The sequence below is a fragment of the Methylobacter marinus A45 genome (assembly GCF_000383855.1).
GTDB lineage: Bacteria > Pseudomonadota > Gammaproteobacteria > Methylococcales > Methylomonadaceae > Methylobacter > Methylobacter marinus.
Genome location: NZ_KB912877.1, coordinates 3,149,978 through 3,380,663, shown reverse-complemented (window position 1 = coordinate 3,380,663; position 230,686 = coordinate 3,149,978). Strand labels below are relative to the sequence as shown.

Sequence of the window (230,686 nt, the reverse complement as noted above, 5' to 3'; positions counted from 1 at the left end):
CACAAGCTCACAATCAGCAACTTGCCTTGCTTGAGTCTCTCAATAATCCTTTGCGTTATAAAAATAAAAACGAGGTAACGGAATGAAATCAGCAAAGCCGAACAACGGTAAAAACAGTTTCCTAAAACAATATGACCAGGCGCCGGCCGATGAAAAGTTTTCATTGGTCAGAAACTGGATGGATAAATCCCCCCTGCCCTTCTTTGAGGAGTTGCGTGCCAAAAAGCCCATTTTTGCAACGGCCAAGGGGACTTTGTTTGCCAAATTCGAAGATGTGGTCGAAATACTGACTTTGCCGTCTGTGTTTACCGTCGGGCTTTATGAGCCAAAGATGGAGGGTTATCTGATGGCGGAAGATGACACGGCGCTGCACATGCGTGAAAAATCCATCATGCAAGCCATGTTGAACCGTGATGATTTGCCGCGGATACGCGACCTGATTGCCGAGCGTTCCCATGACACGCTGGCCGCCAGCGGCCACCGGATTGAACTGGTGAACAGCTATTGCAGAACCATTCCCACCCTGCTGGTTCAGGAATATTTTGGCCTGGACGGCATCGATCCCGCGAAATTGATTAAATGGTCCTACTGGAGCCAATACGATTCATTTCATAACCAGCCGTTTGATAAAGTGGACGATCCGGATGCCATTCATGCCAACTCATTGCAGGCCCGGGACGAAATCCGTGCGTACCTGGGTGAATTAATCCCCCGGCGCTTGGCACAAATCCAGGCCGGCACAGCCAAGGATGACATCGTCACACGCATGTTGAGCACCCGCTTCCCGGACAGCATTGACTTTCCGATGGACCGGCTGGGCCGCAATATCGGCGGACTGCTTATCGGCGCCGTGGAAACCACCGCGCAGGCCGTCGCCCAGATCATTCAGGAAATACTGCGCCGCCCGGACGTTTTGAAGCTTGCGAAAGCCGCCATTCAGGCGGATGACGTTCAGGCGTTTGACAGCATCGTTTGGGAAGCCTTGCGCTTTAATCCGATTGCGCCTTATTTATTCCGTATCTCCGCCAGTGACTACACCGTGGCGCAAGGCACCGAAAGAGAAACCTTTATTCCCAAAGGCACGATGGTCCTGCCTTTGGTGTTATCGGCCATGTTTGACCCCGACAGGTTTCCGGACCCGTACGAATTCAATCCGGCAAGACCATGGTACAACACTTTCCACTTCGGCTTCGGTTTGCATGAGTGCCTGGGAAAACACATCGGAATGGTCATGATTCCTGAAATGGTCAAACAGGTCATCATGCTTCCCGGCATTCAGGCCGATTCTCCGGCCATCGATTATAAAGAATCCCCGTTTCCGGAGTTTTATCAGGTTTCCTGGGATAACGATAACGATTCCTGCTCGAATATTTTCCAGGTTCTCTAAGAAGGCTTTATCGTATCCGGCTGACCGGAAAGTCGGGCGGACGGCACCTTGCCGACCGCCCGTATCCGCTTTACCGAGCGGTCCCGCACCGGTTCGAATCCCATCCAACACACTCACAACCCGGCGGACCTATCAAGGCCCATCGACCGGTTGAACCGCCGGCATCCGCCGAGGTCACAAAACCAATCGATCTGATGTTGGGGACCATGACCCATGAGCGTACAACTCAATCACACTATCGTCTCGTGCCGCGATCAGCGCGGATCGGCGACGTTTCTGACGGACATCCTCGGATTGCCGGCGCCCAAGTCCTTCGGGCCGTTCCTGGTCGTTGAACTCAGCAACGGTGTCTCGCTCGACTTCCTTGAAACCGGGGGCGAGATTACCTCGCAGCACTACGCCTTCCTGATCGGTGAAGACGATTTCGAGCCGATCTTCGGCCGCATCCGCGAGCGCGGGCTTGAATACTGGGCCGACCCCGGCCAGCACCAGCCGGGCCAGATTAACCACCGGGACGGCGGCCGCGGCGTGTATTTCGAAGATCCCGACGGCCATCTGCTGGAAATCCTCACCCGTCCTTACGGCAGCGGCTAGGCCGGCGAGCCTCCGGTCTGTCGCCGACACCCTTTTTTATCAACCCTGGAGGTCAGTATGAGCAAAGCGCCCGGGCACCAGAAATGGCCCGACCATAAAGTCCAAGAACAGCATATGGGGCAAAGATTTCAAGTTGAGATCAACGGCGAGGTGATCGCGGATTCAGACGACGTGATCCGGGTTGAAGAGGACCAGCACCCGCCCCGCTATTATTTCCCCCGCTCCGACGTCAGGATGGAACTGCTTGAGCGTTCGGCGACAACGACGGAGTGCCCGTTCAAGGGGTCCGCGCATTATTACCATCTCAAGCTGGGCGATGAAACATTCGAGGATGCGGTCTGGACCTATGAAGACCCTTATGAGGAACATTACGGGCTTAAGGACAGGGTCGCCTTCTACAACGACCACTTTCGGGAAATCCATATCGAGGGCGCCTGAAAGATGGTGCCACATAGAAAACGGGGACCAGAACCGGGGTATAGGGCTGTTGCCTGATCCAGGCAATCCTGTCCTGCGAGCATCGCATGTCAGCAAGCGGTTTTCAGCCGGTTCCGTGCTTCCGTGCCAACAGATAATCGGTGAACGCATTCAACTGCCGCAGCATCGGGCTGTGCGGCAGCAAATGACGCACGCTGTAAAGCCGTTGTTTCGCGGACAGCGGTTGCCGTTGCTCCAATAAGCCCAAAATCCCCTGACAGTGCCGGTCAATCAAAAAATCCCGGAAAACCAGCGCCAGTTCGGTTTTTTTCAGATGCAGCGAGTATTCCAGGGCGCTAACGCTCTGCCCGGCTTCGTTTTCCCGCCAGGCCTGTATCGCTTTGGCCAGCCAGAACCGGGCGGCCTGCCCGGCGCCGATGATTTTGCCTAAATCCGCGCCGCAGCGGGGACAACGTGCAGCGCCGCCCAGGCGGGCCCTGCAGCAGGGGCAGCGCTGCATCAGGATTCCAGATAGTAGATAATGTCTTTCAATTGTTCGACCGGCTCCCGCAGTCCGTCGATATCCCCGGCTTCGATGCACGCTGTTATGGAGCCAATCAAATCGACCATATCCTCCTTGTCCGCGTCGGAGACCTGCTCGAACAAACTTTCGGCCTTAGCCATGACATTGCGCGCCTCCTCGATTTCCGGCGCGGCCGGTTCCTCGAACGGTTCCGCCGCGCCCTGTTCATCCGGACCGGGTTCCAGGTGCCCGAATAACGAGGTGATGCGCTGTCTGGCGGTATCCAGGGTGGTGCTTTCAAAACGCGACAGGGCATTTTTAATCGTGATCGATTTTTCCAGTCCGGTGTCTTTTTCCTGCGCCGACACGTGCAGAATGCCGTTGAGGTCCAGATCCAGGGTCAGCGTTATCACGTTGCCGGCTTCGACATCGCGCAGGCCTTCGATCCGAAACTCGCCGATGCTGATATTGTTCAGGGCATCGGGGTCCTCGCCCTGATAAATCGTGACCTCAACGACTTCCTGGCCGTCGTGGGTGGTCATGAAGGCTTCGGTTTTACGGATCGGCAGCACGCTGTTTTTGTGGATGATCGGCACATACATGAAAGGATAAGACTGGCCGTTCAGCGTGCCTATGGCACTAGTGCCGTAGGTATAAGGCGTCACATCGACCAGCACCGTATCCACTTGCTGGCCGCCGATCATGGCCGCCTGAATCGCCGCGCCCATGGCCACGCACAAATCGGGATCGACTTCGCCGTGCGGTTCGTAGCCGAATTCATCGAACATGCGTTCCCGGATACAAGGCATGCGTGTGGAACCGCCGACCAGTATGACTTCATCGATATCCGCCACGGTCAGTTTTGCCCCTTTCAGGGCGATATGCACGGCGTCCAGGGTAGCGTTGATGTAATCCTCGATCATCATCTCGTATTCCAGCCTGGACAATTCGAGGGACAAGTGGATGGCCGAGCCTTCATGCTCCAGCAGATACTCTTCTTCAATCCGTGCGTAAGGCTCATCGGAAAGCAGGAGTTTGGCATTTTCCGCGGCCCGGGTGATGCGCGCCATGGCTTTGCTGTGGCCGCGGGCGTCGACATTATAGGTTTTTTGCAGATGCTTGAGCAGGTGTTCGATGATTTGCTGATCAAAGTCGTCGCCGCCCAGGTGGTTGTCGCCGTGACTGGACAGCACTTCGACAACGCCGGACTGGACGTTGACCACGGACACGTCGAAGGTGCCGCCGCCCAGGTCGTACACCAACATGCGCTTGGCTTCGATCTGGCTGGCGCCATAAGCCAGTGCCGCCGCGGTGGGCTCGTTGATCATGCGCACGACGTCCAGTCCCGCGATTTCGCCGGCCTCGCGCGTGGCTTGCCGCTGGGCGTCGGAAAAATAGGCCGGCACAGTGATGACGGCCTTGCCGACCGGTTGCCCGAGATGCTTTTCGGCGATGGCTTTAAGGCGTTTAAGAATGATGGCGGAAATTTCCTGCGGCGCATAGGACTGGCCCGCCAGATCCACCTGGATATTTTGCCCCATCAGGCGCTTGATCGATTTAACGGTGCGCTCCGGATAAACCAGGTATTGGTTCCGCGCCGCTTCACCGACCAGAATGCCGCCGTGGTCGTCGATGCCGACAAACGAGGGCAGGATTTTTTTGTCGCCGTCGGCGATTACCCTGACCTTGCCCTGCTCGACAATCGCGACTTCCGAGTTGGTGGTGCCTAAATCGATGCCAATGATGATTTCGTTCATAAGTGTTCCCTAGCGTTGATTTTATTGACTTTAACTTCCGCCAGCCGCAGAACCTGATCCTGGAATAGAAAACCTTTCCGCAGTTCCTCCAGCACGATGCCGTTTTCGAATTTTGGATGATAACCGGTCTCAACAGCCGTCATGGTCACAGGATCCAGCACTTGCCCGACGCAGTCCAGCGGCCGCACCTGATAGCGCTCCAGGAATTGCTCAAAGCGCCTGACCGTCATTTCCTGCCCTTCCCTGAACTGCCTGATAAACCGCACGTCCTGGTCCCTGGAATGTTTGAACAGCGATGCGACCGGCTGGTAGTTGCGCAGCACCTCCAGGCCGGTGGTCAAACGATCGTAGATGTCGACGATATCCAACAGCACGGCGCGCATGATTTGACGTTGCTGCTGTTCCAGCCGCTCGGCATGCCTGGCCAGTTCCGCCGACAGGGCTTTATTGTCTTCCTGCACGGTGGCCAGCGCCGAGCCGAGCGTATCCAGGGTACTCTTGAACTGCCTGGATTCGGCTTTCACTTCGGTTTTCAGGCCCGCCATTTCCGTGAGCAACGTGTTCAGATCGGGCTGTTCCTCGGCGACGAATGGCTCAGGCCGGCTCTGTTCCAGATAAGTGCGGAAGTCTTCGAGTAACTGGTTTGTTTGTGTGTCTGTAGTCATGGTTTTCCGGAATTGGCCAGGGCGTTCAGCAGGGTTTGATCGTCGATGCCGGCGTGCAGCAGCCCGTTAAACTGTTCCGGCCCGATTCGCGGGGGCTGCGCGACGGTAAAGGCCTGGTCGAGCAGCGCCTCGAAATCGGCCTCGGGCGCTGTGAACAGGGCATGGCTCACCCGGCTTTTATGGTCCTTGATCGCTTCATAGGCACTATGAATTGTTTGAAACTGTTCCCGGTCGCGATCCGGCGGATTGCCTTTGACTTTGCGCAGATACGCCTGCTTGATTTCGGCATCGCCGGCATCGGCGGCAACGTTCAGGATTTCATAAGGTGTCTTCATAGCGGCTTACCAGGGTTAAAAGGGGAACCGGCCGGGCTTTTGGTCCGCGTCGAAACAGGCCAGGACATCGTCAACGCTGACATCGATATTGATGCCCAAATCGCCGGCGGCTTTCACTAGCATCAGGGCCGTGAACAAATCAGGGTCCAGCATGATGGCCTGCATGAGTTTGCTGTCATCGCCGACCACGCCGGCCAGCTCCTGAACAAGCCGCTCCGGCGATGTTTTTTTAGCCAAGGCTTCCAGTTTTTTATTGAGCTTATCGAATATCTCATCGGGCAAATGGCCGAACAGTCTATCGAACGGATCTTCGGCGCCCGGCTGTTCATCCGGAGGCAGCAGGCTGTCGAGAAAGCCCAGCCCCATCGAAGGATGCGCTTCATGATAGCGCTTAAGGTAATGGTCAATCAGCACCATGGTGCGATGATCTTTCTCCAGCCGGGCCACTTCACGGTTAGTTTCCAGGCTCAAGATTTGCCCGTAAGAACAGCGTTCGGGGCAGCCAGAGGTCCCGGCATAAACCAGGTAATAGTTCCAGATGGGTTTTTGCCATTTAGCTTGCGCCTCTTTCACGCAATGGCGCAATAACTCGTAATGCCTGATATCGTCCAGCGTCTCGCACAAGGTTAACAGCAGGGCTTCATCGTAGTCCGGCTGTTGCAGCGACTTTTTCAGGGGCGCCTTGACTCTGTCCAGCGCCTTGTGCAGCCGTTCCAGACTGCCGGCGTCCCGGCCGTACTGTTTTAGTCGCTCGATCAACCGGGCCAGTTCCTGCCCGGATAATAAATAATCCCTGGCGGGCGGCAATTCCCGCAACAGGGTCGCGACGGGCAGATTCGTCAGCTGCGCTTCCATGGCGGCCTGGAAATGCATGTTGACCGGGTCCGTATTGAGCTTGCCCAGCGCCTCGGCGATGAATTGCATGCCTTGCGGCTTGTCCTCGGCGGCAAAACAGAACAGGCCCCGCACCAGTTGCATCTGGAGTGCGTAACTTTTGCCCATTTTCAGGTCTTCCGCCTGCTGGATTTCCTGTTCGACCGCCGGGTATTTTTTGCCTTGTATCAGTTTGCGCGCCCGCGCCAGATGGCAGGCAAACAGCGTTTGCTTGGCAAACGTATTCAAGGGATCGGTTTTCAGGATTTTCCGCGCGTACTGGCTGGCTTTTTTATAAGCGTTATCGCGCATGGCCGCCTGGACCGCCAGGGTCAGTACCTCAAGGTCCAGCGGGAATCGGGCGAGGGTGTCATCCAGCCACTGTTTATAGCTTTCGGCGGTATCCGGAGACTGTCCATAATAGTCGAGAGTCCGCAGATAACTGGCCCGGTCGTCAGGGTCGTACAGCAGACTTTCGTTCAGCAACTGGTTTTTCTCCTCGGGATCCGGCTGTTGTTCCGCAAGATGGCGCAATATCAGCGCGATCTTCAAGTCATTGCCGGGGTCGCGTTCCCTGGCCAGGGTCCGGATGCACTGGCGCCAATAATATTCGGCATCGTTGTTTTCCTGCTCGCAGGCCAGCGCCTTCAACCGGTTGTGTTCGAATTCATCGACGGGGCCGAAGAGTTTCTCGAAGTCGCGCTGGCCGGCCGGATACCGGGTCAGCAGCGTAAAACAGAAGCGCCTCGCCGACTCTGGACCGCAAAGCGACCGGTATTGAGCGGCCAGATTGAATTTCAGCTTGTCGGACAGGCGATCCTTGTGCCGGCTTAACTGCTCGATGAAATCGGACTGCTTTTGATCCAGGCCCATGATGTCCCCGATCAGCCCGCGCTGTTGACGATTGAACCTTGCCATTTCCCGGACCAGCGCCCGGCCGTTCAGGGTGCAGGTCCGCAACAGGCCGGCGGTTTGCGCGTAGGGCGAGTTTGCCGGGATTTTGTCCAGCAGTGACTGCGCTTCGCCAGGCGAGGCCGGCAACGTGAGCGCCGCCTTCAGCAAGGTGCGGAAATCCCTGAAGGCGGAGCGATAGGGCAATTGTTTTAACGCCTCCTCCGCGCCCGCCGGGTTGTTGTCCTGATAGGCCTGCAACGCCGTCCGCACTATCGCTGAATGCGCCATGAAGTCGGCGTCCTGGGGCAAGGCCTGCTGAAATTCCGGATGCCGGGTGATAATCAGCAAGCCCAACAAGGCGGCCAGCCCGGGATAGTCTTTATCCAGCTGCCGGGCCGATAACCGTTGCAGGCCTGACAGGATTTTGGCCGGATTTTTGGTTTGAATCAGCCAGGCAAGGTAATGATCGTATTTTTCGTACGGCGGCTGTGCCTGCTGGCTGTAATTTTCCCACAGCCCCAGCGCCTCCTTATACATGCCCTTGGCGGCAAATGCCGATGCTCTTTGCAGGTAACAGTAAGCCAATTGCTGGCGCCAGTCGCTGTTGTCGGTATCCTTCAGTAATTTTTTATACAGCTCGATCGCTTCCTTGTACTTGCCGGCGTTCAGCTGGGACAGAGCCTGGTTTTCAAGATTATTCCCGGCTGAACCGGAAACGGGCATTGGGTTCTTTTTCATGAGTATGATTGTTCTTGCAGGGGCTGATGAACAATGGAAACGGGCCATTATAAAGCATCCTTCTCGTTAGAAAACCTAAGACGCAAAATCAGCATTGATAAATCGAGGTTTAACGCATTTATAAAAATCGGATTGAAACCCGCCGCGGATGATTTTCAACCCTCCAAAACGGCAAATTGTCTATTGGTCGGATAAATTCCGGGACCAAAACCGGTAAGATTGCCGGGGATGGGGCTCTTTGCCAGGACGCGCAATTACAAAAAAGCCGGGCAAGCGGGCCGGTCCCGAATCTGAAAATTTCACCAGCATTAAGATATGAAAAAATGAAGTGGCGGCAGCGTATAAGATTAAGCGCCGCAGTGATATCCACTGCGGCTTTCATGATCATGGCAACCGGCGGCCCGGACGCGGCCGCGGAGCAAATCCCCGTCCTCAAAAACGGCGGTTTCGAATCGCTCCGCGACGCCCGGACGGGCACTGATGGGTGGGTAAAAAAATGGAATCTGGATACGGCAGTCCGGATTCCCTCTGACTGGCAACCGAACCCGGCTTATCCCGGACGATTGCGGATTGGCACTGACGCGCCGCATTCGGGGGCGCGATTTGTCCATATCGCCGCCCCGACCCGCGGCGCCGCGCATCTGTACCAGGGCTGCCGGGGCTTGCGGGCGGGCAACTGGTATCACGTTTCCTTGTGGGCCCGGGGCGGCGCGTTCTCGGTGCAGTCGTACGAATATTTCCGGAACCGGCCGACCGGCGGCCAGACGCTGCTGCAGGAACATGCCGGCGCCCAATGGCGGCAATTCACCGCTTTCTATCAGCCCGCCGGCGATGGCTATCTGAATTCGGCGTTGGCGATCGCCGCAGCCTCACCGGAAGGCGTCGATATCGACGACGTGCGCGTGGAACCCGTGGCTTTGCCGGAACCGCCGGCCGATGCGGCGGACATGGTTTTTCAGAACGAGGCCGTGGAATGGCGTTTATCGCCTTCCGGTTTTTTGACCCGGTTTGCCAGTCCGGCCTCCGGCAAGGACTACGCCGCCATCGCGGCCAGACGGCCGCTGCTGACCGCCTCGCGGGCCGGCGTGCAAGGCTTGCCGGCAACCCGGATCTCCCGAACGGGCGATGTCCTGACGGCACGGTTCATCGATCCCGAGATCAAGGTCAGCTTGCGCGTTATTTCCGCGCCGCATCATTTCACTTTCGAGGTGCTCAGCGCCGAACCCGCGGACCTTGATGCCCTTGCCATCGGCTTCCCTTTGCGGCGCCTGAAGACCGTGGCGCCGGCCATCAACGCCACCTACGATGACGAATTCGGCGCGGCTTTTTTCGGCATCAGCGAAAACACGGTCAATCAACCCATGCCGGCAAGCCAGTCGATACAATGGCTGAGAAGCGGCGCGCATCGCCGTCATGGTCTCGTCGGCGCCAAATTTTCGCTGGCGGCGGCGCCCATCGGGGATTTCACGACCGCGATCCGGGAGGCCGAGCGCGCGGCGGGCCTGCCGTCTCCCACGTTGGGAGGGAAATGGGCGCGCGAATCGGAATCGGTGCAAAAGTCCTATCTGTTCGCCACCGATGCCTCGGAAGCCAATATCGACGCGCTGATCGACTATGCCAAACTGGGTGGCTTCGGCACTCTCGTTTTTTTGAAAAACAACTGGTTGGAAAGCCACGGCCATTACCGGATCAATACCGACAATTTTCCGCATGGCCTGGCAGGGTTGAAGGCGGCGGTGGCGAAGATTCACGCGGCCGGTCTCGAGGCCGGCGTGCATGTATTCGGCCCCTCGATCTCGCCGAACGATGCCTACATCACGCCGAAGCCGGATGATCGTCTGGCAACGGTGCCCGTTCCGAACCTCGCCGAGGCGCTCGATGCGAAAGCCACCACCCTCACGCTGTCGGCCGAACCCGGCTTGCCGCCGACAGGCCCTGGCGGCAGGGAGTTTCCGGGGCAATACCTGAGAATCGGCGATGAGATCATCCGTTATGAAGCCGCGCAGCCGGGCCCCCCGTTCCTGTATGTCAATTGCGAGCGCGGCGCATTGGGCACCAGGGCACAGGCGCACCCGGCCGGATCGAGCGTAAAGAGGCTGCTCACGCTGTGGGGATTTTTCCTGGTCGATCCCGACAGCACGCTCGCCGACGAACTGACCCAGAACTTCGCCGATGTCTTTAACAGTGCGGATTTCGACATGGTGTACTTTGATGCCAGCGACGGCATCATCGATGCCTATATCGACAGCTGGTATTACCTGAACCGCCTGCATCTCGCCTATTACCGCAAATTCAACAAGGATGTGCTCTATCAGGTCAGCAATGGCCTCGGTACCGATTTGCGCTGGCACATCGTGCCGCGAGCCGCTTCGGCGGACGGCCATGGCGATATCAAGGGCTATCTCGACGAGCGCTGGCCGCAGATTCTGCGGATGAACGCGAACTTCACGCGGCCCGATATCGGCTGGTATTACTGGTTCAAGGACATGCGCCCGGACCAGCTCGAGTATGTCGCCGCCAAGGCGATGGCCGTGGACGGATCGCTTTCTCTGGAGACCTCGCGGGAGGCGTTGGAAAATCAGACGCAGTCGCGCCAGATGCTGGATACGCTGCGAAAGTGGGAGCAGTTCCGGCATGCCGGCCCCCTGCCCGCGCCGGTCAAGGCCAGGCTGCGCGAACCGCAAAAGGATTTCAAGCTGTTTGATGATGCAGGCGGCGGCTGGCAGCTCTACCGCGCCGCCTACGAGCCGTTAAGATACGTCGATGTGCTGGACGGCCGTCAAAATACCTGGACCATCCGCAACGATGAGCCGGGCGACCATGAACTTGGCGTGGAGATCATTGCCGGCAGCATGGCTGGAGCATCAGCCGCTTACGGCCGCCCGGACGCGCTCACGATCGAAGGCTTTGAGGACGCGGCCGCCTTCCGGATGAGCGGTCGCAATCAATACGAGAAGCTTGTCCCCCGGCCTGACAAGCTGGTCTCGCCCGCCGGGCCCGTGCGCGACGGCGTGCGCCAGCATTTCGAGACTACCCGCGGCGAGACAAGGACCGGCGGCAGCGCCCTGCGCTACTCGGCGACGAACGAAGGGGCATTTGGCGGTTGGTCGGCGATCGGCCGGCGCTTCGAGCAGCCTCTGAACCTGGCGGGCAAGAATGCTTTGGGCGTCTGGGTTCTGGGCGACGGTAAATACGAACAGCTTCGCATCCAGCTTCGCGATGCCAAGGGACAGCGTGTTGATTTCGAAGCCGCTGTCGACTTCACGGGCTGGCATCTGCTGGCCTTCCCTTTTCCTGCCGACAGTCAGTTCGACTGGGCGCGGACAGAATATCTGCTGTTTTATTTCGACGCCGTGCCGGCCAAAACGACGGTCAGCGTCACGCTCGACAATGTCCGTGCCTTCCGGACGCAAGCGCCGGCGGCTTCGCTCGATCGGCCGATCATCACGGTCAACGGCGAGAGCATGGTCTTTCCCGATGTGCTGGCGGCGGGACAGGCGCTGACGTCGGAAGGCCCTGGCGATACGACCCACTGGCCCGGCGGCATGGCGCCGGGCAATAAGATCGAACGCACCCGCCTGCGGCTTAAGCTGAAGCCGGGCGAAAACACGGTAACGGTTTCGGCGGCGAAACCCGATGCGTTTCCCGGCGACATCCGCGTCCTGCTGTATCATCTCTGGCCGATGGCGCAGGATTGAGTGCCGGGTTATTGCTGAGTTTGTGTGTGTTGGAATTTGTCTAAATGAACTGATGTTATGCAGCCGTGCCGTCAGCCTGGCCCTGCCGCAGACGCATGCGCTCTGCCGGATCGAATGCTACTGGCGCATCTGTCGTTGGCATTCGTCCCCGAGGCACCCGAAACGATTTATGCGTAACAGGCAGCGTCGGGTTACGCTGCGCTAACCCGACCTACCGGAATAATATTTAACATGGAAATCACCTAATAATTTGCGATGCGGCTCATACAGATCAAAGGGAGCACCTTTATCGTACGGATGCATTGTAGGGGCGGACCTGTGTGTCCGCCCTGTTTCGGGTGCACAACGGGTTATCGGAGAACTGTTGAGCAAGGGCGAACACACAGGTTCGCCCCTATGTGTCTGTTCATTTTACGGTATCAAGGCATCAATCCGATTCTAGATCGCGATGAGGGCATCGCTCCCACCATCGTCCATGCCTGGCGCGCAACATCCGTTAAAAAGAATGCCTGTGAGAATGTCGGCTTCTTCCCCGCCCTTTCCCTTGCCGGCCTGAAACTATTCCGATTGTATGCTTTTGCCGAAGTCGATCAGTTCCTGGCGCATGGCCTCACGGATCGCGGCTTTGTTGCCGGCATCCAGCTGATACCGCCGCGCCAGTTTTTTATAATCGTCCTCGGTCAGCGATACCGTCAGCCTCGGGCGCTTAGGCGGTTTGATGTCCAGCTGAATGATCTTTCTGATTTGGTCGGAGGTGCTCAGGCCGTTTTTGTTGGCTTCACGCCGGATGCTTTCGGATACGCCGGTGCCAAATTCGAAAGCGACCTGGATGGCGCGTATGCTTTGCGCCGATTTTTTCCAGTTTTCAGGCAGGTCTTTTTTATTCATAGGCTTGTTTGTTTAAATTTGGATAAGCGGCAGCCGCTCGATTGCGGGTATTGTAACCACAAAGAACACGGAGTTCACGACTGCCCGGCCCGCGTCTGTCCCTGCGCAAGCGCAGGACCGCGGGCGGGAATCGGACAGGCTGAGGAAAAATAGCGGCCGCACCAGCCCTTGAGCCGCCATGAAAACAAGCCATTCACTGACTGGCTGGGCACACGGGGTATTCAATCCGGTAGGGTACGCATCTCGTCCGAGACTGTGAAAGTATTCAATTTAAAAGATTTAACCACGAAGGACACGAAGCACACGAAGTTTTAAGTTATTGATTAATTTTATTTTTTCTTCGTGTCCTTCGTGATCTTCGTGGTGAATAAGGCTTTTTTATGACGCTTTTCACTAATTCTTTCACAGTCTGGTCCCTTTTGGGATGGCATTTACCGGGACCGCTGGGAATGGTACGCAATGCGTACCCTACTGTATTTTTCAGGCAGGCTCATCAATAATTTGCACAACAGTCGTTGTTCAAGTAAGGACTGATTGCTCTAATTGCTTTTTACGGGATCACTCTCGCGTTTTAGGCGCTTGAACTCTTCGGTCAGCATTTTGACGCGTTCCCAGGTTTCATGTTCCATGCTGATTTTATGCTGCATGGCCGAAAACACTGGCAAGAATGAAATCTCGAATAATTCCGCCAGTTTATGCAGCACCGCGTCGGCGCCCGGCATCGGCTGGTTGACCACTTCCACATTCATTTCGACCTGAGCGATCTGCTCGCGCAGGTGCACGATATGCTGATTCAATTCGGCCAGCGGCGAAGGCGCCTGCAAGTGCCGGCCAATAACGGTCAGCTGCTCGGCGATAACGGACAACTGGCTGGCCAGCAATCTTGCCGGGTCGTTTTCATCGCCGAGTTTCCTGAGGCGCGCATATTCGTTCCTGATCGCGCTCCAGCGCTCGCTTTCCCCGGCGTTCAGAAGTCCCCGGATTTCCTTGAGTTTGAGCAGGTTTTCCTCGGCGCCCCGGGTCAGGGTCTGCGCTTCGCCGACGTAATGATCGCTGATCAGATTCCGCAGTTCCTCGTCGTTCATGACCGATGTGACCTTTTCCGCCATCTTGTTCATGTTGCGGTAACTGCCCTGCAGTTTGAAAGGCGGCTCGGTGCGGTAGCGGTCGTCCTGCGCCGCGGAATGGATATACTGCTGATTGACCGCCAGCACGACATCACGGATCTTGAGCATTTTCTCCAGGACGGCGACGATTTCCCGGCTTTCCGAGGCGGCGTAGCGGTGTTCGAACTCATTGTCGGACACGGTTTCGCCGGCAGCCTTGCGCAGGAACCGGTAGACGTCGTCCATGCCGCGCGTGGCCAGCGGCTGCAGGAGCGGATTGGAGGTCAGGCTGTTTTCGATATAGCTGAGCGCGAAGACCTCGTCATTGCCGCTCAGGACATCGCCCAAATTGTAAATATCGGCGCGGTTGGCCAGCATGTCCGGAATTTTGAAGACCTCGCCGGATTCGGTGTAGGGGTTGCCGGCCATGATCACGCAGAACTTTTTGCCGCGCAGGTCATAGGTTTTGGTCCGCCCCTGCCAGACGCCCTCGATGCGCCGCGAGCCGTCGCACAGCGAGATGAATTTTTGCAGGAACTCGGCATGGGTATGCTGAATGTCATCCAGATAAAGCATGACGTTATTGCCCATTTCCAGGCCCAGGTTCAGTTTCTCCAGTTCCCTGGCGGCCGTCACATTGGGCGCCTGCGCGGGGTCCAGGGAATGCACGGCATGGCCCAGGGCCGGGCAATTGATCTTCATGAACACCAGCCCCAGGCGATTGGCGACGTATTCCATCAGCGTCGTTTTGCCGTAGCCGGGCGGCGAAATCAGCAGCAGCAGGCCCATCAGGTCGGTGCGCTTGGCGGCGCCGGCCGCGCCCATTTGCTTGGCCAGGTTGTCGCCGATCAGGGGCAGGTAAACCTCGTTGATCAGTCTGTTGCGCACGAATGAGGTCAAGGGTCTGGCCTGATAGCTTTCCAGGCGCAGCTGTTCCCGTTCGGCGGCGATCAGCTGCTGGCGCAGGGTCTGGTAGCGCTGGAAGCCGGGCACGATTTGCGTGCGGTGCCGGTGCAGGCGTTCGCCGAATTCATCGATACTGATACTGAGCCGTCTGTCTTCAATGCGGGCGTGATCGCCTATCAGGTTTTCGATGGTGACTTCCAGGGTTGCCGGGCTGATTTTTCGATTGAGGCCAGTTCCCAGGATGATCATCACCGCTTCCGGGATGAAGCGCTGAAAAGTGCCGTGCCGCGGCTGTGCCGTGATGCCCGCCAGCCAGCCGGCGGTCAGTTGCCATTGGGCATCAAGTTGCTCCGCGCAGTGCTGCAAGGCGGTTTCGTAGTCGCCGCGATGGCCGATGCTTTCCAGATGCTGGTACAGCGCATTGACCAGGGCATCGGCCTGCCGGCTGGTGATAAATTCGGGAACGCTGGCCGCCAGTTCGGCCAGCAGGTAATCGCCGGCACTGGCGGGGTCCGCCGCCGCCAGGCCGGACAGGGCCTTGAACTCCGCCAACTGCGCGGCGATCTGGCCGGACAGGTCCTGATGCGCCTTGAGGCCGCCCAAGGACTTTTGCAGCAGCGCGGCGCTCTGGGCGAGCCGCCGCAGGTTTTGTTTCTGGGTCTCATCGATGGCGGCGAAATGCCAGTAGGCCAACGCCAGGGCGCGCGTTTCCGGCGTGTAGCGCAACAGCCCCGCGGCCTGCCGCGCCGGCAGCAAGTGTTCCAGAATCCGGCGGGCGTCGACATCGTGTATGCCTTTGTCATAGCCTTCCTGATAGCGCGGCGTCGCATAGCGGCGGATCAACTGCATCAGCGCATCGTCCTGCAGCAGCGCCGCATGGAGTTCGTCCAGCGTCATTTGCTCGAGCCCTTGCTCGGCGCTGTACAGAATCGAAGCGGCCAGGTATTCGGCCCGGTAAACCTGCCCGGTTTCGGAAATCAGGGCCTGATCCCAAAACACCCGGAGCTCATCGAGCTCCGGGTGTTCGGCCCGGGCATAATAATCGGTGCCGATCAAATGCCAGACCAGCCGGTTCTGACGATTGATCAGGGTCAGGTCCAGGGGCTGGGTATTGACGCTGAAGCGGTGCCGGCCCAGTTTGATGAGCGCGCCGCCGTCCTCGAAGATGTCCCGGCGGTCGCGCAGGGAGCGCAGCGCCTGTTCCCGCATGGCCTTAAGCCGGGCCTGGGCGTCATCGGCCTGTACCGAGGCGTCCAGGGCCTGCAAGTGTTCGATCATCTGGCGCAGTTTCCGCACCATGGCATCGGCGGCCAGATAACTGTTCAGCGCATCCGGCTCGTCAAAGGTCTGCAGGCGCCGTTCGATGCCCGCGAACAGCCGGTCGATGGCCGCGACGATGGTCTGCACGCGCCGCTGCCGTTCGTCCAGCAACACCTGCTTGCGCGACTGAAAGACTTCGAACAGTTGTTCCCGTTGCTGGACGATATCGGCCAGAAATTCGTCGAAGTCGGAAAACCGGCTTTCCAGTTCTTCCAGCTGGGTCAGCAGGCGGGTCAGCTGATCGTCGCATTGCCGGGGCGTTTCGGCCGATTCCAGGGCGCTGCTGATGCTTTGTGAAAACAGTTTGAACTGGGCGGCGAATTCGGCGACCGCTTCCTCGGAGCGGAAGCTTTTGCGCTTATGCCGGGCGCCGGCCTTGATCTGGTTGAGTTTGCTGTAGAGTTCGGACAGGGCCTCCAGAATGCCGGTCCTGACCTGGGCGTCCTTGACTTCCAGGCCGGCCAGCGTTTCATTCAGCAGGTCCAGATTCTGGCTCATCTGGTCCAGCTGTTCGAGGACGGGTTGAATTTCGGCCGTGGTCTGGCTGTTGTCCAGTTGCGCCTGATAGGCCGACAGGCTGTCATGAAATGGCGCGAGCGCCGTCTCGGTGCTTAAAAAGCCGACGGTCGCCTGGCCCAGCGCATCCAGTTCGCGGGCCAGATCGTCCTGCAGCGATTGCACGGCGGCCTGGTCGATATAGCGTAGTTCCCTGATCGTGGTCAGGTGACCCTGTTGCCTGTGCATGGCGTCCAGGGCCTGGACGAATTCCCCCGGCGTTTTCCAGCTGTCGACATACAGGTTTTTCAGCAGGTTCCGCTGCCGGGTTTCGGCCTCGCTCAGGGCCTGGTTGGCTTGCTGGCGGATGCTTTCGACCTTTTCAAACTCGTCCAGCACCAGTTCCGCGGTGGCGCGGATTTGCCGGATATCGGCCCCGAGCGCGCCCGCCTCATCGGCATCCAGCCAGTGGTAGGCGTCGAACAGGCGTTGTCCGGCCTCGATCAGGGCTTCGTAGTGGGCGAGCGTGGCGTGCCGGCTCGAAATCGCCCGCACCAGGCTGTAGCCGTCGGAAATGCCCCGGACCAGTTCGGCATTGCCGATTTTGCCGAAAAATGACTGGCGCGCCGGCTGCTGATGCATGAACTCTTCGTGAAAATACGGCGTTTCCCACAGCTGCATCGGATGGATGCGGCCGGGTTCGTCGTTTTCGGCCCGGAATACCAGCATCCGGCCGCTGCGGAACAGGCACACGCCGTGCGCGATGATCGGGTTTTGCAGGCTTTTCTCGATCAGGTTGTAGGAGAACAGCACGCTGATGCCGGCATCGGCTTCATAGAAGCGGTACAGCACGTCCTCGCCGTTGGGCGAGCGCAGCACGCTGGCAAACGTCAGGCCGGCCGGGACGTTTTCAAACAGCCGGGTTTCGCCGTTTTGCAGATAATAGCCGCCGGGGAAAATCAGCCCGTGGTTGTCCGGCAATTGCACGCAGGACTGGCCGATGGCGTCGATACGGTTGACCTGCCGGGTCAGGGTGTTGAAGACCAGGTAGCGGTAGGCGCTTTCGCGGTACGGACGTATTTTCAGCACGATCAGGGTGCCCAGCCTGGCGTAGGCGATCTCGGCGTCGGCCAGCGACTGGTGCGGGTCTTCGACCGGTTCGCGGTAAATGCCCAGGCCGTCTTCGGTATTGTTTTCGACCTTGACGGTCAGGTCGCCGCCGATGGTCTCGACGAAAACCTCATCGAGGATGCTGACATGCGGGTGCTTGCCGGCGACATGGTCCTCGCGCCGAGTCGCGGTCCATTCGAAGTCGTGGGCCGGATGCCTCGGCAAATCGCGTTCGCCCCGGTTGTCGATATAGCTGACTTGATCGTCACGTATTTGCCAGCGGAACACCCGAATGTCGTCCAGTTTCTGGCCAATCTGGAACACGGCCAGCAGTTGTTCGTGGCCGGCATGCAGGGACAACAGGCGCGTGGTCTTGTAGTAGCGGTAAAGTTCCTTGAAGTCGGCGACAAACCTTTCATCCAGCAAAAAATGGTCCGGCGAGGCATGCGCTTCGAGATCGAAGCCGTCTTCGGTTTCGACGAGATTGTACAGGCTGAAGACATCCTCGACCCGGGTCTCTTTCTTCATGCCGATGAACACGTTGTAACCGAACAGCATCAGGTGCTTGCCGACCCGGACGATATCGCGCGGCACGCAATTGTTTTCGGTACGCGCCCGTACCCGGCCGATGATTTTCAGTTCCGTTTGTCCGAATTCCTCGGCGCGCAACGTGTTAAGGCGGTCGATTTTGGCCTGCAGGGCGAGCCCTTGCTGATCCAGGCGCTTGCGGATCACTTCAAAGGCTTCGCCTTCGGTAACGGTTTGCTGGATGTCGGAAATGGTTTCTTCAGTCATGAGCGATCAGGTTTAAAAGCTGTTGATATAGTCCAATAAGGTTCTGCGCTGCGCGTGGCCGTCGATCCAATCGCGGATGCGCACGATTTCGTCATAATCGGCCCCTAATAGCTCTCTGAATTTTTGTTCCTTCAGGTCCTGGAAATGCACTTCCCGGATTTGTTTTTGCCAGCTGTCATAGAAAATCCGGGGCAGTTTATCGGCCAGTTCCAGCGATATGATCAGCTCCCATTCGCCGTTGTCCAGCCAGATTTCATTGCAGCGGACGCACAGATCGATTCTGTTTTCGGTTTCGGCGGCGATGCGGTATTTGGTCATGATGCCGGCGCATTTCGGACAAAACAGCGCATGCGAGGCGTCGACCGGTTCGACGCGGGTGCCTTGCTGCTGGTCGGCGGCCAGTTGTTCCGCCACCGGATGCCGATCCAGCCAGGTCCGGTAACTTAGCAGCGAAACCAGGGCGCCGTGGCACTGACTGCAACTTTCGGCGGGCAATTCGGCGGTGAGCCGGGTGGGTTTTAACCGATGCGTTTTACAGAAGGGGCAATTCATTGTGTGTCTCCATGGCGGCCGCTATCGACCCTGTAAATCCGTGTCTGTATTGATTACGTAGCCCGGATGAAGCTTGCGGAATCCGGGCCATACAAGGCTTCGCATTCCCGCATCAGACTGTGAAAGAATTAGTGAAAAGCGTCATAAAAAACCTTATTCACCACGAAGATCACGAAGGACACGAAGAAAAAATAAAATTAATCAATAACTTAAAACTTCGTGTGCTTCGTGTCCTTCGTGGTTAAATCTTTTAAATTGAATACTTTCACAGTCTCGCATGCCGCAACGCTCCATGCGGGCTGCATTGTCAATTACTCAACTGTTCCAACAGCGCCTGCATTTTGGTTTTGTCTTCGATACTGCCTTTCGTCGTCAGCTTGTTCAGGAAGGCCGCCACCGACAGGTTTTGCAGATCATCGGAACCAAGATTCGCGGCGATTTGCTTAATGTCCTCGATCAGGTTCGCCTCGCCGCGCAGGTGGTCTTTAAACGTGGTTTTCAGCAAGTCGCTTTTATTGACCGTGCCGTCTATCGATTTCCCGACCGCCAGCGCGCGCATGTAGCGTTCGAAGAATTCGCCGTCGCCGCCGACGATGTCGATGTTGGCCTGCTTGACCGCTTCGGCGAACACGCCCGCGTTCAGCGTGGCCGCTTCACGGCCGGCTTCGATGGCGGCCAGGGTTTCGGTATGCGCGGTATCGACCTGCAGGCGGAATTCCTCGTGGCTGCGGGTTTTCTCATCCATGCTGGCCATCGCGGCAAATTTGTCCTTCAGGCCGTCGGCTTCAGCCTGGTAATGCTGCCGTACGGCTTCGGCTTCGGCCTGGCCGCGGCGTTCGATGGCTTCGGCTTCGGCAATCTTGATTTTTACGTCGACCATGGCTTGTTTTTCCTCGGAATCGGCATCGGCATTTTTGATGCGCACCTGCGCCATGCCGACGGCTTCATCGCCCTGCGCCTGGGCCGCCATGCGCTCGCGCAGCACTTTCGCTTCGGCCAGGCCAACGGCGGCCTGTTCCGCCTGAATGCCTTCGGCCAGCCGGATTTTGGCTTGCGCCTGTTTTTCCGCGGCTTCGAATTCCGCGCCGGCCAGCACCAGGGTTTCGCGCGCCTTGAACTGGGCGCTTTGTTCGGCCGCTTCCGCGGCTTTGATGTCTTTCACCAGGCGCTCCTGCGCTTCCGCCTCCGCGGCGATCACGGTCGCCTGGCGTTTGCGGTCCGCTTCCGACACTTCGCGCAACTCCTTGATGCGTTCCTCTTCCTCGGCCACATGTTTTTCAACGGCGATGCGCGAACGGATCACCTCGGCGATTTCTTTCTTTTGCTCTTCCAGGGCCTTTTCCTTGGCGATGCGCTGCAATTCGACTTCTTTTTCCCGGTCTATAATTTCAAGCTGGCGCACGCGCTCGACTTTTTCCGTTTCGATGGCGATGGCCCGTTGCCGGTTTTTCTCGGCGACCTCGATTTCCCGCTGCTTGTTTTCGTTGTCGATGCCCAGGGTCTGTTCGGCCGCGATGCGGGCCCGTTCTTCCTTGGTGTGCTCTTCCGCCTTGATCTTTTCGGCTTCCGCCTTTTCCCGCGCCTGCACGCTGGCGATTTCCCGCTGTTGCCTGGCCTCGGCGTCGGCCTGCTGCCGTTCCAGTTCCAGAATCATCTCTTTGGTTTCGACATCCTTTTTCTTGATCTGCATTTGTTCATCGCGTTGCAGCTCATTGGTGCGCACGTGCTGTATCGCCGTCAGCTCGGTAATCTTGCGGATGCCCTGGGCATCCAGAATATTGTTGGCATCCAGCTGGTTCATCGGCGTTTGTTCGAGATAATCGATGGCGGCGTCTTCCAATACATAGCCGTTCAGGTCCTGCCCGATCACCTGAATGATTTCGTCGCGGAAGTGGTTGCGCTCGCGGTACAAGTCCTCGAAGTCCATGCGCTTGCCTACCGTTTTCAAGGCCTCCGAGAACTTGGCGCTGAACAGTTCTTCTATGGTGTGCTGGTCGGAAGCCCGCTCGCAGCCGATCGCCTGCGCCACTTTCAGCACGTCCTCGCGGGTTTTGTTGACGCGCACGAAGAAGGTGACGACGATGTCGGCGCGGATATTGTCCTTACAGATCAGCCCCTCGCCGCCGCGCCGGTTGACTTCCACGGTCTTCAGCGAAATGGCCATTTTTTCGACGCGGTGCAGCACCGGTATGACCAGACCGCCGGTGAAGGTCACCTTGGGTTCGCTGCTCAAGGTGTTGATGATCATGGCCTGTCCCTGGTCGACCTTGCGATACATCGAGGCAAAGACGATCAGCGCTCCGATCAGGATGACTGACGCGGCAATGGTAACGGTGATGATGATTTCCATGACTACTCCTGATTAGTCCTGTTTGCTGATGAAATAGAGGTTTTTATCCGGGTCGTATTCATAAATTAAAGCGCGGTCGCCTTTTTTGAAGTCGTTGGGCGCGGCCGCGCGGATCGAGATGATCAGCCCGGCGCCGCCATCCTCGACTTTGGCCTGGCCGAACTGTTCGTTGACGGTCAGGGAGGTGATTTCGCAGTATTTGGCCACCAGGGAACGGTTGCTGCGCGCTTCATGCGTGACAAACAGCCTGCTCAACGGCCGCGTGATTTTTCCTGTCAGATACACTGAAAAAATCAAGCTGATGACCAGCGCGGCCGCGCCGGCGGCGTTGTAAACGAGGCCTGCCGGCAGCCATGGCAGCAGCCAGGCGGTACTGAACAGGCTCAGGCTCCAGGCGAACAGGAACAGCAGGCTGAGCGACAGGGTGATGGGCACGCCGGCCAGGCCGAACGTGGCCAAAAGTCCCGCCAAACCGGCCTCGCTGTCGATATCCACATCGAGAAAATCGAACACGCCAAGCAGGCTGAACAACCAGAACACCAGGCATATGGCCAGCGGGATGGTGTAGACCACGGTCGGAAAGCTGCTGATAAGGGTGAGTACCGTTTCCATTTTTTGTCCTTGCGCGCAAAGGCAACGATGCCGGGCGGCCTGTGGTTAAAAAACAGGACTTACGCAGTTTGCCTGTTCATCCGCCGAAACAAGCGGGTTTAAAACCTGTGGGGGCGACTGAAGTCGCCCCCACAGGCTTGCGTATGTCCTGAAAAAGAAGCTTCAATATCATGTGCCTTAAGGGTTGTTGTTGTGATTGTCGTCATACCGGCCAGGAGGCAGGCGTCGCGGCCGCGCCGGCATCGTTTTATGCCGGCGAACCGAAACCGCTGTCCTGAGCATCGCGATCAGGCTTCAGACCGCTTGGCCTTCAATCGGTCCAGAATGGCCGAAGCCGTGGCCTTTTTGGTGATGATGCCGGCATCCTGCAGTTTCTCTTGCAGCCGGTCGCCGTTTTCCTCCTGTTGAATCGCGAGGGCCGCCTGCATTTGGTCGACCTTTTTTTGCTGCTTGGCTTTGATCCGCTCCAGCGATTCGGTGGCCGAACGCAAGGACGACCGGCTGCCGGAAAATCGGGCGGCTACGGCTTCGTTGGCCTTGTGCACGCTTTCCGTGGTTTTGACCAGGGTCAATTCCCGGTCCATGCCCTGGATGTTGCGTTCGGTGGCGGCGATAGACTGCTTCAGGGTCGCGATATTGCTGTCGAGACTTTCCAGAACCACCGCTTGGGCACCCAGCTCATTGCTGAAGGCGGCGATTTTTTCCGCTATCTCCAGAGCCAGAGCGTCATTGTTCTTCGCCAATGCCTGATTGGCGTACTGTTCATGTTCCGCGATGGCCGTCTGCAGGCCGTTCACTTTCCGCTGCACCGCCATTTGTTCGGCAATGACTTCGGTCAGGCTTTCCCTGGCGCGGTTTAAATGTTCCTTGGCGTCGCGGATTTCCTGTTCCAGTATCCGTATCCCTTGAGAATCGACCAGGGCTTCGCCGGTTTCGGTAGCGGCACCGCGCAGCGCGGTCAGGAGTTTATTGAGTAGGTTCATGTTGTTCGGCTCCTAATGATGAGGCGTCATTTCAGGTAGTCCGCCATCAGTTCAATGGCGTCCAGGGTGTTGTCACTCAAAGTCTCAATTTCATGCAGAATGGCATCGGCATCCGAGCGGGTACTCAAGGCGCCGAAAATAATGTATTGATGACCGATTTTGGAAAATGACGACAGCGGCATCGGAATGTTCAGGGCTAGCAAGGCTTCCAGTAACGCTTCGCGTTGTTCCGGAATGATCTCTTGTTCTTGCCAGAGATAGGAAACACAAAGAATCTGGCTGTCATCGATCGTCACATATACCGGGAATTCCTCGCGATCCTGGATCAGGACCTGAAGCACCTGCAGGTCCTCTTCGATGATTTCCGGCGTCAAAGCCGCGCCATTGTTGAATCTGGACTTGTGCAACGAGTCCGCCAGCTGCGTTAACGTTATTTTGTTATTCATGGGTTACTCCTTGTGCTGAGTGGCGCTGACAGAATAGATTCTTACCCCATATTATGTCAAGACATATTATGGGGATTCTGGATGTGATCATATTAAGAATAGCTGCTTTTAAGAAATTGACAGGTTTTTAGCGGGGCGGGCGAAAAGCCGGGCATTTTCCACTGAATGATCAAATCGGTCCGGGCCAAGGCTTGCCGCTACGTAATTTCACTTATTGATCCAGAGTCAAACTGGGCATTTAATCGGCATGATTGGCCGGTTATGCCAACCTCGAACCGATTGCCTGGCCGACTACGCCAGCCATCAGCTTTACCCCTATTCGTCCCATTAACCAACCCAGGACTGTTTAATTATGAAAAGCCTTCCTTTGGCCAGACTAGGCCCCCACGAATCCGCGCCCGGCGTGGTCGATTTCGGACTGTTGCTGCCCTGGGTTTCGGCGAGCGCCGGCAATCGGCTGTTTATAAAGCTCATTCATGAGCGGGATCAGTTCATCCAGGCCATACAGCCGATGGCTATCGAGCTGCGGCATGGCGTCGATGCCGAGTACGGCGACGCCTGGTCGGTAACGGTTGATTTCAACATTGTCCGCGACGCGCAGCCGGGGTCGCATTTCGGTTCGCCCGGCCGGCATGTCTACCGTTACGAGCTGCATAACCCGAATGTCGGCATACTGGACTGGATCATCGATCCCTTTGCGCGCGAATACGCCGTCGGCAAGCTCTCCGCCTTCACGCTCGGCTATAGCCCTTATGCCTGGAGCCCTGGCGAGGCGGACTGGGAAACGCCGGCGCTGCACGATCTGATCCTGTACGAACTGAATCTCGCCGAGTTCGGCGCCGACCTGCAAGGCGCGATCGACCGTCTCGACTATCTTGCCGATCTGGGCGTCAACGCGTTGTCGGTGATGCCGGTCAGTAATGTCGCGCTGGAGGTTGATTGGGGCTATCTGCCGCTGGGCTATTTTGGCGTCGATGAACGGTTTGGCCGGCGCGCCGATTTCCAGCATTTTGTCGATGCGGCGCACCAGCGCGGGCTGGCGGTTGTCGTGGATGTCGTTTATGGCCATACCGCTGATGACTTTCCTTACCACGATCTCTACCGGCGCCTGCAGTATCATGAAAACCCGTTTATGGGGCCGTTCGCCAAGGACTATTTCGGCGTCGGCACCGACTTCAGGCGCAGCCTGACCCGCGATTTTTTCTTTAGCGTCAACCAGCACTGGTTGGAGACTTATCACATCGACGGCTTTCGCTACGATTGTGTGCCCAATTACTGGGACGGGGCCATGGGCGACGGTTATGCCAGTCTGGTCTTTCACACCTACGAGTATGTCAAGGGCGCGCTCGCGCGGCTGTCCCGCTTCGACGCGCCGGAAGGCCCTCGTCTGATTCAGATCGCCGAGCAACTGGAAGCGCCTGAACAGATTCTCGAACAGAGCTACAGCAACGCCACCTGGCAGAATGCCACTTTCGGCGCGGCGGGGGCCTGCGCGCGCGGCGCCGCCGGAGCGATAGAGCACCTCGGCCTGCGGCTGGGCGCGGTAGGCTATATCGGACAGGCCAGCCACAATGGCGAGGTGCTGGGCAAGGCGCCGCTGCAATATATCGAGAACCACGATCACAGCCGTTTCCTGTGCGAGTTCGGACTCCGGCAACGCGACTGGAATCCGCTTTTCGCCGAAGGCGAGCGCGCGCACTGGTATCGCCTCCAGCCCTACCTGATCGCGTTGCTGGCCGCGAAGGGCATCCCCATGCTCTGGCAAGGACAGGAATTCGGCGAAAACTATTTTCTGCCCGAGGACGGTCTGGGCCGCGTGCTGCTGCTTCGGCCGCTGCGCTGGGATTATTTCTATGACCCGGTCGGCAAAAGCCTGGTGGGTCTGACCCGCAAACTGGTGAATCTGCGCAAGTCCTGCGAGGAATTGCGCCGGGGGAGCCATTATTTTCATAATGATTATGAACGGTATCTGTCACGCGGCCTGCTGCTGTTCGAGCGCACGACCGATGCGGCAACCAGTCTGATCGCGGTGAACTTCACGCATGCCGATCAAAGCGTGCCGTTTAACTTCGGGCGCGCCGGCGGCTATAACGAGCAACTGCACGGCCAGGACAACTTTGTCAGTGCGCCGGGGCAGGAACACTGGCTGACCATTCCGTCCAATTACGGACGCATCTGGCGCAGTGTTTAGGAACGGGAATGAAATAAGACCCGCAATTGAGGCAGGATTTCTGTTCATATTCAAGGCGCGCAAACAGGCGCATAGCAAGCTATGTAACTGTTTGCGCAACGCCGAAGAGGGACAGAAAGACAAGTCAGTTGCGGGAATTATAAAATTCACGTTCCTTAGATAGGAAGCCATGCAGCCTGGGGTTTGGCTGAAACGGGTATTTTGAGCCGGATGGACGGGTCAGAAAGCCGGCGGGACTTTGGAAGCGCATCCTATCCGTGCGCGCAACCGCTGCCTTACGCAGCGGGCATGAGTGCAATCGTCGTCGCCTGTATGATGAATATCAGTCCCAGCCCACGGGCTGATACCCTTGCTCCTCAAGACATCTGTTGACGAAGTTCTCATAGGCGGAACTGCGTTTCGGCTTGCTGAATATCCAATTCAGCAAGCCGGCGACCGCGCCGGAAGCCGCTCCGATGGCCGACCCTGCCCCTGCCGATCCCACCACCGCCCCCCCTACGGCGCCCGATGCAGCGCCGATAGCAGCACCTCCGGCAGTCCCGGCCGCCGCCCGACCGGCTTCGCTGCCGCCGGAATCGATACCGGCGGCGTCGGCAAGCTCCATGCATCTCTCGATATCGCGTTCCGCGGCTTCCGACCCGACGGAGGTTAAATGCGCGTTGGGATAAAGAACCGGGCGGGTCGATGCGCAGCCCTCCACTACCAGGGCAACGACAAGGATCAAAAAAGTCTTAACCATGAGAATCTCCTATTTCAGAGGATAATTGACGGCACGGTTTCGTGCCGAATGCAAACCGATGATTACGCCACGGGGATAGCATGATATTCATGCGTAACGGTTCATTGACCGACGACCTTGAGTAGACCACTAGCACCGGGTTAGGTTCTACGCATAGCGGCAAGCAAATCGAATGAGCCGCTTTCCGCGGGTACATTGTCGTTTGGAAAGAGAAATCGGGCGGCGGTTCAGTGCGAATACTGCTCCGGGGCGCAATTGAATTCGTACCGGCGCGAGCATTGGGCCATTTTGGGCAGAGGAGGTTCAAGCGCTGCTCGGGCGCGGCAAACGCAATCAATTACCCTCTTATCGTAAGTAAACCGCGAATTGCAGCCTAAAGCGGATCATTGTTGTGGCCGGAAAAGCGTTGATACATCATCTTGATAAAAAACATGACTATGAACTTAACACTGATTACCTCATCCAATTATCGGGTTGATGAATGAGAGAGCCCTCATGCACGCGGAAAGCACAAGCTTTAGGAACTGCCCCCATGATTTCCGGATAAGGAGAGTTACCTTAAAGGGTTCTGCCATGAATGTTAACAAGTAGACATTGATGTGTGCACATATAGCGAACAATCGCTATTTTGCTGCTTGGGCCTGGTGCCCATTATTTAGTTTCTTTCAATAGGCCGGTCCGGCCTCTATCCCAAATCCTCAAGTTGTACCTGGCCAAATCCAGGCCACAAGCATTCTTTTTATTTTCATAGAGTTAATTTATGTCCGAGCAGTTTTTGAGCCACAAAGCATCGTCATCCCCGGGCTTTGTAAATACCTCCACTTACAGACAAGACTTGATCCGGGCCGTATCAAAGTATGCGCGCCCCGATTACCGGAAAGCTTTCTGGCAAATATCGAATACTTTCATACCCTACCTCGCCCTATGGGGATTAATGATTTTTTCCACGCTCCAGGGCTACCCGTATTGGGTCACCTTGCTATTAACCGTTCCGGCTGCAGGTCTGTTGGTGCGCATCTTTATATTTTTCCACGACAGCTGTCACAGTGCCTTTTTTCCTTCACGCAAAGCTAACCGGATTCTGGGCTATATTGCTGGAATTATGGTATTTACCGCCTACGAAGACTGGCAACGCACCCATATCATTCATCATTCGGCCTCAGGCAATCTGGATCGTCGAGGCGCGGGCGATATCTGGACAATGACCGTAGAAGAATATTTAGCCGCTTCGTGGTTGAAACGCCTGGCTTACAGGCTTTTTCGTAACCCTTTGGTATTGTTCGGTCTGATTCCGATCGTGCTGTTTTTAGTGGTGCAGCGCTTTCCAAGCCTTGGCGCCGGCAAACGGGAGCGTTACGGAGTCGTTTTCACCAATATCGCCCTTGCGGTTCTTATCATAGGGATGAGCTTGCTTCTGGGTTTTCAGAATTACCTTATGATTCAATTGCCCATTCTCCTTCTGGCGGCATGCACCGGAATGTGGCTGTTTTATATTCAGCATCAGTACGAGGATGTTTACTGGGCGCGCGAACAGAACTGGGACATGACCGATGCGGGGTTGAAAGGAAGTTCTTATTATAAATTGCCGAAAGTGCTGCAATGGACCGTCGGCAATATCGGATTGCATCATATCCATCACCTCAGAGCGAACATACCTAACTATCACTTGCAACGCTGTCACGATGAGGTGCCTGCCTTACAAACGGTAAAGCCGCTGACTTTCCGTAAAAGCCTTAAATCCCTGTGGTTAAACCTCTGGGACGAAAACCGGCAAATACTGGTGAGTTTCCGTTCGATTAAAAAACTGAACCGCCTGCAAAAAACAACCTGATCCGCAAAAACCGACTTGTAGCCCGGAAAACTCGCCTAAGATCGTACGAAAATCAAGCCGCTTTAGCCGGCTTCAGTCTCGCTCCTGCATCTTCCCTCTGGCTGGGGGAATGCGGGAAATGGCGTAATCATGTCCCATCGATGCAGTCGACGCGCCTGCCTCCCGTCAGCAGCGAGCACTCGTGTATAAAGACGAGTGCTCTGAGCAGGAACCGGCCTTGGAGGCTGGCCGTCCGGTTCCCGCTCAGGCGGTGCGGAATGCATTTCCATGCTTTGCATGGAATATGAATTTTACCGGTCAGCTGTATTGCTTTTGATTGGTAAACATTCGGCGCGCTTTCGCAGGTTGCCGCTGACTGCTAGATCTGTCGGGCCAGGAAGGGCCGTTTTGGGCACATATAAGCGCATCCACGAGATTGTCAAACACCCCCCAGCACTTCAGCCCTTTATTAATGAGGCAATGCACTGAAAATACCTGCTCGGAGCGGAGAATGAAAGGTGATGTCGGCGTGGATCCGCGCAGCAATAACGGATTAACCAAATAGCCATTGATAAAGTCTTCCGCCAAATATTCAGTACCGTCGTCAAGTTTAAACTTAGCCATAATCATAATGTCCTCTGATCCATTTTCATGCGTTTTATCAAAGAGTAACACCTGCAAACTTAAGTTTGCTTTAAATAGACAACCTGCTCGCGCGAATCCTTCGGGTAGAGAGACGGTACGCTGCGTCATCTCTTCTTCCTGAGGACTCGCATGCAAGGCGTCTTGCGCATTGAGCTAAAGTCAAATGCTGAAGGAATGGCCCAATTATCAAATCGACAATCACCATGCCCGCGCTGTGAACATGAGGTGCCGCTGTGAGGGCGAAACCGTAAGTTTCTGTTCAAATGCCCCGCTGGTCCTATTATGCCAATTCAATTTGTCGTCAACCCGCCATCAATGTTGAAAATAGCACCCGTTACCCACTTGGCAAGATCAGACGCCAGATAGACGGCTGCTCCGCCTATATCCTCGGGTTGGCCTATTCGGCCTAACGGATAAATCTTTTCAATCATAGTCTGGAACTGCTTGGCTGCATCAGCCGGCATGTTTTCCAGGGTGGTACGCACCAATTGCGTATCGACTGTTCCAGGCGCAATGGCATTGACTCGAATCCCTCTCGAACCGAGTTCGGATGCCAGTGCCTTGGTAAATGAATCCAGCGCTCCTTTGGTTAGCGAGTAGGCCGTGGAGGTTCGCCCTGGGATCATTCGATGAGAAAAATAGGATGAGATATTAATGATGTTGCCCCGCCTTTCTTCTAAGGCAGGCATCAGACATTGTGTAAAAAGATAAGGCGCTTTAATGTTAAGCGCTATCAGGGCATCCAGTTCATCATTCGTCACTTTTTCAAACGGTGAAAATAGCGCGGTTCCCGCATTGTTAACCAGGCTATCGATAGCCGGCCATAGCTCGGTAATTTGTCTGGCGGTTTCTGAAACCGCCGAAGCATCCGATAAATCGGCTGAGATACAGTGCACTTCTCGTTCACTAATGGCCAAGAGCTGAGAACGCGCATCCTGCAACTTTTTTTCGCTACGCGCGATGATGACGACATCGGCACCATTTTCAACGAATGCCTTTGCGATGCCCAGGCCGATACCGTCGCTGCCGCCCGTGATGACAGCTTTTTTATTCTGTAGTTGAGGCATTATCAGTCCACTCGGTAAGCCACCACCTGGTTTTCCATAAGCAGCGGGACAATGACCAGGTGTTTTTCAGGCAGGTAGTAAAAATCGGCTGAACTCTTCTTTAATGGCAGTGACTTTTCAATATGACCACTTTTATTGATCAGTAAAAGCTCGCCTTTGAGAAAGTCGCTGACCAGCCATTTGTTTTTGGCATAACGGGCAATGCCGTCCAAATTAAGCCATGGGCCTTCATGATCGAGCGTCTCGATCTGTTGGGTTTTCAGGGATATTTTTTTGAGGTTGCCGGAGGTTTCCGTGGTGAAATCGTCTTTGGGATTCCTGCCCCAGCTGGCCACATAAAGATGAGTCTTATCCGCCCAGAGGCCATTGGGCGAATTCAGTTCGGGATCTTCCAGCCATATTTTCAGTTCGCCATCTTCCAGGGTATAAATACAGTTGCCAGTCCAATCCGAGACAAAGACTTTCCCCGCTTGATTGATAGCAATCCCGTTGAGCACTCGGGAATCGCTCGCCTCGTAACGGGCCACTATCTTGCCGCTGTCAACATTGATGACCACCAGCTGCTTGACGTCGGCGACATAGAGCTTGTTTTTGTACAGGGCAAGTCCTTTTGGCGAATGCAGGCCGGTAATCCAGTCCACATCGATCAACTTGCCGTTGCCGTCAAGTAAACTGATGCTGCCATTGCCATCCTGCTCCATGACGCCGCCATTCACATTTGAAACATAGTATCGGTCATGGGCGATATCATATTCGGCCGATTCCGGCATTTTGAATCCTGAAGTGCTCCAGACTATTTCAGCAGCAAGCGCCTGGCAAGTAAAAATCAATCCAGCCAGCGTAGTTACAACTTTAAACGTTTGTCTCATTACAAAACTCTTATTGATATTGGGAACTATACGGGCAAAACTTACTGGAGAAGCACGTCGGCCACGCCTCTCATGTCGGAGGCTATGATGTCCGGCTTCCTGGCCAGCGGGCATCTGTCCTAACTGCTTGTCGTGCGGGCGAAGGACTGCCTAGCCTTCGCCGACTGCCTGCGCGAATACATTCAGCGGATTAGTCAGGATGAGCGATCCAAGCGACGTGGCGGCCAGTATGAACTTTCGCCTACTGAAGGACCTATTCATTTCACTGTTCCAGTCTGATCACCGGCACTGCGAGGTTCCTCCCAGGTTCGAGAAGCGAACATTGCATCCACCGGCGTATGGAAAAGGTGGTTGGTATAATTGCTCAAGGTTTTGACGGCAATGGCCAGAATGATCTCCAGAATCTGCCGTTCACTATACCCGGCGGCAAGAAACGCCTCGACATCACGAGTTTGCGGCAAACCGCGCTGCTCGACCATCACCCGGGTAAACTTGGCCAATGCCGACAGCCTCTCATCAGGGAGCGCTGTATCGTTGCGGATGGCGTCAGTCACTGCGCTTGGTACGTTCGACATTTTGTCTGCAACGAAACTGTGTGCCGCCATGCAATACTCGCAGCCGTTCAACCGACTGATCGTCAGGAACACGACCTCCTGTTCCGCCGGCGTGAAGCCGGATTCCGCCCGGAAGGCCGCGTAGCCCTGCTGGTACATATCAAACAGCCCTGGCGAGTTGGCCATTCTTGCATACATGTTCGGAATGAAGCCTAGTTTTTCCTGCGCCTGCTGAAGGCCCGTCCTGGCTTTCGGCGCAGCGTCTTCAATCGTTTTTGCTGTCAACTTCAGTTTATAGTCTGCCGACATGATTTTCTCCATAATGATCGTTGATAAAATTTTCTTGTACCTCCTCTACAGGCGGGAGGGCGTCATCCGGGCGCATCGAGAGACTGTTGCCGTGAGCCGCTCAGAAATTCATCCAGCTTTCTGAACATCCGCTTCATCATCACCGTCATCACGGGATTCATGAACAGCGCATCCATGCTCTTCCCAAAGAAACCGAATGTGGTCGTGTATTCGATATCGATATAGACTTCCGACGTTTCCGCCCCGATAGCGCGTACGCCGAAAGTGGCCAAGGAACGCTTCATCAACGGCATGGTCGTTTCATAGATATCCACGGTATAGGACTGATTTTCCTGCCAGTCCAGCACCCGTTCTTTGAGCTGAAAGCCGCCCATGTTCATTTCACAGATACGTACTGCCCCAACGCCGCAGCTCTGTTCACCCTCGATATAAGATTTACCGATCATCGGATGGATGCGGTGGATGTTGCCGTAATCCTTGAGCCATGCCCATACTTGGTCCGCAGGGTGGTTGAAGGTTTGCTTAAGATGAATTTGTCCCATGATTTTTCCTTATCTAAACTTAAAGTGTTTCGATTTACGGGGTATGGCAATACTTCGATCTGTTGCATGCCTTGCCTTGATCTTGATGCTGAAAGATCAAGTTGCCGAGAATCTTTCTGAACAATTGCGCTCCTCAATTTTGGTGCATTATCTGCTAGACTGAACATCTACAAATTTTCGCTATTGAGCGAGAAATTCGTGGATAAAGATTAAGGGACTCCGGATCGTTTTCCCATGCTCAGGATTCCGGAATTTATGTGCGTTAGTTCGGGAGAAGGATTTGGATGCGTTGACTTCACTGATCAATGGCTTGAGTTTGCATGCCAAACTTGCTTATTCGGGTGGTTTTTGTGGTCGCTGGCTGATTGATCACAACTCTGATCAATCGATCTGGTTTCATCTTGTCAGCAAGGGAAGGAGCTGGGTGCATTCGCTCAGTTGGCAAACGCCGCTTGCGCTGGAAGACGGCGACTTGGCTTTATTCCTGCCCCATGCGGCAAAACATTATCTGTCCTATAGCGGTGATCATCTGCCGGCTGATGCAACGGCCACCCTAACCACAACCTGGGAGGCAGGAGACACCGGGTTCGTATGCGGGGAAATTGAGCTGGGCCTGCCGAAATCGGCGTTATGGCAAGCGTTGCCCGCTGAGATTGTCATCAGAAAATCTCAGGCCGGCGAGATACTGGGAAAGCTGATCGAGCTTATTGTCAGTGAGTCAGCCGGCAACCGCTTTGGCAGCGGCTCCGTTGTTGAGCGCCTCTGCGACAGCATTTTTGTCTTGGTGGTGCGTCATTGTCTTGACGAAGGCCTGGTACATCGAGGCGTGTTTGCGGCGATGCAGGACAGCCGACTGGAAACCGTGCTCGGACTGATGCATCAGGAACCGTGGCAGCCCTGGACAATTGCCGAACTCTGCTCGCGTGCAGGCATCTCCAAAACGGTGCTTTCTGAAAAGTTTACCGAGCTGATCGGGGCTTCGCCCATCGAATACCTGGTCTCGTGGCGCATGCAGATCGCTGCACACTGGCTGAAAGAGCCCGATATGACCATAGAACGGGTCGCCGAGCGTTGCGGTTATGATTCGGCATCAGCCTTCAGCAAGGCATTCAAGCGGTCTTTCGGGTTTTCCCCCGGCGTATATCGACGTGGACAGCAGGAAACAAACCATCAGGTGTAGCAACTGCCCGCGCTTGATCATGTTCGGTATGGTCGCTAATCCAATAAATTTTTGTAAGGTTTCATGCTGTTCTTGCGACTGAAGGCATATCGTAGTATGACTCAAGGAGCGTTCTCATGCGCACAAGCTTCTTATTCGCCGGCGTTGGCGTTCTGGCCTATGCAGACTGCGCCAGCGCTAATTTCAGAGGCTTCATGAATTTGCCGGGAAGCGGCTATGCCCGTCACGTCCAAGTATCGGGCGACAAATCCTGCCGCTTCGGTTTGTTCGATGACACATCGGTACTCCATGCTGGCACTGTCAGGGAGGCCGGCGCATGTTAGTGAAAGCCGGGGCTAAAGCCACCGGACTGTTGACAGAAGCCCTGCTGGCCGAACATCGTCCGGTACTGTTCCGCTATGCCTTGCTGCAACTGCGCGATGACGAACTGGCCGACGATGCCGTGCAAGAGACCTTATTGGCCGCCTGGCAATCGGCATCGACGTTTGAAGGCAAAGCCGGCTTACGGACCTGGCTGATCGGCATTCTGAAACATAAGATCGCCGATCACTGGCGGCGTAGCGGCCGGGAAATCGTCACCTCGGACATCGGCTTTACCGATACCGATGAGAGTGATAGCGACGAAGACGATTTTTTCATGAGCAACGGCCAATGGAATGGCGGCCCGAGTGCCTGGAACGATCCGGAAGCAGCCCTCAGGCAGCAGGAATTCTGGGGCATCTACGAAACATGTCAGAACAATCTGCCGCCAAAGATGGCCCAGGTCTTCATGCTGCGGGAACTGGTCGGCCTGGAAGCCGACGAAATCTGCCGCGAAACCGGCCTCAGCGATGCCAATTACTGGGTCATCATGCATCGTGCCCGGCTGCGGCTGCGCGAATGTCTGGAAATGCGTTGGTTTAATCAATCGAAACGAAATAAGGAGAAGCGTCATGCGTAGCTGCCGCGACATTACGGCGCTGGTATCCCAGGGCCTGGACAGAAAACTCAGCTTGGGCGAACGTCTGGCCATCAATTTGCATATCATGATGTGTTCCCGCTGCCGAAGCTTCCAGCGCCAGACCCGGTTCATCCGCAAGGCCGCCCGGCGCTATACCGAACACTTGCAAAGCCGCTCGGGCAAAAAAACATAAAGCAAATGACGAAACAGATCATATGGCAGTCCACGCTAACCTGTCCGGTATGCGGTTACCGAAAAACCGAGACGATGCCTCGCGATGCCTGCCAGTGGTTTTATGAATGCCAGGGCTGCCATGCCTTGCTGAAGCCAAAGCCGGGCGATTGCTGCGTATTCTGTTCCTATGGCAGCGTTGCCTGTCCGCCGGTTCAACGGAGTGACGGACAGGCCGGCTGCTGCCGGTAATGCCATTCCCGATTCAAAGCCAGTTTCTTAAACGCTGCGGCCAGCTCTTGCCGCTACCTTCTCCGACCGACAGATACGGCAGCGATTCATCCAGCAAGCGAGCCAGCAAGTCATGATCGATCAGGGCTTGCAGATCCTGGGCATGGGTTGATTTCATAGGCCGCCTTCCTTGGATTAGGTCAATTTGATTCGGCAGCTGATAAGGTTATCTGTGTTAAGTCGCGAACCAGTGAAGCTTCCTCATCCCACCACCTGAAAAAATTTTTTCCGACATGAATGACATGGGCGGGCCAAATAATTTTGTAAGGACTAAACAACCACCCGCTCAAGCGGGTGGGTTCGAATAATGGACTGAAAGTCCGGATACGCGTCGACTAAACGACGCGTCTTAATCAGGCGCCATTTTAAAATTATCGTTTGGACTAGGTTCAAAGTGATGCTCCAATACTGTTTGATCATCTCATCGGTCATCTGGCCAACGGTGGCGCAAAAATAACCGCGCGCCCAAAAATGTCTTCTCCAGTACCGCTTTCTTCAAGTGCGGAAACTCCTCCTCACTACGCCTTTTATAATTCGTATCTCAAACGCTTCGCAGGTTTGGCGCACCAAGTCTCTTGCTCGCTCTGCTATTTCACCACTCGGCACTTTGTAACGATACTTGGTTACCCAAACAAAATGGTACTCAATTTGATAAACCGTATGGCTGCCATATCTATAGTCCATTGCCACCGCCTTGGCCAGATTATCGCAGCTAAAGCTGACCGGCTAAAGCCGGTGGTTTAAACCTTATGATGGAAAATTAAAAAAACGCCTCGACTGATAGGGCAGGAAGGCACTGTTGCTTGTCCTGATCACATATCAAACCCTTGGAGAATCCTTGATGAACAAAAAAACCTTATCCCTGACTTTGAGCAGCGCCCTGGCTTCGACATTGCTGAGCACAGCGCCCGCTATTCAAGCCGGCGAAAATCCGTTTGCGATGTCCAGCATTAACCAATCTCAACAATTGGCGGCCGCCGATGATAAATCCGCTGAAGGCGGTTGCAGCGGCAAAGTGGCTGAAGGTAAGTGCGGTGAAGGCAAATGCGGCGCCAACAAGATGAAAGGCGCCGAAGGCGGTTGCAGCGGCAAAATGCCGGAAGCCGGCTGTAGCGGCAAGATGACCGAAGGCGGTTGCGGCGCCAAAACCGAGTAGTAAGCCGGAGTAACCGCCGATGATCACCTCCAATCCATTTGGTCTGGCCGGCTCCGGTCTAGGATTGCGCCGCGCGCTGTTGCCGGCGCTACAAGCCGGTATGCCGGGCAACATCGATTTTTTCGAAGTCTCGCCGGAAAACTGGGTGGGCGTCGGCGGTCAGTTGGGCAAGCAGTTTCGCCGCCTGACCGAGCGCCATCGTTTCGTGGCGCACGGTCTGGCGTTGTCGCTGGGCGGTCCGGCACCGCTTGATACCGCGTTTTTAAGCGAGCTAAAACAGTTTCTCGCTCATCACGATTTTGCCTTGTACACCGAGCATCTGAGTTTTTGCAGCGACGAAGGACAGTTGTATGACTTATACCCAATTCCATTTACCAGTGAGGCGGTCAGGCATGTTGCCGGTCGCATTCGTCAGACTCAGGATATTCTCGAGCGGCACATCGCGCTGGAGAATGCCTCGTACTACCTTCAGCCGCCACAGGCGGAGATGGACGAGCTGACTTTCATCAACGCCGTATTGACCGAGGCTGATTGCCATCTGCACCTGGACGTCAACAACATATACGTCAACAGTGTCAATCACGGCTACGATCCGGTGGCGTTTTTGCGTGGCTTGCCGGGCGAGCGCATCGTCTACGGGCATGTCGCCGGCCATGATAGGGAGCCTTCCGGGTTGATTATCGACACCCACGGTCAGAACACTATCGAGCCGGTGTGGGACTTGCTGGCTGAAGCCTATCGCTGCTTTGGCGTGTTTCCGACTTTAGTTGAGCGCGATAGCAACATTCCGCCGCTGGCCGAATTGTTGACGGAAGTTGAGCGCATACGTGCCTTGCAAAAGCACCATCTATATTGCCGCAACGCGGATGACATCAAGGGGGCGGCCGCATGAACCAGACACCGCTATTTCAACAACAGCAACGGCAATTGTTGCATTACTTGCGTCAGCCGCAAACCACACAGATTCCCGCCGGCTTTGCGCCGGAACGCCTGGCCGTGTATGCCGATCTGCTCTACAACAAATTCGACGAAAGTCTGACGGCCTGCTTTCCAGCCATTCACCGTATCCTGTCGCCAGCTGACTGGCGGTCATTGCTGCTGGATTTCATCGCCGGACATCGCTGCCTGACCCCGTATTATCGGCAGATTCCTGATGAATTCGTGCAATATCTGCAACAGGAACGCGATCGAGCCGATGATTTACCCTTCCTGGCAGAGCTTGCGCACTTCGAGTGGATCGAACTGCAGCTGTCGATCGCCGAGAGTGAACCGATCACGATCACACCACTGACCCGCGAGCAATTACTATCCGGCACAATTGTTTTTGCGCCGGTCATGCAGTTGCTGCACTACCAGTGGCCGGTGCAGGACATCGGCCCTCACGCTCTGCCTACTGAACCGCCCGCTGCGACCACCCATATCCTCGGCTTTTGCGACAGCGACGAGCAGGTACGGTTCATCGCCCTCAATCCGGCCACGGCCTATTTGATCGAGCTGTTAAATAACGGCCTGACCGGCGAACAGGCCCTGCAGGCGATGAGAGGCGAGCTGACGAATGCGCAGTTTATAGAATTAACCCGATTCGGTCTGAATACACTGCTCGATTTACACCACCAAGGCGCTATCATCGGCGTCCGCCCCACAAGTCATCCGGAGCATTACTCATGAACAATCTGACGACATCCTACTATGGTAACCGCTCTGCCAACCTTATTTCATCCGGCATCCAACAGGTTTGTGCCTTACCGGGCAGGCTTTCCTGCTGGTTTGACCGCAACGCGCATGGCCTGGCGCCGGTTTTTCCGAGATTGCTGCTGGCTTATGAATTTGGCGAAGCCGGTCTGGAAAAGCTCAATGGTGAAAACTGGTTTGCCGATTTGAGCTTTCCATTTCCCTTCAATTTGCTAACTGCCGATGTCAATTGGACCCTGGCGACAGGCCTGGAGATCATCGCCCCGCTTGCGCTAATCCTGGGCTTTATGACCCGGTTCTTCAGCGCCGCATTGATGATGCTGACTATAGTGGCTATCGCCGCTGTGCACTGGCCTGTCGAATGGCATTCTCTGGTCGAGTTATGGAAAGGTTACGCTATCACAGACCAGGGTCACGGCAATTTCAAACTACCGCTAATGTACTTGTTGATGCTGACCACGTTATTGTTCAGCGGTGCCGGACGGTTGAGCATCGATGCCTGGCTGCGTTTTCGCTTATGCCAGGAGTTAGAACACGCCTGAAGTTAGCTGTCAGGCAGGCGAGCAACTGGATGCGAAATCCGGCCGACATCAAAGCATTGTTCAACAATACACCGGATCCGGTGCGGGCAACAGAGTTGCGAGAAAAAATGCTGCGGGACGGGCTTCCCATTTAATGCCCGTTGCTGACCTGAAATCGTTGCAGATAATGTAAACCGGCGTGGATGGATTGCAAGTCCTTACAGGTATATTGTGGGCACAAACCCATAGGGCATAAATGAATTCGCACCTACAATTCCCTGATTTATTCCATGCCCATTACTAATGGCAATTTATCAGAATGAAATTTTACGTATGGAATTATCTTTAGAATTCCGAAAGCGAAAAGTCGAGTCTAAATCGGCTATCGAAGAAAAAAGTGCTGTGTCAGTGCTGACAAGCAGCGGATTTGCATCCAGCAAAATGGCATGATTTGATTTTTGTAAGCTATCAAATACCAGGTCAAACGCCGCATTATCGATTGGTGATGCAGCAGCAATCTTTTTCATTGACGCATTCAATACCTCAAGTATTTTTGACTTGTAATCAGCTATCGGGGGATAGGCAATCCGCTCAAGGTGCCTTGCCTGACTGGCCCCTACCCAGCAGCGTCCCACCATAAAACAACGAAATTCCGCCCAGGGTGGAAAATCAATCCAGTTGCGCACGATGATGGCCATCGGATGATGGTAATCTAGCGCCATGCGCAGATCCGCGGCGCAGCGCTCAGAGCCTTCAAGGATGATCGCCAAGGCTTGTGCGCCATCACGAATGCACAGGCCGTTGCGCAAGGCGTATATAGAATCTTTAGGACTGCGTGAGCTTAAGCGGATAAAACAGGCCCGGTTTTGTTTAGCGATAACGGCATCAAGGCGATGGGCTAGATGGATCAAGGGCTGCGTCGAGGCGGGCGTGAACCAATGCCTGAAGCCCATAATCTGGGCGCCAAGAGCATTCATTTCGATCCGATCAACAGGAACAATGTCATAGCCTGGCGCCAAATCTCTCCAGGCTTTAGGCCAAGCATCAATGAAAGTGGTTTTGGCGGCAGAAAAATCATAAGGGGGTAACCAGGCAACTCGCTGGTTATTAGCCATAAACGCGTCGCACCCAGGCTTCTAGCGATTCACCTTCGTCCGGCTCTTCATGCAACGCCAACAGAAACTCCACAAAAGAATTGGCAACATCGGCGATATTGTCGTAGCCGGGAAGTTCACCTGCGCCAATATCAGCTTGATAGTCGCGCTGCCAGAAATAAATTTTGCCAAGGTTATAGTCCTTAATGCCAATTAAAAACTGACTGTCCCCAGGATTACACGCAAAGCACAGGCAATCTTGAGGAATACGGTGTTTGTAATCATTCCAGATACGCAAAAAGTCCATATCAGGGGAAGAGTTAATCTCAGCAAACTCCTGAAGGCTCGCAGCCGGTCCAACTCGAGCCGCTTCAGACCCTGGTTTCCAATACAAGCGTACCCAGGCTGATTTATTAAGCGGTATGCTGCTTGGGCATGGCAAACCACCATTCCAGCGCAAATAATAACTGCGCAATTGTGCTGGAAGTTGCGTACCTAACTTTGCCTCAAGATCGTACAAATCCTTCTCGTTGATGGGTTCGCCAGGTTCTATTACATCAAAATTAATATTTTCAAGAACAAATTCAGCCATGGTTATTTCTAACTTAAATCTGGCGTTCAGTTTAAGGCAGTAATCGCTATTTTTCCGGGTAGACGCGCTTTACCCAGGCCTCAAGCGATTCACCCTCGTCCGGCTCTTCACGCAGCGCCAGCAGAAACTCCACAAAGGAATTGGCGACATCGGCGATATTGTCATAGCCGGGAAGTTCGCCTGCGCCGATGTCAGCTTGATAAGAACGTTCCCAAAAATAGATCTTGCCGAGGTTATAGTCCTTAATGCCAATTAAAAATTGACTACCCCCAGGATCGCGTGCAAAGCACAGACAATCTTGAGGAATACGGTGCTTGAAGTCATTCCAGGTATCAAGAAAATCGGTCCCGGGGATAGAAGAGTTAATTTTATACAAGCCTTGGAAGCTGGTAGCTGGGCCAACATGGGCTGCCTCAGCCCCTTCTTTCCAGTATAAACGAACCCAAACAGACTTATCCTCGGGGGTACTACTAGGAAGTGGTATACCACCATTCCAACGGAGATAATAACTGCGCAGTTGTGAGGGTAGCTGCGTACCTAACTTTGCCTCAAGATCGCTCAAATCTTTTTCGCTGATAGGTTCACCTGGAATTTCCACGTCAAAGCTAATGTTTTCAAGCACAAAGTCAACCATTTTTTCATTCTCCTAAAATTGCGTATCTTTTTTATAATTGTCTTTGCCAGAAACGATGCTTTCTCCACCAATATGTGCTGCACCTGATTCGGCTTTGTTGTGAACATCCGTTCTTACAAGCTGCATTGTTGCACCGTCTTCACAATGATGCCAAGTGTAGCCTTCAGGTGCATCTAACCCTCTGCCAGGCCATTTTTTATCTCCGAGCTTATCTTGCATAGCTTTTCTGGCCGCAGCAAAATCCGATTTATCTCCCTTCATTTCAATTTCAACTTTGCCTTCTCCTTTGGGATAAATCGAAGGAGGGTTGCTAGTCGAGAAATCCGGATAACCTTCCTTGTAATCCAGAGACACAGAGCCATTATCCGAAGTCCAGCGTGAATTGCCTTTTTCGCCTAAATTGCCTTTTGCGTCTGTCCACTTTCCCGACGTTGGCAACTGTGTCCCATATTGTTTAGGTTTTGGACATGTCGCACACTTCATTTTTTTTGCATATTTCTCAGTCGCTTCCTTGGCACGCCTGGCACGTTCAGCCGCTGCCGCCATTTTGCGTTGAGCAATACGAGCTGCGGCACTTTTGTAATGGTCGATGGTTTTTGCCAGCGCGGCGGCCTTTTTTTCGATATCCGCAATCGTTTCGGTTGTGCGGATAATTTTTACCGGTTTGGCTACGGCATCGCCCAGATAAGGCACGAAGCTGACACCGGACAGAAAAGCCCCCAGCCAATCACCTTCCGCAACACTCATGCCTAACGATACCGTATCTGCTGTGGGTGACGGATCAGCGATGCCGGCAATATCAGCAGTAGTTTTGGTTGTTTGCCATTCCTTGCTCTGGGTCAGTTCGGCAAGTTCCGTTTCAGCTTTTTTGAGAGATGTAACAGTATCGTCTTCAATGCGATTTAAGTATTGCCCCATCGCTTAGTTCCCTGCCTGATCATTATTACCCGATTCAATCCAGGCATTGGCGTCGTAAAACTTGGGGTGAGCAGCGCGTTCCCAGGCCGCATTAAGCTCGGGCGTATCGGCAAACAGCGCTTCCCAGCGTTCAGAAGGACTGAGCCGTGTGTCAGTTAAAAGCTTTTGCAAAACCGGTTCTTCATCGAAGTTGGGGGCTATTTCAAACATTACGCTGACAAAGCCCATCACCTGTTCATCTTTAGTCAAGCCGTATTTCCTGGCACGGGCGATAGCGACCCTGATCTGCTCCCTGACCAAACGCGGCGGAATGCCCCGGATTTCATCGGGCATGGTTTCAGCAATGAAATCCAGCAAGTGGTCGATAAAGCGTTCGGGATCATGCTGTAAGAATTGATCAAACTGGTTTGGCCTAAGAGTAAACATGTATTTTCTCCTCAGCCTCCGATCATCACCGTAGGGCACCCTCCCGCAATCACCCCGCCATGCGCGGTCATATCGCCCATTCTGGCGGCGGGCATACCGCCGATCATGACGGTGGCGGAGCCTTGCGCGATAGTGTCGGGCGGTCCCACGCAAACGCACATGTCGCCGACCCGGGCGGCGGGCATGTAGCCGATCATCACGGTGGAACAACCGGCGGCAACGGGGCCGCCGACATGCGGCACGGTGCCGGTGACCATGGGACAGGTATGCATATCGGTAACTCTGGCGGCGGGGGGCATAGACACTCCTTTATGATTAATTGAAATTTTGAAGGTCCGCGATGGACCTCACATCCTCAGGCCTTATCGACTATAACTTGCATCTGATCCAAAAAAAAGCGGGCCAGACGCTCGCCATCGTCTGTTTCGGCGAACCAGGTTTTGACCGGCCCGAAGAACGCCTCAGCCTGCGCGGCATCGCAGCTCGGCAGGAAAGCGCTCAGCACGCGCGGATCGTAATAGCGGAACAACAGGGATTTATGGCTTTCCGCGTCATAGACCATATTCAGCTTGCGCAAATGCCGGTGCAGGGTGCGAAAGTCGCAGCCGGCGACCGCGAATATGCCCCAATGCCTGCCCCACCCCCTGGCCGTAAGCCATTCGGTAAACGGCGTGTCCGGTTCCAGGCGGGCCAGATAAGGCGCGCATTCGGCGATATCCGGGGCCAGTTCGCCACGGTACAGGCAGGCGAATTCGGGCCGGTCGCCATACAGATGATCCAGCAACGCCGGATTGGATGCGCCGTCCAGGACCGCGTAGGCTTGCAGACCGGGGCTGGAAAACAACTGGCGAACCAGGTTTTTCTGTAATATTTCCGTTCTGTCGGATTTGATAGTCATGCCCGGAAACCTCAGGATTTATTGGCGCTGGCAGCGGCTGCGCACTTTTCGCAATACGGGGCGCCATTTTGCGCCGCCGTCTTCAAGACCATGGCGGAGGGGCCGTAAGTGACCGGTTTGGGCGGCCGCGAGGCGGCTTTGACGTCGTCGACCTGACCGGCTTTGTCCTGGTCCGCTTCCTTGGGCAATTTAGGCACATCCGGGGAACTGCCTGAACCTGAACCGGCCGACCCGCCGCTGTTGATCAGCACCGGCGTACCGGAGATCGTCACCCCCGAAGGCCCGACGACGATGAAGCCGCCGCCGGCTTTCAGGGTAATGCTCATGCCGGCTTCGATGACGACGTTCATGCCGGCTTTTAAATGGATTTCCTGGCCGGCATCGAGCGCGTGCTTCATGCCCACTTTTTCCTGCATGTCCTGGTCGGCCTTGATGGAAATGGTGCCGGTGACCGCGGCGTTGCTGTCGCCCTTGACCGTTGAGTGCCGATCACCGTCGATTTGTTCCATCAGGTCTTTTTTAACGATTGAATGCCGGTCGTTGCCGACCCATTCCAGGCTATCGTTTTTAACGCGGACATCCAGATTCCGCTCGGCATGGATAAATACCTGCTCCTCGCCTTTTTTATCGTCGAAGCGCAGTTCGTTGAATCCGTCGCCGCCCTTGGTGGAGTTGGTCTTGATCGTGCTGATGTGGGCATTATCGGGCAGTTTATACGGCGGCATCGCGCCATCATTGTAAACCCGACCGCTAATGATGGGTTGGTCGGGATCGCCTTCCAGAAAATCGACGAGCACTTCCTGGCCGATGCGAGGCAGAGCGATCATGCCCCAGTTTTTCCCCGCCCACGGCTGCGAAACCCGCACCCAGCAGGAGCTGTTTTCATCGGCTTTGCCATAGCGGTCCCAGTGAAACTGCACTTTAACCCGGCCATATTTGTCGGTATAGATTTCCTCGCCGGCGGGCCCCACCACTACAGCGGTCTGCGCGCCATGAACAAAAGGCTTGGGCGTGCCGCGCGGGGAGCGGAAAGGCCGTTTGTTATCCTGAACGGTAAAGCCGCAATCAAAGAGTTTCTCTTCGCCGGCGACACTGGAACCGGAAGCGTATTCGTCCAGCAGCAGATGGTAATCAGCCGAAATCACCAGGTATTCACGGTTCTGGTCCTTGCGCGGGCATTCCTGCAGCTTGAACCGGTAACCGACGGCCAGGCCACGGGCATTGCATTTGCCCTCGCAACGTTCGAAACGGGCATGCTGTTCCTCGATGCGCAGGCGAACAAAATTATCGCCGGCACTGGTTTCGGTATAGCGGCCGGGGTAATCGAAGAATTCATACTCGGCTCGGGCGTGGGGTTCCTTGAGCACCGATTTGACTCGCAGATTGGCTTTAGGCTTCTTGAAATCGTAATCGGTAAGTTCATAGGCACCCGGCTGGACTTCGTGCGTAAATGCCCAGGCGTGAATATGATCCTTGCGGGAACGGTCCGTTTTGCCGCTTTCGACATGATAGGGGATGTTCTCATAGCCGGGAAACGGGTCGTGGGCATTGCTGGAGTCGGCTAACACCAGGTAATGCTTGTCTTTTTCATGGGTGAAGTAATAGTAAATCCCCTCTTCTTCCATCAACCGACTGACAAAGTTGAAGTCCGTCTCGCGGTACTGCACACAATATTCGCGGCTGGCATAACTACCGCTCAGCTTTTCCTTGAAGTCGCTGAAACCATGCTCATGAAAAACCTGCTTGATGATGTCGGGGACGGATTGATTCTGGAATATCCGACAGTTGGAGGTGCGGGTGAGAAACCATAGCCATGGCCGGACTGTGACCAGATAACGGGCAAAGACATTGAGATCGCCGTATTGGCCAAACCGGCTGACATAGCCATTGAAGTAACGCCAACTGCCGTCTTCCAACTGTATCCGGGTGGTGATCATTTCACCCAGTAAATTGTCGGGATCGATGGCCCGATCTTCGCTCACCAGTTCAAGACGGTACTCGAACGGCTCGCTCAATCCCTCCCGGCCGAGCATTTGGTAAAACAACAGGGTATCTTCGGCTAGCGATGCAGTAAATACCTGGATCTTGCGGTTTTTTTGTGTAACTGCCATGTTTTGTTTCCTGGAACTAAAGTTCATTCAACACTGAGCGTCAGGCATAAGCGTCCGATACACCTTGCATCGGCAATACCTTTCTCTGAATGAGGTAAATATTAAAAAGCTGCCAAAAGTTAATGCAACCGATTTAGCGTACTTTGCGTCTTCCCTGCTCCGCCACCGTCACGGAACGCCAGGGAGCATAGTGCTCAGTCAGCCTTGTTCTGACGAATAAAATTTTCAGAGTGCGAATACCCTAAAGGGCACAAGTACCCATAGGGCATAAATAAATTCGCACCTACAATTTAACCGTCATAATTAAATTGACTGACTACTAACGTTACAAGGCGTTGTTCGCAGGTGATTCGCGCAGGCCAATTAACCCGCTTGTCACCCTCATACGGGCATTTTCCGGGAGTTTGCAAAGGCATGCCTGTCACCTCATTTTCAATATCTGCTGCTTCAACGTCAGCAGGCTGTCTTTTTCAGGCAGCACCGCCAACCCCTCTTCAACTTTTGCCAGGCTTTCATCAAACTTTTGCTGATCGAATAGCGTGATCGCCTGTTCTTCCATCCAGTCAGCGATCTTCTCCAGCCCCTGCTGTGCTTCCTGGTTATCGGGATCGATGGACAGCGCCTGACGATAAGTCCATAAGGCATTGCTGCCTGAAGGCGCGGTAACGTAGCCGACTTCAAAATGAATTTGCGCCAGTTCGAGCAGATTTTTAACCTGAAGCTGCTGCTCCGGCGTCAGTTCAACGACTTCAGGCTCCGGGGGCAACTCAACCGCCTCGGTCATCGGGCCTGCTTCGGCCACTATGGGCTCCGGGAGTTGCTCCGCCACCGCCGGCTCCGGGAGCTGTTCCATCACTGCCGGCTCCGTATCCCTACTCTGATAAACATAGACAGACCCTCCCGCAACCGCGACAAACGCCGCAATCCTTGCCGTTCTGATAATATTCGGCCAGGGCGATTTAGGCTCTATTTCCTCAAGGAATTGCGTGATGGAAACGGTTCTATGCTCTCTTTTCAGCTCCAGGGCATGCGCTAAGGCATTAAATTGCCTGCGTTTCAGCCCCGAAATCGCCGGCGGCTGCAGATTGACTTCCAGCGCTTTCTGGGCGGACAGTTTGGCGAAAGGGTGTTTGCCGGCCAGCAATTCGTAGCTGATACAAGCCAACGCGTAAATATCGTCGCGCGGATCGGGCTCGCGGTTTTCAAACATTTCCAGGCTGGCGTAAGCCGGCGTCAATGCACCCAGGTCGCGGGCATTGAAAACCGTCTTGTCGTGACTGTGCCGGTCCGATCTTACCGATGCACAGGCGATACCGAAATCCAGCACCTTGATTTCGCCGCTGTCGGTGATGAAGATGTTGCAGGGTTTGAAATCCGAATGGATGATGTTCTTTTTATGCGCATAACCCAACACCGATGCCAACTTTTCGATAATAGGCCAGGCTTTATCGAACGGAATGCCGCCCTGGGGGGCGATTTCGTGTATGTATTGAGAAAGCGATTGTCCTTCCAGAATCTCCATGACCATAAAAATATTGCTACCGTCACGATCGAAATCGTAAACGTTGACAATATTCGGATGGGCCAGCATCTGCGATTTTTTCGTTTCGCGCTGGAGTGCAACGAACAGTTCGGGATTATCCCTGAATTCCTCGTTCAACACTTTCAACGCGACATCGGTCTGCTGGTCCTGCGCTTCCTGGCGGCGCAGATCGGTCGCCCTGAACACGGTACCCATGCCGCCGCTGCCTAGCACCTCCTTGAGCACGAAGCGATTGTTCAGTATCGAACCCACTTTTAACAGTTTGAATTTTTCTTCCTTGTGAATCTCTCTGTAAGTGGCCGTGGTGACTGCTGCAGCCTCATTATCGGCCGCAGCCGTCTTTTTTACCGGTTGCGTCAGAACCGTCGCATCATCATCCCGCTCAAGCGCATGCTTTGATGCGCCTGACGCGCCGGATGGTCCGCGGCCTGTTCCGGCAGGCGCGATTTGTGTGGCGTCATAAGCTAAATCATCTGCATTCATTGTGCCTGTATCCCTAAACCAAACGAAAAAGTTGTTTACTTTTCAAATAATGCATATCTGCTCAACCCTCCGGTACGAAAAAGAATGGACTGCTTTCGTGTCCGGCGTACTGCAAGGCTGAATAATGCGGACTTTGTTGTTGATCGGCTTGTGACCCGGCTTGCTTGACTATGCCGGAGACGAATCTGAACAGCTCATAGTCCTTGAGCAAACCGTTATTGGCTTCCAATGTTTTAAGAAAGGCATTGGCGAATACTGAATGGCCGCTGTCCGCATCCGGGACCGGTTTGTCCCCCCCTGAAGTGATGATGGTTCTGGCTTTTCGATTATTCATGAATTCCATCCATTTCTCGCGTCTTTTTTCGGACATGCCTTCCGGCAGGCGCACGATTGACCTTTTACTCATGAGATCGGAATAACATGAATCAGCGACGACCAGGATATGCCTGGCCGGAAACGCGCCCAAATACTGGGAAATATGATGACTGGACAGCCAAGTGGCGCTATTGCCCGTTTCCGCATCGGCGGGCAGCCAGTAGGCGCTTTGATCGTTCACATCGATCTTGCCGTGACCGGCGTAATAAATCAGCAGATTATCCTTTTTGGTCAGCGTTTGGCTCAATTCATCAAAAGCCGCCATGATCCGACGCCGGTTGGCGTTAATCAGCAGCGTGGTTTTATAGCCGTAACGCGTCCGCAGCATGTCGTCGACCGCTTTCGCGTCATTTACCGACGTTGCCAGCGCCGGCAGTTGCTCATAGTCATTATTGCCGATGATCAGCGCATAAAACTGGCCGAAATCGACGGACGGGTAGGATTCTGAACGGGTCTTGACAGGCAAGGCTGGTTCATCGGCGGCCATGTCCTGATTTTTAGCCAGCAAATTAAAAGTTCTGAAGTAGCGTTTGCCCTGTTTATCGGTCGTCTCGATCCTGACCGGCGTCAAGGCGCTTGCAAGCGCGATACGGGAAAGGAATGAGCCGTCGTCGCCGACCGGTATCACTTGGTTATTGATGCGCAGCGTTTTCAAATTGCCGACAGCCGCGATCTTGCCGGCAACTTTTTTACTGCGGACGTCAGTCTTTAACTGATAGCCGGGCTCGCCGCTAATCAGCGTCAACGACGGGTCGCTAATATCAATGAGCGGAGCGTTTTCAAGGCTTGCGAGGGTCCGCCGTTCTTGTTCGATCGACTCTTTCAATTCCTTGATCTGCTGCGCCTGGACCAATAGCTCGGCCTTATCCTGTTTGAGTTTGTCAGTTTGCGGCGCCTTGCTTTCAATGCCGCTCATGTCCTTCTTGATGCGGGCAAATGTGTCGTGGTATTCCGACTCCAGCGCTTTCAGCCGTGCTTGCATCTGTTCCAGTTTTTGCCTGGATTGCGCCATCTGTTGCAGATGGCCGGAATCAGACGCGCCATTTCCAATCTTGTGCCGCCGTTGCTTTTTAGGGGTATCGGACACGGTCGCTTCGGTCACCGATGCATACCGCAGGCCCGAATTCGCAAGCCCTGATGCCTGGCGATACCATTTCAATGCAGTGCGAAGGCTTTTCCTTACGCCCAGTCCTTGTTCGTAAAGATGGCCGAGGTTAACCTGAGCCCTGGAATTCCCCTGCTTAGCCGCTTTTAAATACCATTGGGCCGCGAGCGCGGGGTCGGCCGTCCCTCCCAGGCCTTTTTCGTAAATCTCGCCCAGTACCGCCTGAGCCTCGGCATCCCCCGATTGCGCCTGTGCCTCCCACACTTTTAAAGCCGATTCAACATCGGCGCGATCATAAGCCACATATTCGCCGCCATGATTTTCGCATTCGCCTGCTGTGGTTTTGACGGGACGGCGGCTCAAGGCGTCGGTCACCTGTGTGCCGAGTCTGCGGACATATGCCGGCAGTAAACAATCGACCACGAACAGCGTATGGATATCCGGCGGCGGTGGGCCTATCACCTTGGAATGATTGAGATCAATAACGGGGGGGTCGACCTGGCAGCCGATCAGCAAGGTAAAAAACAAGGACAGAAAAAAATACTTCGGCGTTGCAGTCCGTAGAAAACAGGCGGCGGAAGGAGGTGTTTTCCTTGTAAAAATCATTTTTAATGGCTCCCTTAGGTATTGGCGATTGGCTCACCTTAATAATAAATCCTGGCGAGACAGGATTTTTTGTAACTTAAATTTTCAGGACTCACGCAGTTTGCTTGTTCAACCGTCGAAGCAAGCGGATCTAAAACCTGTGGGGGCGACTTTATTTATGCCCTTTAGGGTAGTCGCCCATTGCAGACCCAAGAGGCGACTGCCAACAATAGGCGCTTTAGGCGAAGTCGTCCCCACAGGTTTGCGTAAGTCCTGATTTTGTGTAACTTTGCTGAAAATTTGAAGATTCCCCAAAAATATTCGGCTCTGCACTTTATTTATATTTCCGGCCCGACTGTAGCTGTAGTGTTATAGTTCACGGCGGCAACAGAGAGGCATATAGGTCATTTAACGGCTGTTAACGACCTCCCCAGCCAGAAGGCTGGAAATTCCTGATTGTCATCTGTCAAGTTCCTGTTTCATGGGTGTGCTTTGGCTGGCCATAAAGGCCTTGGTCCGATTCCTCTTTTTTTTAGCTCTCTAACGACTCCTGTAAGTATCGCCAGTCCGTGTTCAGGATGTTTCTTATGGCATGCGCGCCGCAACAAGGCTTAACTCTGCATGCCGTGCAAGTCCGTGAACGCGTGCATAAGATATGTTCACAAACTGAACCGTGCTTGTTTGACGGACAATGCTTGTCGATTCGCATAAAAAATCCGTCCTAAACCGGCCTTGCAAGCCAATGGCCGGGCTTCTCAATTATTAATGGTTTTTTGTCGAGACGGTGGCTCTTGATCGCCAGCCAGGTTGTGAGCTTGTGCGGCCAATCATGGCGACTGGCCCCGGCCTTCAGGTGAATTCCAGCAACATTGGAACCGGACATTAGCGCGTTTATTCGCCCCCTCTGGCGGCGTCGCCAGGCTGCAATGAGCGCAAGCCGGCCTTCGTCCCGCTTTATACAGGGGTGTGGGATTGGGGATTCTCTCTCCATTATATTTTTCTCTCCATTGTTCGGAATGGCCGTATCCTTAACCCTGAATCAATTTCGGGCCATCTTGCGGATAATCGGCAATGGCTTGGAACTGGCTTTGATGAAATAACGCCCGCCCACCGCCGATCGAGACCGGATTATACATGCACTGCGCACTGCCTGACGCCTGCTCCCCCAGGATAGTTTCCCGGCCCGCCGTAAGATAAAAGCCACTGCGGCAGAGACGTTGCACAGTATTATAATGTGCTGATTATTATAGTGCTTCAAAGCGTTTCATTCTAGAGTATGAGCTGTATCTTTTTGACCTTGAGCCGATATCAAGGCTGCGCTATACAGGAACACGATCAGCACTCCCCAGAAAATCATGCCCATGGCCGTCAAGGTAACTGACGCCGGCCACATGCCCGTACGCGGCTCTATCGACGACATCCTCTTGCCCGACTCGTCGAAATATCGAGTACCGCACCCGGCGCAAACCGCCTGACCTCGATCTGCCGGATTCCTTAGCACAAAATGTCCATGAGTTTTTTCTCGCCCCCAACTGGTAAAGGACCAGGCGGCGCTGTTAATTTTTTAAGTATAGCTATGTTTCCCGTCCTTACCAATTGAGTCGATGCCTGAGGTTGTCCCGACGAGTGAATTCAAACCGGCAACTGCGTTACATCATTTACATGGACTAAACACATCTTCGTGGGCAATGCATCTTAAAAATTACTTATAAAATCATTGGGTTTCTGAAAAACTGATCATTTTCACTCACTTTGGCCTGCTTTGCGCCAGGAGCGCTTGACAATGCCTGAGGGCAGTTATAATGTCGTGTCGAATTCTTAAAGCCCGTTAAATCTCTTACTCCTCTCAACGCTACAATCGATAGTATCAAGGAGACGAATATGGCACCGACCTGTTCACCGCAAGCGGCTTTTGTCGATTTCAGCAAGCTATTCATAAGCGTATTTCTAGGCGGTTGGTTCACGCTGGCCCTGGCTCAGGATGATGCCCCGAAGCGCACGCGCGCCGATGCAGTAGCCGAGGCGCAAACGCCGAAGTCGGTGCCTGTCGAGCGGCCCGAGCAGAAGAAAAGCCAGCATGACCGCTCGGACGTTTTCAATGCCACCAAAGCCAGTCCCTCCTCGCCGGTCTTCGAGGACCAACCGAAGCAAGGCAAAGTCTCGGGATTCGATTTTTACAGGGATCCGCTGAACGCCGATGAACCGTTCCAGCAACCTACCGCCATCATGCAGAAGGAGATCGATAATAAGCCTTCCGTGATGTCGGCCCAGCGTCAATTACTGGAGCGACGGTATAACCTCAAGCCAAAATTCGACCCGGCAGCCAAGATGTCCCGGGGCAAGCCCCTGGCAGTAGGCCCTACCGCCAAACTGGCCGACGGCATGAGCTGGGATGAGCTGGCGTCGCTGGCCCCTGAAGAAGTCAAACAGCGCGGGATTTTTCCCTATCCTTCACTGCCGCATCCGTTGCAGTCCAATGGCGGCCAGGTTTTCCCCCAGATGCAGATCAAGATGTTCCCGCGGCTCGAGCGCTTCGATGTGGAGTTTGACCTGCCCGAGGCGTTTCTTCCGGAGTTTCCGCCCGCCATTTTCTTGCACAACCGTCCCGAACTGGGCGATGTATCGCGCGGGGAAGTGGTCTCGATCAATAACTTCTATCGGTTGTTCAAGGATATCCTGACGCCGGTACAGCTCAACGGGCTGCAGTTTCTGCTGACGCCGTTTCCGCAGGAAGAATTCAATCCGACCGACGATCGCAAGAGCGTCCAGCCCAGCCTCGGCGTCACCTGCTTCGATTGCCATGTCAACGGCCATACCACCGGGCAATTCCACCTGAATCCGGACGATCGGCCACAGGAACGGCGCTTCCGGCTGGATACCACAAGCCTCCGGGGAATGTTCAACCAGCAGATCCACGGTTCCAAGCGCAGTCTGCGCTCGGTCGAGGACTTCACCGAATTCGAGTTCCGCACCGCCTACTTCAACGGCGATCCAATCCACGCCATGAAAAAGGGCTTCCCGATCCTCGATCGCATTCATGTCAGCCACATGGCGCAGATGCAGAATATGCTCGATTTTCCTCCAGCGCCCAAGCTCGACCCTTCAACCGGCCGGCTCGATCCCGCCAAAGCGACCGAGAGCGAGTTACGGGGCGAGAAAATCTTCTTCGGCAAGGGCCAGTGCAGCAGCTGCCATATGCCGCCGGCCTATCTGGACCACCAGATGCACGATCTGCATCTTGAGCGTTTTTTGAAGAACGAGCCCGGCGACGGCGCGATCAAGACCTTTACCTTACGCGGCATCAAGGAAAGCCCACCCTATCTGCATGATGGCCGGGCTCTGACGCTGGAAGATACGGTGGAGTTTTTTAATCTCGTGCTGCAGCTTAAACTTGCGCCCCAGGAGAAGCAGGACCTGGTCGCGTTTATGCGCCAACTGTAGCTGGCCGCAAAAGCCCCGTTTATTTACCCGGGCCCGCATCGGGAAGCGTTGAACCGGCCAATTCAGCTGAGAACAGGCAAAGCCGGCTGTCTCAGCTGTAACCGAATTTGAATCTGGCCTTCACTCAGCCCTTTCCAGTGCGGGAGGCGCGGTTTTGAACAGTTCCGCCGCCAGCTCAATTTGAGACGTGAGTTGTGGTATCTCAGGAATTTTCCAGGCTTTTCCTATAACCCGGGCCAATAAATTATTCAACCAGGGACGGTCTGATTGCGCATGATGAATGATAAACCGATACGATTCTCCATCGTGAAAAACAGCAAAATCCTCCAGACAGATATCTATCGTATTTTCTTCGCCGTAGAGCCTTGTTTGGGCGTAGATTTTTCGTGCGTCGACGTCAAACTTAAAGGCGGTTAATTCTGCAATGCCTTTAAGGATTTTATTTGAGACCCAAACGATCAATATGTTGGGCGTCAGCTTTATGGCTATTTTTAATAAACTCGATTTAATGCTCATTTTTTTCGTTAATCGCTAAAAGGTAAGAGGAATCATTGACCGGTCCGTTTTATCGCTGCTGACGTGCAAACATGCCATACGGATTGACACGCCCATGCCTGAAACGGATTTGCAAATGGGCCGTTACATTATCCGTTAATTTAAACCGCGTCTATTGCGACGACCGCCAATCCGGTGAAAGGCGCATAACCATTCTTACAAACTATCGTATATTATCTCTTCCGGCACTGGAACCTGATGTCCTTTTCCATACATGCACTGGATATAGCCGATGTCATAACCTTGTTGGCCTTCCTCTTTGGAATCGGGCTCTTTTTGCGACGCGGTAATCAGTTTATAGGCGTATTGCCTGCATATCACATCGTCAGCCTGGAACTGACTAAAATCTTTAGTGCCGTCGGGCAGCACCAACACACTGGGACCCGCCGGTAGTGTAGAGCACGAGCTGAGTATAAAGACCAGCACTAAGGATTTTAAAATCCGCAACATTTTGGAAACCCTCCGTTAAGGATCGATCGTTTGCATGGGCATTGGCAGCGCCATTATTTCCTAATTCACAGACGAGGTACAGCATATACTTGGAAGATGCGGTTTATTCGGATTAGCCCCGCAACCTGAGGATCACGTGCGTATACAAGAGCCTCAATGTCAGCGACGTCCCCGCCCGCCATAACTTCCGCTACCGCCCCGACTACGGCTGCCTCCAAATTTGCGGCCACCGCCCCAGCTACGACTACCCCCAAACTTGCGGCTGCCGCCCCAGCTACGACTGCCCCCGAACCTGCGGCTGCGTTCCCAATTACGTCGACCATCCCAACCGTAACCTCTGCGATCATATCTGTAAGACCGATAAGGCCTATAGCCAGACCGATAACCAGGCCTGTAGCCACGATAATAAGGACGATATCTGTAATAGCCGTAGGGCCAGTAACCGTAGGTAAAGCCGTAATAAGGCCCGTTGCCATAAAATCCTACCGAATGCCCATAAGGATGAGCGTAGATAGCGCAGCTTTGAATCACCAGGGCAAACCCGATTATGGCCAATGAAGATAGTATTCGCTTTTTCATCATTGCCTCACTCTGCGGGCGAATGGGGTTAAGTCGGGAAGACGGGCATTTGCCCTGCCGATGGTTTAAAAGGCGGAGCGCCATTCTCACTGCCTTGCCCGCGAGATACTGTCGAGGCCAAGCACAAGTTGACGAAAAGAGCATTTGAAACGCGTATGACGTGTCGTTTGAAGCCATGTGAGAACATGATTGACACACCTTTTCCTGAAATAAAGATTTCGACTATGCGATCGAATTGTCGTTCAATGCCCTGGGGAAATCCATTATAAGGATTGGGTTGAAAAGCAACCTCCCGATGTCAACTTTCAGGATGGTCTCATTTCTTGCTCGCCACGGTTATTGAAGCCTCGTGGAAGCGATGCGTCTCCTGTCGTCGGCACATCTTATGCTTAAAACAGAGAGATTATTTTACGAGCGGATCCTGAAGCGTCCGGCTTCATCAACATCGTGAAGCGGCTTGAGCTGCCCGGTCCTGTTCATTTCACACGCACCAGCTCTCGCCAATCGGTCGTATAGCGGCCGGAGAGCCGTTCCACTTTTGACTGCCAGGATTTATCAAAGCCGGCGGCCGCCACCGCAATGCCTTTCGGAAACCGGCGGTTGATCCGGTCCATCATGTCCATGAGCGCACGGCTATCGGCCTTTCCGCGGGGCGTGAAATCGAACAGATCCCGCTGCCCCGGTACAGAGGCCGGCTGGATATGGCTTAACTGTACACCACACTTGTGATAGCGATAACCGGTCCTGAATATCACCTTTAACAACCGGTGCGCCTCACTGACGATCATACGCGTGTCCTGCGTGGCCGAAGGCAGCATCATCCCTGCCGAGCGCTGATATTGCGGCTCGTCGGGATTGAATGGATTAGTGCGGATGAACACGCTGATGTGGCCGGCCACTGAGTGCTGGCTGCGAAGCTTTTCGGCGGCCCGGCTGCAAAACTCGGCCAAGGCTTCGGATAATTCCCGATATTCCGTCAGTCGGCGGCTGAAGCTGCGCGAACAGATGATCTGCTGCCTGTCCGGCGTTATTTCCTCCAACGCCAAACATGGGATGCCGTTCAACTCCAGCACGATTCTGGCCACGACAATATTGAACCGCGCCTGTATGCGCTCAGCCTGCTGACAGGCCAGATCCCGGACGGTGACAATGCCCATTTGGTTTAAGCGGCCGGCAGTGCGCGAACCAATACCCCAGACCTCACTAACGGGCACGATGCGCATGAGTTTCTCCCGCCGCGCCGGATCCGACAGATCCAGCACACCGCCGGTCCGCGACCAGCGTTTCGCGGCAAAATTAGCCAATTTTGCCAATGTTTTCGTCGGCCCCATGCCGACACAGACCGGAATGCCGGTGGAGCGCTGCACAGTGGTGCGCAGGCGTTGGCCGTAAACGACAGGATCTTCCTGACACGCGCCGGTCAAATCCAGAAAAGCCTCATCGATCGAATACACCTCAATGCTCGGGACAAATTCCTCCAGCAGCGACATCACCCGGGACGACATATCCGCATACAGGGCGTAATTGGACGAAAACAGCTGGATGTTGTGCTTATTGATTAGAGACTGGATCTGGTACACCGGCGTGCCCGTTTTGATCCCCAAATCTTTCACTTCCTGGCTGCGGGAGACGATACAGCCATCGTTGTTGCTGAGCACGGCCACCGGCCTGTTCCACAAATCCGGCCGGAACAGGCGTTCGCACGAGACATAGAAATTGTTGCAATCGACCAGGGCCAGCAGAGGTGTCATCACAAGGGATGAATCACGGCCGTAACCACGCCCCAGATCACCAGTTCCAGGCCTTCGTTGACGGGGATATCGGCATACAATGGATTTTCGGCCGCCAGCAGCCATTGCCCGGCCCGTTGTTCAAGACGCTTGACGGTCAGAGCCCCGTTCAAGGCGCAGATAACCACCTTGCCGGCTACCGGCTCCAGGGAGCGGTCCACGACCAGGATGTCGTTCGGATGAATGCCGGCGCCCAGCATCGATTCGCCTTCGGCCCTGACAAAAAAGGTAGCAGCCGGCTTTTTGACCAGCAGCTCGTTCAGATCCAGTGTCTTCTCGATGTAATCATCGGCCGGCGAGGGAAAGCCCGCCGCCACCTTGCCGCCCGGCATTGGCAGCGGCAACCGTTGCCCGCGGACAGGACGCCAGAGATCAGTTGCATGTATTCCAATAAGTGATTGATCCATAATGCGCTCGAAAAAAGATGGTTATTCTTGTTCTCTTTTTGTTCTCTTTCTCTGGCATTCTAGGCATTTTTTGCTGAACTGACAAAAATAAATCACAGGCGCGGCACTGACCAAAATGGGGACATGATCCTTGCTCACTACGCTTTATAATCCGTATCTCAACCACCTTTGCGGGTCTGGCGCTACAACTCTCCCAGGATCCCCCTGTGTCAGGATAGCGCCGTAGGTCGGGTTAGCGCAGCGTAACCCGACACTTTCCTGCCCCGATGCGCCCACTTGGCTCCGATCTGTCGGGTTACGCCAAGGGCTAACCCGACCTACGATTACGGTTTCGTTGTGCTGGTGCTGTTTATTCATGACCTACACCTTCAAGATCAATGCCGTCTCGCCCCCAATCGGGCGGATATATGCCTGCTTCAACATAACGGCGAAAACTGGAATACGGCCAATCGATTGGCGATGACGCCAATCGATGTTTGACCGGATTGTAATGGATGTAATCGACATGGCGCTGAAAATCGGTTTCGTCACGTATCACATGCTCCCAATAACGGTGTTGCCAAACCGCCTGTTCGCCTCGCGATTGGCGAGAGGCGTTGCGGTATTGCCGCAACGCCGGATCGCAATGTTTGGTAAACCCGGTTTTGATCAATCTCCAACGGGTAGCGTAATCGCTGTCGCCGGACGGCAATGTCCATAGGCAATGTAAATGATCCGGCATTACTACCATCGCGTCGATCTCGAACGGGCGGGATTTGCGTACATTGCGAAATGCGTCGCGCAGGACTTCGACCATTGCTGCATTGTTAAACACCGGCCTGCGTTTTTCCGTGACTACGGTAAAGAAATAACTCCCTCCTGGGATGAATACGCGTCGGTATTGCATGATTATTGTCCGGTTACACTATCGCTAAAATTATTCATTGCAAATCAGCTCCGTAGGTCGGGTTAGCGCAGCGTAACCCGACACTTTCGTGCCCCGATGCGTCTACTTGGCTCCGACCTGTCGGGTTACGCCAAAGGCTAACCCGACCTACGGTTTTTTGGGCTTAAAACTCATACTCCTGCCGGATCAGCTGATCGAGTTCCGCACCTTTGGCCATCTGCTCGCCCAGCTTACCGCCGTGCGCTTCGATGATTTTTTCCGACTGCACAAGCATGCCTCCCAATCACAGCCCCTTCAAGGTATTCTTGCGCATCCTGAGATAAAATTCCTCCATAACCTCGATAAATGAATTTTGTTTTTGCCAAAACGCCGGAAAATCGCCCCCTTTTTTGATTAGCATGGCGGGAATAGTGGCCGGTTGGCTGGGCTCTATGCTTTTGGGCAAAGGGTGCTGCCCCTGCCAAAAGCCTTTCAGGCTGATTTCATGGGGGAGCGCTATGGAGGCGGGTCGGGTGTAAAAACTGTCCACCGGGATTAATTCAGCAGTCGCGCCGCTTTTAGCATCGCTTAAAACCTTTCCTAGCGGTGACAGCGCCAATTCCCGCAGCAACTTTTCAGGCGCCAGGCCGCGCATTTCGAATAACAGAAACGGATCCTGGTCAAATTGTCCGGCCAAACGATAGCAAACGCCGGCAATGTGTTTGCACGGCACTTCATAGTCCGGGCAATTGCAGGAGACTTTAAAATCCCTGTAGTCATTCGGCAGAAAATGTAAGCCGGCATCTTCAAAGACCGTTTCAATGTTTTCCGGGATTTCATTGAGCAGCAATCTGGCGATAAAGCTGGCCCGTTGCGCGAGTTTTTCAATGATTTTTTGCCATTGCTCCTCGGATAGCCGGGTCATCTGCACGCTGACTTTATAAGTCGGCTCTTTATAAGTGCCAAAATAAGGATTGATGTTCCCGCGCAGTTTGGCCTCGACTTTGCCCTCTTTGAATTCCCATTGCTTGATACGGTTGTCGCGGGAATAGGAACGCCCTCGCGACAGGCGGCCGCTGTCGGTAAAGTCTTCCAGGGCGGCTATAAATCGCCGGCCCCACCAGGTTTTCGCATATTTGCTCATGCTAATCTTCCAAAATGCTGTGTTTATTCAGGGCAATCAGGTCTTTAAACGCCTGGTTGTCGAGTTTGGTCAGCCAGCTTTCGTCACTGCCGACAATGCTGTCGGCCATTTTTTGCTTATCACGGATCATCTGGTCGATGCGCTCTTCCAACGTGCCCAGGGTTACAAATTTGTGCACGAAGACGTTCTTTTTCTGGCCGATGCGAAAGGCCCGGTCAGTGGCCTGGTTTTCAACGGCCGGATTCCACCAGCGGTCAAAATGAAACACATGATTCGCCTGAGTCAAGGTGATGCCCACGCCGCCCGCCTTGAGCGAGAGAATAAACACGCCGGGGCCGCTTTCCGGGTCTTGAAAATCACTGATCATCTGCTCGCGTTTGGCGCGCGGGGTGCCGCCGTGCAAGTAATAGGTTTTATAGTGTTTGTCTTTTGCCAGATAACGCTCCAGGTGTTCCCCTATTTCGGTGAACTGGGTAAAGACCAGGACGCTGTCGCCCTGCTCCATCGCTTCTTCGAGCATTTCGCCGATGCGTTCAAGCTTGTGCGAGCGTTCCGGCGTAAAAACGCTGCCGTCTTGCAGAAACTGCATCGGGTGATTGCAGATCTGCTTCAGCTTCATCAGGGTGGACAGCATCAGGCCCTGGCGTTGAATGCCTTCCGCCTCCTCCAATTGTGTCGCCACATCCTGCACCACGACTTCATACAGGGCCGCCTGCTCCTTGCTGAGATTGCAGTAAATCTTGTTTTCAATTTTATCGGGCAAATCCTTGATGATCGCCTTATCGGTTTTCAAGCGCCGCAACACAAAAGGCTGGATGAGTTTTTTCAGGATGGCCGATTGCCTTGGATCGTTATCGCGCTGCACCGGCAACTCGTAGGCTTTGCGAAACTGCGTCTGGTTGCCTAAATAACCGGGATTAAGGAAATTGAAAATGGACCATAAATCCATCAGGCGGTTTTCTACCGGCGTACCCGTCAGCGCCAGGCGGGCATCGGCATTGAGTTTTAAAATGGCTTTGGTCTGTGCCGCCTTGGGATTTTTGATCTGTTGCGCTTCGTCCAGAACCACCCGCCGCCAGTGCAAGGCGCTCAGCAGTTTGCTGTCCTTGCGCGCGAGCGTGTAAGAGGTAATCAGCAGGTCATGCTGCAGGCACAGTTGCCTGAAAGCATCGGCATCTTGTTCTCGTCCGCTGCCGTGATGAATCAGCGAAGTCAGGTGCGGGGCGAATTTTTCAATTTCCTTTTGCCAGTTGCCGATGACTGAGGTGGGTGCAATCAGCAGCGTAGGACCGGGCTTCGTTTGCTCATGCTCCAGGACCAGCAGGCTGATGACCTGCATGGTTTTGCCCAGGCCCATGTCATCGGCCAGGCAACCGTTCAATCCCAGACTTTCCAGATAACGCAGCCAGGACACGCCGCGTTTTTGATAGTCCCGCAGCTGCGCATTGAGCTTTTCAGGGTTGGCTATGGGTTCGAGCTGGCTGTTATCGGATAGTTTTGCCAGCATCCGGGCCAGGCTGTCGTGCACATCCAGTTCAAAACTATCGGCTTCCTCGGCCAGTTTCTTCAATAATTCCTGCATCGACATTTCCGGCATGGCGGCGCTTTGCTGCTGCATAAGAGCCAGCATTTCCTGCATTTTATCGCGGTCCAGCTCTATCCATTGCCCGCGAAAATGGATCAGCGGCGCTTTGGTATCGATCAGCTGCTGCCATTCCTCAGGGCTCAGCGTTTCATCGCCGATGGCCAGCTGGTACTGATAATCTGTCAGTGATTCCATGGAAAAATAGGATTGCGCACCGGCCGATGCGGACTTGGCTTTGCCGGACGTGCGCAGGCGAAGTTTCGCCCGGCGGCGGCCTTTGGGCGTCAGCCAGGCCGGAATGATGATTTTGAAACCGGCGTCCTCCAATATCCACGCGCTTTCTTTCAAAAACTCAAAGGCTTCATCCAGATTGAGCTGCACGCTTTCGGGCTCGCTGCCTTCCATCCCCTGCCACAACTTGGGATAAATGCGGGCGGCTTGCGCCAGATTAACCAATAGCTGCTGGTCGATCGCCGGGCCGAATTGCGGACTCAGCATTTTATGAAAGTGGCTTTTATGAGCCCAGTAATCAGATAAATCCACTTTAAGCGACGGGTCTTTGTGCGAGGACAGGAAGAACACCAGACGCCACTGGTCAACATGATCGGCATCGGCTTCCAATAATTGCAGGCCTAAATGCAGGGCGCTTTGAGCATCGGTTCCCAACAGTTTTTGCTGCCAGTGCTGCCAGAGCCTAAACTCATCGGGAAGTTGCTGACAGGTTCGGATCGGCGCCGCTGTCTGTCTTTGCGACAAGATGGTTTCCAAAAAGTCGTTCTGAACTTTTCTAGTAAAACTTTGCGGCATCTCCTGTGCGGCTGCGCTTAGCAATTCATGAACGACCACTTCGGCAAAATGCCGCAACAATGATTCAGGCTCGTACTGCTGGCCGCAGGCCAGCGGCATTTGAGCGGCGGCCGTTTGTATCAAACCCTCATAGTGACTGGATACCGCTTGCCAGCGCCGATATAGCTCGATCTTTTCACCCGCTTTCCTGCTTAACAACCGCGGAATATACTGATCCTTGGCAAAAATTTGTTTTAACGACTGGCTGAAGTAATACCAAAACAAAAAGTCACTGCCGATACGGCTGTTGCTGGCCTGGAAACAGCACAGGAAATGAATGTTATTGATCGTTTTCAGAGGTTCCCGCAATGGATAGGCATATACCTGCCAGTCCTGCAGCGTCACTGCCCCGTCAACTTCGACATATTCCAGTTCCGGCGACGGCAGCGGCTTGTTCCGATAAGTGGGCAGACATAAAGACAGCAATGTCCCCTGCCGGGCGTTTACAGGATTGACCGCCAGCTCATCTTTTAAAAAATCCAGGCAGGACTGACCCTGCAAATGCTGTGGATGAACATCCTTTTTATTTTTAATAGTAGTCAGAACCTCGTCGCTTTCCACCCACAGATAAAAACCGCCGGATTGAATGAAATCCTGTGTGTTTTCCGGAATCCAGGCTCCATGTATTACATTCATAAAAACGGTCTGCGTGATAAGGCTAAGGAAGAATATATTATGACAGAACAGCAAATAGCCAATGAACCCATGCTGCGATTTAGAGTAAAGGCAATGTCACGGCCGGTTCAGGAATGATAAAAAATCATGCGTCTGTGGTGGCCGAACCCGTTTCGCCTGTTGCTGTCGACGCTGGCCTATCCGCTGATCGAGGCCATCCGCCGGATCGCACTGAAAAACACCGAACTGGCGCAGGCCACTTGCGCCACCATTCGCCTGAAACTGTTTAAAACCGGCCTCATGGTCATCCGCAATACCCGCCGTATCCGGCTGCGGCTAAAGCCATTATCCCTTCCAGTCCCTGTTTCGATCTGTCTGCCAGCGCCTGAGCCTGATTAGCGCCCGGTAAGTGTTGTGCCCGGCGCGCTAAGTGAAAGAGGTTATCCATTGTCAATGCCGCGGCAAATGATTGAGCTGAAACATGCAAAAAATACCGTTCGGGAATATTGAGTTGTCATATTGTTAACTTATCTCATAAAATTACCGAACGGTAATAATAAGGGTATGAAACCTCATGAATTCAGAAAAACGACCGAACGGTAATATCAGCTCGGCAAAGGACGTAGGCCGGATCGTTGCCGCCCATAGAAAAGCCCAAGCCCTCACCCAAGCCGATCTTGCCGGACTGGGACAAACCGGTACCCGCTTTATCAGTGATCTGGAAAACGGCAAAGGTACAGTGCAATTCGACAAGGTCATACATATCTTGAATTTACTCGGCCTCGACGTCGTGATCGTGGATCGTAACCGATGAAGCGCCTGTCCGTTTATGCCGGAGAACATTTAGTCGGCCATTTAAATGAAGGCGAGGGAAATGACATGTCCTTTGTCTATTCGCCGAACTGGCTGACCAACCCTGAGGCCATTCCTTTATCGTCTGAACTGCCGCTTGCCGACCAGGTCTTTCGCGGAGACCCTGTGACCGCGTTTTTCGAAAACCTTTTGCCGGAAGGTGATGTGCTCGAATTCATCAGCAAGGCCGCGCATATTTCTTCGGGCAACATCTTTGGCTTGCTGGAACGCTTTGGCGGCGATACTGCCGGAGCTTTCTCGATCCTGCCGGAAGACATGCAGCCATCCGGTCAGCCGCACTATTTGCCGGTAACGCCGGAATCCATATTGCAATGGTTTGACCGGTCAAGAGGCATTCCGCTCGATCTCTCGGGCGAACAGGCCCGCATGTCGCTGTCGGGTGCCCAAGACAAGATGACGGTGTTTATCGATGCCAATGGCAACATCTCGATTCCGTTAGGGGCTGCGCCATCCAGTCACATCATCAAGCCGTCCCTGCAGCATCGTTATGACATCCCGAACACGGCCATTAACGAAGCGATGATCATGATGCTCGCGCGTCATAGCAAGCTTGATGTGGCTGAAGTCCGTTATGTTGCCGAGCTGGGTGCTGTGGTCATCAGCCGCTATGATCGCGAAATCGGTGCTGACGGGCGGCTCCGGCGTTTGCATCAAAACGATCTGTGCCAAGTGCTGGGAATTACTTCCGGCAAGAAATACGAGTCTGAAGGCGGCCCTTCTTTAAAAACCTGTTTTGAAACGGTACTGGCGCATAGCACTCAACCCGCGCTCGATAAAAAACGCCTGATCGAATGGGTAATATTCAATGTCCTGGTCGGCAATATGGATGGCCATGCTAAAAATTTATCGCTGATCACTATCGGCAAGCGAACCCGACTGGCTCCGTTTTACGATCTGGTTTGTACCACCGTGTATCCCAACTTAAGTCAGAAGCTGGCGTTCAGGATTGGCGGTGAAAACCGGCCACGATGGCTGATGGCTCGCCATTGGGATCGTTTCGCTGAAGAGATCGCTACCAAACCGCAGTTTGTCCGCAGAGTCATGGCTGACCTGATTCAGCGCGTCGAGTCGGCTTTACCCGGTGCTACGGACATGCTTCGATCAGCGGACTCAACGCCCGACGAATGGCTGATGATTGAGCACATCCAAGAACGAGTGCTGGCCTCTGTCGCGCAGATGAAAACCAGGCTTGGCGTAAAGCACTGAAGCGAGCGGGCATCAAAGATTTTCGCCGGCATGATTTGCGCCATACTTGGGCTAGCTGACATATACAACAGGGGGCCCCGTTACATGTACTAAAGGAATTAGGAATTTAGAAGGGTGTGAAGATGGTAATGCGTTATGCGCATTTGTCTCCCGAACATCTTGCTGAGTAATGGGCATGGAATAAATCAGGAAATTGTAGGTGCGAATTCATTCGCACTGTGCGGATACCCTGAAGGGCACAAGTACCCATAGGGCATAAATAAATCCGCACCTACACCGGAAATTCATCCGCCCACTTGAGGAAGTTATTTTATGCGCGTTCCTGAGCATGCCAATAAGATAGAAATTTTTTGTGACAAATTTACTACACTGATATCTCGGGCACAAAAAAACCAGTTGCCCGTGAAAGCTAACTGGTTAATTTATTTGGTTTTGTTGGTGGGTCGTGTGCGATTCGAACGCACGACCATCGCATTAAAAGTGAGTTAAATTCAATAATTCGCAAATCTCCATAACAAACAGGAATAATTGATTCAATAACTTAAAAATATTTCTTGCTGCCATTTATTACTGTTTATTGCCATAATTTACCGACTAGTGTCCCGTGAGTGTCCCATGGAATAGCTACTCCTCAAAAATAGTATGAAGAATTATGAACCACCATAAGTTTACTGTAGTTTTCAAGCAATAAAATCTGGTGTTTCGGACTTGGTCTTTACGTAGCATTACTTAAGCATTTGTACAAATTGTAATGTTACGCAAAACAAGGAAAATCATTTCCAACGCAGACAGATCATTTAGGGCGTTAGAGTGAGTTAGCGTTCTAATCAACACGGAGTCGCAATCGCGCCGAAGAAAAACATAGCAGCTGAATTGTCATTTAGCATTCAAACAAAAAGGTATTTGATAGTAGCAGAAACTGCATTTGTGTTGCTGACGACCATAGATTGACTAGTTCGAGGACATCTTGTCGGAGTTCGGTCAACCAACTACGAATCACAGTGATGCCCAAGTGAAGAGTCACTGGACTCTCCGGCTCTGGTCAATCAGAGACCGGTACCGAGGGGTTAGTTTGTGTTCGGCAACGATAGGGTTGGTTACACAAGGATCGGCTAAACTAGATCGTTTAAGTAACGGCACAGCCATCTATTTGAGTACTTATAGTTAAAGAAACGAGAAGGCTGACAGATGTAAAGATTATGAAGGTGCTTTCGACAAGAAAAACATTGTTGTCGATCTAATCTCTTAGGAGACGCAGGCATCTACATCCTATGACTTGAACCGGAAGGAGGCTGTTATATGCCCGCTTCACTAAGTTATCCAGGCGTCTATGTCGAAGAAATTCCCAGTGGAGTACGTACCATTGTTTCTGTGCCGACATCGGTTACCGCTTTTGTGGGTCGTACAAGCAAAGGCCCTGTTGGGGAAGCCACGGACATTACCAGTTGGCCGGATTTCGAACGCAAATTCGGGGGGCTTTGGCAAGGTAGCCAGCTTCCTTTTGCGGTACGGGATTTTTATCTTAATGGTGGCTCTAGAGCAGTAATTGTTCGGCTGTTTCAGCCTACATTTATTAAGGATACAGAAAATGGTATTGACGAGAAGGAAGTCCGCCGACTCGCAATTGAGGCACTGAAGACTGTGATGAAAGGAAAGTCAAAGGGGTCTGAAGTCAAGAATGCGTTTTATGAAAAACTAGGAAAGGAAGACGGATCTACGACTGGAAGTATCCGAGCAGAAGAAGTGGCAGCGAGGAAAGATTCTGAGGCACACCCAGGAGATGATGCAAAAAAGCAAAAGTGGATTGAGACTCAGTGGGCCTTAAATGCTGCGGAAGTCGCTGGTAAAATTATTAATCGCCTTGACGACAAGGCTGAGGATAAAGACAACATTACTCCCATAAAAGATACCATTGATCTAGCGGAAAAAACCGCCTTACCTACTGATCGGCGAGAATTAGTCGTAGATAACCTTAAGTTCGAAGCGATCAGTTACGGAAAATGGGGGGGCTATCTGCATTTGATAGTGACCCCGCGCAAACCGGATGCCTTCGATTTGACCATAACCGATTTATCTCCGGGAGGATCTTCGGAATCGTTCATTAATTTAACAGTAGCAGACGGCTCCAGGCGCATCGATAAAGTTTTAGAAAAAGAATCACAACTCTTACGTTGGAAAAAGGGCGAGCAGCTACCAACTACCCTTCCAGACTTTGAAGCTAATGGTATAGGTGATGCAAAGGCCTTAGGGGATGAAATCGGTACCGCGTTTTTGAATCTAAAAGAGGCTCAGAAAAGCAAACCAAATCCCAAGGATAGAGCTGATGAAGAAAAAGCGTATGAAAAGGCTGTCAAACTAACCTTGGCATCAGTTTCCGATGGTGATGACTTAAAAATTGAGACATTCCTTCCCAACCCCTCTACCCCTGAGAACCCTGGACTTAAGGCGCTGGAGCAACTCTACGCGCGGGATGGCCTTTTCAATCTACTTTGTATTCCTCCTTACAATAAAGCGGATGCTGACACCTATGTGGATGTCGGCGTGATTGCTGCCGCCGCAGCCTATTGCGAGGAACGGAGAGCGATACTGATTGTTGATCCACCCAAAAAATGGAAGACCATCGATACAGCCAAAGCCGGGATCAATGCTACGGATGATGAAATTGGAACTAAGAGCAAAAACGCCGCAATTTTCTTTCCTCGAGTAAAACAACCTAACCCTTTCCGCGATAACCAAGTCGAAGAATTTGCACCTTGCGGCGTTGTTGCAGGGATTTTCGCACGCACCGACACCGAACGAGGCGTCTGGAAAGCGCCGGCCGGCATCGAAGCTAGCTTGAAAGGGGTAAATTCTCTTCATGTCCCAATGACTGATTTGGAAAACGGCCTACTCAATCCACTTGGAATCAATTGCCTACGGCATTTCCCAGTCTATGGCAAAGTGGTTTGGGGTGCTAGAACTTTAGAAGGCGCCGATGGCTTTGCTAGCGAATGGAAATATATTCCTGTCAGACGGACCGCGTTGTTCATTGAAGAAAGCCTATATCGCGGCACCAAATGGGTCGTATTCGAACCTAATGACGAACCGCTCTGGGCACAAATCAGGCTTGCAGTGGGTGCCTTCATGCATAATTTGTTTCGTCAGGGGGCGTTTCAGGGTAGATCTCCAAGGGAAGCTTATTTCGTTAAGTGTGACAGCGAAACAACGACGCAAAACGATATCAATCTTGGCATTGTTAATATTGATGTTGGGTTTATGCCGTTAAAACCGGCCGAGTTTGTAGTAATCAGGCTCCAGCAGATGGCTGGTCAAATCGAAGTTTAGTAACCGTTCGAGGAATTTCCATGGCCCAATTTTCAGTAAATGCCCAGCGGTTCGATCCGTACAAGAATTTCAAGTTCCAGGTCTTTTGGGAGGGTAACACTATCCCGATTGCTGGCGTCAGTAAAGTGAGCATGCTTAAGCGTACCACCGAAGTTGTGAAACATAGAGAAGGTGGCGATCCGAGTAGTAGTAGAAAATCACCTGGCCGTACCGATTATGAAGCCATTACCCTTGAGCGAGGTGTGACCCACGACAAGGAATTCGAGCAGTGGGCCAACAAAGTGTGGAATTTTGGTGCGGGCTTGGGTAAGGAAGTTTCCCTCAAGGATTTTAGAAAAAACGTCATTATCAAGCTCTATAACGAAGCCGGACAAGTGGCGATCAGTTATAAGGTTTACCGGTGCTGGATTTCAGAATTTCAGCCGATGGCCGATCTCGATGCCAATGCCAATGCTGTTCTGATCCAGCACATAAAGCTGGAAAACGAAGGTTGGGAGCGTGATTACGACGTCGCCGAGCCTGCAGAAATAACCTTTAATGAGCCACCGGCCTGAGGTTCAATCTATGCGCCTACTTAGCGCAGCAGAGTTACTCGATATCTGGGATGCAGGCCGTACAGCCTCTCCGTGTCGGTGTAGTTTACTGCTTCTGTCAGCCTTCCTTCCGGAAGAAAGGGAAATTCTTGCAAATATGCCGCTAGGCGGATTGAATGCAAGGCTGCTCCAATTGCGTACACAGCTTTTCGGCCCAACCCTGAACTGTCTGGCAAGCTGCCCCGCGTGCAACGCGCCGATTGAGACCGCGTTTGGCATAGAGGGACTGTTGAATCACGCAACAGAACCCATCTCGGAAGAAAACTTCATTCATTCCTTTACCCATGACGATTGCACAATCGACTTCCGGCTTCCCACAGCGGTTGATCTTCTGGCAATTGTCGATAAATCTGGCATCAAAGCTGAAAGGGAACTGGTTGAACGTCTGATCGACAAATCGGTACGTAATGGAGAAAGCATCCCACTACATGATTTGCCCGAAGAAGCCTTGGAAGCCTTGGAACGTCAGATCACGGAGATGGATCCCCTAGCGCATATCGAATTGAACCTGACCTGCCCCGATTGCGGGAGTGATTGGCTAGAAGTGCTGCATGTCATCGATTTTTTATGGCTGGAAATCGGCAATCTGGCAAAGCGCATACTCTTCGAGATCGCCCGGCTTGCCTCTGCATTCGGATGGAGCGAGCGGGAAATATTAGCCCTTACCCCTGAGCGCCGCCGCAGCTACCTGGAGTTGCTGGAATTATGAAAATGGAAACGACAAATCCACCGGCAAAGCAAAGCTTATTTTCCGCATTGGCACACCATGAAGTCGCCCAATCTGAAGGTAACACAATTGAGTCGAACCAAGGCCTCCGTCCGCGTCTGCCAAACCGATTCGAAATGATCGATGCGAATATGGATACTCCACCTTTCGAAGAGCAGCAATCGGAAACATCACTCTCTTCGCCAAAACCCGGTTTCAGAGAGGAGTCATCAGAAGCAATTGGGTTGCGAACAGTTAAATCGTCTTTTCCTCAAGAAAATTCATTGCAACCAAAAGTCAGTTCTCAATATCAGGTACCTCCGTCGGAACTAGCGCGCACTTTAGGGCAGCCTAATTATCAGATTCCCGAAGCTGAGCCGCAGTTCAAGGGAGTTTGGACATCAGATCATGAAAATAAATTTTCATCTGGAGCCAATAAGTTCATGCCACCGGCTCCAAATTCATTGCAGCTATCTCATGCCAATGAGCTCCCGAAAGAAAAAAAGACGATCACTGAAAAATTGACCACCGTCGAGCGTGAAACTCTACGGGAAATACACGCTTTAAAACCATCGATACCACAGTCCGGGCGGCAAACAGGTCTGATCCCCAAAATGCAACCGGTACAAACGCTGATTTCGCCGGCTATTGAAAATGCCCACCAACCCAATATTGAAATTCACATTGGTAGAATAGAGGTTCGTGCCAATATTCAAGCAACGCAACCGAAACCGGAGAAAACAGCCGCTCCAGCGACAAATGACGGCGCGTTACAAGCTTATTTACAAAGCCGGTCTCGGGGAGCTCGCTCATGAGTTCTCCGCTTGCTATTGCCGGGGTCACTGCCGTACTAAAAGACCACCTTAATAAAGGTTCGACAAATATCGATCTCGATCTTGCCTCGATAGGGCCGTTTACCGTCAGCGCGCTGCCACCGGATCGTATACAAACCGGTGCGAACGAAGAAAACCGTATCAATTTATTTCTATATCAAGTCACCCCGAACCAAGGATGGCGAAATCAGGGCATGCCATCGATAGGTTCAAACGGCGAACGGCTTAGCAATCCGCCATTGGCGCTTGATCTACACTATATGTTGACAACTTATGGGAAGGAAGACCTGAATGCAGAAGTATTATGGGGATATGCCATGGAATTATTCCACGAATTGGTTCTTGATCGCTCAGATATCCGTAACTCGTTGAGCTTAATCCCCGCCAACCCCCTTAAAATTGCCCAAATTCCGGCAGACGAAGACGGAAGGACGGCTATTGATCTTGCCGACCAGATCGAACGGATCAAGATTATCCCGAATTATCTTTCGGCCGACGAACTATCCCGTTTGTGGACCGCCATGCAGGCGCGATACCGCCCCACCATGGTCTACCAGGTCTCTACCGTGCTAATTCAACATAATAAGCCTGCCAAATCGCCGTTGCCGGTACTGACCCGCGGAGAAAAAGACCGAGGTATCGAGAGCCAGGCAAATCTTGATAAACCGGTGCCAAAGGCGCCGACCCTTACCGAGTTGAAAATTCTTGCTATTCAAATAAAACCGGAGGACGGCAGCGAGATCGAAATTGAACGGCAAACCGCCGAATTGGGCGATGTGCTGGAGGTGAGAGGTGTTCATCTGAACGGAGAAAAGATCACTGCGGAATTTCGGCATCGACTGCTTTTCGAAGAGGACAGTCAAGGGATGCGGACCGCAAAACCCAACAAAGTCAAGGTTACGCTGCCTCTTACCACCCCAAAATTACGAATCGTTCTGCCGGCGGCAACCGATGGAACTCAGGTCAAAAACTGGCCGGCCGGTCAGTACACACTGTCATTGAGCATCGAACGAGACGGCAAAATCTTGCCCCTTACTAATGAGATGCCATTTTTGCTGGCGCCGCGTATTTCCGCGAAACCAACTATCTCCGGTTCCGGAGCCGAGCCTAAGCTAACGATCAAATTCTTCCCCGATATCTGGAAACAACAGTTGGAGGACCGCAGAGTCGATATCCATGTCGGGGGCAAGCCATTGTCCCCCGAACCAGTGACCACGGATACCGTCGGCGAACTGACGATACCGCTCGTCGGCGTCCCCGCTTCCGATGCGCTGATCCCCGTTACGCTCCGGGTCGACGGCGTGACCAACGAGCTGGTGCGGGATCGCACTACGCCGATACCGCAGTTCGATCCCGAACAAACCATAAGTCTGCCGACATGAACGCCAGCGCATTCGAAACCAACAATCAGACATTTCTGAAAGCTGCTCTGGAATGGCTCAGACTATTGCTGCAATCGCGTACGCCGGCCGTCGAGGAAAAACCCAAACCCTGGTGGTGCCGGCGGCGCAAACACCAACGCATTTCAGCGAAGAAACTTATAACGGCGCGCCAGACCATGGATGATGCCGCTCAGGCTGATCCAAAACCCGCATTTTCACTTATGGCCGACAAGCTCAACCTTTCCGAATTCGACAAGGACATGCTGCTGCTGGCAGCGGCTATGGAAATCGACCCGGATTTGCCTGCGCTTATTGCCGCGTGGCACCACGACCATAGTCGACATATGCCAACACTAGCGCTGGGGTTATCAATCTTTGACCAGGAAAAGCGCGAGTCGGATGCTCTGTCGTCATGTCGGCCTTTACGAAAATTCCAATTGCTGGAAGTACACCAAACTGGGGGGGCGTCTTTGCTCACAGCCAACTTGCGCATTGATGAATACATCGCAGGTTTAATCAAAGGGGAAACCACTCGACTCGACGAACGCTTGCTAGCTCTTTTGTTCCCCTTGCCACCAGCTCCAAGTTTGCCGGCCTCACAGGCAGCCATCGCCTGCTGTCTCGAAAGGTGGTTGTCGGCCGCAAAACCGGTAGGCATCGTGCAATTGACAGGAGCCGACACGGCTTCCAAACGCGATATCATGGCTGCCAGCTCTGCCCTATCGGGAAGGCAAGTCATGTCCGTCGCAGCCGATACGCTGCCAACCCTTCCCGATGAATTCGATACATTTGTTAAGCTTTGGCAGCGTGAATCCCGTCTGGCGCCTCTGATTTTGTACATCGAAGGCATGGAGCCTACTATGCCCATGATTGGAGAAGACCGCGCTGTAACAGCCAGCAATCCGCGCCTGATTCGTAATCTGCGTCGCATTGGAGAGCCTGTAGTGATCGATACCCGCAATGCCATAGCCGAGCTGGAAGGTTCGGGCATTATCGAAATCAAGCCTCCGACGGAGAAAGAACGCCGAGAGCTTTGGCTCAATGCCTTGGCGCTACGTGGCGTTGATGTAGAGGAAAAATCCGTCGCCCGCTTGGCAGGGGAATTCACCTTGGCCTCTTCCCGCATCGAGGAGAATGTTGAACAGGCTGTTTATGGACTGGAAAGCCATCACCTGGAAAACGGGCCGGATTGTGTGGACCGCGCTTGGCAGTGCTGTATTTCCCGAGGAGCTGCCGATATCGAAGGCTTGGCCGAGCGGATCGAACCCAAGGCCAAGCTGGAAGACATCAAACTGCCGCCTCACGGCAAGGCCGAACTGGAACGTCTGGTGCAGCATGCCCGGCATCGTTCCACTGTCATTTCGGATTTCGGTTTCGGTGCGCACACCAACCGTGGCCTTGGGCTCGCCGCGCTGTTTTGCGGCGAGAGCGGTACCGGCAAAACGATGGCCGCCGAAGCCATCGCCGGAGCCCTCGGCCTGCCACTGTTCCGTATCGACAGCGCGAGCCTGATCAGCAAGTACTACGGGGAAACCGAAAAGAACATCCGTCGCATCTTCGAAGCCGCCGAGGCGGGCGGCGCAGTGTGTTTCTTCGACGAGTGCGACTCGTTCAGCAGCCGGCGCGTGGAAGCCAACGACAGCCACGACCATTTCTTGAATGTCCAGATCAACTACCTGCTGACCCGGATGGACAGCTTCACTGGCGTTGCGATCCTGGCGACCAACATGAAGCAAGCACTGGATCCCGCCTTTTTGCGGCGCACCCGCTACGTCATTGAGTTCCCCTTCCCAGGCGCAGAAGAGCGCAAAGCCATCTGGCAATCGGTGTTCCCGCAAGAGACCCCCGTGGGATACTATTTGGATTATGATCGCTTGTCCCGCTTCACCCTGTCCGGCGGCAACATCCATAATGCCGCTCTCGCCGCCGCCCATAGCGCGGCGGCGGAAGACAAAGGAGAAAACGCCTCGGTCGAAATGCCCCATATCCTCGAAGCCATCCGCACCGAACTAATCAAGATCGGCAGACCCGGCTCCAACTCGGATTTCCTGTGGACGCCTCCCACCAGTGAAGATAAACAGGGGAAAGCCGCATGAACATTAATCTGGTGATCGATCAACTGATGATAGAGGGTATGACACTTTCGCGAGGGGAACGGATGGCGCTTGAAGAGACTTTACGGGAGTCGCTAACGCAGGCACTGAACGAAAGAGCCGCTGCACACTCCCTGCCGGAAGGGCGCCGTGCCCGGCGCGAACAAATGCAGGTGAGTTTATCCGGAAACATGCGTGGAACCGGGTTGGCTAAGTCGCTCGGAGCCTCTCTGGGTAGCCATGTGTGGGATGGTCAGACGCCGCAATCGTATGGCCAGGGGGAAAAGCGATGAACGGAGTACACATATTGTTTCGTAGCTCACCGCCTGAAAGCTGGGAGGGCAGAGGGATATGAATCAACAAAGTTTGGTGCCATTAAAAGCGTCGCGCGATTCTCAAGCCGGTTTGGCGCGTTTGCAACGCAAGTGCGCCTGCGAGGAGAGTGGAGCAACTTGCGCACGCTGTACGAATAAAAAGAGTGGCTTACAACGGAAGCTTGCGATAGGGGCAAGTAATGATCCGCTGGAGCAGGAAGCTGATCGGGTTGCCGATCAGGTGATGGCAGCGCCGGGACATTCTGCTGTTAGCGCCATACCACCGCGCATCCAGCGCTACGTGGGGCGAGCGACCGAGGGGACAGATTCTGCACCCGCAAGTGTCGACCATGTCATTGCCAGATCAGGCAGGCCGCTCGACCCAACTTTAAGGCGGGACATGGAACAGCGCTTCGGCCACAACTTCTCGCAAGTTCGGGTGCATTCCGGGGCGGATGCTGAGCAATCGGTGCGGGACATCAATGCCAATGCGTACACAGTAGGGAACAACATCGTGTTCGGTACGGGTCGATTTGCGCCCTCTTCCCACGAGGGACGGCGCTTGATTGCCCACGAGCTGGCGCATGTGGTGCAGCAGTCGGGTGCAGATGGAATTCGTGCTGATTTAGGCAATGTGAAACTCGGTCTGTCCCCGTTTCCGCTTCAACAACAGGTCGCGGCAGGGCGGCCGATTCTAGTCCTCCGGGCGCCAGAGGATGGCAAGCCATCGCCTCCCGTGGTGTCGCTGCCCTCCAAATCTGAGAACCAGTCCCGTCTTGCCGAACTGATGGCTGATTGGGTTCCCAGTCCAGAGAAACAGCGGAATACCACGATATCAAGAGCTGCAGCAATCGAGTTGAAGACCGGGAGGCGCGTTTACCTGGTCGCGATCGCCGGCGAGGGTGCAGCCTTGCCGCTAGATCAATCTCTACTCAGGCCTGACGAGGTTTCAGTGCCTTACACCGGTGGTCACGCCGAAATTCAAACTATGCACTTTGCCGCGAAAGAGGGATACAAAATATTGCCCGGTGCGTTAGAGCCAAGTCGCGCCTTTTGTACCAATTGCGCATTCTGGGCGCGCCACGGGGGATTGACTCCGCCAGACGCCAAAGTACGAGTAGGGCAACATGAAAAGCCTTTGGCCGAGGTGCCGGACAGCGAGCTCGCCAAGAATGCAGGCAGTAAGAGAATTCCTAATTGGCGCGGGGAGCTTACCGAGAAAGGCAAGGCAAAGCAGAAGGCAAAGCAGTCAAAAACGCCGACTACTCAGGTTAGGATAGCGGAGCAAAATGCCGCTAAACCTTCTGTAGCGAAAGGAGTAGCTGTCAACGGGGATGAACCGCGAGTTCGAGTCGGCGAACAATCTCTTGCCGCTAATCCATCTTCACCCCAAGTGAAACAAAGCATCGTAGATGGTCGGGTTGTAAATACCGAAGATATCATCGGTGTCATAGGGAAGGAGGAAAGTCCCACAAGTGGAAATCTGGAACAGGCTAAACCGACGGCAAAGAAGTATCTAAACATGCCAGAGACGCGGACTCAGCCGCCTCCAACTACAGGAAGTTCACCGATCACTGCCAAGCCTACCCCGCAGGTGGGTACACCTGCTCAGCCCGCATTGAAGCCGGCCACAGCAGCGTCCCCAGGCGGATCTCCGACAACCGCCGCGAGTGCCGCAACGGCCGGAATTTCTTCTTCCGGAAGCTCTTCGGCCAAAACTCCGTCCAACGCAGTTACTCCAGCATCGACACCGGCGGCAAAGGGAACGACGGCCACGCCCGCACAACCGGCGGCGCCACAGCCTTCGTCACCCGTCGGAACCGCCGGCACTGGCACTGCCGCGGCGAAGGCGCCGGTTGATGCGGCTCCGCCCCGCCTCACTGGCACGCAGGGGCAGCGTGTCTATGGAGGGGCGCAACCCGCCTCGAAGGCCCTGGCGCCGACGCAGGCGCAGCAGCAGCATGCTGACGCGGTGCAGCAGCGCGCCGCCAATGCCGCCGTGATGCTGGAACTCACACGCGCGCGGCTCGAGGACATCAGCGACGACGACGAGCGGGACCAGGCGGAGATCTGGCTGGTGCAGAACCGCCCGGTGATCTATCAGGCGCTGTTCGAGCATCCGGGCGCCGCGATGGTCGTGCAGTTTCACTTCGAGCGGGTGAACGGCCGGCTGAAGTACCGCGGGGCGACGACGGAGATGATGTCCGACGGCAAGCCACCCCAGGGCGTGAAGGAGGACTCCGCCGACATCGCGGGCACGGGTGTGAAGCTATTCTTTCCGCCGGTGAGGAAAGCGCCGCAGGCGCCGGTTAAGCAGGAGGCTTCTCAGCCGCCAGCCCCGGCAAAGTTGCGCCTGGTTCAATCGGCCGAAGAGCTCATCGGCCTGCTGCCCAACAACGCCAACAACCTGGCCTCGTACTACGCGCTGCAGGACGCGCACGGCTCCGGCGTCATGGGACCGTTCCGCATGCGGCTGGGAGCCACGGAGTTCGAGGTGACAGCAACCGCCCTTGATCAGGCGATGCAAGTCTACCGCGTCCGGCTCGAGAGTTCGCTCGGCGAGCGGCATCAGCGCCTGAAGGACGACATCGCACGGAGTCAGAAGGACCTGGACGCGGCCTTGACCACCCACGGCAATTTCGCCACGAAGTGGTGGTACCGCAAGCGAATCGCCCTGCTCGATCCACACGTGTTGGACAAGCCGCGTGAGCACGAGGCGGCCGCGCGCGATGCGATCACGCGCGGCGACTTCCGCGCCGCCGCGGCGTCGCTTCGTGCCGGCGAAGAGCTGGTGACGCTCGCGGACGAGCGAATCCATCAGTTCCACGAGGGGGTCGACAGGATTGAGGAGCAGGAAATATGAGCGACCGCGTCGCAAGGCTCGCCACCTGGCCAATTTACATGCCGGGCGGACGAGATCCGGAACAAGAGTTCGACGGCGGAGGATCCGGCGCCGTACCGACAGGCGTTGAAACACTGGCTATCAAAGCTCGACGCTATAACCAAAGCCAGGGAAAAGAAAGGAAGCCGGGAATGGCCGGGCGTCAAGCGAATGCAAATCCTGAAAGATCAGATAAGAAACGAGTTGCGAAATCACTTAATGATTGGGGAGCTGTGAACGATGAGTCAACGTAAATTCGAGGCACGCAGATGACAACCTTCCCTCGCTCTCCCAAAATCCTGAAATCCGGCATCGTGCTGCTGGACCCGGTGACGTTTCAACCGCAGCGCATCGTGGTGTTGCAGTATAACCCGGATCAGTTATCCCGCACGCTGCAAACCCAGGCGATGAGCGGGGAATCGGGAGATCGCTCCGAGGCCTTACGGCTGAAGGGCGCTCCTATGGAAACCTTCAAGCTGGAGGCGGAGATCGACGCTACTGATCAGCTCGAGATGGTTTCTCAGTTACCGATATCGCCCTTGCAGATACTGGGTTTCCAAGATCCCAGTGAGACGGCGGCGCAATTCGGCATCTTCCCGCAATTGGCAAAATCAATGGCAAATCAATGGGGTCAGACTTGATTGATATTTTCTAATTAACCCGAATGAAACGGAAAAACGATTGCAACACGAAGAGTAAGTCAAAGGCAGTGGGTAAATTTAAGCTGTAGTAGAGTTGGAAACAGGTTTGTAAACATGAGTTAGGGTAGGAGTAAACAGTGATTACAGTCGACCAACAATTCCGGATTGTCTTTTGGAAAAGAACTTTTTTAAGACAATACAATAGAGAATTAGCAAACACCATAAGGATGGGATGTAAACCATGACCGGTTTCTCCCGTTCGCCGCCAATCCTCAAATCCGGCATTGTGCTGCTGGATCCTGCGTCGTTTCAGCCGCTGCGGATTGTGGTGCTGCAATACAATCCAGATCAACTGTCCCGCACGCTGCAAGTCCAAGCGATGAGCGGCGAATCAGGGGATCGTTCCGAAGCCTTGCGGTTGAAGGGCGCGCCGGTGGAAACCTTCAAGCTGGAAGCTGAGATCGACGCCACCGATCAGTTGGAATTTCCGGACCAGAATATCAGTTATAAGGATTTGGGCATTTTTCCCCAACTCGCGGCGCTGGAATCCCTGATCAGCCCCACCAGCGATCAGTTGTCCGGGATGGAAAGCATACTCACCGGAGGCACGGTGGAAATCGCACCGGTGGAAGCGCCGCTCGCCCTGTTCGTGTGGAGCGTCCAGCGTGTGGCGCCGGTGCGGGTCACTGAATTTTCCATCACCGAGGAGGCGTTCGATACCCAACTCAACCCCATACGCGCCAAGGTGAGTTTGGGATTGCGAGTCTTGACCATCAGCGATTTTGGCTTCGGCCACAAGGGCGGCCAGTATTTCATGGCTTATCTCAAGAACAAAGAGTTTCTGGCGCAGAAAGCTGGGAACGGCGATTTAAGTAAATTGGGCAATGTGAGGTTGCTATGATCGATCCTGTTACGTTTGCTTTTTCGCCGCAAGGTTCACGACTTGAGCCGTTCGCGGACAACAGCCGTTACCGGGGCCTGCCGTTGCTGGTACATGTGGATGCAAACGGCGTGGAACATATTTACGTCGGCCGCCGTTTCCTGCCGCCGCCTGAGACGCTGGCGGAGGTTGGGCGCATTGAAGTCCGCGAAGGCGACCGTATCGACAACATTGCTGGTCAGGTGTTCGGCGATGCGGAATTATATTGGCGCATCGCCGACGCCAACCGGGTGTTAACACCGGGAGAGTTGACGAAACGTATCGGCCGGCGGTTACGCGTCACCCTGCCAGAAGGAATGCAAGGGGCTCCCGGATCATGAAAATTTATTTAAAGGAAACAATGTCATGCTGAGCGGCATCCAGTTGACAGTGATGATGGGCTTTGGAAATCCTGAACCAGTACCTGCTGAAATAACCGACTGCCTGCTGTCGACAAATGTGACACAAGCAACTGAGGGAAAAAGCGGATTCCAACTGTCCTTTGCGTTTGGCAAAGGTTCGGGTGCTCGACGCAAATTCGAGACTGGCTATTTCGATCCGCCCAAGCGCGTGGTCATCATTGCTACGGTCAACGGCACGCCGAACGTGCTGATGGATGGTGTCATCACTCGCCATGAAGTTACTGCCAGTAACGAGCCGGGGCAATCGCGCCTGAACGTCACTGGGGAAGACTTGTCGCGGATCATGGATTTGATCAACTTTAGCTGGGTGTTCAAGTATCCCGCCATGCCGGCGGAGGCAAGGGTGGCGCTGATATTGGCAAAGTACATTCCGCTTGGGATTCTACCCATTATTATTCCCAGCGTGAACATTGATATTCCTATCCCAACCTCGCGCATTCCGAGCCACAAAGGTACTGATTTGCAGTACATCACTGGACTCGCTAATGACGTCGGTTATGTATTTTACATCGATCCTGATCCGCCGGTAGGTATATCGATTCCTCGGGAGTTGCCGAAACTGCCACAGGCGTCGCTACCTGGAGGTGTAGTTACTCCGCGTACTGTTCAACCGGTACCAGGGCGATCGATAGCCTATTGGGGGCCGGAGATAAAAACCGGCAAACCGCAAGCGGCGCTGATCGTCAATTCGGACGCGGCAAGCAATGTTGATTCGCTTACCTTCAGTTTCGACGGTTTTGCCAAGACGGTGCATGTCATTCTGATCCGCCCCGAAGAATTGCCGATTCCTATCCCGATTCCGATACCGGATGTAAATCCGCTTTCGCCACCGCTGGGCAGAAGGCAGCCGATTCCCTTGCGTATTGAGCCTTTGCAAAACATCTCTCACTTGAATGTCCCTCAGGTAATCAGTTACGGTTTGGCCAAGGCGGCGCGGTCTGCGGAAGTGATCTCCGGCTCCGGCAGTTTGAACGTATTGCGTTATGGGCAATTGCTGAAAGCCCGGCGACTGGTCGAGGTGCGCGGAGCCGGCTTGCCACATGACGGCTTGCACTTTGTCCGCAGTGTGACGCACTCGATTAAACCGGGAGAATACAAACAAAACTTCACCCTATCCCGGAATGCCTTCGAACCCTTGTCGCTGGGTGCTGCTTACTTGGGTATGAGTGTTGCCGCTGGCGCAGGTGCTGCAGGGCAACGTATTTCGGGTTCAAGCGGTAATCCTTTCGTCTAACTGGAGACAAATAAAATGTCGAGATCAACATTGCAGGATTTTGGAGGCACGAGCGAATTCAGCGTCCATGACAGTACGGATCAAGGATCATCACGGTATGGAGAAGTGCCTGGTGAAGGCCCACGCTGGGGTAAACATCCTGGCGTTGTGGTCAATCCCGTTGATCCCGAGTTCCGTGGCCGTATGTTGGTTCAGGTGCCGGATGTTTGGGGACCTAATGTTTCATCTTGGGCGCACCCCTGTGTGCCTTGGGGTGGTTTGACGATGGGAATGTATGTGGTGCCTCCGATTGGCGCCAATGTATGGGTGGAATTTTTGAATGGAGATACTGAGCGGCCCATTTGGACTGGTTTTTGGTGGGGAAGTCTGGCAGACCCACCGCCTTCAACGAAATTATCGGCGACTGGGGTTACACCACAGTTGTTTATGGAATCCATTTTGAAACATGCTTTGGTTATCAGCGATGTCCCACTTCCTCCTTACTTACCTTTTGGGGGGGTTCTTTTGAAAAGTGGAGCCTCATATATCGCGATCGAGCCAAAGGGTATTCGGATTTTTGGAGCACCGGCGGTAGCAATAAACGGTGCACCGAGTGGTGATCCGGCAACAGCAGCTTTATATATCACATAGGATATCGTTATGCCTGGATTTATCATTACATTTGCTAATAACGTTCTTTGCACACATGGGGGTAAGGCAATGCCGTTTCCGCCAGCAGGTCGAGTAATCAGCGGAGGCCTTGGTGTTGTAACGTTAGCCCACCAATACGCAATAGTTGGTTGTGGTTTTCCTGCAGCGACATCAGGCGCACAGCCCCCCTGTGCTCTCGGACAATTATTTAGTGGTTCGAAACGCGTTTTATCTATGGGTCTTCCAATAGCTCTTTTACCTGAGTCGGTTGCGAGTTCAAAAGGTTCTCCCAATCCGACACCGCTTATCGTGATGCCAGCGCCACCGACCCAACAACGGGTCATAGCGAGTTGAGGAATTTATGAATATTGACTTCCCCTACCGAATAGCCGCCAACGGACGCACCGCACCCACAGACGATGCCGATCATGTGCGCGATATGATCGAGATGCTGCTGTTCACAAACCCTGGCGAGCGGGTGATGCGGCCTGATTTCGGTACAGGATTGCTGCAGTACGTGTTTGCGCCGAACAGCCCGGAATTGGCGGCGACCTTGCAGATGACTCTGCAGGCTTCCCTGACACGCTGGCTAGGCGATCTGATCGATTTGAAGGAAGCCGCAGTTGAAAGTATCGATGCGGAATTGTGGGTAACGCTAAGCTATGTACTGCGCTCGACCGGCGCAGAGCGTAAGGAAACTTTCACGAGGCCGGTGTCATGAACAATACCCAATGTACATCCAGCGCTCCGGCTCATTGCGCTACGGAAAAGCGTAGAGCCTTGATAAGGGGTCATAACACCAAGCCTTGCGCTAAGAAATTAGCCGGCTTGGATTATGTGGAGGTCGATCCCTCAGGCACATCGCTTGTTGTTCATTTCTTCGGTACTGTGCCGGAGACTTTATCGGCGCGAAATGTTGTCATCGAAGGTGGACGGCGTATACGTGATATCAAGATCCTCTCTGCACAATTCGTTCAGCATGGAGACGGCGATACCTGCCTGCATGTGAGAATCGATAAAGCCGGTGATTTCTCCAGTTATTGTATTTGTTTAATTGAGCCAGTTGAGGCCACAGCTCACTGTTTGGGAGACCCGTCTTCGGTCATCGAACGCAAAATTCCCGAGGGTATTGATACGCGTTACGCATGCGCTCCCCTGCTGTTCCGCACCGATTGCCCCAGCACCGTGGATTGCAAACCACAGCCCTGCTCTCCGGAACCGCTATTGCCGCCGCCGACGATCAATTATCTGGCGCGCGACTTTCAAAGTTTCCGACAGTTAATGCTTGATCGGCTTTTAGTCACTATGCCGGAGTGGCGGGAGCGTCACATTCCGGACATCGGGATTACTTTGGTCGAACTCATGGCTTATGTGGCCGATCAGTTGAGTTATACCCTTGATGCAGTAGCCACGGAAGCCTATCTTGCCACTGCCCGCCTGAGGATTTCCGTACGCCGTCATGCCCGTTTGGTTGACTATCGTATGCATGAAGGCTGCAATTCGCGGGCATGGGTATGTATTGATTCCGATAGTGATCAAACATTCGATATCACCGATCTGGCTTTTGCGGTGCCGCCCAACGACGCAGTTGTGCGGATGTCAGGCTTGATCGACTGGGATTCTCTACGAAAAATGCCTGATGCAATAGTTTTCGAGGCTATGGATATTCATGGAACCGGCAAAGTGTCAGTTATTGCGGCACACAGTGAAATTCATTTCTACACTTGGGGAGACGCGGAGTGTTGTCTACCTGCCGGAACGACCAGAGCTTCTCTCCTGAATGAGCCTTTAGTAAAAGTGGCGAGTCCTGCAACAATGAGTGCGGACGATTCCAATCGGCTAGTAGATTCCAAGTGCCGGGATATGACCAGCGAACAAGAGAGTTCTTACTCGCTCTCTAAAGTTCAAGTGCCGGCAAACAGTCAGACAGATTCCGAGACGGGTTCAGCAGGAATGAAGCATACCAATACGATTTCTGCTGCCTCCGATGGCAGATTCTTGCAGCTCAATAAAGGCGACGTTTTGATCATGGAGGAAATACGCGGGCCGCGAACCGGTGCGGTTGCCGATGCCGATCCGAGTAAACGCCATGTTGTACGGTTGACTTGGGTTAGTCCTAGTCCAACGATCGACCCTATTACCGGCAGTAGCGTCCTGGAAGTCGAATGGGGGCATGAGGATGCACTGCCTTTTACCTTGTGCTTATCGACACGTACCGATGCGCCAAACTGCGAATTTGTCGAAACGGCGGTGGCACGAGGGAATGTGATTCTCGTCGATCATGGAATAACCTTGGATGATGAAGTTAATGAAAGCTGGGTTGTGCAGGCAGAGCCACTAATAGGGTGCTGCGGCTGTGAAGGCGCTGTCGTCGATGTGCCCATGGTCGCCAAGCCGTTCTCGATGACCCTCGCCAAGCTGCTGTTGACCCATGTGGAAGTCCTTGATCCAGACCGAGTTGGAACCCTGTCGGCTTTAGGACTTCTTAAACAGGACCCAAGGAAAGCCGTCGCCAGCGTTAAACTTGACGATGGTCTGCCGATTTCTACTTCCAAGCTGGACTCATCAGCCCTGGAAACCGAGAAACCATACGAGACATCCTCCGTCTCTACCAAACCGGTTTGGCGAAATAAATGGGACTGGATTTCCAAAGAGGATTTACTTTCCAGCCTATCCACTGACCGGCATTTTGTCGTTGAAATGGACGATGAGGGCTTTGCCCACCTACGATTCGGTGACGATGACTGTGGCCGCCAGCCGGAACCGGGACTGCATTTCCGGGCTCGTTATCGGATCGGGAACAGTACGACCGGCAATGTAGGTCGCGATGCTATCGTATGGCTCGCCCGCAGGAGCGGCCTGCTTTCTGGCATCCAGCTGCGACTGCGCAATCCACTGCCCGCTGCCGGCGGCATGGAGCCGGAACCCGTTTCACACGTCAAGCTCTATGCTCCTCATGCCTATTCACGGGTGCTAGAACGGGCCGTGGCGGCGTCCGACTACGCGGAACTGGCTGGGCGCGATGCACGTATCGATAGCACCTATTCGGAACTGGCCTGGACCGGCAGTTGGTACGAAGCCAATGTTGCCCTGGATCCCTTTGCCAAAGCCGAATGGGATACCTCACTGGCTAAAGACATCATAAAGCAGCTCGAACGCGCACGCCGGATCGGGCATGACTTCCGGATTGTTCCTGCTCACAAAGTACCTCTCGTTATAGGCTTGAATATTTGTGTGGCTCCACATTATTCGCGCAGTGACGTTGAGTTGGCCATACGTGAAGTGCTATCGAACCGCCGCCTGGCGAATGGCACCTTGGGTTTGTTCCATCCTGACAATCTGGAGTTTGGAACCGACATCAAGGCATCACGCATCGTGGCCGCCGTTCAGAAGCTCGAGGGTGTTCTGTATGTTGAGATTACCGAGTTCAGGATGCAGGACGCCGATCCCAACACGATCGGCGCTATCGGCACATTAGCGGATAATTTCATTTCTATTAGACGCGGTGAGATAGCGCAGTTAGACAACGATCAGAATTTCCCGGAAAACGGTTCGTTAAAACTTACTATGAAGGGGGGGCTATGAGCTGCAAATGCGGCTGTGCAAGCTGTACGGAGTTATGCGACTGCCAGCGTTGCTCGAAGCCGGAAACCAATCTGTTGGCCCCGCCGAGCAATCGCCCGGGGCTGGATGCCATTCGGGCACGCGTTGGTGACTACAGCACGTTTTTTACCGACGCCAAGCGCCAGCTTTCATCCAAGGAGTCGCCGAATTTGCAGGCTCTCGGTACTCGCGATCCGACCGATCCGACAATCGCCTTCCTCGACGCATGGTCCGTCGCAGCCGATGTTCTGACTTTTTACCGTGAACGCCTCACTCAAGAAGCTTATCTGCGCACCGCGACTGATGAACTTTCCTTGCGTGAATTGGCTAATATGGTCGGTTTCAAACCACGCCCTGGTATAGCGGCTACGGTTCATCTGGCCTATCTCCTCGATCCTTCAGCCAAACCCGTCGACATCGATCCGGGGGCCAAGGCGCAAACGGTGCCCCTGCCCGGCGAAAAAATGCAAACATTCGAAACAGATGAGAAGCTTACGGCGCGTGCGGAATGGAGCCAGATGAAACCCCGTCAGAGTCGTCCCCCGAACATCGACATACTTGATGCATTGACCAGGCCTACTCTCCGATTAGCCGACCCCTCGCTCTTCGTCAGGCCGGGCGAGCGAGTGTTGTTTATGTTTGGCATGAAGCTTAGTGAACAGGTGGTGAGGGAAGTTTTATCGGCGAAAACCAATATCGAGCTTGGGTTTGTGGAGTTGACGCTGAAGCCGAAAGATAGACTGGTGCAGGCCCTCATTGAACAACGTGATCTTGTCAACCAACTAATAGATATTAGGAATAAGATTGTCGAAGAGATCAGAAATGAAAATCCTATAAAAGAAAAGGTGGTTTTAGGAAAATATCTGCTCAACGTTCTAAGTTCCTACTTCTTAGGATTAAACGCGAGCGGAGTATTATCTTTGTTGCCACGTTCAGAAAAACCACCATTCTCTAGTCAAATAAAGCATTTGAAGGAGGTTTTCAAAGTAATATCCGAAGCCAGAATTCCCGATCGCAAAGGATTGGGAGTTACATCTACAGACAAAGTTTTAGGTTCATTGCGTAATTCAGCAAAAGGAAATCAGGAATCGAAAGGTTTTTTATTGCAACAAGCCGATAAAGGACTTAATGCAGATGGCACCGTGCGCATCGAATTGGCGCAAACCATGATGCCGGTGTTTCAAGATTCGTTGTATTCAGCCTTGAGAGTCAGGACAGCAAATCGGATAAGCAAGTCGGCGCCATCGGTTTATCTACTCAGAACTATAGCCAGTCCTTTTGGAGCAGTGGCTCCTGAAAAGATATCAAATGATAACGGGCGATTCTTAAGTGAGGAGTGGCCCCTCGATGAGGCCGATACCAATGCGGGCGCAGCATTCCTCGATACCGTTGTAGATGCCATAACAGGGGATAGTTTTGCGATTGTCGAAACGCCACTGATGAGTAGCTGGAAAAAAAAAGAGGAAGGCAAAAAGGGGGTAGACGAGGTTACTCCAGAACGTCTATTACGTTTCGCTCGAGTACGCTCGACTCAAACGGTTCAGAGAGGTTCCTACAATATTTCTGGAAAAGTTACCAAGCTTGATCTGGTGGATGCCGATAGTGGAGATCCATTTTCGGTAATTTCAGAATCAAAACAAAGAGTATAAGGAGGGGGAAATTATGTCGGCCACAGCAACTGCCGTATCACGAAATCAAAATAAATACCTCAATTTTTTGCGCAACACAATGTATGTTGTGCAGAGTGAGCCGGTAAAAATCGCCCCAGACAATATTGATGAGGATGTCGAAGGCATCAGGATTCAACTCGATAAGCTCTATGACGGATTCGAAACGAGACGTTGGATTATCGTGGCCGGCGAACGGACTGACGTTAAAGATGAGAACGAGCGTCCTTTGCCAGGCATTCATGCTGCAGAGCTGAGGACTGTTAGCGGAATCGAGCATGTTCCTTACAAGGACGAACATGTTCCTTACAAAGATAGTCCGGGAGATACCCCTCACACTGTTGTCACGCTCGATCAATCTCTCACCTATTCCTATAAACGTTCCACCGTTACTGTTTATGGCAACGTGGTGGAAGCCTCCCATGGCGAAACGCTTCCTACCGAAGTTTTAGGTTCTGGAAATGCCGCGGTGGCTTTTCCTCGCTTCCAAATGAAACGTCCGCCGTTGACGTATGTTAGCGCATCGACCACGAGTGGTATCCAGGGTACGGAAGTCGTCTGGGTAAACAATATGCGCTACCGCCGTATCGATTCCTTGCTTGATACTAATGAGGGTGAAAAAGTTTATGAACTCGTCGATGATGAAAACGGCATCGGTACTCTGACTTTTGGTTCGCGACTGCCGACCGGACAGGAGAATATCCGTGCTTCTTACCGGGTGGGAATTGGTCGAGAAGGCAACGTCAAAGCTGAACAGATCAGCCTACTTGCTTCCCGGCCGTTGGGTGTGCAAGGGGTCATCAATCCCTTGAAAGCGAGTGGTGGCGCCGATCGGGATGGACCGGAACGCATCCGCCGTAATGTCCCATTGGCAACCTTGGCTTTAGGCTCAAGCTCTCGATTGGTGTCCGTGTCAGACTATGCGTCCTTCGCCTTGCGATTTGCCGGGATCGGCCATGCCTATGCCCAAAAACTGGCCGGAGGGTGGGTGCATGTCACCGTGGCGGGCGTTGATGACATCCCGCTCGGTGAGGAGGATGAATTGCTGACCAATTTGAGGCATGCCTACCGGGAGTTCGGGGATCCGTCTTTACAGGTGGCAATCAGCGTACGGGAGCTCAAGGCATTGGTCTTACAGGCGAAAGTCGTGATCGATCCTGATTATGAGATAAGCCCCATCGAAACCCAGATCCGAGAAAGTCTGCTTAATGCTTTTTCCTTCGAGCGAAGCGCCTTAGGAAAATCCGTTTACTTATCCGATGTTATTGCTGTCATGCAAAATGTTCGCAGCGTTGATTGGGTCGATGTTGACCTGTTCGGCGGGATTTCCGAAAGTGTATTACTGAACAAAGAAGAGTTGGTAAAAGCAGTTGAAGGTCTCCAGGCAGTGCCGGCCTTTGTGGTATGTGCCAAAGCAACAACCAGCTATGAGGACAAGGACCGCGCCGAATTATGGAAAAAGATCTATGATGAAGCCCCGCCTCGCTTCCTGCCGGCACAGTTGGCTTACCTGGTACCGGAAGTGCCCAGCACATTGGCGCTAAATCTCAGTCAACGGTGAAAAATATCATGTACGAAGAACAAGACGCTCTCTACCAACTGCTGCCAGCCTATCTACGTTCTCGCGATAACGCAGGTGAAGGTCCGCTTAAGGAACTGCTGACGATCATTAATTATCAAGCTCACTTAATCGAGCAGGATATAGCCCAACGCATGTATGACGATTGGTTTATCGAGACTTGCCAGGATTGGGTGGTGGCTTATATCGGAGATCTTTTAGGCTATGAGCGTATGCCCACTCCCAAGCAGGATAGTAGGACCTTAAGCGATAGGCGTCTGGCGAAAATCCTCTCCCCTCGCCGCGAAATCGGTAACCTGATTGCCTACCGCCGGCGCAAGGGAACGCTCTGGGTGCTGGAAGAGTTGGCTCGAGATGTCGCCAATTGGCCTGCCCGCGCGGTGGAATTCTACCGACTATTGGCACGTACCGAGCATCTCGATCATCCCCAGCCCCAGCGATTGGCCACGGTTGACATACGGGACGCTGGTAAGCTCGAACTGGCAGGCACACCTTTCGATACCTTGTGCCATACCATTGATGTTCGTGGTATCAGCAACAAATACTCGCCGGGACGATACAACATCCCTAATGTCGGATTGTTTGTGTTTCGGACCAAACGCTATTCAGTGACCAAAACTTCAGCCTATGCCTGTGAAGATGTCGGTCGGCATTGTTTTACCTTTTCCATCTTGGGAAATGATGCGCCACTTTTCAGATTGCCCGTGCCGGAACTTGAAACAACAGGTCTGGCCGAGGAAACTCATTTCGCAGTACCGATACGTCGACGCGCTCTCGAAGCTCACGTAGAGAATAAGATTTATGTGAACGATTCCTTATACGGTGAAAATAAAAGTCTGGTTATCTATGCCGCTAATTGGCCGAAGAAAGGTGATGGAATAAATAAAGGGGAACCGATGCCCATCGAAGCCCAAAAAGTGATATCCGCCGATCTTTCGCATTGGGCCTATCAGGTACCCAAGAATCATGTTGCAATCGACCCGATTCTCGGTCGCATCCAGTTTCCCAAGGGGCAGGCACCCAGAAATGGTGTCCTGGTCTCCTATGGCTATGGTTTTCTAACTGACATTGGTGGAGGAGAATATGATCGGCCTGCACTGCCACTTCCTGCAGAGATGAATTATTTTCGCGTAGATCCGGATCTGGATAAGGAGTTTCCTAAGCAGGGTTTGTTTAGAACCATTGATACCGCTTATCAATATTGGCGAACTACGCTTCCGGAAGATGAGAAGAATAAAGAGGATAAGCTGAAAATTCGGCGGCCTGCGTTGTTGATAGAGCTAGTCAAGAGTGGTGTTTATAAAGGGCGAATTGAACTTGAGCTTAAAGCAAGTGAGTTTGTCTGCGTGGCGGCAAGTAACAGCACTCGTCCAATCATTTGGTTATCTGATGAAAATGCCAATGGTCCTGATTCAATCTCAATCCGAGGGGAAAAAGGCTCTCGTGTTATTTTCGATGGCATACTGATCGTCGGGCGTGGTGTAGAGATAATAGGCAACGAATGGTCATCGGATGAAATGAGGTCGAGTGATGGCGATTTATGTGAAGTTGTATTTCGCCATTCGACGCTGGTGCCAGGCTGGAGCCTGCATTGCGATTGTGAACCTCGGAGGGCATCTGAGCCAAGCATTCTAATCGAAAATACCAGGTCACGCATTCGTGTTGAATCCAGCATTGTCGGAGCGATTCACGTCAATACGGATCCGGCGCTTTTTGAGCCGACCCAAGTTATTGTGTGCGACAGCATTATCGACGCCACCTCTGATGAAAGCATAGCAATTGGCGGTAGTAATGCCGACATGGCTTATGCGGAACTACGAATTGCTCGTAGTACGATCGTGGGAGAAGTTCTATCCCATTCTATTGCTTTGGCGGAGAATAGCCTATTCACTGCTAAATTACAGGTAGCCAGAAAGCAGATGGGCTGCATCCGCTACTCTTACGTACCTGTCGGCTCTAGAACTCCTCGGCGTTATCGTTGTCAACCGGAAAGCAATGAGATGGCTCAATCTGAGGTATTGCGACTTGCGCCTTATTTTGAAAGTACTCGTTATGGCACTTCTAATTATTTACGGCTATCACATTGCACCGCACAAGAAATCAAACACGGTGCGGATGATGAGTCCGAAATGGGTGTCTACCACGATTTGTTCGAACCCCAACGTCTTGCGCTACTAACCAGCCGGTTAGAAGAGTTCGTACCGGCCAGCACGGACAGCGCAGTAATTTTTGCATCCTAAGGAGGTACTATGTCCGCCGATATCGAGCGCGAGAGTTGTGATCCCAAAAAGTCCCATTTCTGCAGAGTACTGCATCATCAAGGCCGAGTTCTACTCGCCTCGGACTTGAATGAGCATGGTGCTATTTTTCAATATTATTTGCGCCAATTTATTACAGATTTTGCAGGGAAACATTGGAAAACAGCTGGTAGTTTCATAATCAACAAAATCAAAATATCAGAGCGAAACTTTACCATTTCAAAAGGACATTTTTATATCGATGGAATTTTATGTGATAGCGAGGATGACTGCTGGTATTCCACACCTAAATCAGATGGTCAAGGAACTGTTCAGCCCATGTTTCCTACCCCCGAATGGGAGGGTTTAAATAGCGATGACTTAACTGATGGCTTAACTGATGGCTTTGCCATTTACCTTGAATGCTGGGAGCGTCATGTCAACTGGATACAATACCCAGCCATTAAGGAAGCTGCACTGGGTAGGCCAGATAATACATCACGTATGGAAATCGCCTGGCAAGTGCGTGTGCTAACTCCAAAACTTGCGGAATCCTATATTGCTACTATTACTAAAGCACTAAACAATAAAATTTTGCCATTGGAAGACATTAGCCAAATCAATAATAAAAAGGATAGTTTTATAGCATTATTTGATGAAAATAATGCCGTTAATGACTCTCCTTGTGAAATTGTCCAAGCATTGCTTGAGACTCTTGAGGTCGCGGAACCAAAACTGCGCGCATGGACTACTATAAACTCAGCTAATGAGACTAATCCTTGCTCGATATCTCCCGATGCGCACTATCGCGGTTTAAAAAATCAGCTCTATCGGGTGGAAATTCATAAGCATGGAGTTGTTGGTGATGATCCGAATACTCAACCGACTTGCAAGTGGTCTAAAGAAAATGGCTCCGTAATATTTCGAATTACCCCAGGAAGTTTAAATTCAAATTCGAAGGAACATACTCTGGAACTGGACAATTTCGGTCCTGACTGCCGCTATGACCTATGCATAAATGATTGGGTCGAACTGATCAATGATGAAATTGAATTCAGCCAAAAGGTACTACCTTTAGCCAAAGTGACTAAAATTGATTCAAACTCAGGAAAGCTAACCCTCACTACAACAGAAAAGTTCGATTTCTCAAAGTGCACCTATTTACGGCTGTGGAACCAAAAGGAGGGCCTCAATGAGGATGGGACAATAGATATAAAAGAAGGTAATGAATATATAAAAAAAGAAACCGATGACAATAACAGCATGGATAAGTTTTTTGAGCTAGAGCACGGAATAAAAATTCAGTTTCAGCCAGGCGGAAATTACCATAAAGGGGATTATTGGCTGATCCCAGCCCGTGTTGCAAGCGGAGATATCCTATGGTTAAAGAATGATCAAGATGAACCGCAATTTCTCCCAAGCAATGGAATCAAAAGGCATCGTGCGGCAATAGGGGTGTATATCGATGAGAATACAATTAAAAATTGTGGTTGTGTGCCGGATATAACTTGCAAGACGGAATAGAAAAACCGATGTGACTTTTAATGTCAATTTTAAGTCGGGGTTATGTATAGGCGGTAAAGATATTGATCATATAATTACTGCCTAACCCGTGTCTGTTGAGAAGAGTCTTTATGCAACTGATAATATAAGTTAGAAGCCATAAGCAAAACAGGATGGCTTTCACTTCGTGGCGATACCCATTGAAGTCGCGCCATGTAATTCTCGACCTGTTATTGATTGCTGAGCAGCTTGGAGGTGTGTGATGTCAATTATCAAAGATATTAAGCATCTCGCCAGAGTAATGGCAATAGGTGTGTTCCCTGTCATGATTTTTTTGGCCGGTTGTAGTGATACCGTCAATGTAGACAACGGCGCAGGGCAGTCTGTCGGCTTGATGGTCGACGGGCAAGACTCCATTGGTCCAGTCAATGACCGTAGTTTCATTTCGGCCGCATCGGCAATTGGAGTCGGTGCGCTCAGTCTTTCGCCACAATCCAACGAGGTGGCCGGCTTCACTAACGGCCGCCCTCCCAAATATCTGAGCACGCCGTGGACAAGTGGCGGCGATACATTCAATCTGGATTTTCGCCCAGCGATCGGTATTCCGGTTACTGTCTGGATCATCAAGGGTCCGTTCACCGAACAACGCCAGCATGCGATCGAAGCTTGCATTCGCACCTCGGCAATTTGGCATAACGAACGCATGGGAGTCATCTTCTCGCCGTTCAATATTATTGATGCCACAGCCGATCCTGAAGCATCTGCCCACTATGCTTTTCCAAACGGAGATGCTGGCGACATAGTATGGAAACCATTGCGTGACGACATCGGTTTTGTAGCAGGCCAGTTGAATATTTATTGGGTTGATACCGTCAATGGTGGGACAGGCACCGGCTGGTCGAATTTTGGAGCTCAGATTGCGATGGGCAAGAATACCGGCGATGAATTGCTCTCGCACGAGATTGGGCACGCTTTCAGCCTGACTCATGTCGATAGTGATGCCAATTTCAACATCGAAAATATCATGCACAGTGCGAGCAACAATCGGCAGTATGCGACTGAAGGTCAGTTGTTCCGCGCCCATCTTAATCCCGTATCGATTCTGGATGCCTTATATAATGCCCGCCCTGGTGAGTTGACTCGCACCTGTAATTATTCCAATACCGCCACGCCTCCTTGTCCGGCTATTCAGAAACGGTTATGGGCTGACGGTGGATTTCCCGCAAATTGAGAGGTTCATCATGAATCGACGAATTATGATAATTCTGCTGTTGCTGGTCTCGACTTGTGCCGGAGCACAAACGCTTTCGGAACGTCCAGAATTCAGCAAGTTGAGGCCTGAGGTTCAAACTCTGGTTCAGACATGGCTCAATAAAAATTGTGGTGCTGCAGAACGAAGTATGTTTGAAAAGAAACTGACTGAGGTCGGCATCGCTCTCGAACCGGTCTTCTGGGAGGCTTTCCGTTTAGGGCCGACCAAACAAGAGTTGAAAAACCTCAGCGCTGCTATCGTCAAGCGTTATGAAGACCGCCAAAATTGGCTTCAGCAATTTGGTAACACGCAAATGGGTAAGGAAGAAGCGACGCGACAACTGGCGATCTCAGAAAAGCAATATGCCGACCGCGAAATGATTCAGTACACGCAGCGCTACAAGACCTCGGCTTTGGCCGGGTTGGGCTTAATCGGAACCCAGCAATCCGAAGCCGATCTGAATCGCATTGCCGATGATAACAGCAACCCGGCGCAAACCGCAGCGCAAGAAGCTTTGAGAGCGATTCGCCGATAGCTCTATCTCTAGTTTGCTAACCAGCCATGTGAATTGGCGTCCAATATTTCTGCTTTCGGCTTAAATTTTCATCAGCTTGAAATATAAATTATTAATGGAAAACAATGCGATAGAAATTATTTCCGGTCAGTTTCGACGCCGTTTCACAAATTAGTGCAACAGAGCCCCAATCACGACAACTGCAACCATAGTGAATCAATAGGAGGTTGAATGAATATAGAGACATATCACAATGTTACTGCAATGACGCATCAGGCGCGTGTTGATGAGCTGGGGCCTCAGGGATTCAGGCCGATCTCGTTAAGCGTATCAGGGCCTCCTAGCGATGCGCGTTATGCGGCGGTATGGGTGCAGCGTCCTGGTCCAGCCTGGGTAGCCGTCCATAATTTGGATGCAAACCAGTATCAGGCACGCTTCAATGAATTGGCGGACCAAGGCTTCGCTCCCATCTTGGTAACAGCCACAGGCGGATATAACGACGCGACCTTCGCCGCTGTATTCGAAGCCGGTGTGACAACTCCGTGGTATGCGCGCCATCATCTGCGCTGGGACCCATCCGCCAGAATTAATTCGGTAAATTTCGAGAATCAACGGGCCATTGATCAAGGCTATATCCCCTGCTGCCTTGCAGTTTATGGTACATCCAGTGATCCTTTATTTGCTGGTGTATGGGTCAAGAATGACAAACCAGTTCCTTGGGGATGGTGGTGGACAGATCCAACCACCTATCAGCACTTCTTCGACGCGGCAGTCGAAGCTGGCACGCGTTTGGCTTATGTGTCAGTTGCGCCTAGCCAATGGATGCTGTCCGTCTTCCGCGATGAGCCCATCGGGGAATGGTGGGCTAAGCATGGCATGACAGCCAGCAATTACCAAACTGAGTTCAACGCACGAACAGCGCAAGGGTTGGAACCTCTCGTGGTTCAGGCGGGTGGTACTGGGAAAAGCAGCCGATATGCATCGCTGTTTGTTCGCGATGAAATTCCGCTGGCTAGACATTGGTCGGTGACTGGACAATCGTTCACCAATTACGCCGAGATGGATGCAGTGATCCAAAGATTCATGATGGCTCATGCCATACGTGCCATGAGTATCGCGGTCGCTCGCAACGGCATCCTTGTAGCCAATCGCGGCTACACTTGGGCAGAAGCCGGATATCCAATCACCCTGCCTAATACACTTTTTCGGATAGCCAGTGTATCGGAAATTTTCACCTGTGCCGCTATTGATCGCTTAATTCAAGCCGGGGCGCTAACTTCCACAATGCAGGCGTTCGGCTTCCTCGGAATCACATCGAAATTGCTTCTAAGCCAAACTCCCGATCCTGATGTCGATAAAATCACCATGCATGATCTTGCGATGCGACAGAGCGGACTGCAACATGATTTCGGTGCCGACCTTCGTACGATCGCAACTCGGATCGGACATCCAACAGTGATGCCAACCCGAGACGATCTGGTCCGCTATATCTACGGAGAACCGCTCATCGCGCGGCCGGGCACAGGTGATAATTACTCAAACAGCGCGTTCACGGTGCTTACGTCGGTGGTTGAGGCTGCATCGAACCTGCCGTACCTTGACTACCTTCGTCGGGAACTCCTCATGCCTTTGAATATTCACGATGTCGATCTCGGAGCTACTCGCAGCGGCGTCCGCCGACCTCATGAAGTTGCCACATACGATCATCCGGGAGTTGGACCTTCACAGATCGATATGACCGCCACAGCCATTGCTCCTAATGCTTACGGCGCACAAGTGATCACCGAGAACAGCGAAGGTGTAGGCGGACTTGTCGCATCGACTGGCAGCATAGCCCGCTTCATCGCCACGCACGCGGTATGGGATATGGGTCCACGCCAACTTGCAACTCGCTATGGAGAGATGGATGGCTCGGGAGCTGGTGCGGTGAGCCGACACGACGGACTTGACTTTGCGTATGCCTTCAACCGACGGGTCACAACAGCCGAGCATGACGGAATCAAAGGACAGATCGATTTATTTCTCGACCAGCATGGAATAATGCTCTAGTCAGTTTTTGCGGCTCTATCGCAAAGTTTTACCGATTCAGGGACAATGCGCAACTTTTAGCAAATGAGCGAATTGATGATCAGTTTTAAAGGTGTGCATTTCCCCAAGGATGTCATTCTCTACGCTGTATTTTTCTCTGTGAGACAGGGCGTATCCTACCGCGATCTCGAAGACATCATGGAAGAGTGTGGTGTTAAGGTGGATCATGCCACACTTAATCGCTGGGTTGTCGATTATTCTCCATTAATTGCCGCCGAGACCAAAAAACGTAAACGCACCGTGGCAAGCTCTTGGCGGATGGATGAAAGCTACATTAAGGTTAAAGGCCGGTGGGTTTACTTATACCGGGCTATCGATAAATTCGGTGATACCGTTGAGTTTATGCTGTCTGAACACCGTGACGCAGCGGCGGCGTCCTCATTCTTTGTCAATGCCATCAACGCCAATGGCTTTCCGCATAAAATCGTCATGGACAAGAGTGGGGCAAACTATGCTGGCATTGAGAATATTAACAGGCTGCTGATGCTGGCGGGATTGATCAGTTTTATAGACATTTACCAAAACAAATACTTGAACAATTTGATTGAGCAAGATCACCGAGCTATCAAAAAAATCACCCAACCGACGATGGGATTCAAGGCTTGGCATTCAGCGCAAGCAACGATTGATGGCATTGAAACGGCACATAGGATCCGAAAAGGACAACTTTCTAATGATGACAACATGCCGGTCTATAAGCAGTCTATGGCTTTAGCAGGATAGTTCTGCCTCCAGGACAGGCATTCTTCACCTTGAGCTAAATTTTGCGACAGAACCATCAGTGCTGGTAATACAAAAGATTCATTGAGAATACTGATTTTTTTCCTTTCTAGCTTCAGATCGGACGCGGACAAATGCCCCGAATTTCCTTGATGCTGAACAATTGAATTTTTTATATAATTACCATAATCAGCCCATTTAATAGCTATAAAATGGTGATTAAAAATCAATTTATTAATGGCATATCATCCGAACCGGAACGCTATACAGTTCTGGAGATTATAATAACATTGGCTATCTCATATTGTGTTTGGTCCCATTAATTTGGAACTTTAAGGAAAGAAATTGACTGGCCGATTTTGGCTGATCATGACTATCTCAAACCGACCCGCAGCCGACGATAAATGTTTATTTTGAACGGTAATAACATCTCATTCAGCGCGTCCGACGAAGCTTTATCGCACCGGTGAGCTGAAACGGTCTGTAAGACAGGGATGTTAATCGGAAATGTCGGTAAATTATAGACCTACCCGGCTAAATCCAATTTCCCCTTTGGGCCCAGATGGAAGTGATTCCTTTGGTGTCGGTTCACTTAATTCCGCCTCTAATCCTGTCATTTTGAGTCGGGTTAACCCGGGTAGAAGGACTGTCACAACCATAAGACCCATTAGGATCGGCACCAGAACTATTAGCATCGTGTCCGTGATTATTCCGTCCGTTCTGAAGAAACGAAGAACCCAGAGTGCAATTAATTGTGTCAAAAAAATAATGGTAAGGAAAATGCTCGCGAAACGGCTGACTCGGGACCGTGCCTTTTCTATACGTATCAAAGATTGAACTCGCCTAGCATTCAATTCTGCTTCAAGGTTATGCTTGTCTTCTCTGAGACAACGCCGAAAGTTATTGAGTGCATTTCTGTAATCTTCAAGTTTAAACCGTACAATGCCAGCATGAAAATATGGTGCTGGATCCTGTGGCTTGAGACGTATCGCAGTGTTAACCTCCTTCAGAGCTTCCTCATAAAACTGGTGATCACTTGTCTCATCACCAATGCGTGCCAATAACCGGCAGAGCGTTAGATGAAGTTCCCATCGTTTCGATTCATCTAAGCGTTTTATAGCTTTACGGAGTACCTTCTCCGCCTCAATAAGTTTATTGTTCTCCATCAGTGCAATAGCCCATCCCTTGAAAGAATTAGAGTTATGTGGATCAATGTCGGCCGCTAAGCGAAACTCTCTAATAGCTTCTTTAACTTTTTCGGTTTGTAAATAAAGGTCTCCCATTTCAAGATGGGCATATGCATCATTGGGATTGTTTTTTAATGCATCTTCTAATTTCTCTTTTGCCTCTTCATATCGCTCTAAGTAAATATAGAGCGCTCCTAAGTCTGCATAGTGGCCTTTTTTAGCATTTACTTGTATTGATCGACGAAAATATTCTTCAGCCTCGTGGACATGCCCTCTTCTGAAGGCAATATTGCCAAGACATCCAAATGCTTCAGCCAGATTAGGTTCTAATTTTAGTGCTGCTCGGCAGTGCTTTATCGCAATATCGAGGGTAGTATCCTTTTCCTGACGAACAAGGGACCATGCGAGATGAATATATACCAATGGATCATCTATAATAGTTAAAACTTTTATGAAATACTTCTCTGCCTCATCGTAGTCGCCTTGTTCAAAATTAATCCATCCGAGTTCGCTGTAAATGCCGGGGCTATTGCTCAGATGTTTGAGAGCCTCCTTGGCTTGGTCAGTCGCTTCCGTATATTGCCCTTTCAGTCGAAGTGACGCAATTTTTCCTTGACGTGCCGATTCATTATTCTTATCTTTTTCTAATATCTCTTCAAAAGTTTTAATCGCTTCGTCATACTGCATTTGATAAAAATGAAGCCACCCAAACTCGTTACGTATGCGAAGATTATTAGAGAATTCGCTATCGGCTTGAACAATTAACTTCTCAGCTTCTTCAAAACGGCATTGGCTTCTAAGCAAACCTATTTCCCACACAAAAATATCTATATCTCTTTTGACTTTTAAAACCTCATCAAAGGCACTAATAGCTTCATCGTATTTGTTTTGAGCTCGGAAAAGCCAAGCTCGTTCGCTTAAAATTCCAGGATGCTTAGGATGGGCATTAAGAGCTTTCACCAACAACTTATTAGCCTCCTCATAATCACGTTTTTCTCGTAGAGATGCAATCTTGCCCTGAAAAGCAGCTATATTGTCTGTTTCTTTCTTAAAAATTTTATCGAATATTTTTATAGCTTCATCATATTGCTTTTGGTCAAAAAGCTGCCATCCTTGATCTTCGAGTGATTTTATATCATTGCTAAAAGTTCCAGCGGCAGCTTTATTCATTGTAGTCCTCCTAGTTCATAAAATTTCTCAAACTATAGAATGATTATAGTTTTCTAATAATAAGAATTTAGCACCTAAGCTAAGGCGCTTATTTTAATGCGTCCCGTATGAACTGGGTTAGTAACAATAATTTGGATAAGGGATGCTAAGCTGAGTTCTATTTGGTCACTGATGGTCGCGTTTAAAGTTAACGAAGTATAAATCACCCACGCATTATCAGGTCAATGATTGCAAATTCACCCCTCTCCAACCATAGATCAACTGTATATATTTGAACTAAATACACAATATGTAAAAACACCCATACACTAACTAGAAAGGTAAGCGGATTTGATATTCCAAAGCCATTCACTATAATCTAAACATAAACACCAATAGTTCGAACACTTTTACGCAGCAATCGACCCATAATCACTGAATTCGTCAAATAGTTGGGCTATTTTTTCGCAATCTCTGCTCAGACCTAACTTGCCGAAAAGGCGTAACATCAAGTGTTGATTGAATTTTTTACGTTTCCAGGAAGCAATGGAAATCACCGTTTCCTGAGTCGTCTGTTTTTGACGTCGATCTTCAAGCTTCAAGAGATTCAGCGCTGTCAATGAGGCATTGGCCTGCATCTGTATCGCTTCTTTACAGCGTGCCTGGCAATCCATGAGACCGGTATAGTGTTTGGCATCACGAAACAAAAACTCGATTTGAAAACGCGCTTTATAGGGTGACCGTAAGGATTCGTGAGAAAATGGGCAATAGCGGATGGACTCACGTGATAGAGGTTACATGAATCATGTGATTTCCAGCTCGAATGTTCGCTCCCGACCCCTTACTGCCGTTCGCCAATGCCAGCAAGCTGTATCTGCAATGATTTATATAGCCGACATTCCATCTCTAGCGAGCCACTCAACCAACATTCAGCATCAATAGCAGCTGGAATCAAAAGGCCGTGCTAGATGTTGTTGATTCCAATACTTCTATGTTAAATTCTGATACGATTCAGTCATCCTATTTATCGATGTACCAATAAAATAACTCGTATCTCCGCCACCTGCCTTTGATAATTATGTCATTGGCAATCGGCCTTTTCGTTTGTTATCTCGGTTTCAGATAAGACAGCTATGAAGACCCTGGCTACTATTAAAGGCATTCTGTTTGACCTTGATGGCGTGCTTTACGTTGGATCGAATGCCATCGAAGGTGCAGTTGTAGCGGTTGAAAAAATTCGTGTGAGCGGTATGCCTTGCCGTTTTGTCACCAATACCAGTACTTTATCATTGGCATCCTTACAACAGAAAATCAACGCCATGGGCTTTTCAATTTCTGCCGATGAGATTATCAGCGCTCCCCAGGCCACATTACTTTATCTTAAAAATCAGCACGAACCAGTTTGCCGCTTGCTGTTGGCGGATGATGTAAAAAAGGACTTTAAAGGATTTCGCCAGTCTGATACAAAAGCAAATTATATTGTGGTCGGCGACATTGGTAATACTTGGTCTTACCCGTTGTTGAATGAGGTTTTCAATTGCCTGATGCAGGGCGCGAAACTGATCGCCATCCATAAAAACCGATTTTGGCAAACTGAACATGGCTTGCAAATGGATATAGGCGGGTTTATTGAAGGACTGGAATATGCGAGCGGTTCCAAAGCCATGATTATCGGAAAACCTTCTGCTGAATTCTTCCAAATCGCTTTGGATGATATGGGACTGAAACCCGAAGAAGCCGCAATAATAGGTGATGATATTGATGTAGACGTTGGTGGCGGACAGCAGGTTGGGCTAATGGGGATTTTGGTGAAGACTGGGAAGTATCGGCAAAGCTATGCTGAATCATCCCCTATCACACCGGATTTGATAATAGATTCGATCAAAAATCTACCCAGTCTGTTGGGTTGTTAGTGTAATCTTTTTCAAGGGGAAGCTTCTGAAGGGTAAACAAAAAACACATCTTGGGTTGTATCGAGAGTAGTAACGGCGGGTGATGCTGATTATCTGGTGACCGGAGATCACCGCTCCGGTATGTTACAACGTGGAAACATTGGTCGAACCCGAATTGTCACTCCAGCGGAATTTTGCACACAGGTTTTATATGCATATTATCTGGTCGCGGTAGAGATGGCTGTTACCAGCCACCCCCCGCACAGATCCGTACGAGCAGAATTACCGCATACGGCTCCTGCCAAGAGTCTTGGCCTGAAATCGCTGTTCCGGGTACGGGTGCAGCACTTTGAGTTGAGGCAGGAAGCTATCAGCAAGCTTGCCAAAACGGCTCCACGGCATCCTATTACGCTGACTTCTCCGCAATAGCGCATGCCTCCAAGCCCTTTTGACTTCGGTAAGGAAACCACTAAGTCGCATGAGATTGCCGGGCACCGAGTAGTAATTCAGGTAACCTCTGACCACACTGGCAATCCATTTTCCAATCACGGGAATCGGTTCGTGTCGCCTTCGATGCAATTCTGCACGAATTGCGCTCAATGTTGCCCTCATTCTTTTCTTGATTGTCAGCCTTAACAGCTTGAATTCACTTTTTCGGGTCTTACTACCTATATGTGTAAATCCCAAAAAATCAAAGGTCTCAGGTTTACTTTGACCTTTTTCCAAACACTGTTTTTCTGCAAATCGTCCGAACCGAATGAGTCGTGTTTTGTCAGGATGAAGCTCCAGTTTAAATTTTGCCAGTCTCTCCTTTAGATAGTGCAGGAAAGCTTTGGCTTCCTTTTCGTACTGAAACCCCCAGACACCATCATCGGCATACCTGACAAAGATGACATCACCTGTAAGGTGTTTGTTTCTCCAATTATGCACCCATAAATCCAGCACATAGTGCAGATAGATGTTGGCGAGCAACGGTGAAACAACCGACCCTTGCGGGGTTCCCTTAGTTGATGTCAATTTTATACCATCACTATCAATAGCACCTGCAATCAGCCATTTTCTTATTAGCCTTATCATGCGCTTATCGGCAATACGATGCTCCAGGAAACGTATCATCCATTCATGGTCAATCTCATCAAAGAATGCCCTGATGTCTGCATCCAGTATCCAGTTTATTTTCTTGCCGAAAATACCCTCAGCCAATGCATCCAGCGCATCATGCTGACTTCTACCCTGCCGGAATCCATAGGAAAAACCCATAAAGTCTGCTTCATAAATACAGTTCAACACTGTCGCTGTCGCCTGTTGAACCACCTTGTCTTCAACGGATGCTATACCCAGCGGACGTTGTTTACCGTCCGCTTTCGGGATGTATACCCGTCTTGATGGGTTGGCGCGATAGTGACCCGATTGTATTTCTTTATGTAGCTCTGTAAGTCTGCCTTTACCTATCAAGGCTTCATATTCACGCCAAGTGACCTTATCAATTCCAGGTGCTGCATTCTTTTTGAGTTCATAGAAACTCTCCCAGAGCAGTTCCGGTGTAATATGATGCATCAAGGCACTAAATCGGCATTGCTTATCCCGTCTTGCAACTTCACGCACACCGGCTAGTCCACGAGACGCCCTTTTATCACAGCTCTGTGTCTGTGGAGCGGGGAGTTCACCGGTGTTCCTCTTGACTATATCCCTTCCCTCCGTTGCTTCCTCAGTCATTTTCATTACATCGTTCAGCAATTTCATGGGTATTATGGACATATCCGACTTCTCATTGACGTAAATGGATGGATTACGGTTTTACCTTCCCATCCCTGTCCACCGCGAAATCATGGTGGACATCAATGAGATCTCGCTGCTTCCGCATAGTAAACTTCCCAGCATGCACAGGGTCTCCGACCGCGTGGGATCAGGTACATCGCTTGCGATAACGCTTTGCACTGTATTGCCTTCCGCTTCGCTTAACAACGTCGGCATCCCAGATTTTTGATTTCGCGGCTCAATGGCTGGCCTGCTGGTTTCCCCTGTCAACGCTTCGACAAATCCCTCACGAGATTTACCGCATGACTCGGGGTCAGGGTAGTTCGCTAGACCTTCCCTGTGCTGAACTTTCATCAGCTATCTACTATCGACTTTGCAGCCGCACTAAGCGCTCAATAAACCGCGTCTACCTGTTTACCCAACCGCTATTAATATGATCTTTGTCTACATTCCAGGGCAGGAGTTGTTCAATGTCGGTGAGCGACTGAGCCCCGGGTAGTTCTTTAAAAACATGGTGCAGGTAGCGGTACGGCTCCAGGCCATTCAGTTTGGCGGTTTCGATCAGGCTGTACAGATTGGCGCTGGCCTTGGCGCCTTTGACCGTATCCGAGAACAGCCAGTTGTTGCGATTATGCAAAGCTTTGCATAACAAGAAGAATTGGTTGTTTGCAGGCTCGGAGCGCGCCGGCCAACGGGCTGCTGTCATTCAAACCCTGCTCGGCACCGCCAAGCTCAACGGCCTCGATCCGGCCGCTTGGTTAAGAGACACCTTGGAAAAACTCCCCACTTGGCCCAACAGCCGCATCGACGAACTGCTGCCGTTTGCTGTCACCGATTAATTTCTGTCGGTGAACTTGAGCCGTGGTAACGCTGCTCGCTTACCTTTGTTCGAACGATAGACCATGGCAATAACGCATGGTGATGATCTCGAACAATGAACACATCCTTATCGTTGATAATTTCGTGGTAATACATGCCTACTTTTTCTCGTCTAACTAGAAATTAAATGGTTAACAGAGAAAATACCCTTCTACACGATAATCTCTTGATCAACATATGATTTTCCTTTATGTATTAGGACTTTCGCTAGCTAGCGAAAGTCCTATACTGTTAACGTTCACTACGACCAAAACGTGAAATCAGGCCGCCGTCATTTGGACGCTCGAAGCCAGAACTACCTTCGACATACTTCTTCACAAGCCGACCAACCGTTGCCACAATTTCGCTATCTGTACTGACGAAACCAACAGGAAAAGATACCGGGAAAGATTCTGGGAGCGACATGTGATAGACCACAACAACCAATTCACCCTCGAAGAGTAAAATTTCGACATTGCCGCCAAGGAAGCCCTCAGTTAATCCATGTGCCGCATCGAGATAGGGATCAAGTTCATGTTTCCATTGCCGAGCAGATCTTAAGTCATCTTGCCCGGAAACCGGCAAATAAATTCGAGGTGTATAAAGATGCTTGTTTTTCGTACTTGCCTTAGTGAAAAAGTCACTAAGAGATGAAGTAAAACGACTGCTCTTACCCCAAACAGGGTCACTCGGAGCCAGCCAAAGAAACAGCTCCTGTCCTGTGTCAGCCTTTTTTTCGATCTGAGACACAAGAATAGGAGCAAGATATTTTTGAAGAATCCCCCAATTCTCACTTGAATATATCGGACCAAGAAATGTGGTTCGCCTTAACTGACTGTTTTCTTCAAGACGCTTGAGATCATTCCAGAATGAACAATTGAAACGATTTGTCTTTGAATCAAACAATTTCAGCGTATCGCCATCACCGATATCGAGCATTGCCTTAGCAATTTCAATTGCGTTATTTGGCCTCGATCGCCGATCAAGTTCGAATGTAATTCGCTCATGAACGTAATCAGAGTTATTGAGAATTTCGAAGTCTTCGCGCTCGACATTTCTACCGTCATGATCAACCTGAAACTTGACAGTTAGCCGAAATGGCATCTGACGAATTTTATTAACCGAATTTATCGTATATACGCTTGGCGAGTCTTTTTCATCCAAGATAAGGGATTGGGAAAGAAAACCCTTATGTAGAATCTCCTGGAACTGGCGCTGAAAATGTTGTTCTACCAGAGCCTCACTCCTAGATGCATTTTCGTCATCAACCTTGATGGCTATCCCCAACTTCCATTTATCGGAAGCTATATCCTTGCCAAGACAGCTAAATGTCGCCAAGTCGAATGAAAGACAAGCCCCGCTATCACGCAAAAGAGATAACCGAGGAATTTCTCCGATTTCGGTGAAATAAGCATTTGATTTTTCGGTGAGCGTTAGACGCCCCGTGTTCGATAGCGTCAATTCGCCTCTCTCAACCAAATCAGTAATAGCTTCATCGGCCTCTTTGCGACTGAAACCAAAAAAAGTAGCGATCTGTGATTTTGTCATCGGTGCCAAATGAACTAGCCGAAGAACAAACTCACGAATGAATGGCAGCCCTTTTTGAGTAATGTACGAAAAATTGATATTGAATCGCTGCGCAGGCAACAGGAAATCAATCTCATGATATATCAAATTATTTTCCATCATAGCTATCTTATCAACCATTGAGTGCAGACATGAATTTGTACCCCGCATTCTCACCCACATCATGCATGTAGGAGACCACCAGCCCAAGTGGCTTGTCTTTATTATGCTTACGCCACATATCGACATTTCCGATTATCAGCAATCTGTCCATGGCTCGTGACATAGCGACATTTATTCGATTCGGAGTCTTCAAGAAGCCGGGAGTCCATGATGGATCCGAACGGGTAAGACTCAATATGATGATTCTGTTTTCCTTTCCCTGATAGCTATCAACCGTATCGATTTTCACCAATTCCTTGAAGCCTTCGCTCCATATCTCCTGATTGAATTTCTGACGTATCAGTTTCTTTTGCTCTGCATACATGCAGATTACGCCGATGAGCGCATCATCCTTATCCTTAAGCAGAGACAAGTCCTTCAAGAACTGACCACTGAGGGAAATCTGCTTGAGTATCTCAATGACTCGCTCTGCCTCACATCGGTTATAAATGCTGACACCACGATCATCCTGGTGATGGGCCCGCTCTCCAAAAGGCGAAGTATCTAGCCACGTTACAGGTGAGATAAGCGATTTCGGTGCATTGAGGTAGATATTCGGAATTGCCCGAGGTCCGTTGTTTAGTTTCCCCTTATAGAAGACATTGGAAACCAGATTCCCAATCGGTGGCGCCATGCGGTATTGGGTAAGCAAGGCTGCACTTGCTTGGATGCCATAGTCCGAATTGAATGCACGAGCAAAATCACTTTGTAGAATGACATCAAGCTCCGTGCGGTCCTTGTTAATGCCTAATCTTCGCGAAAGCGCCGCCTTGTGGGCGTCAGAATAAAGGGGAGGCAACTGGAGATGATCACCAACCAACAGAACACGCTTGGCTGATTGCAGGGCAATAGCAAGTTCGCTTGAAATGGAGCGAGCCGCCTCGTCAATAATAACGAAGTCATAGATATTGTCATGAATACCTATATGCCCCTGACCGATACCGACACAAGTACCCGTTACCAACTGCCTTGAGCGAGCATAAAACTCATCACAATTCACCCTTTCACCGGAAAGGGCGTCTTGAATATCACGAGAAATTCTGGCCAATGCCCGTACTCTCATTGCCTCGTTTGATCTAACGCCATACTCTGTACAGAGCCTGGACAGCAAGATAGCCTTTGCTTCGGAAATTCTGGATTCCGGCGACAAGGAAATTCCATAATCTACAAAAAGCTTCGAACGAATTGCCCCATCCAATTCAACGGCAATTAATTTGAGCGATTTGACGTCATCCTTGTCATCAATGTCTTCAAACTGTGAAAGCAATGACTCGAGATGGTCAATCTGCCTGAATAGCTTCAACTCAGCATCAACAACTTTAGATATGAATTCGGCTTCAAGTCCAAGAGCGTCAGCCAATGCTGTAACTCGATAGCGATACTCCGCATTAAACAATTCACGTTTTTCAGCCGTTATCGCATGGGAATAGACGTCTTTCAATCCTTGAGAGACAGCACCTTCGCGGTTGCTGAACCTGACGACTTCCAAGGACGTTCCGAGCCTTGCGCAGTGCTTTCTGATTCGCTCGGCGGCAGTATTGACCGCCTCGTGAGACTGGCTGACCAATAGAATCCGCTTTACGTCGAGCTTTTCGATGAGGAAATGAACGAATGCGGCAATAAATTCGGTCTTGCCTGTGCCAGGCGGCCCCTGCAGCAGGGAGAGTGGCCCGAAATTCAAGAGTTTTGAGAAAGCCTCGCGCTGTTGCTGATTGAGGCTTATCTTGTTCCCATGCTGATCCTCACGGTCATACCTTGCAAAATCCTCATCGGTGACAGTGATGTTGTAGCAGGTTGCAGTCTTTTTGCACATCGGGTCGAACAGATCCAATAGTTCGGGCAAAACCCCTTCTCTGTCCAGTAACCTTTCTAGCGCGGCTTTACGCTTCCTGTAAGACGCACGGTCCTGTTTGGTTCGGAGGAAAACGATGTCACTATCCTTGATTCCATAAGCCGCCGACCGAACTTTGACGAGACGAACCTCATTCAGGGCGGATTTCTTGAGCGACACTTCTCCGATATTTCGTTCGGTCCCATCAGGGTCAATCAAAAGCGCCTCAACTTCATCCGTGCTTGCGAATGTTCCCAGCGGGTCGACATCAGCCTCGTATGGGAGGATGAGTTCAGAGGTAGTATCAGACGGGGGCATTGCCGAACCATTCAACTCCACATGTGGGCTTGACTCGGTTTCCGTGTCCAGAATTGCTCGCCACAATGCCTGCGTGGAAATTTCGAAGGCAATTTCCGAGCGTTCATCAATCCCTGTACTCTCTGACCTTGCAAAGACCTCTTTGAGTTGAAGGCTCAACCCAGATTCATCAATATCGGAGGGTAACTCCTGGGGCTGGGACGACTCGATTGCCCGATTAAATGCTTCGTTATTACAAAGTAGCTCAGACAATTCCGACAATTGAGATGGACGTCCTGGCTAGATTCTGATCCCTATCCCGATCTCGAATTGGCTTTCCTCTTCATCCCGGTAATTGACGGAAGAACGGGCACGAGGGGCATTTCCATAAACAAAACTACGTTGTTCCTTGTCGTAGAACGCCATGAATGTCCCGCCGATACCGGTAAAGGCCACCATCAATTTGTTCGAGTCTTTTTTGGATGTTTCAACCTTGACATAAAGATGACCGTTATCGGGCAGGATCGTGACCGGTTCATTGGCATTGCTCAACGCAACATCAACTAACTGCTGTACTTGCTCTCCTGGTGCATGGGTCAATGCCTTTTTGATGCGCCCCAAATCCTTAAATCCAAACTCCATATCATCGAGTTCGGTTCTGATAGCTTCAGAGAGTTTGGGGAAGTCCTTAGAGTCCTTGCCCCAGTCTATTCCAAGCAACTCGCTAGCCATTCTGAGTACGGCAAAGATATCCCGTTGAAAGGACGAACATCCGTCAATATTCTCGGGGCTATATCTGATGTGTCAACACTTTTCCGGACACACGGTTAAGCCGCTTTATGCAGCAATTCGTAATCCACGGGCGACCTATAGCCATTGGCTGAATGGAGCCGCTCGCGGTTGTAAAAGACTTCAATATACTCAAATATCGCCTGCCTAGCCTCAGCCCGGGTTTGATAGGTCTGATGATGCACCAGCTCGGTTTTCAAGGTATGGAAGAAGCTTTCTGAAACACTGTTATCCCAGCAGTTTCCCTTACGGCTCATGCTTTGCCTTACGCCATGCCGGGCTAATAGTGCCCGATGGCTTTCCGAGGCATATTGACTGCCGCGATCGGTATGCCATAACAAGCCTTTGTTGGGCTTGCGCTGCCAAATAGCCATCAAGAGCGCATCATTCACCAGCTTGGCCCGCATGTGCTCGGCCATCGACCAACCGACCACTTGTCGGGAAAACAGATCAATCACCACCGCCAGATATAGCCAGCCTTCCTGAGTATGAACGTAGGTGATGTCGCCGACATAAGTCTGATTAGGTTGATTCACGGTAAATTGACGGTCCAGATGGTTCGGTGCAATGGGTAGATCATGCTGGGAATTCGTAGTCGCCTTGAATTTGCGTTTGGATTTACAGGCCAGATTGGCTTCCCGCATCAAACGGCCTATGCGCCGCCGGCTCACCGTCCGCTGATGGCCGAGCAATATATGCTTCAGGCGCCGAGTGCCATAGGTCGCCCGGCTTTTGTCAAACTCGGTGCGGATGAGGCTCGTCAAAGCGGCATCGTCTTTCTCGGCCTCTGTTTGTCCGCGCTGTAACCAGGCATAATAAGCGCTACGGGACACCTTCAGGAACCGACACATCGCATCCACTGAAAAGTCATTCGTATGTTGCTTGATCCAGGCGTACTTCACCGTTGTTCCCTGGCAAAGTACGCCGCCGCCTTTTTTAATAAATCACGCTCCTCAGTGAGTCGAGCGACCTCTTTCTTCAGCCGCTTTAATTCATCGTAAAGGTGCTCGTCAGTGCGTACCGCTTTGTCGCTGGTTTTGGGCCGGCTATATTTGCTGATCCAGGTATGCAACGTATTGACATTGATGCCGAGGTCCTTAGCGGTCTGAGCAATCGACTGGTCCGACTCGTTCGCCAGTTTAACGGCTGACGCTCTGAATTCCGCACTATAGATTTTTTGTTTTTCTTGATTCATTTTGGGCACACGTTCTCTGTTCACTTTATTTTAAATTGTGTGTCCGGTTTAGTGTAGCCATATCAATGGGAACAGGTGACGGTTTTTCAATCAGAATTGGTGGCATGATTGAACCAAGTGTAATCCTCTTATTATGGGTTATTATGTTTAATGTTGAACAAATGGCTTATCGTTGAACGGCAGCTCACTGTTCTAGCTGATAGAATGAAAATCCTTCAATGTCTCGGATGGGTCGCTTTTTGCCTGTCGATTGACTGACGTAGTTGTGCCAATAACCGTCGATCAATAATTCCAGATCGATGGCTAATAAGAGCCAGAAGACTGCCCTTCACGCCAGCGTTCAGGTGATAGGATTTAAGCCGATTCTAAACAATTACTCTCTTCTTGACCTATCCATTTTTGATGGAGGAGATCAGTTCTTCGAGGTGACCAATTCTATGGCGGCTTTCCAAAAACCACTGAAAGCGTCCTGTTTGCTCATTTCATTTTCCTTGTCTATTTCTAACAGCTGTAGAAGCAAGTAGAAGCTCTATCATGTCGTTACCATGCTTCTCAATTTCCTCTTCACTCCAATCATCATTGTCTCTGAGAAGCTTAATCATCTCGTAAAGCTTCAGACTATCAACGGATTTCTCTGTAATGCCCGCGGCAAAATGTGCCATCTTGGCTTTAGGAGGGAAATTACTTAAACGGGAGTTTTTACTGTGGCTGATCAAACATAAGTTACCGAACTTATGTAAGGCATCGCTTTCCAGCACGGGATGGCCTTCCATCGGGTGCTGAGGATAAAAATGCTCGACGGAGCTACGAAAGGTAAACTCAAATTCCTTCACGACAGGATCTTGATCTTTGCGTTCCAGCCAAAGCAGATAATCCAGATAATTAAAAACAAAATTGTTCTCTATCTGGCCAAAACACAGACTATCCATATCAAGATGATTCCGTTTCCGGTTCGTGGGAAAATAATCATCCTTCTGTTGATAAATCATTTCATAGTATGAACTGCCTTCATCACGTGACAGAAAACGGTCAAATATAAAACGTCTGGCCAGGTTGGATAAATAATCAAGGTAGTTCTGAGGGTCAATAGCCCCTTCATAATAAAGAAAATACAGCACTGCATTCAACCAATGCTTATAAACCAGCGTGGGCGTAGATACATGAAGCGCAGACAGCAGCATAAGAATCTGCCGGTTTATCCCCTCATAACCATCTTCATTATCATCAAAGCTGTTGATGAAACTAACGCTCTTAGCGGAATACCATTTTAAGCGTTTTAAGCTCCATGCGTCTGTCCCTTGCGCGTACTCACGCTTAATGATGTATTGATCAAAAAGAAACTTACATTTTAAAAGGGCAAACGTGAATTCTTTAACCTCAGCCACAGGATCATTTTTATTGAGAAGATACTCTTCAAATTGGTTTATCAACTGCTTGTCATCCAGCGCAATATCTTCTGCGGTATACACCCTCAACACATGCAGCAGGAAGTTGGAGAAATTGATGACACTGTTAAACCTATCGGGCAATTCCTCATTACGACTTTCCTGATCCTCTCCCGTTGTTACCGGCCGCCCACTAAGAATCTGCAATAAGTTATAAGAATTTGAAGATGCCGAACCTTCACCCAAATACTGTACAACATCATCAAAATCTTCTGCCTCGAACTGTCCCCAGTCGTTTTTACCAAACAGATCATGCCTCTCGTTTGATGAAAAACCATACTGAATATAGCGTTCCATATTGGCACAGGCTTCCCAGATTCGCTGTAAACCTTGAACACTCACTTGCCGATCATCTTCATCCTTGATCTTATTCAATACTGCCATCATCTTAGCCTTCAGCACCTCATGTTTTTCGAGCTGCTCACCACGATTGTTCATCACCTCAAAGTAGTGATTAAGATCCGTATCTGCAGGTACCTCCACCCGCATGATTTTGACACTCTCAAACAAATAATCAGCAAATACTTTCAAACTGATCTCATTAATCTGACTGACAGCCTTAGCCAACAGCTCATAGCCGTTCACAATACCTTCGTTATAGGCATCGTTATTCAAATGATGAATAGACACACGCTGGCTGAGCGCCGTAAATGTCTCTGTGGATTTAGGTCGGCTTTCAAACCCAATATTGACGTTTTCATACCAATCCATGGCAGGGTATTTGACAGAAGGTCTTCCCTGAGGCGTTTGTTGTGAATAGCCCAGATTCTTCAAGTAGATCGCCAACAGTGAAAGCGTAGTAAAACGTTGCTGACCATCAATCACTTCGAGGCTGCCATCCTTACGCCTGAACACAACCAAAGTGCCGATGTAATAACGCTGATGCCCCTGCTGTTGATAGTCCACTATATCCTGTATCAGTTGCGTTATTTCTCCTTCTTCCCAAGCATAGTTACGCTGGTACATAGGCACCATGTAATCAATCTTGTCGCTGAGTAGCTGTTTAATTGAGAACTCCGTTATCGCATTACTCATAGTAATTCATCGCTTTAAACAGTTTTACCAAGGGGTCTTTCGCGGCATTATTTTTTCGCCGGTTATTTTTATTTTCAGCGTCGCTTAATGTGGCAAGCGGCAGATTTAATACTTCTGAGGGCAAAGTCGCATCTTTTATTCGGCGAAACAGATTCTTCTCCAATACATAGTTATCCATGGTGGCCAACTGCATTACCTGCTGTTTGATGCGTAACGAATAAGCCCAGATAAACAGCTTTTCTACGGCTCTTGAAAGTTCAGCTCTGCCAAATTTGTCCCAATAAAATACCAAGGCACAGTCAAACATTACGCGGATATATTTATCACCGGGTCTATGCCTGGCCGAATAACTGTTCAGAACCTTAAGAATCTGTTGTGCCTGTTCACTGAGCTCTGTGCCCATGAATTGATTACTGCTGCCGTGCTCGGCGCTAATAACCGCTTTTACCTGCTGCTGGTAGTAAGCCGTCATTTCAAAGAAGCGACGGCCGTTGATGATCATCTGATCCAGATGAAACGGGAACGGTTTAAACTGTCCGTCGATTTTACGATGGTACTGGCTGTTATAGTCATCGACATAGTGGTGGGCAATACGCAGTGGCTCCACGTAGGGATAGCGCGCAACCTGATCAATATTGACACCTTTAAACAGCGCTACATCTTGCTTGCCAAAATAACGGGCCGAGTAGCCCAAAGCCCAACGGCGAATGCGGTAGAGGTACTCCGCAAACAGTGCTGCCAGCTCATCACTTTGCAGGTTCTCCCAACTGGCAACTGTTTTGGCTTTCAGTGCATGCTCCTGATCACTGAATTCACGCAGGTGATAGGCCTTGAGCAAGTCGTGCGGCGCCAGATCGCGGCCACGGGCATTCTGTGAATCAAAGAATTGAAAGGCTTCGGAAATATCCTTGAGCGTAAATGTCACCACCTCACAGCGATTCAACAAAAAGTCGATATGCTGTTCGGTGAAATCCGCCCGACAAACTAGCCGTTTAATTTCCATGGCATTCTGATGGAGATTGCGCTGGCTGATTTTGCTCTCAAACTGCTGCTCCACCATAAATGTCTTTAATGGCGCTTCCAACGCATCCAGTTGATCGGCCAGATCCTGCCGTTGCAATCCTATCCAACGTTCCTGAATAATGACCCACACCACCATCACTAAAGTTAGGGTGCGTTGCTGCCCATCCACAATATTAAAAATAGATGCATCGGCTTGATCGCGATGAAACACCAGGGTGCCAAACCGGTAAGCGGTTTTATGTTGATGGGTATCCATATCCTGAAACAGCTGGTTTACATTGCTCACCGTCCACTTATAGGGGCGTTGATAAGCCGGTATCTTCAAGCCCGGTTTTTTCAGCAGCTGACTAACGGTCAGAATCTCCTTATCAAGCGCCTGGGCCACTTATACCTCCCTGCATCCATTAAAATGTGCTATTTGCATCATACTAACCTTATTTTACCCGTTTATCTTTGCGTAAACGTTATTGCCGCGGCGACATAGGCGTTGCTCAAATCAAACGGGACATTAACGAAGTAGCTCACAACGCCCCCTCTGAACAATATGTGGGCGTTTTTGATGGAGCTCATGGTTATCACCCCTTGTTGCACCCTTTTGGAATCAGCCATGAGACTGCCGGTTTGTCGTGTTTCGCATAGTCAGCTAGCGGTATTTTTTCGCCAGTCACGCGCTCCAGCTCATCAACGCTGACCAGATACCGGTCCAGGTTTTTCTTCGTGGCCTCCGGCGTGTTCGGCACGATCCAGGCGATCGCCCGCTCGTCTTGGCCGGCACCGCGAATGATCACTTTCCAGAACGCGTCCGGCGTTTTAACGCCATGCGATTTCACAAAATAGTCATCGCTCGGGTTGTCGCCCCAGATCACACCGCCGATCACCAGCAACTCGTCGATATCGCGGTAACACTCTACGATTTCCTCAGTCAGCAGCCAGGCACCCCTATTCATATTGGCGGCCTGCGGCAGGATGTTGGTCGGTTCTGTTGCGTTAATTTTCGCTAGGCGCAGAAGGAGTATCGGCTGATGGAATTAAGCGGCCAAGGAATAGAACTGTTCAGCGACCGAGAGAATGTGTCCTTCGGTCGAGGTCATCTGTCTTTTCTTTATCATGTGCATCAGTTCAATTCCACACAAAGTGCAATAGGCCGAGTTGAAGGTTTTGAAGCCGAGCATGGGCCTGATGATCGTTTTGATGGCCCGGTGGTCCTGCTCAACTAAATTGTTCAAGTATTTGCTCTGGCGGATCTCGAACGCATGGCCGGTTTCTTCCTGGAGTGCATCAAGAGCGGACTTATTGGCACCGCTCTGGTCGATCGTGACCTTATCCGGCAGGCCATGCTGCCGAATGGCTTTCCTGAAAAAGCGCAGAGCGGCCTGCTTGTCGCGGTGGGCCGTCAGCAGGAAGTCAATGGTTTGGCCATCCCGGTCGACGGCACGATAGAGATAGCGCCACTGGCCCTTGATTTTGATGTACGTCTCGTCTGCTCGCCAGCTCTTGCCGACCGGGCGCTTGTTGCCTTTCCGGAAAACGGCCTCCAGCTTCGGCGTGAACTTCCGGACCCAGCGGTAAATGTTGGAATGGTCGACTTCGATCCCACGCTCGCGCATCATTTCCTTCAGGTTCCGATAGCTGAGTGGGTAAGCCAGATACCAGCGGACGCAGGTCAGAATGATGGCTTTTTCGATGCGGTGGCCTTTGAAATCGATCATGAGAGTAATTTACGCGGTGCTGGTTGAGCGCAATAGCTTACCGAAAACGACGATCTCTCTGCTAACGCAACAGAACCCGCTATGTGAGCAGGACTACTAGCCACATGCTGATCAGTAACCATCTGCCCCCATTCTTGTTTATCTCATAACCTCTCTACATAAGAGAGAGTCTGAGTTGTAACGATCTGTATTTGAAATTGCCCAATTATCATTTGGCACGAGTTTGAGACAAAAAATAACTGCAATTAACCAAACCTGTCACTTGGCATCCATCGATTCTGTGTCACATTATATCTATTCTCAACCCTTTGCATGCCTTACTATAAATGACGGGTTAAGTGACGTATTTTGACGACTCAGCCATTTTGCGGCACACTGTCACCTAATCGAACGTTTAAGCGACAGGAGCAGTATGCAGCAGATCCTGATCATATGATCTGGGTTTACCCATTTTTTGCGACGTGCTGACGTCGACTTCGATGATTTGCAACATACTGACATCGACTTTGGAAAGTAATTACAGCGCCGGTCGAGTCGGTTTTACTCCTTATTATATAGATAGCCGCTGCCGGAGCCGTCATCGGCAAAGTTCAGATCTTCGGCCCGGATCGCGACGGATTTGGAACGCCGGTACAGCGTATGAGTAGGAGACGGATCAGGCTGCTTCCAGCTCGATATGCACACGCAGGCCCAATGCTGCGGCTATGTTCACGAGGGCATCAAGCGAAAAGCGGGAGAGGCGGCCGCGCAGCAAATCGTTGACGCGGGGTTGCGTCACGCCGCACTGCGCCGCCGCTTCCGCCTGTGTCCAACCTTTTGCGGCCACAATCGTGGCAATCTTATTCATCAGCTCGGCACGCACGCGCAAGTTTGCCGCTTCCGCCGGTGTATCGGTAATGGCATCCCAGACACTGGCATAAGTTTCGTTTGACGTTGTCTTCATGTCTCACCTCTTAACAATTGTGCAAAGCGGGCCTTCGCGATGTCCAGGTCGCGCTTCGACGTCGCGGCTGTTTTCTTTTGGAAAGTGTGCAGGACATAGACCGCATCCTGTCGACGAGCGGCATAGATGACCCTAAACGTGCCGGTTTCGTCCCACACCCTGATTTCTTCGACTCCGCTACCAATGGCCGGCATCGACTTAAAGTCATCCGGCTGCTGGCCCTGTTGGACTTTGTCTGACTGGTAGCCGGCATCTTGCCGAGCGTTGTCCGGAAACTCACGCAAGCACTTGAGTGAGTCGCCGAGGAATCGAATCGGTTTCATGGAAAAATTATATCCATATTGATATAAAAAGCCAAGCGGCTAAAAACGCCAGGTGAAGTGAGTGAGGTCATGGCCGTGAGTATAGCTAATACTGTGCGATAACCGTTTTTCTCTTTATTAACACGGAACACCTCACCAGCGGCTATTGCCTCGTCCTCGGTAGCAAACCAATCCTTGCGCACAGTACCTGGCGAATTTACCCTGCCCCATTCCCGGACCAAGGCCCAGTCCTCGAAGATGCCGGGCGTGACATGCAGTTGGTAAAACCGGTGCAGGTTCTTGTCCGACTCATGCCGTTCCAGGTAAATGGGTTTCATGACTGACCTAAGCTTATACCGTATAGTCTAGGCGCTGGCCTTATGATCCGCCCATATGCGCTTGACCTGGCTTTCACTACAGCCGGCCAGTTCAGCGATTCTCTTGATCGTATGGCCAGCGCCACGCAAGGCAACAATACGCTGATGGGTCGTGGTATCCGCTATACGGCCGGCATACCTGCCAGCGGCTTTGGCCAGCTGAACACCCTGGCGCTGTCGCTCGCGGCGAGTCTCATAGTCATCACGCGTCATTTGCAAAGCCAATTTGAGCAAGAGCTCCTGCACCGACTCCAGAACGATCTTGGCCACCCCATCGGCCTCCGCCGCGAAGTCGGATAAATCAACCAGGCCCGGCACGGCCAACTTCGCCCCTTTGGCCCGGATGGATTCGACCAATTGCTCGGCTTCGGCCAAAGGGAGTCGGCTGATGCGGTCCATTTTCTCAGCCACCACGACTTCACCCGGTTGCAGATCCGCAATCATACGCAATAGCTCGGGCCGATCCGCACGAGCGCCCGAGGCTTTTTCCCGGTAGATACCGGCGATGTAATAACCTTGCGCCCGGGCGCTGTGCACAATGTCGGTTTGTCGGGTAAGGTCTTGTTCATCGGTACTGACGCGCAGATAGAGACGGGCAACTTTCATAGGGTGGTGGTCAAAATGGGTATACTGAAATTGGCTAACTATAACGCATGTGGCCAATATGATGAAAAAGCAATGTAACTTGGCTACCGGTTATTTAGCCATTTAAATTGGCCAGTTTTATCCTGTGGCTAATAGCTTGCGCTGGCCTTACAGATCCTGCGAGCAAAATTTTTCTATTTGTGTCACCAGACGAAGGTTGTCGGTTGGCAGAAAATGTTAAGCCGGACTAGCGATATAGGCGTGCCGGAGCCGACGTTAGGCGAGCTCAGCGGATAGTGTGATCGTTGTCCCTGCAAGCGCCTGGCTAACCGGGCAGTTTTTCTTGGCGTCCTCAGCCGCCGCGATGAACCCCTTCTCGTCCAAGCCGGGCACCTCGCCCTGGACCGTGAGGTGAATGCCAGTGATGCCCTCACCCGGCTGGAAAGTGACCTCGGCCTTGGCCTCCAGCCGGCTCGGTGGCGTACCCGCACCCGTCAGTCCGTGGGATAGTGCCATGCAAAAGCAGCTGGAATGGGCGGCAGCAATCAGTTCTTCGGGGCTGGTCTTGCCATTAGCCTGTTCTGCGCGGGATGGCCAGGAAACCGGGTACTGTCCGATGCCGGACGAGTCGAAGGAGATGACGCCACTACCTTTGAGCAGTTCTCCCTCCCAAACAGTATGCGCGATACGAGTTGTGGCCATATTGGATTCTCTCTGACATTGAATAATGATTTTGGAGTTTAACGCCAGTTTTTGTGAAATTTTGATGCGATGAGGTTTGGAAAGGTTCCATTGCTGGGCTAATAGCCGCTATGTGCCAAAAGCAGACCTCTCTTGCCGCCTGCAATTTGTGGTTATTCTTACTTGCGCCCTTCATCAGAAAGAGGTGCAGTTTTAAACGTGATTTTTGGGGTATAATAAGTTGAGGCACTATTGCAAGGAGGACACTTGAAAATTCAGGAGCTGGCAGATGAACTTATCAAATATAGAACATGTGCAGATATTGTTGCAGCAGCAAAAGTCGCTCAAGCGCCAACTGCTACCAAGTCGGACGCTAAGAGCGCCCTAGAAGCACTAGCAACCCATCTAGAACACAACCAGCACCAGAAGGCTGTTGCTATCACTCTGGCTCTGCTTTTATGGGATGCCGACAGCACCGTAGCGCGGATTCGTCGCCAAGGACTTTTTAGAGCATCCCGGTATAAGTTTCGCTCTGGAGCACTTTCGAAAGCAGTGGATGCCTCATTGCAGTTGCTCCCACAACTGCAGCTCAGAGAGGACAGGGCCAAGTACCTGCACTCAGTCCAGGCATTACTCGCTGCCGCGCCTGAGGCGTATCGACTTAGAGGCAAAATGCTGAGTCGGCTTCAAGCGCGAAAGAAAATTGTGCTCAAGACGTTGCTGGTCATTGTCAATGAGCTTTTTGTCCAAAATTGGGTGGGTTACCAGGACGAAAGCTCTGAAAATCTCGAGCATTGGAGCGCTGAAGAGCTCTCTCAAGCGTTTTCTTACCTTTTGCATCTCATCCGCGAAGAATTTGGGATCGTTCCCGAAATGTGGATGCACGTTGACGAGCAATTGGCTCGACCTTTCGAAAGCACTTACGCTGGATTGTTGATTGACGCGGCCCGTCTCAACGAGCTGTTTGAAGTCGAGACGCTCATCGACGGTTTACCTTACGAAATCGTGCTGGATGGTACAACTCTTAAAGTATTTTCGACAGACAACATGCTGGAGAAATCAATCCGTCTTGGATACATTCAAAGCGAAATCCAAGTCACTATACGCGCACAAGAGGTTTTGAAGCTATATCAAGAGGACGGGCGGGACCTACCGACGATGGAGAACTGCATAGCATATGCCTTCCAGGCCGGTATGGGCGAGCTATTCTTACTAAAGACGGATCCAATAGAACGCCTTGTATTTCTGATGCCTAATGAGAGCGAGTTCTTTGCGCTAATTACAACCGATGGCTTCTTTGCAGAGGAACTTATCGGCCTCATGGGTATTGGTATAGAGAATTTTCAACTAGATAACGCGCACTCGCTGCTAGTGGCTCCGAATCTAACCGTATTAGATATCTTAAAAGTTCAACGCTTATTCAGTTTCATCAGCGAAGCATTCAACGAGAAACTGAGGAGTATCCAAGACATACAGTGCCAGAGAAAGCTACGAATGCGCTCCGTCCTGCCAGCGATTCGCCACGATCAGCTTATCCAGATACTCGAGTATATACTGCCAAGAGATAAAGCCGAAGAAGCAGTTCGACTGATAACGCTCGAACAAGACCAGAAGTTTATAGACGTGCAGTATCGGCCATTAATCAAGATTGGGAGTCACTACGTCATTGCACCAGGATTGATTGCGCGCGCAAATCTGGTCCGCAATATCGCTATCAGTAACAATCTCAGGGTTACTTTGGTAGGAGAAGTGGATCCGATGCAAGAGGCGGTGGTGAAGGCATTAACTGATGCTGGATTTAAGGTACGCCAGCAGTTTACGTACAATATTAACGGGAAAAGGGAAACAGATATCCTCTGCTGGCGTGATGAGGTATTGTTCGTCTTTGAGTGCAAGAATTCGTTCCACCCTTGCTCGTCCCACGAAATTCGGACTAGCTTTGAACACATCAAGACGGCTAACGAGCAGTTGGATATCCGTTTGGCATGGTTGCGGGTGCCGAATAACCAAGCTCAACTGTTTGCTTGGCTTGGTTGGGATGTGCAGATCACTGACAAAGTTCACACCGGCATCATCACAGCTAATCGCGTATTTACTGGGTACCGAATAGGTGATCATCCAGTACGGCAAGCGCATGAGCTCATAAATGTTCTTCTGCGCGGGGAAATCCGCCGCTCGGGCGCTTCGACTCTAAGATTCTGGCGCAGCAATGAATTCCACGCAGCCGACTTAACCGACTATCTGCAGGGTGAGACTATAGTTCGCATGCAGCTTGAACAACTGCAGCCTTTCATCAGGCGAATACGGATTGGTAGAGTAACAATAGCACTCCAGAACTACATAATGGACTTGCGGGCCATTCACCGAGATGCTGAAGCCGCATATGCAGAAATCCCGTTGAATGCAGAAAAAGAAGGGGATCAACCAGGGCCGACTAAGCCCGAACCAAATACTCTGCAATGACGCTCTGTGAGTTGGCCCGCCGCTTTGGGGACTGCCGCTGAAAATCTTGGAAACTGAGCGTGAGCGAAGTGAAGATTTTTAGTCCCCGATAGCCGTAGCGCCGGGCGGGGGTTTCGGAGCGAAGCGGAGAAAACCTGCCCGGCATCGCGAAACGGCGTCAAGTCATGCAGAGCCTAAGTTTCGCCCTTTTGTTGAATCGAAACGAGGGGGACGCGGACGAATCGAGGTCGCCAAAGGCAATAGCGGTCGCGTGATTTTTGCCGCTTGTTGTGGGACATGGATGCCCCATAACAAGCGGCAAAGTAGCGACTCCCCGGGGCAATCGTGAACAATTTGAGCCAATCAGGGGTTCTAAGCCCTAACCCCAGAAATTTTGTAACGTTAATAAATACAGCAAGTTATCGATCATCTGAAAAAGAGTTTTGCTTTGCAACTTTCCGTAAAACGGCCATAACCCGGAAAGTTTTAATGTCGCCATGAATAGAAATGCCACTTCCAGCCGTGGTGAACACACAGGACCAAGCATCGAAAACCGGAAAGTTATGAAATGCTGAGTTCTAAAACCGTGAATACTGTTTCGTAAGCGAGTTATTTATAGTTTTTGGCGTCAAATTGGTCGATATTTCATATTAGTTCATTGAATTTAATGGCTTTCCAATATTTCCAGGGTCAGGGCTTAGAACCCCTGATAACAAAACCCCTATTTTGAGGAAGCCCGATTTTTTTATCTTGGCTTTACTATAGCTGACTTGATTGTACAGGCAGAATGGTTATAACACCAAGCTGACTGAACGACAACTTCAGAAATCTTTTAGAGAAAGACGAAAAATGAATAATTCCTCATGTGTTACTGGAATACCTTTGACTGGCTTGAGCGATGGGGCCATCGGTGTACGTCCAAAGAAAGTGGTCTGTGGCTGATTCCAGTCTGCCGCTGCAAGGTAAGGTTGAATTGTAATGAGAGCAGATTGGACATCTACATCCTCCTCACCAGCAAATGGTTGCTGTCCCTGCCAATCATGTAAACGAGCAAAGTAGGTTAGGCCATCGCGTAGTAAGCGAAGCCCTTCGGTGTAAACTGGTAAGCCTCGACGGACAGCCTCGAGTAGCCTCTCACGAGACCGTTGAGGGCTGCGGTGGTTTGGGTCGGCCAGGAGTTGCCAAGCATGGATAATTGCCCCATCGGGAAACCACTCGAAGGTGCTTGCGAGATTATCGGCCCAGCTATGAATACAATCGAAGGCATCGTTTCGCAATAGGAAGTAGCCGACAATAACTGCGGTTACCGGATCTTCAAACTTTCCAGAAAAGAGTGATTCCGAGAGTGGAGTCTTTGCTTCCATTAGATACTCCAACATCTGTTCGGAGGAATTGGGTCCTACAGAACTCAGAGCCTTGAGCAGTAATTCTGTATCTGGGTCCTGCCGAGATACCACAAGATTCATCCCCCCCGATAACTCGGCATCGAGCTGAGATGGGGAGAAAACGATCTCAAGGCGCTCGGGTACTGGAGGTAGTGCGACCGCTCGCCAAGGCACAGTCTCGCCCCCGCACTGAATGATACTTAGGGTCTGGGATTGGCCTAGGAAAGACAGGTTGATGAAACTTTCATCCGCCTCGGAGTGCAATTCGGCCCAAGGGTATTCCGCCCACATCCTCGTATTAGGATCTGTATAGACCCAGAGACGTGCCCATAAAGTCTGCTTGCGGAGTGGGGCTTTGAAAATCATAGATCCTCTCTGCTGCATCTTCGGCAACAACTCTAAGGCATGCTGAAGATGGAGCCATTCGTGCGGTGAAGGTTCCCCAGGAGGGCGAAGTGGAACGTGACATATCTGGTTAAGTTCCACCGAAATCGGGATGCTAAAGTTTTTGCCAGTAGACCTGCGAACACGGACGAGATAATTACCAGGGACGACTGGTATGGTCAGCAACGGATTCATGGGAGAGAAGGTCTCTTCTCGAAGGGTATTCATGTCACGGTCTATCACATCGACGAACATTAGATCGAGATCAGACTTGATAGGGGAATCGTATTGCAGTTCGATGGCGGTCATTAGGCAAACACTATGTTATCTGTAACGGATGGAGGAGTTGCCCAAATATCAAGGCTCTTACAGGGGTAAGAGTTGTCTGCGAAACTTGCGGTAACTAGATACTGGTCAGCTGGAACAGTTAATTCCCAAGGTTGCGGCTGGGGCGGAACGCGGACTTTTACCACTGTAGCATCACGAACTCGGTTGAGAGAGAGCACAGCAAATCCGATCACTTCATTCGGACGACATCCAATGCGAATTGGAACTTCAGGCACTCCCGGCAAGACATGAATTATATGCTTGGAGCCTTTCTCGGTGCGGATCTCACAACTCTGGTCAGGAGTGCCTGGAATCAGCAGGAGGCGGTCAACCGCATCATGAATCGCGTTATTTAACCCATTGATAGTGACTACCCACTGTCCTCCCGGGCCACGCTCGCTACCTTGTCCTTCTAAGCTTTGGAGAAGAGCTCTAGTAAATTGGGTAATCTGCCCGCTGCGGGTGTGCGCCTGAGTGTTCGGGACCGCAGCGTTGGCACGTAGCATTCGTCGAATTTTAAATGAACCCGCCAATGAGCTTACTAAAGAACGGGAGGGAAGGTCATTGATCATCTGGAGAGCCGTCCGCGGAATCTGGCGGCAGGCATCAGCGAAGAAAAGCTGGGTCGATGCATTGCATCCTCGCATGCCCATCTCCATGCTGTCGAAGTTAATCGTATCAACAAATGGTTCATGTGGGTGATGGCCGAAATCCTCAGACAGAAGAGCTGTGCTGGTTTTCATAAAGCCATGCCCACAGTAATAGAATAAAGCCGTATTCCCTATATCAGCATCACAGCGTTCGTACCAACGATCGAAGGCATCTTGAATATTGTCAATTGTCGCTGACATAGCTGTGAATTCTGCCGGTCTGGCCGGATCAGAGAGTAGACATTCGATCGTTCCAAGTGGGACCGAGGAATTGTCGTATTCAGACTTCAGCCATCGGACAAGCTCCAGTGCGGACAAGGGCGCTGAAGGCAGTGGTTCTAAGTTGCGCAAGTCGGCAGGAAGCTTGTTCCGGAAAGACTGATATTTAGGATCGTGAAGGTAGGGATATGCTCCTACCCCAATGATCAAGGCATGGATCTGCGGTCCCGTCCGATGTCTATCCTCAATTAGTGCCATGGCCTATACCCTTATAAAGATTAAGGTGTGGAGAGTCGCACACGCAGCCGCTCATAGAAACTCGGTCGCAGGAAGTAGGCGGAGTGAGAGCTAAAGGTGTCCGTCTCCGATGAGAAAGCGTAATCTTCAACGCCATCGAAGACCTTATTAGCTGCGAACGAGAGCACGTCTGTGGTGTCGAAGATATTGATCCATCGTCTGAGGTTTGCCGGCCGGGGCATACGATCTCTGCCAGGGCCAGGTACACTATCGTCCCGAAGGCGGAACTGCTTCATCTCCTCAAACAAAGCGACCTGGGATCCAACCGTCACCAACGCGTCTATTATTAAGTCTGGCCACCGTGAGGGAATGAAGCCGCTGATAAGATCGTAGAGAATGACCCCTCCCATGCTATGACCCACGACGATTAGAGGATCTTCCTCGGTGCGCTCGGCGGCGACAGCCTCGAGATCGGCTAGTACAGTAGCCGGAATTGCTCCCAAGTGCTGCGAATTGCCGCGTTCATTAATGTAAACGATAACGTCACCAACGAACCTTGCAATCTTTGGGTGTAGTGAACTGCGGGTGAGAGCCATAACATTCTGGCTGAGTCTGTGTCCAATGACGTCTTTTTTGCGGCTAATCCACTGGCCTGCTGTATCCTTGATCCGATCAGATCCCTCAAGCATCCAGTTGAGTGTATCCTGAAACCCCAGAGACTGGAATGTCTCAGTCATAACGGTGGATGGTTCGTTAAGGGAGGAAGCGACAGTTGGCATTGGTGCACATGTTTCGACCCACCTGATAAGTGATTCCACAAAATCGTCATTGGATTGACCTGCGACAACCCAGGCTGGTTGGGGATTTTGAATTGCATAGGTGGTGGCCGCGCGGCCGAACTTGACGAACTGGCTTCGCCGCGAGTCATCAGCAGTATCTGCAGTATCTAAAGATACAGCGATAAGTAGATCTACCGCATCAGAAAGCGATACCCGGGCGATATCAGAAAGAACCGTGTTCGTTTCATGCCCTCCCCAAGGTAGTGGCATTTCCATTATAAGCGTCGAGGCTATAGGGTCAGAAGCCCCTAAAGGAGTGAATGTGTCAGCGGGAACTGAAGCTTGATTCCAGCGAAATTTCGCCCCGAACTGCCCCCAATATGGACTACGGATTGAGCCGAGGTAAGGTTTTCCGTCTGTGTCGGCTAGGAGAATCTGACGGAGAAACACATCTCGGTCTCTTTCCTCCTGCATGTAATTGGCATCTGAACGGACGTTAACTCCATGAACAAAAACAAGAGGCATTATCGTAAACTCCCTAGCTACATGTTGAGAGAAGTTGCGGGTGTGCTTACATCACAAAAGAGTATTGCCATTACCAAAAGTTCCTTCTGGCACCACGGGCTGGGGTGAACCATATGCCACAAACGATGCCCAGTATATTGGAGAAGAGAAGGGTGGATCATTATATTTTTCGAGCCCTTGAAAACCAGCTGCACTCAAGGTTGCCGAGAACCCAGAGTTCTCAGCTAGACAGACAGCCTCGGCTCGAGATAATCCCTTTAGCCATGTCTGGGCTCGACGAAGGGCCTCACCGAGCCCGATAGTATTGCCTTCTCTAGCCAATTCCTCGAATAGCTTGACCATCAGCAAAGCGGTCGATTCCTCCGGAACCGCAGCTAGTGTACCAATCACGGTCTTGGCTCCAGCTACGATGAAGCCAGCCGGCAGTCCTAAATATTCTTCATTTCTAGCATTGTTTGAGGAACCGATGGCCGACTCACATGCCGAGAGCACTGCGAACCGCAGGGTTTCTTGCCTATGCCGCAATAAATCAACCAACCTCAGTTTAGTCTTTTGAGCAAACCATAAGGTTGAATGTAATGGTTCTTGCTCATTATATTCGCCGTGGCAGGACAGATAGGCCAAAGCATGCGTTCGTAGAGCCGATTCGACCGCTGAGGCCGTTGCTGCATCGCCTATTATTGAGGTTAATGGCCCAAGGTTTGAACCTACCAACCGGCTGGCTATTGTTTCTAGTTCCCAAGAGCCGAGTTGGAGTGTTCCATCAGGGTTGGCGACACCGAGTAGATGACCAGCGTGTGGGGCAGATTGGGAGAAACAACGGTCAAGTACCCAAGCTGATGGAGCATACATCAGTTCTAGCTCCTCAAGCACATAGCGGAGCTTCCCTCCCTCGGACCATGAGGCTGCATGCAGCGGTATGAGGCCTAGTGGACCTGCGACTATGCAGGCGAGCGCCCGTTCACTTGGGAGAAGTCGTTCACGCACAGGCCCCATGACGGCCTCGTATACCTGCTTGAGAACTAAATCCATCTTGCTGATCCATTCCTCCTTGGTCGTCATTCCCGCCTGAAATTGCCTTAGGGCACCTAGCCAGCCAGAGTACTCCTTCTTTTCTGAACCAAAGACCCAGCCTTGCACGATATCATCGCGCAGATCTGGCAAAGGAATATGTTCAATGCAGCTATTATGAGCTCGGACAAGGAAAGCAGCTCCATATTGCTTACCGCTCCAGAGGATGAGTAATGGTCGGTCGAGCCTGTCGGCCAGTCTTTGCAGAGATTCTGCATTAAGTGGTTCAGCGGTTGCAAGGAAGTCTGGATCATCGCGACGTATGTGAACCTCTAACTTGCGTAATTGCTCAGTCAGTATTGAGAATCGCTCAAAATTGATTCTGGGCGCATCTAGTCGACCTAAACCTATTACCGAGTTGTCCCTTAAAATCATAGCAGACTCTAACTCGGCCAGATCGCGCAATAGTTTGCTATATTCGGCGGCAGTGGCCGGGTCGGTGTGAGGCAGCCTCTGTTCCTCTCTTGTCAAGAGATCAGCCAGTACCCAACTCCGGCTTCGCTCGACCCACTCGGTGGCTTCATTGACATGGCCAAGGTGAAGGGCGACTTCAATGGTCGTATTGAATAATCTCAAACTTTTTTCTGCCCAATGTCCCCGGTCACGAATTAGTGATGTCCGGGATCGGATCTGATCCAGATTCCGTATTGCCCGAGAGAATGACACGAGTGCATCGTCCGAGCGCCCAAGCTTAACCAATAGATCTCCTAACAGATGATATGCCTTCATGGCCTCCGAGAAAAGACTGCAGCGTTCGAAGAGTTCTCCCGCACTCTCGTACATTTCCTGTACCCAAAGCGCTTTACTCATGATTAAAGAACTGAAAATTACTTCAGGGGAGTCAAATTGGGCCTCAACAATTTCTCCATATAGCTGATCTTTCAGGATATCGGCTTCATTAATTAGGGTTAGACCAAAGTCGATGGTGCCTTTAGGGAAAATCTCCCGTGCTTGGGAACAAAGGGTTAATGCGGTTTTGAGATTATCCTCACGGTCAAATTCATGATTGGCAAGTTCCTTAAGGACTCTCGCCTCGACAAGCAGACTACGAGCGTAATCAATAGTGCCCTCCGACATTACGGAGGTTCGTGCTTGCTCGAAGAGGGTCACTGCAGTCTTAAGGTTTTTTATTGGTTCTTCACCCAATTCAGCCAAACGCATATGTGCGATTCCCTCGCTCGCTGTACATCGTGAGTGATCAAGACAACCTTTGGGTAATAGTCCTTTGGCCTTATGATAGAGATTAACAGCTGCCAAAGTATGCTCAACCGGATTGACACCTAGAACCGCGAGCATACTATGGACGTTTCCTTCATTTCCCATACACCATCCCAGCTTGATTGAGTCTGGCGGAAGAAGTTGTCGGGCTTGGGCGAAGCAATCGAGAGCGGTTTCGAGATTAACGAGGCTGTCAATTCCGAATCTGCTCAGGTCGAGTCTGGCGATAGCTTCATGCATCAGACTTATGGCAACGTCGGATTTTTCCAAATCGGATATATCGGATATCAAGGCACGAGCGCGTGCTTGTTCCTCGATTGCCTTTTGTAGCTGGCCGGGCGGATCTATGCCTTGGGCAGCTAGCGAGACTCGTAAACTCCCACTCAAGCTTAGGGAGCGTGCTGCCTCAGCTGGCTTGCCTGTAAACAGTTTGTAGGCTCTGTCAAGTAGCTCGAGCCCCTTCTGGATATTGGCTTTTGGATCAATGCCCAGTTCCGCAATGCCACGACGAACCGCGGCTTCGTTGTATAGGCATTTCGGGATTGCCGGGTGGTCTGCCGGTAGAACAGCGCGAGCTTGCTTGAAAAGGTTCTTTGCCTTCAGGAAATTGTCCTCTATATCGATCCCATTTTGCCCGAGCAGCATATAACTAATGCCTAGGTTCAATAATACAGAGCTCTTCTTGGAAGGGTGTTTGGGGATTTCTAACACATCTTCGAGTAGCTTTACAGCTGCCTCTAGGTGAGGCTTCGGATTGATGTCTATATTGCTGGCCAGCCTTAAACGTGTTTCTGCCTCATTGAGGCAAAGATTATAATGATCGGAAGTATTTTCCTGGATCTGTTCTCGAGCTTGCTGGATTAGGTCGAGACTTTGTACGAGGTTGTTATGAGTATCGACGCCAAGCTCGGCCAGCTTTATTCGTACCTGTGCGAGTGTATTAAAGCAGACGCCAAGCTCGGCTGGTTCCGTTAACCAATCCTTGGCATGAGCAAGCAGATTTGTTGTCGCATCGAGGTCAGCTAATGAATCAATCTCAAGTTCTACGAGATTCAGACGCGCATTGACTTCGTTTATAATACAAAAAGCCAACTCCTTAGAGTTAGCCGGAAATAAAAAGCGGGCTTGAACCTGGAGGGTAATCGCGTCCCGATAGTTAATGATAGGGTCGAGATCACATAGTGCTCCTTGAAGAAACCGGATATTGCCAGCCATTGAGAGAAAAGTGGCTAACTTATCAGGGTTAGGTTGCTTTGAGAGGACCTGATCAATTAGAATTCTCGCAGTCGCTAAGTTGGCTTTAGGATCTATCATCCGCTCGGCAAGTCGCAAGCGACACTCGCTTTCATCCCTGAGTGTGTCGGCCCAGTTTGGATCATTAGAGTCGATTAGATCCCGAGCTTCCGCCAGGGATTCGACAGCAGCCAAAAGATTAGTGGTCTCTGCTACTGCACCCTTAGCAAGCCGAAGGCGCGCTTTAGCTTCATTAGTCAAGACCTTAATTCGGTAAGCAGGTGTTGCCTCAGCAACCAACTCACGGAACTGTCCACTTAGCACGAGGATAGCCTCATCATCTTCAAGGCTGTCTGGCACTATCTTAACTCGAATATTATGAGAGACGATCTCATCCGCTAGTGTAATAACTTTGAGCTTGGTATCAGCTTGGAGTTTACGGGATCGGGTGTAGGCGCTCAAGGCAGCAGCCAAGTGGGCCAGTTCCGCATCCCAATTAAGGTCGCAATTAGTCAGTGGCTCAATCTCTACCTTTTTTTCAATATTATGTATTGTCAGCAACATATGAGCAGCGCCGAGGTTGTGCAATAACATCGCTGTCTCTTCAGTTTCGCCGAGGGCTGCGAGGGCTTGCTCGTAGAGATAGATTGCGATCTCCAGGTTAGCCCGTACATCCTCTCCGATCTGTGCCAGTTGGAAGTGGGCATATGCCTCGATTTCTTTTATGCCTTCCTCAACAGGAAGCGACATCTCGCCAGAGAGGTAAAGCCTCATTTGCCGCATTATATCAATCGCCAGATTAAGATGAATCCGCCGGTCGAAGTTCATTTCTTGCGCCAATTGTGTACTTGCCTGTCCTACCATAGCCACATAGATGTCGAGATTGTCCATGATTGTGGATCGGACCGCCTGCGCGAGCAGCTCAGCACGTCCTGTGATAAATTTGGTCAGGTTCGCGTCGTTATAACTCTCGCCGAAGATTTTCATTGCCTTGGGAAAGCCTGGGACCCAAAGAATCGGATGGGCGAATAAAGTGTGATAAAGTGGATCACCTGGGTCCGCTGTCACAAAAGCCATCGCGGCCTCCTGGCCTCCGCATACTCTCAACCAATACTTAGGCGGAACTTTTGAGCAACCCTCTTCTAAATATGTATCGATCGATAACTTGTTGTTGGCCATGGATTTCCTCTAGAACGCAGAGAGCCAAGCTTAATGGAAATTTTAGCATAGTATAAAAATTACAGTTTGTTGTCGAACATTTGCCAGTCTTGTGTTATGTCAATCTCTTGGTAAAGGGATTGATGAATGAACTCAAATAACCGCTCAGATTCGGCGATAAGCAAGCATTATCAGTAATAGACATTAAAAGGGTATAAGACCAAACCCCAGAAAATTCCGTGAAGCCAATTTCCGTTTATTTCTCTCAGATTTCCGGCTTACACCCCATTTAACTGCACCTAACGCTCAACAGTTCCCGCCAATCGGTCGTATAGCGCTGGGAAAGCCGTTCCACTTTGGACTGCCAAGATTTATCAAACCCGGCAGACGCCACCGCAATGCCTTTGGGGAAGCGCCGGTTGATCCGGTCCATGGCCTGCATGAGCGCTTGGCTACCGGCCTGCCAGATTGGCTCTGTCATATCAAATAAATCCAGCTGGTCTGGCATTGACGCCCACCGGATGTCGCTCAGCTGCACGCCGCATTTCTGGTAGCGATAACCGGCCCTGAATAGCGCCTTAAGCAAGCGATGCGCCTCGCTGACGATAATACGGGTATCCTGTGTCGCAGTCTTCAGCCTCATGCTGGCCGAACGCTGATATTGCGGCTCCTGCGGATTAAACGGGTTGGTGCGGATAAAGACGCTGAGATAACCGGCCACCGACTGCTGGCTCCGGAGCTTTTCGGCAGCCCGGCTGCAGAATTCGGCTGACGCTTCAGATAATTCCCGGTATTCCGTTAACCGGCGGCTGAAACTGCGCGAGCAAACGATCTGCTGCTTGGCCGGCGCTATCGCTTCCAGTTCCAGACACGGAATGCCGTTCAACTCCAGTACGGTTCTGGCCACGGTGATGTTGAACTGTTCCTGCAGGCGCTCAGCCGGCTGGCGGGCCAGATCCCCGGCCGTATGAATGCCTAACGGGTTTAAGCGGGCGGCGATGCGCGAACCGATACCCCAGACTTCACTGACCGGCACGATGCGCATTAGCTTTTCCCGGCGCACCGGGTCCGACAGGTCCAAAACACCGCCGGTCTGCGGCCATTGCTTGGCGGCAAAATTGGCCAGCTTCGCCAGCGTCTTGGTCGGCCCCATGCCGACACAGACCGGAATGCCGGTATTCCGCCCCACAGTTGCCTGGATCTCTTGGCCATAAGCCACAGGGTCTTTCAGGCACACGCCCGTCAAATCCAGGAAAGCCTCGTCGATCGAATACACCTCCACGACCGGCGCAAACTCCTCCAGGACCGACATGACCCGAGCCGACAGGTCCCCGTATAAGCTGTAATTGGAGGAAAATAACTGAATGTGGTGTTTATTAATCAGATGCCTGACCTGGTACACGGGCACGCCCATTTTGATGCCCAAGTTTTTGACTTCCTGGCTGCGAGAAACGATACAGCCGTCATTATTGCTGAGCACGGCCACTGGCCGGCCCATCAGGTCCGGTCGAAATAGGCGTTCGCAGCTCACATAAAAGTTGTTGCAGTTGACCAGGGCGATCATCGGTACCATCACAGCGGATGGATCACGGCCGTGACCACGCCCCACACTACCAGTTCCAGGCCTTCGTTCACGATGATATCGGCATAGGCTGGGTTTTCAGCGGCTAGCCGCCACTGTCCGGCCTCCATTTTCAGGCGCTTAACGGTCAGGGCGCCGTTCACAGCGCAAATCACCACTTTGCCGGCTACCGGTTCCAGGGAGCGGTCCACGACCAGGATATCGTTCGGGTGAATGCCGGCGCCGAGCATCGATTCGCCCTCGGCCCGGACAAAGAACGTGGCCGCCGGCTTCTTGACCAGCAGTTCGTTCAGATCCAAGGTTTTCTCGATGTAGTCGTCGGCTGGCGAGGGGAAGCCGGCCGCCACCTTGCCAGTGAACAGCGGCAGCAGCACCCGCCGAGCGCGAGCAGGCCGCCAGAGATCCGTCGCGAGTGTTCGTATCAGCAATTGATCCATAATGCCCTCGAAAAAAGATGATTATTGTTGTTCTCTTTTTGTTCTCTTTCTCTGGCATTCTAGGCGTTTTTGGGTAGGTTGGCAAAAAATAAACCCAGGAGCAATATGGCACGTGTTCTGTATTGGTTGACACAACGCCAGCCTTTCTCCTATAGAGCCGCGACACGCTGCGCTTTTATTTTCGGTCTTCTCGGGTTACAGTCGCGGTTTTTTGCTTACAGTCAGACCCTATCTCATGCGTTACACCATTTTCAGCCTTGTTCTTTTCTTGCTTTCATCGTGCGCCGCCCAATCCCATCCCGGTCGAACCAATGCCGATGGCTGCCACACCGACCGTAAAACCGGCGATTATCATTGCCATAACCCGAAAAGATCGGCTATCTCACCATCTGAAGCACGAACAGCAGGGATGGCTTCATTCTCCCGGCCCACCGAAATCACCCATTCAGACAGTCTACTTCAGCTGGATTACGAGGGGTTTACCGTCTGGCTGGATTGCGCCCGGCGGGGAGCGGTCAAATTCCGGTACAACGCCCAGCACGACACCGGCAGTGCCAAGCGGTACGACCAGTTCTTCCTGGATCCGCAGGTGCCGGCGGCATGCCAGCAAACCAACACCCAAGCCTATGGCCATAATTATGACCGCGGCCATTTGGTGCCGGCCAACCATCTTGACGCCTCGGCATCAGCTATCAAAGCGACGAACACCCTGACCAACAAGTTCTGTTGCGTTAGCAGAGAGATCGTCGTTTTCGGTAAGCTATTGCGCTCAACCAGCACCGCGTAAATTACTCTCATGATCGATTTCAAAGGCCACCGCATCGAAAAAGCCATCATTCTGACCTGCGTCCGCTGGTATCTGGCTTACCCACTCAGCTATCGGAACCTGAAGGAAATGATGCGCGAGCGTGGGATCGAAGTCGACCATTCCAACATTTACCGCTGGGTCCGGAAGTTCACGCCGAAGCTGGAGGCCGTTTTCCGGAAAGGCAACAAGCGCCCGGTCGGCAAGAGCTGGCGAGCAGACGAGACGTACATCAAAATCAAGGGCCAGTGGCGCTATCTCTATCGTGCCGTCGACCGGGATGGCCAAACCATTGACTTCCTGCTGACGGCCCACCGCGACAAGCAGGCCGCTCTTGATGCACTCCAGGAAGAAACCGGCCATGCGTTCGAGATCCGCCAGAGCAAATACTTGAACAATTTAGTTGAGCAGGACCACCGGGCCATCAAAAGGATCATCAGGCCCATGCTCGGCTTCAAAACCTTCAACTCGGCCTATTGCACTTTGTGTGGAATTGAACTGATGCACATGATAAAGAAAAGACAGATGACCTCGACCGAAGGACACATTCTCTCGGTCGCTAAACAGTTCTATTCCTTGGCCGCTTAATTCCATCAGCCGATACTCCTTCTGCGCCTAGCGAAAATTAACGCAACAGAACCGATATTGTGAGCCGGACCAGATTTTCGCTTGCAGCTAATTTGAGCTGAAAAACGGGGTAACTGCAAGCCCGGCCATTTTCAAATGCAAGCCCTTACAGTCGATCTCAAATAGCTTCGAAATATAGTCAATACCGCATGCCCCAGTTTCGTTGCTTCTATACCTGCATAACGACGCTTATCCTTTTCGGACAGGCTGGTAAAAAGTCGCTGCATTTTCACTTCAATGGCTTGTTCGTAACCGATCACTCGCTTTTCAATCTTTCGCTGGTTAAAGCGTTTTATTATCGTCGATTTTCTGGATCAGTTCAGGGAAGTTGTTTTTGGCAGTATCCTAAGATAGAAAGAGTGCATCACAATGATTTAGGGAATCATATGAAGATGACTGATCATAATATTTTGTCATTTTTCTTTTAGTTAGTTTACATCAAAAATAACATGCAAAAAATTCAGTGCAAAGTGAACTTTAACGTCAAAAGGTAACATGCACAAAAGTGACTCTCTCTGTATGTTACTGCCTCCATATTTTGCCAAAAAGGTAACAGCACCGAATCATGAGAATAAGTAATAAAAAAGTGAGGAATAAGTGATAAAAAAGCGAACAAAATCTTAAGAAAAAGTCATGAATTGCCGGTCTTTGTCTATGTCATGACTGAGTACTGATACACGTCAATTACTCTCGCGATCAACCGACAATAGCTCCTCCAGACCAGTCCTTCAAGATAATAATAGATGACTCAATCTATCTGCATGGTCCCAGCCCCATTGTTAAATAGACAACCAGCAGATCAGGGTGTAATCAATATTTTTTACCAAAACAAGTAAATAGAATGTATTAAAACAAGCAAATAGAATGTGTTAAAACAATTAAATTACGAGGAAATTGGGTATCCTCGACGAATTAAGTAATAACTGCAAGCCTCTTTGGGTTTGTTGAAAAAGGCTACGCTGGATTTGTCGTGAATTGATGAATGAAGCGATGTTGCTTTCCCTGTAACACTTAATTTAACCTCAGTTCGATTTAAACATTCGAGATAAACGGCAACAGTTCGGCATACCGCAGATTGAGAGCCGGTTTTTTCTCTTGTAAGAATAAGCCACTAGGCCGGCCACAACATTGGAAAAGTAATTGAGCAGAGAGCGGTGCCGTGAATGCTTCAGGTCAAGAATGTTTTTCAGTTGATCATTGATGGTTTCAATGAGGCTGCGTTTACGCGACAGCAGTTTATCAAAGGCATCGGTAGCTTGAGCTTTCATGTTCTTTTTCAAGGTGGTCATCAATGTCACATCCTGATTAGCCAGCACCTGTGCTAATTTTATTGATATGACTACACTAGAGAGTGTGAAAGTATTAAAACACCTGGGCAAACTGAGATTGAAGCAGGAAAAAATTCCCGCTTCTATAATTAAGAAAGGCGGCATCAGGAATTGGATTAATAAACACGGGATATCGTCTATTACCAATTACCCAGGCTTGAACGATGAAAAACAAACTGCAGTCCGCCAGAGTTTCACACTTAAAGAATGGCTGTTTGCTATCCAATCAATGAAAGTTCTCCGATTAAAAATTGCCCATCATATTAATTGAAATTTGATCAAGCACTTCAATTTTAGCTTAGAAATTATCAGGAAAATTCTTGTCAGTTCGTTACAGAACCAGGCAATAAAGCTGGTCAGTTTTTAACTGTAGCCAGCACTTTAACCTCATTTGGCTCTTTAGGTTCGTCCGGCACATATTCAAACAGCTCTTCAATCCTGCAATTAAAATATTGGCATAACCTGTCCATTACATCTTTTTCAATTCGCGTAAAATTTTCATGATAAAGACGCGTGATAGTTCCTCTGTTGATATTAGTGTCTCGTGCCACATCACTGATTTTTAATTTGCGCTCACCCAAAATGCGCGATAAATAGCATCGAATCATATTGCTCCATAAAAAAATAATCTTCTATAGATCAAAATATCTTGCAATAAATCATTTTATGCTTAAAATGATCTCCAGAAGATCATAAAGACCTATTAGTTAAAATTTGATCTTACTACAGATTATTTATTTTTGGAGATTTATTATGCACACGACCTACCCCCCGGGCTTTGACTGGCACTCGATTGATCTCTTCGGTAAGCGCCTGTTACTGCCTAGAGCGTTAGTGAAACAACTCGCCGAACAAGTGGAGATCAATAGAGAGCAAGAGCTTCTTCAATCAGAGATTGATGCCACGATTAAGAACATGATGCTGTATGGCGACTTAAGTTTAGAACAGCTGCGTGACAACTTACTCGCTTTCACCAAGCAACCTCAACAAACCATGGCCCAGGAAGCGTCAAAGCCCAAACCCAATCGTACAGGGAAATACATCAAAATTTTTGATATTGAAACAATTCTGCTGCGTGCACGCGATAAAACCGCTACACGCAATGTTCTAGCTGTAATGAAACGCTTCAAAGAGGGCGATAATGGCGAACGTTTATTAAAAATAGTGCCTACCAATTTTATAACACAGATACAAAGGCTAAAAACTCAGTATCCCAACTGCAAAAATTTCCTCGACTATGTCGAATCATTTACGATGTTAGCTAAAAAACAACCGTATCCGGCATTTTATTTTCCCCCAGTGCTATTGATAGGTCCTCCCGGCATAGGCAAAACTGCTGTTGTTAATGCTATATCTGAGTTAGCGGGAGTTGCCAGTCGGCAAGTAGATTTAGCTTCTACAACAGCGGGCATGATATTGGGCGGCATGAGCACGCAATGGTCAGATGCGAAATCCGGCGTTGTTATCGATTTATTACGCGATAACGATGCCGCTAACCCAATCGTTATTCTAGACGAACTCGATAAAGCCTCTTCTTCATCTAAATACGATCCCCTCGGGCCACTGCATTGTTTGCTAGAACAGCGTACCGCAATGAAATTTATCGATGAAGCTCTGGATTTGCCATCCAATGCATCACATGTTTTATATGTAGCGACAGCTAACACAAGTAAAAATATTCCAAAGCCTATCTTGAGCCGTTTCATCGTGCTTCAAATTGACGCGATGAGCCCCGAACAGCATTGCCAAGTTACGCAGTCTATTTATGCATCATTACTTCAGCACCATGAATGTGCGGCACTATTTAAGCGAATATTATCGAAACCCGTAGTTGAAGCGCTAAGGAATCATTCACCACGCATCATTAAAGCAATATTGCGACGTGCACTAGCGCAAGCAGCAATGCGCAATTTTAATGCAAAAAAGCTTACGATCATTCCGGAAGATTTAATATTTTCAGAGGCCGAATTACTTGACAGTGGACTTTACGACGGCAGTCGGCCGTTCGGCTTTGCACATTAATTTTTTAACATTATTTATAATTTTAGAAGCAATTTTATGAACATTGAAATCAGTGAAAGCATTGAAACCACCATCACTAAAATCTGTGAAAACTGCGGCAAAACATTCACAGTATCGACAGCAAAAAGGCGTGGCAGAGTGCAAAAATACTGTTGTCACCGATGCGGCACCCTTTTTCATTGCCGACATGTCAGAGATAGAGAAACACATAACACGCGTATTGCCGAATATTTTCAGAAAAATCCCGAGAAACGTTTTTTGGCATCGACTAAAAAGTCTGCCAAAGACAGAGGATTCTTATTCGACTTATCAGAAGAATGGTTTAAAGAACGCTTAGATAAAGGTGTCTGTGAAGTCACCGGATTACCGATTAAGATCAAGCAGTACAAGAAGAAGGACGTCGGACAAAGGGGATTTTATAGTCCATCCGTCGATCGAATAGATAATAATATGGGCTATATCCCTTCAAATTGCCGGCTTGTATGCTGGGGATATAATATCGGCAAACATGAATTCACCGATCGGGACTTAAATGCGTTAGCGGTCGCGTTATTAATTCAAAGTATCCCGCCCAGCATGAAAAATGATTTTTTAGATTTAATGCCACGAGTACTGTTAGCTTCTCTACCATCAGGCCACCAGCTTTTTTAGGGATTTTCACGTCACCAAATCGCAGACGAGCAACGTCGGGCTGATCAGCAACTAGTACAGGAATTCTCAAATAATGAAGAAAGCTTACGACCTGGAAACATCAGTCAGCGCCGTGGCTCGCTTTGTCCGTCAGATCGGCTATCGCTATAAAAAAACGCTTCGCCAGTGAACAGCAGCGCGAGGATGTCGCTATAGCTCGAGAGCAATGGCAAGCCTGGCAGAAATCTGCGATCTGTCGAAGTTAGTGTTTCTGGACGAAACGGGCATATCCACGGATATGATCTGTCGCTATGGTCGGGCCTTGGGCGGTGCTCGCTGTCGAGATGCCGCACCGGCAGGTCATCGACAAACCATGACCTTTATTACCGGCCTGCGTGCTGACGGGCTTACAGCCCCCGGGTGCCTGGACCAGGCCATGACCGGTGAGAGCTTCAAGGAATACTGCGCTCGCAACTGGAGCCGACCTTGAAGTCCGGAGACATCGTCATCTGTGACAATCTGCCGGCGCATAAGGTGGCGGAAGTCCAAGCCACGGGGCGACGATCAAATACCTGCCGCCCTACAGTCCTGACCTGAATCCGATCGAGCAGATCTTCGCCAAGCTGAAGGCACTTTTGCGCAAAGCCGCTAAGCGTACTTACGACAAGCTTTGGCAGCTCATTGGTAAACTAGCGGATAAGTTTCAGGCGGATGAATGCCTCAATCTCTTCAGGCATTCAGGTTATGTTTCTACGTAATAGATAAATGTTCTAATTCGATCAACAAATCAGGATCAAATCCGGTATTTTCCTTCGGATAGCCTCTCGGGTTTGCTATAACTCGCGATCCTTGAAAGGTATAATCCACGGCAAGATGAGTATGTCCATGCAGCCAGAAAGTGTTCGGTTGTCCCATTAAAGACTCCCATTGATTGGCATAAGCGGCATCAAGATGATTCACCGTTTTGGTCTTGGCCAGCGATAAGACCGACGGTGCATGATGAGTTACTATCACGGTTAGCCCATCGAAAGCTTCACTCAGACGGTCACGCAGCCATTTCCGAGTTCGTTCGTTACGTTTTATAAAATCCAGAGGCTGGACTTTGTGATAACTACGCACCCTGATTTTCTTAAAATCCGTCATGCTTTGTTCAGCCTCCCACTCAGCCACTGCTGTATTGCCGGTAGCTGAATAATCCGTCCAGCCAGTCGCGCCCAAAAAGCGCATGCCTCCTAAAATCCATTCATCACAGTCCAATACCCGCACACGTTCGCATGCCGCTGCGCGCATTTTTGCTAGCGTATAATCCAGGTGGCCTTTATAGTATTCGTGATTGCCCGGGACATAAATCACCGGACACGAAAATGTTTCGCTCGCCCAGGCAATACCGCGCGCTTTAATGTCGATATCGCCGGCCAACACAACGACATCCGCCTCTTGCGCATGCAACGACGGGGTGAAGGGATGGATCTCATTGTGAAGATCGGAAAGCAAATGGATTTTCATGATTTTATGGTTTTCCTGTTGTTCATGGCTTACTGTCTAGCGACTGGTTAATCATTTATCTTGCTGTCATTTCTCTTGCACATTACGATGACTGCAGGCTTCAAATAAAAATTGTCGTGCAACCGGGTGACGAAACTTATCTGAAGATTAGACGGCCTCGCTCATGTTTATGCACAATTTCCATAATTCAATCAGATACTGCACATCAACCGAAGCCCGATGCCGTTCTTTCACTATTGCCCTGGCTTCCAGCTTCAAAGTTTCGTATAGCTGCCAACGCTTTTTCTCATCGTGCTCTATTTTCATGAGCAGCGGCAGCATGACCGCATCGGAATGAACAACTCTAAACTGAGCATGACCGAGCGAAGATCCTGCGCTATAGAGAACATCTATCCAATTTTCATCAAAGGCACCACCATCGGCATAAAGTATCTCGCCTTGCGTAATCACTTGATTCATCCGACTGCAAAGATAACTGGGATGAACGCCTTGTTCCCGACACTGCTTCCGGCTGATACCATGAATTTGCTGGGCGTTGTAATCCCAGTCGATCCATTCATCGACCGCATACGGATTAATCAGATGACTCTCGATCGCACCCGATGGATCTGACCAGGCAATTTCTATGGGATAACTGTCCATACTGAGCGAACTGGCTTCAATATCCAGAAAACGCGGCATCGCTATATCGCTAATTCTGTCCATTTTGTCCCTTTATTTGATGATGAAATTCCCTAGCCAATTGATAACCGACAAGCTCAGCCAATTCATCTTCCAGGCAGTCGGTGCACTGCATACCGCCTTTTGCCTGTTTGCTCTGGCAATCGCTGCAGGTGGAAAACGTCGTTGGATAAGCCGGGTAACTTTGAACCAGCTTAATCGCCAGTTCAATGGCCTTTACCGCTTGTTGATTTACAAGCATAGTACTTTCCCTTCATCAAAAGCCGCAGAGACATTAGATTTGGGATAGCCGCGCGGGTTGCTAACAATACGAACCTCGGACACTTTATAATCAACCGGCACATGGCTATGGCCGTGGCACCACAGATCTATTTTGTCCGCCCTATTCGAAATAAAGGCTTCCAGATTTGATGCATACGCATGGTTATCGATGATTGGCGGCAAGGAACGCATGGACGGCGCATGATGAGTCACAATCACCGTCTTGCCGTTATGCGCTGTATCCAGCTGCTCGGTTAACCAGTTCATCGCATCCCGATGCAGCAAATAAGCCACGGTGGGCGAGAAAAACTCAGGATCGAAGCCGAAAGTGCTGTCCGGATTCATGAGCCATAACGCCTTTTCCTTGTTCTGATTGTTCTTCCACCAGTGTTGACATTTAATGTAGTGATAATCGTGCATAGTGCGTTCGGCCTCTGCAACGGCATAGGGTGAATAGTTGTCAAAACTCGTCCATAACGTGGTACCCAAGAATCGGGTGCCCTGGAGGATGACAGCGTCATTGTCGAGCAAATGAATGCCCAATGCTTTGGCTGTTAAGCGCATGTCATCAATGATCGCCAGATCTCCATCATAATATTCATGATTGCCCGGCACATAAACGATCTCTTTATTAGCGAAGCGATGCCTGGCCCATTCCAACCCCTGGGTTCCTTCCCCGATGTCGCCAGCCAGTACAATGACGTCAGCCTCTTCAGGGTAACTGAATCTCAAACAGGGGTAGTTCTCATAGGGATCAAAGCTCTGCTGAGCATGCTCCGTATGCAGGTCACTCGTTAAAAAAAGCTTCATAGTGCACGACTCCAATACTGGTTGGTCACATCCTGCTCATCGCGAGCGGTGTGGAAATTCTTCCAATGCTGCCAGACGTATTCGGCATCTGGATGCTCGCCAGGGCAGCCATGCAACTGGTACCAGCGTCCCGATTGGGTCTGAATCAACCTCTGGTCTTGATCAAATGATTGTATAGCCGATGACACGCGGCCAGCCCTTTCTTGCCGCACATAACCGATCAGATGATGCGTGGATTGCTCATGGTCGTCATAAATAACGGCTTTGATCGACCAGGCGGCGATGGCGGTTGGCACGTCAGTTTCAGGTTTGGGGATGCTGTACAGCATTTTCTTATCTCCTTTTATCGAATCAGTATTTGTTCGCCGGCAAGGTTAGCAACACCACCCAGTGCAACGCCGGTGACTGCAATCCCATTACTTAGGCGATCATGGTAATAAACATGATGGTGACCATGAAAAATATGTCGGGCTCCGATCGCTTCAGCCAGTTCATCGATGACGGCAAAGCCGTGCCAGTGGCTGCTGGGGGCTTCATGGGTGACCAGGATATCGGCTCTCACCTTTTCCTTCATCCGCTCGAATTCGTGCTTCCAGATGGCACCCTCAATATGCAGAGGCATTTTCTTTACCGTTCGAGGTTGATATTTCAGCCAATGGTTTTTATCGATCCATTTCGACAGGTCACCCGGCCTCCAGATCCGGCCCATGAAGATGCCCCCTAACCCGGCAATTCTCAGCCCGTCCACCTCAATCACCTTCAAATGCAGGTTGTTATAAGCAAGTGCGGAATGAAGGAGATGGTCATATTCGCTTTGCGAGTCAAAATCATGGTTGCCAGGGATCCAACAGATCTGTGTCATGCCAATAATGGCGCTCAGGTAATTTTCCAGCGGCATCTCCAGGTTGTAATCGCCCAGCAGCACCACCGCTTCAGGGCGGTACTGATAGACCGCACTAATCACATTCGCGAAGTAGCCATGCGGATCACCGCAAAAAAGAATTTTGTTGTCAGGCATAGATTAATTTTTTTCCTTTAAGAGGCATGACGCCAATAAATTTAACCACTCAGAAATCCTTCTCTAACCATGCAGATTGCATGGGTCCTGATAGCATCTGATAAGCATTTTTTCTGAACAATAGCGGCAGTATTAGCCGGCAAAATTTCGATGTTCAATAGCTGGATATCTGTAAGCCGTGAGATATCGGGGTAATCTTTGCCAACGGCGTCTCATATTTTCAATGGTTCTAGCCGGCATCCCCATGTGCGCTTCCATAATGCCCTTTGCAGTCAATGATAATTAATAGGCTTTAGCCGTTTCTATATCAGGCGTCCTTAAATACCATAGAACCCAACTCATCGTTTCAACAGGACAGAGGCCAACCAGTGCGCTCATCGATCCGTGCCGCGTACTGGTTAATAAAATCAACCATGCCTACTGTTTTGGCATCACCGCCTGCCGGCACGATAGACAATCGGCTGTTTTTTATCGCGATTGTGAGCGTAGCCTTTGGCATACCGTTTTTCTCGATATCCCAGGCGACGGATTCCTCCAACAGCATCACCAGACGCGACCAGCCTAACCCCAGGCCATATACAGACGAGACCGCGGGCTCGTGTTTTGAGCCACCCAAATTGTGGCGTTCAACATGCGCACGACAACGGGTCGCCAGCCAGTGGTTGGCTTCGTAAGTCGCCGCCGGGGCACCGCATAGTTCACAGGTAGCGAAAGACATCGTCTCCGCCATTGCAACGACGCCGCGGCTGTAATCATTACTGGGAGCATGATAAAAGCGCAAACCGCCTAATTTCTCTTTGACCTGCACTGCTCTGGTATCCGGTACGTGCCCGGTTAACAAGGCCGACACCGTATCAATCAAGCCATACCAGCCATCGCCGCAGGCAAATCCCCAGCCCATCAGGGTCTGCTGAGGCGACTCGTACCGATACAGATGGGGGTATTTCTGGCATAAAAAGCGATCTAAAGTTTTATTCATCGTAGTACCTTAAGCTATTCAGGCATTCCTGAGGGAATGCGGCTTTTTTCAGATGACCCAGACGGCTTTCACTACCAAACGAAGCCCATAGGTTGACCAGTGGCTTCCGAAGCCGGCTTAACTAAATCATCGGTGTCAATCACCCGCCGTTTCCTGGCTTGGGGACGTCTTGCAGCACTGGCGACAGCGCGAATCAATATCTGCTTGATTTGCCGCGGCGAGTAATCGTCGAGCGCTGCCAGGACCGCCTCACTCAGCTGAGAATCAAAGCTATCGACGACCCCTTCTTGCGCCAGCACCGACCGGTAGACGGAGTGACAAACCGCGCGCCGATGCTGGCCTTCGATAGAATTGATGGTCAATACAACGAAACGCGACAACAGGGGCGCTGAAATGCGGTCAAGCTCATTGGCCGTCGCCACATAGAGCACATGGCTGGCATTACTGGGCACATCCAGCGCTTCATCGACAAAGCGTTCCGACGCCTCGCGTTCGAGCAGTGTGTACAAGGCGCCTAATGGATCGTATTTGGAGGTCTGGCTCACCTTATCGATCTCGTCCATGACCAGGATGGGATGAGCCGAGTCGCCGTCCCGCAACAAGTCAATGACACAGCCCGTCTTGGCTTCCGCCCAGACTGAGCTCATACCCGCCAGTACAAAGGAGGCCGTCGCCGAGGCCATATCCATGATTCGGCACTGCACATCCAATAGTTGGGCCACCGCTCGCACTACGGCGGTTTTGCCGACACCGGGCGGCCCTGCCAACAGGACCGGCGGGAAACGCATGTGCCGACCTTCTGCCCTGACTTGAGATAGCGCGGCAAAGTGCTCAAGAAAATCCAGGAATTCCAAGCAATTGGGATACTGCTCTTTCAGACCTTGAAGCGCGACCATGAAGTTATCGGGGATAGGCTTGAGCAGCCGAATACCGGTGTCGGCCTCCAGATCAAATTTCTTCAAAATGCTTTTCATACTTTTTTCCGTGGGCTCCAGATCCGCCTGGCGTTTCCGTAATACCGCTATATCGAATACCTGCACACCCGGCATCGCATCGGGAAAGCGAGCCTGTGCCTGTGACCGCTTTGGCTTTTTACGCCGACGGGAAGACGGCTGGATTGCCTGCAGGTATTTGTCTGCTTGAAAGTCAAACAGTCCATCATCAGCCAGCGTATCAAAGAGATCCAGAGTGTCGGCGGTGAGCGGGTCTGACGCAAACGCGTAGCCTGACCTAATGGCTTTACGCTGAACTTCCAGCTGCTGCCAGCGTTCGCGGATAAATCGATTACGGTTCGCCGGTGTTTTCTTAGTTTTACGTTTCATAGCAGCGTCATCCCCTGGGTAGAAAGGAAAAGGAAAAACAATAGACATTTCCCCTAGTTATCTATTTGCTAGACAATATATAGCAAACACAGCTGTTTGCCAATTTTTTTATAAGCCGTTAAATCGTATTAGGACTTGGGAAGTAAAGAATGAGAATAAAAGACGACTAAAGCAGTTGCGACAACAGCAACCGCGTCGCCAAAGGCAGGTGTTCAGAGGGAGCTGGCAGTTGGTTTTCGAGCACCAGCGTAGCATCGCTCACACGGATAATGCCCCAGTTGTCAGGCAAATCGAAACGTCGGCTGAGAGGCCTCGGTGACGGGGGGCCTTCCTTTTCTTGAGGCACTATCAACCAGAGCCGCTGCTCGCTGAAACGGTCAATCAGCGGCTGTAAACTTTTGCGGCTGGCTTTGAACATCACCGCCACCAGTTCCGTCACAAAGATGCTTTTATCCGCTCCCCGGCCAATCAGAATCGTATCACATGACGCTTTGGCCTTTAGCCCCACTGTATCCAGCTGAGTGACAGGGGCTGAATAGCCTAACAATAAAGGATCGGTTTGACGTAACAGCAGCCAGACCTGCTGCTTAAAAGCCAGGCTTTGCTTGATCTCATCATCCTCCCCCAACGTCGGTCTTTTAACACCACGGCCTCGTGCGGTAGCATGGTTGGACAGTGCTTCCCGATAGTGTTGCCAAGTATTCAGTAGATCCAGCCGGCGAATCTTGCCTTCATACAGATCGGCAGCCAGTTGCTCAAAAATGGCTTTTGGCGCCACCCGACCAATTTTTTCCAGGATTTCAAGGGCTTCGGCTGATACTTTATCGGGAATAGCGGCCGGCGTTTTTACCCCCGACCAATGGCTTGTTTGCAATTCGACAGCAAACGCCGCCGCGTTCAAATAGCGCCACAAAGAAGAGATTTGAATGCCCTGTTGCTTCGCGTGTTTTTTGAGCCAGTCGCTGAAACTGCTCGCCCCTGGATGCCAGGTGACTTTTTCACGGGTTTCAAGCAAATATGCCGCCTCTTGGCGCCAGTCAAAATTGCGGAGTTTGGACATAAGGAAGATAACGATAGCCAGCAAGGAGCCTCATTATAGCGGATACGGGCTACTTTATTGAATGCAGGCTCACTGCGAGGCATGCCCAAGCGTCTGCATCATGAAACTTCAGAGTCACATAGACATAATCCCAAACGCTGAACGGCTTGCCAGGACGCAGACGATGCCAATGGCTGGAATTGCGCTGATACCATTGGAATCAAGCTCAAGCTAAAATTGATTATTGAGCTGATCTCAGATTCTGGATCTGGCTCACTACTTGTTCGTCTTCTACAATAAAAACGTCAACATCCTAGTATTTTCACTAGGGTGAAGCCATAGTCGAATTAGTACTGTCTACCTGTAGTTTCTTGATTTCATAATCGCGATTTCTTGCACTTATCCGGTATTTTCATCTCAGATTAACTGATTTTATAAAATCAGATTTTCTCGCATTAGTTGCACCTGTTTTTTAGTCTTCTCACATTAAGTGATTTTATCGGTTGGAATTTCTCACATTATTTGATTTTATCTCAAGTCAACAACTAAAGTTATCAACTTTGCCTTGGGCACTTTATTGAGGGGGGAAGCCGCAGAATTTGGAAAAAATCGTATGCTAAGACCGGATTTGTCAGATTGAACTCTAAGAATTTATGCGGGTTTTGTCAGGAAATACTGGAACAGACTCTATGCTGACGCGATTTTCAGCTTATGCCCGACGTCTGGTTGAGGTATAGCTTAGGAAGACGTGTCTCGAACAATTTGAGCTCAGGATCTGGCACTGCAGTAAACGTTGAATTCTCGTTTGGGGTCCAATGACTTGCCTGTCGCCACTCTGCTCTGCATGGCTGCTAAAGGCCACAGACTAGACGGACGCCCCCCCCTGAAGCCGAACGTCTCTTCTGGATCCAGGGTATGTAAAAACGCTTCATCTGTTAAAATAACCTCTGTTCGTATATGGACTCAGGTTAATTAAGCACGCTTTACAGCTGTCACAATCCCCCATCTTGCTAGCAGCAGGTAAGGCTAATTTCTTTAAGAATATAACTGACAAATAACTATTGTTTTGGACACCCAAATTTATCTCGATTACGCTGCAACAACCCCCATGGGACCAGAAGCGGCTGAAGCACTTGCTAGTTGCCTTACTTTAACAGGCAACTTCGCAAACCCTGCATCTTTGCAACATGATTTTGGTGAACGAGCCAATGACATTGTTGAGAAATCCAGAATTGAAATTGCAACCTTTTTGAACTGTAAAGCTAATGATCTGATTTTTACATCAGGCGCAACCGAATCTAATAACTTAGCCTTAATGGGCGTTGCTCTTACATACCGTAACAAAGGCAACCACATAATCACCTCTGCCAGTGAGCACAAGGCAGTGCTTGATACTTGTAAACATCTTGAATCAATTGGTTTTCAAGTTACCTATCTTCGTCCAGACATTAATGGCAGGTTTGATCTGGAATGCATTCTGACTGCACTAACTAACGAAACTATTCTTGTGTCCTTAATGCATGTCAATAATGAGATCGGTGTCATTCACGATATTGATCGAATTGCTCAAGCACTCAAGCAAAAAAATATTTTTTTCCATGTTGATGCAGCACAAAGCGCCGGTAAGATACCAATAAATTTGGCCAAATCATCTATAGATTTGCTATCGATTTCAGGTCATAAGATGTATGGACCTAAAGGTGTCGGCTGTCTGTATGTTCGTAATCGGAAAAGAATGAATTTAACTCCGTTGTTTCATGGCGGCGGGCAAGAACACGGTTTGCGCCCCGGCACACTACCAACCCATCAAATCGTAGGCATGGCTACCGCATTTAGATTGGCAAACGCGTCCATAGATAGCGACTTTCAACACGCAAAAGCACTACAACAGGCATTAACCGGCCAACTGAATACATTAGAGGGCGTATATTTTAACGGTGACCAGAAAAACAAGTTGCCCAATATAATCAATGTCAGCTTTGAACATGTCAGCTCTGATTCTTTGATCATTGCGCTTAGAGGTGAAATTGCCATTGCTTCAGGATCGGCATGCAACAGTGGCGCAGTTGAAGCTTCTCATGTATTAAGATCGATGGGCATTGAAGGCGATCGGCTTTATGGAGCAGTTCGCATTAGTTTCGGTCGTTATACGACTGACACTGAAATTCAGCGAGCAGGACAGCGAATTTGCGAAGAAGTCACTCGCTTGAGAGCACTTGCATTAGAGTAAATCGGAAATCCTATGCTGGGTAAAAAGGTTCTAAATAATGTTTATTGGCACTGTAGTTTGACCATTAAGCAAAAGGGCGAAATACAGCAAACTGTTGCAGAAGCGGAGTCGTTAGCCAATTTAACTGCTGGAGATAACTACAACGTCGTCAAATATGATGGCAAAAGCAAGGTTCTTTCTTTATTGTGGTATCCAGATTTTTTTGAAGAGCCATTTCCAGCCTTACAGAAGAGCTATCGGATTGATCTGCTTGCTCAGCGTGTTGAGAAACGCAGCTATGAGTTATCCTTAAATCCCCCCATCTTGCATCGTAAGGAATTATTACTTAAGCAAGATGATCCCCGCATCTCACAATTTCGTGAACTCACAGAAACGGCTGAGCAGCTTGGATTATTTGAAAATCCAATACAAATTGGCTTCAAACAAGCCTGGGATACGTTAATCAATGAAAAAGGCTTCCAGCTCATTGATCAACAGTTCGTGCCAATTGGCAACGATGTAACAATTGATGCTCAAGCCATTGAAGAAACCCAAAGCGCATCCATTGCCAGATATTTAACCGCGCTTTCACGTAGCAACCTATCTGCTCCGATACAATGCCTGGCTCGACATGGCTTCTTGGATGGTTCATTATCCGTATTCGACTACGGTTGCGGCAAAGGTGATGACATTCGCAACTTATCCGCAAACGCCATCTCAGTTTCTGGCTGGGACCCACATTATGCTCCAGATCAACCCAAACAGACTGCGGATATAGTCAATCTTGGCTTTGTCATTAATGTCATCGAAAACTATCAAGAACGACTTGAAGCATTATTAGGGGCCTATGAGCTAGCACAACAAGTCTTAGTCGTATCAGCTATGCTATTCAACCAAAATGCTTTCAAAGGACAAGCCTTTAACGATGGTGTAATTACTCAACGCAACACCTTTCAAAAATACTTTACTCAAACGGAATTAAAAGAATTTTTAAGTGACGCGTTAGAAACCGATGCCATTCCAGTGGCGCCTGGTATTTTTTTTATTTTTAAGGATCAGAATGCAGAACAACGGTTTTTGCTCGGTCGGCAACGTAGTCAGCGCAGCATTCTAAGGCTATCGCGCCGACCTTCATTGCCTGCGTTACCTAAACTTTCCAGGAATGAAAAAAAGTATATTGCTTTTAAACACTTAATTGATCCTCTGTGGCAACAAACATTAGAATTAGGTCGTCCACCCGACAAATCAGAAATTGAGTCACTGATTGAACTCACCGAAGTATTCGGTACTGTTAATAAAGCGCTTAGCTTTATGTTGGACCAGCAGGATGACTCTCTGCTGGAGCAAGCTCGCCAAAGTCGGATAGACGATTTAATAACCTATTTTGCCCTACAAACATTCTCAAAGCGAAAGCCCTACAAGCATTTAGAGGCTGGTTTACAAAAGGACATCAAGGCATTTTTCGGGGATTACCCTAATGCATTAGCAACGGCAAAATCTGTTTTATTCCAGATTAGCAATGCCGAACTGATTGCATCCGCCTGCCAACAAGCCACTGAACGAGGACTCGGCTATCTCGATGAAGGCGAAGCGTTGCATCTTCATACCAGCTTCGTGCAAGAGCTTCCGGCGTTACTTAGAATTTATATTGGTTGCGCCACTGTTTTATATGGCGACATTGAACAGACCGACTTAATCAAAATCCACATCCAGTCGGGAAAACTCAGTTTAATGCGCTATGATGATTTTGAAAATCAACCTTTACCGCGTTTGTTAGAGCGGGTCAAAATTAATCTGCGCGAGCAAAGCTTCGACTTATATGAATATGGTGAAGAGTTCGAGCCAACTTACCTGTATCTAAAGTCGCGTTACATTAATGAGGAGTTTCCACATTATGCAGAGCAACTCAATTTTGATGAGCAACTTCAAACCTTTAATTTATTCGATCTCAGTGGCTATGGGCCAAAACCAGATGAGTTCCGCCAAACTTTGGCATATGCTCGTTGGGAAATTGAAGGATTTAATTTCATTCGAAGTCGAAGTAATCCAAATCTAAATGACCAATGTGGCCGCTACCTGACTTATCGACAGCTTATCGAATGCGGTGAAACACAACAAAATACGGGAATACCAAATTGCCCCATACAGCCAGATAGCTATAACGCTCTTTATGAATTAGCGACTAATGTCCTTGATCCTGTCATCGACTATTTTGGCATGATCAGGCTTACCTATGGCTTCTGCTCGCATGAATTAGGTAAGCATATTAAAAGCCGTGTTGCACCAAAATTGGATCAACATGCCGCCCATGAATTGAATATAAAGAAAAATCTAATTTGCCCTCGGCTTGGGGCAGCGGTTGATTTCATCGTAGATGATGAAAATATGTGGGAAGTGGCTAATTGGATTTCAGAAAATATCCCGTTTGATCGGTTATATTTTTATGGTGAAAATCGCCCAATTCACGTTAGTTACGGGCCTGATAACAAACGTGAGTATGTTGATTTAGTGATAACAAACACAGGAAAGCAAATCCCTAAAAAAAGAAAATTGAGACTATAACTAACTAAAATGTGTAGTTCACAGACATCCTTTCAATCTTCTTAACGCCAAATCCACCATATAGTAAGCTTCCTACATGCGCTCAGTTGCCTGCCTAGTGATAATTTCTTACAACATCATCTGAGTACGGTCTTTCATTCGCAAGCTCAAAGTACTTTTCCATCGATGATTTACAATCCTTCAGTTCTCAACCACAGTAATAACTGTTTTAATGGACATCAATATATTTGAACTTCTTGAAGGCAATTAGGCATCTATACCGTATGCCCTACGCACAAATAACATGCTTTCCCAGCGTGATGCTCGTATTTCTTTGTACTTGGATTCAGACTGAGGCTTGCCGCTTTTTCTTTTTTCCCAACTACGTTTTCTTAAATAATCTTGGTACATTTGTTCAAGATATTCTTCTTTTTCAGGGTATTGATCTGATAGCAGAAGAGATATCGATTCAGCATTAGCTCCACTAGGATGTGGAGGAGCAACTATCTTGCCTTCAAATCGGCTGATTTTTTGTGGAACTAAACCCATATTCTCCAATTGAGAAATAACATCAGCTACCAGATCACCAAGTGGAATGAGTTCTGCAGTTTCTGGAATGGCCAGCAGATCCTTCGAAAAGCCCTCAATTAATAAGCTTTTGAGTTCTGCGACTTTTAATGGATTCGGACTGCCGTTGTAATCCTTACCTTTAATGAATATGGGATATTTCAATAATGAACAGAAATTGACTAAGTGGTTTTTTGTGCTCCAAAGCTCGCTAGCGCACTCAATACCTAGTTTTTTGTGATACCCGAGTTTATTGAGTGTATTTACAATATTTAGCCGCATATTTCCGCTGAAGCTACCTTTACGTTTTACTTCCAAAATTGCATTATTAATACCAGATTTCGCTCTGATAGCATGGGATGCTGCAACTAATGCACGATTCATTTGTGTACGCCCAGGAGTAATGCCAATTAAAACTATCTCTGCAGATTTGTTGATATGTTCAAAGGGAGCGTAAAAGCACTCAAGCTGACGTTCTCTATTTTCCCACAGTAATAGTTCGTGAATTGCGCTGTCTTCATCTGATAGATGAGAGAGCCCGCTAATCAAGTGAGAATATTTCTCAAATAATTTACTCAAAGCTATAATCCTTATTATGAATAACTATAAAATCCCATTTCTTAGAATTATCATCAAGCAATTAACATCTCTGAAAGTGTTGATAAGAGTTGCTGCCTCATAATTAAAGGCAGCCGTTCAATTCTAGAAATAATCTCATCCATGCTTAATTGATCTAGATGAACAATGAGCTCAAGTTCGACAGGTTGTATCAATTTTTTTTCTTCATATGTTAGTTTTTCAGGAGGATTATTTAATTCAGCTAACAATCGTTCAGTTTCGAATTTAGTTAGAAGATCTATATTTACCAGTTCAAGGAATTGCTTTTGCCAAGCCTTTATTTTTGAGCTCCTGATTTCTTCTTCAAGAATTGTATGTCTCATTCGCAAAGTATCCAAATAGCCATCGACCTTAAGCCGATCATCTTTAGATAAATAGCTAGGGGCGGCCATAAATTCCTTCTCAGTCGCCTCGCATTCAAAAATATTCAATGAATCGACTTTTTGCAAAAGTTGAGTTCTTGGTAAAAGCCAATCTGACGATCGTTTTATTGCCGCAGCTATGCGCTCCTTAGCTAAGGCACTGTAAACGGTACCTAAATCCCATGCCGACTCAATTTCTTTGGCTTCCAGAAAAATCTTTAGTTCTCCAAGTTGCTGCTGAATTTGTAAATTTAATAGAACTTGCAGCTTATCTGGAGAAACGTTGTTGCTATCCCATGTGGCCACATCATCAAGGATTTTCCCTAATTGAAAAATAATATCAGATACCTCACCCTCATCAGGTGTTCCGACAAATATGCCTTTTAAACGTTTCGCTTTTACAAGAACATCTAGTAGATTTGTTTCAGTATTAAGAGATTGCGAAAACAAGTCAGCTAGTAATTTGTTTTGGTGCTTCACCATTTCTCTTAAACGATTTTGACGATTCTCTATAGCTTTGACACGAGAATTAATTTCGTCTTGACTTAGTACTGAATGCGCCCCTTGAAGGCTTTTAATGAGATTATCACCTTTGGTAATTTCATCTCTTAATTCACGCACCGGAGTTGATTCAGTTGGATTAGGTTGGCGTGGATAATCATCACTCTCATCAAGGGTTAATGAGAATCTTTGTCTAGCTTCAACATTAGCTATGCTGTGCTGAACCTGTTGCTCCAACGATTTTGCTTCGGTCTTAAATCCAAGCAATTGAAGGCTTTCAATGGCCTTTCCCATTCGGTAACGGAAATCGCTTACCTGCACTGTTGAGTTACAACTTTGTCGTGGTAGCCAATCACGAATTAGGCCAGCCAAAATTGGCTGAACCATGGATAACATTGCATCGCAGCTCTCAATAAATTGTCTCGGCCAACAATCTTCATCCTCCATCCTTTGCCGAGTTTTTATTAGCTGTGTACCAACCCGTAGAAGTTCACCCACCGCATTATTTTTTTCTGCTTTTTCAATCTTCAATTCACACTCATCTAACTCATTTTGAATTTCCTTGATTTTCAGAGCAATTTGATTGGCGCGATCCTTCAAATGCAGATAGATGCCTTCTAAAACCTCTGGTATAGGAGCGACTTTGTTAGTTTGCGCTGCTTCATTAGCTAATTCGAGAATTAACTGATAATTCGGCTCTGTTTCCCATCGATTTAATAGATTGCGCCATCGCCCTTCAGAATCTTCCGACAAAAATTTAAGGATGCTGTTTTGAAGCAATGACTTATCGAGATAATGCTTACCTTGCTGCTTCGGAAAAGCCTCACTCAGCCAATCTCCTGAGGAGACCATTTCCCCCCTTCGTTCAATTCGGCGCGGAGGTGCTATGCCTCCGAGCATTAATCCCAAAAGCAGTTCTGCAGAGGCTGCATTCATTCCATAAGGTGGCGCAATAAGCTCTTTAAAAGAGTCCCAAAGCGTCCGTTTAGGATTATCTTTATGGTTTTGTTCTAGTCGATCAAAAACCGCTTTAACCTTAGGCTCTACTGGGCTAGTTAATTTGCCACTCGGAAGGAGCGCCTTCCAACTGCAAAATAACAAGGAATTAACACGATTTTGTAAACGCTTTGGTTGCGCTTGGACCCAATGCCCATCAACATGTCTCGAAATCAAGCTTCGGGTCAACTGCGCGCAATCAGCAGCACCACCTCCGGCTGATGTAGCAAAACCGTCAAATGGAAAAGGCAATGCATGAGGGTATACTTGGCTAAATATCTCGTTTCCGACCTGCTTTAATCTTCCGGCTGGAATATCTTGAAAACCAGCAATCCAAAACAACCTTTGTTTAATTGATTCCTGTGAGTATTCTTTCAGTGCTTGCCGACTTCGCTCCATCTCTTCAGGCACAAAACGGCGAAAATGCTCACGCTCTTCGACTGTCATTTGCTCGTCAAACAAATAAAGCCGCCCTATATGTTCCGCCAATCTTCCTTCTTGGTCTGCTATTCCAATTACCCAAATTGGTGCCAAGCTCATCCGCATGCGGTTTAGTTCAACCGAAAATTTGTCCTCAATCAGTCTTTCAATTTGAGCGATGTCCTCATCAGAATTGATATAGACGTATATAACTTTACCTTTTGCATCAGTAGGAGAAACCGCTTGCTCCCATTCTTGAAAAATGCGAGAAATGACCTTTTCAAGAACTTGGCTATGTGCAAATTGGGATTCAAATCGCCAGTCTTGGGTAGATATTTCGTTCTGCAAACCAAAGTCAGTCGCAATATCTACCAATTCAGCGGTTGCTGCTCCTTGCCGTATAAATAACTCTCGTATGGCATCTGCAGTCAATTTCCCTTGCTGTTTGCGCAACCATTGTTGAAATTGCCCACGTGTCGAGGCATCTGCGATCAGCTCATATTGCCCCAGATCGCGATTCCATTCTATGGCACCAAGTTCTTTGCTTAGTGTTTGTTGCGCTTGAGATAAATTCTCTAAATTGAGGGCAGTAGCTTCGCACAGCAAACGATCCATATTGTCTTGGCTTTGCCTGCCAATACGCATCTTCTCTAAGATGGCAACACCAGCTAGCACAAGCCGCTGCTGTTCATCCAGATGTGCAGAGAATTTTTCCAATAAAAGCTGCAAAGTTTCAGCTACTGTACTGCCGGTTTCATGCTCTGCTGCTATTAGTTCCGGCAACATACTGCTTAATATCAATTCTGCTGCGCTAATCTGGCGTAACCGTCCATCCTTGACGACACTCTCTGCCGCAATACGTTCTATCATCTCCTTAATAAAGGTCAGCGCAGAACGAGATTGAACAACATCTCTTTGCCTAGTAAGGAACCAAGTAGCCAACGGGTGCAACGGCCAACAACCTTGAGCAATTACACGATTGAAACGTTCAGAGTCACTCCACACTGGAAATCTTTTGTATTCTGGCAAAGCGTTACTCATTCTTTGCCAACTGTCATGGTAAAGGATATCCGCCCGCGTTTCTTCCCACGCTCGAGATAATTCGGCTTGTTCCTTGCGAATCATGTGCGCAAAAATCGTTTCCAGATTTGTAGATAAATACCACTTCTGAGCGGAATCAAAGCGCGTGATGTAACGCTGTAATTGTCTGAGATCAGCGCTTCCAAAACGCTTCAAATAAGCTTTGAGTTCATATTGAATAAATCCGATAAATCGAATTTTTGTGCTGTTATCTTGAACGCCTTGAAATATTTGCTGCAATGCAGCATCTCCGGCAAGTAAGGGTTTTTCAGCTGCATATTCTAAATAACGGCCAAATTCATCGAATAAAATTACAACGCTAGAGAACGATCCATCCGGTCCACAGTAGACTTCACAAAGCGTATTAATGAGTTCTTGGGCAGATTCTTGCCCGACAACTGGAATCGGCGATCCATTAGCCTCGGAATAAATTACATCGACTTCGCTATAGATAATCTCATCGTTATCTCGTAATCGAGCACAAATCTCTTCCGAACTTAATCCCGGCAGGCGCCTAGAAAAACTATCAGCCCGAAAAGCGAAATTACGTTCTACAAATTGCTCGGCTGATTGAAATCTTGGCGACAAAGCCCGAATTGCGCCGGCATCGACACCATAACGGCTTAGCTGTGTCAATACAGCACGGCTTAATGCATTTCCAAGATGAAACCCCGCCATACCATCAAGCGTTAAAACTAAAACGGGTTTCAGTAAGTTAGCTAAGTCAGCTTGCACAGCCTTACCAATCTCAGGATCAACATCGATAATTCGTGCAACAATTTTGTTTGAGGTATCGGCTTTTGGAGCGCCTAAAAGGGATGCTGTTGTTAAAGCTAAATGGGATTTACCCGAACCATATCCAGCAACAACCAAATAGTAGGGATTAGTTTCTTCTCCCTTTAAACCGGCATGTAGCGACGCAAGTAGATCATGAACAAAACTAGCACTATCTTTAAGACGATAGCCTCCTTCTATACCTTCGCTTTCGGCATCTGATGCGCCATGGTAGCGAGGGCCGTGAAAAACAAATGCTTCGGCTGCGTTTTGTGCCTGCGCAGGACGTTCATCTATCCAACGTAACTGGACTGCGCCTTCAAAAAAGAATTCGCTATTAAAACTGACCAGTTCTCCAACTTTCATAAAACAATTCCCTCGGCTTAGCCCTGAATTAAATTAGCCCACTATAAGTACTGCCTAATACCTGATTGGTTTTCTTCAAGCGTAAAAGCATTGACGTTCCTGTATATCGATCTACCTGTATGATTCCCTTATCTGCCATCCAACTTAGCCATTGGGTTGTCATGGACTCGTCCCAGCCCATAATTGAAAAAAAGCGAGTTTGTTGAGCAAAAAAATCCAAGGAAATTTGATTGTCTGAATAAAATAACTCATCCCAAACTAAAAAAAGATAAGACGCGTAGATAGGAAAAAAACTCTTTTCAAAAGGCGCACTTTGACGGACTAATTCTTTATTTTCCTCAGTCAAGGCATTGATGACACCTAAACAACTATTTTCAAAATAACTTCGAATAACAACACCAGAAAGGGATTTCAAATAACTCGCTTCACCATGCCGTTCGGTTAAAAAAGCCAAAAAATCTTCCTGCTTAAACCGATTGCCCAGCCTAAATCCCCCTTCACAAAACAGAGAAAACCATGCATCAGCAACACCCTTGGCAGGCGTTGAAAGTGTGAATCTGCGAGATAGCATGAGATGAAGTAGCCATAGTGTGTGAGGTTCACTTAAAAATGGATCTTCCTGCAAAACTAAGCGGCCTACTGATGTCAACCCAAGTTGCCATGTTCCCGACACCTTTTTGTACGTAATCAGTCCCATTCCATGGGAAAAATAAATCATCGGTTCAACTTTACCGGTACTACTTCCTGTAGGGATGCCAGTCACAGCACCAATTGAGACTTTATCGCCAACACCGTTTTTCAATGCAAAGGGCAACAGTTGAGCCAATAAACGTCGCTCAGGTAAAAAAGTTTGAGGAAAATTGAGCGGTAACGAGAATACATTATTATTAACGTCAACCATCCTTTATGCCCCATAATTCCGATCTTCAAGGGATGTAATAGAAACTAATTGAGCTTTCTCGCTTAAATTTCCGTTTGAGCTTAGAACAGGGCCAAGTGACCAACATTGCCCTTTTTGCAAACTTGCGAGACGTTGCCCCCATTCGTTTTTAGAAACATTGCCTTTTTGGCTAAGTAACTCAGCAAAACGAGCGATTTCGGTATCAGCGGGTTTGAAAAATAACTTATGTCCAGCTTGAAATAAGCGGTCACGTTGCTCTTGATTAAATTGGCTTGTCGTTTGGGTCGCGAGTATCAAAGACAGACCGAACTTGCGCCCTTCACGTAGCATTTTGTCGATAGGTGAATCACTGCGATGATCTAGATTCTGAATTTCGTCTAAAACAATTGGAATTGGAAGGTACTGACTACCATTACTGCAAGCGTAATCATACAAATCCCAAAGCGCAAACTCAGTCACCAGTTTTTGAATTTCTCGCGAAAGACCTGATAATTGCATAACCTGTACCCACCGATCAGGTGCAGTCAGCATTTTATTCCACGCCGAATCCGCCTCTTCTCGGAAAGGCTTTGACTTGATTAACGGCTCAAGTTTATTCGCCAGGCTCTCGCCATAAGAACCTTCTGCACGAAGTCGATCGGGAAGTGCATCTAAGGTAAAACCGGTATTTTCAATACCCGCTTCAAGCGCGCGAGTAAGAGATGCAAATTGTTGATCACCCATGGTGTCGAATATCGAAGAGAAGATACTTGCGACCCTGCAAGCAACTTGATAAGGCGTTTCTTCGATTATTGGCATGGATGGATCGATAAGTCGCCGTTGTCGCCGAAATGGGTTGAGAGGCAATTTGTTAGTAATCACCAGATGATTTTCAGGCTGAGTGATTTCCCTGAAACGAGATTCGGTTTGTTGTGGCAGAAAACCGTCGGTGTAGTCGATAATCAGTGAGTGCAAACTCTTTACTGCCATTTCTGCTAACAGGCATTGAATGCCATAGGTTTTTCCTGAGCCTGATGCACCAAATATCAAGAGGTGGCGGTTATTCAATTGTGGATGACCGTAATGCCAATATACGAGATCACCATTATTTCGTGTTCCGATTAGCAACCGTTCTGGAACTGGGGCTATCATTTGCGTTACGAATTCTGATTGATACCCCCCCGCTACAGGATATGCTGTAGGTTGAGTTGGCGAAGAAGCGTTAGTATCCGCGGTTGCCATCTGCTCATGATGAGAGGGCTCAGTACCAAATGGAACAGTGTCATCCGAGGTCGAAGTATCAACGTACTCGTTTTGGCTCTCTAGCTCAATGGAGTCGTTGTTTTTACTTATTTCTAGATTAGATGGGGGATTGAGAACTGATGCTTCGTCATCATGTGTTTGAATGTCGTGAGCAGAAGTCTGACCTTTTCCTGACCCTGTTTCGTTAACCGGAATTGAAATTTCCGCGCTAACTCTGATTGAGGGCCTATCTTCCAACGAAAACAAAGAGGCTGGAGATTGCGTTGCAAATAACTTTGCCAAACCTTGATAGCCCAACGCCAAGTGCCAGATACTAAAGCCTTCTGGCGCTTTAAATGGCCTCGTTAGTGTATCGGCTTGAAGAGGCAATGCCTGTAAAACTGCCTCAGGGCCTGGCTCATCAGTCCAAAATGTAAAAATTGCTGCATGCCAAGCGATTTCAAAATAGCCTTCGGCTAAGTACTCCAAAGCCCGGTCAAGTTTGTCCCTATCCGAATCCGACAGGTTGATCAAACAACGTGATGTGATGGCGCGTTGTAGCTGAGCCCACCAATAACGCCGATCAAACTTCATTCGCCCAATATCAGCCCGGTTCGGAGCAAATAATTGCGTCAAGTGACTTAACCCAGCTCGGACTTGCTCGCTAGCTTTTTCGAGATGAACGGGGTTTTGTTGGCCAAATTTACATTCGATGACCACTGCTTCAACCAGCGGCAAATCATCTTCGCGCAAGCTTAGCGACACCGACAACAAATCTGGACGACGCGTAACTTCGCTGTCCGCAAACCAATGCAAAATTGCATCAATAGGCAACAACTGATTCATTGCAGCGGAAGGTTTAGCTAAAGCCCTCTGTATTGCTGCAAAACCCACTACTTCCCGAATTTTCTCACCTTCGCCGACTACAGCATGCAGTGAAGAAAGGCCAATAATAGCCTCGGCCTCTCCAACTACTTGAGCAGCCATTGCTTCTAGCTGCCCGGGTGTTTGTAGTGGCAAAAGATCGTCTAATTGCCCTTGAACCAGTTCAGTAAGCCGTGACAGGGTATCTTGTTCGGTGGAAACAGAAAGGTTCAATTCGCCGTAATCCCCAAGACCTGACGCAAAACCAACGATTTTGCGTCGTGTTTGTGATTCGTTTCCACAGAGCATGTATTTATCAACAAAGGGATCGATGCAAGCCACCCATTGAGACTTTTGGTGTAAAGCTTCAACAACTGGTTGCCATGGATGATAGTCAATTCGCCCAAAAATCAGATGGTCGCCATCTGTATTTTGAGGTTGGAGAAGCCTTGCCGACAGGTCTGCGTGACGTGTTTGAATACTTAACCTACGATTGCTTAATTGGCTTTGTCTACGATATACGTCCTCTTTCTGAATTGGTCGAGGATATTCGCAAATAGGAAACCGACTAATATTTAGAGGGTTATAATCAAACTGGAAAGGTAATGCAGTTTTTATTTCACCGACCAGCCCACCTTCGAGAAATTGGAATAAAAACGCCACATCATATAGAAGAGCTTCCTGCCGCAACAACTCAATCATCGATTCACGGTTAGGCGCATAGCGGTGAGCAATAGATAATCGTAAAGGCCGTCCACGCTCTCGACTGCTTTCTAAGGATTGGTCGCGCCAAGCCGCAAGACGATTTTCTGTGACCATGGGTGAAGATGAGGTCGAGTAAACCGTTACAGTGCAATGGAAAGCAGGCCATTCTTCGGAGCATTCTTTCAAATATCCCTGCAAAAATTGACCAACACCTGACAAAACCGCTGCCAATTCGTCGACATGCAGTGCCAGAATACGTAAACCATCGTTGGCAAATGGATAAAACCGTACGTAATCCTTCAAAACTTGTTTTACGACACTAGCTTCTTCGTTAGAGATCAGTAAATCTGCGATATCGTCGTCGTCATCAATTTCTTCTTCACGCAATAAAGTTTGCACTGCGAGACTTTTCTCAACATCACTTGGCTTGCCTAAACAATGTAACAAACCATGGGATTTGATTTCTGCCGATAGAGTTTTATGCCCATCCATCTCCACTACCAAGCCTGCTAATGGGCGATGAATTTTGGTCAACCGTAAAAGTGCATCGAATGCAGTTTGGCCGTTATGACCCAATGCCAGTTCGCAAAGGATCTCTGGGAAGCTATCTCGTAAAAAACACACACTGCCTTCAGTTAGCTCCATGACTGCTGGGGTCAATCCCCATGCAACTGCAGAACTCAGGTAATCCGCGTTGGGATGCATTTTGTCATCAACTAACAAAAATGCTTTATAAAAGCGTCGTAACACTTCAGCACTGCCTAATAACGTATTATCGAGCAGGGTTTCTGACAGATTACGGTAAGCTTTTGCTAAACCCGGGAAATAAGCTGTATTAGCTGCGTAGTAGCCTTTTTTGACATAGGTTTCAAGCCAAGCGCGGTAAGAAAACACCAACTGACGGACCGAATCGCGAACCTTTCCATCCACCGATTGACTGTTGAAACCGGATAGTAAATTGACTAGGTGCATTTCTGAAAGTGCTTGAGAGACTAAGCGATTGGCTTCATCTTCATCTGCGGCGAAATAAAGTGCCGTCATTTCTATGACCGGCAATCGAAAAGCGGGGAGCACCCAATGACCCGAAGTCTCTTGAGGCCATTTTGATAATACTGATTGAGCATATTGAAAACGCACACGTTCCGGCTGAGTAGGTTCAAATGTCCAAACCACGGCCTTGCGAAATGCGCACTTATTGGTTGTTTCTATTTCTTGGTCGGATGAATCATCCTCATCATCTTCTTCCGGTTCCTCTCCAGGCGCATACTCAAGCTCGATCCGTAATTTCACATGCGGACGAGAGCGGCTAGTTCCAAAGCTTACTTTGCTTGAGTCGAAAATTAGTGGGATCTTTTTCTCCCAATACTCTTGAGGTTGTAGCGCTTGATCCTCATCAATCGGTAATCTCCAATCGATATCGTCAAAAATATCGCTCAACCCGCCCAAACACCCATTCAACAATTCCTGTGCCAAATCATCGCCATCCTGCCCTGCATCAACATCAGCAGACAAATCGTGATTGAAGCGAATTACGACCACCTTGATGCTTGCAAGTACTTCAGATAACGATCTGGCACCAAGCTGCTTATATTTAAATTCCTGCAATGTTAACCATACCGCTTGTAACATTACATCAATACTTAACCCCGACAAACGCAAGGTCTTAGGAGTCGTTGATGGCTTATCATCTTTAACTTTCAAGATTTTCAACACGGGCAACAAATCAGCTTTTAACAGCTTTCTGCGTGCTATGGCATCTGCATCGAAAATAAAATCACGCAACGAGGACTGATAGTTCTCTAAGCTAGTGAAAATTGGCGTAGCATCAGAATCGCTCTCTTCAGGACGCTCTAACAAGCCCTGAGTAAAGGCGCATGTTAGTTTTTTCCAAGCTTTCTTTTGCTCAGTTGGGCTTTTGAAACGTTGGTGACAGATAAAGGCATCAGCTTCTTTTAAAAAAATCGCTGCTTTTTTCTCATACTCGGTTATGCGTAATGGGGGAATTCCCCAAAATGGCAAATGCCAATAGAAACGCTCCATTAATTCGCTAAGCGAATTAATATCTTTTCCACCGTTCGACACAATTTCGAGATATTCCGCTAGCTTATCGAGTTGCAATGAATGAATTTGAAAAAGTTGCTGAATCGCAGCGTCGAAACGCTCTATTTCAGCATCACCAGCTTCTGGCGCATAACGTTCACACAAACGTCGTACCCAGCCTTCAAAACTGCGCCCCATGGTTTGCTGCCATAAACGCAGTTCGTCAACACGATGAAAATCAGCCTGCCCACCTTGATCTGTAGCGTGATTAAAACCAAGTAACACCACCACTATGGCATTATCGCCATCCGCACGGAGGTTGCGGTAATAAGTTAGACGGTCTGCTTCATCAATCCAGCGTCGTTCACCGTTAGGCTCAATCCCACCAAGCCGAGCCATGGATCTGTCCAAAGCATCACTAGGAGTGGACAATTGCCAATCGCGCCATAATCCGGCAGCAACACGAAAATGGCATTGCAAAGGTTGTCTCTGCATCCAACGCTTACGGTGTTCTTCTAATTCGTTGAATAGTGAAAAAGTATTCTCGGGACTTAAACTTTGCAGAATAAAGAGAGCTTCTTTCGGGCCGTTATTGAGGTTTAAGGCTTTATCCCATTCTTGTTTAAGGTAACTAGCCAAACTCTCGACAAACAAATTCATACGTTATTCCTTTGCCCCATTTGGGTTGTGCACAATCGAAACTGCATCCGACAATTCCACTAAAAAACCGCCTTGTTGTAAGGCTTCTTCAATCCATGTGGTGTCGGCGGCAACGGCATAACTTTTCTTACTACCCGCATGGCCACACCAGTCCAATCCCGACACTAACGCCTGACCACCCAAGGCAAGACCATAATGAGCAAACGCACGTTGATAAAAATCCGTAAGACGAACTCGCTCACCGGGTCGAACTAGCGCGGCGACCAAAAATCGAAGCAGTTCAGGACTCAGGACAAAACGTTGACCACCCCCTTTACGAGGTACTACTAGGCCAATTTCTTTAGTAATTTTTCTGAAAATATGAAAGCCATTTTTATCAGCTTCCTTTTGGCTAGATGAGTTGTTACCATCGATAAGTTCTTTACTTCTAATGACCCGATAAAGCATTGCCTCAATACGCTTAAAAGAAGATTGGGCCATCAGACGAACAGGCGATGCAACAGGTTCTTCGGGGTCAGAGGCAATCCAAGCATAATTTCCAATAAAACCTGAAGTGATTGCTTCTGTACCATCCACTCGACGAGCTTGAAAACATAGACTACGCAATACTTGCATACAACAAAGAGTCTGGAGTAGATCTAGCTTTTCAAGTGGACTTATGACAGCCGTGCAAATGTTTTGCATTTCATTTGCGAACAGGAATGCTTCAATACGGCTAACTTGCGGAACCCATCCTAAATTCGAATAACTAGGTTTCACAGATAACCGAAAGTCTGAAAGGACATTATCAACTACCTGCATTAACTCAGATAACGAACCCAGAGTTTCTAATAATAATTTACGTAATTCATTTTCCAAGCTATTTGCCAATTCGATAACATCAACCATGTTTAAGTGTTGATAGGAATCACATGTTGGCAACGCAGCTATATCATTAGAGGTCGGATCAAAGAATAAATTGGCTAATTGAAGAAACAATAGCTCTCCACCTCTTGCCATATAAATGTGCCGATCTGATGAAAAGTACTTTTCTGAGTCACGCCAGCTACGAACTCCGTTATCTTGTAATGCGTTCTTGTGAGACCATACTAATTCACTTGCAAGTAAGCTTTTTGAGATCGGTAAGAAACAGTGGGTTACCCACGTACGGTTTTTTGCTACTCCGACAAAACCGTTGAACAAACTTTGTATCAAACGTACCCCTTCTTCCTTTTTATCTGCTGTTCCAAGAATGTGGGATTCTAGAATATCCCGCATTTCTAAATATGATTTCTGATGTACCGGATGTCGAGTTTCTAATTTCGAACTAGGGAAAAATGCAAACAGCTTTAGCGCAATATGGTTTTCCGCCCAATAGCGAGGTGTGTCAGATGTTGGAAGACTAAAACTATAAGTATGAATACTATCTTTTACCGACTCAGGATCCTGTTTAGGAGATGCAAAAACCAGCAAAAACTCTGCGAGATATTCTACAGGCGTTTGGTCCTTGTAAAATCTCCTTCCGTATAACCTGATTGCTGGATTAGTTTTATCGGCTGTAAGATTTTCGTGTTGAATTGGGAATGGCTTGAGCAAATCCTCAAGCATATTTTTATCGCTCATCATCAGTCATCAACCTCCAAGGTATTGTTTGCAGAATCTAAAAGATATCGGTGCACTTTTACTTCTCCGTTGATGTTTGCACGCAATAAAGCTATCTCACCAGTTCCCCGGTTTCCATTTACTTCTTTCAACAACTCGGCACGAAAAGCTTCGAGTTGCGCCCAATGGATACGAGCTAATTCGCCGCCAAGTTCGCCAGCATCACGGCATTGAATATAATCGAGCAATGGTAAGCTAAGCTTAAGTACGGCTTTACCTGGACGATGACGCAATAACAAATGACGATTGTCTTTATCAAAATCCAGTTGAAACTCGTCAAAAGACACGCTGCCAATAACCAATTGGGTGGGTTGTGCGATGTTCCGGTCGGTACGGCGCAAAGTTAGATATAGGCGATCGTGGTTGTAGAATTGACCCACGCTAAAACCTGAGTAACATTCCAAAAGAACTCGAAAACAGGCTCTTAGAAGTTTTTTGTTTTCGCCTCTACTCAGACACAAGCGAGACTCGCGTTGCCAGCAATCAAAGTCGCGCAGTCTTGGCGACTGTAAGAAGCTGTCAATAAACAGCCCGGCCTTGACGGGATCACCGCTAGGCAAGCCAAACACATACAGCAATCGACGCAACGCAAAGCGCCAACGTACTCCGGAAGCGTTAATTCCTTTATCTCGCCAACGTTTGCCTAAAGCTGCCATCTCGTCAGGTAGTTCAGCCCAATTCAGTCCCTCGCTACGGATCAATTGTCGTTCGTAGTTCACTGCCATCGGGCCTCCGGTAGCTAAACGTCGAACCAAGGCGACGGCACGCAGGCGCTCGGCTTCCGGCCAAGGTTTTCCATCACGATAGCCAAAAAAACCTTCACTGAACACGATAGTCGCCAGACCTTCAAGCCCTTTCTCCATACCCTCGGCGATCGAAGAGTCGACTTGTTTTTGGGCTTGGGTACAGCTTAAGCCACCGGTTAAAGCTAATGCCATATGAGCAACCATTTGTCGGAACGTCAGGCGTTGTTCGTATTGGCTAAGACGTTGATATACCCAACGCACTCGATCTTGAGCTGCAATACCTAATTTAAGCAAACCTCGACGGTTCAGTTGGAGTGGGCAAGCGGTTTGGGCCGAGCAACCGGAGCATTCGTCCCAAGCCGGATGATCAAGCATTTTTCCTAACACCTGTCCCGCAAGTGCAACATTATCTAGGCGCGTTAGGTTGAAAATGACCAAATCTTTGCCAAATCGATCTGTTAATAGATGACGATCTAAATCGCCTTCATCATAAGGTGTATCCAATATGGCAAGTACGTCGTTTTCTACATCACTCAGTTGCCCCCGCAATTCAGCCAACTTGCCTAGAGTGTCGAGCAGCGGACCGGTATTGCTGACTAGCAACCAACTGCCCGAGTGGTTGAAAGCCTCATTCAACCAGTCCAAACGTGTTTGCGCGCTTAATTCGCTCATATCTTTAATAATCGTTACCTTGCCGCTAGGCAAGCCGATTACTTCCTCACGTTCTTTAAGCGCTTCTTGCAACGGTTCATTAGGAGGAAGGCTTTTTAAGCGCTTTAACAGATCGAGCGCTATAGTCGATTTGCCATCACCGGCGTGACCAGTCAATACAACTACGCGTTCTCCGCCCTGTAAAGCCGAAACTACCGCATCCACTATTGGGAATGGCTGATATAAATCAGCAAAATAACGATTTAATGCTTGTGATTCAGCCAACGCATTTGCGCTATTGGAGGAGAGGTTATGCAAAGAATTTAAATAAGCGATGTACCCGTTTTCTACTGTTTCCATATTCTTTTTATTACCTTCATGGTGTGAACGGTCTAGGTTATAGTCTGCGTAGCCTGGTAATTTTTCGGCAATTTTTGACGTTGATGTATGTATGTCTAAAGCAGGTAACTTTAAGTGCAACAACAAAGTTCCGTGTAATTCTTCTGGGAAATAACGGTAAAGTAGGTCATTGGCAATAGTTAGCAATAAGTGCTTGTTAGCATTTAGTGCATCATATATTTCTTGTGTAAAACCACCGCATACTTGTTTATTAAGTAACTCACTCTTAAATAAATGACCAACACTAGTCCTTTTTAAATCTATACTATTCTGAACTTCCCAGATTTCGTCATTTTCTAATTTTCCAAAAGGATAATGTGAGTTATCGAGTTTTCCGACAAGCGATAAATTTAAAAATATATCCTGGAATTCTTGGTCAATTATATTGAAAGGTATTAATCGATCTTTATTTTGAAAACACTGGCTAAGAGCAAAAAGTAATAAAACTGGCTTATGTAAACTTTGCTTGTTGTCCTCGATGTAAACTCTAATTTCTTGGAATTTTTTTTGCAAATCCATGACTCTATTTCATGCAAATTAAGCAAGCTTCGCCATCATCATCATCATCATCAAGCAATACATTCATCAAGTTATTTTGATTTTTTTTCTTATTCTCTATGGAAAATTTTTGTTTAATTTCATCTTTTCTTGATATCAACTCATCTAATGATTCGCCTTGAGACCATGTGTAACGTTTGCCTGTTTTTTCATCGAACTTTTCAAATTCTTTTGCTTTTTCGAATAAATCAGGGTGACTTTCATATAAACCTACCCATTCTATTTTTCTTTGATAAAAACAAAAGTAACAACCGGAACGACTACGCCAATTGTAGTACTTTGGCAATCCAATTCCAGACTCTTCAAGAATGCGAATTATGTCATCTCTCACTAATCCATCTTCACGAAAAGGAAAGCGAGTTTTTATATTCGGTTTAGTTGAAATGTATCCTTCACGATGAGGTTCATCAGCACGAATCCCTACATAACTAATTATTTCATCTTCACCCACAAATTGTTCAAAAGGTTTTAACTTTAAATTAATCGTACACCATCTTTGTTGAGCAGAAGGCAAATAATTGGCATGTAATTTCAGGTAATGGTCGAAGCCCTTACTAGAATTTAACCGGACAATTTCTTTTCCTAACAAATCTTCCAGCAAATCGACAAATGCTAAAGTTTCTGGTAGTTCGGCACCTGTATCAGTAAAGAAATATTCCATTTCAGGAACTTTATCTCGCATATAAATAGCTAAAGCCGCACTGTCCTTGCCACCGGATAAGCCTAATAGATGTCTAACGGGTTTACGCTCGCTCATGGCTGAATTACCTAAACTGAATAATGATGGTTTTTGACATACTGTACTCTAAATTTTCTATAACTTCGTTGCGCCAATGATTTTATTGGAGAAAAAATTCAAACAAATAACGCCATCTTTTTAAACTAATGCCGCATAAGGTTAATTCACTTGACTCATCAGCTCTGCAATAATCGCAAGCTTTAATTTTTTATCCGCATTTTTAAAATCATCTTCAAAAGATTTAATGGACTTTTGTGCTTTGATTCTTAACTGGGGATTTAAATAGGCAACCTGATCTTGGCTACCCTGATCATTAACCACTCGAAATACGGTCACTTTTGTTTCAGTATCGACTGTTAATTGATGTGAATGCAGCAGCGCTAGTTGTTCGAGCCGATCACAAAGTTCAATCAAGCGATACTCAGCATCTAAAATATTGCTTTGCATCCACTTATTTGGCGGAGCTTTACCAAGAAAAGCAGCGATGGATTCTAACCATGCTTTGTCAGTTTCTTTGTTGTTTTGTAATCTCAGTACAAATGCCTTTAAGCCTTGCAAGTCGGTAGTATATTTTTCCAGCCCTGCATATTTTTCAGCAACAGTTGTTCTTAGCTCAGGCAAGCTCAGATCACTAGACTCTTTCAAAGCTTGTGTTAGCTGCTTTTGAAACTCATCAAGTAGCTTGTCATAAGCTTTATTCAAAATATTTAGGTGTATTACCAGCTCGTTTAAAAAATCGCTGGGATTACATGCTTTCTGCTCTGTATCGGTATATGGCGGAAAACCACAGGCCAATGGCAAAGTTTCAAATAGTAGTTTTACCGGGCTTTGCGTACTTTGAAAGGCATCTCTTACTGCGATTGTTTGCGGATCGAGCGATTTTGTAGACAGAGTATAAGGCGGTAAATTGGCGATAAACTTGGCAAGTGGCTTGACGATATCCAATAGCGTACTTTCGTCCGGTGCTTTACCAATCAGCTTTTCCAAATAACGATTAAACAATTCAACACGGATGCCACTGAATTCGAAGGATTCGACCGAAAACAATTCAGGCCGTTTGAATAAAATTTCAAACAATTCTTGGCTAACGACCGGACAAAACACTCCATTTTCATAGAGAGCTAAGGAACGTTGGTTAGCCAAAAAATAACCGACAAAAATAAGCGATGACACACCTTTTTGTACTCCATAAGGTGGCTGTTCAATAAGACCATAAATATCGGTTAGCTTTTGCGGACTCTTGCTATTAGTCAATAATTTATGGATGGCTTGCCATACGCCATGAAACTTATATGGGTTTTCCGCGGCAGGGTTAGCGAACCGCCAAATGCCGTTATTTTTAACATGGATACCGGGCTCTTTGAAAACAGCCCGGTAGATGGTTTTTTCGGCAGGATATTTTTTAGGATCAAAGCCCAGGTCTTCCAAGTGCATATTGGTCAATAAGGCTGCTATTAGCTTGTTTTTGGCTGCATTGGCCTGGCCAGATGGTTTATCACGATTGATAAGCTCGTTTTTAACCACGGGCGCTTCACTAAATACAGTCTCTAGGACCCTGGATAGCAGAGCTTGAAGATGTGTTTTCTTAGGCAAGATTATCTGTTTGTCTTTCCAGCGCCATTCGTAGCATTCAGGATGATCTAGGTATTGACTTAGTAAGTCGTGTTCACTGGCTTTCACCGCGTGTAAACGATCTTTTAGTTCTCGCTGAGAAACTGGGTCTGACTTTAGTTCAGCTCGCTCTGTTTGAATTTTTTCTAATGCTATTGATTCGGTGACTACCTGCTTGATTTGTGATGCGCCATCGCACAAGACGTAGATTGTCAGAGGATTAGAGTAAGATTTAGCTCTTTCCCGGAATATTTCGCATTCACTTTGTCCATCGGCTAGAAAAAATACAATCCGTGGTTGTTCTCCGCTTTCAAAGAAAACATCTCGAGTTGTGATGTCTGCATAAAAGGGTTGAAAGTAACGCAAAACGCCACTTTGTATTGAGTACTTGCGAGCAACGACTGGCATCAGCCTATTTCTGTGAGCCAGTGTTTCAGCCAAATCGATCCGACCGAGTTGTTGAGTCGTTTCAATAACTGCTGATTCAAGATCAAAATCACTACCTTCCCACACCCGATATTCTGAGCTGTATTTGCGATAGTTGATAATTGATTTGTCTTGTAATCGGGCGAGAAGCTCTTGAACATTGACCGATTTAGGAAAGCAAAGCTCTAATAATTCGTTACTGGCTTTGAACCCCGCTTGACGACCAATGATATTAAACAAACCTATGGTTTTTAATAATTGGATTTCTCGTTCGTCAGCATCACCCAATCGTTCGGTTGCAGTGATAACTTCGGCCCACCGTCTGTGTGTGGTGTGGTCGGTTGTAGCAGATGGTTGGTTTTCTATAAAATATTCGTAAATTTCCCACGCTAGGACCCAATCACCAACTGTTGCTAAACGCTTAATACTATCTCTAAGTCCAAAGCGCTCTTGACTGCCTAGATAGCTAAACAAGGTTCTTTCGTTTTGAGCAATCTTCTGACACAAGGTTGGTAGTAACAAGGTGGCAACAGGGTGCAATGGATAGCATTTTGAAAGCACATCAACCGCTGCTTCAGCAGACAATCCTGCGGGTAGAGCATTTTGTTGTTCTAGAACGCCAACGATTTTAGCGGTTTGATGCTTGATTGATTGTTGTTCAACTGAGTTTAATTGGCTATTAAACGCGGCCGATATAACTCGCAATGTTTGTTCGGCTGACTCTAGAAACGGGATATTTTCGAAGCGTCCTTGTACTTTTAACCATTCGTTTTTCAGCGACTCACCCAAACCTTTTGAATATTGTTCAAAGGCTTGATGCATCAATACCACTAACAGAATATTGGTATCACTACCTTGATATGCCAGTTCGGCTAGTGCTTGGAGCAGGTAAATATCATTACTGCCTAAGTGACGGGCCTCATATTCAAGAAATTTCCCTAGCTCATCAATGAGAATCAGAATGCCTTTGCCTGATACTTGACTGACAGCTTGTCGAAGTTTTTTTAGTAAGCTGACAATTTCGCTTGTTGTTACAACAAAGCGCCTTGCTTGCTCCAGCTCATGAATTATTGAAGGGGTAGTGTCTGTTGGGATTTCGTTGAAATAAGTAACTGCTGAATGATACAGAGCATCTACTAACCGCTTGCTAAGCGACTCCGGGCTGCCAGTTAAAAGAACTATGCAATAAGCCTTAGAGTTTTGTGTGCAATAGGAAAATTCGCGCGCAACTTCTACATTGTGCCGTCGCAAAATCTCTTGTGCAAGCACACTTGTTGGACGAGTCCGGTTTTCTAAGAGATGCGACAAAAAAGCTGCAAATGACGATTTGCCTGACCCGTATGGACCTACAAGGGACCAGGCACGAGGCATAGACTGTTGGGTAAAGGTTTGTGCGATTTTGTCTAGTGTCTGAACTGCTCGCGAGGTCGGAATATAAGCTTTTAGGACTTCGCTTGAATCTGCATCCCTCTCTAAATTAATAGAACGGGTGTAATGCGTGTCTAGTTGAACAATGTCTTCCATGTCGTCACCATTAAAGCGTAGGTTGATAATAATGACGGAGAAAATCTAACGACACTTCATCGCTATCTTTTCGGAAAAGCTGATTGATACCCGCCGTATCATTGATTTCGAAAATAGAAGGATATGTTTTCACTAAATTTTCTAATTTTGCCAATAAGGCACTTTCCGTTAATCTGAATACGCTACCTAGCGCAACCCCATCTTTTTGACCGTACATTAAATCAGTAATGGGTAAGCTCACCGTGTTACGTTGGTTAAAGACTTCATTGACTGCGTAGCCAATCAGCTCAATAGGTAAAGTAGGTTGTGAATTGCCATAGGAACGATAAAGATGTGGACCTTCAACTGCCGTGACCAATTTCAATGAGGTTAATGGCGCATCCAAACAGTCTTCAGTCTGCGACTTCAGGTTGACTTTAGGGGAGCTGTACATCCGTAAAATCATTGAAATTTCATTTCTGACAGTTCTCTCCGAATGCTTGCCAGACAACCTGTTGCGAACGAAATCGGATAATGAATCTGCGGCTTCCTCACTTGTGAACTCAGCTTTGTGGAAACAGTTGAAGAACCAGTACCAAGCAGTGGCTAGCTCAGAATTAGTTACTATCAGCCAGTGAATGAGCCAAATAGTTGCTTCGTCTTCAAGATAAGGGTCCCATCCGTCTTCATCAAAAATTGCTTTCCCGAGTTTCGAGGCAACTAGCTCTTTATCAGAATCATGAAGCATAGAGCTGGCTCGCAACCAGTATTTAATAGCGTTTACCATATTTTTTCCGACGCCAAGCTCAATAGTGGCTTCAGTGGCTTCGTCAGAGGAAAAAATGTTTTTGTTAGCTTCGAAAGCCCGGAAACCCTTTGTTAGCCATGAATAGCGAAGGGCGAACGTTTCATGGCGACCAAATGATGCTTTTTTAGAGTTAAAAGGCTTTAGCAGACTGTCCATGTTTCCTGTGCAATTATTAGAAATGCTTTGTAAGGCATATGATAATAGCGATACGCCATTCTGCCCTTCTGCATTATAACATTAACCTGAGCCCGTCCCTCTTGAATTTATATACCTTCAACACATAGAAAGTTTAAGGTTTAGATGCACTTTCAGGCAAACATGCAATCCATCAGCAAGAGATCAAATCCTGCACTATGTGCATTGATTGCTGTTATGAATGATTGCACCCATCGATACAGCTTAGGGCTACCGTACAACACTTCAAGTTAAAAACCTGTAGTTTGCTAAAAGTTCTGAGCCGTAAATATTTTGTTTTTAGTTTGTTCACTAATTTGGGACATACTTATTCCCTTTTAACTATTTTAGTTGTATGTCCGGCTGAATTTAGCCGTTTCATGTCACCATTCACTGCTTACTGAATAACTGTCCCTAGAATATCTATTGAAGATTTATAAAAGTTCTTTCTGGTTTTGGTAAGCAATAGTTAACCGCAACAGGTCTGTGGGTTGCTTAATATGTCTTTTAAAAAAGGCCATTGTTTCTTACCGTTATATAGCCATAACATTTAGATAATAAAGTGGCATTCCATGTTGGAATCACATTCTTAGCTTTGCATAAAAGCAGAGTAGAGTAAGCATCCAGTCCCACCACCTGGCATTATTGCTGCTTTAGCGTTTCAATGAACTCCGGTGCCAGGGGCAATAATTCGTCAATGCGACTGTTCGGCCAGACTGGCAGCTTTGTCAGCGTCTCTTTCAGCCAGACAGCCGGATCGAGGCCATTGAGCCGGGCGGTGCCGAGCAAGGTCTGAATGGCGGCCGCACGGCGGCCGGCACGCTCGGAGCCAGCGAACAACCAATTCTTCTTACCCAGGGCGATAGGCCGGATGCTGTTCTCCACCGGGTTATTATCGATCGGCAGGTCACCGGTTTCGGCATAGCGGACCAGTGCCGGCCAGCGCTTCAGGGCGTAGTCGATGGCTTTGGCAGCACCAGTATTGGGCGCCGTGCGAAGACGGGTTTCGTGCAGCCAGTCATGCAAGGCCTCGAGCACAGGCTGGCTTCGATCCGCGCGCAGTTGCTTTCGGGCTTCGCTGTCCAGGCCCCGGCCTTCCGCCTCAACGGCATACAGCAGGCCGATACGCTCCAGGGCGGCCAGCGCCATAGGGCTGCCATTGGCCTGATGCAGGTCGAAGAACTTGCGACGGACATGCGCCCAACAGCCCAGTTCGATACAGGCCGTCTGGCTGTCGCCGGCGAACAGGGCTTTATAGCCGCCATAGTCATCGACCAGCAGATGGCCTTGCCAGGCGCCCAGGAACTGCCGCGCATGCGCACCGCTGCGTCCCGGCTGGTAATCGAAGACGATGATGTGCGGCCCCGGCGCCAGGTCGTTGCTGCGGTAAGCCCACAGATACGCCTTGCGGGTCTTGCCCTGACCGGGGTCCAGTTGCGCCACCGGCGTCTCATCGGCATGCAGGCTGTTGCCCTGCAGCAGATGCCAGGTCAGCCGGTCGACCAGCGGCTGCAGCGCCACGCCCACGCGGCCGACCCAGTCGGCCAAGGTCGAGCGGGACAGGCTGACCTGGTCACGGGCGGCGATCTGCTCCAGCCGGTACAGCGGCAGGTGGTCGGCGTATTTGCCGATCAGCACCCAGGCCAACAGGCCGACGGCCGCCAGGCCGCCGTCGATCACGGCCGGTGGGATCGGCGCCGCCGTCACGGTCTCGCAAGCGCGGCAGGCGTATTGGGGACGGATGTGGCGATGCACGAAGAATTTGGCAGGCTCGACGTCGAGTTGTTCGGTGACATCCTCGCCGATCTTGACCAGCGNCTGGCCGCACTGCCCGCACGTGCAGCGGTCCGGTTCGTGGCGGTGCTCGATGCGCGGCAGATGCGCCGGCAACGGCTGGCGGCCGGCACGCGGCCGTTTGGGCTTGGCCACGGTCGTGCCGGGCGAGGTATCGGCGAGTTGCCCGATTTCGGCTTCGATGGCGGACAGGTCAGTGTTCCAGGTTTCCTCGAACACATCGCGTTGCAACGGCGCCAGGGCCTCGCTTTTGACGCCGTAGCGGATCCGCCGGATATGCGCCAGCTCCAGGGTCAGGGCCTGGATCTTGAAGTCCTTTTGCTCGATCTCGGCGTTCTTGGCTTGCAGTTCGGCCTCCTTGGCTTGCAGCTGCGCGACAGACTGATTGGCCTGCTCGAGCAGCGCCTGCACGACGGCCGCCACCTGCGTTTTGGCGGCGGGGTCGAGGTTCAATTGATCGAGTTCGGCGAGCGGATTCATGGCCGACATTATACCCTGAAAAACCGCTGCATGCCTTGTTTTTACTGGGCTTCAGGTCATTTTATCCGGCCTTTCAGACCTGCCAATCGGCCAATGGCAAAACCGACAACCGCTGCCAGTCCACGCCGGCGATCAGCCACTGCCATTGCGCCTGACTGATCGAGAAACAGCGGTCGCCATCCCGGGGCCAGACGAAATGGCCGCGATGCAGCCGCCGCTGGCACAGCCAGACGCCGTTACCGTCCCACAGCAGCAGCTTCAGGCGATTGCCCGCCCGGTTGCGGAACACGAACGCCGAGCCCGCGCACGGCGCCTGCTCCAATGCCTGCTGCACAATGGCCGACAGGCCGTCAATGCCCCGGCGCAGATCCACCGGCTCGACGGCCAACCAAATCTGTGGCGGGGCTTCGATCAAGCCAGGCATCGCAGCAGCTCCGCCAGCCAGACGGCTGAAATGGTCGGCGGCAGCTCCAGGCGATGGCCTTGGCCGCACTGCAACACCAGACATTCGGCATGCGCTGTTGCGCTTTGAACCTGGACCGGGATCAAGGTCGGCGGCGACATCCGCTCGCGCTTTCGGTAATCCGATAGTCGGGCGGCGAACGTGTGGGTATCCAGGCCGTGCTGCCGGCAATACGCCGACTGCTTTAAACCGCTGCGTTGCCAGGCTTCGATATGATCGAGCCACTGTTTTGATAAGGCCATTGCTCATCCTCGTTAAAAAATAATAAGGATGACTGTTTTGGCGGCGTTAGCACAGGTGGAATGACTGGACGCTTACAGAGTAGATATGGTTTACATAGGTGTGTATCAAAATGGAGCACATAATGGTTTTGTAAGCCATTGATTTTTTAGTGGTGCGTATCGCTTTTTAATACACAAATTAAATTAAGCCTTTTCTGTATCTCAAAATGAAGCATACAAAATTTATTTGCGTGCTTCATTTTGATACGGTTGATTTATTTTTTTGCCTGCCAGTTCTCCCAGTCGTGAGTGGGATTTCTATATTCAAATGGCATCCAGGTTAAACGCCATTCACGCGCTTTACTCCCTTTTTTACTGTTGAATAAAGATTCTTCCTGGCAAACAATAAAGCCGCGCTCTTGCAAGATTTTGAAGGCTTTGCTAGCAGTATTCGTTGTGCAACTGATCTTTTGAGCGGCTTCGCGCACTCCATAGCAGACCAGCCTATCATTGCGCCATTGCAGTTGTAACAAATCCATCAACACTTTTGCAGTGGCAGGCATTGATTCATAAGTGTATGTCTCTCGCATACCGCGAGAGATGACTATAACGCCTCTTCTTGAATCAAAGCCCAATTTGAGTTTTTTCTTTGCCATGGCAGCCACCTCAGCTATAACTGTCCATGAGTTGATTTTGCGATGCCGCCCATTTCATCCAGTTCCAGCGTGAATTCTATAAGCGGCTCGTGTCGAGACAATTTTGCCTTTTTCGGCATGTGACCTTCGATTTGCACTAAGTCATCATGATCAACGCTTCCCCTGCCCTTATCTCTCAACCAGCCGTTACAACCTCCATGTCGGTAGCTGTGGAATTCAAGATCAAAAGCCCTGTCCACGAGTGCCTGACCTAACGAATAAAAGTGCCGACGAGATGTCCAAAGCTCCAGATTACCTACTCTAGGAAGATTGATATTTTTTACCTGCTCGATATGGCCATAAGCGCCTTCTCTTATATGCTGACAATGATCTCTCATCATTTTTGACACATTCATTTTGTACCGCCTTTATCGTTGTTAGCTTCCAGCCACTGAAAAAAACGATACTCATTAATTAAAACTTTTCGCCCCATCCGGATTACTGCCCCAGATTTTGCAAGACCATTATTCGTTTCATTAAAAATCAGAGAACGAATACCGCCTGTCGTAAACGCTGGGTGGCGTTCGACGAATTGTCGAACAGTTGAATAAAGTCGTTCTGCTTGCACCGCTTCAGTTTGTATAGATGTCATAATTTCACCATGAATTGTCGTTTATCAAATTGTCTCGCCAGCGCTTATCGCTTTTGATGGTGACATCATAACCATTTGTTTTTTATTATGTTATTAACACCACTTCTTTCCGTTAGTACCTCTCTTAGTGCCGTTTTGAGCATAAATTGGACATAAAAAAACCGGCATTAAGCCGGTTTCGTACGGGGCAATTATTTAAATCGCTTTCGATATTTTTCTAAAAAGTCATTTTTAGATAATTTATATTCATCTTTAAGAAAGATGGCTTTCTTTGTTTCGGCAACACATTTTATATAGTCACTAGAAAATTCACCTGATATGATTTTTCCCCAAGCTTTGTTTGCTGGTAAATCATCCAAGTAAACAACTTGGTGCTGTTTGAATAACTCATATAGTAATAAGAGCGCGGAATTGGTTTCCCTCTGTAAGGGTTTCAATTTTTTCCGCTTCTTGGTTAACGCTGCACTATCATCGCCTATGATGGATTGCACTTCAGTATTTGGGTGCTTTCCTCTCTCAAACCAGTGTATAAGAGCACAGCCCGGATCAAGAGGCCATCGGCCCGACTTCTTTAGCCATGCAAGAAAATCATCGCGGTGAATCTTGAATAAAACAACCTGATCTTCCCGCCAGGGAATCTGGCTTGTCCTCCAAGCTTCTGATGCTCGCTCCAATGCATCTTCCGACATGTCTTCCCAATCAGCGCCGACTGTATATTGATCTTTAATAAACACCTTTTTTGCGAGCAGCTCTTCATCAATAACAGCCCTACCTATTTCTTTCCGATAACCATGCATATCCTCATCAACAGCCGTTCCATTCTGATGGGCCCATATCATACCTATCGCATCATGAGTCAAGACTTTAGGCCTTACCCAATCCTCTATGCAATCCATGCTGGCCATCATAAGCTCCCGAAAATTTTAGTATTCATACTGGCAACTACGTTGCTGACATGTCCGTCGCTCAAGTGTGCATAACGCTTCACCATGGCTAAAGTTTTATGTCCGAGAACTTCCGCAATCTCGGCCAAACTCGCTCCATTCATAGCTAAATAGCTGGCTGTGCAATGTCTGAGATCATGCCAATGAAAGTTAGTTATCTCTGCCTTTTTCAAGGCGGTCTCGAATGGTTTTCTTAAATCAATGGGTTTGTCTTTATGAGTTTTGCCGGGAAATAATAATAGAGTATCTAATTGTCTTACTTTGGCGTGTTCTTGCAGTAATTCCAGCCCATGGCCAGTTAAGGGCACGCGCCGCCGTTCACCATTCTTAGTTTCGTGCAGGATGATATAGCGGTCTTTCAGGTTTACATCAGGCCACTTAAGCCCCATGAGTTCACCTTGTCTCATGCCGGTACTGAGCGCCAGAATGACGCACAAATACAGCCATTCATTGCTTGACTCCCTGCAGGATTGTAATAGTCTTTGCCGCTCGTCATCATCAAGAAAACGAACGCGGCCCCGAGGTAACCTAGGGCTTTTCACTTTTTTGACCGGATTATCTTCCAGCCAGCCCCAGTCATTAACCGCCACGGTGAAAGCATGAGATAAGTTTTTAAGGTACTTGTCTACAGTGGCTGGGCTTTGTGTCATCTTGCTTTTATGCTCGGATATAGTCGCCGGTGTAATATCTGCTAATAAGCAATGACCGATATTTTTTGTCCACCAATTCAGCTTACTTTTACGCTCTTTCTGTTCTTTCTCACTGTAATGGGGCAGTATTTCCGCATAGTAGCGAAGTGCTAAATCATTGAAGCTGTGTTTTTTTGCTTCCGCTGTTTTAAAATGTCGACCTTCCCTGATAGCGGCTTCGGTTTGTTGTGCCCACTTTTTAGCATCAGTGAGCCGTTGGAAGGTTTCAGTTTGTGGTGGATAGCCTTTTAATCGAATTTTTACCCGGTAAGACTTATCACCCTTGTCACTGACACGTGTTTCAATGCTTGCCATATGAGACTCCCCTAGGCAATAGCGGTATAAATTTAGAATAGTTATTTGCTTTAACTCATCATGTTAAAGTGAACCAGTTAGGGCTTGCCGGTGCGGGTAGCCTCTCTCAAGCTCGTCTTTTTTGTGCCGATAAAATACAACAACCCACAAAAAACAGCAACACATCATACATAATGCGTTAATCTTCTTTAATAACATTTTGTAAATAAAGATATTAACAGATTACATATACAACAATGGGACACTAAGGGGACATCTGAAAATGAAAACAGCTCGAATTGGCTATTTTTAACCAAATTAGAAGGCCTTTAGAATTAGCTATTTAGGCTAGGCCTTGTAGTACGTGCGATGATTCTGCGAATCATTTGAGACTGGTCAATTATTTGCAAAATCTGAAATTGATCTGACAGCGTTAAAACGAATCTCAACTGGAACCTACTCGGTAAGATTAACATCTATATTGATATTGCATGTCATAGATGAATTCAATGATTTTTTTTGCCTTATAGAGTATCCTGATACACATATCATTTACCTTACTAAACACAGAGCCACCTTACAACCATGGCCAGCGCTGACCAACTCAAAGCTTTGCTCAAATCACATATTGACGGTGATAATGGTCATTTTTACGCTGTCGCAATGCAATTGGCGGCGCATGAGGCCAAGTTAGGTCACGGTAAGCTGGCAGAAGAATTACGTTCGATAATTGACGCTGGCAAAGCACAATCCTCTCCCCTTATTTCCGCTGGAAAACGACCAACTCCAATCATTCAGCCCCGCGGAGAAATGACTACGCTGCTCGACGCTTCTTACCAAAAGGCACGTCTAGCTGAGATTGTATTGGACAAGACCACTGAGGAACATTTGCAACGCATTATCAAGGAGCAGCGGAATTATGCAAAAATACAAGCTCACGGTCTATCACCGCGACGAAAAATTCTCCTAGTCGGTCCACCTGGCACTGGAAAGACACTCACCGCCTCAGTATTGGCCGGAGAATTGGGCATTCCGTTGTTTGTGGTTCGGCTAGATGCACTAATTACCAAGTTTATGGGCGAAACCGCTGCCAAACTGCGGCAGGTCTTCGATACCATCGCCTCAATGCGCGGCATTTATTTCTTCGATGAGTTTGACGCTATCGGTGCTCAACGTGGATTTATTAATGATGTAGGCGAAATTCGTCGAGTTCTCAATAGCTTCCTGCAAATGCTTGAACGGGATGAGTCCAATAGTGTCATTATTGCTGCCACCAATCATCCGCAAGCACTCGATTATGCGCTATTCCGGCGTTTTGATGATGTCATCGAATATGGTTTGCCGAATCCTACTCAGATCATTGAAGTTTTGAAATTCAAGCTGTCCGGTTTCAAAATTGTCAGACCTGTATGGACTAGCTTAGCCGAAATCGCCGAAGGTTTAAGCCATGCTGAACTGACTCGTGCAGTTCAAGATGCGATTAAGGATGCAGTTATTCATGATCGAAACAACCTGACCAATATGGACTTGGAAAAGATGCTGAAAGAACGGCAAATCATGAAACAGCGCAAGATTTTTTCCCCTGAAATTTAATTCTCTAAATTAATTCTTTAGTGACCTTATGGATGAAAGTCAAACCTCCCGCCGTCATCATTTTGTTCTTTCCAATACATCGCAAACTGAGCCTTACACCCCGATAACGAGAGGTGGCGGCGACAAAAAACTCCCCGAATTGGACCGAGCCACTCATGGACAGAAATTGCTTGGTCAACTCTCTAATCTTAAATCTATCGCCGAGAAAGCCAAGAACCAACAGCAACAAGCAGGAATAAATACTGGACTTGGATTGCAAATCCAATTTTCCAGTCTGCCGGATGTCGAGTTAGCAATACAAAGCCTCTCTGATACTCGCGCTGGAATCGAATTAATGAATGTCCGGCATGATGAACATCATACCTATGCCACTGTATTTGTGCCCGATGGGAAACTGGATATATTTGAACGAAAAATTCAGGAATATATTGCGGAACGTAAAGGCAACAAGGGACAGGCACTCGACAATAAAGCGCTGATAAATACTATCAGTGAAATCCGTACCGCTGCTTTCAATGAGTTATGGACGGATGATCTATCGGCATTACCAGCTTCGGAACAGGAGCCAATTTGGTGGGAAATATGGCTACCTATTTTGAAAGACAGGATATCAACAAACCATCACTTTCGCTCTATTGCGGAGCAAATCGGCTTTGAACTTTCTCTCGACGAATTGCATTTTCCCGAACGTAGCGTATTGCTCATGTATGGCACACAAATGCAGATCCAGCAGTCAATGATGCTGCTCAACAGCATCGCAGAACTCAAACGCGCCAAAGAAACCGCCGAGTTTTTCGATTCACTGGCCCCAACAGAACAACGAGAGTGGACTAATGAATTGCTCGAACGGACGAAATGGCCTCTAGAAAATGCGCCCCATGTCTGCATACTTGATACCGGTATTAATGCCAAGCACCCGTTGCTTGCACAGAGTTTAAACGACGAAGATCAACATACCATTGAACCTAGCTGGGGTGTTGCCGATCAAAACGGCCACGGCACGGAAATGGCCGGTTTGACAATCTGGGGCGACCTAACCCCCAACTTAGCAAATTCTGCTCCAGTCGTATTAACCCATCACCTTGAATCTGTGAAACTTTTACCTCACGACGGAGGAAATGTCGGCCGCCATCACGGCAATCTGATGCTGGAAGCCATAGCTCGACCGGAAATCACAGCGCCGTATCGTCAACGAGTTTTTAGCATGGCAGTCACCGCCAAGGATAATCGAGATCAAGGTAAACCTTCTGCTTGGTCCGCTACACTAGACCGTTTAGCTTGTGATGTGGATGGTGAGGGTCATACGCCTCGTTTATTTATCGTATCAGGTGGTAATATTGATGATCCAAATGCTTGGAGCCACTATCCATATAGTAACAGTACTGACAGTATCCATGATCCAGGGCAAGCTTGGAATGTTCTTACAGTCGGCGCCTACACCCAAAAAATCGACATTACTGAAGCGAACACCGATGGGTATTCAGCCATTGCACCTTCAGGTGGCTTAAGCCCTTTCAGCACAACATCGCAAACTTGGCAAAGGCATTGGCCATTAAAACCGGATGTGGTTTTTGAAGGTGGCAACGCAGCAAAAGATGCCCTCGGACCAGTGACTATGCACAGCCTAAGTTTGTTGACGACATCTCATGAGCTTACTAATCACTTGCTAACTACCACCAACGCAACCAGCGCTGCAACAGCCTTGTGTTCCCGCATGGCCGCTCAACTCATAGCGCAGTATCCTAATCTCTGGCCGGAAACGGTACGGGCTCTAATTGTACATTCGGCGGAATGGACTGAGCAAATGAAAGCTGGCTTTCTTGATCGGCGTGAGCGAAGCGGGGATTATCAGAACTTGATTCGCCATTGCGGCTTTGGCGTACCCAACCTCGAACGCGCCTTATGGAGTGCATCTAATTCGTTAACCCTAATCGTCCAAGACGAACTGCAGCCGTTTGTACGAGAAAAAGATAAGGGAGAACCAAAATTGCGTGAAATGCATCTGCATTCTCTGCCATGGCCTCAAGAAATTTTAATGAATTTAGGAGCAACCTTGGTTGAAATGCGTGTGACGCTTTCCTATTTTATCGAACCCAGCCCCGGTATTGTCGAGCGGGGTGCGGGCGGACGCTATTGTTATGAATCCCATAGTTTACGTTTCGACGTTAAACGCCCTGAAGAAAAACCCGATGATTTTCGTGCCCGCATCAACCAGCGGGTACGCGATGCGGAAGAGGGAAGCTATACCAGAGGCGGCTCCGATTCTAATTGGTTATTGGGACCGGACTTGCGCCACCGGGGATCACTGCATTCCGACATGTGGACAGGGACGGCAGCAGCACTTGCCGAGCGCGGAATTCTTGCCGTATATCCAGTGACGGGTTGGTGGAAAACCCGCAAGAAAGAAGGACGTTATGACCAAAAAGCGCGCTATGCTCTTATCATATCTATTCGCACCCCAGAGACCGATGTTGATTTATACAATGCTATCGAAAACCTAGTCGCGATTTCCACGTAATCATGGTTATTGTCTTTTTCATTAAAATGCCGAGCTAAAATAGGTGGACAATGTTTTTTGCCCACCATCTAGCGGATAGCATTTATTCCGCTTCATGTTAGAACTCAGTGACGCACCGTTAGAGCCGCCGTGCTTGTAGCGAATTATTAAGAGCTCTTTACCCACTTTGCAAGTGTTAGTTCAAATGGCCGATTAAACTTCTGGCGATTGATAAAATACTTTTTTTCGTCTTTCGGAAATCCAGACACTGCGTATATGAATGCACTCTGCAGCCAAGGATCCATAGCACGAAAGGATTCTTTGTGCTCTCTTGTCCAATCAAGGGCAGAATTTACGCGCGATGCCAGAATTATCTCGCGACGAATAACCGCATCCCCTTTCTGATACAGTCTCTGAAGCTTATCGAAGTGATTGATATGATTGTTCCGAGTAAAAAGGCTGAGGATAAGTAATCTAAAATACTCGCTAGATTGAACTTCACTAGTTCTCAGCAGACCGATAAGCTTGCCCCCAATCCGCTTCCAATCTGCTGGAGCAATAGACTGTACGGATCCGAGATAGAAGCAAATATTTGAGAAACATGGCCCCAATCGTTCTAAGTTATCCAGCGAAACGTCAATGGCACCAGGATGTCCGATTTGCGCTAGGCGCCGATAGAACCATCTAAGCCTTATGTAATCAACGCATTCGGCATTGATGTAACTTTCGATAACATTATGGATGGCAACCGGCGAAATTGATGCCCAGTCTGTAGGAGATATCTGGGAATATGAGATTGTTGAATATGGATCTCCACCCGAGTACTTCTTGATCAGCGCTAACAACGTCTTTTCATTTGTGTTAATCGGACGGTCTTCTATCATTTCCGAGCAGAGTTTTTTGAATTCTTCCCGCTCATAAAACTTAGTTTTGTACCTTTGAAGCGTAAGCCGTTGTTGTTTATCCAGCACTGTGGCGACCGTTGCTAGCGCCGTCTTTGCCTCACGCTTTGTTTTGCGGAAAATTAAAATGTCATCAGCATATCTGATGAAATTCATGCCTCCAGATTTCAGGCTATTGTCAACAGGAATGAGCGTTGATTCAGCAATAAGGTGAATAGGGTGCGGACCAATAGGAACCCCTCGAGACACGCCTTCTGTTGTTGATTCGAGCAAGGACACTAGCCATTTAACGGCCTGATTCGGTAATCCAGCCGCTATTAACTGATTCTCGACAGTATGATGATAGACCTGATTGTAGAAGTCAGCAATATCACAGTAGAGAACGCATTCAGACTTCTCCGATAGTTTGGATGCTCTAACCCAGAAGTCATTCCAAGCCGTTTTTCTGTTATACAACCCCTCTGTGACAGTCGATTTAAAACGATAGCTATAAACGTACTTTGGCGATAGGCGACGAGACTCAATCAGCCCACCATACTCATAAATTATGGAGGATAAGATCACTGAATCTTGCGGGTCGAGTTGCGTTGCTTGCCTGTAGGATATTTCATCTTTTGGAACGATAAATCTCCGACACACTCCAGGAACAAATGCACTTAAATCCTTATCTGCGATTTGTGAAACGAAATGAGCTTTCTCTGAGATGATGGCCTCAATCTCTAATACCTTTGGAAACAGGTCACCGTCAGAGTGGGATTGAATGAAATCAACTGCCCATTCGATAGATGCCGCTTTTAGTGTCATGACTTTGTCCAGTTATAGTGCCTAACACTACCTTCAGCAGAGCAGGTGCGCTAGCGATTGCATCCATTAGAAGGCACTGTTATATTTTTCCGATTATAAAACCCTGCGATTTTACGCATTTTATGAAAGCATCATAAGCTTGCAGAAGCTCTTGCCCAGCATTCGCAACGTCATGAAGCATTTCATAATATCTCTTTTCACTCTCATCTCTCCTTCCTTTCCAATGGTAGGGAGGTAGGTACATAATGCCAGATGCATCTTCTTGCGCTCCAAGATAACCAGCGCATTTACTATTAAAATGACGAATAGTTATCACTAGCTCTTGTTTTTTTGATTCAACAACTTCGTTATAAAGAGCATAAGGTGGTTCAGAGAACCTCATGCAACAGTCAAGATTATGGGAAAAATCCCTTCTCAATCCAGCATAAGATGCTTGTTCAATCCAATAGTTAGTGTTGTCGTATGGTAAAAAACTAATAATTTCTTCAATTATTCTTTGATCATGCGGCTCTTCTTTGGCTTGTTTTTCTCTTTGTAGCGCTAAAAGCCTTTTTTGTTTGCTGTTTTCTAAGCTTAAAAACAAAAGATTATGGCAACCACCGAGGGCCATGAGGATGACACCTGCAATATATGCGGGTACATCTGGTACATCTATAGGGATATCAATATTGAATACTTTTTTGAATACAACCTTGAGAATCAAATGTTCGATTAATGGAGTTGATACTATAGCCATGCCAGTATATAGCAGTGATTTTGTCACCTTGTTTGAAAACGGCGATAACAGCCACTTCTTTAGAAATGGGTGCACATATTCATCCTAAATAAGTTTCATAAGCTTCCGGTTGATTTGAAAATATAACGTAAAGTTAACTGTACGGCCGGAAAGTTAAGAACATAACCCCATTATAATCGAGTCTCGATTGAGCGCAGCATGAGGTCAAATGTGTGATTGCAAGGCCGCCCGTTCATTCTTTCCTACCAACATTTAAAAAGCTGGCTATTAAAACTAATGGCTCATTAAATGCCTGAAACAGGCTGGATTTTGTTGCGGTTTATTGTAGTGTTTTATCTTGAAGTGTCCCACTAGTGTCCCACAAAAACTTTCAGACATAAAAAAAGGGCTTGGTAAATTACCTAAGCCCTTGTATGAATTCGGTTTTTGTTGGTGGGTCGTGTGCGATTCGAACGCACGACCATCGCATTAAAAGTGCGGTGCTCTACCGGCTGAGCTAACGACCCTCAACAAAGAATGCTCATTATAAAGATTAATTCGGTTCTTGCAACCTTTTTTTAATTTATTTTTGATATTGGGTTGGATCTGCTATTCCGGCTTCGGTAAATCCGGTTTTTCTTAGACGGCAGGCGTCGCATACACCGCATGCGCGGCCTTGCTCATCAGCGGAATAACAGGAAACCGTGCGATTGTAATCCACGCCCAGTTCGGTGCCCAGTTTGATGATTTCGGCTTTGCTGAGTGAGATCAACGGCGTATGAATTGTAAAATGCTCACCTTCCACGCCCGCTTTGGTGGCCAGATTCGCCAGGTGCTGGAATGCCTTGATAAATTCAGGCCGACAGTCGGGATAACCGGAATAGTCGACGGCGTTGACGCCGATAAAGATGTCGTGGGCGTTCAACACTTCCGCCCAGCCCAGCGCGAAAGACAGAAAGATGGTGTTTCTGGCCGGCACGTAAGTGACCGGAATGCCTTCCTGGGCCGTATCGGGCACGGCGATATGTTCATCGGTAAGAGCCGAGCCGCCAATTGAGCTTAAACCGATATTGATGACTTTATGCTCTTCAACGCCGTAGTCAGCCGCTATCCGCGCGGCCGCTTTCAGCTCGGCATTATGCCGCTGGCCGTAATCGAAACTTAAGGCATAACATTTAAACCCCTGCTGTTTGGCAAGGGCGAGTACGGTAATTGAATCTAATCCGCCTGACAGCAGGATAACGGCTTTTTTTGACATTTCAGTTTATTTACCCCGGGCATCATCCCAAAGTATTTTATGGAGTTGTACTTGAAAGCGAACAGGCAGCCTGTCGCGCAGGATCTTTTCGGCCAGTTCGGTCGGATTCTGCTGCCCCATGGTCGGCGAAAACAGGATTTCGCAGCGGCCTGGCAGATCATGTTCGGCCAGGATCGCTTTCGACCATTCATAGTCTTCGTCATTGCCGATCACGAACTTGACCTGATCGTTAGGTGTCAGGTAGTCGATGTTTTGGTAGCGATTTTTGCCTAATTCGCCCGAGCTGGGCGTTTTTAGATCCATGACCTTGCTCACGCGCGGATCAACGCCAGACACGTCCAACGCGCCGCTGGTTTCCAGCGAGACGACATAGCCCTTGTCGAGCAGTCTTGTCATTAATTCCAGGCACGAGGGCTGGGCCAGCGGTTCTCCGCCCGTGACGGTCACATGGCGGGTCGCGTATTGCTCAACCTGATCGATAATGGCATCGATCTCTGTTTTCGTGCCGCCGGTGAAGGCATAGGCGGTATCGCAATAGACGCATCTTAACGGGCAACCGGTAAGCCGAATAAAAACCGTGGGCAGTCCTACGGTATTCGACTCACCTTGTAGCGAATGGAAAATTTCGGTTATGCGTAATGAACTCACAATCTAAGGCTTGGCAACTTCAATCTGCAGCAATTTCTTTTTTGCCAGATAAGCTGCAGTTGAGCTGGGGTAATCGCTAGTAATGCGGGTTAAATAATCACGCGCTTTGGCCCAGTTTTTCTGATCAAATTCAATATATCCCAGCTTCAATAACGCGTCAGGCACTTTGGCACTGCTTGGGTAATTCTGGATAACCGCGTTAAAAGCCTTGCGTGCCGCATCGATGTCCTGATTGACTTTATACGCCTCGCCTAGCCAGTACTGGGCATTGCTGGCATATGTGCCGTTAGGGTACTGGCTGATGAAGTTATTGAATTCCGTGATTGATTGATTGGTATGCCCTCTTCTTAAGGCTTCATACGCTTGCTGGTATTGTTGTTTTTCAGCATCCGAAGCCTGGGGCGCAGCCGGTTGCTGCACGGCGGGCGCGGGCGCGCTTACCGCTGGCGCAGCTGGCTCGGCCGTATTAGCGGCCGGGTCAACGGCGCTTTCCTGCTCCAGCGGGGCTTCAACATCCGCTGGAACACTACCAGTCGTATTACTCTCGATGCTGTGCAGGCGCTCATCAAAGTCGGAATACATGGTGTTCTGACTTTTTTTCAGCTCTGCAATCTGATGAGCCTGCTCTTCCACTTTGCCTGTCAGTTGCTGCACTTCGGTTTGCAATCGATCCAGGCGTCCCATTAGCTCATAAACGGCATTAGCCGGGATTGCGCCGGGATTGGCCGTCCCGGCGGGATAGGTTGAGTAATCAACAACCGGCGGCAGTGATCTCGGCTCTGCGCTAGCAGTCGTGATGCAGGCGCACAGCAGCATGAGTAAACGCGTTTTCATTTAATTGCCTTGATAAACCAGTTCAACACGACGATTCAGTTCCCAGGATGATTCATCATGCCCAAATGCTGCCGGTTTTTCTTCACCGTAACTGACAATTTCCAGCTGACTGTCACTGACGCCCTGCACTTTCATCATGCTGGCGACCGATTTTGCCCGCTGTTCACCCAATGCGATGTTGTATTCGCGAGAACCGCGCTCATCGCCATGGCCTTCCAGCACGATGCGCTGCCCGGGATTGGCAAGCAAATATTGCGAGTGCGCGGCAATGACCGGCACAAAATCCTGTTGGACTTGACTGCTGTCCAGCATGAAATAAATGGTTTGTTTTGATAGCGGGTTACTCGGATCGCTAAATTCGGGTCCCAAGCCGCCTGCGCTGCCAAAACCGCCCCCCATTTCCGAACCGGAGAAGCCGGAACCATTATTGAAGCCGCTGGTCGAGGCGTCGTTGATACCGGCCGCGTTGCTTTGGCTGCCGTCAGTCAGGCCGAGTTCCTCTTCATCAGTTGTGCCACAAGCTGTCAAGATGGTTGCACTGATTGCCAATGCCAATATTGTTCTATTCAATTTCATCTTTAATTTCCAAAAATAAGTGATTAATTTTACTCAAAAAAACAGTTTACAGCCAACAACTCTAGGGGGACCATGCCGGTTCACGCACTTCACTGCTATCAAAAACCAACTTTTGCTGCATTTTACCATCGATTGATACAGCCGATAAGTAACCCACACCGCCTTTTCGTGAAGCATACAATATCAAACTGCCGTTCGGGGCAAAACTGGGGGATTCATCCAGGCGCCCTTCCGTCAATACGTTTACGGTACGGGTCGCCATATCCATTACGGCGATACGATAATCGCCGCGGTTGCCATGCACCATGGCTAAATTTTTACCGTCAGGTGAAAAACTGGCGCCTGCATTGTAATCGCCGGTAAACGTCAGCCTTTTTTCCTGGCCGCCCGTGCTGGGCATGATATACAGTTGAGGCTTGCCGCCTCTATCCGATGTAAAAACGATATGGCTGCCGTCGGGCGACCAGGTCGGCTCGGTATCGATCGCGTAGCTTTGAGTCAGCTTGGTTAATGAGCGCGTGGACAGATTTAACACATAAATATCGGGGTTGCCGTCCTTGGACAGGGTGAGAGCCAGTTTCTGCCCGTCGGGCGACCAGGCCGGCGCGCCATTGATGCCGGGGAACTCGGCCACTTTTTGCCGTTCACCTGTCGCCAGCGTCTGCACATAAATCGCCGCCGTTTTTCTCTCAAACGAGACATAGGCCACTTGTCTGCCGTCAGGCGACCAGGCCGGCGACATCAGCGGCTCAGGCGATGACGCGATAGTTTGGGGATTAAACCCGTCGACATCAGCGACTTGTAATTGGTGTATACGCTGCTTGTTGCCTTGTGACTGGCTGGTGATATAAATGATCCGGCCGCTAAAGATCCCTTTGTTACCGGTCAGCTTTTCAAAAATAATATCGCTGATATGGTGTGCTGTTCGGCGCAATTCAGAGGCCGGTGAGGTCATGCGATAGCCCAGCACCTGGGTGCCTTTATAGACATCGAATACCTGAAACTGAATATTGTATTGTCCAGCCTGTTCGGTTACCTGCCCGATCACCAGATAATTCTGGCCTAAGGCCTGCCACTCGTTAAATCTGACCGCTTCCGCCGTGCTTGGCCTGCTCAGCATATTCTGTTCATCCAGCGTTTTGAAGTAACCGCTGCGCCCCAAGTCCGAGTTCACGATAGAGCCAATATTGACGGGCATGCCGGTTGACCCTTGAAAACCGAAAGGAACCACGGCAATAGGCATTGCGCTCTCGATGCCTTCGGTAATTTCAATACTCATTTCAGCGTGGTTCACGGGCGCATAAAAACCAATCAGGCCGACTAACAACATTCTTCTAAAAAAACTCACATTATTTCCTCTGACACTTGACTCAAAAAACCGGTTGAAAGCTTCGCGGCACCTGCCTCTGGCAACGCATTTCCAGCTGCTTATATCCAGAAAAACCGTCGGATTAGAAGCATAAATTTATCATTTTGGTTCAAACACAAATTTAAACGATCTAAATTCTTTGCTAAACAATTCTTTATCCGTAGGCACGGGCAGCGGCTGAGCTTTTAAAACCGCGTTGACTGCGGAATTATCAAAATACTGATCGCCACTCGATGCAATGATAACCGGCTCACCGATGACTTTCCCTCCGGAAGTCAACCTGACTTGAATAGTGCATTTTATTCCGGTTGTAGCAGAAGGCGAACGAATCCAGCTTCTATTGACTTTTTTCTGAATGGCATCTTTTGCCGCCATTAAAGCCTGGGATTGAGCATCGGCTTTAGCTCTGGCCGCTTCCACGGCAGCTTTTGCTTTTGCAATTTCCGCCTGCTCTGCCGCCGCCTTAGCCGCTGCAATTCTTTCCGCCTCCGCCTTTTCTGCCGCAGCCCTCTCTGCTGCCGCTTTTTCGGCCGCTGCTTTCTCCGCTGCTGCTTTCTTTGCCGCCGCTTTCTCCGCTGCTGCCTTCTTTGCCGCCGCTTTCTCGGCCGCTGCTTTCTCCGCTGCCGCCTTCTCGGCCGCTGCCTTCTTTGCCGCCGCTTTCTCTGCCGCTGCTTTCTCCGCTGCCGCCTTCTCGGCCGCTGCCTTCTCCGCTGCTGCCTTCTCCGCCGCTGCTGCTTTCTCGGCCGCTACCTTCTCCGCTGCTGCCTTCTTTGCCGCCGCCTTCTCCGCTGCTGCCTTCTCCGCTGCTGCCTTCTCCGCTGCTGCTTTCTCCGCGGCCGCTGCCTTCTCCGCTGCCGCCTTCTCTGCCGCCGCCTTCTCGGCGGCAGCCTTGGCTTTGGCTGCTTCGGCTTTTTCAGCCGCCGCGATTCTTTCCGCTTCGGCTGTTTCTGCGGCGGCTTTCTCGGCCGCCGCTTTAGCCCGAGCAGTTTCAGCTTGCTCGGCGGCCGCTTTTTCTGCCGCGGCTTTCTCGACCGCCGCAACTCTTTCCGCTTCGGCCTTTTCGGCAGCCGCTTTGGCAGCTTCAGCCCGCTGTTGTTCTGCTAATTGCTGCCGTTCTAGTGCTTCTGCCTGCTGTTGCTCTGCCCGGTACTCATCCTCTTTTTCAGGCTGAGCGTCGGCTTCCGGAGGCACGTCAATTTCTTCCAGGGAAGCCTGGATAATTTCCGGCGCCGGCTCCTTGCTTTCTTTAGGCTTGATGTCGAAACTCAGCGTAAACAGGCCGAAAAGCACAACATGCAGCGCTAAAGCCAGGATAAACGGCCATACGAATCGTTTTTGACTATCCATCTATTCTCTATTGCCCATCAGGTTTAGTCATCAGCCCTACATTGCTTAACAAACCGGTTCTTTTCAGCTCGGCCATTACCCTGACCACTTTGCCGTATCCCAATGTCTCATCGGCATTGATCAGAACCTGGGTTTGCGGTTTATTGCTCAGGATGGCCGCCACCCGCGCGCTTATCTCTTCAGCCAGTATAGGCTCATCCTTGCCGTCGCCGTTGCTAATAAAATATTGTTCCTGCTTGTCGATCGTAACGACGAGCGGCGGATCATCCTTCTGTTCTACCGTTGCCGATTCGGCTTTCGGCAAATCAACTTTCACCCCCGTCTGCAGCATCGGTGTCGTGATCATAAAAATAATCAGCAATACCAGGGTGACGTCAATATAGGGAACGACATTGATTTCAGCCATCGGTTTTCTTCGTCCGCGGCCGCGTTGATTGCTTGTTTGTGGACTCATTTGTTGTGCGCCTGTCTTTGCAATAATACGACGAACTCCTCAACGAATAATTCATAACGGCCGGTCAATCTGTCCAGGTGCGTGGAAAAGCGGTTATAGGACACAACGGCCGGTATCGCGGCAAACAGGCCGATAGCGGTTGCGATCAAGGCCTCGGCAATACCGGGCGCCACTTGCGCCAGGGTCGCCTGCTGGACATTGCCCAGGGAACGGAAGGAATTCATGATACCCCACACCGTACCGAACAGGCCGATATAAGGGCTGGTCGATCCGACGGTCGCCAGAAACGGCAGGTGCTCGTCAAGCCGGTCCAGTTCCCGCGACAGTTCGATGCGCATGGTGCGCTGAGCGCTTTCCACCTGCACGCCGGGCTCGACATTGCCGGCCTGCCGCATGCGGGAGAATTCCTTATAGCCGGCCAGGAAGATTTTCTCTATGCCTTCCGGCTCGAAGTCTTTTGATGTCAATTTTCTGTAGAGATCGGCCAGCGGCACGCCGGACCAGAACTGCTCTTCGAATTCATCGGTAATTTCCAGGGCCCGGCTAAGCACTTTGCGTTTGGAAAAGATAAATGTCCACGATATTATCGAAGCCGTCAATAATATCAGCATGACAAACTGAACGACAAAACTCGCTTCGGTAATCAGGTGGATAATGGATAAATCAGTATTCATTCTTTAACTGCTCTTGTAAACTCTCAGGGATTACTTTAGGGCGCATGGTTTCTGCATTCAGACAGGCAATGCGAATGACGCCCCTGCACAAAACCTCATCGCCCCGTGTTATTTGTTGCTCAAAATCGAAACTGGCTTTTTTAATAAAGCTTATTTCGGCACTGACCTGCAGCTGGTCATTAAACCGGGCCGGGAGCAGGTAATCGACCTGTACGGACCGCACGACAAAAATCGTCCCCTCCGCCATCAATCGATCCTGTTCATGCCCCATCGCCCTCAACATTTCAGTTCTTGCCCGCTCGAAAAACTTCAGGTAATTGGCATGAAACACCACGCCGCCCGCATCGGTGTCTTCGTAATAAACCCGTACCGGCCAGATAAATCTTTTCATTATGTTTATTCCCTCATTGGTGAGCCCTCTGGAACCACGCCGCTATCAAAAAACCGTGAGCCGACACTCTTTAAAGCATAAAGGGCGACTAAAAAGTCACCCTCATGCCACTGCGCTCTTAAATTAACCAATTAATTATTATGTAAATATGTCTTCCGATACGCCCTGTTGTTGCGGTGGTTGCAGACCAAAGTGCAGGTAGGCATGCTGGGTCACCACGCGCCCGCGCGGCGTGCGCATGATAAAGCCCTGTTGCAGCAGATAGGGCTCCAGCACATCTTCAATCGTGCCGCGCTCCTCGCTGATCGCCGCCGCCAGCGTGTCGAGCCCTACCGGACCGCCGGCGAAGCTTTCAATCATGGTCAGCAGCAATTTGCGGTCCAGGGCATCGAAACCGTTATTATCGATTTTCAGCATAGCCAGCGCCTGGCTGGCCGCTTCTTCCGTCACAGTGCCGTTGCCCTTCACTTCCGCATAGTCACGCACGCGGCGCAGTAAGCGGTTGGCGATGCGGGGCGTGCCGCGCGACCGGCGCGCAATCTCGTGGGCGCCGCCTTGCTCCATGCTGATGCCCAATACGTTTGCCGAGCGCGCAACGATGCTGGCCAGTTCTTCGATGGTATAAAACTCCAGCCGCTGCACGATGCCGAAGCGGTCCCGCAACGGGGAGGTCAACAAGCCGGCCCGGGTGGTCGCGCCGACCAGCGTGAACGGCGGCAGATCCAGTTTGATGGAACGCGCGGCCGGCCCCTCGCCGATCATGATATCGATCTGATAATCCTCCATGGCCGGATACAGGATCTCCTCAACCGCCGGGCTCAAGCGATGTATTTCATCGATGAACAAAACATCATGCGCTTCAAGATTGGTCAGCAGCGCGGCCAGATCGCCGGCCTTGTCGAGCACCGGCCCCGAGGTCTGGCGAATATTAACGCCCATTTCGGCCGCGATGATATTGGCCAATGTGGTTTTACCGAGGCCCGGCGGCCCGAAGATCAGGACATGATCCAATGCCTCCTGGCGCGCTATCGCCGCCTGGATAAAAATCTCCATTTGTGCGCATAATTCCTTCTGCCCGACATAATCGACCAGGCGCTTGGGCCGGATGGCTCGGTCCTGCCGTTCCTCATCCGAAAGACTGTGCGCGGTAATCATGCGATCTCTCTCTATCATCTTACGGCACCCTGCAATGCCGACCTGATAATGTCTTCACAGCTTTTGTCCTCGGTGCTGATGCCTTGCACCATTTTGCTGGCATCCTGCGGCTTGTAGCCTAATGCGCATAAAGCGCTGATCGCTTCCTGCCGGGGATCCTTGGCGGCCGGGAAAACCGAAGTATCGACCTGTATTGTGGAACTACCCCCGAGATCGGGCAGCCTGTCACGCATCTCGATAATCAGGCGTTCGGCGGTTTTTTTACCCACCCCCGGCAAGCGGACCAAAGCCTGCGTGTCATTATTATGAATGCAATGCCGGAATTCCTCGGCACTCTGTCCGGATAAAATCGTCAACGCCAGCTTGGGGCCGACGCCGTTGACCTTGATCAGGTTCCTGAACATCAGACGATCCGATTCGGCCAGAAACCCGAACAGAATATGGGCGTCTTCGCGAACGACAAGGTGGGTATGCAATTGGACTTCCTCACCGATGGCCGGCAGATTGTAAAACGTCGTCATCGGCGCTTCGACTTCGTAGCCGACCCCGTGCACATCAAGTAACAGCATCGGCGGCGCTTTGAGCACCAGTTTACCGCGCAGGAAACCTATCATCGCGCCCCGCCCTGCTGCAATCGCCGCGCGGTTTGCTGATAGTGGGCATGACACAGAGAGATCCCCAAGGCATCGCTGGCGTCGATCTGCAACTCGCCTTGAAGATTGAGCAGAATCTTCACCATATGCTGGACCTGAAGTTTCTCGGCGCTGCCCTTGCCCACCAGCGCCTGTTTAACCTGCCGGGCGGCATATTCGAATACCGGCAGGTCGGTGACCTGAACCGCGCAAATGGCCGCGCCGCGGGCTTGCCCGAGCTTAAGCGCTGAATCGGCATTTTTATGCATGAAGACCTGTTCTATGGCCATTTGCTCAGGTTGATATAAATCGACAATTTCCAGTACACCATCAAATATTTGCTTGAGCCGGTCAGGAAAATAATCGGCGCTGATGCGGATACTGCCGCTGGCTATATAACGATAACCGCGCGGCGATTCCTCGATAATGCCGTAACCGGTAATTCTTGATCCGGGGTCTATCCCTAAAATGCGCGTCACAATGAATGGTGCCTGCAAGTGGTAATGGAAAGGCTGAAAAGCCAATAGGTCTTATGCCTTTTCAGACAACTGCTCCATGATGTCTTCGCTGATGTCGGCGTTGGAATAGACATTCTGCACGTCGTCCAGGTCTTCCAATCGGTCGATCAGGCGCATCATTTTCTCCGCGGTCTCAGCGTCGAGTTCGGTATTGGTGGTTGCCTGCATGGTGATTTCGGCGTTATCAGGCTGAAAGCCCGCCGCAACCAGGGCATCCTTGACTTCCAGATAGCTTTCCGGCGTCGTCATGACATCCATCGAACCGTCATCGTTGGTGACCACATCTTCCGCGCCGGCTTCCAGCGCCGCTTCCATCAGCGCGTCTTCGTCAACCGAATCGGCATAAGTGATAATGCCGACCTTATTGAACATATAAGCCACGGAGCCGTCGGTCCCCAGATTACCGCCTGCTTTGGAAAACGCATGGCGGACTTCGGCAACGGTACGGTTACGGTTATCGGTCAAGCAATCGACCATGACGGCCGTGCCGCCGGGACCGTAGCCTTCGTAGCGCACTTCTTCATAATTAACGCCTTCCAGCGTGCCGGTTGCTTTCTTGACGGCATTGTCAATGGTATCGCGCTTCATATTGGCGCCCAGGCCTTTGTCTATCGCTGTCCGTAGAGACGGGTTGGTCGCCGGGTCGCCGCCGCCGGATCTTGCCGCTACTGAAATTTCTCTAAGGATTTTAGTGAAAAGCTTGCCGCGCAAGGCATCCTGTCCGGCCTTGCGGTGTTTGATATTAGCCCATTTACTATGTCCAGCCATTGTCTCTCTCTAGTAACAGTTTAAAATTTAACGATTTTAACATTCTGTCCGGCGCTAATCGATACACTTTATAAAATATACGGCAGAATGGCGGTCAATGAAGGCTCGACAATATAAATATCCGCTTGTTCGCGCACAATGGACCGGTCCGCCACGCCGCCAAAACCGATCACATAAGCCCCTGCCTGCCTGGTCTCCATGTCGGTCTTGCCGTCGCCAATCATAACAAGGGATGCTTGCGGCCTGCTTAACTGCCGGCAGCAATCCGCTTTGCCGCCGGTTCTGGCCAGAGGCGAGGCCTGGTCATAATCGCGATAGCGGCCATCCTCGTCAAAATAAACATCGACGGCATGCACATGGCTTTCCGGCAGATCCAGATACCTGGCCAGAGGCAATAAGGCCTGACGGATGCCGCCGCTGATGATATGCAGTTCCTTGCCTTGCGCCGACAGCGCGGCAAACACCTCCCTGACGCCTTCGACAATTTCCTTGACATACAGGTCCGCCAGCCAGTCAACGCCGGCCCGGTCCGGCCTGATCAGCGACAGGCGCCGTCCATAGACCGCTTCCAACGGCAACTCGCCGTTCATGGCCGCCTCGGTCAGCCTGGACATTTCCTCGCCCAATCCGATGCGCCGGGCCAGTTCGTCTATCCCCTCTATCCGGCTTAAAGTACTGTCGCAATCAAAACAAACAATATCGAAACTCATAAATTGATCTGGGTCGCTTTATGCACGGCCCCGATGCCGCACAGCTGCTGCAACAAATCATCCGTTAACGGCTCGGAAACACTGATCACCGCCATCGCCTGCTGCTGCTCATCGGCCGTGCTGACTTCCATTCGGGTGATATTGATATTGGCATCGCCCAATACGGCGCTGATGGCCGAAATCACGCCCGGCCGGTCCTCGTGGCGGGTAATCAGCAACGTACCCTGAGGCACGACTTCAAGGTCGAATTGATCGATGGAAACAAGGCGCGGATGACGGCCGCCCAGCAAGGCGCCCGCCAGGGTAATGCCCTGGTCGGCATAGTGCCCGGTCACCTTGATCAGCGACAGGTAATCCTGCGTTTCCTCCGTTTTCGACTCAATCAGCGAAATGCCCTGGCGCCGGGCGATATTCTCGGCATTGACGCGATTGACCGGCGTTGACACATGCTCGCTCAGCACGCCGATCAGCGCCGCGACCGAAACCGGACGCGCCTCGACTTCCGCCGCCCTGCCGAATAACGCCACCTCTATCTTTTCCAGCGGATGGGTAGCCAGATTAACCAGCACTTTGCCCAGAATATTGGCCAGCGTCATGAATTCGCGTGATTTTTTCAGTTCTTCCGCCGACAATCTGGGCAGGTTCAAGGCATTGACCGCTTCGCCGGTTTTCAGGAAGGTAACGGCCTGTCTGGCGATCTCGACACTGACGGCAACCTGCGCTTCGCTCGTGGACGCGCCCAAATGCGGCGTAAACACGATATTATCCAGTTCCAGCAAGGGTGAATTGGCGGGCGGTTCATGTTCATAGACGTCCAGCGCCGCGCCGGCGATCTGACCGGTCTTCAGGGCCTCGTACAACGCGTCTTCATCGACCAGTCCGCCTCTGGCGCAGTTGATCAGCATCGCTTCCTTCTTCATCATGGTCAGCTGGGTGCGGCCTATCAGGCCGCGTGTTTTCTCGATCAAGGGACAGTGCAGGGTCAGGTAATCGGCTTGGATCAAGAGCTCATCGAGCTCCATTGACTCGACGCCCAGATTCTCGAAGATCTCCGGCGTGACAAAAGGATCATGCGCGATCACGCGCATTTTCAGGCCTAAACCGCGCTGGGCGACGATCCGCCCTATGGTGCCAAAACCGATGATGGCCAGCGTCTTGTGCGCGACTTCGGAGCCCATCAGCCTGGCGCGCTCCCATTTGCCCGAGCGGATGGAGCGGTCGGCGGCCGGCAAATGCCGGCTTAGCGACATCATGTGGGCGATGGCCAACTCAGCCGTGGTCGTGGCATTGGCATCGGGCGTGTTCATGACGATAACGCCCTGCTCCGTGGCGGCAGCCAGATCGACGTTATCGACGCCGATGCCGGCGCGGCCTATCAGCTTCAGGCGCGTGCCCGCCTGCAATACTTTTTTCGTGACTTTGGTGTCGCTGCGTATCAACAGCGCGTCATAATCGCCGATAATCCCGCAGAGCCCTTCTTCGTTCAATCCTGTCTCGATATGCAGCTGTATATCGGACTGATCATGTAAATAATTGATACCCGCTTCCGCCAACTTATCTGAAATAAGGATTTTTTTCATAGAGACAATCTCCGAAAGACTATGCGCTAAAAAGACCTATAGCTTAACAGCTTTGCTATAATCCCGATATTACCAATAGTTGACATTTTAAAATAATGAAAATCAAAGACCGGCTCTTAGGATTATCGTTACTGGTGCTGATTTCGGCCGTGCTCTGGATAGGCTTTGGCAAAACCGTGACGCCGGCGCCCGATACGACTTTCACGACCATCACCGGCAAAAAAATCGCCCTGCATGAACTGCGCGGCAAGCCCGTGCTGGTCACCTTCTGGGCCACCGACTGCCCCGGCTGCATGGAGGAGATCCCACACCTGATCGATCTTTACCGGAACTATCACGACCGGGGACTGGAAATTATCGCCGTCGCCATGTATTACGACCCGCCAAACCATGTCGTCACCTTCACCAAAGACAACGCATTGCCTTACGATGTTGCACTGGATTTGCAGGCGGAGCATGCCAGGGCATTCGGCGATGTCCGGCTGACGCCGACCACGTTCCTGATCACGCCGGACGGTTCGATTGCCTTGCAAAAAATCGGCGCGTTCGACCCGGACGACATGAAAACCCGTATTGAAACCCTGCTGAAAGGATAAGCCATGCTCTGGTTAAAAGCATTTCACCTGATTTTTATGGTCACCTGGTTCGCCGGCCTGTTCTATCTGCCGCGCCTGTATGTCTATCACGCCATGAGCGAGGACGCCATCAGCAACGAGCGCTTCAAGGTTATGGAGCGCAAACTGTATTACGGCATCACGACGCCGGGCATGATCCTGACCTTCATCTTCGGCATCTGGATGCTGGCCGATTACGCCTGGGCCCTGTACGGGTCGGCCGGCTGGCTGCATGCCAAACTGGCGCTGCTGGCGCTGCTGGTGGTCTATCACGTTTTCTGCGGGATCTGGCTGCTCGACTTCAAACACGATCGCAACCAGCGCGATCACGTCTTTTACCGCTGGATGAATGAAGTGCCGGTGCTGTTTCTGCTCGGCATCGTGATTCTGGCCGTCGTCAAGCCGTTTTGAGCATGAACCGTCCCGTCGTCCTCTGTTTTTCCGGCCACGATCCCAGCGGCGGCGCCGGCGTGCAAGCCGATATCGAGACCCTGGTCAGCCACCGGTGCCATGCCGCCAGCGTGATCACGGCCCTGACCGAACAGGATACGCGCAATGTCAAAAAGCTGATTCCGCAACGGCCGGACGACATCATCAGCCAGGCCGGCACCCTGTTGGCCGACCTGCCGGTCAAGGCCATCAAAATCGGCCTGATCGGGCATCATGACACGGCCGCTGCCATTGCTGCGATATTGACCCGCCATCCCCGGATTCCGGTTGTGCTGGATCCGGTGCTGGCGGCGGGCGGCGGCGCCGAGCTGTCGACCGACCGGCTCATCGCCGCCGTCACCGACCAGCTGCTGCCCCGCACGTCCGTACTGACGCCCAACAGCATGGAAGCGCGCCGGCTGACCGGCCTGACCGACCTGCATAACTGCGGCCTGGCGCTGCTCGATAAAGGTTGCGAGTACGTGTTGATTACCGGCACGCATGAAACTTCACCCGCGGTCAGCAATCAACTGTTTCATGACGGGCGCCTGCTCGAAACCTTTACCTGGGACCGGCTGCCGGACAGCTACCACGGCTCCGGCTGCACGCTGGCTTCGGCCGTGGCCGCGCTGGTCGCGCAAGGGCTTGCGCCTTTCCAGGCCGTCATGGAAGCCCAGGAGTACACCTGGAATGCGCTTCAGGCCGCCTATCGCCCCGGCCAGGGCCAGCACAACCCCAACCGTTTTTTCTGGATCGACGACTGATGAAATTTCCGACTACCGGGCTTTACGCGATCACCCAGACCGACCACAAAGCCATCGACACGATTATTGACGAGGTCGCGGCCGCCATTCGGGGCGGCGCGGCCGTCGTGCAGTATCGCGACAAGAACCCCATCGATGCCGTGCGGCTGGCCCGCGAACTGGCCGGACTCTGCCATCGCCATGACGTGCCGCTGATTATCAATGACGACGTCGAATTGGCTGTCCAGTCGGGTGCCGACGGCGTTCACCTGGGCAAGGAAGACGGCCATATCATTGAGGCCAGAAAGCGGCTGGGCGCGAACGCCATTATCGGCGTATCCTGTTATGATTCGCTCAAACGCGCCGTCGAAGCCGAACAAGCAGGCGCCACCTATGTGGCTTTCGGACGGTTTTTTCCCTCCTCATCCAAGCCGCTGGCCGCGCCCGCGCGCATTGAGACGCTTGCGCAAGCCCGGCGCGCGCTGCGTGTCCCCATCGTGGCCATTGGCGGCATCCTGCCCGGCAACGGCGCGCCATTGCTGGCGGCCGGCGCCGATATGCTGGCCGTCATCGGCGGCATTTTTGACCGGCATCCCGAGCAATCGGCCCGCGCCTACCAGCCCTTGTTCAAAGGCGCCCCCATTCCGTCATGAACATCCGCCTCATTGTTCCCTCGCTGTTGCTGCTGTCCTGCACCGGCATGACCGGCATCCCTGAACAGCGGCTGGACGAAGGCAGGCAAATCGCATTCGACCGCAACAAAGGCAACTGCCTGGCCTGTCATGTGATTGAAGACGGCGAAGCGCCGGGCAATATCGGCCCCGCCTTGTCGGCGATACCGAGCCGGTTTAAAGACAAGCGGCAACTGCGCGAACAGATCTGGGACGCGACGCGCTTTAACCCCGAAACCAGCATGCCGCCCTTTGGCAGAAACAACGTTCTCGACGCCGAGGAGATCGACAAGGTCGTCGATTATCTCTGGAGTCTGGAATGACATATCAGTAACACAGACCGGAGTATCAATATGTCCGTCAATCGCAGGGAATTCCTGAAAAAGTCTATTTCGTTCGGCGCCTGTTCCGTGGCGGCGGCTAGCGGCTTGCTTAGCGCTGAATCGGCCAACGCGGAATGGGTCGCCGAAAACTTTGCCCCGAGCATACTGGAAGAAACGCTGAAAAACCTGTTCAAGGACCAGAAGCTTATCGAAACCGACAAAATCAATATCAAAATCCCGAAAATCGCGGAGAACGGCGCCGTGGTGCCGATTACCGTCACCAGCAGTCTTGACGGCATCGAAAACATTTCCATTCTGGTCGAAAAAAACCCCGTGCCGCTGGCCGCCCGGTTCGACCTGTCGCCCGAGCTTGAGCCGTTTGTATCGGCCCGGTTAAAGATGGCTGAAACCTCCGATGTCATCGTCATCGCGCAGACCGGCAATAACCTGTACAGCGCCAGGGAAACGGTCAAAGTCACCATCGGCGGCTGCGGAGGCTAACATGGGCAGCATCAAGATCCGCAGCAAACGCATCGACGGCAAGACCCAGATCAGAACCTTGATCGCGCACCCGATGGAGCACGGCCGCAACATCGACAAAAAAACCAACCAGCCGATCCCCGCGCACTTTATTCAGGAGTTGACCGTCACGCATAACGGCAGGATCATTGCCAACTGCACCATGGGCGGCAGTATTTCCAAGGATCCCTATTTCGCCTTTATGCTGAAAGGCGGCGAACCCGGGGACAAAATCGTTATCAGTTGGGTGGACAATCTTGGCCGCAAAGACTCTGAACAGCATATTATCAAGTAGCGCCCTGCTGCTCGGCGGCCTGCTCTGGTTGCTGCCGGCGGCGCCCGCACATGCCGATCCGCTGCAGGACCAGCAAGATTTCCGGCAGCATTACCGGCAACTGTTCCCCGAACTGACACTGCCCGATTACGCCGAGGGCGTGTATGCGATCGATCCGATCGCGCGCCAGTCCTGGCAAGCGATCGAGGAATTCCCGCCTTATGAGGCGGCCATAGAGCAAGGCGAAGCCTTATTCAACACGCCATTTAAAAACGGCCGCCGTTATGCCGATTGCCTGCCCGATAAAGGCATCGCCATCGCGCACGAATACCCGCGCTGGGACCGCGCCAAGGGCGAAGTCATCACCCTGGCCCGCGCCGTCAATGACTGCCGCGTCGACAACCGGGAAGCTCCCCTGCCCTATGAAAAAGGCGATATGGCCAGCCTGCTGGCCTATCTGGCGTTTACCTCGCGCGGCAAGCCGATCACGATCACGATACCGGCCGACGACCCGCGCGCCCTGGCCGCCTATCAGAAGGGCAAGGATTTTTACTACCAGCGCCGAGGCCAGCTGAATTTCGCCTGCGCCACCTGTCATGTGCAAAATGCAGGCCGTCAGCTGCGTTCGGAAATCCTGAGCCCGTCCCTCGGCCACACCAGCCACTGGCCGACTTATCGGTTAAAATGGGGCGAAATGGGCACCCTGCACCGGCGCTTCCGGGAATGCCTGGCACAGATCAAAGCCCGGCCTATCCCTGCCCAGAGCCCGGAATTCCGGAACCTGGAGTATTTTTTAAGCTTTATGAGCAACGGCATTCCCACCAACGGACCCGGCACGCGAAAATGATTACGACCCAACCCAGCTGCAACGATATCCATGAACCCGGCCTGATTCCCGTCAAGAACGCCCTGGCCCGGATATTGGCCGCCGTGCCCGTAGCCAGCGGTTATGAGCGCCTCAATATCGAGCATGCCAGAGGCCGCACGCTTTACCAATCGGTCATCTCGGCCGTCAATGTACCGGCGCATACCAATTCCGCCGTCGACGGTTACGCCCTGCATGCCGAAGACCTGCCCGGCCAGGGCACGCGCCGGCTGGAAATCATTGGCCAGGCCTTTGCCGGCAGGCCGTATGCCGGCGACACGGCACGCGGCCAATGCGTCCGCATCATGACCGGCGCGCCCATGCCGGCAGGGCTGGACACTGTGATCATGCAGGAGCAGGTCCAGCTGTCCGATAATTGCATCGAACTGGACAACCGGCACAAGGCCGGCCAGAACGTCCGCCTAGCCGGCGAAGACATCCGCCAGGGGCAGAGCATTCTGCAGCCGGGCAAATACCTGACGCCGCCCGATATCGGCCTGTGCGCCTCGCTCGGCATCGCCGAAATCGATGTACGCCGGAAGCTTAAGGTCGCCATCGCCTCGACCGGCAACGAAGTGTTCGGCATCGGCCAGACGCTGGGCACCGGCGGCATTTACGACAGCAACCGTTACAGCCTGCTGGCGGCGCTGGACCGCCCCGATATCGAAGTCATCAATTTAGGGATACTGGAAGATGACCCCGAGACGCTGCTGAAGCGTTTCCAGGAAGCCGGCACCTATGCCGACGTGATCATTTCCTCCGGCGGCGTGTCGGTCGGCGAAGCCGATTACACGAAAACGGCGCTGCAGGGTTCCGGCCAGGTCGACTTTTGGAAAGTCGCCATCAAGCCCGGGCGGCCCCTGGCTTTCGGCCGGATCGGCAAGGCCGCGTTCTTCGGCCTGCCCGGCAATCCCGTGGCGGTCATGGTGACGTTTTATCAGTTTGTCCTGCCCGCCCTGGAAAAAATGCTGGGCATCACCGACAAACCGATCGCCCCGACCTTCCTGGCCAAAGCCTGCGAAAACCTGCGCAAGAAACCCGGCCGCACGGAAATCTATCGCGGCATCATCGAACAGAGTGATCACGGGGAATGGCGCGTAAAAACGACAGGCAAGCAGGGTTCGGGGATTTTAAGCTCGATGAGCCTGGCGAACGCGTTCATCATTCTGGCCCATGACAGCACCGACATCAAAGCCGGCGAATGGGTGACGGTGCAGCCTTTTTCGGGGATGTTTTAATTAAAGACGGGTCGGGGAGCCCGTTTGCCGGGTCAAGCGCCAGCACTTTTAACAGCAGTAGGGTACGAGACTGTGAAAGTATTCGTTTTTTGAAATTTTTATCACAATATATTGTGTATTTGATATTTGCATATAACAACATATAGACATTGAAGAGAGAAATTCTGAATACTTTCACAGTCTGGTACGCACTGCGTACCTTTTGGAACTTCATTCATCTGAACATGTTGAAAACTGGTACGCGATGCGTACCCTACATCCTGAACTAGCCGCCCATGCCGGGTTTCCGCTAAAGCGCCAACCCGCCTACGCGTGACGCGTGCTCTAATTCTTAATCCCCACACCCTTATGCAGCAAAAACAGGCTGAAAAGAATCAAGACAATACTGAAGCCGCCGGTCATGACAAAGGCAATCGTAACGTCCACATCGGTTACGCCGATCAGGCCATAGCGAAAGGCATTGATCATGTACAGGATCGGATTGCCCAGGGAAACCGTCTGCCAGACATCCGGCAGCATGTCGACCGAGTAAAACACGCCGCCCAGATAGCTCAACGGCGTTAATATGAAGTTCGGGATGATGGAAATATCGTCAAAACTGTCCGCGAACACGGCATTGATAAACCCGGCCAGCGAGAAGACCGTAGCCGTCAATACGGCTATCGATAAAGTGACGGCAATGTTGTTGATGGCGATATCGGCAAAGACACGCGATATCAACGCCACAACAAGTCCCACCAGCAAACCCCGGATAATCCCGCCGCTGACATAGCCGGACAGGATCACCCAGTTGGGCACCGGCGAAACCAGCAACTCCTCGATATTGCGCTGGAACTTGGTCGAATAAAACGAGGACACGACATTGGCGTAGGAATGGCTGATCACGGACATCAGAATCACGCCCGGCACGATATAATCCATATAGCTGGCGCCGCCGACCGTGCCGATCCGGTCGCCGATCAGCTTGCCGAAAATCAGAAAATACAGCGCCGTGGTAATGGCCGGCGGCAGCAGGGTTTGCGGCCAGATGCGGATAAAGCGCTGGACTTCCTTTTTGACAATGGTTCTAAGGGCTATGGCATGATTCATTGCAGTGACTCGTCGGATTCTTGATCAATCAAATCCATAAACAGTTGTTCCAGCCGGTTGGTCCTGTTTTTCAGGCTGATCACCTTGATATTGCGTTCCGTCAACAACTTGAACAAGGTATTCAGCCCGTACTCCTTGGGCACGCCCACGTTCAGCACCTTGTCCGAAACGCGCTCGATCTGATAGCCCTCGATAACCGGCACCGCATCGATCGGTTCGGCCAGATCCAGCACAAAATAATCGATGTTCAGCCGGGCCAGCAGACTGGCCATGTCGGAATTTTCAACGATCAGGCCGTGATTGATAATGGCGATATTCCGGCACAGGCTTTCGGCTTCCTCAAGATAATGCGTGGTCAGAATGATGGTCGTGCCCTGCCGGTTGACTTCCTGCATCATTTTCCACATCGAGCGACGGATTTCGATATCGACGCCTGCCGTCGGCTCGTCCAGAATCAGCAGCTTGGGCGCATGAACCAGCGCGCGGGCAATCATGACCCGGCGCTTCATGCCGCCCGACAAACGCCTCGATACCATGTCGCGTTTATCCCACAGATCCATCTGCTTGAGGCATTGCTCGGTCCGCTGCAGGGCGATTTTGCGCGGCGTGCCGTAATAGCCGGCTTGATTGAGCAGGATATTCTTGACGGTTTCAAACTGGTTGAAATTGACTTCCTGAGGCACCAGGCCGATGCAGCTTTTCGCCCGGGCCCGGTCGTGCCGCAGGTCATGTCCGAAGATACTGACCGAACCGCTGGTGGCATTGACCAGGGAACTGATAATGCCGATGGTGGTGGATTTTCCGGCCCCGTTAGGTCCTAGCAACGCAAAGAAATCACCGGCTTCGACATCAAGATCAATGCCTTTTAAAGCCACAAATCCATTGTTATAGATTTTTTTGAGATTTCGAATTGATAATGCCTTCATGCTAAAACTAACACTTAACGGAAGCCTTCAAATAAGTTAAATTAAGCGTCGCATCCATTAGAACACTATGAGATGGATAGCTAAAAAGTTTGTAATTTTATCAGATCTTTAAAAGTTTCGTAGACTAAAACCGGATAGCTTGTGCCAAAGAAACCGCCTGAAATCGTTGCCGCTGTAGACCTGGGGTCGAACAGCTTTCACATGATCGTTTGCAGCCTGGCCGATGGCAAACTGCAAACCATCGACCGGCTTAAGGAGATGGTCAGACTGGCATCCGGACTGGACAAGAAGCACAATCTGGATGTCGCCACGCAAAAAAGGGCGCTGGAGTGTCTGCAGCGATTCGGCCAGCGAATCCGCAACTTTCCGCCCGGCAGCGTCCGCGCCGTCGGCACCAATACCTTGCGCACGGCCAAAAACGCCGCGCAGTTTCTGGCCAAAGCCGAAAAAGCCCTGAATCATCCTATCGACATCATTTCCGGCATAGAAGAGGCGCGCCTGATTTATCTGGGCGTCGCGCACAGTCTGGGCACCAACGCCAACCTTCGCTTCGTGATGGATATCGGCGGCGGCAGCACCGAATATATTATCGGCCAGGACGCTACGCCCAGGAAAAAAGAGAGCCTGCCCATGGGCTGCGTTTCGGTCAGCAATAGCTTTTTCAAGAACGGCAGGCTGTCCAAACACGCATTTACCCAAGCCGTCCTGTTTGCCGAGCAGCAATTGGAACCCTTCGCGAAACAGTTCCAGCGCAAAAACTGGGACGAAGCCATCGGCGCTTCCGGCAGCTTGCGCGCCATCGACAAAGTCCTGCAGATCAAGAACTGGAGCAACAACGGCATCACGCTGGACGGCCTGGAACAACTGATCGCCCATATCAACCGCTGCGACCATATTAACCAACTGGCTTTGCCGGGACTCGACCCGGAGCGCCTGCCGGTATTCCCGGGCGGCGTGGCAATCGTCTACGCCACCTTCAAAAGCCTCGGCATCGAGCAGATGACCGTTTCCGACGGCGCGCTCAGGGAAGGCCTGATCCAGGACTTACTGGGCCGGATTTATGACCGCGACATTCGCTCGGCGACCGTGCAGACACTGGCCGAGCGTTATCATACCGACAAGGAACACGCGGAGCGCGTCAGGCAGACCGTTCACTACATGCTGGCTCAGCTCAACAGCGCCGTATGTCTTTTCAACAATGAAAACAGCGCGCAATTTCTGGACTGGGCGGCCTCCCTGCACGAGATCGGCCATGATATCGCCCATAACCAATACCATAAACACAGCGCCTATATTATCGAGAATGGCGATCTGGCCGGCTTTTCCAGGCAAGACCAGATTTTGCTGGCCACGATTGTCAGATCGCATCGGCGTAAATTCTCGCATAGCCGTTTCAGCGGCTTGCCGTTTCCCTGGGACATCGACGCCCCCTATCTGGCCATTATTCTGCGCTTGGCCGTCCTGTTGCGCCGCAACCGCCACGAGCACCAGTTACCGGACTTTAAGATCGCCATTGTAAAATCCAAAATCAGTTTACAGTTTCCGGATAACTGGCTGGCCCAGTCGCCGCTCACCTATGCCGATTTGATCCAGGAAGCCGACTATTTAAAGTCCTCAGGCTTCAAGCTGGAGTTTTTATAAGCTATCCTTATGAAAACTTTATTCCGTGCCTTGAGCTATTGCCTGTGTGCATTAGTGTTTTTCTGCGTCATGCTGGTCCTGTTTGCGGTCGGCAACACGCCTGAAACCGAGTTGGGCTGGTCGCTGACGCACGAGGATGTGGCCAGGGCAAAAAAAATCCTGCATGAAGGCGCTAAAACCCGGCCAGACGAAATCCATACGATTGAACTGACCGAAGCCGACCTCAATCTCGCCGGCAATTATCTGTTGAACCGGTACAGTAAAAGCGCCGTCAGAATTGAACTGAAAGACAACAAAGTCAGATTCAACGTCACGGTAACCCTGCCTGAAAACGGCCTGGGCAAATATTTGAATATCAGCTTCAGATTAGGCAGTGAAAACGACGCGCCCCTGCCCGGCATCACGAAATTTAAAGCCGGAAAGCTATTGCTGCCAGCCAAACTCGCTGCGTTTGTTATCGACAAGGTAATTCAGCATTCATCGTTGAATGACTATTTCATCCTGGCGACCCGGCCCATTAAAGCCGTGCAAATTGAAGGCAAAAAACTGACCATCGCTTACAATTCCGACGCGAAAACCCTGATACAGGCCAAAAATTTCCTGACTCAGGGGCATGACGGCGACAGCCAGACGCACAATGTCTACCAGCAAAAACTGGCCGAGATCGTTGCCCGGCATGACCCGGCCTGGCGCCTGTCGCTGGCGGAGTTGCTAAAACCGCTGTTTGAACTGGCCTGTCAGCGCTCTAGCCTGGAAAATGCCATCGAAGAAAACAGGATCGTTATTTTTACCGTCAATGAATACGTCAATAAACGGGAAACCGAAAAATTCCTGCCTGCGTCCAAGCCCTTGCCGGTTACCGAACAACAGTATTCGGCCTTCATGTATAAACGAATAGACCTGGCCAAGCACTTTATCGGTTCCGCGGCACTGACCGCATCGGCCAACGGCCAGATTGCCCAGGCCATAGGCGAGGAAAAAGAGTTGAGAGATGCCCGGGAAGGCAGTGGCTTCAGCTTTATCGACCTGGCCGCCGACAAGGCCGGCACCTACTTTGGCGAAATGGCCACCTCATCGCCTGAAAACGCCCGCAGAATGCAGAAAGCCATGGCCGCGATAAACGATTACCGGGACTTTATGCCGGATCCCCGGGATCTGCCTGAAAATATGGATCTGGCGGAATTCGAAAGACGCTTCGAGTCCGTCAACAGTCCGGCTTATCAAAAAATCATCGAGCTGATTGACAGGCGCATAGCGGCGGCGCCAATTTACAGCGGGCAATAAAAAAGGAGCCAGAAAGCTCCCCTTTGCAAATGAGGGCGGCCGACCGGCCGCCCTTGCCGAAAACGGCTTAGTTTAAAGTGGTACCGGGCGTACCTGGCAGAACCGGCATTGTTTGTTTGGGGAATTCACCGGTCAAGGCATTCAGGAAAGCCACGATATCAGCCACCTCTTCCTTGGACAAATCCTTGCCTAATTGCAGTTTCGCCATTAAGGTTACGGCTGAGTCCAGCGTTTTAACCGAACCGTTGTGAAAATAAGGCGCCGTTAAAGCGATATTGCGTAAGGTAGGCACTTTCCACATATGCTCGTCAGCGGCATTTTTGCTGACTTCCGCTACCCCTTTATCCTTCTTGAAATGATATTGCGCTTCAAAATAACCATTGCTGTTGATAGGGAACTTCTGGAACGCGCCTTCACCGTTAAAGGCAGGGCCGCTGTGGCAACTGGTACAGCCTATTTCCTGGAATTTCTGCATACCGCTGATTTGCTGGGCCGTCAAAGCGGATTCGTCGCCATTGACATATTTGTCATAAGGGCTGTTCGGCGTAATCAGGGTTCTTTCATAAGTGGCGATCGCTTTGGTCGCGTTATCCTTGGAAATCGAATCCTTGCCGAATGCTTTCTCGAAAAGCCCTTGATAACCCTCGATGGCTTTCAGGCGCGCCACGACGTCATCCCAACTCTTCATGCCCATTTCAATAGGATTGGTCACAGGGCCTGCCGCCTGATCTTCAAGGCTTGCCGCCCGGCCGTCCCAGAACTGGACTTTGCTGAACGCCGCATTCCAGACTGTCGGTGAACTGCGGCCGCCTGTTTGATCATGGACGCCTATCGAATTCGCTCTGTTGTCCTCGCCGCCTAACATGGTGTTATGGCAAGATGCGCAGGACAGCGTACCGGTCGAAGACAAACGCGGATCGTGATATAGAATTTTACCGAGCTCTATTTTAGCTTCCGAGGAAGGGTTATCAGCCGGTTCAGGCGCTTTTGCAGGTAAAGCCTCCCAGGCTGAAGCAACAGAAACGCTGCCAGCAAGCATTAACGCTGAAACCAGCGAACGAATTTTAAACATACCATACTCCAAAATTATTATTAACCATAAGGGCGACTGCGGGGCAACTGAAATCACCCGATGACTTTCTTTTTATAATTCACCCAGCGAAATTGTAAGGTATCAAACAAACAAGGTTCAATCAATTCTTACCCTTTCTGATCCATATGATACACACCCCTGACGGCACGCGCGGAAAAGCATCCGCTTTCCTGTAGCAAAGCCTGTAGCATGTCAGTCCCGGCAACCATGTGGCTAGGGCATTTATTCATTAGTCGGAAACATTACCTTCAGGCATGCGTCGCCATGAAAGACAAGCTATCCACTGACCGATAGGGCGTCAGAGGTTTTCATAAATCCGGTAGGGTACGCATCGCGTACGAGACTGTGAAAGTATTCAATTTAAAAGATTTAACCACGAAGGACACGAAGAGCACGAAGCTTTAAGTTATTGATTAATTTTATTTTTTCTTCGTGTCCTTCGTGATCTTCGTGGTGAATAAGGCTTTTTATGATGCTTTTCACTAATTCTTTCACAGTCTGGTACCTGTTGGGATGACTTTCACCGGAACCGCTGGAGAAGGTACGCAATGCGTACCCTACGGTATTTTTCAGGCAGGCCTGCCAATAACAATAGTCAATTTTTACAACAGCCGTTATTTTCAGGTAACGGCTGATTGCACTAAAGGCACGCCCTGCCATACCGGTATTTCCGACCTGAAAATCGATATCTCCCCCTGCCGTTCTCGGATGACTGGCTATCCGTGAGCCCAAGCATCCTCCCCTGTGTTACCATCCGCTAAAATCGCCCCGGATCAACTCATGTTTCGATTCTTTTTTCAGGAGGAAACGGTTATGACCAAATTACAGACACTGGGGATTGCCTCTTGCCTGGGCGGCCCCATGCAGTCATGCGGTTATGCGGCTGAATTGCTGCGCGAGGATTTGGTGCTGCAGCCCTTGCACGATAGCGGCCTGCAGCTGCAATGGCATATCCTGCAGCCTGACAATCGAGGCTCAAAGGATGACCAGTTGTATCGGCTCAACCGGCAAGCCAGCCGGCTGACCCGGAACTGGACCAAAGCCCGCCGCCCGTTCCTGGTGATCGGCGGCGATCATTCCTGCGCCATGGGCACCTGGCCCGGCGTTCTGCAAGCCTTGCCGGAAACAGAGGACCTGGGGCTGATCTGGATCGATGCACATATGGATGCCCATACCTTTGAAACCTCCCCTTCCGGCAATATTCACGGCATGCCTGTATCGGCCCTGCTGGGCAAGGCCGACAGCCGGCTGTCGGCCCTGTACCCGGCCGACCGCTTCATCAAGCCGCAACACCTGATCCAGATAGGCATCCGCAGCTACGAGCAGGAGGAGTATGCGTTATTGCAAGAGGCGGGAGTCAGGATTATTTTTGCCGATCAAATCAGCCATCTCGCCCAGACCTTACAGGCGGCGATAGCACAGCTGAGCCGGACCTGCAGCCTGATCGGCATCAGCATAGACCTGGATTTTATTGATCCCGCCGATGCGCCCGGCGTCGAAACGCCGGCCCCGGACGGCCTCCGGGCGGACGAACTCATGTCGGCGCTCAGGTCAATCAAGCGCGAGGCCAGGATATGCGGCCTGGAAATCAGCGAATACAATCCTGAAAACGACCAGGACAATAAAACGCTGGACCTGATCAGAGCCATTATTGAAGCGTTCTATGGCGACAGCAGGCCAAACAGGTCCTTGGGATCCTGCACTTCGGGAATCAACGGCATGTCCGTACCCAGATGATGCTCGCAGGCCAATTCATACACCAGGCGCAGGATCGAGAAATCCTCCAGGGCAAATCCGACCGAATCGAACACGGTGATCTCTTCCGCGCGTTCCCGGCCCGGCTTGAGGCCCCCGACCAGTTCCCATAACTCGGCATATACATCGCCCGCATCGCACTGCTGCACTTCACCTTCGACCAGGGCCTGCGGCGTGTATTCGACAACCAGCTTGGACGCCGACAGCAAGGCGTGGCCCAATTCGGTTTTGCCGGGGCAATCGCCGCCCACGGCCTGAATATGGGTGCCGGACGCGATATCATCCAGCGTGAACAGCGTTTGGCGCTGCTTCGCCGCCGTTGCCGTGACGATGATATCGGCCTCCCGCACAACCTCTTTAATACTGCTGCACGGTATCAGCTCGAACGGATAAGCCGAGAGATTCCCGGCAAACTTGCGCATGGCGCCGGCATCCGCATCAAAGAAGCGTATCCGCCGCAGCGGAAACACGCCGTTAAACCCCAGCACCTGAAACTCCGCCTGCGCCCCGGTGCCGATAATGGCCAGCGTGCCGGACTCCGGCCGGGCCAGATAGCTTGCCGCCAGGGCACCGGCCGCGGCCGTCCGGAAGGCGGTCAGCAGCGTCATTTCGCAGATCATGAGCGGATAGCCCGACACCACTTCGCTTAACTGGCCGACGGCGATAACGTTGAGCTTGCCTTCCGAGGTATTGCCGGGATGGCCGTTCACATATTTGAACGTGTATAAACGGTCATCCGAACAGGGCATCAATTCGATGACCCCATGCGCGTAATGCGTGGCATGGCGCGCCGACTTGTAAAACGCATGCCAGCGGGCAAAATCTTGCTTCAACGCGCTCATCAGCTGGTTGAAAAATGCTTCAATACCGACGATCGCTATCAGTCTTTGTATATCATTGACAGTCAGAATTTTCATGAACCGGCTCATTCGTTTTTGGTCACATGTCGGTGGGACTATAAATGTCATGCTGTAGTTCGAGTTCGTTTCAGGTTATACGCCGCAGCCAATGAAAATTAAAGCAATCGACACCTAACATGAAAAAAATTAATGCTTAAAAATGAGGCCAATAAATCATGAAGACGCCTGCGGTTTTACTGACTGCTGAAAAAATCAGGACCTGCCTGATTGCCAAGGACCGCTTAAACGACACGATAATCCGCTTGCGTTTGGGTATTCCTGAAACAGGCTACGACTATTATGCCGGTCAATACCTGACGCTCTACAATAATCAAGGCGTCGGGCGCACCTATTGCCTGTCCAGCGTACCGGGACTGGATGATTTTCTTGAATTGCAGATCTGCCTGACCCCGCACGGCGCGCTGACCAGTTGGATTTACGGGGAACTCAAGGCCGGCGATCAAGTAAGGATCAGCCCCGCGTCGGGCGACTGTTTCTATCTGCCCGGCAATAACCGCCAACCCATCATGCTGATCGGCACCGGTATCGCGCTGGCCGCCCTGTACGGCATATTGCGCGATGCCTTGATAAAAAACAAACATAAGGGCGACATCCGATTGTTCCATCAAACGCACAGCCCCGATGAATATTACCTGATTCAGGAATTAATGGCGCTGCAGGCGAAATACCCTAATTTCAGCTACACCCATTTTATTCACTGCAAGAATCCCGTTAATATTGATGTATCCGCCAGATCCACCAGCGAAATGGCTTTCGGCACGATCGGACAGTTATCCCACTGGCAGTTATTTCTCTGCGGCGATCCGTCGGTAATCAAAGAGGTCAAGCAGGATGCCTTTTTATTGGGCGCCAAGGAGAAAAACATTTTTGAAATGCCTTTTACCCTGCCGGGCGAATGAAGGCCGTTCAGGCATGAGTGGAAAAATACGCAGGTCCATGACGGAAATGGTTATAGTTCCTTTATTATGGGCCATTGGCAACATCATTTTTCTTATAGCTCACCCAACAAACAATAATGCATCGACTCCTAGACAACCTCAATTTCAATCTCGTCATTATTGAGCTGGACTACTCTAAAGCGACAGGCATGCCGCGTATCAAGAAAGTCAACCTCTCGGCCGCCACCCTTCTAGGCTACAGCAAACAGGAGCTGATTAATAAACCGCTGGATCTTATCTACGCTCCCGAAGCCATCCCGGAACTGCGGCAAACCGTTCTGGACGGCTTGAACGACGGACATCCGGCTAAAAACCTTGAAGTCGAAATCATCACCAAAGCCAACAGCAGAATACAGGCTCTGGTTTCGCCGTCTGTCCTGCCCGGCCCGCAGGATGCCAAAGCAGCCGACATCATCCTGCTGATTCACGACATCAGCGATAGAAAGCGCATCGACAAGGAACTGTTCATGATGCACAGGGCCCTGGAACAGAGCGCCAGCGCCGTCGTCATCACCGACACGGAAGGCCGCATCGAATACATCAACCCGAAGTTCACCGAACTCACCGGTTACACATCGCAGGAGGTACTGGGCCGGAATCCCAAAATACTGCAATCCGGATCAACTACTCCGGAGCAATATCAAGCCATGTGGGAAATGCTGTTCAAAACGGGCGAGTGGCACGGCGAAATCAGAAACAAAAAGAAAAACGGCGACATATACTGGGCCTATGAAAGCATCAGCGCCATTAGAAACCGGCTGGGGGAAATTACCCATTTCGTCTCCGTGGCGGAAGACATCACGCTGCGCAAGGAGGCCGAATCGGCGTTAAGCGAAAGCGAAGAGCGCTTTCGACAAATGGCGGAAATCACCGGCGAATGGCTGTGGGAACAAGACCCCCGCGGCTACTATATCTACAGCAGTACGGCCGTTAACCAGATTCTCGGCTTCAAGCCCGAGGAAGTAACCGGCAAGCACTATACCGAACTGCTAACCGCCAACGACAAAGCCGACCAGCTGCATTTCGTCACCATGCGCCAGCCTTTCCACGCCTTGATCAACCATTATCAACATAAAGACGGCCATGAGGTGCTGACCGAATCGACCGGCCTGCCGATCATCGACGCCGATGGCAAGCTGATCAAATGGCGCGGCGTCGACAGGGACATCACCGCCAAGAAACATTTTCAGGATGCCCTGATAGACAGCGAAAAGCGCACGCGCCTGATCATCGAAAGCTCCATCAATGCCATCGTGCTGATGGATGAGAGCGGCATCATCACCGACTGGAATCAGCGCGCCGAAAAATCCTTCGGCTGGTCCCGAGACGAAGCCATCGGCCAGCCGCTCAAAGACCTGATCATCCCGCCGCGGTTTCGCGGCGCGCATCAGAAGGGCCTGGAGCATTTTTTGCAGACCGGCGCCGGCCCCTTGCTGAATCATCAGGTCGAGCACGTCGCCATGCGCCGCGACGGCTCCGAATTTCCCGTCGAACTCAGCATTGCTCCATTGAAACTGGGTAATACCTATATCTTCAGTGGTTTCATAAACGACATCACGGACCGCAAAGCCGCTGAACTGCAGATTCGCCAGACCCAGGTCAAGCTGGCGATCGCGCAGAGCGAAATAAAAATCGCCCGCCAGATACAAGCCTCCCTGCTGCCGACGGCCTCGATCAAATCGGATCATTTTGAAGTCACCGGTTTTTGCCTGCCGGCCAATCAGGTCGGCGGCGACTATTTCGACTATTTCATCCGCAATGAAGACCGCCTGGACATGATCATCGCCGATGTTTCCGGCCATTCCATCGGCCCCGCCCTGTTCATGGTCGAAGCCCGCAGCGCCATCAGGACGCGGGCCAACGGTCCGGAGACCCCGGCCGAGACGCTCAGCCTACTTAATACCTTTCTTTACGAGGACCTGGATAATTCGGACTACTTCATGACCTTGTTTTACCTGCAATATGACATTCGCGAGCGCCTGTTGCGCTTTGCCAATGCCGGCCACCCGCCGCCCTTGCTGCTCAGCCTTTACGAATCGGAATGCCGCCAGCTCGATGCCGACGGCCTGATCATGGGAATACGCGAAAATGTCGAATTTGAGGAAAAAACCACGGCACTTTCGCCAGGCGATCTGATCTTGCTGTACACGGACGGATTAACCGAGGCCGAAAACATCCATGGCGAGTTTTTCGGCCTGAAACGCGTCAATGATATTCTGGTTAAATACGCGCATCAGTCCCCGCAGATGATTATCGAAATTCTGCTGAAACAGCTGAAACAATTCTGCCAGACCGAATCGTTTAAAGACGACATTACCTTGATGATTTTCAGGTGCGGTTAGCCCGAATATTTCATAAAAAAGCAGGCAAATCCCGTAGAGTTATATAAAACTCAGTTGCTTAGATTGAATTCGAACAAGGATTTGCCCGTGACGATTTGTACCGCAACTCAAATAGAATATCCCGCCTTTAAACGTCGTAACCTGCAAGCCCAATTCAGCACACCGCCATCACCAGCGATGACGGTGTGCTGCCAAATTTCAGGGTGACAACCATTCTCAAACCGATACTATATTGACTGTTCGCTCGCCAAAAAGAAGATAAGACCAGGTAGCACCCTTGAGCAAAAATACCGATCCCAACCTGAGCAAAACCCTGGAAGCGGTTTACCGGACCGAGTCGCGGCGCGTACTGGCGACCTTGATTCGCCTGCTGGGAGACTTTGATCTCGCGGAAGAAGCTTTGCACGATGCATTCCGGGCCGCGCTGGAACAGTGGCCGCAAGACGGCGTGCCGGCCAATCCCCGGGCCTGGCTGGTGTCGGCCGGCCGTTTTAAAGCCATCGACAACAGGCGGCGTCATGCCCGCTTCGATACGCTGGATGGCCTTGATGAGCAGGCCGGCATAGCCGTCGACGACGCGGCGGCGAGGCAGAATGAGGGTGTCGAGGATGATCATCTCAGACTGATTTTTATTTGCAGCCACCCGGCTTTAACGTTTGATTCCCGGATTGCTTTAACCCTGCGCGAAGTATGCGGCCTCACGACGGAAGAAATCGCCCGCGCCTTTCTTGTTTCACCCACGACAGTGGCGCAGCGCATCGTGCGCGCCAAGGCGAAAATCCGCGATGCCCGCATTCCGTATGAAGTGCCTGCGCACGAGGCGTTGCCGGACCGGCTGGATGCGGTTCTGCGGGTAATTTATCTGGTATTCAACGAAGGTTATTCGGCCTCTGCCGGCAGCGATCTGACGCGGCATGATCTCTCGGGCGAGGCTATCCGTCTCGGCAGGCTCCTGGCCGAACTCCTGCCGGAGGAGTCGGAAGCAGTCGGCCTGCTGGCGCTGATGCTGCTGCATGACTCGCGCCGCGCCGCCCGCACATCGCCGGAAGGCGATCTGATCCTGCTGGACGAGCAGGACCGCTCGCTTTGGAACCGCGGGCAGATTGCAGAGGGCCTGACACTGGTTATGCGGGCATTCAGATCGAAAAGCATCGGCGTCTACACGCTGCAGTCGGCTATTGCAGCTGTTCATGCGCAGGCTCCCAATACCGGCGAAACCGACTGGCGGGAAATCGTCGGACTTTACGATCTGCTGTTACAGGCAACGTCCTCGCCGGTGGTTGAACTGAATCGTGCGGTGGCGATAGCCATGCGGGACGGCCCGGAAGCGGGCCTTGATCTGATCGATGCCCTGCTTGCACGCGGCGATCTTGCCGACTATCACCTGGCGCATTCGGCGCGAGCGGACATGTGTCGCCGGCTCGGCCGGATGGAACAGGCAAGAACGGCTTACCGGCAAGCCCTCAATCTTGCCCGCCAGGAACCTGAGCGGCGTTTTTTGGCGCGGCGACTGGCCGAGCTGCAAAATTGATCGGCGCATTGTCGATTTCGGGACAGGCCGATCGACTATAGGGTGTCATCAAGTTTTTTCGATTATGAATAAGGAGGCAATCATGAAATATCTATGCCTGGTCTACAGCGAGGAAGAAAAACTGCACGCCTTGCCCGAAAGTCCGAAGGATGAGGAATGTCTGGCTTACGACGTGGCGCTCCGCAAAAGCGGGCATTGTATTGCCTCGGAGGCGCTACAGCCGATCGAAACCGCCACTACCGTGCGGGTTCGCAATGGCAAGGTATCCATTACCGATGGCCCTTTCGCCGAGACCAAGGAGCAACTGGCCGGGTTTTATCTCATCGAGGCCAGGGATTTGAATGAAGCGATCCAGCTTGCTGCGAAGATCCCGCCGGCGCGCGTGGGCAGTATCGAGGTTCGGCCCATCCGGCCGATCCGGGAAATGGTCGAGGCCGGAAGACACCATAACGCAGATATATCGCCCCTGCCGTAAAAATTGTCGATCATCGTGTCGATTTCGCTTCGCCTCATTCGACTAATAGGCAGAACCGCAGTAAAAACGTAAGAAACCCGGTTCAAAACCCATGTCACCAGGAGAATAAACAATGCGATTCATGATTATAGTCAAGGCCACTCAAGACTCTGAAGCCGGCGTTATGCCCGGAGAGAAACTGTTAACCAGCATGGCGAAATTCCACGAGGAACTGGCGGAAGCCGGCATGCTGCTCGATGGATCGGGACTAAAGCCGAGCTCAAACGGGTGGCGCATACAGTATTCCGGAGAAAAGCGCAGTGTAATCGACGGGCCGTTTGCGGAAACCAAGGAGCTGATCGCCGGCTATACGGTGATTCAGGCGAATTCGAGGGCGGAAGCGATCGAGTGGACCTTGCGCTTTCCCAATCCCGTCGGAGATGGCGCTGATGCGGAGATCGAGGTGCGTCAGTTGTTTGAGCTGGATGATTTCGGCGACAGCGAGGTAATCGAATGCTTCCGCACGCTGGAGGAGGCTGAGGCTAGGACCGTATGAGTGTTGGCTTTAAAAATACTGTCGAATTCGCACTTCTCCGTTCGATTATGTGGCGAAGGCTGGACTCAGACAGTCGAATCTGTTCTTAAAAACATCCCGACTTTGAAAACTAAACTGAAACCGGAAGGAGAAAACACATGCCGCAAGTAAACCCTATCCCAGATTGGCTGCGCACGGTAACGCCGCATTTGGTTTGCGCCGGAGCCGCCGAGGCCATTGAATTCTACAAACAGGCATTCAATGCCGTCGAAATGATGCGTCTGTCGGGGCCTCAGGGCAAACTCATCCATGCCTGCATCAGAATTGGCGATTCGGCAATCATGCTGGCCGATGAGTTCCCGGACTGCGGCTCGTTCGGACCCAAGTCGCTCAAAGGTTCGCCGGTCGCCATTCATCTTCAGGTCGAAGACGTGGATGCGCTCTTCGAACAGGCCGTCAGAGCGGGTGCCGCTATCCGGATGCCGGTCGAAGAGATGTTCTGGGGCGATCGCTACGGCTATCTTGAAGATCCGTATGGTCATCACTGGTCGATCGCCACGCATATACGGGATGTGAGTATGGAGGAATTGCAGGAGGCGGCGCTGAAGGCATTCGGCCAATAGTCGTCCATGGTTGTACGAGTGTCGTCCTGGATAGTCGTTGCGGCGATCCAGGATGGCCCGCCGAAGTCAATGCAAAGGGCATCTCAATGGGCTCAGGTCTCGCAATCCAATATTTTTTCGGCGTGGAGTTTATGGCTCAGCATGTCTGCAACCCAATCAGTTCTCGTGAATTAACTGACGTTACGCACAGACAGAGGGTTATGCCGCTCGCCGCGCCATCAGCCATTGACCGCCGATTTCCGAAGCCGCCGGCAAAGCTCAACCACATCGGCTTCATCCTGATAAAGCCCGAACCCGAACCTCAACCGCCTTCCCCTGCGATCGATCAGGATACCGTTACTGTCCAGAATTTGCAGGCACTTTTCGGCGCTTTCCAAGGAACAGGCCTCGTAGGTCAGAAAATGCCCGTGCCAGTCCAGGGCAGGATCAAACAACGGCGTCAGTGACCAGCCCTGGCAGAAGGTTTGTGGCAGATGGTCAAGAAAGGTCTTTTGCAGCCTCACGACATAATCGTGAATGCTTCGCGTGTCGATGCCATCGGACTCGAACAAATCCCAGACGGCGTTAAACCGATAAAAACCGCTCGGGTCCTGCGTCGAGCCCATGAAGGCCATGGCATCGTCCGGGTAACCGACGGTCATACCGGCCGGCCTGGACAGTTGCGCGAACTCGGCATACCAGCCCGTGTCGGCCGGCCGCCAGTGGCCTTTCGGGATGACCATAAAGCCTATGCCCTCGCCGCCCTGACCGTATTTGTAGCCGCCGCCCAGATAGAAAAGCCGCCCCTCCAGACTGGACAGGTTACAGGGAATGGCCGCGAAGCCGTGATAGCCGTCGACGACAAAAAGCGTCGAATCAGGGGCCGCGTCAACCAGCGACGCCATATCGGCATCAGTCAAGGCCGCGCCCGAATCAAAGAAAACCTGGCTCAGAAAAACCAGGTCGTGCCTGTCGGCAAGCGCTGAACGCATGCCGTCCAGGAAAGCGGCTCTCTCCCGAGGAAAATTCGCCGCATCAACCTGATGAATGCTAATTCCGGGAATTTCCATTAATCTGAGAAATTGCCGACGCCAGGAATGAAATTCGCTGGTTGTGGTAAGTATCTTTAAATGTGTCCGGCCCAGGAAAAGCGACAGCAGCCGGACGGAAAGCTCATGAGTGTTCGGTGCCAGGGCGATTTGCCGGGTATCTTTCAGGCCCAGGATTCTCGCGATGTGGCGTTGCGTTTTCGGCAGCGTCTCGGAAAAAATCCTGCCCCATTTTTCATCGCTCAGGCTGGCGCAGTCGTCCCAGCAGGCGATTTGCGCCTCGCGGCTGACATCGGGCCAGAAATGATGGGAATGGGCGCGAAAATGCAGTTTCCCCGCATGGCCTTGCAAAAAACGCCTGTAGTAGCGCTTAGGATTGGAAAGCGTCATAGACGATATCCAGCTGGTCCTTAATGGCCCCGGGCAATGCCGGCGCCATGGATTTGGGCATCAGAAAGGTAGCCAGATTGAACAGGTCCAGAAACGCGCGGTTTCTTTCCGTCGTCAGTTTCAGGTATTCATGCCCCGAAGAGCCGCCGGTTCCGATTTTAATGCCGAGTATCCTGTGCACCATGAGCGCATGGCGAAAGCGCCAGGTCGTGAACTTTTCATCCACCTCGACCAGAGCACTGAGAATTTCAAAAGGCATTTGCAGGGCCGGATAATCGCGGTACAGAAAAATGAACACGGCCGACAGCATCGCTTTCTGCGACAGCCTGATTTTGCCCTGCGCCCGCTGTTCGGCGAATTTATCGGCATTCAGCAGTGTCGCGAAGGTTTCGCGCGTCGTTTCCAGGTTTTTCAGCTCCATCGCCCGCAAGGGCTCGTCCAGGCCCGGATTGTTCAAGATGATCTCATAATCCTGTTTGAGCATCTTATGCACGGCCAGCGAATACTCGCCCCAGAAATCATAGCCTTCAAATTGCGAAAAAGGCATGCGCGCCAGCCACTCCTCCAACAGCTCGAAGATACTGGTGTTGTTTTCCGCCTGTGCCAGCGTTTTCCTGTCTTCCGGTTTGAGGCGGGAATTGATGAACTGCTTTTCAATATCCATCCGGTGTTCAGGCCTGATGCCTAACGCCGCCTCCACCAGACGAAACTGCAGGCTTTGAAAACCGGAAGCCGGCACCAGATAATCCCTGAATTCCATGAAATCCAGCGTGGTCATGGTTTCCATGACCTGAATCTGATCGATCAAAATCTGTTGAATGGTCGTGACTCTTTTCAGGCGGGCATTGATGATGTACAGGTCCGTGGAGGGCACGAACGGCCGGGCCATGATCTGGCGGATGGAATCCAGCTCATGCAGGATCTGCTTGAACCAGAGTTCGTAGGTTTGATGAATCACGATGAACAGCGTCTCGTCGTGAACCTCTTGCCCGTATTTCGCGCTTTCAGGCGCCTGGGCATTCAGGATTTTGGGCAGTTGCAGATAGTCGCCGTAATAAAGCGGGGGATGGATTTTCATAATAGCCTTACCCGTGAATAGGGAATCTCGAACCTCTGGTATCGTTAACGCTTTGGCCGTTGTTTGAACGAATAGGTTCCGGTTTGGGCAATCGTTAACGCAGGGTGCGCAGCGCGCACCTTTTCGGAATCAGACTGAGTCGGCGAATTATGGAAATGGCATGCCTTGCAATGTTATAACACCTGCTAAGGAACGCGCATAAAATAACTTCCTCAAGTGCGCGGAGAATTTCCGGTGTAGGTGCGAATTCATTTATGCCCTATGGGTACTTGTGCCCTTTAGGGTATTCGCACTGTGCGAATGAATTCGCACCTACAATTCCCTGATTTATTTCATGCCCATTACTAAGCGGGGCGTTCCGGGCCAAATCCATTCATCCCGGCAACGCATTATTCCTCGACTATGCAATCATCCCCGTAACATTTATTGACCTCAACGGTAATATGCGACAGCTTGTGGAAATCCTTCAGCAGCGCTTTGTAATATTGCGGGGCTTTAGGCGTGTGCGAGACCACCGATAAAATGATGGCGAAGTGGTTGGGGCCCACACGCCAGATATGCAGGTCTGACACGCGGTTATCGGCGTCGCTTTCTATTTTTTTCTTGACCGCTATTTTATAGCGGGCATCGATGCTTTCATCGATCAGGATCGGGCTGGTCTCTTTCATGAGACCATAGGACCAGCGCACGATAACCAACGCGCCGACCATACCCATGACCGGATCCAGCCAGTTCCACCCGTAATATTTCCCAGATACCAGCGCGATGATGGCCAGCACGGACGTGAGCGCATCGGCCAGCACATGCATATAAGCGGCCTTAAGGTTTTGATCGTGATGATGAGCATGACCATGAGGATGGTGATGATGGTCCCGCAGCAACAAGGCGCTGATCAGGTTGATCATCAAACCGAAAGCCGCGACGGCAATGGCTTCATCGAAGTGGATGATGCGCGGTTCCAGCAGGCGTTCCGTCGACTCGACGATCATCATCAGGGCCACGGCGCCCAATGCAATAGAGCTGGCGAAACCGCCCAGGACCCCTACCTTGCCGGGACTGAAGGCAAAGGTATCGTCATGGGCATGGACGCGGGAATAGCGGTAGGCGATGATCGTAATCATGAAAGCGGCCACGTGCGTGCCCATGTGCCAACCGTCGGCGAGTAGCGCCATCGACCCGAACACCGTGCCGGCCGTAATTTCCACGACCATGGTCAGGAAGGTAAGAACGAGTACCTGTTTGGTCCGTCTTTCGCCTTTTTTATGAATCACTGCAAAATCATGATGATGCTGCAAGAGTTTAAGTGCGCGAGCATGCATGCTGATATACCTGTTTTCTGATAACGACTGAACAACCGGCAATCGCTGCCGGTGATAACGATTAAACCTCACTATGAATTTTTCAGGCATCAGCGTCAAGACCCGCTTGAACGATAAACAGTACCCTTATGATTTATAATCATTAATTTTTAACGATTGGCACGCAAGCCTTAATAAAAAAACGACGCAAGACACAGGGGGACTTCACCCTCTGTGTCTTGCGTCGTTTTGGATACTTAGATAGGCGGATTCGCCCGCGAACGGGGCTATAAAAGAATGAGTGAAAACAACATAAAAGCCTTATTCACTACGAAGATCACGAACGCTTTCTAAGCCGTTTTTTTATAAGGCGCCAGAAAACCGGCCGCATCGAGCAGATCTTCGACACCGGCATCGATAATTTCCAGGCCCATTTTCTTGCAGAAGCGTTTTTCCTTGTCGGTCGGATTCTTGTTTAAAACCCAGCCTTTAGGCTCGGCCGCGGCATACACGATATCGCTCATGACCATGCGCTCGGAATCGCGGTTTAAAGGCATGCCGATCAACAGGTACTGCTTCTGCTTGCGGTACTCCTTAAGGAACTCGGGGATAGCGAAGCCGCCCATCAGTTCGGTGATGTAATCGACATAATCGGCATCCGAAGCAATATAGTTGGCCTCGGGCCTGGGCGTGCCCATCGGCTTGAACAAAATCGGCAAGCGCCGATCGACTTGTTCTTCCGGAATTTCGAAATAATCGCTGCCGTCATAATGGTACAGCTTATAACGGTTCGGCTGGGCCGCGATTCTTGCTATGCCCGTAATCAGCGTATGTTCCTCGTCGGCATAGCTGTCCTGCAACTGAGTATCCCGATTGATATCGATCACATAAGCCGGCCGCCATTCGTTCAGCCAATCATGCAAAGTGGCGCGCGTCCATTCCGTTTCGCCATAAACCTTGGTGAGAAACTGGCCCAGAAAATTCCTGCCCCGTTTCAATTCCTGATTCATGGCCGCCCTGGGAAATTCATACATAAGCTTGGGCGCCATGGGCTGGCCATTGTTCATGGCCAGAATCAGGCTGGTGCTGTCGGCCGGCATCGGCTCGCCGGTTGTTTTATTGGTGGCATCAAAAAGCACGCCGGGGCCTAAATAAGGCACGACTTTATTATCGTAAAGACCGCTTAATATTTCGGAAAATACATCGGAAGACATGGTTAACTCCTTTATGACTGATAGGTATGTCCGTAACTAAAGCAAAAATCACTCCAATTGCCGCCAAACACTCCCGACCTTATAAATAACAATCACTTATTGCCTTCAGGGTTGTTTAATAACGCCTCTGCATTCAATACCGATTGTGCTGTTCCCGACATTTCCGACAAATTGTCCATTTTTCTTTTTTTAATACCAGTCGTTACGTCACAGACAGATGGTTATGCCGGCCCGTTCAGGATTGGTCATTGAATAATGGCCTTGTTTTCTAAATGCGGGTAACGGTGGTACGGGCGATGCCTGCATCGCGATCAAAATCGCCCGGCAAGTCGCGATGTGTACCCTAAAAGGCATAAGGAAACGGCCTTCACCTGAAGGGATATCGGAGCGAAGGCTTCAAGGCTAAATTGCCGCTAAGGCGTCAGCCCGCGCTACAAACGCGCCACTGTGAACAAGCCGACATAAACCCTACAAAATGTCCGTAATACAACGCAGGCACAATCTGCCAAGCACTCGACTTTTTACTGTCAAATCAACAACATATTATTGTTTTTAGCGTTTGGCACGGGCTTTGCTCATTATCTCTTGCGTAACCAACAACAACGTTCTATGTAAGGAGAAAATCATGGCATTACGTCAATGTGCAATTTACGGTAAAGGTGGAATTGGTAAATCCACTACAACACAGAACCTGGTCGCCGCGCTTGCAGAAGCCGGCAACAAAGTGATGATCGTCGGCTGCGACCCGAAAGCCGATTCTACACGCTTGATGCTGCACTCTAAAGCGCAAACAACCATCATGAGTCTGGCGGCTGAAGCCGGCAGCGTTGAAGATCTTGAACTGGAAGATGTATTGAAAGTCGGCTTCGGCGGCGTCAAATGCGTTGAATCAGGCGGCCCTGAGCCCGGCGTCGGCTGTGCCGGCCGCGGTGTAATCACGGCCATTAACTTCCTCGAGGAAGAAGGAGCCTATGATGATGAACTCGATTTCGTTTTTTATGATGTTCTTGGGGATGTTGTGTGTGGCGGCTTTGCCATGCCAATCCGTGAAAACAAGGCGCAGGAAATTTACATCGTTTGCTCGGGCGAAATGATGGCCATGTACGCGGCCAACAACATTGCCAAAGGCATCGTTAAATACGCCAACTCAGGCAGCGTGCGTCTGGCCGGTCTGATCTGCAACTCTCGCAACACGGCTCGTGAAGACGAACTGATCATGGCGCTGGCCGAAAAAATCGGCACGCAGATGATTCACTTCGTACCGCGCGACAACGTTGTGCAACGCGCTGAAATCCGCCGCATGACCGTTATCGAATACGATCCAAAAGCTAAACAAGCCGACGAGTACCGTCAACTGGCGCTGAAAATCCGCGATAACAAAAACCTCGTTATTCCGCAACCGATCTCCATGGATGAACTGGAAGAGTTAATGATGGAATTCGGTCTGATGGACGAAGAAGACGAGTCTATCATCGGCCAAACCGCGGTAGCAGAAGCGTAAAAATCCGTCACGAAATACTGGAGGGCGGTGCCGCCGCTCTCCAGTCCTAAAACTTGTCTGTTGGGGGATTGCCCACGGCATAAGTAGGAGAAACAACATGGCAGCAATGACAAGAGAAGAGACCGAAGCGCTCATACAGGAAGTGCTTGAAGTCTATCCAGAACAAGCGAAGAAAGACCGCGCCAAGCATTTAGCGGTCAACGACCAGTCGCTTGAAAAATCCAACAAATGCATCACCTCGAACCGTAAATCCCAACCTGGCGTCATGACTATCCGCGGTTGTGCTTATGCCGGCTCAAAAGGGGTGGTCTGGGGCCCGATCAAGGATATGATCCACATCTCCCACGGCCCGGTCGGCTGTGGCCAGTATTCGCGCGCCGGCCGTCGTAACTATTACGTCGGCACCACGGGCGTCAATACCTTCGGCACCATGAACTTCACCTCTGATTTCACGGAAAAAGACATCGTGTTCGGCGGCGATAAAAAGCTCGCGAAGATCATGAATGAAATTGAGGAACTGTTCCCGCTCAACAAAGGCATCAGCATTCAGTCGGAATGCCCGATCGGTTTGATCGGCGACGATATTGAAGCGGTCGCCAAAAAAGCTAACAAGGAAATCGGCAAACCCGTTGTTCCAGTGCGTTGCGAAGGATTCCGCGGCGTATCGCAATCATTGGGTCACCATATCGCCAACGACGCCATTCGCGACTGGGTTCTCGACGGTAACGAAGGCAAGGAAACCGGCTATGAAGTCTCCCCTTATGACGTGGCGGTTATCGGCGATTACAACATCGGCGGCGATGCCTGGGCTTCACGCACATTGCTCGAGGAAATGGGCCTGCGCGTTGTCGCTCAATGGTCCGGCGACGGCACCATCGCGGAAATGGAAAACACACCCAAGGTCAAACTGAACCTGATCCATTGCTACCGTTCGATGAACTACATCGCACGGCACATGGAAGAAAAGTACAACATCCCCTGGATCGAGTACAACTTCTTCGGCCCAACCAAAATCGCCGAATCGTTGCGCAGAATTGCCGCGCACTTCGATGAGACCATCCAGGCCGGCGCGGAAAAAGTTATCGCCAAATACCAGGCTGAATACGACGCCGTGATCGCTAAATACAAACCACGTCTGCAAGGCAAGCGCGTCATGCTTTACGTCGGCGGCCTGCGCCCTCGCCACGTGATCGGCGCCTATGAAGACCTGGGCATGGAAGTGGTCGGCACCGGTTATGAATTCGGCCATAACGACGACTATGACCGCACGATCAAGGAAATGGGCAATGCAACGTTGCTCTACGACGATGTCACCGGCTACGAGTTCGAGGAATTCGTCAAGAAAGTACAACCTGACCTGATCGGCTCCGGCATCAAGGAAAAATACATCTTCCAGAAAATGGGCATTCCGTTCCGGCAAATGCACTCCTGGGATTATTCAGGCCCTTACCACGGTTATGACGGCTTCGCCATCTTCGCCCGCGATATGGACATGACCTTGAACAACCCGTGCTGGAAGCAAGTGAAAGTGCCCTGGAAAACAGCGGAAAGCGATGCGGTAGCGGTGGCTGCCAGCGCTTGATACGGAGGTAGGGTAGGCAATGCTCCTCAGGTATTGCCCACCTTATCAACTGGTACGCGATAGCCGCCAGGCCATGGATGCGTACTCTACGGCTGCAAGCGTTTTGACAGCCCAACAATGTTAGCTGGCGGTCAAGTCTCCTCACTTGACCGCCATCCTTCAACACGTCGTCCACAGATTAGTGGCGCGTAGGAGATTATCATGAGTCAAGAAGTCGAAAACATACAACCGAGTTATCCTTTGTTCAGAAACGATGAATACAAGGATAACCTGTCCAACAAGCGCGCGCTCTACGAAGAACGCCATCCACAGGAACAAATTGACGAAGTATTCGAGTGGACGACCACCAAGGAATATCAAGAACTCAATTTCAATCGTGAAGCGCTGACCGTCAACCCCGCAAAAGCCTGCCAACCGCTGGGCGCCGTATTGTGCGCACTCGGCTTTGAGAAAACCATGCCTTACGTGCACGGTTCACAAGGCTGCGTGGCTTATTTCCGCACTTACTTCAACCGCCATTTCAAGGAACCGGTTGCCTGCGTATCCGATTCCATGACCGAAGACGCGGCCGTGTTCGGCGGCCAGAAAAACATGATGGCCGGGCTGGAAAACGCGAAAGCCTTGTACAACCCCGACATCATTGCCGTATCGACCACCTGCATGGCGGAAGTCATCGGTGACGACTTGAACGCCTTCATCAACAACGCCAAAAAAGCCGGCCACGTCGAACAGGATTATCCGACGCCTTTCGCGCACACGCCCAGCTTCGTCGGCAGTCATACCACCGGTTGGGACAACATGTTCGAGGGCATGGCACGCTATTTCACCCTGAACTACATGGATGACAAGCAAGTCGGCTCCAACGGCAAGATCAACCTGGTCCCCGGCTTTGAAACCTATCTGGGCAACTTCCGCGTCATCCACCGTATGATGAAGGAAATGGGCGTCGACTACTCGCTGCTGAGCGACCCTTCCGAAGTGCTCGACACGCCGGCCGACGGCACCTTCCGCATGTACGCGGGCGGCACCACGCAAGATGAAATCAAGGATGCGCCCAACGCCATCGACACCTTGCTGCTGCAACCCTGGCAGTTGGACAAAACCAAAAAGTTCGTTCAAACCATTTGGCATCAGCCGGCTACCGCCATCAACATCCCGATGGGCCTGGAATGGACCGACCAGTTCCTGATGAAAGTCTCCGAACTGACCGGCAAGCCGATCTCTGCTTCACTGGAACTGGAACGCGGCCGTCTGGTTGACATGATGACCGACTCGCATGCCTGGCTGCACGGCAAGAAATTCGCCCTGTACGGCGACGCCGATTTCGTCATGGGCATGACCAAGTTCCTGCTCGAAGTAGGCGCCGAACCAAGCGATGTGCTGTGCAACCATGCCAACAAACGCTGGTTAAAAGCCATGAACAAGATGCTCGCCGAATCACCTTACGGCGTCAACACTCAGGTTCATATCGGCAAGGACTTGTGGCATTTCCGTTCATTGATGTTCACTAACAAACCGGACTTCATGATCGGCAACTCCTACGGCAAGTTCATCCAGCGCGACACCTTCTACAAAGGCGAAGAGCACGAAGTGCCGTTGATCCGCATCGGTTTCCCGATTTTCGACCGTCACCACCTGCACAGAATGACGACGCTGGGTTACGAAGGCGCCATCTACATGTTGACCACGCTGGTGAATGCCGTGCTGGAGCAGCTGGACAAGGAAACCAAAGGCATGGGAACCACGGACTACAACTACGATTTGATCCGTTAATTGTAGGTCGGGTTAGCGTAGCGTAACCCGACAATCCATGCCAATTATTGTGTCGGGTTACGCTACCTACGCTAACCCGACCTACCTAAATTAAACGGAGACTCTGATGCCCAGCGTCATGTTGAAGAAAAACGGAGAAGGCAAACTGGTCTTCTATGTACCCAAAAAAGATCTGGAAGAAGTGGCCGAATCGGTCGAGTTCGACAGCCCCGACAAATGGGGCGGCGAAGTCGTGCTCAGTGACGGCTCGAAATACTACTTCGAGCCGATGGACGTGCCACCTGTCTTTCCTATTACCCTACGTGCAAAACGTATAGATGATTGAGGAGTTTAACCATGGCCTTATATATAGTTGAAGCTGACTGTATTTCCTGCGGCGACTGCGAGCCGGTCTGTCCGACCATGTCCATTTCCGAAGGCGCCGTTGTTTTTAAAATCGATGCCAAAACCTGCACCGAATGCGAAGGCGATTTTGACAAGCCGCAATGCGTCAAAGTCTGCCCGATTGATAACTGCATCCTGCCGCTGACGGCGTAAGACCATGAGCCGGAACGCGATTTCACGGGATCTGGCTTTGCGTATCGGGCTGGCGGCACGCGCCATGCCCGGTACCGACATTAAACGCCTGTTGATCGCACTGACTGCGTTTGCAGGCCAGCCCATTGATGAAGAAAAAATTGCGGCGCTGACCATCGCCGATATGAAGACGCTTTGCGACGGCGAATTATCAGGTTTCGACGACAGCGTGCTGCAACGGGGATTAGCCGCGCTCAAGGGCGTGCCGGCCGAGCCTGAAACCGAAGCCTATGCCGATGGCGATCTGCCAGGTTCCGTGCGCATCGCCTGCGCCAGCGACGACGGCATTCATATCGACGGCCATTTCGGCTCCTGCACCCGCTTCATCATTTACCAGGTCAACGCCGATGAAAGCCGGCTGATCGACCTGCGCGACACAACGATGCCGGACGGTCTCGAAGTCGAGGATAAAAACGTCTTTCGCGCCGGACTGATCAAAGACTGCCAGTTACTGTACGTCGCCTCGGTCGGCGGACCCGCCGCCGCCAAAATCGTCAAGCTTGGCATCCACCCGATCAAGCTGGCCGGACGCGATGAAATCCCTACCGTGATAAACAAACTGCAAGCTGTCCTGGCCGAGACGCCGCCGCCCTGGCTGGCGAAAGCCATGGGTGTGCAAGCCACCGACCGCATTCGATTCGAAAGGAGAGCTAGCGAATGATAACCGTTGAACAAACCCGCGAAATTGCCGAGAAAATTGCCCAAATGGGCGTCGATGAAAGCGCGCTTTCCGCGCTCAGGCAGGAATACCCTGGTGTTCATTTCACTTACTGCATGGATGATGACCTGCCCAATAACGAACCGGTACTGGAGCGTGACGATTTCAATATTTACCTGGTTGACGGGCGCGATCACTGCCTGTGCCTGACCAATAACCATGACGTAGCCACCGGCATCGTCGTCGCCGAAATCATACCCGATTAGCCAGGCCCGCCTATGTCCGACCGCGATACTCCCGTCACGCTTCCGATCGCTGATTGCAGCCTGTGCCCCTTCCGCGGCAAAACGCTGCTCAGGGGCCGCTGCATGCCCGGAGATACCTGCGTGCTTGCCCAGAGCGGCCGGCAGATCGATCGTTTTTTCAGGGTAAACCCCGTTTATGCCGAACATTATCTGCACGACAGATTCTGGGAGCGGCGCGCCATCGCCGTGCGCTATGCACCGCAAAAATCACTGGTCGAACTGATCCATGACGAAGACGAAGTCGTCAGGCGCGCGGTGGCCTATCGCCTGCCCGTCACCCAATTGCATCAGCTGATCGACGACCCGGACCGGGAAGTCAGGATGACCGTCGCCGACCGCATCGCGCCCGAGGACCTGGAAAAAATGGCCGCGGACCCGGACTATATCGTTCGGCTGACCGTCGCCAAAAGACTGCCGCAGGGCCGCCTGTTCCGTTTTATCCGCGATCGAGACCTGCAAGTGCGCAAAATCGTCGCCGAACGTCTGCCCGAAGTCAGCCTGGGGCTGATGGCGAACGACGAAGCCCCGGATGTCCGGCGCATCGTCGCAGAGCGCATGAGCCCCGCCGATGCCGTTATCCTGCTCGAAGATCCCGACTGGGTCGTGCGCTACACGGCTGCCCAGCGCGTGACCCCGGAAGCATTGACCTGCCTGCTGAACGATCCGGAGCCGGACGTCCGGGAGGCCGCGCAACAACGATTAAACCAGTATTCCCAGGCAGCGTGCGGGAATAAGAAACCGGAAGTTTAAGCATGTCCAAGCAACCCCTGCACTTCGACAAACCACAACTGGATGGGCAGCAGCTTGCGAAAATCTGCAAAACCACCCTGCCCGACGACGAATTCCTGCTGGCCAAAATCCAGGCGCTGATTCCGGATTACCCGGTACGCCTGGCAACGATCGGCGAAGAATGGTACCGCCTGGGCGGCATCGTCGATATCACCGGCAAGCGTATTGCCGCCAACCTGATCGAATGGGCCGAGCGCACCTTCATCGAATGCGGCCGGGACCTGCAAACCCTGATTGATCACACACTGGCACAAAACCTGATCGCCACCCGGCAGACCGGCAACACCCTGTACGTCGTCATTCAGACCGGAAGCAAAGCCGAGGATTTCATCCAGCTGGAAATCGACAAAACGTACGAAGTATCCGACCGGTTGCTGGTCAGCCCGCGCAAGCCGCCGGAAGATCTGGAAGAATTTATTGATCCTTTGGAGCCTGAATGGCTGCAGACATTCAGCATTGGTACGGCCCGTTACACTTATCGACGTAAAACCGACGTGCCGGTTTTCATGGATGAAATCAATAAATACCACACCGACGAACACCCGGCCCAGCGTTTCATGCACGACTGGAACCGCAGCAGCGCCGGCCAAAAAGCCGTGTTTTCCGACGACTGGATCATCCGCCCGCGCCAGACTACCGGCCGCTTCGGCGAGCAGATCATCAGCGTGGAAATCTTCAACACCCAGAACAAGAACATCCCCCGGCTGGACGATGTCGCGGGCAAGAAAGGCAGTGCTCTCAACAACACGTTAAAGCGCTTCGACCGACAGGCCGGCTATCCGTTTGCCTGGTTCTTTCACATGCTGAAAGGCCAACTGGTCTCCCCTCGCACCGGCATCGCCGTGTTCCAGGACATCAGCGGCGATTTCGCCTATCTGCCCGCGCGCGATGCCGCCGTGCTCAAAGACTGGATAGAGATGCCTTATAGCGTATAGGCCGGGCTGGAAACAGGAACGATTTTTTATACCGAGTGCTTGCCAGCACTCACAATCATCATCTTCAATAGGAGAAAAACACAATGGCAATTGCAGACATCAAAGCATTTTCAGAAAAGGCGAAAGCTGACCCTGAATTAAAGGACAAGTTACTTGCCTGCATGAAACTGAAGGAAATCCTCAACCTGGCCAAAGAATACGGCTTCGAACTGGATGAAGTGGAACTGTATCCACCCAACGAGCCGCAATTCACGGAAGACCAGCTTTCCGAAAGAATGTGCAAGGCCTTGCTCAGGGTTTAAACGGCAACGGGGCGGCCACTCGGCCGCCCTATCTCCACATCATTCCAAGAAACCGCCATAGTTTGGCGAGCACCGTCAACACCAGGTTTTCTTTAAGAAAGAAACCGAGAATGCCCACCGCAATAGTGAACAGCACCACAAAGCCGAATGGCAGAGGCGGCGTGTATATGCCCAGGGCGTTAAAACCGGCCAGTGCACCCCAGACCAGAATCCCCGTCATGAAAGCCACGACGCCGCTCAGATAAGAAACAGCCAACCGGTCAAATAAACGGGTCGATGAGGCCTCAGGATGAGTTTTACGTTTATCTCGCATCCGCGCGTCTCTCAAAAACAAACAAAGGCAGAACCCATGATAGCGGGAATGACGCTTTAGCGGAACCCGGCATTACAACGTTGAAAGACTGGATTTGAATCCCTGTCCGATGTCGGGCATGTTTTTTATCCCGTTTGGCGCATGCTGCCGGAAAGGCAAACCCGTAGGGTACGCAGTGCGTACCAGACTGTGAAAGAATTAGTGAAAAGCGTCATAAAAAGCCTTATTCACCACGAAGATCACGAAGGACACGAAGAAAAAATAAAATTAATCAATAACTTAAAACTTCGTGTGCTTCGTGTCCTTCGTGGTTAAATCTTTTAAATTGAATACTTTCACAGTCTCGTACCTGTGTTCGAGGCCTGTGATGCACGGGCAGTGTTCTAAAAATAACTTCCTGAAACTGGAATCTTGCATGGGATATGCCGGCCAAAAGCAGGCGCTCCAGGCGGCGCAGCGAAGCGCATCGCCCGCGAACGATGCGCCTCCTGGCGTCGGCACATCTTATGTTAAACAGGGACATTATTGACGACCAAATCCTTGATACATCAGCCTACGGATGCGAAACCGAAACAATCACCGCATTGCCTAAAGAATAAGATAACCGTGGCGTATTGATATCCTTAAGGGTGATATGCCCTGCATTAAAATCCTGCCCTGTAAAGGTTGTAGCCTGCACGCTGGTATCGGTATCCGCTCCGCAACAGGCGATTGCACGGACATGCCCAATGGCGATTTCAGCATTTCGCGTATCGATGGCTTTGGTCCGCACGGAAATATAAGCGTCGGCTGTATCGCTGAAGGCTATGGCTGAACCGCCAATGCTGACTCCGGTTGTGTCCGCGCTGGAAACACCTGTCCCTTCGGCAAATACCAGGCCATCGGACTGCGCGACTGAAACGCCCTTGCCCGCGGTTTGCCAGATGCCTCGCCGGTCGGCAGAGGTCATGACATCCGTTTTTGCCGCCGCATGCGTTAGCCCCGAGGCAAAGGCGTTGGTCATCATCGTTGATGAAACAGCGCCAGCGGTAACAGAATCCAGCATGGCTTCATTGAGAATGACCGGAGAGAGGAAATCGGGAAGGGAAACCGGTGTTTCGGCGTATGCGGAGGAACTTGCGGAAATAAAGGCTAACAATATGGCCCAGGCTTTTCTCATGATGACTCTCCCAATAACATTAATTTTATGTAATTATTCAGCGTATTTAAGCAGGGAAATCAGCTCTAACCGTTAGTCATCAATGCCGGCTGTTTTGTTCAAATCATCACGCGCGGATTCCGCGTTTGCATACTGCACGCCTCTCTGATTTCAGTGGCTTTATCAGGTCGCGTCGGATAAGGGAGGGTCCGTCAATTTATGACGGGTAAATTGCAGGTGTGAATTCATTTATGCTCTCTGGATACTTGTGCCCCAGAGCATGTGGCGCATGCCCTATTCGGCGTCCAGGTCCTCAGGCTGGTCCGGCGGTTCGTCCGCCTCCTCGAATGCCTCGGGATTGTAGATGCGGTACACATCATAGGGCGCCACAAGCGTATCTAAGACGATCGAGAAAGGCAGATCGACGATCAGCATGGATGCTATCAATCCCTGAATCCATCCCGGCTCCGACCGCTTCCCGGTGAAGATTTCGCCCGTTTCTTTCAGGTCCTGCTGAACGCCGGGATAGGCTGTCCATTCCTGGCCGGAGATTTCATCCCTCGCGCGTATGCTTGAGCAACCGGATAAGAAAATGCTCAGGACTACCGCCACAACCCATCTTCCAACATTGGATTTCATCGCTTTTTTCCTTTCAACCAATCGAGGTGATACCCTTGCGGACCAGCCAAACTTACAGCGTAAGTCGACCGGAATCAGGCCATCCGGAACATAGGACTCAGTCAATTTAATCATGACGGGTAAATTGTAGGTGCGAATTCATTTATGCCCTTCAGGGGATTCGCACTCTATGAATACTCTGCAAATTTTACTCGTCAGAACAAGGCTGACTAATTACTATCCCGAGGCGCGACCAGCGGCTGTCCTGAACCAGGGCACGATTATCTGTTTTATGAGACCGGTCAGTCACGGTGTCAGTTCGATGCGATCCATTAAAAATTGAGCGATGTCATGGTGAATGTGAAATTTCAGGCCGGGAGTTCCATCTGATAAAGCCCGGCAGGGGCGGCTTCGAAAAGCTGGGTTTGCCAACCCGGCGCTATTCATGCCGAACACCAAAGCACTTCCAAAAGAAAACCCTCGCCTGGAAAAATCCGGACGGGGGTCGATTGGGTGCGCTCCGTTTAGGGCGGATTGCTAACGCGAATCCGCCTTACGGGTTAAAGGTTACTGCCCGGAACTTGAGAATGACATGGACGTTGAGGATGTAGTCGGGTTTGCGGGCGTTTCAGGTACCGGACAGTCGACCTGGTGCTCGACATCCACATGCACGCCATAAAAATTGTTGGCGTTCACAGTAATGCTGCCTGTCTGCCCTTCGGCGATCGTCTTCCATTGGAACAGGCCGGGGGCTGGATTGCCGCTCGGTGCGGTCGCGTAATCCTGAACCTTGATATTATTATCGTATACGGAGCCGTATTCATTCTCACCTGCGGGATTAAGCGCGAATCGCCAGCCTTCATTGAGG

General features: G+C 50.8%; 198 protein-coding genes, 1 tRNA gene and 6 pseudogenes (1 of these 205 only partly in view). 86 read left to right on the top strand and 119 right to left on the bottom strand.

Going from position 1 to position 230,686, the window contains the following annotated elements:
- Positions 1-82: 82 nt before the first annotated feature.
- The 3 genes from METMA_RS0116150 (at position 83) to METMA_RS0116140 (ending at position 2,419) form a co-directional block, all read left to right on the top strand.
- On the top strand, positions 83-1,387 hold the full coding sequence (locus tag METMA_RS0116150) for a cytochrome P450 (protein WP_020160148.1): 1,305 nt from the start codon (positions 83-85) through the stop codon (positions 1,385-1,387).
- Between the two features lie 213 nt (positions 1,388-1,600).
- Entirely contained in the window at positions 1,601-1,981 is a 381-nt protein-coding gene (locus tag METMA_RS0116145; protein WP_020160147.1) for a VOC family protein, read from the top strand.
- Positions 1,982-2,038: 57 nt separating this feature from the next.
- Complete coding sequence (locus METMA_RS0116140; protein ID WP_020160146.1) at positions 2,039-2,419, top strand: DUF427 domain-containing protein; 381 nt, start codon at positions 2,039-2,041, stop codon at positions 2,417-2,419.
- Positions 2,420-2,522: 103 nt separating this feature from the next.
- Here the strand turns inward: METMA_RS0116140 and METMA_RS0116135 are convergent, their stop codons facing one another.
- Genes METMA_RS0116135 through METMA_RS0116115 form a run of 5 tightly spaced genes read right to left on the bottom strand, consistent with a single transcriptional unit; the run spans position 2,523 to position 8,183 of the window.
- Complete coding sequence (locus tag METMA_RS0116135; RefSeq protein ID WP_020160145.1) at positions 2,523-2,918, bottom strand: hypothetical protein; 396 nt, start codon at positions 2,916-2,918, stop codon at positions 2,523-2,525.
- Positions 2,918-4,678: an Hsp70 family protein gene (locus METMA_RS0116130; protein ID WP_020160144.1), complete on the bottom strand. Its 1,761-nt coding sequence runs from the start codon at positions 4,676-4,678 to the stop codon at positions 2,918-2,920. Before METMA_RS0116130 ends, METMA_RS0116135 begins: the two co-directional genes overlap by 1 nt.
- Positions 4,675-5,343, bottom strand: a complete 669-nt coding sequence (locus tag METMA_RS0116125) for a nucleotide exchange factor GrpE (protein WP_020160143.1) — start codon at positions 5,341-5,343, stop codon at positions 4,675-4,677. The genes METMA_RS0116130 and METMA_RS0116125 overlap by 4 nt, the downstream gene beginning before the upstream one ends.
- Complete coding sequence (locus METMA_RS24830; RefSeq protein ID WP_020160142.1) at positions 5,340-5,678, bottom strand: J domain-containing protein; 339 nt, start codon at positions 5,676-5,678, stop codon at positions 5,340-5,342. Before METMA_RS24830 ends, METMA_RS0116125 begins: the two co-directional genes overlap by 4 nt.
- 15 nt (positions 5,679-5,693) lie before the next feature.
- Positions 5,694-8,183 carry a tetratricopeptide repeat protein gene (locus METMA_RS0116115; RefSeq protein WP_020160141.1) on the bottom strand — a complete coding sequence of 830 codons (2,490 nt, stop codon included), beginning with the start codon at positions 8,181-8,183 and terminating at the stop codon, positions 5,694-5,696.
- 380 nt (positions 8,184-8,563) lie between these two features.
- On the opposite strand from METMA_RS0116115, the gene METMA_RS0116110 reads away from it, so the two are divergent.
- Complete coding sequence (locus METMA_RS0116110) at positions 8,564-11,881, top strand: alpha-galactosidase (RefSeq protein ID WP_020160139.1); 3,318 nt, start codon at positions 8,564-8,566, stop codon at positions 11,879-11,881.
- Positions 11,882-12,439: 558 nt separating this feature from the next.
- Here METMA_RS0116110 and METMA_RS0116105 read toward each other — a convergent pair.
- From METMA_RS0116105 to METMA_RS0116075, 7 genes are all read right to left on the bottom strand, one after another.
- Positions 12,440-12,769 carry a hypothetical protein gene (locus METMA_RS0116105; protein ID WP_020160138.1) on the bottom strand — a complete coding sequence of 110 codons (330 nt, stop codon included), beginning with the start codon at positions 12,767-12,769 and terminating at the stop codon, positions 12,440-12,442.
- A 539-nt stretch (positions 12,770-13,308) separates the two neighbouring features.
- Positions 13,309-18,501, bottom strand: a complete 5,193-nt coding sequence (locus METMA_RS0116100; RefSeq protein ID WP_020160137.1) for a DNA repair ATPase — start codon at positions 18,499-18,501, stop codon at positions 13,309-13,311.
- A 12-nt stretch (positions 18,502-18,513) separates the two neighbouring features.
- Complete coding sequence (locus METMA_RS0116095) at positions 18,514-19,053, bottom strand: TFIIB-type zinc ribbon-containing protein (RefSeq protein WP_020160136.1); 540 nt, start codon at positions 19,051-19,053, stop codon at positions 18,514-18,516.
- Positions 19,054-19,360: 307 nt separating this feature from the next.
- Positions 19,361-21,403 (bottom strand): SPFH domain-containing protein, encoded by a 2,043-nt coding sequence (locus METMA_RS0116090; RefSeq protein WP_020160135.1) that lies wholly within the window; start codon positions 21,401-21,403, stop codon positions 19,361-19,363.
- Between the two features lie 12 nt (positions 21,404-21,415).
- On the bottom strand, positions 21,416-22,015 hold the full coding sequence (locus METMA_RS0116085) for a hypothetical protein (protein ID WP_020160134.1): 600 nt from the start codon (positions 22,013-22,015) through the stop codon (positions 21,416-21,418).
- 287 nt (positions 22,016-22,302) lie between these two features.
- The gene (locus METMA_RS0116080; protein WP_020160133.1) at positions 22,303-22,998 is read right to left on the bottom strand and encodes a PspA/IM30 family protein; all 696 of its coding nucleotides are present in this window, start codon (positions 22,996-22,998) and stop codon (positions 22,303-22,305) included.
- A gap of 26 nt (positions 22,999-23,024) precedes the next feature.
- On the bottom strand, positions 23,025-23,444 hold the full coding sequence (locus tag METMA_RS0116075; RefSeq protein ID WP_020160132.1) for a DUF2170 family protein: 420 nt from the start codon (positions 23,442-23,444) through the stop codon (positions 23,025-23,027).
- 352 nt (positions 23,445-23,796) lie between these two features.
- Here METMA_RS0116075 and METMA_RS0116070 point away from each other — a divergent pair, with 352 nt between their 5' ends.
- Entirely contained in the window at positions 23,797-25,635 is a 1,839-nt protein-coding gene (locus METMA_RS0116070; RefSeq protein ID WP_020160131.1) for an alpha-amylase family glycosyl hydrolase, read from the top strand.
- A 322-nt stretch (positions 25,636-25,957) separates the two neighbouring features.
- On the opposite strand, the gene METMA_RS0116060 is transcribed toward METMA_RS0116070, so the two are convergent.
- Positions 25,958-26,374 carry a glycine zipper family protein gene (locus METMA_RS0116060; protein ID WP_020160129.1) on the bottom strand — a complete coding sequence of 139 codons (417 nt, stop codon included), beginning with the start codon at positions 26,372-26,374 and terminating at the stop codon, positions 25,958-25,960.
- Positions 26,375-27,134: 760 nt separating this feature from the next.
- Here METMA_RS0116060 and METMA_RS0116055 point away from each other — a divergent pair.
- Entirely contained in the window at positions 27,135-28,205 is a 1,071-nt protein-coding gene (locus tag METMA_RS0116055; RefSeq protein WP_084254146.1) for a fatty acid desaturase, read from the top strand.
- Positions 28,206-28,502: 297 nt separating this feature from the next.
- Here the strand turns inward: METMA_RS0116055 and METMA_RS0116050 are convergent, their stop codons facing one another.
- The 5 genes from METMA_RS0116050 to METMA_RS25855 all read right to left on the bottom strand — a co-directional run bounded on the left by METMA_RS0116050 (position 28,503) and on the right by METMA_RS25855 (position 32,170).
- On the bottom strand, positions 28,503-28,937 hold the full coding sequence (locus tag METMA_RS0116050; protein WP_020160127.1) for a hypothetical protein: 435 nt from the start codon (positions 28,935-28,937) through the stop codon (positions 28,503-28,505).
- Between the two features lie 182 nt (positions 28,938-29,119).
- Positions 29,120-29,896 carry an SDR family NAD(P)-dependent oxidoreductase gene (locus tag METMA_RS0116045; RefSeq protein WP_020160126.1) on the bottom strand — a complete coding sequence of 259 codons (777 nt, stop codon included), beginning with the start codon at positions 29,894-29,896 and terminating at the stop codon, positions 29,120-29,122.
- 2 nt (positions 29,897-29,898) lie between these two features.
- The gene (locus tag METMA_RS0116040; RefSeq protein ID WP_156830521.1) at positions 29,899-30,765 is read right to left on the bottom strand and encodes an NHL repeat-containing protein; all 867 of its coding nucleotides are present in this window, start codon (positions 30,763-30,765) and stop codon (positions 29,899-29,901) included.
- 257 nt (positions 30,766-31,022) lie between these two features.
- Positions 31,023-31,628 (bottom strand): carboxymuconolactone decarboxylase family protein, encoded by a 606-nt coding sequence (locus METMA_RS0116035; RefSeq protein WP_036253985.1) that lies wholly within the window; start codon positions 31,626-31,628, stop codon positions 31,023-31,025.
- A gap of 62 nt (positions 31,629-31,690) precedes the next feature.
- On the bottom strand, positions 31,691-32,170 hold the full coding sequence (locus tag METMA_RS25855) for an SRPBCC family protein (protein ID WP_020160123.1): 480 nt from the start codon (positions 32,168-32,170) through the stop codon (positions 31,691-31,693).
- Positions 32,171-32,450: 280 nt separating this feature from the next.
- On the opposite strand from METMA_RS25855, the gene METMA_RS0116025 reads away from it, so the two are divergent.
- The 5 genes from METMA_RS0116025 to METMA_RS0116005 all read left to right on the top strand — a co-directional run bounded on the left by METMA_RS0116025 (position 32,451) and on the right by METMA_RS0116005 (position 34,713).
- Positions 32,451-33,350, top strand: a complete 900-nt coding sequence (locus METMA_RS0116025) for an AraC family transcriptional regulator (RefSeq protein WP_020160122.1) — start codon at positions 32,451-32,453, stop codon at positions 33,348-33,350.
- A gap of 116 nt (positions 33,351-33,466) precedes the next feature.
- Positions 33,467-33,673 carry a hypothetical protein gene (locus METMA_RS0116020; protein WP_020160121.1) on the top strand — a complete coding sequence of 69 codons (207 nt, stop codon included), beginning with the start codon at positions 33,467-33,469 and terminating at the stop codon, positions 33,671-33,673.
- The gene (locus METMA_RS0116015; RefSeq protein ID WP_020160120.1) at positions 33,667-34,290 is read left to right on the top strand and encodes a sigma-70 family RNA polymerase sigma factor; all 624 of its coding nucleotides are present in this window, start codon (positions 33,667-33,669) and stop codon (positions 34,288-34,290) included. The genes METMA_RS0116020 and METMA_RS0116015 overlap by 7 nt, the downstream gene beginning before the upstream one ends.
- Complete coding sequence (locus METMA_RS0116010; protein ID WP_020160119.1) at positions 34,283-34,483, top strand: zf-HC2 domain-containing protein; 201 nt, start codon at positions 34,283-34,285, stop codon at positions 34,481-34,483. Before METMA_RS0116015 ends, METMA_RS0116010 begins: the two co-directional genes overlap by 8 nt.
- A 5-nt stretch (positions 34,484-34,488) precedes the next feature.
- Entirely contained in the window at positions 34,489-34,713 is a 225-nt protein-coding gene (locus METMA_RS0116005) for a GDCCVxC domain-containing (seleno)protein (RefSeq protein WP_020160118.1), read from the top strand.
- Positions 34,714-34,726: 13 nt separating this feature from the next.
- On the opposite strand, the gene METMA_RS27075 is transcribed toward METMA_RS0116005, so the two are convergent.
- Both METMA_RS27075 and METMA_RS26580 read right to left on the bottom strand, forming a co-directional pair.
- Positions 34,727-34,870: a hypothetical protein gene (locus METMA_RS27075; protein WP_020160117.1), complete on the bottom strand. Its 144-nt coding sequence runs from the start codon at positions 34,868-34,870 to the stop codon at positions 34,727-34,729.
- Between the two features lie 231 nt (positions 34,871-35,101).
- Positions 35,102-35,442, bottom strand: a pseudogene (locus METMA_RS26580) (transposase).
- A gap of 151 nt (positions 35,443-35,593) precedes the next feature.
- Between METMA_RS26580 and METMA_RS0115995 the strand changes: the two are divergent.
- The 4 genes from METMA_RS0115995 to METMA_RS0115980 are packed head-to-tail and all read left to right on the top strand — an operon-like array spanning position 35,594 to position 38,142.
- Positions 35,594-35,908 carry an HvfA family oxazolone/thioamide-modified RiPP metallophore gene (locus METMA_RS0115995; RefSeq protein ID WP_036253974.1) on the top strand — a complete coding sequence of 105 codons (315 nt, stop codon included), beginning with the start codon at positions 35,594-35,596 and terminating at the stop codon, positions 35,906-35,908.
- 19 nt (positions 35,909-35,927) lie between these two features.
- Positions 35,928-36,800 (top strand): HvfB family MNIO-type RiPP peptide maturase, encoded by an 873-nt coding sequence (locus METMA_RS0115990; protein ID WP_020160115.1) that lies wholly within the window; start codon positions 35,928-35,930, stop codon positions 36,798-36,800.
- A complete protein-coding gene (locus tag METMA_RS0115985; protein WP_020160114.1) occupies positions 36,797-37,576 on the top strand; it encodes an HvfC family RiPP maturation protein in 780 nt (259 codons plus the stop codon). Before METMA_RS0115990 ends, METMA_RS0115985 begins: the two co-directional genes overlap by 4 nt.
- Positions 37,573-38,142 (top strand): HvfX family Cu-binding RiPP maturation protein, encoded by a 570-nt coding sequence (locus METMA_RS0115980; RefSeq protein WP_020160113.1) that lies wholly within the window; start codon positions 37,573-37,575, stop codon positions 38,140-38,142. Before METMA_RS0115985 ends, METMA_RS0115980 begins: the two co-directional genes overlap by 4 nt.
- 293 nt (positions 38,143-38,435) lie before the next feature.
- Here the strand turns inward: METMA_RS0115980 and METMA_RS0115970 are convergent, their stop codons facing one another.
- The 10 genes from METMA_RS0115970 to METMA_RS0115925 form a co-directional block, all read right to left on the bottom strand.
- Positions 38,436-39,236: a cell division cycle protein 123 family protein gene (locus METMA_RS0115970; RefSeq protein WP_020160111.1), complete on the bottom strand. Its 801-nt coding sequence runs from the start codon at positions 39,234-39,236 to the stop codon at positions 38,436-38,438.
- Positions 39,229-39,807: an SMI1/KNR4 family protein gene (locus METMA_RS26575; protein ID WP_084254145.1), complete on the bottom strand. Its 579-nt coding sequence runs from the start codon at positions 39,805-39,807 to the stop codon at positions 39,229-39,231. Before METMA_RS26575 ends, METMA_RS0115970 begins: the two co-directional genes overlap by 8 nt.
- Before the next feature lie 46 nt (positions 39,808-39,853).
- Entirely contained in the window at positions 39,854-40,441 is a 588-nt protein-coding gene (locus METMA_RS0115960) for an SMI1/KNR4 family protein (protein WP_020160109.1), read from the bottom strand.
- Positions 40,442-40,453: 12 nt separating this feature from the next.
- Complete coding sequence (locus METMA_RS0115955) at positions 40,454-41,359, bottom strand: HNH endonuclease (RefSeq protein WP_020160108.1); 906 nt, start codon at positions 41,357-41,359, stop codon at positions 40,454-40,456.
- Between the two features lie 3 nt (positions 41,360-41,362).
- Positions 41,363-41,785, bottom strand: coding sequence for a hypothetical protein (locus METMA_RS0115950; RefSeq protein WP_020160107.1), 423 nt, complete (start codon positions 41,783-41,785; stop codon positions 41,363-41,365).
- 11 nt (positions 41,786-41,796) lie between these two features.
- Complete coding sequence (locus METMA_RS0115945; RefSeq protein WP_020160106.1) at positions 41,797-42,084, bottom strand: PAAR domain-containing protein; 288 nt, start codon at positions 42,082-42,084, stop codon at positions 41,797-41,799.
- Positions 42,085-42,140: 56 nt separating this feature from the next.
- Positions 42,141-42,683 (bottom strand): DUF4123 domain-containing protein, encoded by a 543-nt coding sequence (locus METMA_RS24820; RefSeq protein ID WP_020160105.1) that lies wholly within the window; start codon positions 42,681-42,683, stop codon positions 42,141-42,143.
- Positions 42,684-42,694: 11 nt separating this feature from the next.
- Positions 42,695-44,794 (bottom strand): type VI secretion system Vgr family protein, encoded by a 2,100-nt coding sequence (locus METMA_RS0115935; RefSeq protein ID WP_020160104.1) that lies wholly within the window; start codon positions 44,792-44,794, stop codon positions 42,695-42,697.
- 421 nt (positions 44,795-45,215) lie between these two features.
- On the bottom strand, positions 45,216-46,820 hold the full coding sequence (locus tag METMA_RS0115930) for a serine/threonine-protein kinase (protein WP_020160103.1): 1,605 nt from the start codon (positions 46,818-46,820) through the stop codon (positions 45,216-45,218).
- 61 nt (positions 46,821-46,881) lie between these two features.
- On the bottom strand, positions 46,882-48,906 hold the full coding sequence (locus METMA_RS0115925) for a caspase family protein (RefSeq protein WP_084254144.1): 2,025 nt from the start codon (positions 48,904-48,906) through the stop codon (positions 46,882-46,884).
- Positions 48,907-50,766: 1,860 nt separating this feature from the next.
- On the opposite strand from METMA_RS0115925, the gene METMA_RS0115905 reads away from it, so the two are divergent.
- Positions 50,767-52,326, top strand: a complete 1,560-nt coding sequence (locus METMA_RS0115905; RefSeq protein ID WP_020160098.1) for a hypothetical protein — start codon at positions 50,767-50,769, stop codon at positions 52,324-52,326.
- 120 nt (positions 52,327-52,446) lie between these two features.
- On the opposite strand, the gene METMA_RS0115900 is transcribed toward METMA_RS0115905, so the two are convergent.
- The 7 genes from METMA_RS0115900 to METMA_RS0115860 all read right to left on the bottom strand — a co-directional run bounded on the left by METMA_RS0115900 (position 52,447) and on the right by METMA_RS0115860 (position 61,183).
- On the bottom strand, positions 52,447-52,842 hold the full coding sequence (locus tag METMA_RS0115900; protein ID WP_020160097.1) for a hypothetical protein: 396 nt from the start codon (positions 52,840-52,842) through the stop codon (positions 52,447-52,449).
- A gap of 195 nt (positions 52,843-53,037) precedes the next feature.
- Positions 53,038-53,331: a hypothetical protein gene (locus METMA_RS25850; protein ID WP_152565172.1), complete on the bottom strand. Its 294-nt coding sequence runs from the start codon at positions 53,329-53,331 to the stop codon at positions 53,038-53,040.
- 1,055 nt (positions 53,332-54,386) lie between these two features.
- Complete coding sequence (locus METMA_RS0115885; protein ID WP_020160094.1) at positions 54,387-55,661, bottom strand: Y-family DNA polymerase; 1,275 nt, start codon at positions 55,659-55,661, stop codon at positions 54,387-54,389.
- Positions 55,661-56,107, bottom strand: a complete 447-nt coding sequence (locus METMA_RS0115880; RefSeq protein ID WP_198014524.1) for a LexA family protein — start codon at positions 56,105-56,107, stop codon at positions 55,661-55,663. The genes METMA_RS0115885 and METMA_RS0115880 overlap by 1 nt, the downstream gene beginning before the upstream one ends.
- A gap of 349 nt (positions 56,108-56,456) precedes the next feature.
- Positions 56,457-56,993 carry an REP-associated tyrosine transposase gene (locus tag METMA_RS0115875; RefSeq protein WP_027147154.1) on the bottom strand — a complete coding sequence of 179 codons (537 nt, stop codon included), beginning with the start codon at positions 56,991-56,993 and terminating at the stop codon, positions 56,457-56,459.
- Positions 56,994-57,276: 283 nt separating this feature from the next.
- Positions 57,277-58,116, bottom strand: coding sequence for an SWIM zinc finger family protein (locus METMA_RS0115865; protein ID WP_020160091.1), 840 nt, complete (start codon positions 58,114-58,116; stop codon positions 57,277-57,279).
- A 1-nt stretch (position 58,117) separates the two neighbouring features.
- Positions 58,118-61,183 carry a DEAD/DEAH box helicase gene (locus METMA_RS0115860; RefSeq protein WP_020160090.1) on the bottom strand — a complete coding sequence of 1,022 codons (3,066 nt, stop codon included), beginning with the start codon at positions 61,181-61,183 and terminating at the stop codon, positions 58,118-58,120.
- A 132-nt stretch (positions 61,184-61,315) separates the two neighbouring features.
- On the opposite strand from METMA_RS0115860, the pseudogene METMA_RS24810 reads away from it, so the two are divergent.
- The 27 genes and pseudogenes from METMA_RS24810 to METMA_RS0115720 all read left to right on the top strand — a co-directional run.
- Positions 61,316-61,571, top strand: a pseudogene (locus METMA_RS24810) (transposase); the annotation flags it as partial.
- Positions 61,572-61,736: 165 nt separating this feature from the next.
- Entirely contained in the window at positions 61,737-61,976 is a 240-nt protein-coding gene (locus METMA_RS0115845; RefSeq protein ID WP_020160087.1) for a helix-turn-helix transcriptional regulator, read from the top strand.
- The gene (locus METMA_RS0115840; protein ID WP_020160086.1) at positions 61,973-63,241 is read left to right on the top strand and encodes a type II toxin-antitoxin system HipA family toxin; all 1,269 of its coding nucleotides are present in this window, start codon (positions 61,973-61,975) and stop codon (positions 63,239-63,241) included. Before METMA_RS0115845 ends, METMA_RS0115840 begins: the two co-directional genes overlap by 4 nt.
- A 1,299-nt stretch (positions 63,242-64,540) precedes the next feature.
- On the top strand, positions 64,541-66,565 hold the full coding sequence (locus tag METMA_RS0115835) for a phage tail sheath family protein (RefSeq protein ID WP_020160085.1): 2,025 nt from the start codon (positions 64,541-64,543) through the stop codon (positions 66,563-66,565).
- A 20-nt stretch (positions 66,566-66,585) separates the two neighbouring features.
- Positions 66,586-67,119, top strand: a complete 534-nt coding sequence (locus METMA_RS0115830) for a phage tail protein (RefSeq protein WP_020160084.1) — start codon at positions 66,586-66,588, stop codon at positions 67,117-67,119.
- A gap of 10 nt (positions 67,120-67,129) precedes the next feature.
- On the top strand, positions 67,130-67,867 hold the full coding sequence (locus METMA_RS0115825; RefSeq protein ID WP_156830520.1) for a T4 family baseplate hub assembly chaperone: 738 nt from the start codon (positions 67,130-67,132) through the stop codon (positions 67,865-67,867).
- Complete coding sequence (locus METMA_RS0115820) at positions 67,864-68,679, top strand: hypothetical protein (RefSeq protein ID WP_020160082.1); 816 nt, start codon at positions 67,864-67,866, stop codon at positions 68,677-68,679. Before METMA_RS0115825 ends, METMA_RS0115820 begins: the two co-directional genes overlap by 4 nt.
- A complete protein-coding gene (locus METMA_RS25845) occupies positions 68,676-70,079 on the top strand; it encodes a DUF4255 domain-containing protein (protein ID WP_020160081.1) in 1,404 nt (467 codons plus the stop codon). The genes METMA_RS0115820 and METMA_RS25845 overlap by 4 nt, the downstream gene beginning before the upstream one ends.
- Positions 70,076-72,175: an ATP-binding protein gene (locus METMA_RS24800; RefSeq protein ID WP_020160080.1), complete on the top strand. Its 2,100-nt coding sequence runs from the start codon at positions 70,076-70,078 to the stop codon at positions 72,173-72,175. The genes METMA_RS25845 and METMA_RS24800 overlap by 4 nt, the downstream gene beginning before the upstream one ends.
- Positions 72,172-72,465 carry a hypothetical protein gene (locus METMA_RS0115805; protein WP_020160079.1) on the top strand — a complete coding sequence of 98 codons (294 nt, stop codon included), beginning with the start codon at positions 72,172-72,174 and terminating at the stop codon, positions 72,463-72,465. The genes METMA_RS24800 and METMA_RS0115805 overlap by 4 nt, the downstream gene beginning before the upstream one ends.
- 58 nt (positions 72,466-72,523) lie before the next feature.
- Complete coding sequence (locus METMA_RS0115800) at positions 72,524-75,349, top strand: eCIS core domain-containing protein (protein WP_020160078.1); 2,826 nt, start codon at positions 72,524-72,526, stop codon at positions 75,347-75,349.
- Entirely contained in the window at positions 75,346-75,621 is a 276-nt protein-coding gene (locus tag METMA_RS0115795; RefSeq protein ID WP_020160077.1) for a hypothetical protein, read from the top strand. The genes METMA_RS0115800 and METMA_RS0115795 overlap by 4 nt, the downstream gene beginning before the upstream one ends.
- Positions 75,622-75,636: 15 nt before the next feature.
- Positions 75,637-76,008, top strand: a complete 372-nt coding sequence (locus METMA_RS24795) for a hypothetical protein (protein ID WP_020160076.1) — start codon at positions 75,637-75,639, stop codon at positions 76,006-76,008.
- Between the two features lie 241 nt (positions 76,009-76,249).
- Positions 76,250-76,909 (top strand): hypothetical protein, encoded by a 660-nt coding sequence (locus METMA_RS0115785; protein WP_020160075.1) that lies wholly within the window; start codon positions 76,250-76,252, stop codon positions 76,907-76,909.
- Positions 76,906-77,268, top strand: a complete 363-nt coding sequence (locus METMA_RS0115780; RefSeq protein ID WP_020160074.1) for a hypothetical protein — start codon at positions 76,906-76,908, stop codon at positions 77,266-77,268. Before METMA_RS0115785 ends, METMA_RS0115780 begins: the two co-directional genes overlap by 4 nt.
- Before the next feature lie 25 nt (positions 77,269-77,293).
- The gene (locus METMA_RS0115775; RefSeq protein ID WP_020160073.1) at positions 77,294-78,583 is read left to right on the top strand and encodes a hypothetical protein; all 1,290 of its coding nucleotides are present in this window, start codon (positions 77,294-77,296) and stop codon (positions 78,581-78,583) included.
- 15 nt (positions 78,584-78,598) lie between these two features.
- The gene (locus METMA_RS27065; RefSeq protein WP_156830519.1) at positions 78,599-79,213 is read left to right on the top strand and encodes a phage baseplate assembly protein V; all 615 of its coding nucleotides are present in this window, start codon (positions 78,599-78,601) and stop codon (positions 79,211-79,213) included.
- 361 nt (positions 79,214-79,574) lie between these two features.
- The gene (locus METMA_RS0115770; protein ID WP_020160072.1) at positions 79,575-79,934 is read left to right on the top strand and encodes a GPW/gp25 family protein; all 360 of its coding nucleotides are present in this window, start codon (positions 79,575-79,577) and stop codon (positions 79,932-79,934) included.
- On the top strand, positions 79,931-82,798 hold the full coding sequence (locus METMA_RS25840) for a putative baseplate assembly protein (RefSeq protein ID WP_020160071.1): 2,868 nt from the start codon (positions 79,931-79,933) through the stop codon (positions 82,796-82,798). Before METMA_RS0115770 ends, METMA_RS25840 begins: the two co-directional genes overlap by 4 nt.
- Positions 82,799-82,872: 74 nt before the next feature.
- On the top strand, positions 82,873-84,465 hold the full coding sequence (locus METMA_RS0115760; protein WP_027147384.1) for a baseplate J/gp47 family protein: 1,593 nt from the start codon (positions 82,873-82,875) through the stop codon (positions 84,463-84,465).
- Between the two features lie 13 nt (positions 84,466-84,478).
- Positions 84,479-86,044 carry a putative baseplate assembly protein gene (locus METMA_RS26565; protein WP_084254142.1) on the top strand — a complete coding sequence of 522 codons (1,566 nt, stop codon included), beginning with the start codon at positions 84,479-84,481 and terminating at the stop codon, positions 86,042-86,044.
- A gap of 8 nt (positions 86,045-86,052) precedes the next feature.
- Positions 86,053-88,302 (top strand): hypothetical protein, encoded by a 2,250-nt coding sequence (locus tag METMA_RS0115745; RefSeq protein ID WP_020160069.1) that lies wholly within the window; start codon positions 86,053-86,055, stop codon positions 88,300-88,302.
- A gap of 9 nt (positions 88,303-88,311) precedes the next feature.
- Positions 88,312-89,823: a DUF6519 domain-containing protein gene (locus METMA_RS0115740; RefSeq protein ID WP_020160068.1), complete on the top strand. Its 1,512-nt coding sequence runs from the start codon at positions 88,312-88,314 to the stop codon at positions 89,821-89,823.
- 241 nt (positions 89,824-90,064) lie between these two features.
- The gene (locus METMA_RS0115735; protein ID WP_020160067.1) at positions 90,065-91,033 is read left to right on the top strand and encodes a hypothetical protein; all 969 of its coding nucleotides are present in this window, start codon (positions 90,065-90,067) and stop codon (positions 91,031-91,033) included.
- Between the two features lie 10 nt (positions 91,034-91,043).
- A complete protein-coding gene (locus METMA_RS0115730) occupies positions 91,044-91,589 on the top strand; it encodes a hypothetical protein (RefSeq protein WP_156830518.1) in 546 nt (181 codons plus the stop codon).
- Positions 91,590-91,799: 210 nt separating this feature from the next.
- Complete coding sequence (locus METMA_RS0115725) at positions 91,800-93,617, top strand: serine hydrolase (protein WP_020160065.1); 1,818 nt, start codon at positions 91,800-91,802, stop codon at positions 93,615-93,617.
- Between the two features lie 75 nt (positions 93,618-93,692).
- On the top strand, positions 93,693-94,379 hold the full coding sequence (locus tag METMA_RS0115720) for an IS6 family transposase (protein WP_040590615.1): 687 nt from the start codon (positions 93,693-93,695) through the stop codon (positions 94,377-94,379).
- 515 nt (positions 94,380-94,894) lie between these two features.
- Here the strand turns inward: METMA_RS0115720 and METMA_RS0115715 are convergent.
- Positions 94,895-96,733 carry a tetratricopeptide repeat protein gene (locus tag METMA_RS0115715; RefSeq protein WP_020160063.1) on the bottom strand — a complete coding sequence of 613 codons (1,839 nt, stop codon included), beginning with the start codon at positions 96,731-96,733 and terminating at the stop codon, positions 94,895-94,897.
- Between the two features lie 389 nt (positions 96,734-97,122).
- Positions 97,123-97,350, bottom strand: coding sequence for a hypothetical protein (locus METMA_RS25830; RefSeq protein ID WP_027147382.1), 228 nt, complete (start codon positions 97,348-97,350; stop codon positions 97,123-97,125).
- A 495-nt stretch (positions 97,351-97,845) separates the two neighbouring features.
- On the opposite strand from METMA_RS25830, the gene METMA_RS0115705 reads away from it, so the two are divergent.
- A complete protein-coding gene (locus METMA_RS0115705) occupies positions 97,846-98,625 on the top strand; it encodes a TIGR01458 family HAD-type hydrolase (RefSeq protein WP_020160061.1) in 780 nt (259 codons plus the stop codon).
- A 261-nt stretch (positions 98,626-98,886) separates the two neighbouring features.
- Here the strand turns inward: METMA_RS0115705 and ltrA are convergent, their stop codons facing one another.
- Both ltrA and METMA_RS27860 read right to left on the bottom strand, forming a co-directional pair.
- Positions 98,887-100,362, bottom strand: coding sequence for a group II intron reverse transcriptase/maturase (gene ltrA, locus METMA_RS0115700; protein WP_020160060.1), 1,476 nt, complete (start codon positions 100,360-100,362; stop codon positions 98,887-98,889).
- Between the two features lie 406 nt (positions 100,363-100,768).
- A pseudogene (locus tag METMA_RS27860) lies at positions 100,769-100,990 on the bottom strand (transposase domain-containing protein); the annotation flags it as partial.
- Between the two features lie 22 nt (positions 100,991-101,012).
- Between METMA_RS27860 and METMA_RS27060 the strand changes: the two are divergent.
- Positions 101,013-101,201: pseudogene (locus tag METMA_RS27060) on the top strand (transposase domain-containing protein); the annotation flags it as partial.
- Positions 101,202-101,472: 271 nt separating this feature from the next.
- On the opposite strand, the gene METMA_RS0115685 reads toward METMA_RS27060, so the two are convergent.
- The 13 genes from METMA_RS0115685 to METMA_RS0115620 all read right to left on the bottom strand — a co-directional run bounded on the left by METMA_RS0115685 (position 101,473) and on the right by METMA_RS0115620 (position 115,181).
- Positions 101,473-102,909: a hypothetical protein gene (locus tag METMA_RS0115685; RefSeq protein WP_198014523.1), complete on the bottom strand. Its 1,437-nt coding sequence runs from the start codon at positions 102,907-102,909 to the stop codon at positions 101,473-101,475.
- Between the two features lie 10 nt (positions 102,910-102,919).
- On the bottom strand, positions 102,920-105,358 hold the full coding sequence (locus METMA_RS24770) for a DEAD/DEAH box helicase (protein ID WP_020160056.1): 2,439 nt from the start codon (positions 105,356-105,358) through the stop codon (positions 102,920-102,922).
- A gap of 18 nt (positions 105,359-105,376) precedes the next feature.
- Entirely contained in the window at positions 105,377-105,808 is a 432-nt protein-coding gene (locus METMA_RS27550) for a hypothetical protein (protein ID WP_020160055.1), read from the bottom strand.
- Between the two features lie 95 nt (positions 105,809-105,903).
- Positions 105,904-107,060, bottom strand: a protein-coding gene (locus METMA_RS0115675; protein ID WP_408605810.1) for an IS3 family transposase whose coding sequence is annotated in 2 segments (ribosomal slippage) — positions 105,904-106,790 and positions 106,790-107,060 — 1,158 coding nt in all. Because the reading frame shifts where the segments join, the coding sequence is not laid out codon by codon here.
- A 482-nt stretch (positions 107,061-107,542) separates the two neighbouring features.
- A complete protein-coding gene (locus tag METMA_RS0115665; protein WP_020160052.1) occupies positions 107,543-109,540 on the bottom strand; it encodes a DUF262 domain-containing protein in 1,998 nt (665 codons plus the stop codon).
- On the bottom strand, positions 109,533-110,948 hold the full coding sequence (locus METMA_RS0115660) for a DUF262 domain-containing protein (RefSeq protein WP_020160051.1): 1,416 nt from the start codon (positions 110,946-110,948) through the stop codon (positions 109,533-109,535). Before METMA_RS0115660 ends, METMA_RS0115665 begins: the two co-directional genes overlap by 8 nt.
- A gap of 190 nt (positions 110,949-111,138) precedes the next feature.
- On the bottom strand, positions 111,139-111,528 hold the full coding sequence (locus METMA_RS24765; RefSeq protein WP_269634243.1) for a DNA/RNA non-specific endonuclease: 390 nt from the start codon (positions 111,526-111,528) through the stop codon (positions 111,139-111,141).
- Positions 111,529-111,591: 63 nt separating this feature from the next.
- Complete coding sequence (locus tag METMA_RS24760; protein ID WP_020160049.1) at positions 111,592-112,272, bottom strand: IS6 family transposase; 681 nt, start codon at positions 112,270-112,272, stop codon at positions 111,592-111,594.
- Positions 112,273-112,927: 655 nt separating this feature from the next.
- On the bottom strand, positions 112,928-113,215 hold the full coding sequence (locus METMA_RS0115640; protein ID WP_020160047.1) for a helix-turn-helix domain-containing protein: 288 nt from the start codon (positions 113,213-113,215) through the stop codon (positions 112,928-112,930).
- A complete protein-coding gene (locus tag METMA_RS0115635; RefSeq protein ID WP_020160046.1) occupies positions 113,212-113,538 on the bottom strand; it encodes a type II toxin-antitoxin system RelE/ParE family toxin in 327 nt (108 codons plus the stop codon). Before METMA_RS0115635 ends, METMA_RS0115640 begins: the two co-directional genes overlap by 4 nt.
- A complete protein-coding gene (locus METMA_RS24755) occupies positions 113,535-113,855 on the bottom strand; it encodes a WGR domain-containing protein (protein WP_020160045.1) in 321 nt (106 codons plus the stop codon). The genes METMA_RS0115635 and METMA_RS24755 overlap by 4 nt, the downstream gene beginning before the upstream one ends.
- Before the next feature lie 27 nt (positions 113,856-113,882).
- Positions 113,883-114,500, bottom strand: coding sequence for a recombinase family protein (locus tag METMA_RS0115625; RefSeq protein ID WP_020160044.1), 618 nt, complete (start codon positions 114,498-114,500; stop codon positions 113,883-113,885).
- 255 nt (positions 114,501-114,755) lie between these two features.
- A complete protein-coding gene (locus METMA_RS0115620; protein ID WP_020160043.1) occupies positions 114,756-115,181 on the bottom strand; it encodes an OsmC family protein in 426 nt (141 codons plus the stop codon).
- Positions 115,182-115,427: 246 nt separating this feature from the next.
- Here METMA_RS0115620 and METMA_RS0115615 point away from each other — a divergent pair, with 246 nt between their 5' ends.
- Positions 115,428-117,623, top strand: coding sequence for a hypothetical protein (locus METMA_RS0115615; protein WP_020160042.1), 2,196 nt, complete (start codon positions 115,428-115,430; stop codon positions 117,621-117,623).
- Between the two features lie 800 nt (positions 117,624-118,423).
- Here METMA_RS0115615 and METMA_RS0115610 read toward each other — a convergent pair.
- From METMA_RS0115610 to METMA_RS0115585, 6 genes are all read right to left on the bottom strand, one after another.
- The gene (locus METMA_RS0115610) at positions 118,424-119,680 is read right to left on the bottom strand and encodes a hypothetical protein (RefSeq protein WP_020160041.1); all 1,257 of its coding nucleotides are present in this window, start codon (positions 119,678-119,680) and stop codon (positions 118,424-118,426) included.
- Positions 119,680-120,825, bottom strand: a complete 1,146-nt coding sequence (locus METMA_RS0115605) for a caspase family protein (RefSeq protein ID WP_020160040.1) — start codon at positions 120,823-120,825, stop codon at positions 119,680-119,682. The genes METMA_RS0115610 and METMA_RS0115605 overlap by 1 nt, the downstream gene beginning before the upstream one ends.
- A gap of 20 nt (positions 120,826-120,845) precedes the next feature.
- Positions 120,846-121,859, bottom strand: coding sequence for an alpha/beta fold hydrolase (locus tag METMA_RS25825; RefSeq protein WP_156830516.1), 1,014 nt, complete (start codon positions 121,857-121,859; stop codon positions 120,846-120,848).
- A gap of 300 nt (positions 121,860-122,159) precedes the next feature.
- Positions 122,160-126,809: a CHAT domain-containing protein gene (locus METMA_RS0115595; RefSeq protein ID WP_020160038.1), complete on the bottom strand. Its 4,650-nt coding sequence runs from the start codon at positions 126,807-126,809 to the stop codon at positions 122,160-122,162.
- A gap of 268 nt (positions 126,810-127,077) precedes the next feature.
- Positions 127,078-128,361 (bottom strand): Y-family DNA polymerase, encoded by a 1,284-nt coding sequence (locus METMA_RS0115590; protein WP_020160037.1) that lies wholly within the window; start codon positions 128,359-128,361, stop codon positions 127,078-127,080.
- On the bottom strand, positions 128,361-128,798 hold the full coding sequence (locus METMA_RS0115585; protein ID WP_408605809.1) for a LexA family protein: 438 nt from the start codon (positions 128,796-128,798) through the stop codon (positions 128,361-128,363). Before METMA_RS0115585 ends, METMA_RS0115590 begins: the two co-directional genes overlap by 1 nt.
- Before the next feature lie 244 nt (positions 128,799-129,042).
- Between METMA_RS0115585 and METMA_RS28235 the strand changes: the two are divergent.
- The 3 genes and pseudogenes from METMA_RS28235 to METMA_RS0115575 all read left to right on the top strand — a co-directional run.
- A pseudogene (locus tag METMA_RS28235) lies at positions 129,043-129,159 on the top strand (YHYH domain-containing protein); the annotation flags it as partial.
- Between the two features lie 57 nt (positions 129,160-129,216).
- On the top strand, positions 129,217-129,594 hold the full coding sequence (locus METMA_RS24745; RefSeq protein ID WP_020160035.1) for a DNA/RNA non-specific endonuclease: 378 nt from the start codon (positions 129,217-129,219) through the stop codon (positions 129,592-129,594).
- 9 nt (positions 129,595-129,603) lie between these two features.
- Positions 129,604-130,200, top strand: coding sequence for an IS6 family transposase (locus METMA_RS0115575; protein WP_020160034.1), 597 nt, complete (start codon positions 129,604-129,606; stop codon positions 130,198-130,200).
- 1,071 nt (positions 130,201-131,271) lie between these two features.
- On the opposite strand, the pseudogene METMA_RS28050 reads toward METMA_RS0115575, so the two are convergent.
- Positions 131,272-131,576, bottom strand: a pseudogene (locus METMA_RS28050) (transposase); the annotation flags it as partial.
- Between the two features lie 16 nt (positions 131,577-131,592).
- Here METMA_RS28050 and METMA_RS27545 point away from each other — a divergent pair.
- Entirely contained in the window at positions 131,593-131,838 is a 246-nt protein-coding gene (locus METMA_RS27545) for a hypothetical protein (RefSeq protein WP_198014516.1), read from the top strand.
- Between the two features lie 85 nt (positions 131,839-131,923).
- Here METMA_RS27545 and METMA_RS0115560 read toward each other — a convergent pair whose 3' ends face one another.
- Positions 131,924-132,175: a helix-turn-helix domain-containing protein gene (locus METMA_RS0115560; protein ID WP_020160031.1), complete on the bottom strand. Its 252-nt coding sequence runs from the start codon at positions 132,173-132,175 to the stop codon at positions 131,924-131,926.
- A gap of 145 nt (positions 132,176-132,320) precedes the next feature.
- Between METMA_RS0115560 and METMA_RS25820 the strand changes: the two genes are divergently transcribed.
- The 4 genes from METMA_RS25820 to METMA_RS28230 all read left to right on the top strand — a co-directional run bounded on the left by METMA_RS25820 (position 132,321) and on the right by METMA_RS28230 (position 134,977).
- The gene (locus METMA_RS25820) at positions 132,321-133,589 is read left to right on the top strand and encodes an AAA family ATPase (protein WP_020160030.1); all 1,269 of its coding nucleotides are present in this window, start codon (positions 132,321-132,323) and stop codon (positions 133,587-133,589) included.
- Positions 133,590-133,625: 36 nt separating this feature from the next.
- The gene (locus tag METMA_RS27045) at positions 133,626-134,240 is read left to right on the top strand and encodes a hypothetical protein (protein ID WP_020160029.1); all 615 of its coding nucleotides are present in this window, start codon (positions 133,626-133,628) and stop codon (positions 134,238-134,240) included.
- A 205-nt stretch (positions 134,241-134,445) separates the two neighbouring features.
- Positions 134,446-134,709, top strand: a complete 264-nt coding sequence (locus METMA_RS26545; RefSeq protein WP_020160027.1) for a transposase — start codon at positions 134,446-134,448, stop codon at positions 134,707-134,709.
- A 73-nt stretch (positions 134,710-134,782) separates the two neighbouring features.
- The gene (locus METMA_RS28230; RefSeq protein WP_084254139.1) at positions 134,783-134,977 is read left to right on the top strand and encodes a transposase; all 195 of its coding nucleotides are present in this window, start codon (positions 134,783-134,785) and stop codon (positions 134,975-134,977) included.
- On the opposite strand, the gene METMA_RS0115540 is transcribed toward METMA_RS28230, so the two are convergent.
- The 9 genes from METMA_RS0115540 to METMA_RS0115500 all read right to left on the bottom strand — a co-directional run bounded on the left by METMA_RS0115540 (position 134,970) and on the right by METMA_RS0115500 (position 141,811).
- Entirely contained in the window at positions 134,970-135,725 is a 756-nt protein-coding gene (locus tag METMA_RS0115540; protein ID WP_020160026.1) for a metallophosphoesterase family protein, read from the bottom strand. The two genes, METMA_RS28230 and METMA_RS0115540, sit on opposite strands and share 8 nt — an antisense overlap.
- A gap of 147 nt (positions 135,726-135,872) precedes the next feature.
- Entirely contained in the window at positions 135,873-136,406 is a 534-nt protein-coding gene (locus tag METMA_RS24735; protein WP_040590606.1) for a hypothetical protein, read from the bottom strand.
- Between the two features lie 10 nt (positions 136,407-136,416).
- A complete protein-coding gene (locus tag METMA_RS0115530) occupies positions 136,417-136,647 on the bottom strand; it encodes a hypothetical protein (RefSeq protein ID WP_020160024.1) in 231 nt (76 codons plus the stop codon).
- On the bottom strand, positions 136,638-137,477 hold the full coding sequence (locus METMA_RS0115525) for a metallophosphoesterase (RefSeq protein WP_020160023.1): 840 nt from the start codon (positions 137,475-137,477) through the stop codon (positions 136,638-136,640). Before METMA_RS0115525 ends, METMA_RS0115530 begins: the two co-directional genes overlap by 10 nt.
- Positions 137,474-137,806 (bottom strand): hypothetical protein, encoded by a 333-nt coding sequence (locus METMA_RS27540; protein WP_020160022.1) that lies wholly within the window; start codon positions 137,804-137,806, stop codon positions 137,474-137,476. The genes METMA_RS0115525 and METMA_RS27540 overlap by 4 nt, the downstream gene beginning before the upstream one ends.
- 14 nt (positions 137,807-137,820) lie before the next feature.
- Positions 137,821-138,495 carry a metallophosphoesterase family protein gene (locus METMA_RS0115515; RefSeq protein ID WP_020160021.1) on the bottom strand — a complete coding sequence of 225 codons (675 nt, stop codon included), beginning with the start codon at positions 138,493-138,495 and terminating at the stop codon, positions 137,821-137,823.
- 346 nt (positions 138,496-138,841) lie between these two features.
- Positions 138,842-139,474 carry a hypothetical protein gene (locus tag METMA_RS25815; RefSeq protein WP_020160020.1) on the bottom strand — a complete coding sequence of 211 codons (633 nt, stop codon included), beginning with the start codon at positions 139,472-139,474 and terminating at the stop codon, positions 138,842-138,844.
- Between the two features lie 71 nt (positions 139,475-139,545).
- The gene (locus tag METMA_RS25810) at positions 139,546-140,796 is read right to left on the bottom strand and encodes an AAA family ATPase (protein ID WP_020160019.1); all 1,251 of its coding nucleotides are present in this window, start codon (positions 140,794-140,796) and stop codon (positions 139,546-139,548) included.
- Between the two features lie 166 nt (positions 140,797-140,962).
- Positions 140,963-141,811 (bottom strand): hypothetical protein, encoded by an 849-nt coding sequence (locus METMA_RS0115500; protein ID WP_198014514.1) that lies wholly within the window; start codon positions 141,809-141,811, stop codon positions 140,963-140,965.
- 1,090 nt (positions 141,812-142,901) lie between these two features.
- On the opposite strand from METMA_RS0115500, the gene METMA_RS24715 reads away from it, so the two are divergent.
- Complete coding sequence (locus tag METMA_RS24715; RefSeq protein ID WP_269634193.1) at positions 142,902-144,065, top strand: cysteine desulfurase family protein; 1,164 nt, start codon at positions 142,902-142,904, stop codon at positions 144,063-144,065.
- A gap of 12 nt (positions 144,066-144,077) precedes the next feature.
- Complete coding sequence (locus tag METMA_RS0115490) at positions 144,078-146,606, top strand: DNA phosphorothioation-associated putative methyltransferase (protein WP_020160016.1); 2,529 nt, start codon at positions 144,078-144,080, stop codon at positions 146,604-146,606.
- A gap of 246 nt (positions 146,607-146,852) precedes the next feature.
- On the opposite strand, the gene METMA_RS0115485 is transcribed toward METMA_RS0115490, so the two are convergent.
- The 17 genes from METMA_RS0115485 to METMA_RS0115410 form a co-directional block, all read right to left on the bottom strand.
- Positions 146,853-147,731 carry a hypothetical protein gene (locus METMA_RS0115485; RefSeq protein ID WP_020160015.1) on the bottom strand — a complete coding sequence of 293 codons (879 nt, stop codon included), beginning with the start codon at positions 147,729-147,731 and terminating at the stop codon, positions 146,853-146,855.
- A 53-nt stretch (positions 147,732-147,784) separates the two neighbouring features.
- Positions 147,785-152,269, bottom strand: a complete 4,485-nt coding sequence (locus METMA_RS0115480; RefSeq protein WP_020160014.1) for a hypothetical protein — start codon at positions 152,267-152,269, stop codon at positions 147,785-147,787.
- Between the two features lie 28 nt (positions 152,270-152,297).
- The gene (locus METMA_RS24710; protein ID WP_040590603.1) at positions 152,298-153,170 is read right to left on the bottom strand and encodes a DUF4007 family protein; all 873 of its coding nucleotides are present in this window, start codon (positions 153,168-153,170) and stop codon (positions 152,298-152,300) included.
- A 3-nt stretch (positions 153,171-153,173) separates the two neighbouring features.
- The gene (locus METMA_RS0115470) at positions 153,174-158,660 is read right to left on the bottom strand and encodes an ATP-binding protein (RefSeq protein WP_020160012.1); all 5,487 of its coding nucleotides are present in this window, start codon (positions 158,658-158,660) and stop codon (positions 153,174-153,176) included.
- A gap of 3 nt (positions 158,661-158,663) precedes the next feature.
- Entirely contained in the window at positions 158,664-160,265 is a 1,602-nt protein-coding gene (locus tag METMA_RS0115465; RefSeq protein WP_020160011.1) for a hypothetical protein, read from the bottom strand.
- On the bottom strand, positions 160,265-162,616 hold the full coding sequence (locus tag METMA_RS0115460; RefSeq protein ID WP_020160010.1) for a hypothetical protein: 2,352 nt from the start codon (positions 162,614-162,616) through the stop codon (positions 160,265-160,267). Before METMA_RS0115460 ends, METMA_RS0115465 begins: the two co-directional genes overlap by 1 nt.
- 4 nt (positions 162,617-162,620) lie before the next feature.
- Positions 162,621-163,412, bottom strand: a complete 792-nt coding sequence (locus METMA_RS0115455; RefSeq protein ID WP_020160009.1) for a phosphoadenosine phosphosulfate reductase domain-containing protein — start codon at positions 163,410-163,412, stop codon at positions 162,621-162,623.
- A gap of 141 nt (positions 163,413-163,553) precedes the next feature.
- The gene (locus METMA_RS0115450) at positions 163,554-166,955 is read right to left on the bottom strand and encodes a hypothetical protein (protein WP_020160008.1); all 3,402 of its coding nucleotides are present in this window, start codon (positions 166,953-166,955) and stop codon (positions 163,554-163,556) included.
- A 10-nt stretch (positions 166,956-166,965) separates the two neighbouring features.
- Positions 166,966-167,898, bottom strand: a complete 933-nt coding sequence (locus METMA_RS0115445) for a DUF4007 family protein (RefSeq protein WP_020160007.1) — start codon at positions 167,896-167,898, stop codon at positions 166,966-166,968.
- A 660-nt stretch (positions 167,899-168,558) separates the two neighbouring features.
- The gene (gene tnpC / locus METMA_RS0115440) at positions 168,559-170,190 is read right to left on the bottom strand and encodes an IS66 family transposase (RefSeq protein WP_040591225.1); all 1,632 of its coding nucleotides are present in this window, start codon (positions 170,188-170,190) and stop codon (positions 168,559-168,561) included.
- A gap of 73 nt (positions 170,191-170,263) precedes the next feature.
- Complete coding sequence (gene tnpB / locus METMA_RS0115435; RefSeq protein ID WP_020160005.1) at positions 170,264-170,614, bottom strand: IS66 family insertion sequence element accessory protein TnpB; 351 nt, start codon at positions 170,612-170,614, stop codon at positions 170,264-170,266.
- Positions 170,602-170,895, bottom strand: coding sequence for an IS66 family insertion sequence element accessory protein TnpA (gene tnpA, locus METMA_RS0115430; RefSeq protein WP_020160004.1), 294 nt, complete (start codon positions 170,893-170,895; stop codon positions 170,602-170,604). The genes tnpB and tnpA overlap by 13 nt, the downstream gene beginning before the upstream one ends.
- Positions 170,896-171,149: 254 nt before the next feature.
- Complete coding sequence (locus METMA_RS0115425; protein WP_020160003.1) at positions 171,150-171,530, bottom strand: hypothetical protein; 381 nt, start codon at positions 171,528-171,530, stop codon at positions 171,150-171,152.
- 14 nt (positions 171,531-171,544) lie between these two features.
- The gene (locus tag METMA_RS0115420) at positions 171,545-171,925 is read right to left on the bottom strand and encodes a hypothetical protein (RefSeq protein WP_020160002.1); all 381 of its coding nucleotides are present in this window, start codon (positions 171,923-171,925) and stop codon (positions 171,545-171,547) included.
- Positions 171,922-172,161: a hypothetical protein gene (locus METMA_RS26530; protein WP_084254137.1), complete on the bottom strand. Its 240-nt coding sequence runs from the start codon at positions 172,159-172,161 to the stop codon at positions 171,922-171,924. The genes METMA_RS0115420 and METMA_RS26530 overlap by 4 nt, the downstream gene beginning before the upstream one ends.
- A gap of 191 nt (positions 172,162-172,352) precedes the next feature.
- Positions 172,353-173,069 (bottom strand): hypothetical protein, encoded by a 717-nt coding sequence (locus METMA_RS0115415; protein ID WP_020160001.1) that lies wholly within the window; start codon positions 173,067-173,069, stop codon positions 172,353-172,355.
- Complete coding sequence (locus METMA_RS0115410; RefSeq protein ID WP_020160000.1) at positions 173,066-174,109, bottom strand: tyrosine-type recombinase/integrase; 1,044 nt, start codon at positions 174,107-174,109, stop codon at positions 173,066-173,068. The genes METMA_RS0115415 and METMA_RS0115410 overlap by 4 nt, the downstream gene beginning before the upstream one ends.
- Positions 174,110-174,673: 564 nt before the next feature.
- On the opposite strand from METMA_RS0115410, the gene METMA_RS0115405 reads away from it, so the two are divergent.
- Positions 174,674-175,681, top strand: a complete 1,008-nt coding sequence (locus METMA_RS0115405; protein WP_020159999.1) for an AAA family ATPase — start codon at positions 174,674-174,676, stop codon at positions 175,679-175,681.
- Between the two features lie 28 nt (positions 175,682-175,709).
- Positions 175,710-178,199 (top strand): S8 family peptidase, encoded by a 2,490-nt coding sequence (locus METMA_RS0115400; RefSeq protein WP_027147376.1) that lies wholly within the window; start codon positions 175,710-175,712, stop codon positions 178,197-178,199.
- A gap of 146 nt (positions 178,200-178,345) precedes the next feature.
- Here the strand turns inward: METMA_RS0115400 and METMA_RS0115395 are convergent, their stop codons facing one another.
- The 18 genes from METMA_RS0115395 to serA all read right to left on the bottom strand — a co-directional run bounded on the left by METMA_RS0115395 (position 178,346) and on the right by serA (position 193,513).
- Positions 178,346-179,884, bottom strand: coding sequence for an RNA-directed DNA polymerase (locus METMA_RS0115395; protein ID WP_020159997.1), 1,539 nt, complete (start codon positions 179,882-179,884; stop codon positions 178,346-178,348).
- Between the two features lie 79 nt (positions 179,885-179,963).
- Positions 179,964-180,620, bottom strand: coding sequence for a hypothetical protein (locus METMA_RS24705; protein WP_020159996.1), 657 nt, complete (start codon positions 180,618-180,620; stop codon positions 179,964-179,966).
- A gap of 430 nt (positions 180,621-181,050) precedes the next feature.
- Positions 181,051-181,126 (bottom strand) — tRNA-Lys (locus METMA_RS0115385).
- A 56-nt stretch (positions 181,127-181,182) separates the two neighbouring features.
- Positions 181,183-181,857 carry a 7-cyano-7-deazaguanine synthase QueC gene (gene queC, locus METMA_RS0115380; protein WP_020159995.1) on the bottom strand — a complete coding sequence of 225 codons (675 nt, stop codon included), beginning with the start codon at positions 181,855-181,857 and terminating at the stop codon, positions 181,183-181,185.
- A gap of 6 nt (positions 181,858-181,863) precedes the next feature.
- Complete coding sequence (queE, locus tag METMA_RS0115375) at positions 181,864-182,505, bottom strand: 7-carboxy-7-deazaguanine synthase QueE (RefSeq protein WP_020159994.1); 642 nt, start codon at positions 182,503-182,505, stop codon at positions 181,864-181,866.
- A 3-nt stretch (positions 182,506-182,508) separates the two neighbouring features.
- Entirely contained in the window at positions 182,509-183,339 is an 831-nt protein-coding gene (gene ybgF, locus METMA_RS0115370) for a tol-pal system protein YbgF (RefSeq protein WP_020159993.1), read from the bottom strand.
- Positions 183,340-183,915: a peptidoglycan-associated lipoprotein Pal gene (gene pal, locus METMA_RS0115365; RefSeq protein ID WP_020159992.1), complete on the bottom strand. Its 576-nt coding sequence runs from the start codon at positions 183,913-183,915 to the stop codon at positions 183,340-183,342.
- Positions 183,916-183,976: 61 nt separating this feature from the next.
- Positions 183,977-185,245: a Tol-Pal system beta propeller repeat protein TolB gene (tolB, locus tag METMA_RS0115360; RefSeq protein WP_020159991.1), complete on the bottom strand. Its 1,269-nt coding sequence runs from the start codon at positions 185,243-185,245 to the stop codon at positions 183,977-183,979.
- A gap of 138 nt (positions 185,246-185,383) precedes the next feature.
- Positions 185,384-186,631, bottom strand: coding sequence for a cell envelope integrity protein TolA (tolA, locus tag METMA_RS0115355; RefSeq protein ID WP_020159990.1), 1,248 nt, complete (start codon positions 186,629-186,631; stop codon positions 185,384-185,386).
- A gap of 7 nt (positions 186,632-186,638) precedes the next feature.
- Positions 186,639-187,085: a protein TolR gene (gene tolR, locus METMA_RS0115350; RefSeq protein WP_020159989.1), complete on the bottom strand. Its 447-nt coding sequence runs from the start codon at positions 187,083-187,085 to the stop codon at positions 186,639-186,641.
- Entirely contained in the window at positions 187,082-187,759 is a 678-nt protein-coding gene (gene tolQ, locus METMA_RS0115345; protein ID WP_020159988.1) for a protein TolQ, read from the bottom strand. The genes tolR and tolQ overlap by 4 nt, the downstream gene beginning before the upstream one ends.
- Positions 187,749-188,150, bottom strand: a complete 402-nt coding sequence (ybgC, locus tag METMA_RS0115340) for a tol-pal system-associated acyl-CoA thioesterase (protein WP_020159987.1) — start codon at positions 188,148-188,150, stop codon at positions 187,749-187,751. Before ybgC ends, tolQ begins: the two co-directional genes overlap by 11 nt.
- Positions 188,151-188,288: 138 nt before the next feature.
- Positions 188,289-189,323, bottom strand: a complete 1,035-nt coding sequence (gene ruvB, locus METMA_RS0115335; protein WP_027147375.1) for a Holliday junction branch migration DNA helicase RuvB — start codon at positions 189,321-189,323, stop codon at positions 188,289-188,291.
- Positions 189,320-189,919: a Holliday junction branch migration protein RuvA gene (ruvA, locus tag METMA_RS0115330; RefSeq protein ID WP_020159985.1), complete on the bottom strand. Its 600-nt coding sequence runs from the start codon at positions 189,917-189,919 to the stop codon at positions 189,320-189,322. The genes ruvB and ruvA overlap by 4 nt, the downstream gene beginning before the upstream one ends.
- Positions 189,916-190,416, bottom strand: a complete 501-nt coding sequence (gene ruvC, locus METMA_RS0115325) for a crossover junction endodeoxyribonuclease RuvC (protein WP_027147374.1) — start codon at positions 190,414-190,416, stop codon at positions 189,916-189,918. The genes ruvA and ruvC overlap by 4 nt, the downstream gene beginning before the upstream one ends.
- Before the next feature lie 51 nt (positions 190,417-190,467).
- Positions 190,468-191,223, bottom strand: coding sequence for a YebC/PmpR family DNA-binding transcriptional regulator (locus METMA_RS0115320; RefSeq protein WP_020159983.1), 756 nt, complete (start codon positions 191,221-191,223; stop codon positions 190,468-190,470).
- A 68-nt stretch (positions 191,224-191,291) separates the two neighbouring features.
- The gene (locus METMA_RS0115315) at positions 191,292-191,933 is read right to left on the bottom strand and encodes an HAD-IB family phosphatase (RefSeq protein ID WP_020159982.1); all 642 of its coding nucleotides are present in this window, start codon (positions 191,931-191,933) and stop codon (positions 191,292-191,294) included.
- Positions 191,930-193,513 (bottom strand): phosphoglycerate dehydrogenase, encoded by a 1,584-nt coding sequence (gene serA, locus METMA_RS0115310; protein ID WP_020159981.1) that lies wholly within the window; start codon positions 193,511-193,513, stop codon positions 191,930-191,932. Before serA ends, METMA_RS0115315 begins: the two co-directional genes overlap by 4 nt.
- 95 nt (positions 193,514-193,608) lie before the next feature.
- Between serA and METMA_RS0115305 the strand changes: the two genes are divergently transcribed.
- From METMA_RS0115305 to moeA, 9 genes are read left to right on the top strand one after another with little or no spacing between them, the layout of a single operon-like run.
- Positions 193,609-194,109: a peroxiredoxin family protein gene (locus tag METMA_RS0115305; protein WP_020159980.1), complete on the top strand. Its 501-nt coding sequence runs from the start codon at positions 193,609-193,611 to the stop codon at positions 194,107-194,109.
- 3 nt (positions 194,110-194,112) lie between these two features.
- Complete coding sequence (gene hemJ, locus METMA_RS0115300) at positions 194,113-194,538, top strand: protoporphyrinogen oxidase HemJ (RefSeq protein ID WP_020159979.1); 426 nt, start codon at positions 194,113-194,115, stop codon at positions 194,536-194,538.
- Positions 194,539-194,540: 2 nt separating this feature from the next.
- A complete protein-coding gene (gene thiD, locus METMA_RS0115295; RefSeq protein ID WP_020159978.1) occupies positions 194,541-195,320 on the top strand; it encodes a bifunctional hydroxymethylpyrimidine kinase/phosphomethylpyrimidine kinase in 780 nt (259 codons plus the stop codon).
- Positions 195,320-195,952: a thiamine phosphate synthase gene (gene thiE / locus METMA_RS0115290; RefSeq protein WP_020159977.1), complete on the top strand. Its 633-nt coding sequence runs from the start codon at positions 195,320-195,322 to the stop codon at positions 195,950-195,952. The genes thiD and thiE overlap by 1 nt, the downstream gene beginning before the upstream one ends.
- Positions 195,949-196,293, top strand: a complete 345-nt coding sequence (gene soxX / locus METMA_RS0115285; RefSeq protein ID WP_020159976.1) for a sulfur oxidation c-type cytochrome SoxX — start codon at positions 195,949-195,951, stop codon at positions 196,291-196,293. Before thiE ends, soxX begins: the two co-directional genes overlap by 4 nt.
- 30 nt (positions 196,294-196,323) lie before the next feature.
- Positions 196,324-196,794, top strand: a complete 471-nt coding sequence (soxY, locus tag METMA_RS0115280) for a thiosulfate oxidation carrier protein SoxY (RefSeq protein ID WP_020159975.1) — start codon at positions 196,324-196,326, stop codon at positions 196,792-196,794.
- 1 nt (position 196,795) lies between these two features.
- Positions 196,796-197,107, top strand: coding sequence for a thiosulfate oxidation carrier complex protein SoxZ (soxZ, locus tag METMA_RS0115275; RefSeq protein ID WP_020159974.1), 312 nt, complete (start codon positions 196,796-196,798; stop codon positions 197,105-197,107).
- Positions 197,070-197,933 (top strand): sulfur oxidation c-type cytochrome SoxA, encoded by an 864-nt coding sequence (gene soxA, locus METMA_RS0115270; RefSeq protein WP_020159973.1) that lies wholly within the window; start codon positions 197,070-197,072, stop codon positions 197,931-197,933. Before soxZ ends, soxA begins: the two co-directional genes overlap by 38 nt.
- On the top strand, positions 197,930-199,189 hold the full coding sequence (moeA, locus tag METMA_RS0115265; protein ID WP_020159972.1) for a molybdopterin molybdotransferase MoeA: 1,260 nt from the start codon (positions 197,930-197,932) through the stop codon (positions 199,187-199,189). Before soxA ends, moeA begins: the two co-directional genes overlap by 4 nt.
- A gap of 324 nt (positions 199,190-199,513) precedes the next feature.
- Here the strand turns inward: moeA and METMA_RS0115260 are convergent, their stop codons facing one another.
- Both METMA_RS0115260 and METMA_RS0115255 read right to left on the bottom strand, forming a co-directional pair.
- Complete coding sequence (locus tag METMA_RS0115260; protein ID WP_020159971.1) at positions 199,514-200,278, bottom strand: ABC transporter permease; 765 nt, start codon at positions 200,276-200,278, stop codon at positions 199,514-199,516.
- Complete coding sequence (locus tag METMA_RS0115255; protein ID WP_020159970.1) at positions 200,275-201,204, bottom strand: ABC transporter ATP-binding protein; 930 nt, start codon at positions 201,202-201,204, stop codon at positions 200,275-200,277. Before METMA_RS0115255 ends, METMA_RS0115260 begins: the two co-directional genes overlap by 4 nt.
- Before the next feature lie 141 nt (positions 201,205-201,345).
- On the opposite strand from METMA_RS0115255, the gene ppx reads away from it, so the two are divergent.
- Positions 201,346-202,845, top strand: a complete 1,500-nt coding sequence (ppx, locus tag METMA_RS0115250; protein ID WP_027147372.1) for an exopolyphosphatase — start codon at positions 201,346-201,348, stop codon at positions 202,843-202,845.
- A 9-nt stretch (positions 202,846-202,854) separates the two neighbouring features.
- A complete protein-coding gene (locus METMA_RS0115245) occupies positions 202,855-204,129 on the top strand; it encodes a hypothetical protein (RefSeq protein WP_020159968.1) in 1,275 nt (424 codons plus the stop codon).
- Between the two features lie 67 nt (positions 204,130-204,196).
- Here METMA_RS0115245 and METMA_RS0115240 read toward each other — a convergent pair whose 3' ends face one another.
- Complete coding sequence (locus METMA_RS0115240) at positions 204,197-205,201, bottom strand: cytochrome-c peroxidase (RefSeq protein ID WP_027147371.1); 1,005 nt, start codon at positions 205,199-205,201, stop codon at positions 204,197-204,199.
- Between the two features lie 390 nt (positions 205,202-205,591).
- The gene (locus tag METMA_RS0115235; RefSeq protein ID WP_156830512.1) at positions 205,592-205,954 is read right to left on the bottom strand and encodes a hypothetical protein; all 363 of its coding nucleotides are present in this window, start codon (positions 205,952-205,954) and stop codon (positions 205,592-205,594) included.
- Positions 205,955-206,035: 81 nt separating this feature from the next.
- Here METMA_RS0115235 and METMA_RS25805 point away from each other — a divergent pair, with 81 nt between their 5' ends.
- The gene (locus tag METMA_RS25805) at positions 206,036-206,959 is read left to right on the top strand and encodes an arginase (protein ID WP_156830511.1); all 924 of its coding nucleotides are present in this window, start codon (positions 206,036-206,038) and stop codon (positions 206,957-206,959) included.
- Here METMA_RS25805 and METMA_RS0115225 read toward each other — a convergent pair.
- A complete protein-coding gene (locus METMA_RS0115225; protein ID WP_020159964.1) occupies positions 206,884-207,894 on the bottom strand; it encodes an ornithine cyclodeaminase in 1,011 nt (336 codons plus the stop codon). The genes METMA_RS25805 and METMA_RS0115225 overlap by 76 nt on opposite strands.
- 158 nt (positions 207,895-208,052) lie before the next feature.
- Here METMA_RS0115225 and METMA_RS24695 point away from each other — a divergent pair, with 158 nt between their 5' ends.
- The 6 genes from METMA_RS24695 to METMA_RS0115195 all read left to right on the top strand — a co-directional run bounded on the left by METMA_RS24695 (position 208,053) and on the right by METMA_RS0115195 (position 214,320).
- Positions 208,053-208,796, top strand: a complete 744-nt coding sequence (locus tag METMA_RS24695) for an FAD-binding oxidoreductase (RefSeq protein ID WP_020159963.1) — start codon at positions 208,053-208,055, stop codon at positions 208,794-208,796.
- 116 nt (positions 208,797-208,912) lie between these two features.
- Complete coding sequence (locus METMA_RS0115215) at positions 208,913-211,177, top strand: PAS domain S-box protein (protein ID WP_040590596.1); 2,265 nt, start codon at positions 208,913-208,915, stop codon at positions 211,175-211,177.
- A 277-nt stretch (positions 211,178-211,454) separates the two neighbouring features.
- Positions 211,455-212,708 carry an RNA polymerase sigma factor gene (locus METMA_RS0115210; RefSeq protein ID WP_020159961.1) on the top strand — a complete coding sequence of 418 codons (1,254 nt, stop codon included), beginning with the start codon at positions 211,455-211,457 and terminating at the stop codon, positions 212,706-212,708.
- Positions 212,709-212,790: 82 nt separating this feature from the next.
- Complete coding sequence (locus METMA_RS0115205; protein WP_020159960.1) at positions 212,791-213,183, top strand: YciI family protein; 393 nt, start codon at positions 212,791-212,793, stop codon at positions 213,181-213,183.
- Positions 213,184-213,295: 112 nt separating this feature from the next.
- Positions 213,296-213,718, top strand: coding sequence for a YciI family protein (locus METMA_RS0115200; RefSeq protein ID WP_020159959.1), 423 nt, complete (start codon positions 213,296-213,298; stop codon positions 213,716-213,718).
- Positions 213,719-213,855: 137 nt separating this feature from the next.
- A complete protein-coding gene (locus METMA_RS0115195) occupies positions 213,856-214,320 on the top strand; it encodes a VOC family protein (RefSeq protein ID WP_020159958.1) in 465 nt (154 codons plus the stop codon).
- A 218-nt stretch (positions 214,321-214,538) separates the two neighbouring features.
- Here the strand turns inward: METMA_RS0115195 and METMA_RS0115190 are convergent, their stop codons facing one another.
- The 4 genes from METMA_RS0115190 to METMA_RS0115175 form a co-directional block, all read right to left on the bottom strand.
- Complete coding sequence (locus tag METMA_RS0115190) at positions 214,539-215,738, bottom strand: aminotransferase class V-fold PLP-dependent enzyme (RefSeq protein WP_020159957.1); 1,200 nt, start codon at positions 215,736-215,738, stop codon at positions 214,539-214,541.
- Positions 215,719-216,816, bottom strand: coding sequence for a tryptophan 2,3-dioxygenase family protein (locus METMA_RS0115185; protein ID WP_020159956.1), 1,098 nt, complete (start codon positions 216,814-216,816; stop codon positions 215,719-215,721). Before METMA_RS0115185 ends, METMA_RS0115190 begins: the two co-directional genes overlap by 20 nt.
- 389 nt (positions 216,817-217,205) lie before the next feature.
- On the bottom strand, positions 217,206-218,135 hold the full coding sequence (gene dmeF, locus METMA_RS0115180; RefSeq protein WP_027147369.1) for a CDF family Co(II)/Ni(II) efflux transporter DmeF: 930 nt from the start codon (positions 218,133-218,135) through the stop codon (positions 217,206-217,208).
- Positions 218,136-218,464: 329 nt separating this feature from the next.
- Entirely contained in the window at positions 218,465-219,328 is an 864-nt protein-coding gene (locus METMA_RS0115175) for an SIR2 family protein (RefSeq protein ID WP_020159954.1), read from the bottom strand.
- A 625-nt stretch (positions 219,329-219,953) separates the two neighbouring features.
- Between METMA_RS0115175 and nifH the strand changes: the two genes are divergently transcribed.
- The 10 genes from nifH (at position 219,954) to METMA_RS0115125 (ending at position 227,749) form a co-directional block, all read left to right on the top strand.
- The gene (nifH, locus tag METMA_RS0115170) at positions 219,954-220,829 is read left to right on the top strand and encodes a nitrogenase iron protein (protein ID WP_020159953.1); all 876 of its coding nucleotides are present in this window, start codon (positions 219,954-219,956) and stop codon (positions 220,827-220,829) included.
- A 97-nt stretch (positions 220,830-220,926) separates the two neighbouring features.
- A complete protein-coding gene (nifD, locus tag METMA_RS0115165; RefSeq protein ID WP_027147368.1) occupies positions 220,927-222,411 on the top strand; it encodes a nitrogenase molybdenum-iron protein alpha chain in 1,485 nt (494 codons plus the stop codon).
- Between the two features lie 201 nt (positions 222,412-222,612).
- Positions 222,613-224,184, top strand: a complete 1,572-nt coding sequence (nifK, locus tag METMA_RS0115160) for a nitrogenase molybdenum-iron protein subunit beta (protein ID WP_020159951.1) — start codon at positions 222,613-222,615, stop codon at positions 224,182-224,184.
- Positions 224,185-224,290: 106 nt separating this feature from the next.
- The gene (gene nifT, locus METMA_RS0115155) at positions 224,291-224,509 is read left to right on the top strand and encodes a putative nitrogen fixation protein NifT (RefSeq protein ID WP_020159950.1); all 219 of its coding nucleotides are present in this window, start codon (positions 224,291-224,293) and stop codon (positions 224,507-224,509) included.
- An 11-nt stretch (positions 224,510-224,520) separates the two neighbouring features.
- Positions 224,521-224,721: a 4Fe-4S binding protein gene (locus METMA_RS0115150; RefSeq protein WP_020159949.1), complete on the top strand. Its 201-nt coding sequence runs from the start codon at positions 224,521-224,523 to the stop codon at positions 224,719-224,721.
- 4 nt (positions 224,722-224,725) lie between these two features.
- Entirely contained in the window at positions 224,726-225,421 is a 696-nt protein-coding gene (locus METMA_RS0115145) for a dinitrogenase iron-molybdenum cofactor biosynthesis protein (protein WP_020159948.1), read from the top strand.
- Positions 225,418-225,684, top strand: a complete 267-nt coding sequence (locus tag METMA_RS0115140; protein ID WP_020159947.1) for a DUF6129 family protein — start codon at positions 225,418-225,420, stop codon at positions 225,682-225,684. Before METMA_RS0115145 ends, METMA_RS0115140 begins: the two co-directional genes overlap by 4 nt.
- A 12-nt stretch (positions 225,685-225,696) precedes the next feature.
- Positions 225,697-226,473 carry a 4Fe4S-binding leucine-rich repeat protein gene (locus METMA_RS0115135; protein ID WP_020159946.1) on the top strand — a complete coding sequence of 259 codons (777 nt, stop codon included), beginning with the start codon at positions 225,697-225,699 and terminating at the stop codon, positions 226,471-226,473.
- Between the two features lie 2 nt (positions 226,474-226,475).
- Positions 226,476-227,447 (top strand): hypothetical protein, encoded by a 972-nt coding sequence (locus METMA_RS0115130; protein WP_020159945.1) that lies wholly within the window; start codon positions 226,476-226,478, stop codon positions 227,445-227,447.
- Between the two features lie 83 nt (positions 227,448-227,530).
- On the top strand, positions 227,531-227,749 hold the full coding sequence (locus METMA_RS0115125; protein WP_020159944.1) for a Nif11-like leader peptide family natural product precursor: 219 nt from the start codon (positions 227,531-227,533) through the stop codon (positions 227,747-227,749).
- A 28-nt stretch (positions 227,750-227,777) separates the two neighbouring features.
- Here the strand turns inward: METMA_RS0115125 and METMA_RS0115120 are convergent, their stop codons facing one another.
- The 4 genes from METMA_RS0115120 to METMA_RS0115095 form a co-directional block, all read right to left on the bottom strand.
- A complete protein-coding gene (locus tag METMA_RS0115120) occupies positions 227,778-228,062 on the bottom strand; it encodes a hypothetical protein (protein WP_020159943.1) in 285 nt (94 codons plus the stop codon).
- A 553-nt stretch (positions 228,063-228,615) separates the two neighbouring features.
- Positions 228,616-229,221 carry a hypothetical protein gene (locus METMA_RS0115105; RefSeq protein WP_020159940.1) on the bottom strand — a complete coding sequence of 202 codons (606 nt, stop codon included), beginning with the start codon at positions 229,219-229,221 and terminating at the stop codon, positions 228,616-228,618.
- Between the two features lie 273 nt (positions 229,222-229,494).
- The gene (locus METMA_RS0115100; RefSeq protein ID WP_020159939.1) at positions 229,495-229,839 is read right to left on the bottom strand and encodes a YceK/YidQ family lipoprotein; all 345 of its coding nucleotides are present in this window, start codon (positions 229,837-229,839) and stop codon (positions 229,495-229,497) included.
- Positions 229,840-230,385: 546 nt separating this feature from the next.
- Positions 230,386-230,686, bottom strand: partial view of a hypothetical protein gene (locus METMA_RS0115095; RefSeq protein WP_036299220.1) — the 3' end only. The gene runs 749 nt beyond the window's last position; the window shows 301 of its 1,050 coding nt (coding positions 750-1,050); its start codon lies beyond the right edge, outside the window; its stop codon occupies positions 230,386-230,388.

What these genes read in the sequence shown, in the direction of transcription:
- METMA_RS0116150 (WP_020160148.1), top strand. Translation starts at nt 83, where the DNA reads ATGAAATCAGCAAAGCCGAACAACGGTAAAAACAGTTTCCTAAAACAA.
- METMA_RS0116145 (WP_020160147.1), top strand. Translation starts at nt 1,601, where the DNA reads ATGAGCGTACAACTCAATCACACTATCGTCTCGTGCCGCGATCAGCGC.
- METMA_RS0116140 (WP_020160146.1), top strand. Translation starts at nt 2,039, where the DNA reads ATGAGCAAAGCGCCCGGGCACCAGAAATGGCCCGACCATAAAGTCCAA.
- METMA_RS0116135 (WP_020160145.1), bottom strand. Translation starts at nt 2,918, where the DNA reads ATGCAGCGCTGCCCCTGCTGCAGGGCCCGCCTGGGCGGCGCTGCACGT.
- METMA_RS0116130 (WP_020160144.1), bottom strand. Translation starts at nt 4,678, where the DNA reads ATGAACGAAATCATCATTGGCATCGATTTAGGCACCACCAACTCGGAA.
- METMA_RS0116125 (WP_020160143.1), bottom strand. Translation starts at nt 5,343, where the DNA reads ATGACTACAGACACACAAACAAACCAGTTACTCGAAGACTTCCGCACT.
- METMA_RS24830 (WP_020160142.1), bottom strand. Translation starts at nt 5,678, where the DNA reads ATGAAGACACCTTATGAAATCCTGAACGTTGCCGCCGATGCCGGCGAT.
- METMA_RS0116115 (WP_020160141.1), bottom strand. Translation starts at nt 8,183, where the DNA reads ATGAAAAAGAACCCAATGCCCGTTTCCGGTTCAGCCGGGAATAATCTT.
- METMA_RS0116110 (WP_020160139.1), top strand. Translation starts at nt 8,564, where the DNA reads ATGATCATGGCAACCGGCGGCCCGGACGCGGCCGCGGAGCAAATCCCC.
- METMA_RS0116105 (WP_020160138.1), bottom strand. Translation starts at nt 12,769, where the DNA reads ATGAATAAAAAAGACCTGCCTGAAAACTGGAAAAAATCGGCGCAAAGC.
- METMA_RS0116100 (WP_020160137.1), bottom strand. Translation starts at nt 18,501, where the DNA reads ATGACTGAAGAAACCATTTCCGACATCCAGCAAACCGTTACCGAAGGC.
- METMA_RS0116095 (WP_020160136.1), bottom strand. Translation starts at nt 19,053, where the DNA reads ATGAATTGCCCCTTCTGTAAAACGCATCGGTTAAAACCCACCCGGCTC.
- METMA_RS0116090 (WP_020160135.1), bottom strand. Translation starts at nt 21,403, where the DNA reads ATGGAAATCATCATCACCGTTACCATTGCCGCGTCAGTCATCCTGATC.
- METMA_RS0116085 (WP_020160134.1), bottom strand. Translation starts at nt 22,015, where the DNA reads ATGGAAACGGTACTCACCCTTATCAGCAGCTTTCCGACCGTGGTCTAC.
- METMA_RS0116080 (WP_020160133.1), bottom strand. Translation starts at nt 22,998, where the DNA reads ATGAACCTACTCAATAAACTCCTGACCGCGCTGCGCGGTGCCGCTACC.
- METMA_RS0116075 (WP_020160132.1), bottom strand. Translation starts at nt 23,444, where the DNA reads ATGAATAACAAAATAACGTTAACGCAGCTGGCGGACTCGTTGCACAAG.
- METMA_RS0116070 (WP_020160131.1), top strand. Translation starts at nt 23,797, where the DNA reads ATGAAAAGCCTTCCTTTGGCCAGACTAGGCCCCCACGAATCCGCGCCC.
- METMA_RS0116060 (WP_020160129.1), bottom strand. Translation starts at nt 26,374, where the DNA reads ATGGTTAAGACTTTTTTGATCCTTGTCGTTGCCCTGGTAGTGGAGGGC.
- METMA_RS0116055 (WP_084254146.1), top strand. Translation starts at nt 27,135, where the DNA reads ATGTCCGAGCAGTTTTTGAGCCACAAAGCATCGTCATCCCCGGGCTTT.
- METMA_RS0116050 (WP_020160127.1), bottom strand. Translation starts at nt 28,937, where the DNA reads ATGACGCAGCGTACCGTCTCTCTACCCGAAGGATTCGCGCGAGCAGGT.
- METMA_RS0116045 (WP_020160126.1), bottom strand. Translation starts at nt 29,896, where the DNA reads ATGCCTCAACTACAGAATAAAAAAGCTGTCATCACGGGCGGCAGCGAC.
- METMA_RS0116040 (WP_156830521.1), bottom strand. Translation starts at nt 30,765, where the DNA reads ATGAGACAAACGTTTAAAGTTGTAACTACGCTGGCTGGATTGATTTTT.
- METMA_RS0116035 (WP_036253985.1), bottom strand. Translation starts at nt 31,628, where the DNA reads ATGTCGGCAGACTATAAACTGAAGTTGACAGCAAAAACGATTGAAGAC.
- METMA_RS25855 (WP_020160123.1), bottom strand. Translation starts at nt 32,170, where the DNA reads ATGGGACAAATTCATCTTAAGCAAACCTTCAACCACCCTGCGGACCAA.
- METMA_RS0116020 (WP_020160121.1), top strand. Translation starts at nt 33,467, where the DNA reads ATGCGCACAAGCTTCTTATTCGCCGGCGTTGGCGTTCTGGCCTATGCA.
- METMA_RS0116015 (WP_020160120.1), top strand. Translation starts at nt 33,667, where the DNA reads ATGTTAGTGAAAGCCGGGGCTAAAGCCACCGGACTGTTGACAGAAGCC.
- METMA_RS0116010 (WP_020160119.1), top strand. Translation starts at nt 34,283, where the DNA reads ATGCGTAGCTGCCGCGACATTACGGCGCTGGTATCCCAGGGCCTGGAC.
- METMA_RS0116005 (WP_020160118.1), top strand. Translation starts at nt 34,489, where the DNA reads ATGACGAAACAGATCATATGGCAGTCCACGCTAACCTGTCCGGTATGC.
- METMA_RS27075 (WP_020160117.1), bottom strand. Translation starts at nt 34,870, where the DNA reads ATGAAATCAACCCATGCCCAGGATCTGCAAGCCCTGATCGATCATGAC.
- METMA_RS0115995 (WP_036253974.1), top strand. Translation starts at nt 35,594, where the DNA reads ATGAACAAAAAAACCTTATCCCTGACTTTGAGCAGCGCCCTGGCTTCG.
- METMA_RS0115990 (WP_020160115.1), top strand. Translation starts at nt 35,928, where the DNA reads ATGATCACCTCCAATCCATTTGGTCTGGCCGGCTCCGGTCTAGGATTG.
- METMA_RS0115985 (WP_020160114.1), top strand. Translation starts at nt 36,797, where the DNA reads ATGAACCAGACACCGCTATTTCAACAACAGCAACGGCAATTGTTGCAT.
- METMA_RS0115980 (WP_020160113.1), top strand. Translation starts at nt 37,573, where the DNA reads ATGAACAATCTGACGACATCCTACTATGGTAACCGCTCTGCCAACCTT.
- METMA_RS0115970 (WP_020160111.1), bottom strand. Translation starts at nt 39,236, where the DNA reads ATGGCTAATAACCAGCGAGTTGCCTGGTTACCCCCTTATGATTTTTCT.
- METMA_RS26575 (WP_084254145.1), bottom strand. Translation starts at nt 39,807, where the DNA reads ATGGCTGAATTTGTTCTTGAAAATATTAATTTTGATGTAATAGAACCT.
- METMA_RS0115960 (WP_020160109.1), bottom strand. Translation starts at nt 40,441, where the DNA reads ATGGTTGACTTTGTGCTTGAAAACATTAGCTTTGACGTGGAAATTCCA.
- METMA_RS0115955 (WP_020160108.1), bottom strand. Translation starts at nt 41,359, where the DNA reads ATGGGGCAATACTTAAATCGCATTGAAGACGATACTGTTACATCTCTC.
- METMA_RS0115950 (WP_020160107.1), bottom strand. Translation starts at nt 41,785, where the DNA reads ATGTTTACTCTTAGGCCAAACCAGTTTGATCAATTCTTACAGCATGAT.
- METMA_RS0115945 (WP_020160106.1), bottom strand. Translation starts at nt 42,084, where the DNA reads ATGCCCCCCGCCGCCAGAGTTACCGATATGCATACCTGTCCCATGGTC.
- METMA_RS24820 (WP_020160105.1), bottom strand. Translation starts at nt 42,683, where the DNA reads ATGACTATCAAATCCGACAGAACGGAAATATTACAGAAAAACCTGGTT.
- METMA_RS0115935 (WP_020160104.1), bottom strand. Translation starts at nt 44,794, where the DNA reads ATGGCAGTTACACAAAAAAACCGCAAGATCCAGGTATTTACTGCATCG.
- METMA_RS0115930 (WP_020160103.1), bottom strand. Translation starts at nt 46,820, where the DNA reads ATGAATGCAGATGATTTAGCTTATGACGCCACACAAATCGCGCCTGCC.
- METMA_RS0115925 (WP_084254144.1), bottom strand. Translation starts at nt 48,906, where the DNA reads ATGATTTTTACAAGGAAAACACCTCCTTCCGCCGCCTGTTTTCTACGG.
- METMA_RS0115905 (WP_020160098.1), top strand. Translation starts at nt 50,767, where the DNA reads ATGGCACCGACCTGTTCACCGCAAGCGGCTTTTGTCGATTTCAGCAAG.
- METMA_RS0115900 (WP_020160097.1), bottom strand. Translation starts at nt 52,842, where the DNA reads ATGAGCATTAAATCGAGTTTATTAAAAATAGCCATAAAGCTGACGCCC.
- METMA_RS25850 (WP_152565172.1), bottom strand. Translation starts at nt 53,331, where the DNA reads ATGTTGCGGATTTTAAAATCCTTAGTGCTGGTCTTTATACTCAGCTCG.
- METMA_RS0115885 (WP_020160094.1), bottom strand. Translation starts at nt 55,661, where the DNA reads ATGACACCTCTGCTGGCCCTGGTCGATTGCAACAATTTCTATGTCTCG.
- METMA_RS0115880 (WP_198014524.1), bottom strand. Translation starts at nt 56,107, where the DNA reads ATGGATCAATCACTTATTGGAATACATGCAACTGATCTCTGGCGTCCT.
- METMA_RS0115875 (WP_027147154.1), bottom strand. Translation starts at nt 56,993, where the DNA reads ATGCAATACCGACGCGTATTCATCCCAGGAGGGAGTTATTTCTTTACC.
- METMA_RS0115865 (WP_020160091.1), bottom strand. Translation starts at nt 58,116, where the DNA reads ATGAGCAAATATGCGAAAACCTGGTGGGGCCGGCGATTTATAGCCGCC.
- METMA_RS0115860 (WP_020160090.1), bottom strand. Translation starts at nt 61,183, where the DNA reads ATGAATGTAATACATGGAGCCTGGATTCCGGAAAACACACAGGATTTC.
- METMA_RS0115845 (WP_020160087.1), top strand. Translation starts at nt 61,737, where the DNA reads ATGAATTCAGAAAAACGACCGAACGGTAATATCAGCTCGGCAAAGGAC.
- METMA_RS0115840 (WP_020160086.1), top strand. Translation starts at nt 61,973, where the DNA reads ATGAAGCGCCTGTCCGTTTATGCCGGAGAACATTTAGTCGGCCATTTA.
- METMA_RS0115835 (WP_020160085.1), top strand. Translation starts at nt 64,541, where the DNA reads ATGCCCGCTTCACTAAGTTATCCAGGCGTCTATGTCGAAGAAATTCCC.
- METMA_RS0115830 (WP_020160084.1), top strand. Translation starts at nt 66,586, where the DNA reads ATGGCCCAATTTTCAGTAAATGCCCAGCGGTTCGATCCGTACAAGAAT.
- METMA_RS0115825 (WP_156830520.1), top strand. Translation starts at nt 67,130, where the DNA reads ATGCGCCTACTTAGCGCAGCAGAGTTACTCGATATCTGGGATGCAGGC.
- METMA_RS0115820 (WP_020160082.1), top strand. Translation starts at nt 67,864, where the DNA reads ATGAAAATGGAAACGACAAATCCACCGGCAAAGCAAAGCTTATTTTCC.
- METMA_RS25845 (WP_020160081.1), top strand. Translation starts at nt 68,676, where the DNA reads ATGAGTTCTCCGCTTGCTATTGCCGGGGTCACTGCCGTACTAAAAGAC.
- METMA_RS24800 (WP_020160080.1), top strand. Translation starts at nt 70,076, where the DNA reads ATGAACGCCAGCGCATTCGAAACCAACAATCAGACATTTCTGAAAGCT.
- METMA_RS0115805 (WP_020160079.1), top strand. Translation starts at nt 72,172, where the DNA reads ATGAACATTAATCTGGTGATCGATCAACTGATGATAGAGGGTATGACA.
- METMA_RS0115800 (WP_020160078.1), top strand. Translation starts at nt 72,524, where the DNA reads ATGAATCAACAAAGTTTGGTGCCATTAAAAGCGTCGCGCGATTCTCAA.
- METMA_RS0115795 (WP_020160077.1), top strand. Translation starts at nt 75,346, where the DNA reads ATGAGCGACCGCGTCGCAAGGCTCGCCACCTGGCCAATTTACATGCCG.
- METMA_RS24795 (WP_020160076.1), top strand. Translation starts at nt 75,637, where the DNA reads ATGACAACCTTCCCTCGCTCTCCCAAAATCCTGAAATCCGGCATCGTG.
- METMA_RS0115785 (WP_020160075.1), top strand. Translation starts at nt 76,250, where the DNA reads ATGACCGGTTTCTCCCGTTCGCCGCCAATCCTCAAATCCGGCATTGTG.
- METMA_RS0115780 (WP_020160074.1), top strand. Translation starts at nt 76,906, where the DNA reads ATGATCGATCCTGTTACGTTTGCTTTTTCGCCGCAAGGTTCACGACTT.
- METMA_RS0115775 (WP_020160073.1), top strand. Translation starts at nt 77,294, where the DNA reads ATGCTGAGCGGCATCCAGTTGACAGTGATGATGGGCTTTGGAAATCCT.
- METMA_RS27065 (WP_156830519.1), top strand. Translation starts at nt 78,599, where the DNA reads ATGTCGAGATCAACATTGCAGGATTTTGGAGGCACGAGCGAATTCAGC.
- METMA_RS0115770 (WP_020160072.1), top strand. Translation starts at nt 79,575, where the DNA reads ATGAATATTGACTTCCCCTACCGAATAGCCGCCAACGGACGCACCGCA.
- METMA_RS25840 (WP_020160071.1), top strand. Translation starts at nt 79,931, where the DNA reads ATGAACAATACCCAATGTACATCCAGCGCTCCGGCTCATTGCGCTACG.
- METMA_RS26565 (WP_084254142.1), top strand. Translation starts at nt 84,479, where the DNA reads ATGTCGGCCACAGCAACTGCCGTATCACGAAATCAAAATAAATACCTC.
- METMA_RS0115745 (WP_020160069.1), top strand. Translation starts at nt 86,053, where the DNA reads ATGTACGAAGAACAAGACGCTCTCTACCAACTGCTGCCAGCCTATCTA.
- METMA_RS0115740 (WP_020160068.1), top strand. Translation starts at nt 88,312, where the DNA reads ATGTCCGCCGATATCGAGCGCGAGAGTTGTGATCCCAAAAAGTCCCAT.
- METMA_RS0115735 (WP_020160067.1), top strand. Translation starts at nt 90,065, where the DNA reads ATGTCAATTATCAAAGATATTAAGCATCTCGCCAGAGTAATGGCAATA.
- METMA_RS0115730 (WP_156830518.1), top strand. Translation starts at nt 91,044, where the DNA reads ATGAATCGACGAATTATGATAATTCTGCTGTTGCTGGTCTCGACTTGT.
- METMA_RS0115725 (WP_020160065.1), top strand. Translation starts at nt 91,800, where the DNA reads ATGAATATAGAGACATATCACAATGTTACTGCAATGACGCATCAGGCG.
- METMA_RS0115720 (WP_040590615.1), top strand. Translation starts at nt 93,693, where the DNA reads ATGATCAGTTTTAAAGGTGTGCATTTCCCCAAGGATGTCATTCTCTAC.
- METMA_RS0115715 (WP_020160063.1), bottom strand. Translation starts at nt 96,733, where the DNA reads ATGAATAAAGCTGCCGCTGGAACTTTTAGCAATGATATAAAATCACTC.
- METMA_RS25830 (WP_027147382.1), bottom strand. Translation starts at nt 97,350, where the DNA reads ATGCAGGCCAATGCCTCATTGACAGCGCTGAATCTCTTGAAGCTTGAA.
- METMA_RS0115705 (WP_020160061.1), top strand. Translation starts at nt 97,846, where the DNA reads ATGAAGACCCTGGCTACTATTAAAGGCATTCTGTTTGACCTTGATGGC.
- ltrA (WP_020160060.1), bottom strand. Translation starts at nt 100,362, where the DNA reads ATGTCCATAATACCCATGAAATTGCTGAACGATGTAATGAAAATGACT.
- METMA_RS0115685 (WP_198014523.1), bottom strand. Translation starts at nt 102,909, where the DNA reads ATGATGGAAAATAATTTGATATATCATGAGATTGATTTCCTGTTGCCT.
- METMA_RS27550 (WP_020160055.1), bottom strand. Translation starts at nt 105,808, where the DNA reads ATGGCTAGCGAGTTGCTTGGAATAGACTGGGGCAAGGACTCTAAGGAC.
- METMA_RS0115665 (WP_020160052.1), bottom strand. Translation starts at nt 109,540, where the DNA reads ATGAGTAATGCGATAACGGAGTTCTCAATTAAACAGCTACTCAGCGAC.
- METMA_RS24760 (WP_020160049.1), bottom strand. Translation starts at nt 112,272, where the DNA reads ATGATCGATTTCAAAGGCCACCGCATCGAAAAAGCCATCATTCTGACC.
- METMA_RS0115640 (WP_020160047.1), bottom strand. Translation starts at nt 113,215, where the DNA reads ATGAAGACAACGTCAAACGAAACTTATGCCAGTGTCTGGGATGCCATT.
- METMA_RS0115635 (WP_020160046.1), bottom strand. Translation starts at nt 113,538, where the DNA reads ATGAAACCGATTCGATTCCTCGGCGACTCACTCAAGTGCTTGCGTGAG.
- METMA_RS24755 (WP_020160045.1), bottom strand. Translation starts at nt 113,855, where the DNA reads ATGAAACCCATTTACCTGGAACGGCATGAGTCGGACAAGAACCTGCAC.
- METMA_RS0115625 (WP_020160044.1), bottom strand. Translation starts at nt 114,500, where the DNA reads ATGAAAGTTGCCCGTCTCTATCTGCGCGTCAGTACCGATGAACAAGAC.
- METMA_RS0115620 (WP_020160043.1), bottom strand. Translation starts at nt 115,181, where the DNA reads ATGGCCACAACTCGTATCGCGCATACTGTTTGGGAGGGAGAACTGCTC.
- METMA_RS0115610 (WP_020160041.1), bottom strand. Translation starts at nt 119,680, where the DNA reads ATGACCGCCATCGAACTGCAATACGATTCCCCTATCAAGTCTGATCTC.
- METMA_RS0115605 (WP_020160040.1), bottom strand. Translation starts at nt 120,825, where the DNA reads ATGGCACTAATTGAGGATAGACATCGGACGGGACCGCAGATCCATGCC.
- METMA_RS25825 (WP_156830516.1), bottom strand. Translation starts at nt 121,859, where the DNA reads ATGGAAATGCCACTACCTTGGGGAGGGCATGAAACGAACACGGTTCTT.
- METMA_RS0115595 (WP_020160038.1), bottom strand. Translation starts at nt 126,809, where the DNA reads ATGGCCAACAACAAGTTATCGATCGATACATATTTAGAAGAGGGTTGC.
- METMA_RS0115590 (WP_020160037.1), bottom strand. Translation starts at nt 128,361, where the DNA reads ATGGTACCGATGATCGCCCTGGTCAACTGCAACAACTTTTATGTGAGC.
- METMA_RS24745 (WP_020160035.1), top strand. Translation starts at nt 129,217, where the DNA reads ATGGCTTCATTCTCCCGGCCCACCGAAATCACCCATTCAGACAGTCTA.
- METMA_RS0115575 (WP_020160034.1), top strand. Translation starts at nt 129,604, where the DNA reads ATGATCGATTTCAAAGGCCACCGCATCGAAAAAGCCATCATTCTGACC.
- METMA_RS0115560 (WP_020160031.1), bottom strand. Translation starts at nt 132,175, where the DNA reads ATGATTCGATGCTATTTATCGCGCATTTTGGGTGAGCGCAAATTAAAA.
- METMA_RS25820 (WP_020160030.1), top strand. Translation starts at nt 132,321, where the DNA reads ATGCACACGACCTACCCCCCGGGCTTTGACTGGCACTCGATTGATCTC.
- METMA_RS27045 (WP_020160029.1), top strand. Translation starts at nt 133,626, where the DNA reads ATGAACATTGAAATCAGTGAAAGCATTGAAACCACCATCACTAAAATC.
- METMA_RS26545 (WP_020160027.1), top strand. Translation starts at nt 134,446, where the DNA reads ATGGCAAGCCTGGCAGAAATCTGCGATCTGTCGAAGTTAGTGTTTCTG.
- METMA_RS0115540 (WP_020160026.1), bottom strand. Translation starts at nt 135,725, where the DNA reads ATGAAAATCCATTTGCTTTCCGATCTTCACAATGAGATCCATCCCTTC.
- METMA_RS24735 (WP_040590606.1), bottom strand. Translation starts at nt 136,406, where the DNA reads ATGCCGCGTTTTCTGGATATTGAAGCCAGTTCGCTCAGTATGGACAGT.
- METMA_RS0115530 (WP_020160024.1), bottom strand. Translation starts at nt 136,647, where the DNA reads ATGCTTGTAAATCAACAAGCGGTAAAGGCCATTGAACTGGCGATTAAG.
- METMA_RS0115525 (WP_020160023.1), bottom strand. Translation starts at nt 137,477, where the DNA reads ATGAAGCTTTTTTTAACGAGTGACCTGCATACGGAGCATGCTCAGCAG.
- METMA_RS27540 (WP_020160022.1), bottom strand. Translation starts at nt 137,806, where the DNA reads ATGCTGTACAGCATCCCCAAACCTGAAACTGACGTGCCAACCGCCATC.
- METMA_RS0115515 (WP_020160021.1), bottom strand. Translation starts at nt 138,495, where the DNA reads ATGCCTGACAACAAAATTCTTTTTTGCGGTGATCCGCATGGCTACTTC.
- METMA_RS25815 (WP_020160020.1), bottom strand. Translation starts at nt 139,474, where the DNA reads ATGAATAAAACTTTAGATCGCTTTTTATGCCAGAAATACCCCCATCTG.
- METMA_RS25810 (WP_020160019.1), bottom strand. Translation starts at nt 140,796, where the DNA reads ATGAAACGTAAAACTAAGAAAACACCGGCGAACCGTAATCGATTTATC.
- METMA_RS0115490 (WP_020160016.1), top strand. Translation starts at nt 144,078, where the DNA reads ATGCTGGGTAAAAAGGTTCTAAATAATGTTTATTGGCACTGTAGTTTG.
- METMA_RS0115480 (WP_020160014.1), bottom strand. Translation starts at nt 152,269, where the DNA reads ATGAAAGTTGGAGAACTGGTCAGTTTTAATAGCGAATTCTTTTTTGAA.
- METMA_RS24710 (WP_040590603.1), bottom strand. Translation starts at nt 153,170, where the DNA reads ATGGTTGACGTTAATAATAATGTATTCTCGTTACCGCTCAATTTTCCT.
- METMA_RS0115470 (WP_020160012.1), bottom strand. Translation starts at nt 158,660, where the DNA reads ATGAATTTGTTTGTCGAGAGTTTGGCTAGTTACCTTAAACAAGAATGG.
- METMA_RS0115465 (WP_020160011.1), bottom strand. Translation starts at nt 160,265, where the DNA reads ATGATGAGCGATAAAAATATGCTTGAGGATTTGCTCAAGCCATTCCCA.
- METMA_RS0115460 (WP_020160010.1), bottom strand. Translation starts at nt 162,616, where the DNA reads ATGGATTTGCAAAAAAAATTCCAAGAAATTAGAGTTTACATCGAGGAC.
- METMA_RS0115455 (WP_020160009.1), bottom strand. Translation starts at nt 163,412, where the DNA reads ATGAGCGAGCGTAAACCCGTTAGACATCTATTAGGCTTATCCGGTGGC.
- METMA_RS0115450 (WP_020160008.1), bottom strand. Translation starts at nt 166,955, where the DNA reads ATGGAAGACATTGTTCAACTAGACACGCATTACACCCGTTCTATTAAT.
- METMA_RS0115445 (WP_020160007.1), bottom strand. Translation starts at nt 167,898, where the DNA reads ATGGACAGTCTGCTAAAGCCTTTTAACTCTAAAAAAGCATCATTTGGT.
- tnpB (WP_020160005.1), bottom strand. Translation starts at nt 170,614, where the DNA reads ATGCCTGGCTTGATCGAAGCCCCGCCACAGATTTGGTTGGCCGTCGAG.
- tnpA (WP_020160004.1), bottom strand. Translation starts at nt 170,895, where the DNA reads ATGGCCTTATCAAAACAGTGGCTCGATCATATCGAAGCCTGGCAACGC.
- METMA_RS0115425 (WP_020160003.1), bottom strand. Translation starts at nt 171,530, where the DNA reads ATGGCAAAGAAAAAACTCAAATTGGGCTTTGATTCAAGAAGAGGCGTT.
- METMA_RS0115420 (WP_020160002.1), bottom strand. Translation starts at nt 171,925, where the DNA reads ATGAATGTGTCAAAAATGATGAGAGATCATTGTCAGCATATAAGAGAA.
- METMA_RS26530 (WP_084254137.1), bottom strand. Translation starts at nt 172,161, where the DNA reads ATGACATCTATACAAACTGAAGCGGTGCAAGCAGAACGACTTTATTCA.
- METMA_RS0115415 (WP_020160001.1), bottom strand. Translation starts at nt 173,069, where the DNA reads ATGATGGCCAGCATGGATTGCATAGAGGATTGGGTAAGGCCTAAAGTC.
- METMA_RS0115410 (WP_020160000.1), bottom strand. Translation starts at nt 174,109, where the DNA reads ATGGCAAGCATTGAAACACGTGTCAGTGACAAGGGTGATAAGTCTTAC.
- METMA_RS0115405 (WP_020159999.1), top strand. Translation starts at nt 174,674, where the DNA reads ATGGCCAGCGCTGACCAACTCAAAGCTTTGCTCAAATCACATATTGAC.
- METMA_RS0115400 (WP_027147376.1), top strand. Translation starts at nt 175,710, where the DNA reads ATGGATGAAAGTCAAACCTCCCGCCGTCATCATTTTGTTCTTTCCAAT.
- METMA_RS0115395 (WP_020159997.1), bottom strand. Translation starts at nt 179,884, where the DNA reads ATGACACTAAAAGCGGCATCTATCGAATGGGCAGTTGATTTCATTCAA.
- METMA_RS24705 (WP_020159996.1), bottom strand. Translation starts at nt 180,620, where the DNA reads ATGGCTATAGTATCAACTCCATTAATCGAACATTTGATTCTCAAGGTT.
- queC (WP_020159995.1), bottom strand. Translation starts at nt 181,857, where the DNA reads ATGTCAAAAAAAGCCGTTATCCTGCTGTCAGGCGGATTAGATTCAATT.
- ybgF (WP_020159993.1), bottom strand. Translation starts at nt 183,339, where the DNA reads ATGAAAACGCGTTTACTCATGCTGCTGTGCGCCTGCATCACGACTGCT.
- pal (WP_020159992.1), bottom strand. Translation starts at nt 183,915, where the DNA reads ATGAAATTGAATAGAACAATATTGGCATTGGCAATCAGTGCAACCATC.
- tolB (WP_020159991.1), bottom strand. Translation starts at nt 185,245, where the DNA reads ATGTTGTTAGTCGGCCTGATTGGTTTTTATGCGCCCGTGAACCACGCT.
- tolA (WP_020159990.1), bottom strand. Translation starts at nt 186,631, where the DNA reads ATGGATAGTCAAAAACGATTCGTATGGCCGTTTATCCTGGCTTTAGCG.
- tolR (WP_020159989.1), bottom strand. Translation starts at nt 187,085, where the DNA reads ATGAGTCCACAAACAAGCAATCAACGCGGCCGCGGACGAAGAAAACCG.
- tolQ (WP_020159988.1), bottom strand. Translation starts at nt 187,759, where the DNA reads ATGAATACTGATTTATCCATTATCCACCTGATTACCGAAGCGAGTTTT.
- ybgC (WP_020159987.1), bottom strand. Translation starts at nt 188,150, where the DNA reads ATGAAAAGATTTATCTGGCCGGTACGGGTTTATTACGAAGACACCGAT.
- ruvB (WP_027147375.1), bottom strand. Translation starts at nt 189,323, where the DNA reads ATGATAGAGAGAGATCGCATGATTACCGCGCACAGTCTTTCGGATGAG.
- ruvA (WP_020159985.1), bottom strand. Translation starts at nt 189,919, where the DNA reads ATGATAGGTTTCCTGCGCGGTAAACTGGTGCTCAAAGCGCCGCCGATG.
- METMA_RS0115320 (WP_020159983.1), bottom strand. Translation starts at nt 191,223, where the DNA reads ATGGCTGGACATAGTAAATGGGCTAATATCAAACACCGCAAGGCCGGA.
- METMA_RS0115315 (WP_020159982.1), bottom strand. Translation starts at nt 191,933, where the DNA reads ATGAGTTTCGATATTGTTTGTTTTGATTGCGACAGTACTTTAAGCCGG.
- serA (WP_020159981.1), bottom strand. Translation starts at nt 193,513, where the DNA reads ATGAAAAAAATCCTTATTTCAGATAAGTTGGCGGAAGCGGGTATCAAT.
- METMA_RS0115305 (WP_020159980.1), top strand. Translation starts at nt 193,609, where the DNA reads ATGAAAATCAAAGACCGGCTCTTAGGATTATCGTTACTGGTGCTGATT.
- hemJ (WP_020159979.1), top strand. Translation starts at nt 194,113, where the DNA reads ATGCTCTGGTTAAAAGCATTTCACCTGATTTTTATGGTCACCTGGTTC.
- thiD (WP_020159978.1), top strand. Translation starts at nt 194,541, where the DNA reads ATGAACCGTCCCGTCGTCCTCTGTTTTTCCGGCCACGATCCCAGCGGC.
- thiE (WP_020159977.1), top strand. Translation starts at nt 195,320, where the DNA reads ATGAAATTTCCGACTACCGGGCTTTACGCGATCACCCAGACCGACCAC.
- soxX (WP_020159976.1), top strand. Translation starts at nt 195,949, where the DNA reads ATGAACATCCGCCTCATTGTTCCCTCGCTGTTGCTGCTGTCCTGCACC.
- soxY (WP_020159975.1), top strand. Translation starts at nt 196,324, where the DNA reads ATGTCCGTCAATCGCAGGGAATTCCTGAAAAAGTCTATTTCGTTCGGC.
- soxZ (WP_020159974.1), top strand. Translation starts at nt 196,796, where the DNA reads ATGGGCAGCATCAAGATCCGCAGCAAACGCATCGACGGCAAGACCCAG.
- moeA (WP_020159972.1), top strand. Translation starts at nt 197,930, where the DNA reads ATGATTACGACCCAACCCAGCTGCAACGATATCCATGAACCCGGCCTG.
- METMA_RS0115260 (WP_020159971.1), bottom strand. Translation starts at nt 200,278, where the DNA reads ATGAATCATGCCATAGCCCTTAGAACCATTGTCAAAAAGGAAGTCCAG.
- METMA_RS0115255 (WP_020159970.1), bottom strand. Translation starts at nt 201,204, where the DNA reads ATGAAGGCATTATCAATTCGAAATCTCAAAAAAATCTATAACAATGGA.
- METMA_RS0115245 (WP_020159968.1), top strand. Translation starts at nt 202,855, where the DNA reads ATGAAAACTTTATTCCGTGCCTTGAGCTATTGCCTGTGTGCATTAGTG.
- METMA_RS0115240 (WP_027147371.1), bottom strand. Translation starts at nt 205,201, where the DNA reads ATGTTTAAAATTCGTTCGCTGGTTTCAGCGTTAATGCTTGCTGGCAGC.
- METMA_RS25805 (WP_156830511.1), top strand. Translation starts at nt 206,036, where the DNA reads ATGACCAAATTACAGACACTGGGGATTGCCTCTTGCCTGGGCGGCCCC.
- METMA_RS0115225 (WP_020159964.1), bottom strand. Translation starts at nt 207,894, where the DNA reads ATGAAAATTCTGACTGTCAATGATATACAAAGACTGATAGCGATCGTC.
- METMA_RS24695 (WP_020159963.1), top strand. Translation starts at nt 208,053, where the DNA reads ATGAAGACGCCTGCGGTTTTACTGACTGCTGAAAAAATCAGGACCTGC.
- METMA_RS0115215 (WP_040590596.1), top strand. Translation starts at nt 208,913, where the DNA reads ATGCATCGACTCCTAGACAACCTCAATTTCAATCTCGTCATTATTGAG.
- METMA_RS0115205 (WP_020159960.1), top strand. Translation starts at nt 212,791, where the DNA reads ATGAAATATCTATGCCTGGTCTACAGCGAGGAAGAAAAACTGCACGCC.
- METMA_RS0115200 (WP_020159959.1), top strand. Translation starts at nt 213,296, where the DNA reads ATGCGATTCATGATTATAGTCAAGGCCACTCAAGACTCTGAAGCCGGC.
- METMA_RS0115195 (WP_020159958.1), top strand. Translation starts at nt 213,856, where the DNA reads ATGCCGCAAGTAAACCCTATCCCAGATTGGCTGCGCACGGTAACGCCG.
- METMA_RS0115190 (WP_020159957.1), bottom strand. Translation starts at nt 215,738, where the DNA reads ATGACGCTTTCCAATCCTAAGCGCTACTACAGGCGTTTTTTGCAAGGC.
- METMA_RS0115185 (WP_020159956.1), bottom strand. Translation starts at nt 216,816, where the DNA reads ATGAAAATCCATCCCCCGCTTTATTACGGCGACTATCTGCAACTGCCC.
- dmeF (WP_027147369.1), bottom strand. Translation starts at nt 218,135, where the DNA reads ATGCATGCTCGCGCACTTAAACTCTTGCAGCATCATCATGATTTTGCA.
- METMA_RS0115175 (WP_020159954.1), bottom strand. Translation starts at nt 219,328, where the DNA reads ATGTCTTCCGATGTATTTTCCGAAATATTAAGCGGTCTTTACGATAAT.
- nifH (WP_020159953.1), top strand. Translation starts at nt 219,954, where the DNA reads ATGGCATTACGTCAATGTGCAATTTACGGTAAAGGTGGAATTGGTAAA.
- nifD (WP_027147368.1), top strand. Translation starts at nt 220,927, where the DNA reads ATGGCAGCAATGACAAGAGAAGAGACCGAAGCGCTCATACAGGAAGTG.
- nifK (WP_020159951.1), top strand. Translation starts at nt 222,613, where the DNA reads ATGAGTCAAGAAGTCGAAAACATACAACCGAGTTATCCTTTGTTCAGA.
- nifT (WP_020159950.1), top strand. Translation starts at nt 224,291, where the DNA reads ATGCCCAGCGTCATGTTGAAGAAAAACGGAGAAGGCAAACTGGTCTTC.
- METMA_RS0115150 (WP_020159949.1), top strand. Translation starts at nt 224,521, where the DNA reads ATGGCCTTATATATAGTTGAAGCTGACTGTATTTCCTGCGGCGACTGC.
- METMA_RS0115145 (WP_020159948.1), top strand. Translation starts at nt 224,726, where the DNA reads ATGAGCCGGAACGCGATTTCACGGGATCTGGCTTTGCGTATCGGGCTG.
- METMA_RS0115140 (WP_020159947.1), top strand. Translation starts at nt 225,418, where the DNA reads ATGATAACCGTTGAACAAACCCGCGAAATTGCCGAGAAAATTGCCCAA.
- METMA_RS0115135 (WP_020159946.1), top strand. Translation starts at nt 225,697, where the DNA reads ATGTCCGACCGCGATACTCCCGTCACGCTTCCGATCGCTGATTGCAGC.
- METMA_RS0115130 (WP_020159945.1), top strand. Translation starts at nt 226,476, where the DNA reads ATGTCCAAGCAACCCCTGCACTTCGACAAACCACAACTGGATGGGCAG.
- METMA_RS0115125 (WP_020159944.1), top strand. Translation starts at nt 227,531, where the DNA reads ATGGCAATTGCAGACATCAAAGCATTTTCAGAAAAGGCGAAAGCTGAC.
- METMA_RS0115120 (WP_020159943.1), bottom strand. Translation starts at nt 228,062, where the DNA reads ATGCGAGATAAACGTAAAACTCATCCTGAGGCCTCATCGACCCGTTTA.
- METMA_RS0115105 (WP_020159940.1), bottom strand. Translation starts at nt 229,221, where the DNA reads ATGAGAAAAGCCTGGGCCATATTGTTAGCCTTTATTTCCGCAAGTTCC.
- METMA_RS0115100 (WP_020159939.1), bottom strand. Translation starts at nt 229,839, where the DNA reads ATGAAATCCAATGTTGGAAGATGGGTTGTGGCGGTAGTCCTGAGCATT.